General features: G+C 71.6%; 180 protein-coding genes, 9 pseudogenes and 1 riboswitch (2 of these 190 only partly in view). Of the genes and pseudogenes, 89 read left to right on the forward strand and 100 right to left on the reverse strand.

The window, feature by feature from the left end; all coding sequences use genetic code 11:
- Nucleotides 1–517, forward strand: the 3' portion of a protein-coding gene (locus tag DTB53_RS21140) for an isocitrate lyase/PEP mutase family protein (RefSeq protein WP_003964639.1). The gene continues 248 nt to the left of window position 1, outside the view; 517 of the gene's 765 nt are visible here — the last part of the coding sequence; its start codon lies off the left edge, out of view; its stop codon occupies nt 515–517.
- 288 nt (nt 518–805) lie between these two features.
- Here DTB53_RS21140 and DTB53_RS21145 read toward each other — a convergent pair whose 3' ends face one another.
- The 7 genes from DTB53_RS21145 to DTB53_RS21175 all read right to left on the reverse strand — a co-directional run bounded on the left by DTB53_RS21145 (nt 806) and on the right by DTB53_RS21175 (nt 8,081).
- A complete protein-coding gene (locus tag DTB53_RS21145; protein WP_012378042.1) occupies nt 806–1,903 on the reverse strand; it encodes a M23 family metallopeptidase in 1,098 nt (365 codons plus the stop codon).
- A 195-nt stretch (nt 1,904–2,098) separates the two neighbouring features.
- The gene (locus DTB53_RS21150; protein WP_012378041.1) at nt 2,099–2,602 is read right to left on the reverse strand and encodes a hypothetical protein; all 504 of its coding nucleotides are present in this window, start codon (nt 2,600–2,602) and stop codon (nt 2,099–2,101) included.
- A gap of 115 nt (nt 2,603–2,717) precedes the next feature.
- Complete coding sequence (locus DTB53_RS21155) at nt 2,718–3,122, reverse strand: type II toxin-antitoxin system PemK/MazF family toxin (protein WP_012378040.1); 405 nt, start codon at nt 3,120–3,122, stop codon at nt 2,718–2,720.
- 328 nt (nt 3,123–3,450) lie between these two features.
- Nucleotides 3,451–4,812 carry a GH1 family beta-glucosidase gene (locus DTB53_RS21160; RefSeq protein WP_042498136.1) on the reverse strand — a complete coding sequence of 454 codons (1,362 nt, stop codon included), beginning with the start codon at nt 4,810–4,812 and terminating at the stop codon, nt 3,451–3,453.
- 47 nt (nt 4,813–4,859) lie between these two features.
- Nucleotides 4,860–5,753 (reverse strand): carbohydrate ABC transporter permease, encoded by an 894-nt coding sequence (locus DTB53_RS21165; protein ID WP_003964634.1) that lies wholly within the window; start codon nt 5,751–5,753, stop codon nt 4,860–4,862.
- Nucleotides 5,746–6,759 carry a carbohydrate ABC transporter permease gene (locus DTB53_RS21170; RefSeq protein ID WP_012378037.1) on the reverse strand — a complete coding sequence of 338 codons (1,014 nt, stop codon included), beginning with the start codon at nt 6,757–6,759 and terminating at the stop codon, nt 5,746–5,748. The genes DTB53_RS21165 and DTB53_RS21170 overlap by 8 nt, the downstream gene beginning before the upstream one ends.
- Before the next feature lie 11 nt (nt 6,760–6,770).
- A complete protein-coding gene (locus DTB53_RS21175) occupies nt 6,771–8,081 on the reverse strand; it encodes an ABC transporter substrate-binding protein (protein ID WP_012378036.1) in 1,311 nt (436 codons plus the stop codon).
- 142 nt (nt 8,082–8,223) lie between these two features.
- Between DTB53_RS21175 and DTB53_RS21180 the strand changes: the two genes are divergently transcribed.
- Nucleotides 8,224–9,567, forward strand: a complete 1,344-nt coding sequence (locus tag DTB53_RS21180; RefSeq protein WP_012378035.1) for an ROK family transcriptional regulator — start codon at nt 8,224–8,226, stop codon at nt 9,565–9,567.
- 53 nt (nt 9,568–9,620) lie between these two features.
- Here the strand turns inward: DTB53_RS21180 and DTB53_RS21185 are convergent.
- Together DTB53_RS21185 and DTB53_RS21190 are read right to left on the reverse strand one after the other, a co-directional pair.
- Nucleotides 9,621–9,842: pseudogene (locus tag DTB53_RS21185) on the reverse strand (NUDIX domain-containing protein); the annotation flags it as partial.
- Nucleotides 9,843–9,879: 37 nt separating this feature from the next.
- Nucleotides 9,880–11,076, reverse strand: coding sequence for a LacI family DNA-binding transcriptional regulator (locus DTB53_RS21190; RefSeq protein WP_012378033.1), 1,197 nt, complete (start codon nt 11,074–11,076; stop codon nt 9,880–9,882).
- Nucleotides 11,077–11,359: 283 nt separating this feature from the next.
- On the opposite strand from DTB53_RS21190, the gene DTB53_RS21195 reads away from it, so the two are divergent.
- Entirely contained in the window at nt 11,360–12,712 is a 1,353-nt protein-coding gene (locus DTB53_RS21195; protein WP_012378032.1) for a transglycosylase family protein, read from the forward strand.
- Here DTB53_RS21195 and DTB53_RS21200 read toward each other — a convergent pair.
- The gene (locus DTB53_RS21200) at nt 12,682–13,767 is read right to left on the reverse strand and encodes a DMT family transporter (protein WP_042498130.1); all 1,086 of its coding nucleotides are present in this window, start codon (nt 13,765–13,767) and stop codon (nt 12,682–12,684) included. The genes DTB53_RS21195 and DTB53_RS21200 overlap by 31 nt on opposite strands.
- Nucleotides 13,768–14,011: 244 nt before the next feature.
- On the opposite strand from DTB53_RS21200, the gene DTB53_RS21205 reads away from it, so the two are divergent.
- Entirely contained in the window at nt 14,012–14,716 is a 705-nt protein-coding gene (locus DTB53_RS21205) for a (2Fe-2S)-binding protein (protein ID WP_012378030.1), read from the forward strand.
- Nucleotides 14,717–14,750: 34 nt separating this feature from the next.
- Here DTB53_RS21205 and DTB53_RS21210 read toward each other — a convergent pair whose 3' ends face one another.
- Nucleotides 14,751–15,113, reverse strand: coding sequence for an STAS domain-containing protein (locus DTB53_RS21210; protein WP_075025118.1), 363 nt, complete (start codon nt 15,111–15,113; stop codon nt 14,751–14,753).
- Between the two features lie 222 nt (nt 15,114–15,335).
- On the reverse strand, nt 15,336–15,851 hold the full coding sequence (locus DTB53_RS21215; RefSeq protein WP_012378028.1) for a MarR family winged helix-turn-helix transcriptional regulator: 516 nt from the start codon (nt 15,849–15,851) through the stop codon (nt 15,336–15,338).
- An 86-nt stretch (nt 15,852–15,937) separates the two neighbouring features.
- Here DTB53_RS21215 and DTB53_RS21220 point away from each other — a divergent pair, with 86 nt between their 5' ends.
- Complete coding sequence (locus DTB53_RS21220) at nt 15,938–17,119, forward strand: PP2C family protein-serine/threonine phosphatase (RefSeq protein WP_012378027.1); 1,182 nt, start codon at nt 15,938–15,940, stop codon at nt 17,117–17,119.
- Here the strand turns inward: DTB53_RS21220 and DTB53_RS21225 are convergent.
- Nucleotides 17,116–17,499, reverse strand: a complete 384-nt coding sequence (locus DTB53_RS21225; RefSeq protein ID WP_003964622.1) for a winged helix-turn-helix transcriptional regulator — start codon at nt 17,497–17,499, stop codon at nt 17,116–17,118. The two genes, DTB53_RS21220 and DTB53_RS21225, sit on opposite strands and share 4 nt — an antisense overlap.
- Nucleotides 17,500–17,641: 142 nt before the next feature.
- Here DTB53_RS21225 and DTB53_RS21230 point away from each other — a divergent pair, with 142 nt between their 5' ends.
- The gene (locus DTB53_RS21230; protein ID WP_012378026.1) at nt 17,642–18,052 is read left to right on the forward strand and encodes a RidA family protein; all 411 of its coding nucleotides are present in this window, start codon (nt 17,642–17,644) and stop codon (nt 18,050–18,052) included.
- A gap of 16 nt (nt 18,053–18,068) precedes the next feature.
- Here the strand turns inward: DTB53_RS21230 and DTB53_RS21235 are convergent, their stop codons facing one another.
- The 5 genes from DTB53_RS21235 to DTB53_RS21255 all read right to left on the reverse strand — a co-directional run bounded on the left by DTB53_RS21235 (nt 18,069) and on the right by DTB53_RS21255 (nt 23,043).
- Entirely contained in the window at nt 18,069–18,542 is a 474-nt protein-coding gene (locus tag DTB53_RS21235; RefSeq protein WP_042498123.1) for an ATP-binding protein, read from the reverse strand.
- 96 nt (nt 18,543–18,638) lie between these two features.
- Complete coding sequence (locus DTB53_RS21240) at nt 18,639–19,082, reverse strand: response regulator (RefSeq protein WP_012378025.1); 444 nt, start codon at nt 19,080–19,082, stop codon at nt 18,639–18,641.
- The gene (locus DTB53_RS21245; RefSeq protein ID WP_012378024.1) at nt 19,079–20,698 is read right to left on the reverse strand and encodes a sensor histidine kinase; all 1,620 of its coding nucleotides are present in this window, start codon (nt 20,696–20,698) and stop codon (nt 19,079–19,081) included. Before DTB53_RS21245 ends, DTB53_RS21240 begins: the two co-directional genes overlap by 4 nt.
- 1 nt (nt 20,699) lies before the next feature.
- Nucleotides 20,700–21,935, reverse strand: coding sequence for a PP2C family protein-serine/threonine phosphatase (locus DTB53_RS21250; RefSeq protein ID WP_030700359.1), 1,236 nt, complete (start codon nt 21,933–21,935; stop codon nt 20,700–20,702).
- Between the two features lie 205 nt (nt 21,936–22,140).
- Nucleotides 22,141–23,043 carry an RNA polymerase sigma factor SigF gene (locus tag DTB53_RS21255; protein ID WP_012378022.1) on the reverse strand — a complete coding sequence of 301 codons (903 nt, stop codon included), beginning with the start codon at nt 23,041–23,043 and terminating at the stop codon, nt 22,141–22,143.
- Between the two features lie 280 nt (nt 23,044–23,323).
- Here DTB53_RS21255 and DTB53_RS21260 point away from each other — a divergent pair, with 280 nt between their 5' ends.
- On the forward strand, nt 23,324–24,811 hold the full coding sequence (locus tag DTB53_RS21260; RefSeq protein WP_012378021.1) for an SDR family NAD(P)-dependent oxidoreductase: 1,488 nt from the start codon (nt 23,324–23,326) through the stop codon (nt 24,809–24,811).
- Between the two features lie 358 nt (nt 24,812–25,169).
- Nucleotides 25,170–25,346 (forward strand): hypothetical protein, encoded by a 177-nt coding sequence (locus DTB53_RS36900; protein ID WP_003964613.1) that lies wholly within the window; start codon nt 25,170–25,172, stop codon nt 25,344–25,346.
- Between the two features lie 25 nt (nt 25,347–25,371).
- Here DTB53_RS36900 and DTB53_RS21265 read toward each other — a convergent pair whose 3' ends face one another.
- From DTB53_RS21265 to DTB53_RS21275, 3 genes are read right to left on the reverse strand one after another with little or no spacing between them, the layout of a single operon-like run.
- A complete protein-coding gene (locus DTB53_RS21265; RefSeq protein WP_012378020.1) occupies nt 25,372–26,817 on the reverse strand; it encodes a lipase maturation factor family protein in 1,446 nt (481 codons plus the stop codon).
- Between the two features lie 58 nt (nt 26,818–26,875).
- Nucleotides 26,876–27,388, reverse strand: coding sequence for a DUF1990 domain-containing protein (locus DTB53_RS21270; RefSeq protein ID WP_012378019.1), 513 nt, complete (start codon nt 27,386–27,388; stop codon nt 26,876–26,878).
- Entirely contained in the window at nt 27,385–28,245 is an 861-nt protein-coding gene (locus DTB53_RS21275; RefSeq protein ID WP_012378018.1) for a YndJ family protein, read from the reverse strand. The genes DTB53_RS21270 and DTB53_RS21275 overlap by 4 nt, the downstream gene beginning before the upstream one ends.
- Nucleotides 28,246–28,414: 169 nt before the next feature.
- Here DTB53_RS21275 and DTB53_RS21280 point away from each other — a divergent pair, with 169 nt between their 5' ends.
- The 8 genes from DTB53_RS21280 to DTB53_RS21315 all read left to right on the forward strand — a co-directional run bounded on the left by DTB53_RS21280 (nt 28,415) and on the right by DTB53_RS21315 (nt 38,117).
- Nucleotides 28,415–29,521, forward strand: a complete 1,107-nt coding sequence (locus DTB53_RS21280; RefSeq protein WP_012378017.1) for a DUF6777 domain-containing protein — start codon at nt 28,415–28,417, stop codon at nt 29,519–29,521.
- A gap of 126 nt (nt 29,522–29,647) precedes the next feature.
- Nucleotides 29,648–31,711, forward strand: coding sequence for a SpoIIE family protein phosphatase (locus DTB53_RS21285; protein ID WP_012378016.1), 2,064 nt, complete (start codon nt 29,648–29,650; stop codon nt 31,709–31,711).
- A gap of 122 nt (nt 31,712–31,833) precedes the next feature.
- Nucleotides 31,834–33,201, forward strand: coding sequence for a wax ester/triacylglycerol synthase family O-acyltransferase (locus tag DTB53_RS21290; protein WP_042495544.1), 1,368 nt, complete (start codon nt 31,834–31,836; stop codon nt 33,199–33,201).
- 36 nt (nt 33,202–33,237) lie between these two features.
- The gene (locus DTB53_RS21295) at nt 33,238–34,098 is read left to right on the forward strand and encodes an Fpg/Nei family DNA glycosylase (RefSeq protein ID WP_012378014.1); all 861 of its coding nucleotides are present in this window, start codon (nt 33,238–33,240) and stop codon (nt 34,096–34,098) included.
- Nucleotides 34,099–34,250: 152 nt separating this feature from the next.
- Entirely contained in the window at nt 34,251–35,003 is a 753-nt protein-coding gene (locus DTB53_RS21300; protein ID WP_003964604.1) for a LytR/AlgR family response regulator transcription factor, read from the forward strand.
- Nucleotides 35,004–35,065: 62 nt separating this feature from the next.
- The gene (locus tag DTB53_RS21305) at nt 35,066–35,428 is read left to right on the forward strand and encodes a hypothetical protein (RefSeq protein ID WP_003964603.1); all 363 of its coding nucleotides are present in this window, start codon (nt 35,066–35,068) and stop codon (nt 35,426–35,428) included.
- Entirely contained in the window at nt 35,425–36,930 is a 1,506-nt protein-coding gene (locus tag DTB53_RS21310; protein WP_003964602.1) for a sodium/solute symporter, read from the forward strand. The genes DTB53_RS21305 and DTB53_RS21310 overlap by 4 nt, the downstream gene beginning before the upstream one ends.
- Nucleotides 36,927–38,117 (forward strand): sensor histidine kinase, encoded by a 1,191-nt coding sequence (locus DTB53_RS21315; RefSeq protein WP_003964601.1) that lies wholly within the window; start codon nt 36,927–36,929, stop codon nt 38,115–38,117. The genes DTB53_RS21310 and DTB53_RS21315 overlap by 4 nt, the downstream gene beginning before the upstream one ends.
- A gap of 9 nt (nt 38,118–38,126) precedes the next feature.
- Here the strand turns inward: DTB53_RS21315 and DTB53_RS21320 are convergent, their stop codons facing one another.
- A complete protein-coding gene (locus DTB53_RS21320; protein WP_012378013.1) occupies nt 38,127–38,630 on the reverse strand; it encodes a hypothetical protein in 504 nt (167 codons plus the stop codon).
- Nucleotides 38,631–38,741: 111 nt separating this feature from the next.
- Between DTB53_RS21320 and DTB53_RS21325 the strand changes: the two genes are divergently transcribed.
- Nucleotides 38,742–38,939: a zf-HC2 domain-containing protein gene (locus tag DTB53_RS21325; RefSeq protein WP_003964599.1), complete on the forward strand. Its 198-nt coding sequence runs from the start codon at nt 38,742–38,744 to the stop codon at nt 38,937–38,939.
- On the opposite strand, the gene DTB53_RS21330 is transcribed toward DTB53_RS21325, so the two are convergent.
- Complete coding sequence (locus tag DTB53_RS21330) at nt 38,873–39,445, reverse strand: sigma-70 family RNA polymerase sigma factor (RefSeq protein WP_003964598.1); 573 nt, start codon at nt 39,443–39,445, stop codon at nt 38,873–38,875. The two genes, DTB53_RS21325 and DTB53_RS21330, sit on opposite strands and share 67 nt — an antisense overlap.
- A 268-nt stretch (nt 39,446–39,713) precedes the next feature.
- Here DTB53_RS21330 and DTB53_RS21335 point away from each other — a divergent pair, with 268 nt between their 5' ends.
- Entirely contained in the window at nt 39,714–40,913 is a 1,200-nt protein-coding gene (locus DTB53_RS21335; RefSeq protein ID WP_012378011.1) for a CapA family protein, read from the forward strand.
- A 7-nt stretch (nt 40,914–40,920) separates the two neighbouring features.
- Here the strand turns inward: DTB53_RS21335 and DTB53_RS21340 are convergent, their stop codons facing one another.
- Nucleotides 40,921–41,382 carry a universal stress protein gene (locus DTB53_RS21340; protein ID WP_012378010.1) on the reverse strand — a complete coding sequence of 154 codons (462 nt, stop codon included), beginning with the start codon at nt 41,380–41,382 and terminating at the stop codon, nt 40,921–40,923.
- A 152-nt stretch (nt 41,383–41,534) separates the two neighbouring features.
- On the opposite strand from DTB53_RS21340, the gene DTB53_RS21345 reads away from it, so the two are divergent.
- Nucleotides 41,535–42,386: a polysaccharide deacetylase family protein gene (locus DTB53_RS21345; protein ID WP_012378009.1), complete on the forward strand. Its 852-nt coding sequence runs from the start codon at nt 41,535–41,537 to the stop codon at nt 42,384–42,386.
- An 89-nt stretch (nt 42,387–42,475) separates the two neighbouring features.
- Here DTB53_RS21345 and DTB53_RS21350 read toward each other — a convergent pair whose 3' ends face one another.
- Entirely contained in the window at nt 42,476–43,138 is a 663-nt protein-coding gene (locus DTB53_RS21350) for a class F sortase (protein ID WP_012378008.1), read from the reverse strand.
- Nucleotides 43,139–43,344: 206 nt separating this feature from the next.
- Between DTB53_RS21350 and sdhA the strand changes: the two are divergent.
- Nucleotides 43,345–44,331, forward strand: a pseudogene (gene sdhA / locus DTB53_RS21355) (succinate dehydrogenase (quinone) flavoprotein subunit); the annotation flags it as partial.
- On the forward strand, nt 44,328–45,074 hold the full coding sequence (locus tag DTB53_RS21360; RefSeq protein WP_003964584.1) for a succinate dehydrogenase/fumarate reductase iron-sulfur subunit: 747 nt from the start codon (nt 44,328–44,330) through the stop codon (nt 45,072–45,074). The pseudogene sdhA and the gene DTB53_RS21360, both read left to right, overlap by 4 nt.
- A 64-nt stretch (nt 45,075–45,138) precedes the next feature.
- Here the strand turns inward: DTB53_RS21360 and uvrA are convergent, their stop codons facing one another.
- The gene (gene uvrA / locus DTB53_RS21365) at nt 45,139–47,556 is read right to left on the reverse strand and encodes an excinuclease ABC subunit UvrA (protein ID WP_012378002.1); all 2,418 of its coding nucleotides are present in this window, start codon (nt 47,554–47,556) and stop codon (nt 45,139–45,141) included.
- Nucleotides 47,557–47,755: 199 nt separating this feature from the next.
- Entirely contained in the window at nt 47,756–48,892 is a 1,137-nt protein-coding gene (locus DTB53_RS21370; protein WP_172595279.1) for an LLM class flavin-dependent oxidoreductase, read from the reverse strand.
- 92 nt (nt 48,893–48,984) lie between these two features.
- On the opposite strand from DTB53_RS21370, the gene DTB53_RS21375 reads away from it, so the two are divergent.
- A complete protein-coding gene (locus tag DTB53_RS21375) occupies nt 48,985–49,473 on the forward strand; it encodes a phosphatase domain-containing protein (RefSeq protein ID WP_012378000.1) in 489 nt (162 codons plus the stop codon).
- Here the strand turns inward: DTB53_RS21375 and DTB53_RS21380 are convergent, their stop codons facing one another.
- The gene (locus tag DTB53_RS21380; protein WP_003964580.1) at nt 49,474–49,689 is read right to left on the reverse strand and encodes a dodecin; all 216 of its coding nucleotides are present in this window, start codon (nt 49,687–49,689) and stop codon (nt 49,474–49,476) included.
- Nucleotides 49,690–49,891: 202 nt separating this feature from the next.
- Between DTB53_RS21380 and DTB53_RS21385 the strand changes: the two genes are divergently transcribed.
- From DTB53_RS21385 to DTB53_RS21395, 3 genes are all read left to right on the forward strand, one after another.
- Nucleotides 49,892–51,148 carry an extracellular solute-binding protein gene (locus tag DTB53_RS21385; protein ID WP_012377999.1) on the forward strand — a complete coding sequence of 419 codons (1,257 nt, stop codon included), beginning with the start codon at nt 49,892–49,894 and terminating at the stop codon, nt 51,146–51,148.
- 222 nt (nt 51,149–51,370) lie between these two features.
- The gene (locus DTB53_RS21390) at nt 51,371–52,219 is read left to right on the forward strand and encodes a GNAT family N-acetyltransferase (protein WP_003964578.1); all 849 of its coding nucleotides are present in this window, start codon (nt 51,371–51,373) and stop codon (nt 52,217–52,219) included.
- Complete coding sequence (locus tag DTB53_RS21395) at nt 52,216–53,097, forward strand: lysophospholipid acyltransferase family protein (protein ID WP_012377998.1); 882 nt, start codon at nt 52,216–52,218, stop codon at nt 53,095–53,097. Before DTB53_RS21390 ends, DTB53_RS21395 begins: the two co-directional genes overlap by 4 nt.
- Here DTB53_RS21395 and egtD read toward each other — a convergent pair.
- The 4 genes from egtD to egtA are packed head-to-tail and all read right to left on the reverse strand — an operon-like array spanning nt 53,040 to nt 57,524.
- Complete coding sequence (gene egtD / locus DTB53_RS21400; RefSeq protein WP_012377997.1) at nt 53,040–54,002, reverse strand: L-histidine N(alpha)-methyltransferase; 963 nt, start codon at nt 54,000–54,002, stop codon at nt 53,040–53,042. The two genes, DTB53_RS21395 and egtD, sit on opposite strands and share 58 nt — an antisense overlap.
- Nucleotides 53,999–54,754 carry an ergothioneine biosynthesis protein EgtC gene (gene egtC / locus DTB53_RS21405; protein ID WP_012377996.1) on the reverse strand — a complete coding sequence of 252 codons (756 nt, stop codon included), beginning with the start codon at nt 54,752–54,754 and terminating at the stop codon, nt 53,999–54,001. Before egtC ends, egtD begins: the two co-directional genes overlap by 4 nt.
- Nucleotides 54,754–56,157: an ergothioneine biosynthesis protein EgtB gene (egtB, locus tag DTB53_RS21410; protein WP_012377995.1), complete on the reverse strand. Its 1,404-nt coding sequence runs from the start codon at nt 56,155–56,157 to the stop codon at nt 54,754–54,756. Before egtB ends, egtC begins: the two co-directional genes overlap by 1 nt.
- Complete coding sequence (egtA, locus tag DTB53_RS21415; RefSeq protein WP_012377994.1) at nt 56,154–57,524, reverse strand: ergothioneine biosynthesis glutamate--cysteine ligase EgtA; 1,371 nt, start codon at nt 57,522–57,524, stop codon at nt 56,154–56,156. Before egtA ends, egtB begins: the two co-directional genes overlap by 4 nt.
- Nucleotides 57,525–57,670: 146 nt before the next feature.
- Here egtA and DTB53_RS21420 point away from each other — a divergent pair, with 146 nt between their 5' ends.
- The gene (locus DTB53_RS21420) at nt 57,671–58,492 is read left to right on the forward strand and encodes a TIGR02452 family protein (RefSeq protein ID WP_012377993.1); all 822 of its coding nucleotides are present in this window, start codon (nt 57,671–57,673) and stop codon (nt 58,490–58,492) included.
- 113 nt (nt 58,493–58,605) lie between these two features.
- Here DTB53_RS21420 and DTB53_RS21425 read toward each other — a convergent pair whose 3' ends face one another.
- On the reverse strand, nt 58,606–59,073 hold the full coding sequence (locus tag DTB53_RS21425; protein WP_003964571.1) for a type II toxin-antitoxin system PemK/MazF family toxin: 468 nt from the start codon (nt 59,071–59,073) through the stop codon (nt 58,606–58,608).
- Between the two features lie 145 nt (nt 59,074–59,218).
- Between DTB53_RS21425 and DTB53_RS21430 the strand changes: the two genes are divergently transcribed.
- Nucleotides 59,219–60,241, forward strand: coding sequence for a LacI family DNA-binding transcriptional regulator (locus tag DTB53_RS21430; protein WP_003964570.1), 1,023 nt, complete (start codon nt 59,219–59,221; stop codon nt 60,239–60,241).
- Between the two features lie 55 nt (nt 60,242–60,296).
- A complete protein-coding gene (locus DTB53_RS21435) occupies nt 60,297–60,569 on the forward strand; it encodes a hypothetical protein (RefSeq protein ID WP_030700340.1) in 273 nt (90 codons plus the stop codon).
- 160 nt (nt 60,570–60,729) lie between these two features.
- On the opposite strand, the gene trxA is transcribed toward DTB53_RS21435, so the two are convergent.
- Nucleotides 60,730–61,128 carry a thioredoxin gene (gene trxA, locus DTB53_RS21440; RefSeq protein WP_003964568.1) on the reverse strand — a complete coding sequence of 133 codons (399 nt, stop codon included), beginning with the start codon at nt 61,126–61,128 and terminating at the stop codon, nt 60,730–60,732.
- Between the two features lie 126 nt (nt 61,129–61,254).
- Here trxA and DTB53_RS21445 point away from each other — a divergent pair, with 126 nt between their 5' ends.
- Nucleotides 61,255–62,700: a dihydrolipoyl dehydrogenase family protein gene (locus DTB53_RS21445; protein ID WP_012377991.1), complete on the forward strand. Its 1,446-nt coding sequence runs from the start codon at nt 61,255–61,257 to the stop codon at nt 62,698–62,700.
- A gap of 210 nt (nt 62,701–62,910) precedes the next feature.
- Here DTB53_RS21445 and DTB53_RS21450 read toward each other — a convergent pair.
- Nucleotides 62,911–63,306: pseudogene (locus DTB53_RS21450) on the reverse strand (IS110 family transposase); the annotation flags it as partial.
- A 353-nt stretch (nt 63,307–63,659) separates the two neighbouring features.
- Between DTB53_RS21450 and DTB53_RS21455 the strand changes: the two are divergent.
- The 5 genes and pseudogenes from DTB53_RS21455 (at nt 63,660) to DTB53_RS21470 (ending at nt 70,705) form a co-directional block, all read left to right on the forward strand.
- Nucleotides 63,660–63,977 (forward strand): CU044_2847 family protein, encoded by a 318-nt coding sequence (locus DTB53_RS21455; protein ID WP_042495531.1) that lies wholly within the window; start codon nt 63,660–63,662, stop codon nt 63,975–63,977.
- Between the two features lie 242 nt (nt 63,978–64,219).
- Nucleotides 64,220–68,017 carry an AAA family ATPase gene (locus DTB53_RS21460; protein WP_328707287.1) on the forward strand — a complete coding sequence of 1,266 codons (3,798 nt, stop codon included), beginning with the start codon at nt 64,220–64,222 and terminating at the stop codon, nt 68,015–68,017.
- Nucleotides 68,018–68,523: 506 nt separating this feature from the next.
- Nucleotides 68,524–68,610, forward strand: a pseudogene (locus DTB53_RS37480) (transposase family protein); the annotation flags it as partial.
- 146 nt (nt 68,611–68,756) lie between these two features.
- A complete protein-coding gene (locus DTB53_RS37485) occupies nt 68,757–68,909 on the forward strand; it encodes a hypothetical protein (protein ID WP_012377987.1) in 153 nt (50 codons plus the stop codon).
- Between the two features lie 695 nt (nt 68,910–69,604).
- The gene (locus DTB53_RS21470; RefSeq protein WP_236586257.1) at nt 69,605–70,705 is read left to right on the forward strand and encodes a hypothetical protein; all 1,101 of its coding nucleotides are present in this window, start codon (nt 69,605–69,607) and stop codon (nt 70,703–70,705) included.
- 760 nt (nt 70,706–71,465) lie between these two features.
- Here DTB53_RS21470 and DTB53_RS21480 read toward each other — a convergent pair.
- Nucleotides 71,466–72,749: a glutaminase gene (locus DTB53_RS21480; protein WP_012377985.1), complete on the reverse strand. Its 1,284-nt coding sequence runs from the start codon at nt 72,747–72,749 to the stop codon at nt 71,466–71,468.
- 436 nt (nt 72,750–73,185) lie between these two features.
- Here DTB53_RS21480 and DTB53_RS21485 point away from each other — a divergent pair.
- From DTB53_RS21485 to htpG, 3 genes and pseudogenes are all read left to right on the forward strand, one after another.
- Nucleotides 73,186–74,803, forward strand: a pseudogene (locus tag DTB53_RS21485) (adenosine deaminase family protein).
- 189 nt (nt 74,804–74,992) lie between these two features.
- The gene (locus DTB53_RS21490) at nt 74,993–75,640 is read left to right on the forward strand and encodes a hypothetical protein (protein ID WP_012377983.1); all 648 of its coding nucleotides are present in this window, start codon (nt 74,993–74,995) and stop codon (nt 75,638–75,640) included.
- A 138-nt stretch (nt 75,641–75,778) separates the two neighbouring features.
- Nucleotides 75,779–77,695, forward strand: a complete 1,917-nt coding sequence (htpG, locus tag DTB53_RS21495; protein ID WP_012377982.1) for a molecular chaperone HtpG — start codon at nt 75,779–75,781, stop codon at nt 77,693–77,695.
- A gap of 164 nt (nt 77,696–77,859) precedes the next feature.
- Here htpG and DTB53_RS21500 read toward each other — a convergent pair whose 3' ends face one another.
- From DTB53_RS21500 to DTB53_RS21525, 6 genes are all read right to left on the reverse strand, one after another.
- Nucleotides 77,860–81,072 carry an SAV_2336 N-terminal domain-related protein gene (locus DTB53_RS21500; protein WP_012377981.1) on the reverse strand — a complete coding sequence of 1,071 codons (3,213 nt, stop codon included), beginning with the start codon at nt 81,070–81,072 and terminating at the stop codon, nt 77,860–77,862.
- Nucleotides 81,069–82,088 carry an AAA family ATPase gene (locus tag DTB53_RS21505; RefSeq protein WP_012377980.1) on the reverse strand — a complete coding sequence of 340 codons (1,020 nt, stop codon included), beginning with the start codon at nt 82,086–82,088 and terminating at the stop codon, nt 81,069–81,071. Before DTB53_RS21505 ends, DTB53_RS21500 begins: the two co-directional genes overlap by 4 nt.
- Nucleotides 82,089–82,161: 73 nt before the next feature.
- On the reverse strand, nt 82,162–84,378 hold the full coding sequence (locus tag DTB53_RS21510; RefSeq protein WP_012377979.1) for a VMAP-C domain-containing protein: 2,217 nt from the start codon (nt 84,376–84,378) through the stop codon (nt 82,162–82,164).
- A 1-nt stretch (nt 84,379) separates the two neighbouring features.
- Nucleotides 84,380–84,772, reverse strand: a complete 393-nt coding sequence (locus tag DTB53_RS21515) for a CU044_2847 family protein (RefSeq protein WP_042495525.1) — start codon at nt 84,770–84,772, stop codon at nt 84,380–84,382.
- A 530-nt stretch (nt 84,773–85,302) separates the two neighbouring features.
- On the reverse strand, nt 85,303–86,028 hold the full coding sequence (locus tag DTB53_RS21520; RefSeq protein WP_042495522.1) for a 2-phosphosulfolactate phosphatase: 726 nt from the start codon (nt 86,026–86,028) through the stop codon (nt 85,303–85,305).
- 32 nt (nt 86,029–86,060) lie between these two features.
- On the reverse strand, nt 86,061–86,936 hold the full coding sequence (locus DTB53_RS21525) for a LysR family transcriptional regulator (RefSeq protein WP_012377976.1): 876 nt from the start codon (nt 86,934–86,936) through the stop codon (nt 86,061–86,063).
- 197 nt (nt 86,937–87,133) lie between these two features.
- Here DTB53_RS21525 and DTB53_RS21530 point away from each other — a divergent pair, with 197 nt between their 5' ends.
- Nucleotides 87,134–88,105, forward strand: coding sequence for an EamA family transporter (locus tag DTB53_RS21530; RefSeq protein ID WP_012377975.1), 972 nt, complete (start codon nt 87,134–87,136; stop codon nt 88,103–88,105).
- A gap of 109 nt (nt 88,106–88,214) precedes the next feature.
- On the opposite strand, the gene ddaH is transcribed toward DTB53_RS21530, so the two are convergent.
- Together ddaH and DTB53_RS21540 are read right to left on the reverse strand one after the other, a co-directional pair.
- Complete coding sequence (gene ddaH, locus DTB53_RS21535) at nt 88,215–89,027, reverse strand: dimethylargininase (protein WP_003964560.1); 813 nt, start codon at nt 89,025–89,027, stop codon at nt 88,215–88,217.
- Nucleotides 89,028–89,044: 17 nt separating this feature from the next.
- A complete protein-coding gene (locus DTB53_RS21540; protein WP_370454211.1) occupies nt 89,045–89,185 on the reverse strand; it encodes a hypothetical protein in 141 nt (46 codons plus the stop codon).
- 435 nt (nt 89,186–89,620) lie between these two features.
- Here DTB53_RS21540 and DTB53_RS21545 point away from each other — a divergent pair, with 435 nt between their 5' ends.
- Complete coding sequence (locus DTB53_RS21545) at nt 89,621–91,198, forward strand: amidohydrolase (RefSeq protein ID WP_012377973.1); 1,578 nt, start codon at nt 89,621–89,623, stop codon at nt 91,196–91,198.
- Nucleotides 91,199–91,912: 714 nt separating this feature from the next.
- On the forward strand, nt 91,913–93,109 hold the full coding sequence (locus tag DTB53_RS21550; protein ID WP_012377972.1) for an MraY family glycosyltransferase: 1,197 nt from the start codon (nt 91,913–91,915) through the stop codon (nt 93,107–93,109).
- Nucleotides 93,110–93,125: 16 nt separating this feature from the next.
- Here DTB53_RS21550 and DTB53_RS21555 read toward each other — a convergent pair whose 3' ends face one another.
- Nucleotides 93,126–94,013 carry a glycosyltransferase family 2 protein gene (locus DTB53_RS21555; RefSeq protein ID WP_012377971.1) on the reverse strand — a complete coding sequence of 296 codons (888 nt, stop codon included), beginning with the start codon at nt 94,011–94,013 and terminating at the stop codon, nt 93,126–93,128.
- 95 nt (nt 94,014–94,108) lie between these two features.
- Between DTB53_RS21555 and DTB53_RS21560 the strand changes: the two genes are divergently transcribed.
- The 3 genes from DTB53_RS21560 (at nt 94,109) to DTB53_RS21570 (ending at nt 98,185) form a co-directional block, all read left to right on the forward strand.
- Nucleotides 94,109–96,328, forward strand: a complete 2,220-nt coding sequence (locus DTB53_RS21560; protein WP_012377970.1) for a phosphoinositide-specific phospholipase C-related protein — start codon at nt 94,109–94,111, stop codon at nt 96,326–96,328.
- 154 nt (nt 96,329–96,482) lie between these two features.
- Nucleotides 96,483–97,463, forward strand: coding sequence for a metallophosphoesterase family protein (locus DTB53_RS21565; protein WP_003964555.1), 981 nt, complete (start codon nt 96,483–96,485; stop codon nt 97,461–97,463).
- Complete coding sequence (locus DTB53_RS21570) at nt 97,460–98,185, forward strand: 4'-phosphopantetheinyl transferase family protein (RefSeq protein ID WP_012377969.1); 726 nt, start codon at nt 97,460–97,462, stop codon at nt 98,183–98,185. The genes DTB53_RS21565 and DTB53_RS21570 overlap by 4 nt, the downstream gene beginning before the upstream one ends.
- Before the next feature lie 174 nt (nt 98,186–98,359).
- Here DTB53_RS21570 and DTB53_RS21575 read toward each other — a convergent pair whose 3' ends face one another.
- Complete coding sequence (locus DTB53_RS21575; protein ID WP_012377968.1) at nt 98,360–98,950, reverse strand: histidine phosphatase family protein; 591 nt, start codon at nt 98,948–98,950, stop codon at nt 98,360–98,362.
- Nucleotides 98,951–99,076: 126 nt separating this feature from the next.
- Nucleotides 99,077–99,169: riboswitch (adenosylcobalamin (AdoCbl) riboswitch) on the forward strand.
- Between the two features lie 45 nt (nt 99,170–99,214).
- Between DTB53_RS21575 and DTB53_RS21580 the strand changes: the two genes are divergently transcribed.
- The 4 genes from DTB53_RS21580 (at nt 99,215) to DTB53_RS21595 (ending at nt 102,029) form a co-directional block, all read left to right on the forward strand.
- Complete coding sequence (locus DTB53_RS21580) at nt 99,215–99,430, forward strand: CbtB domain-containing protein (RefSeq protein WP_003964552.1); 216 nt, start codon at nt 99,215–99,217, stop codon at nt 99,428–99,430.
- 63 nt (nt 99,431–99,493) lie between these two features.
- On the forward strand, nt 99,494–100,249 hold the full coding sequence (locus tag DTB53_RS21585) for a CbtA family protein (RefSeq protein ID WP_012377967.1): 756 nt from the start codon (nt 99,494–99,496) through the stop codon (nt 100,247–100,249).
- Nucleotides 100,250–100,499: 250 nt separating this feature from the next.
- Nucleotides 100,500–101,291 (forward strand): SDR family oxidoreductase, encoded by a 792-nt coding sequence (locus DTB53_RS21590; protein WP_370454214.1) that lies wholly within the window; start codon nt 100,500–100,502, stop codon nt 101,289–101,291.
- Between the two features lie 33 nt (nt 101,292–101,324).
- Nucleotides 101,325–102,029, forward strand: a complete 705-nt coding sequence (locus tag DTB53_RS21595) for a TetR/AcrR family transcriptional regulator (RefSeq protein WP_012377965.1) — start codon at nt 101,325–101,327, stop codon at nt 102,027–102,029.
- A gap of 164 nt (nt 102,030–102,193) precedes the next feature.
- On the opposite strand, the gene DTB53_RS21600 is transcribed toward DTB53_RS21595, so the two are convergent.
- On the reverse strand, nt 102,194–102,856 hold the full coding sequence (locus tag DTB53_RS21600) for a hypothetical protein (RefSeq protein WP_012377964.1): 663 nt from the start codon (nt 102,854–102,856) through the stop codon (nt 102,194–102,196).
- A gap of 112 nt (nt 102,857–102,968) precedes the next feature.
- The gene (locus tag DTB53_RS21605; protein WP_012377963.1) at nt 102,969–103,334 is read right to left on the reverse strand and encodes a tetratricopeptide repeat protein; all 366 of its coding nucleotides are present in this window, start codon (nt 103,332–103,334) and stop codon (nt 102,969–102,971) included.
- A 149-nt stretch (nt 103,335–103,483) separates the two neighbouring features.
- Here DTB53_RS21605 and DTB53_RS21610 point away from each other — a divergent pair, with 149 nt between their 5' ends.
- Nucleotides 103,484–104,449, forward strand: coding sequence for a pirin family protein (locus DTB53_RS21610; RefSeq protein ID WP_003964546.1), 966 nt, complete (start codon nt 103,484–103,486; stop codon nt 104,447–104,449).
- Nucleotides 104,450–104,857: 408 nt separating this feature from the next.
- Here DTB53_RS21610 and DTB53_RS21615 read toward each other — a convergent pair whose 3' ends face one another.
- The 8 genes from DTB53_RS21615 to DTB53_RS21655 form a co-directional block, all read right to left on the reverse strand.
- Complete coding sequence (locus DTB53_RS21615) at nt 104,858–105,658, reverse strand: ABC transporter permease (RefSeq protein ID WP_012377962.1); 801 nt, start codon at nt 105,656–105,658, stop codon at nt 104,858–104,860.
- The gene (locus DTB53_RS21620; protein WP_012377961.1) at nt 105,655–106,665 is read right to left on the reverse strand and encodes a daunorubicin resistance protein DrrA family ABC transporter ATP-binding protein; all 1,011 of its coding nucleotides are present in this window, start codon (nt 106,663–106,665) and stop codon (nt 105,655–105,657) included. Before DTB53_RS21620 ends, DTB53_RS21615 begins: the two co-directional genes overlap by 4 nt.
- Before the next feature lie 67 nt (nt 106,666–106,732).
- The gene (locus DTB53_RS21625; RefSeq protein ID WP_012377960.1) at nt 106,733–106,939 is read right to left on the reverse strand and encodes an MbtH family protein; all 207 of its coding nucleotides are present in this window, start codon (nt 106,937–106,939) and stop codon (nt 106,733–106,735) included.
- Nucleotides 106,936–117,369, reverse strand: a complete 10,434-nt coding sequence (locus DTB53_RS21630; RefSeq protein ID WP_012377959.1) for a non-ribosomal peptide synthetase — start codon at nt 117,367–117,369, stop codon at nt 106,936–106,938. Before DTB53_RS21630 ends, DTB53_RS21625 begins: the two co-directional genes overlap by 4 nt.
- 870 nt (nt 117,370–118,239) lie before the next feature.
- Entirely contained in the window at nt 118,240–118,887 is a 648-nt protein-coding gene (locus tag DTB53_RS21640) for a fasciclin domain-containing protein (RefSeq protein WP_012377958.1), read from the reverse strand.
- A gap of 585 nt (nt 118,888–119,472) precedes the next feature.
- Nucleotides 119,473–121,143: a nickel/cobalt transporter gene (locus tag DTB53_RS21645; protein WP_012377957.1), complete on the reverse strand. Its 1,671-nt coding sequence runs from the start codon at nt 121,141–121,143 to the stop codon at nt 119,473–119,475.
- Nucleotides 121,140–122,489 (reverse strand): tetratricopeptide repeat protein, encoded by a 1,350-nt coding sequence (locus tag DTB53_RS21650; protein ID WP_012377956.1) that lies wholly within the window; start codon nt 122,487–122,489, stop codon nt 121,140–121,142. The genes DTB53_RS21645 and DTB53_RS21650 overlap by 4 nt, the downstream gene beginning before the upstream one ends.
- A 98-nt stretch (nt 122,490–122,587) precedes the next feature.
- Nucleotides 122,588–124,189 (reverse strand): DUF4331 domain-containing protein, encoded by a 1,602-nt coding sequence (locus DTB53_RS21655; protein ID WP_012377955.1) that lies wholly within the window; start codon nt 124,187–124,189, stop codon nt 122,588–122,590.
- Nucleotides 124,190–124,942: 753 nt separating this feature from the next.
- Between DTB53_RS21655 and DTB53_RS21660 the strand changes: the two are divergent.
- Nucleotides 124,943–125,608, forward strand: a pseudogene (locus tag DTB53_RS21660) (DUF4394 domain-containing protein); the annotation flags it as partial.
- Between the two features lie 506 nt (nt 125,609–126,114).
- Here DTB53_RS21660 and DTB53_RS21670 read toward each other — a convergent pair.
- Nucleotides 126,115–126,222, reverse strand: a pseudogene (locus tag DTB53_RS21670) (GMP synthase (glutamine-hydrolyzing)); the annotation flags it as partial.
- Between DTB53_RS21670 and DTB53_RS38000 the strand changes: the two are divergent.
- A pseudogene (locus DTB53_RS38000) lies at nt 126,211–126,491 on the forward strand (ATP-binding protein); the annotation flags it as partial. The pseudogenes DTB53_RS21670 and DTB53_RS38000 overlap by 12 nt on opposite strands.
- A 74-nt stretch (nt 126,492–126,565) precedes the next feature.
- Here the strand turns inward: DTB53_RS38000 and DTB53_RS21680 are convergent.
- From DTB53_RS21680 to DTB53_RS21700, 5 genes and pseudogenes are all read right to left on the reverse strand, one after another.
- Nucleotides 126,566–127,006, reverse strand: a complete 441-nt coding sequence (locus DTB53_RS21680; protein WP_012377951.1) for a hypothetical protein — start codon at nt 127,004–127,006, stop codon at nt 126,566–126,568.
- Between the two features lie 66 nt (nt 127,007–127,072).
- Nucleotides 127,073–127,399, reverse strand: coding sequence for a hypothetical protein (locus DTB53_RS21685; RefSeq protein ID WP_198409277.1), 327 nt, complete (start codon nt 127,397–127,399; stop codon nt 127,073–127,075).
- A 195-nt stretch (nt 127,400–127,594) separates the two neighbouring features.
- Entirely contained in the window at nt 127,595–128,185 is a 591-nt protein-coding gene (locus tag DTB53_RS21690; protein ID WP_012377949.1) for a VOC family protein, read from the reverse strand.
- A gap of 579 nt (nt 128,186–128,764) precedes the next feature.
- Nucleotides 128,765–129,118 (reverse strand): PRC-barrel domain-containing protein, encoded by a 354-nt coding sequence (locus tag DTB53_RS21695; protein WP_003964533.1) that lies wholly within the window; start codon nt 129,116–129,118, stop codon nt 128,765–128,767.
- A 205-nt stretch (nt 129,119–129,323) separates the two neighbouring features.
- Nucleotides 129,324–129,473: pseudogene (locus tag DTB53_RS21700) on the reverse strand (AEC family transporter); the annotation flags it as partial.
- A 140-nt stretch (nt 129,474–129,613) separates the two neighbouring features.
- Between DTB53_RS21700 and DTB53_RS21705 the strand changes: the two are divergent.
- Nucleotides 129,614–130,990, forward strand: a complete 1,377-nt coding sequence (locus DTB53_RS21705) for a S41 family peptidase (RefSeq protein WP_042495508.1) — start codon at nt 129,614–129,616, stop codon at nt 130,988–130,990.
- 550 nt (nt 130,991–131,540) lie between these two features.
- On the opposite strand, the gene rfbB is transcribed toward DTB53_RS21705, so the two are convergent.
- The 4 genes from rfbB to DTB53_RS21725 form a co-directional block, all read right to left on the reverse strand.
- Nucleotides 131,541–132,515, reverse strand: a complete 975-nt coding sequence (gene rfbB, locus DTB53_RS21710) for a dTDP-glucose 4,6-dehydratase (protein WP_012377945.1) — start codon at nt 132,513–132,515, stop codon at nt 131,541–131,543.
- A gap of 151 nt (nt 132,516–132,666) precedes the next feature.
- Nucleotides 132,667–133,536, reverse strand: coding sequence for a glucose-1-phosphate thymidylyltransferase RfbA (gene rfbA / locus DTB53_RS21715; protein WP_003964529.1), 870 nt, complete (start codon nt 133,534–133,536; stop codon nt 132,667–132,669).
- Nucleotides 133,537–133,968: 432 nt separating this feature from the next.
- Nucleotides 133,969–134,976, reverse strand: a complete 1,008-nt coding sequence (locus DTB53_RS21720) for an NAD-dependent epimerase/dehydratase (protein WP_012377944.1) — start codon at nt 134,974–134,976, stop codon at nt 133,969–133,971.
- Nucleotides 134,973–135,947 (reverse strand): putative sugar O-methyltransferase, encoded by a 975-nt coding sequence (locus DTB53_RS21725; protein WP_012377943.1) that lies wholly within the window; start codon nt 135,945–135,947, stop codon nt 134,973–134,975. Before DTB53_RS21725 ends, DTB53_RS21720 begins: the two co-directional genes overlap by 4 nt.
- Before the next feature lie 337 nt (nt 135,948–136,284).
- On the opposite strand from DTB53_RS21725, the gene DTB53_RS21730 reads away from it, so the two are divergent.
- The 7 genes from DTB53_RS21730 (at nt 136,285) to DTB53_RS21760 (ending at nt 144,300) form a co-directional block, all read left to right on the forward strand.
- The gene (locus DTB53_RS21730) at nt 136,285–136,905 is read left to right on the forward strand and encodes a phytanoyl-CoA dioxygenase family protein (protein WP_241777150.1); all 621 of its coding nucleotides are present in this window, start codon (nt 136,285–136,287) and stop codon (nt 136,903–136,905) included.
- Complete coding sequence (locus DTB53_RS21735) at nt 136,895–138,259, forward strand: NDP-hexose 2,3-dehydratase family protein (protein WP_202464968.1); 1,365 nt, start codon at nt 136,895–136,897, stop codon at nt 138,257–138,259. The genes DTB53_RS21730 and DTB53_RS21735 overlap by 11 nt, the downstream gene beginning before the upstream one ends.
- A gap of 176 nt (nt 138,260–138,435) precedes the next feature.
- The gene (locus tag DTB53_RS21740) at nt 138,436–139,686 is read left to right on the forward strand and encodes an acyl-CoA dehydrogenase family protein (RefSeq protein ID WP_042495502.1); all 1,251 of its coding nucleotides are present in this window, start codon (nt 138,436–138,438) and stop codon (nt 139,684–139,686) included.
- Nucleotides 139,687–139,705: 19 nt separating this feature from the next.
- Nucleotides 139,706–140,827: a DegT/DnrJ/EryC1/StrS family aminotransferase gene (locus tag DTB53_RS21745; protein ID WP_012377940.1), complete on the forward strand. Its 1,122-nt coding sequence runs from the start codon at nt 139,706–139,708 to the stop codon at nt 140,825–140,827.
- 61 nt (nt 140,828–140,888) lie between these two features.
- Nucleotides 140,889–142,130 carry a class I SAM-dependent methyltransferase gene (locus tag DTB53_RS21750; protein ID WP_012377939.1) on the forward strand — a complete coding sequence of 414 codons (1,242 nt, stop codon included), beginning with the start codon at nt 140,889–140,891 and terminating at the stop codon, nt 142,128–142,130.
- A 61-nt stretch (nt 142,131–142,191) separates the two neighbouring features.
- On the forward strand, nt 142,192–142,806 hold the full coding sequence (locus tag DTB53_RS21755; protein WP_012377938.1) for a dTDP-4-dehydrorhamnose 3,5-epimerase family protein: 615 nt from the start codon (nt 142,192–142,194) through the stop codon (nt 142,804–142,806).
- 225 nt (nt 142,807–143,031) lie between these two features.
- Nucleotides 143,032–144,300, forward strand: coding sequence for an RNA polymerase sigma factor (locus DTB53_RS21760; protein WP_093566016.1), 1,269 nt, complete (start codon nt 143,032–143,034; stop codon nt 144,298–144,300).
- 119 nt (nt 144,301–144,419) lie between these two features.
- On the opposite strand, the gene DTB53_RS21765 is transcribed toward DTB53_RS21760, so the two are convergent.
- From DTB53_RS21765 to DTB53_RS21780, 4 genes are all read right to left on the reverse strand, one after another.
- Entirely contained in the window at nt 144,420–145,610 is a 1,191-nt protein-coding gene (locus DTB53_RS21765) for an acyl-CoA dehydrogenase family protein (protein ID WP_003964493.1), read from the reverse strand.
- A gap of 238 nt (nt 145,611–145,848) precedes the next feature.
- The gene (locus tag DTB53_RS21770; protein WP_012377936.1) at nt 145,849–147,468 is read right to left on the reverse strand and encodes an FAD-binding oxidoreductase; all 1,620 of its coding nucleotides are present in this window, start codon (nt 147,466–147,468) and stop codon (nt 145,849–145,851) included.
- Between the two features lie 76 nt (nt 147,469–147,544).
- Complete coding sequence (locus DTB53_RS21775) at nt 147,545–148,702, reverse strand: epoxide hydrolase family protein (RefSeq protein WP_003964491.1); 1,158 nt, start codon at nt 148,700–148,702, stop codon at nt 147,545–147,547.
- A 34-nt stretch (nt 148,703–148,736) separates the two neighbouring features.
- Complete coding sequence (locus tag DTB53_RS21780) at nt 148,737–150,122, reverse strand: FAD-dependent oxidoreductase (protein ID WP_012377935.1); 1,386 nt, start codon at nt 150,120–150,122, stop codon at nt 148,737–148,739.
- Nucleotides 150,123–150,369: 247 nt separating this feature from the next.
- Here DTB53_RS21780 and DTB53_RS21785 point away from each other — a divergent pair, with 247 nt between their 5' ends.
- From DTB53_RS21785 to DTB53_RS21795, 3 genes are all read left to right on the forward strand, one after another.
- Nucleotides 150,370–151,092, forward strand: a complete 723-nt coding sequence (locus DTB53_RS21785) for a DUF2306 domain-containing protein (protein WP_012377934.1) — start codon at nt 150,370–150,372, stop codon at nt 151,090–151,092.
- An 85-nt stretch (nt 151,093–151,177) separates the two neighbouring features.
- Entirely contained in the window at nt 151,178–152,422 is a 1,245-nt protein-coding gene (locus DTB53_RS21790) for a cytochrome P450 family protein (RefSeq protein WP_012377933.1), read from the forward strand.
- A complete protein-coding gene (locus DTB53_RS21795) occupies nt 152,419–153,435 on the forward strand; it encodes an alcohol dehydrogenase catalytic domain-containing protein (protein WP_012377932.1) in 1,017 nt (338 codons plus the stop codon). Before DTB53_RS21790 ends, DTB53_RS21795 begins: the two co-directional genes overlap by 4 nt.
- A 64-nt stretch (nt 153,436–153,499) precedes the next feature.
- Here DTB53_RS21795 and DTB53_RS21800 read toward each other — a convergent pair whose 3' ends face one another.
- Nucleotides 153,500–153,841, reverse strand: a complete 342-nt coding sequence (locus DTB53_RS21800) for a YciI family protein (protein WP_003964486.1) — start codon at nt 153,839–153,841, stop codon at nt 153,500–153,502.
- A 277-nt stretch (nt 153,842–154,118) separates the two neighbouring features.
- Here DTB53_RS21800 and DTB53_RS21805 point away from each other — a divergent pair, with 277 nt between their 5' ends.
- From DTB53_RS21805 to DTB53_RS21815, 3 genes are all read left to right on the forward strand, one after another.
- Complete coding sequence (locus tag DTB53_RS21805) at nt 154,119–155,705, forward strand: MFS transporter (protein ID WP_012377931.1); 1,587 nt, start codon at nt 154,119–154,121, stop codon at nt 155,703–155,705.
- A 124-nt stretch (nt 155,706–155,829) separates the two neighbouring features.
- The gene (locus DTB53_RS21810; RefSeq protein WP_012377930.1) at nt 155,830–156,522 is read left to right on the forward strand and encodes a DUF899 domain-containing protein; all 693 of its coding nucleotides are present in this window, start codon (nt 155,830–155,832) and stop codon (nt 156,520–156,522) included.
- A 162-nt stretch (nt 156,523–156,684) separates the two neighbouring features.
- A complete protein-coding gene (locus DTB53_RS21815; protein ID WP_012377929.1) occupies nt 156,685–158,028 on the forward strand; it encodes an activator-dependent family glycosyltransferase in 1,344 nt (447 codons plus the stop codon).
- Between the two features lie 55 nt (nt 158,029–158,083).
- Here the strand turns inward: DTB53_RS21815 and DTB53_RS21820 are convergent, their stop codons facing one another.
- Nucleotides 158,084–158,560: a hypothetical protein gene (locus DTB53_RS21820; protein WP_012377928.1), complete on the reverse strand. Its 477-nt coding sequence runs from the start codon at nt 158,558–158,560 to the stop codon at nt 158,084–158,086.
- A gap of 4 nt (nt 158,561–158,564) precedes the next feature.
- Nucleotides 158,565–159,128, reverse strand: coding sequence for a hypothetical protein (locus tag DTB53_RS21825; RefSeq protein WP_003964481.1), 564 nt, complete (start codon nt 159,126–159,128; stop codon nt 158,565–158,567).
- A gap of 401 nt (nt 159,129–159,529) precedes the next feature.
- On the opposite strand from DTB53_RS21825, the gene DTB53_RS21830 reads away from it, so the two are divergent.
- Nucleotides 159,530–160,081 (forward strand): carboxymuconolactone decarboxylase family protein, encoded by a 552-nt coding sequence (locus DTB53_RS21830; RefSeq protein WP_003964480.1) that lies wholly within the window; start codon nt 159,530–159,532, stop codon nt 160,079–160,081.
- 26 nt (nt 160,082–160,107) lie between these two features.
- Nucleotides 160,108–161,028, forward strand: coding sequence for an oxidoreductase (locus tag DTB53_RS21835; RefSeq protein WP_012377927.1), 921 nt, complete (start codon nt 160,108–160,110; stop codon nt 161,026–161,028).
- A gap of 31 nt (nt 161,029–161,059) precedes the next feature.
- On the opposite strand, the gene DTB53_RS21840 is transcribed toward DTB53_RS21835, so the two are convergent.
- The 10 genes from DTB53_RS21840 to DTB53_RS21885 all read right to left on the reverse strand — a co-directional run bounded on the left by DTB53_RS21840 (nt 161,060) and on the right by DTB53_RS21885 (nt 175,943).
- A complete protein-coding gene (locus tag DTB53_RS21840) occupies nt 161,060–162,097 on the reverse strand; it encodes a carboxymuconolactone decarboxylase family protein (RefSeq protein WP_012377926.1) in 1,038 nt (345 codons plus the stop codon).
- 31 nt (nt 162,098–162,128) lie between these two features.
- Nucleotides 162,129–162,425 carry a hypothetical protein gene (locus DTB53_RS21845; protein WP_042495497.1) on the reverse strand — a complete coding sequence of 99 codons (297 nt, stop codon included), beginning with the start codon at nt 162,423–162,425 and terminating at the stop codon, nt 162,129–162,131.
- 30 nt (nt 162,426–162,455) lie between these two features.
- Nucleotides 162,456–163,805 (reverse strand): cytochrome P450, encoded by a 1,350-nt coding sequence (locus DTB53_RS21850; RefSeq protein WP_012377925.1) that lies wholly within the window; start codon nt 163,803–163,805, stop codon nt 162,456–162,458.
- A complete protein-coding gene (gene sgcE6, locus DTB53_RS21855; protein ID WP_003964475.1) occupies nt 163,802–164,350 on the reverse strand; it encodes an NADH-dependent FAD reductase SgcE6 in 549 nt (182 codons plus the stop codon). Before sgcE6 ends, DTB53_RS21850 begins: the two co-directional genes overlap by 4 nt.
- Entirely contained in the window at nt 164,347–170,187 is a 5,841-nt protein-coding gene (locus DTB53_RS21860) for a type I polyketide synthase (protein WP_012377924.1), read from the reverse strand. Before DTB53_RS21860 ends, sgcE6 begins: the two co-directional genes overlap by 4 nt.
- Complete coding sequence (locus tag DTB53_RS21865; RefSeq protein ID WP_012377923.1) at nt 170,184–171,338, reverse strand: RnfABCDGE type electron transport complex subunit D; 1,155 nt, start codon at nt 171,336–171,338, stop codon at nt 170,184–170,186. Before DTB53_RS21865 ends, DTB53_RS21860 begins: the two co-directional genes overlap by 4 nt.
- On the reverse strand, nt 171,335–173,266 hold the full coding sequence (locus DTB53_RS21870; RefSeq protein WP_003964472.1) for a CRTAC1 family protein: 1,932 nt from the start codon (nt 173,264–173,266) through the stop codon (nt 171,335–171,337). Before DTB53_RS21870 ends, DTB53_RS21865 begins: the two co-directional genes overlap by 4 nt.
- 12 nt (nt 173,267–173,278) lie before the next feature.
- Nucleotides 173,279–174,247: a DUF1702 family protein gene (locus tag DTB53_RS21875; RefSeq protein ID WP_012377922.1), complete on the reverse strand. Its 969-nt coding sequence runs from the start codon at nt 174,245–174,247 to the stop codon at nt 173,279–173,281.
- A gap of 91 nt (nt 174,248–174,338) precedes the next feature.
- Complete coding sequence (locus DTB53_RS21880; protein ID WP_012377921.1) at nt 174,339–175,322, reverse strand: DUF1702 family protein; 984 nt, start codon at nt 175,320–175,322, stop codon at nt 174,339–174,341.
- Nucleotides 175,323–175,475: 153 nt separating this feature from the next.
- Nucleotides 175,476–175,943, reverse strand: coding sequence for an acyl-CoA thioesterase (locus DTB53_RS21885; RefSeq protein ID WP_003964469.1), 468 nt, complete (start codon nt 175,941–175,943; stop codon nt 175,476–175,478).
- A 575-nt stretch (nt 175,944–176,518) separates the two neighbouring features.
- On the opposite strand from DTB53_RS21885, the gene DTB53_RS21890 reads away from it, so the two are divergent.
- Nucleotides 176,519–176,947 (forward strand): SgcJ/EcaC family oxidoreductase, encoded by a 429-nt coding sequence (locus DTB53_RS21890; RefSeq protein WP_003964468.1) that lies wholly within the window; start codon nt 176,519–176,521, stop codon nt 176,945–176,947.
- 480 nt (nt 176,948–177,427) lie between these two features.
- Here the strand turns inward: DTB53_RS21890 and DTB53_RS21895 are convergent, their stop codons facing one another.
- Complete coding sequence (locus DTB53_RS21895; protein ID WP_042498093.1) at nt 177,428–178,144, reverse strand: helix-turn-helix transcriptional regulator; 717 nt, start codon at nt 178,142–178,144, stop codon at nt 177,428–177,430.
- Nucleotides 178,145–178,517: 373 nt separating this feature from the next.
- Between DTB53_RS21895 and DTB53_RS21900 the strand changes: the two genes are divergently transcribed.
- Complete coding sequence (locus DTB53_RS21900) at nt 178,518–179,108, forward strand: DUF5987 family protein (protein WP_042495491.1); 591 nt, start codon at nt 178,518–178,520, stop codon at nt 179,106–179,108.
- The gene (locus DTB53_RS21905) at nt 179,105–180,760 is read left to right on the forward strand and encodes an FAD-dependent oxidoreductase (RefSeq protein ID WP_012377918.1); all 1,656 of its coding nucleotides are present in this window, start codon (nt 179,105–179,107) and stop codon (nt 180,758–180,760) included. Before DTB53_RS21900 ends, DTB53_RS21905 begins: the two co-directional genes overlap by 4 nt.
- A 601-nt stretch (nt 180,761–181,361) precedes the next feature.
- On the opposite strand, the gene DTB53_RS21910 is transcribed toward DTB53_RS21905, so the two are convergent.
- The gene (locus DTB53_RS21910) at nt 181,362–182,165 is read right to left on the reverse strand and encodes a TIGR03084 family metal-binding protein (protein ID WP_003964464.1); all 804 of its coding nucleotides are present in this window, start codon (nt 182,163–182,165) and stop codon (nt 181,362–181,364) included.
- Between the two features lie 799 nt (nt 182,166–182,964).
- Between DTB53_RS21910 and DTB53_RS21915 the strand changes: the two genes are divergently transcribed.
- The 14 genes from DTB53_RS21915 (at nt 182,965) to DTB53_RS21975 (ending at nt 198,876) form a co-directional block, all read left to right on the forward strand.
- Nucleotides 182,965–183,513, forward strand: a complete 549-nt coding sequence (locus DTB53_RS21915; RefSeq protein ID WP_012377917.1) for a carboxymuconolactone decarboxylase family protein — start codon at nt 182,965–182,967, stop codon at nt 183,511–183,513.
- A 135-nt stretch (nt 183,514–183,648) separates the two neighbouring features.
- Nucleotides 183,649–185,550, forward strand: coding sequence for an FAD/NAD(P)-binding protein (locus DTB53_RS21920; protein ID WP_012377916.1), 1,902 nt, complete (start codon nt 183,649–183,651; stop codon nt 185,548–185,550).
- Nucleotides 185,551–186,777, forward strand: a complete 1,227-nt coding sequence (locus tag DTB53_RS21925) for a putative PEP-binding protein (protein WP_042495486.1) — start codon at nt 185,551–185,553, stop codon at nt 186,775–186,777. It abuts the gene before it with no gap.
- 51 nt (nt 186,778–186,828) lie between these two features.
- A complete protein-coding gene (locus DTB53_RS36710) occupies nt 186,829–187,155 on the forward strand; it encodes a hypothetical protein (RefSeq protein WP_012377914.1) in 327 nt (108 codons plus the stop codon).
- 9 nt (nt 187,156–187,164) lie between these two features.
- Nucleotides 187,165–187,701 (forward strand): pyridoxamine 5'-phosphate oxidase family protein, encoded by a 537-nt coding sequence (locus tag DTB53_RS21930; protein WP_003964460.1) that lies wholly within the window; start codon nt 187,165–187,167, stop codon nt 187,699–187,701.
- 457 nt (nt 187,702–188,158) lie between these two features.
- The gene (locus tag DTB53_RS21935; protein ID WP_042495483.1) at nt 188,159–188,389 is read left to right on the forward strand and encodes a hypothetical protein; all 231 of its coding nucleotides are present in this window, start codon (nt 188,159–188,161) and stop codon (nt 188,387–188,389) included.
- 107 nt (nt 188,390–188,496) lie between these two features.
- Nucleotides 188,497–189,804 carry a YcaO-like family protein gene (locus tag DTB53_RS21940; protein WP_052295615.1) on the forward strand — a complete coding sequence of 436 codons (1,308 nt, stop codon included), beginning with the start codon at nt 188,497–188,499 and terminating at the stop codon, nt 189,802–189,804.
- Nucleotides 189,783–190,511, forward strand: coding sequence for a TOMM precursor leader peptide-binding protein (locus DTB53_RS21945; protein WP_003964457.1), 729 nt, complete (start codon nt 189,783–189,785; stop codon nt 190,509–190,511). Before DTB53_RS21940 ends, DTB53_RS21945 begins: the two co-directional genes overlap by 22 nt.
- A complete protein-coding gene (locus DTB53_RS21950; protein ID WP_106431669.1) occupies nt 190,495–192,204 on the forward strand; it encodes a hypothetical protein in 1,710 nt (569 codons plus the stop codon). Before DTB53_RS21945 ends, DTB53_RS21950 begins: the two co-directional genes overlap by 17 nt.
- Nucleotides 192,195–192,926 carry a nitroreductase family protein gene (locus DTB53_RS21955; protein ID WP_042498085.1) on the forward strand — a complete coding sequence of 244 codons (732 nt, stop codon included), beginning with the start codon at nt 192,195–192,197 and terminating at the stop codon, nt 192,924–192,926. The genes DTB53_RS21950 and DTB53_RS21955 overlap by 10 nt, the downstream gene beginning before the upstream one ends.
- Entirely contained in the window at nt 192,923–194,689 is a 1,767-nt protein-coding gene (locus DTB53_RS21960; RefSeq protein WP_012377909.1) for an ABC transporter ATP-binding protein, read from the forward strand. The genes DTB53_RS21955 and DTB53_RS21960 overlap by 4 nt, the downstream gene beginning before the upstream one ends.
- Nucleotides 194,686–195,801, forward strand: coding sequence for a hypothetical protein (locus tag DTB53_RS21965; RefSeq protein ID WP_012377908.1), 1,116 nt, complete (start codon nt 194,686–194,688; stop codon nt 195,799–195,801). Before DTB53_RS21960 ends, DTB53_RS21965 begins: the two co-directional genes overlap by 4 nt.
- A gap of 14 nt (nt 195,802–195,815) precedes the next feature.
- A complete protein-coding gene (locus DTB53_RS21970) occupies nt 195,816–196,865 on the forward strand; it encodes a glycosyl transferase (protein WP_012377907.1) in 1,050 nt (349 codons plus the stop codon).
- Nucleotides 196,866–197,061: 196 nt separating this feature from the next.
- Complete coding sequence (locus tag DTB53_RS21975; protein WP_012377906.1) at nt 197,062–198,876, forward strand: non-ribosomal peptide synthetase; 1,815 nt, start codon at nt 197,062–197,064, stop codon at nt 198,874–198,876.
- Here the strand turns inward: DTB53_RS21975 and DTB53_RS21980 are convergent.
- From DTB53_RS21980 to DTB53_RS22035, 12 genes are read right to left on the reverse strand one after another with little or no spacing between them, the layout of a single operon-like run.
- Nucleotides 198,860–200,623: a class I SAM-dependent methyltransferase gene (locus DTB53_RS21980; protein WP_012377905.1), complete on the reverse strand. Its 1,764-nt coding sequence runs from the start codon at nt 200,621–200,623 to the stop codon at nt 198,860–198,862. The genes DTB53_RS21975 and DTB53_RS21980 overlap by 17 nt on opposite strands.
- On the reverse strand, nt 200,620–202,443 hold the full coding sequence (locus DTB53_RS21985) for a non-ribosomal peptide synthetase (RefSeq protein ID WP_012377904.1): 1,824 nt from the start codon (nt 202,441–202,443) through the stop codon (nt 200,620–200,622). The genes DTB53_RS21980 and DTB53_RS21985 overlap by 4 nt, the downstream gene beginning before the upstream one ends.
- Entirely contained in the window at nt 202,440–203,546 is a 1,107-nt protein-coding gene (locus tag DTB53_RS21990) for a thioesterase domain-containing protein (protein ID WP_012377903.1), read from the reverse strand. Before DTB53_RS21990 ends, DTB53_RS21985 begins: the two co-directional genes overlap by 4 nt.
- Entirely contained in the window at nt 203,543–204,805 is a 1,263-nt protein-coding gene (locus DTB53_RS21995) for a cytochrome P450 (RefSeq protein ID WP_012377902.1), read from the reverse strand. Before DTB53_RS21995 ends, DTB53_RS21990 begins: the two co-directional genes overlap by 4 nt.
- Complete coding sequence (locus DTB53_RS22000; RefSeq protein WP_042495473.1) at nt 204,802–206,385, reverse strand: AMP-binding protein; 1,584 nt, start codon at nt 206,383–206,385, stop codon at nt 204,802–204,804. The genes DTB53_RS21995 and DTB53_RS22000 overlap by 4 nt, the downstream gene beginning before the upstream one ends.
- A 20-nt stretch (nt 206,386–206,405) precedes the next feature.
- Nucleotides 206,406–212,372, reverse strand: a complete 5,967-nt coding sequence (locus DTB53_RS22005) for a non-ribosomal peptide synthetase (protein WP_012377900.1) — start codon at nt 212,370–212,372, stop codon at nt 206,406–206,408.
- On the reverse strand, nt 212,365–214,293 hold the full coding sequence (locus tag DTB53_RS22010; RefSeq protein ID WP_012377899.1) for a condensation domain-containing protein: 1,929 nt from the start codon (nt 214,291–214,293) through the stop codon (nt 212,365–212,367). Before DTB53_RS22010 ends, DTB53_RS22005 begins: the two co-directional genes overlap by 8 nt.
- The gene (locus DTB53_RS22015) at nt 214,290–215,225 is read right to left on the reverse strand and encodes a TauD/TfdA family dioxygenase (RefSeq protein ID WP_012377898.1); all 936 of its coding nucleotides are present in this window, start codon (nt 215,223–215,225) and stop codon (nt 214,290–214,292) included. Before DTB53_RS22015 ends, DTB53_RS22010 begins: the two co-directional genes overlap by 4 nt.
- A gap of 5 nt (nt 215,226–215,230) precedes the next feature.
- Nucleotides 215,231–215,476, reverse strand: coding sequence for a hypothetical protein (locus tag DTB53_RS22020; RefSeq protein ID WP_003964442.1), 246 nt, complete (start codon nt 215,474–215,476; stop codon nt 215,231–215,233).
- A complete protein-coding gene (locus tag DTB53_RS22025) occupies nt 215,473–215,697 on the reverse strand; it encodes an MbtH family protein (protein ID WP_003964441.1) in 225 nt (74 codons plus the stop codon). The genes DTB53_RS22020 and DTB53_RS22025 overlap by 4 nt, the downstream gene beginning before the upstream one ends.
- Nucleotides 215,694–219,005 (reverse strand): non-ribosomal peptide synthetase, encoded by a 3,312-nt coding sequence (locus DTB53_RS22030; protein ID WP_012377897.1) that lies wholly within the window; start codon nt 219,003–219,005, stop codon nt 215,694–215,696. The genes DTB53_RS22025 and DTB53_RS22030 overlap by 4 nt, the downstream gene beginning before the upstream one ends.
- On the reverse strand, nt 219,002–220,195 hold the full coding sequence (locus DTB53_RS22035) for an MFS transporter (protein ID WP_234345314.1): 1,194 nt from the start codon (nt 220,193–220,195) through the stop codon (nt 219,002–219,004). Before DTB53_RS22035 ends, DTB53_RS22030 begins: the two co-directional genes overlap by 4 nt.
- Before the next feature lie 399 nt (nt 220,196–220,594).
- Between DTB53_RS22035 and DTB53_RS22040 the strand changes: the two genes are divergently transcribed.
- The 4 genes from DTB53_RS22040 (at nt 220,595) to DTB53_RS22060 (ending at nt 225,659) form a co-directional block, all read left to right on the forward strand.
- Nucleotides 220,595–221,944, forward strand: coding sequence for a B12-binding domain-containing radical SAM protein (locus DTB53_RS22040; protein WP_236586427.1), 1,350 nt, complete (start codon nt 220,595–220,597; stop codon nt 221,942–221,944).
- Nucleotides 221,945–222,148: 204 nt separating this feature from the next.
- The gene (locus DTB53_RS22050; RefSeq protein WP_012377895.1) at nt 222,149–222,967 is read left to right on the forward strand and encodes a hypothetical protein; all 819 of its coding nucleotides are present in this window, start codon (nt 222,149–222,151) and stop codon (nt 222,965–222,967) included.
- Nucleotides 222,968–223,017: 50 nt separating this feature from the next.
- Entirely contained in the window at nt 223,018–224,832 is a 1,815-nt protein-coding gene (locus DTB53_RS22055; protein WP_236586426.1) for a B12-binding domain-containing radical SAM protein, read from the forward strand.
- Complete coding sequence (locus DTB53_RS22060; RefSeq protein ID WP_012377893.1) at nt 224,829–225,659, forward strand: FkbM family methyltransferase; 831 nt, start codon at nt 224,829–224,831, stop codon at nt 225,657–225,659. The genes DTB53_RS22055 and DTB53_RS22060 overlap by 4 nt, the downstream gene beginning before the upstream one ends.
- A gap of 54 nt (nt 225,660–225,713) precedes the next feature.
- On the opposite strand, the gene DTB53_RS22065 is transcribed toward DTB53_RS22060, so the two are convergent.
- Nucleotides 225,714–226,289 carry a TetR/AcrR family transcriptional regulator gene (locus DTB53_RS22065; RefSeq protein ID WP_052295614.1) on the reverse strand — a complete coding sequence of 192 codons (576 nt, stop codon included), beginning with the start codon at nt 226,287–226,289 and terminating at the stop codon, nt 225,714–225,716.
- 65 nt (nt 226,290–226,354) lie between these two features.
- On the opposite strand from DTB53_RS22065, the gene DTB53_RS36905 reads away from it, so the two are divergent.
- Nucleotides 226,355–226,519: a hypothetical protein gene (locus DTB53_RS36905; protein ID WP_012377891.1), complete on the forward strand. Its 165-nt coding sequence runs from the start codon at nt 226,355–226,357 to the stop codon at nt 226,517–226,519.
- Nucleotides 226,520–226,703: 184 nt separating this feature from the next.
- Here the strand turns inward: DTB53_RS36905 and DTB53_RS22070 are convergent, their stop codons facing one another.
- Nucleotides 226,704–228,095, reverse strand: coding sequence for a hypothetical protein (locus DTB53_RS22070; RefSeq protein WP_012377890.1), 1,392 nt, complete (start codon nt 228,093–228,095; stop codon nt 226,704–226,706).
- A gap of 140 nt (nt 228,096–228,235) precedes the next feature.
- A complete protein-coding gene (locus tag DTB53_RS22075) occupies nt 228,236–229,501 on the reverse strand; it encodes an MFS transporter (protein WP_003964431.1) in 1,266 nt (421 codons plus the stop codon).
- 793 nt (nt 229,502–230,294) lie between these two features.
- On the opposite strand from DTB53_RS22075, the gene DTB53_RS22080 reads away from it, so the two are divergent.
- On the forward strand, nt 230,295–230,686 hold the 5' end (the start) of the coding sequence (locus DTB53_RS22080) for an acetaldehyde dehydrogenase (acetylating) (RefSeq protein WP_012377889.1). It continues 535 nt past the right edge of the window; 392 of the gene's 927 nt are visible here — the first part of the coding sequence; it begins with the start codon at nt 230,295–230,297; the stop codon falls past the right edge of the window.

Consider the following 230,686-nt stretch of genomic DNA (forward strand, 5'->3'; position numbering starts at 1 on the left):
CCCCGTCTCCGTGGACCTGGAGGCCGGCTACGGGCAGCGCCCCGCGGATCTCGTCGCCGGACTCATCGAGGTCGGCGGCGTCGGCCTCAACATCGAGGACACCGTCCACTCGGAGGGCGGACGCCTGCGCACCACGCAGGAGCACGCCACCTACATCGCCGGCCTGCGCGCGGCGGCCGACGACGCGGGGGTCCCGGTCTGGATCAACGGGCGCACCGACCTGTTCCTGCACGCGGAGGATGCCGCCGCCGTCCTCGACGAGGCGATCGAGCGCCTGCGCGCCCTGGAGCAGGCGGGCGCCGACAGCGTCTACCCGGTGCGCATCCAGGACGACGACGCACTGCTCGCGGCGGTGACGGCCGCGGTCTCCGTACCGGTGAACTCCACGGCCCACCCGGTCAAGCACGACCTCGAACGCTTCCGCCGCCTCGGCGTCGGCCGCATCACCTACGGCCCGCTGCTGCAGTTCGCGATGACGGACGCGATGAAGGGCGTGCTCGGGCCGTGGGCCCCCTGAGGGCCGTCCCGCAGTTCCCGGCCGGGGCACGTCGGCAACCGCGGCGCCCCGCCGCGTTGTCGAACAACTCCGGGCGTTCGGTACGCGGACGCTCCCGCGCCTGAGGGCCGGCCCGGGCGACGCACCGCCTCCGGCGCTGTGTGCTGATCCGCCGGGCCGCCTCCGCGGGGCCGGGGCGGCGGCCTTGCGGGCAAGGGTGACCGCCCCGGCCTTCGGACGGCGGCCCCGCCCGTCCAGCCCCGTGCCGCCGCCCCGGCCCGAGTCCGGGGCGGCGGCACGGAACGGCGGTCAGCCGGTGCGGTTGTAGATCGCCGTGCCGGGGCAGGCGGTGACGCCCGAGCGGGTCGCGCAACCGGTGTACTGGCTGGAGCCGTTCCACCAGGCCCAGCCGCCGATGGTGCGGCCGTTGAGCCAGGTGTACTGGCCGTTGTAGTTGGCGTCGTACGTGCGCAGGCTCCAGTGCACGTGGGCTCCGGTCGCCGCCCCGCCGGCGCAGGTGTCGGTGCCGATGTTGCCGAGCAGGGCGCTGCGGGCGATCGATGTTCCGTTGTAGTAGGTGCTGTTCCACATGTGGTAGTAGTCCGTCGAGAAGCCGCCGGGGTGGATCACCCTGGTCCAGCCGCCTCCGGCGCCGCACATCGAGGTCGCCGTTCCCTCCCTGGACGAGCGGACCCGCCCGCTGGCGTTGCCCCCCGCGAAGTCGAGGCTGCTCCAGTAGCCCGTCGAGCCGGTGTGGGAGTGCGCCCCACCGGTGAGCGTCATGTAGTAGTCGGGCATCCACGGCAGCAGCAGTCCGTTGGTGTTGGCGGCCGCGGCCTCCACCGACGGCGTCTCCTGCTGGGGAGTCGCCTTGCGCTGAGCGTACGCCGTCATGGTCTGCCGCTCCGCCGTGCCGACCAGCGGGGATTTCGCCACGTGGTCGGCGAAGGCGCGGTCGCCCTCAAGACCCGGGATCCACTGCCCGTCCTTGCGGTGGGCGATGTAGAGCCAGCCCTCCGGCTCGGCATGGTGGGTGCGGGGCGCTTCGACGTACGCGACGCCGCGAGCCCAGTTCGCCGAGGCCGTACGGACGTCGACGACCACCTTGCGGCTTTCGCCGGCGAGCTTGCTGACGGCGGCCTTCGGGGAGAGGCCTTCGGCATCGTGGGACCGGGAGAGGACGTCTGTGGAGACGGCGTCGATCAGTGTCTGCCGATCGGTGCCCAGGCGGTCGGCCACGGCGGACGGCATCTTCACGGTGACGTCGGGGGAGGGCGACTGGGCGGAGGCCGCGGCGGGCTTCGCGGCGGGGTCGCGGAGAGCCGCCGTCGCCGAGGGTGCGGTGGCGAGCAGGCCGAGGGCGGCGAGGGCGGTGACGGCGGTTCTCACGGACAGTTTGGCGAGCATGGTGGGTGGTGTCCCTTCTGGAGGAGGGGCCCTGACAGGCCGACAGCCGCGCGAGCTGGGTGGAGCGCGCGGCCCACATCAGGAAGTCCATGTCATGTCTGCGCCAAGTCTATGCGCGTAGCTCGCTGAGGGCGACAGGCCCGCGAACCTCCGGTCTCCGATGATCGCTGTCCGCGTCGCGCCCGCTGCGGACGCTCAGTGGTCGGGGAACGGCGGGACCTCGTCCATCAGCCGCAGCAACGTCCGAGCAGGCGTCGCCTCCTCCGGCCGTACGGAGGAGGCGACGCCCTCGATGACCGACCTGCCCGTGTGTACGGCTGACCGCGAGGCCGCCTCCCATCCGCGTTGCCGCTGGAAGCCCGCGTCGTGTCCGCGGCCCCGCGTCGTCGCCGCGGCCGAGTGCCACTGGTCGGTCCGGCAGATGTCTCCCAGAAGGCCGAACACCTCGGCCTTGCAGGCCGTGTGCGGCGACCCGGCCAGTTCGAGAAGGAACGGTACCGTCGGAGCTGTCGCCTCGCCGACGACGAACCCCAGCGCGCAGATGGCGTCGCCCAGGTCGTCGACGGCGAGGCGAGCCGTCCGCTCGTCCCCGTGGGCGATCCGGGACAGCAGGGGAGGGATGCCGTGGGCCGCGGCTCCCGTCGCGTCGCGCAGGTGTCCCCACCGGACCCCGGAGACCCTTTTCAGTGGACTCCCCATGTCCTGCTCCTCGTCAGAGATCCTCGTGCTGGTCCCCGCGGCGCCGCGGACACGGAAGAGACCCGTATACGGAAGAGACCGGCATGTCGTCGAGACCGCGCGAACCGCCCCCGGCCTACCCGGGACGACCCTGACGGAGCGCGTCCCTCATCTCGCTGAGCTTCGCGGCCGTCGCAGGGGTCCACTCCTTCGCCTGCTCACCGAGACGGAGCGCGTTCTCGATCTCGCCGAGTTTCGAGGAGGACAGGACGCCCGCCCGCTCGATCAGGTCGTGACGGGACACGGTGGTCAGCCACGTACAGGGGGCGAGGCCCGGACGCGGGAACGCGAACCGGAGCACCCCGTCGAAGGGCAGTCCGTCCACGGCGCCCACGGGCACTTCGACGCCCAGCCCGGTGACGTCGACACCCGCCCGAGCGACGACCTGCATCACCCGGATCCCGGACGCCTCGTCTCCCGACAGCAGTACGACCGGCCGCAGCTCGTCGAACTCCACCCACCAGACTTCGCCACGTTGCACAGCTCCTCCTGACACGGGACGGCGGGTGGACGCCGCGCGCGTCCGACGCGCTGGGGAGACGGATGGCGGCCTCCGCCGGCCATCGTGTCCGAAGACAGACGATCACGCGGTGCCCGCGGGTCACAGCGTAGCCCCTGCCCGCCGGCGGGAGGCGTTCGCGGATCTGATCGGACCGATGGACGGCCGCCGTCCGCCCCGCCCCGTGCGGCGGAGACGCACACGCCCGCTGAGCGGCACCGGGCGCCGGGGCCGTCCCGCCGGCACGCCTCCGGCCGCGGCGAGGGTTCGCCGCGGCCGGAGGGGGCCGGCCGGAGCGGGCGGGAGCGGGTCAGACGGCCGCCCGGCCGCCGCGCCGCTCAGCGTGCTTCCGGACCAGCTCCGCGTACCGGCGGCCGCTGCTCTTGACCGTACGCCGCTGGGTCGCGTAGTCCACGTGGACCAGGCCGAACCTCTTGTCGTAGCCGTAGGCCCACTCGAAGTTGTCCATCAGCGACCAGGCGAAGTACCCGGCCAGCGGGGCTCCCCGGTCGACCGCGCGGGCGCAGGCGGCGAGGTGCTCCTCCAGGTAGCGGACGCGCTCCGGATCGTGGACCGAGCCGTCCGCCGCGACGACGTCCTCGTAGGCCGAGCCGTTCTCGGTGACGTAGATCCGCCGGACGCCGTACTCCTCGCTCAGGCGCACCAACAGCTGCTCCAGGCCCGCCGCGTGGACCTCCCAGTCCATGTGGGTCAGCCGGGCGCCGGGGACCGGGACCTGCTTGGCGCGCGGAGCGGTTCCGTCCGGGTCCGCGGCGACGATCTGCCGGAAGTAGTAGTTCAACCCCAGCCAGTCCAGCGGGGCGGCGATCGTCTCCAAGTCGCCCGGCCGCACCGGAAGTTCGACGCCGTACTCCTCCACCATGTCCTGCGGGTAGCCGCGCCCCAGGATCGGGTCCAGCCACCAGCGGTTGATGTGGCCGTCGGCCCTGCGGGCCGCGGCCGCGTCGGCCTCGCTCGCACTCGCCGGCTCGATCGGGCTCAGGTTGTTGACGATGCCGATCCGGGCGTCCGAGGACGCCGCCCGGATCGCCCGCACCGCGAGCCCGTGGCCCAGGTGCAGGTGGTAGGAGGCCCGCACGGCGGCGGTCAGGTCGGTGAGCCCCGGCGCCATCCGGCCCTCCAGGTGACCGATCCAGGCCGAGCACAGCGGCTCGTTGAGGGTCGCCCAGTCCTTGACGCGGTCGCCGAGGCGCTCCACCGCATGGGAGGCGTACGCCGCGAAGTGCTCCGAGGTCTCCCGTACGGTCCAGCCGCCCCGGTCCTGGAGGGCCTGCGGAAGGTCCCAGTGGTAGAGCGTGGCGAACGGGGTGACGCCTGCCTCCAGGAGGCCGTCCACCAGCCGGTCGTAGAAGTCCAGGCCGGCCTTGTTGACCGGCCCGTCGCCGCCGGGCACGACGCGCGGCCAGGCGATCGAGAAGCGGTAGGCGTCCGCGCCGAGCTGCTTGATCAGGCCGATGTCCTCGGGGACCCGGTGGTAGTGGTCGCAGGCCACGTCCCCCGTGTCGCCGTTGTCGATCGTGCCGGGGGTGTGCGAGAAGGTGTCCCAGATCGAGGGGGAGCGGCCGTCCTCGGCCACGGCTCCCTCGATCTGGTACGCGGCGGTGGCGACGCCCCAGGTGAAGTCCGCCGGGAGGGCGTTGAGGTCGGACACGTGCTGCCTTTCTGCGGGGGACGCGGGACGGTGTTCGCCGGTGGTGGTCACTTCACGGCTCCCGCGGTGAGTCCGGCGACCAGGTAGCGCTGGAGGAGCAGGAACCCGGCGACGATCGGAACGCTGACGACGAGGGACGCGGCCATGACCTGGTTCCAGTACACGTCGTTCTGCGTGGCGTAGCCCTGGAGGCCGACGGACAGGGTCCGGGTGGCGTCGTTCGTCATGACGGAGGCGAAGAGGACCTCGCCCCAGGCGGTCATGAAGGAGTACACCGACACCGCCACGATGCCCGGGACCGCGGCCGGCACGACGACCCGGAAGAGGGCGCGGACGGGGCCGCAGCCGTCGACCAGGGCCGCTTCGTCGAGATCCCGGGGGATGGAGTCGAAGTACCCGATGAGCATCCAGATGGAGAACGGAAGCGAGAACGTCAGATACGTGAGGATGAGCCCGCCGCGCGAGCCGTACAGCGCGACGCCGGTGCTGTTGCCGATGTTGACGAAGATGAGGAACAGCGGGAGGAGGAAGAGGATCCCCGGGAACATCTGTGTGGACAGCACCGTGACGGTGAAGACCCGCTTGCCCCGGAACCGGTAGCGGCTCACCGCGTAGGCGGAGAACACCGCGATGGTCACCGACAGCACCGTCGCCGAGCCCGCCACGATCAGCGAGTTGACGAAGTACTTGGCGAGCGGAACGGTCTCCCAGATGTCGAAGTACGGCTGGATCGTCAGCGAGGACGGGATCCACTGGAACTTGCCCGACACGTCCTGGAGCGGCTTCAGCGAGCTGCTGACCATCACGTAGACGGGCAGCAGGACGAAACCGGCGAGCAGGGTCAGGACGATGCGGCGGGTCCAGAGGAAGGACTGCGGCGCTGCCATCGGCGAGCGGGTCCGCGACCGGGTGGTGCGGGTCGGCCGCGTGAGGCTAGACATCGGCGCCCTTCCTTCCGCGCGAGGTGAGGAACAGGTAGACGGCCGTCACGACCAGCAGGAACAGCAGCAGCAGGACCGACATCGCGGACCCGGTGCCGAAGTTCCAGGTGACGAACGACGACTGGTAGATGTGGATCGAGATCAGGTCCGCGCTCTCCGGCGCCGATTTCCCGAACAGGACGTACGGCGTGTTGAAGTCGTTGAACGTCCACAGGAAGAGCACGAGGACCAGGACCTGGTTGACCGGGCGCAGCGAGGGCAGGGTGATCCGGCGGATCTGCTGCCAGATGCCCGCGCCGTCGATCGAGGCGGCCTCGTACAGCTCGCGCGGGATGTTCTGGAGCCCGGCCATCAGCATGAGGAAGGCGAACGGCCAGCCCTTCCACACCGAGACGATGATCAGCGTGTAGATGCTGTTGTCGCCGATCAGCCAGAAGGACGGCTCGTCGGTGATGCCGAGCTGGTCGTGCAGGACGTGGTTGATCAGCCCGTTGTCCCGCTGGAACATGAACGCCCAGGTGATGACGGCCGCGTAGACCGGCAGGGCGTACGGGACGAGGAAGATCGCCCGCAGGACGCCCCGCCCCCGGAAGCTCTCCTGGAGGAGGATCGCCGCCGCGGTGCCGAGCAGCCAGGCGAACCCGACCGAGAAGAACGTGAAGACGCACGTCACGAAGAACGAGTGGAGCAGGGCCTCACCGATCGGCGCGTCGAAGTCGACGGCGATGCTGTAGTTGTCGAGGCCCGACCAGGGCGCCGCGCCCCAGTTGTTGATGAAGAACTGCGTGAGCTGCCGGAAGCTCATCACGATCCCGATGACCATCGGGATGATGTGGATGAGCAGTTCGAGCAGGACGGCGGGCAGGAGCAGGAGGTAGGGCAGTCCGCCTCGGCGGATCCGGTCGGGGATGCGCGGCAGTCTCCTGCGCGCACCCCCGGTGCCCCGGCTCGCACCCGTGCCGGTCGACTTGTCGACCTCGGGGTCCGTGGTGACGGTGGCGGTCATGGATCAGGGCCTCACTGCTGCATCGTCTGCTGGGCCTTTTCCAGGCGCGCCTTGACGGATTCCTCGGTCACGGGGCGTCCGGCCGCGGCGTCCGCCCACAGTTCCTTGACCGCCGTGCCCACGGCCGTCTCGAACTGGGACTCGTTCGGGACCTGGGGGAGCGGGGCCGCGCTGGTGGCGAGGGTGTCGCGCAGGACCTTGAGGTCGGGGGCCCCGAACGCGGCATCGGCCTGGGCGGCCTTCACCGGCGGGATCGAGCCGTACGTCTTGTTGAGCAGCTTCTGTTCGGCGTCGCTCGTCATGAACTTCACGAACTTCTTGGCGCCGTCGATGTTCTTCGTGTTCTTGAAGACGGCCATGTTGATGCCGGCGACCATGGAGTTGGTCTGCTTGCCCGCGCCCGGTGCGCCGGCGGGGACCGGCACCGGGGCCGCGCCCCAGTCCTCGGGCTTCATGCCCTGGGCGGCGAAGGTGGAGGCGGCGGCCTGCCACAGCACCATCGCCGTCTTCCCCTTGGCGAAGTCGGTGAGCGACTGGTTCTGGGCGTACTCGGCGTTGCCGGGCGCGATGATCTTGTCCTTGGCCATGAAGTCGACGTACTGCTTCACCGCCGCGACCGCACCGTCCGAGGTGAAGGTCGCCTTGCCGTCCTGGTCGAAGAAGTCGGCGCCGTGCTGCTGGCCCAGGACGAAGGTCTGGTGGATGTTGTTGGAGAGGTTGCCGCCCTCGGCGCCCAGCCCCCACTTGCCGTCCTTGGATATCTTCTTGCCGGCCGCGACCAGCTCGTCCCAGGTGGCCGGGGGCTTCTCGACGCCCGCCTCGGCGAACATCTTCTTGTTGTAGTAGAGGGCGTACGCCAGCGAGTACAGCGGCACCGCGGCGGGCGGCTCACCCTCCTTGCCGGCCGAGGCGACCGCCGAGTCGACGAAGCGGTCCCGGCCGCCGATCGCCTCGAAGTTCTTCTCGTCCCACGGCAGGAGCGCGCCGGTCGCCTGGAGCGAGGCCGACCAGGTGTTGCCGATGTTCAGCACGTCCGGGCCCTGGCCGGAGCTGGTGGCGGCGAGGATCCGGTTCAGCAGGTCGGCCCACGGCACGACCTCCAGCTTCACCTTGATCCCGGTCTCCTTCTCGAACTTCTTCAGCTCGGGAGTGAGGATCTCCTTGTCGGCCTCGATGCTGGGGCCCTGGTTGGACGCCCAGTAGGTGAGGGTCTTCGGCGACTCGTTGCTGCCGCCCGAAGTGGTCCCGCCGCCACAGCCGGTGGCGGCTACGGCGATGGCGAGGGCGAGGGTGGCGGTGCTTGCGGCTCTGACATGACGCATGTGAGGTGGCCCCTTTCCGGGGATGGCTGCGTTCGGGAACCGAACGGCCTCCATGACTTAATTTATGCCGTGATTTAAGAGGTGAGAGAAGGTCGCGTCAAGGCCTGGGGCCGGGGTATGTTCCTGGACGGGAAGGAGCAACATGGCCGAGCGCAACAGACGGACCGTGCGTGACCTGCGAAGGGGCAATCGGGCGCGGGTATTGCAACGGTTGTATTTCGACGGCCCGCTGAGCCGCCAGGAGCTCGGACCGGTCACGGGGCTGAGTTCGGGTTCCATCAGCAACGTCGTCGCGGAACTCTCCGCCGAGGGGCTCCTGGAAGAGGCCGGCGTCGTCGACTCGGACGGCGGCCGCCCCCGTACGCTGCTGCGCGTCGCCCCCGACGGCGGACTGCTCGTCGGCATCGACATCGGCGAGACCCGGGTGCGCGTCGAGCTGTTCGACCTCTCCCTGACCGAACTGGCCCGCACCGAGCGGCTGCTGGCCCAGCACGGTTACGACGTGGACCGCATCGTCGCCCACGTCCGCACCGGCGTCGCGGACGTGCTGCGCGACGCGGGCGCCGACCCGCGCCGGCTGCTCGGCATCGGCATCGGTGTCCCCGGCATCATCGAGCGCGACGGCCCCGAAGGGCCCGACGGCTCCCGGAGCGCGGTGGTCCACGGCCAGACCATCGGCTGGCGTGCGGTCCCCTTCGAGCAGTTGCTGCGCGAAGCCGTGGACGTGCCGCCCGAGGTGCCGCTGTTCATCGACAACGGCGCCAGGACGCTCGGCCAGGCCGAGATGTGGTTCGGCGCCGGGCGGGGCGCGGGCGCCGCCGCCATCGCCCTCATCGGCTCGGGCGTCGGCGCGTGCGTCGACCACGGGGACATCCTCGACGAGGACCGCATGAGCCTCGCTCTCGAATGGGGGCACACCACCGTGCAGTTGCGCGGCCGGCGGTGCCGCTGCGGCTCCATCGGCTGTCTGGAGGCGTACGCGGGCGCGGAGGCCCTGCGCGAGCGGTGGCGCGAGGCGGGCGGCCCGCTCCCGGAGGACGCCGACGACGAGACGGCGCTGGCCGCCCTGCTCGCCGCCGCCTACCCGGGGCGCCGCGGTCCGGCCCCGGACCAGGTGGCGCTCTCGCTGCTGGACGAGACGGCCGAGTGCCTCGGAGCGGCCCTCGCGGACCTGATCAACCTCTTCCTGCCCGAGCGGATCCTGATCGGCGGCTGGGCCGGTCTGCTCATCGGCCCCCGCCTGCTGCCCGACATCCGCCGGTACGCGAACGCGTACGCCCTGCGCCACGCGGCGGCCCGTACCACCATCGAGATGGGCCGCCTCGGCCCGGACGCGGTCACCGTCGGCGCGGCGACGCTCCCGCTCGCGGACTTCCTCACCCGGGGCGGCAGCCGCCCCGCGCCGGGCGCCTCCGGCGAGCCGCCCCGTACGGCCGTCCAAGCCGTCCGGGAACGTCACCGCACCTCGACCGGGGTGAGCGACTGAGCGGGGCGCGCCCATGACGTTCACGCCGCCCGCGTGCCCGTCTGTCCGCCCAACGCACCGGTCGGCCCGGTCTCCTCGGCCACCTCGCGCAGGACGGCCCGCTCCGGATCCTCGCCCGGCGCGATGCCGCCCGCGGGCACCTGGGTGCCTGCCTCGGGAGGGTCCGCATGGTCGAACACCGGCAGGGCGGGGGAGGGGTGACGGAGGATCACACAGGCGGCTACCCGGAGGGGCGGGCCGGTCGGAGGCGTGGTCGTCCGGGCGTCCCCGCCCATCTCCGCGCACCCCCGCCCGGCCCCGGCTGGACCCGGATCAGGCGGAGCCCCGCACCACCAGCTCCGGTTCGAAGATCACGGAGGTCACCGGACCGTCCGGCCGGGCCAGCCGGTCCAGCAGGAGGCGCGTCATCTCGGCGGCCATCCCCTCCACCGGCTGGCGGACCGTGGTCAGCGGCGGGCGGCAGGCCAGGGCCGCGCTGCTGTCGTCGAAACCCACCACCGCGACGTCCCCCGGAATCGAGCGGCCGTGCTCCCGCAGGACGTGACAGGCGCCCAGGGCCATCAGGTCGTTGGCGGCGAAGACCCCGTCCAGGTCCGGGTGTTCCGCCAGGAGCCGCTCCATCGCCCGCTCGCCGCTCTCCTGGGTGAACCGGCCCTCGACGACGGGGACGTACGGGTGCCCGTGGCGTGCCATGGTGTCCTGGAAACCCGTCAGACGTGCGTGCCCCGCCGGCACGTCCAGCGGGCCGCTGATCGTCGCGATCCGGCGGCAGCCCCGGTCCAGGAGATGCTCGGCCGCCAACCGGGCGCCGTCCTGGTGCGCGAGGTCGACATAGCTCACCGGGACCGGCCGGGCCGGGCGCGCGTACAGCACGGCCGCCAGGCCGGCGTCCGCGATCAGACCGGGCAGCGGGTCCTCGGCGTGCGTCGAGACGACCAGGGCCCCGTCCGCGCGGCCCTGCCTCAGGTAGGCCACCACCTCCTCGCGGGCCCGCGAGGTCTCCGCGAACATCAGCACCGGGTGCATGCCGCGCGGACGCAGGTAGTCGACCACGCCGGTCACCACCCGCCCGAAGAACGGGTCGGCGAACACCTGCGCGGTGAACGACCCCGAACCCCCGCCGCTGTCCTCGTCCTTCCCGAAGGCCCGGCCTCCGGACCGGGTCCCGGTTCCGGCGCCGTCCCCCGTCCCGCCCCCGTCGCGGTGCTCCTCACCCTCCCCTTGTGCCGACGCTCCGGTGCCGGAGTCCGCCCGGGCCGTCTCCGGCTCGACGCCCGCGCCCGACACCACCAGGGCGATGGCGTCCGCCCGCCGGGTCACCAGGGACCTGGCCGCCCGGTTGGGGGTGTAGCCGGTCACCGACACGGCCCGACGCACGGCCTCCTGGATCACCGGGTCCACATTGCGCACCCCGTTGACGACCCGGGAGACGGTGGCGCGCGAGACGCCCGCCGCCCGCGCCACGTCCTCCAGGGTGGGCGCTCCGGCGGAGCGCGGATCATCCGTCATGAGCGCCTTTATAGCACTCGCGGAGAGCGCTCTCCATCCGTCGGGTCGAGGCGAGGAGCCGGGCCGGTCGGCAGCGGGACGGGTCGCGGGGGAGGAGTCGAGCGGAGGGAAGTGCCCGGGCGGAGTGTGCCGGGGTGCGCGCCGGAGTCGAAGGCGGCCGGACCGCCGGGGATCGGAATCCGGCCACGGACCGGCCGAGTATCACGTTTTGCTTGTGATCAGTCACTGTGCGGACCTACGTTGCCCCTTGCGACATGACCCGAAGCCAGTGGGGGAGCCACGTATGGCCGCGAACGGACGGCACCGCAGATACCAGCCGAGCCGGATCAACCGTGCCTCGCTCACCGTGACGGCGAGCGGCGCGGGCATCGCGCTCCCGCTCATCACCGCGGCGTCGGCGGGAGCCGCACCGGTCGAGGTCTGGGAGAAGGTCGCCGCCTGCGAGTCCAGCGGCGATTGGTCCGTCAACACGGGCAACGGCTACTACGGCGGTCTCCAGTTCAGCGGCTCCACCTGGGCCGCCTACGGCGGCACGCAGTACGCGCCGCGCGCCGACCTCGCCACCCGGGACCAGCAGATCGCCATCGCCGAGAAGGTCCTGGACGGCCAGGGTCCCGGCGCCTGGCCCACCTGCTCCGTACCGGCGGGGCTCACCCGGGGCGGGGACGCGCCCGGCGCCGCCCCGGACTCGGGGCCCGACACCCAGAGCGCGGGACGCAGCACCGTCCGGGCCGCGGCACCGCAGAGCGCGCCGCCCCGGCAGCCGCGGACCCGCCCCGTCGAGACGACGCCCACCCATGTGCCGGGCAAACGCGACTCGTACACCGTCGCGAGCGGCGACTCCCTCTCCGGGATCGCCTCCGCCCAGCGGGTACGCGGGGGCTGGCAGGGCCTCTACGCGGCCAACCGCACCGTCGTCGGGGCCGACCCGGACCTGATCTTCCCCGGGCAGCGGCTCAGCCTCGACCAGAGCCGGGCGCCGAAGGCGGGGGAGGGGAAGAAGTCCGCACAGCCCGAGCGGAAGGCCGCCCCGAAGCCCCCGGCGGGCACGGCGGAGGCCAGGAAAGCGGATCGGCCCCGGGCCGCGCCCAAGAAGGAAGCACCCGCGCAGGCCGCGCCGAAGAAGGAGGCCCCGAAGCAGCAGGCCCCCGAGAAGGCGGCCCCGAAGCAGCAGGCGCCCAAGAAGGAAGCGCCCGCGAAGGAGCGTTCCGCTCCGGAGCGCGCCGTCAAGCACTCCGGTTTCAGCGCACCGGTCTCCGCCGGCACCGGCACTCCCTACCGGCAGGCCGGCGGCTGGTCCAGCGGCTACCACACAGGCGTCGACTTCCCCGTGCCCACCGGGACATCGGTGAAGTCGGTGGCTCCGGGCCGCGTCGTCTCGGCCGGCTGGGCGGGAGCGTACGGCTACGAGGTCGTCATCCGGCACAACGACGGCAAGTACAGCCAGTACGCCCATCTCTCCGCGCTCCATGTGCGCGCCGGCCAGTCGGTCTCCGGCGGGCAGCGCATCGCGCGCTCCGGCTCCACGGGCAACAGCACCGGCCCGCACCTGCACTTCGAGATCCGCACGGGCCCCGGCTACGGCTCGGACGTCGACCCGCTCGCCTACCTCCGGGCAGGCGGCGTCAGGGTCTGAACCGCCCGGTCGGAGCGGGAGCGGCGCAGGGTGGCCCCACCGCGCCGCTGCTTCGCGAGCGAGCCCGGCGCGGGCGCGCCGAACTCCAGCTGCGGCACCGCCTGCCCCGGCGGCAGGGGCGACGGCAGCCTCGTCACCGGAAGCCGCCCCAACGGCGGTTCCGGCGCGACCGGTGACGGCGGGGACGGGGCCGCAGCCACTCCGTCCGTGCACGGCTCCTCGGCGTGCTCCGTGCGCAGCCGCTCCCGCGTCAGCATGATCAGGCCGCCGGCGGCCAGCGCCCCGCAGGAGAGGGCCAGGACCGTGCCGGGGACGCCGAGGCGGAAGTGCTCGCCGAACAGCGTGAGACCGATCGCCGCGGCCACCACCGGGTTGACCACCGTCACCGTCGCGAGCGGGGCGGTGAGGCCCGCGCCCCGGTAGGCCGCCTGGGAGAGGAACAGCCCCGCCGCCGCGAGCCCGGCGATCACCAGCAGCGGCAGCGCGCCCGAGCGCACCGAACCGGACGTCCACTCCACCGCCACGGTCTTCGTGAACACCGAGGCCATGCCGAACGCCGCACCCGCGCCCGTGGCCAGCACGATGCTGCGCAGGACCGGTCGGCGCAGCGTACGGGCGAGCACGACGAGCGCGCCGACGGCCCCGAACGTCACCGAGGCCAGCAGCGCCTGCTCGGGACCGTTCAGGGTGTGCGGTTCGGCGTTCCCCGTGAGCGCCAGCAGTCCGCCGAGGCCGGCCGTCGCCATCAGGGCGCCCCGCCAGGCGGTCGCCCCCGCCCTGCGCCCGACGAACAGCGCCGCCATCGGCAGGGCGAAGACGATCGTCAGCGCGCCGAGCGGCTGGACCAGGCTGAGCGGGCCGTAGGCGAGTGCCACCACGTGCAGGACCGCACCGGCCCCGTTGAGGAGGACGGCGGCCCACCACACGCCGTTGCGCAGCAGCGCCTGCCACGCGTTGTCACCGGTCGCGGCCACGCGCTCCTGGATGATCGCCCCGGCCGCGTAGGCGACCGCGGAGACCAGTGACAGCAGCACGGACAACGCAAGGGAGCTCATGTACACCACGATGTCCCGTCCGGGGCCCCACGTCGTCGTCCTTGAGACTGCACTTCGGCCTACTGCCCCAGTAGTACGACCGAAGCAACGACGTCCTCCTCCCGACGGTAGTCCTCTCGTCCCCCGGCGTCAGAAGTTGTCGCCGGACGGATACGGTGAGCCGCGACGGCGATACCGCCGGTGGCCGAGGAGCGGGTCACGGGCGCGGGGCGCGGGCGGGCCGGGAATCGAGGGGGAGCGGGGCATGGACCTGGTGCTACTGGCGTCGGTCGGGGGGTTCTTCGCGTTGCGCACCACGCCGGTGCCGGGCGGTGGACACCGTCCGCTGGAGGAGGTGTACGCGGGGGACGGCGGCCCGCTCGCCGCGCGTGTCGACAAGGTCGCGGCACGCCTCGCGGCCCCCGAGCGCAGGGTCGCCGCCTCCATCGCCCATCTCGGTCTCGCCGCCCGGCTCTGGTCCCTCGCGCTGGGCCCGGCCGCTCTCTTCGGGCGGATCCCCGCCCTGGCCCCCGCGGACCTGTCCTGGGACCCGTCGGCCACCTCGCCGGACGACCTGTGGCTCGCGGGGACGGCCGAGCTGCCCGGCACGGCGGCCCGGATCCGCGAGGAGGTCCAGTACGGGCACCTGGACCCGCTGTCCGAGGCGTTCCGGCGCGACGGCGCGATCTCCCCCCAGTTGCTGCGGGGCAACGCGGGGTCCGCGCTCGCCGGAGCCGTACGCGAACTCGTCGCCTTCGCGAAGGCCCATGACCGGCCGGACGTGGCCGCACGGGCCCGCGCGCTGGCGGCCGAACTCTTCGACGACGAGGCGCTGCGCCACACCGGGGCCCCGCACGGTCCGGCGTTCCGGCGGCGCAGCTGCTGCCTGTACTGGCGTTGCCCGGGCGGCGGGCTGTGCGGGGACTGCGTGTTCGACCGGGCGCCCGTTCGGCGGACCGAGCGGCGGTAGCCGCGCCTCGGCCCCCGGGCCGGACGGGGGGCCGTCAGGTGGGCAGCGGGGCGTCGATGGCCGTGTCCACGGACGGCAGGACGGGCAGGGCGCTGTCGAGGCCGATCATCCCGATCAGGCGTCGCATGAACGGGGACGGGGCCGCGAGCCGGAGCCTGCCGCCCAGCGCGGTGTTTCCCTGGAGGAGCACGTTCACCGTCGTCGAGTCCGCGAAGCCGACGCCGGAGAGATCCACGACGACCGGGCCGGAGCCGTCGTCGGCCGCCGAGGCCAGGGCGAGGTCCAACGGTGCGACGCTGTCGATGTCCAGGTCACCCGACACGGTGAGGACCAGAGCGCCCCGCTCCTGCCGGGTGGTGATTCTGACGGCTCTGTCTTCGTTGGGCGATGAAAGCACGGAGGGCACCTCAGGCGGAATCGGAAGGGGCGGAGAGCCGTGTCGCCGGACGGGTCGGCCTGGTTCCGTCCCTGGTCGCGGCGGGATACGGGGTAACGATAGAAGTAACAGTTGCCATTTGACAACATTCTCCATTGGGTAACAATCTGATCCCCGACGGTTGCTCGGCCGGTCCGCCGAGGGCGGAGAACCGATGGATGCGGAAGCGGGAACTGGATGGAGCTAGGCGCTGTCCGCGACATCATCGCGGAGTGGGGAGGCGGCCGTATCCCTTTGTGGGGAAAGCCGCTCCGAAGCGGCGGCGTGGAAGGCCGCGAGGCCCTCGGTGAGGGCTGCCAGGGCGGCGGGATCCATCCGCTCCAGCACGGCGTTCAGCTCGCCGGCGCGCAGGGCCCGGTATTCTTCGAGAAGGGTGCGACCGCGCAGACTCAACCGCAGTTCCACCTCGCGGCGGCTGGTCGGGCTGGGCGCCCGCTGGACGAGCCCCATCGCCTCCATCCGGTCGCAGAGCCTGCTGACGGACGGGGCACGCGATCCCAGGGCCTCACCCAACGCCCGCAGGTTCGTGCCTTCCTGCTTCTCGATCACGAGCAGGGCCCGAAGCTGGGAGGGCGATACGGTTCCCGAGGCGGCGGATTCCTGGCCCCGGCCCCACAGCACCTCCAGCAGCTCCGAGGCGGCGACCGCGTCGGCGGACGCCTGATCGCGACTGCTCGGGCGAAATCCTCGGTGGCGCATTCCGCCACTGTGTCACCCGGCAGGCCTCCTTGTCAGCCCGGCCCCGGCCCCTACTACATCGCAGGACGAAGAATGCGCGAGAGACCGTGAACAGACGAACGGACATCGAGGCCGCCGTACGGGCCGCGGCGCCGCACGCCCTGCTGGCCACCGTGCGCACCGAGCTCAGCAGCGCCTATGGGGCCCTCGCGGTCGAGCTCCACCTCGCCGACTACGGTCTGCAGGTCCTCACATCCCTGGACCGGCCCGACGACGAGAACGAGCCGCTCTCCCTGCACAACAGCCCCGAGGGCCGGGCGTTCGGCAGCCAGGAGCCCCGCGAGCAGCAGGTCCGGCACGACGACGCCGTCGACCACCTCCTGCCCGTGACCGTACGGGGCGAACGGCTCGGCATCCTCACCGTCCGGCTGCCCCAAGCCCTGTCCACCCCGGAGCTGGTCGGCGAGCTGACCCATGTGGCGGATCTGCTCGGCCACGAGATCCTCGTCGCCGAACGGGACACCGACCTCTACCAGCGCGCCCGGCGCACCACCCGTCTCACCCTCGCCGCCGAGATGCAGTGGCAGTTGCTGCCCGCCCGCGCCTGCACCACCGCCGAATTCGCGATCGGCGCCCAGTTGGAGCCCGCGTACGCCATCCACGGCGACAACTTCGACTGGGCCGCCGACGCCGACGAGCTGACCCTCGCGGTGACCAACGGCATGGGCGAGGGCATACAGGCCTCCCTCCTCACCAATCTCGCCGTCAACGCCCTGCGCAACGCCCGCCGGGCCGGCATCGGCATCGCCGACCAGGCCGCCCTCGCCGACCAGGCCCTCTACGATCAGCACCGCGGCGCCCTGCACGTCTCCACCCTGCTGCTCCGCTTCGAGCTGGCGACCGGACGGGTCGGCGTCGTCGACGCGGGATCGCCGCAGCTGTGGATGCAGCGCGGCCGGGAGGTGCGCCGGATCGAACTGGAGGCGCAGCTGCCGCTCGGCATGTTCGAGGAGTCGCAGTACGCGGTCCAGGAGTTCCACGTCGAGCCCGGCGACCGGCTGCTGCTGCTCAGCGACGGCGTCTACGAGGCGGTGTCCCCGCTCGGCGAGGCGTACGGGCAACGCGCGCTGGCCCGCGCCATCCAGTCGACCCGGCTGCTTCCGGCCGCCACCGTGCCGCGCGCGATGCTCGGCGAGCTGGCCGAGTACCGGGGCACGGAGACGCTCGACGACGCGCTGGTGCTGTGCCTGGACTGGTTCGGCCGACCGGAGGACCCGGACACCCCCTAGGGTGCGTCGAAGGCGCGGCGCGAGGACTCGATGTGCCCGATGTGCTCGTGGGTCCAGTCGCACATCACATGGACCGTCCGGCGCAGGCCCTGCCCCGGCTCGGTGAGGGTGTACTCGACGCGCGGGGGCACGGTGGGGTGCACACACCGCTCGACCAGTCCGTAGCGCTCCAGCATCCGCAGGTTCTGGGTGAGCATCTTGTGGCTGATGCCCTCGACCTCGCCCCGCAGCTCGGTGAAGCGGAGCGTGCCCCCGCCCAGCGCCTCGATGATCAGGAGCGCCCACTTGTTGGCGACGTCGGAGAAGATCTCCCGCGCCAGTGAGTCCGCGCGCCGTAGATCCGCGTCCTCGGGCGAGCCGCTGAAACGCTTGGTCACCATCAGGTTCCCCCGTCACCGAAAAGTGCGTTCTTCCATGTCAGCGGCCACTCTCCTACGGTTCCCGAGTAACCACAAGTGACCTGCGTCCGGCCGGTCCGGTGGAAAGAGGGGGCACGGCCCCCAGGACGAGGAGGCGGGCAGCATGGCCATCACCCTGGTGAACCCGAGTGGACTGCCGGAGATCGGCGCCTACCGGCAGGTGTCGGTCGCGACCGGATCGAAGCTGGTCTTCGTCGCCGGGCAGGTCGCCTGGGACGCGGCGGGCGCCACCGTCGGCGAGGGCGATCTCGCCGCGCAGGTCGAGCAGGCCTACGTGAACGTCGGCACGGCCCTCGCCGCGGTCGGGGGCACCTTCGACGACGTGGCGAAGCTGACCGTGTACGTCGTGGACTGGACGCCCGAGAAGATGCCGGCGTTCCTGGAAGGCGTGGACCGGGCCGCCACGAGACTGGGCACCACGCCCGGGGCGCCCGGCACCCTGGTGGGCGTCGCGGCCCTGGACGTCCCCGAACACCTGGTGGAGGTCGAGGCCACCGCCGTGCTCGACGCCTGAGGCGCGTCGGCCGGGCTCAGATGCTGAGCTGGAACTCCGCCCGGATCCGCTTGCCCACCGGCACCCGCTCGGCCGTGAGCCGGTCGCACAGGGCCACCACGATCTCCATGCCGTGACCGCCGAGGCGGGACGGATCGGGGGCGTACAGCACGGGCATCGCGGTGCTGCTGTCGTACACCGTGACGCTGATGAGCTGAGCCGTGCCCTCCAGCTCCAAGAGGTAGGGGCCGTGGCTGTAGCGGTCGGCGTTGGTGACCAGCTCGCTCACGGCCAGCATCAGGTCGCTGCGCGTGTGGTCGCCGATCGGGGCGAGGCACTCCACCGCGAGCCGCGTCAGGAAGCGGTCGGCGAGCGCACGGGCCTGGGCGATGCAGCCCGGCTCGCCGTCGAAGACCTCGGCGCTCATCAGTACCTCGGCGGAAGGGGGCACCTCGGCGGCAGCCAGCCCCTGACCCGGGTCTTCCGGTGGGGAGGTGACCTGTTCGTTCATGTGCTCCAGCCAGGGCGCCGCAGTGAGGTCGGAGACCTTTTCCGCCATTCGTCTACCCGTGGCGAACGATCCCACTCCAGGAGATCCGGAACGATCCTACGCACGTCCGGGCAGTCGCACCACGGTCACGAAGAACTCGTCGATCTGGCGCACCGCCGCGATGAACTGATCGAGGTCCACCGGCTTGGTCACGTACGCGTTGGCGTGGAGCTTGTAGCTCCGCAGGATGTCCTCCTCCGCCGAGGACGTGGTGAGCACGACCACGGGGATGAGGGCGAGTTCGGGGTCGCTCTTGATCTGCTCCAGCACCTGCCGGCCGTCGTACTTGGGCAGGTTCAGGTCCAGCAGCACCAGGTCCGGGCGGGGGGCCTCGGCGTACTGGCCGCGCCGGTAGAGGAAGTCCAGCGCCTCCTGCCCGTCCCGCACGACGTGCAGGGTGTTGCGGATCTTGTTGTCCTCGAAGGCCTCACGGGTCATCAGCTCGTCGCCGGGGTCGTCCTCGACGAGCAGGACCTCGATGGGCTGGACAGGGGTGTTCACGAAGGATCTCCCGGCTGGCTGGTGAGCAGGGCGGGAGCGAGCAGCTCCGCCGCGGTGTGTGTGGGCGCCTCGGGCGCCACGGGCAGGGTGAAGTGGAAACGGGTGCCTTCGCCCGGTTCGGGCTCCAGCCAGATCCGGCCACCGTGGAACTCGATGATCTTCCGGCAGAGCGCGAGGCCGATGCCGGTGCCGTCGTACTCGTCACGGGCGTGCAGCCGCTGGAAGATGACGAACACCTTGTCCGCGAACTCGGGCGCGATCCCGATCCCGTTGTCCGACACCGTGAGGTGCCAGTCCTCGCCCTCCTGTACGCAGGTGACCGAGATCCGGCACGGGACGCCCTCCCGGCGGAACTTCACCGCGTTGCCGACGAGGTTCTGCCAGACCATGGTGAGCGCGGTCGCGTCCCCGAGCAGCTCGGGCAGGGACTCCGGCCGCTCGATCACCGTCCCCGACTCCTCGATCGCGACGGCCAGGTTGCCCAGGGCGCGGTCCAGGGACCGGTCCAGATCGACCGGCTTCCAGCCCTCCTGCACCCGGCCCACCCGCGAGAACGTCAGCAGGTCGTTGATGAGGACCTGCATCCGCTTGGCGCCGTCCACCGCGAAGGCGATGTACTGCTTGCCCCGGTCGTCGAGCTCCTTGCCGTACCGCTTCTCCAGGAGCTGGCAGAAGGAGGCGACCTTGCGCAGAGGTTCCTGGAGGTCGTGCGAGGCGACGTACGCGAACTGCTCCAGCTCCGAATTGGAGCGCCGCAGCTCGTCCGTCTGCTCCGCGAGCAGGGCCTCGCGGCTCTGCGCCTCGGACAGTTCGTCGGCCAGCCGCCGCCGCATGTCCTCCACCGTCCGGGCCACGGCCTGCACGTCGGACGGCCCGTTGATCTCGATCCGCGTTCCGAAGGCCCCCGACCGGACGCGGTCCGAGGCGGTGCGCAGCCGGGTCAGCGGGACGCCCACCACCCGGTGGAGCAGCAGGCTCAGCGCCGCCACGGTCAGCACGAAGACGGTGACCAGGGCGATCATCACCTGGTCGCGGGTGGTGCGCGCCGATCCGAGGTCGGCGCGGGCCCGGTCGCGGGCCTCGGCGAGATGGCCCTGCTGAGCGCCGTACGCCTGCCGCAGCTGGTCGAAGTCCGCCTTGCTGCGCTGCAACCGGGCGGAGGTGGCGGCCTCGCTCGGCCCCTGCTCGCGAACCGTCGCGATCAGGGGCTCGGCCTTGCTCCGCCGCCACTGCTCGGCGGCGGCGGCGATGGCGTCGAGGTCGTCGGCGTACCGGCCGCCGGAGCCCACCAGCCGCCGGACCTGGGCGAGACGCTCCTGCTCGGCGGCCTTCCCCGCCTCGTACGGTTCGAGGAAGGAGTCGTCGCCGGTCAGCGCGAACCCCCTGATCCCGGTCTCCTGGTCCAGCAGGGCGTTCTGGAGCTGGAAGGACGCGGACCTGGCGGGCTGGATGCGGTCCACCAACTCGGTCGTACGGTCGGAGATCCGGGCCATCACGAGCCCGCCGATCACCAGACAGGCGCAGACCACCACGATGAATCCGCCGAGTATGAGGTGGACCCAGTTCTGTACGGACAGCCGCGCGGCGAAGCCGCCCGGGGCCGGTTGTTTCGTCATGTCACCGCTCATCGGATTCGGATCCCCAGCCAAGATGCAGAACGGCCACGTCATCCGCGAGACCGCCGTAGGGGGCGGCCCCCTCCGCGGCCCCCGCGACCAGGGCGTCGACGAACGAGCGGGCCGGCAGATGCCCGTTGGCCCGGGCCATCGCGAGCAGCCCCTCCTCGCCGAGACGGCTGTCGGGTCCGTCACGCCCCTCGAAGAGCCCGTCCGTGAAGAGTACGAGACCCGCACCGGGCGCCAGCGGGATGTCGACCGTCGGCCACCGGCCGAACCCGGGCAGCAGCCCGAGGGCCATGCCGCCCTCGGGCTCGACCCAGGACACGTCCTTGCCCTCACGCAGCAGCAGGCCGGGATGACCGGCCCGCAGGACCTGCGCGTGCCGTTGCCCGGGCGGGAACACCAGCGAGGTGACGGTGGCGAACACGTGCGAGTCCGAGCGCTCCGCGACCAGGATCTCCTCCAGCAGGGCGATCTGCTCGGGCTGGGACGTACCGCACAGCACGGCGGTACGCCAGGCCACCCGCAGACACACACCGAGCGCCGCCTCGGCCGCGCCGTGCCCGGACACATCGCCGATCACCGCGTGGACCGTGCCGTCCGCCGTCTGTACGACGTCGTAGAAGTCACCGCTCAGCAGCCCGTGGACCCGCCCGGGCTCGTAGCGTGCGCGCGCCCGGAAGCGGTCGTCCCGCAGCAGGGGGACGGGCAGCAGCCCGAGCTCCAGGCGGGCGTTCTCCTGGGCGATCAGCTGATTGGCGCGCAGCGCGGCCGCGGCCCGTTCCACTTCCTTGCGCTGCAGGGCGTAGCGGACCGCGCGCGAGAGCACCTCCGGGCCGAGGCGGCCCTTCACCAGGTAGTCCTGGGCGCCCTGGGCGACCGCGCGGAGCCCGGTGCCGGACTCCTCCAGGCCGGTGAGGACGACGATGGCGGCGTCGCTGTCCGATTCCAGTATCTGGCGCACCGCGTCCAGCCCGTGGGCATCGGGCAGGTGCAGGTCCAGGAGCACGCACACCGGGGTGGTGGCCGTGCTCAGGAAGGCGCGTGCCTCGGTCAGCGTCTTGCACCAGGTGAGGGCGGAGTCCAGCTCGCTGTCGGTGAGCATCTCCTCGACGAGCAGCGCGTCGCCCGCGTCGTCCTCCACGAGCAGGATCGACGCGTCGAGGTTCCACAGCGGGGACTCGGGGCGGTGGGGTATGCCGACCTGCTGGGTGGGGATGCCGGGGATGCCCACAGGGATCGGAGATGTGCCCACGGGCGACTCGGTCAAGCCTCCACCCTTTCGCGCGACGGCACGGTGCGTCCGGCCTGATTCGTCAGAAAGCATATGCGAGCCACGGACTCCCGGTGGACCGCATGTCGTGCACACAGCACGAAGCCGCCCGCCCGGAAGGGCGGACGGCTGGAACCCGGTCCGGGAGCGGACGGGCCGTACGGGGTCACGCCTCGACGCTCATCCCCTTGCGCAACTGCTGGACGATCCTGCTGAGCAGCCGCGACACATGCATCTGGGACACACCGAGCTCGGCGCCGATCTGCGACTGCGTCATCTCCGCACCGAACCGCATCTGCACGATCCGGCGCTCCCGCTCGTCGAGCTGATCGAGCAGCGGTGCCAGGGTGTGCAGGTTCTCGACGGTCTCCATGCCCGGATCGGCCTCGCCGAGGACATCGGCGTACGCCCGCTGCTCCTGGCCCGAGTCGCTGTCGGCCGAGGGGGTGTCGAGCGAACCGGCCGAGTAGCCGTTGGCGGCCACGAGCCCCTCGATGATCTCCTCCTCGGGGAGGTCGAGGTGGGCGGCGAGCTCCTTGACGGTGGGGTCGCGGTCGAGCTCCCCGGAGAGCTGCTCCTTCGCCTTGGCGAGATCCACGCGCAGCTCCTGGAGCCGCCGCGGCACATGCACCGACCAGGTGGTGTCGCGGAAGAAGCGCTTGATCTCCCCGACGATGTAGGGCACGGCGAAGGTGGCGAACTCGACCTCGCGGGACAGGTCGAACCGGTCGATCGCCTTGATCAGGCCGATCGTGCCGACCTGGATGATGTCCTCGGTGTCGTCGCCGCCGCGGTTGCGGAACCGGGAGGCGGCGAAGCGCACCAGGGAGAGATTCATCTCGATCAGGGTGTTGCGCGCGTACTGGTGCTCGTGGGTGCCCTCCTCCAGGAGCTGGAGCCTGTCGAAGAAGATCTTCGACAGGGCCCGCGCGTCCTGCGGGGCGACCTTTCCGGCGTCCTCGATCCAGGGCAGATCTCCGGTGGTGACGTCCGCTGTCCGCGCACCGGTACGGCTCGCGGAGCCGTTCAGCGCTGTTGTTCCGGTGGCTCGCGCTGACATCGCCGTCATGGTGTCGCCCTCCCTGCTACCCAATGTGTCGGACGGTCGCCTGCCCGGTCCTCGCGAAGTCATGCGTCCCTCATTCCGCTTTTTTTCTGCTGCTTTCCGCGAGGCCGTTTCCGGTGGCCGCTCGGCCGGTGGCCGCTCGTCCGCGGCGGGCATGTCCTCCCTGTATGCGGCCCCTACGTCGCTCGAACGGAGCAGTGGCCCGCGCATGGCAAACTTGGGCGGGGTGTTTCGGCCTGCGGTGATCCACGATCCGCGGCGAGAAGACGGCAGAGGAACGGCAATGACGGTGACAGAGGACAGCCCGGAGCTCGCTCCCGGAATCGAGGAGTTCGGTCCCGGTATCGACCCGGAGCGGCTGGCCGTCTGCCTGAGCGTGCTCGACGAGCTCGACACGATCGAGGTGGACCACCCGGACGCCATCCTCGTCCGTCGCGCCACCGCCGGGATCTACCGCACCGTCAAGCAGCGCCGCCGCCAGGAGCGCCGCGCGGCCAAGACCGCCCACGACCGGGCCGTCACCGAGGCCACGGCGACCGGCTCGGCCGACCGCATCGACGACGAGACCCAGGGCGTGCTGCCCTCCTCCTCCGCCCAGGCCGAGATCGCGGGCATCCTCCAGCGGCCCCGGTCCTGTTACATCTGCAAGACGCGGTACGTCGAGGTCGACGCGTTCTACCACCAGCTCTGCCAGCCGTGCGCCAAGGAGAACCGCGCCCGCCGCGATGCCCGCACCGACCTGACCGGCCGCCGGGCGCTGCTCACCGGCGGCCGGGCGAAGATCGGCATGTACATCGCGCTGCGGCTGCTGCGGGACGGCGCTCACACCACCATCACCACCCGCTTCCCCAACGACGCGATCCGCCGCTTCAAGGCGATGGAGGACAGCGACGAGTGGATCCACCGGCTGAAGATCGTCGGTATCGACCTCCGCGACCCCGCCCAGGTCGTCGCGCTCGCCGACTCGGTCGCCGCCGAGGGACCGCTGGACATCCTGATCAACAACGCGGCCCAGACCGTGCGTCGCTCCCCGGGCGCCTACAGCGAGCTGGTCACCGCGGAGTCGGCCCCGCTGCCCGCGGGCGAACTGCCCGCCGCCGAGGTCATCGGCACCTTCGGCAGCGGCACGGTCGACCGGGTCGCCGCCCTGCCCGCCGCCCGCAAGGGGGAGGGGCTCAGCGCCCAGGAGGTCACGGACCTCGCCCTGGTCACCGGCTCCGCATCGCCGGCCCGGATCGCCGCGGGCACCGCGATCGACGCGGGCGGCCTCGTCCCCGACCTGCACGACACCAACAGCTGGGTCCAGACCGTCGAGGACGTCGAGCCGATCGAGCTCCTCGAAGTCCAGCTCTGCAACTCCACCGCGCCGTTCATCCTGATCAGCCGGCTGCGCCCGGCGATGGCGGCGACCGCGGCGAAGCGCGCGTACGTCGTCAACGTCTCGGCGATGGAGGGCGTCTTCAGCCGCGGCTACAAGGGCGCCGGCCACCCCCACACCAACATGGCCAAGGCCGCGCTCAACATGCTGACGCGCACCAGCGCACAGGAGATGTTCGAGAAGGACGGCATCCTGATGACGGCCGTGGACACCGGCTGGATCACCGACGAGCGCCCGCACCCGGACAAGATGCGGCTCGCCGAGGAGGGCTTCCACGCGCCCCTCGACCTGGTCGACGGCGCGGCCCGGGTCTATGACCCGATCGTGCGCGGTGAGGGCGGTGAGGCCCTGTACGGCTGCTTCCTCAAGGACTACGCCCCCGCCAACTGGTAATCCGAACGGCCCAACCCGGCCGTCGGGCCCGCGCGGCGGCCCGGAGCCCGGCTCAGGATGGTTCCTGGGCCGGGTTTTCGTTGTACCCGGTGGCCGAAAGTGACCTACCGCACACGTTCTATCGAGCGCGGCGGCGCTCATTTGGTTAGGCTGAGGCGAGCGGACGTCATCGAGGGGCCCACGAAGGTTCCCCGACCGTCCTGGGACATGGTCGGTAACCCGGCCGCTGTTCCGCCCCGAACCGGCGCCACCGCGACCGACATATCCCTATCCCTGCCCCGCGCGGGGTGGTCGCGCCCCGGCACAGCCGCCGGAGCGACGGCGACGCCCCGGGCGACGCGACACGAAGGAGTGCGCGGTGACGACACCTGAACTGACCGAGCGCGACATGCGCCCCGCCGATCGGATCGCGGGGCGGCCCGGCCGCCCCGAGAAGCTGCGGAACATCGAGGTCTGGGCCAGGTCCGCCCCGATCCGGCTCGCCGGATACGAGGACGACCTCGCCGAGCCGCACATCCTGCCCGGCATCGACTGACCGCTCGGCGCGTTCCGCCGACCGCTCAGCGCGTCCTGCGGCCCGTCTCCCGCTCCGGCGGCAGCGGCCGGGAGACGGGCCGCAGGAATTCCCGGACATAGGTGCGGTGCCACCAGCATCCGGTGGCCCGCAGCTCCCGGAGCCCGGTGAACCGGTAGCGGAACACCCGGGCGCGCACCTGCCGGGGCGGTCCGTCGGGGAACGGATCGTGCCCGAGCAGCCGGAGCGTGTCCCGGTCGCCGTCCAGCAGCCGCTCGGCGAAGGCGCCGAACCAGGGGCGGGCGTAAGCGGGGGAGAGCGCCGCGAACCACATCATCCAGTCGAGCCGCAGATGGTAGGGGGCGTACAGGCGCGGCAGCCGCCGTGGATCGCCCGGCTTGCCGCGGAAGCCGTACTCCCGCCACTCGGCCCCCTCGCGCTCCACCGGATCGGCGCTCCCCTCGACCACGACCTCCAGCCGCGTCCGGCTGATGGAACCGAACGCCCCGTAGGAGTTGACCAGGTGCAGGGGGTCGTAGGACCGGTTCATCGCCTGCCGCCGGGAGAGCAGATTGCGCACCGGGCGGTAGCTGAGCACGAGGACCAGGGCGGTCGCCGCGACGACCACCACCCCGTACCAGAGGGGCGGCGCGACCTGCGGGGGCGGCGGCCCGGCCAGGGGAGTCCAGTCGATCGCGGAGAGCGCCAGCGCGATGGTGAGCCAGTTCAGCCAGGCGAAGTTCCCCGACAGGACGAGCCAGAGCTGGGTGAGGACCATCAGTCCGGCCGCCGCGCTCGCCACCGGCTGCGGGGTGAACAGGGCGAAGGGCACCACCAGCTGGGTGAGGTGGTTGGCGGCGGCCTCCACCCGGTGCACGGGCCGGGGCAGATGGTGGAAGAACCAGCTCAGCGGCCCCGGCATCGGCTGCGTCTCGTGGTGGAAGTCCAGGCAGGTCAGCTTCCGCCAGCAGGCGTCCCCGCGCACCTTGATCAGCCCCGCGCCGAACTCCACCCGGAACAGCAGCCACCGCAGCAGCCACAGCACCAGCACCGGGGCGCCCGTGTCCCCGGAGCCGAGGAAGACCGCGAGGAACCCCGTCTCCAGCAGCAGCGACTCCCAGCCGAATCCGTACCAGACCTGCCCCACCTGGACGATCGACAGATAGAGCAGCCACGGCAGCGCCCAGAGCAGCATGCCGCCCCACAGCGGCAGCAGCCCGTCGAGACCGGCGATCAGAGCCACCGAGACGGCGCAGCCGCTGCAGGCGACCGCGGCGAAGAAGCGGTCCGAGTAGTGCAGCCGGAAGATCCCCGGGGCGGCGCGCCAGGGCGTGCGCCGCAGCAGCTCGGGGACGGGCAGCATGCCGCGCTCGCCGATCAGCGCCCGGAACTGGAGCGCGGCGGAGAGGAAGGCGACCAGATAGACCACGGCCAGAGCCCGCTGGAAGATCAGCCGGCTCAGCCAGTAGCCGTCCGCGGTGAACCATTCCATCCCTGTCAGTATCGGCCGGGGTGCGCCCCGGGGCCCTGCCGGTCACGGCCGGGCGGGGTCAGCTCGCGGCGACGATCCGGCGCAGCGTACGGCCGAGCCTACGGGCGTACCAGTGCTGGACGACGGGCACCAGCGGTCCGGCCAGGCGCGTGTACCAGGACGCGGGGCGCGAGAACGCCAGCACCGTGAACCACACGGTGCCGTCGTCCGCGAGATCCACCGTGAAGCACTCCTCGCCGCGCTCCGGATGGCCGGCGAGGGTGCCGTAACCGAAGCCGGTGCGTCCGTCCTCCCCGTACTCCGCCCAGATGACCTGGCAGGGGGCCGTGAAGCGCAGCGGCCCGAGGCCGAGCGAGACCCGGACGCCGCCGCCCGGCTCCGCGCGTGGTGCCGGGGACTCCACCCGCGCGCCCGAGGCACGGTGCATCCGCCATTCGGTCACCGCCGCTCCGGCGGTGGCGAAGTCCGCCTCGCCCCGGCCGATCCGGGTGCGGTGGTGGAGGTGGTGGTAGCCCCGGGGGAGCGGGCCGAGGCGGGTCGCGCCGACCTCCGGGTAGGTGAGGGTGCTCATGCGGTCCTGCCTCCGGTGCGGTCGGTTCCTGCGGTGCGGTCGGGTTCCTCGGTGCGGATGCGGCGCCAGGCCAGCAGCGAGCAGAGCGCGAAGCCCAGCGCGTTGCCCAGACCGTGGGTGGCGGCCATCCAGGTCAGGGAGGGGTGGGGCAGTCCGGTCGCCTCGCCCAGCGCCCAGCTCAGTGCGAGCAGCATCGTCGCCACCAGGACGGCGGCGGACGCGAGCAGCAGGAGCCGGGTCGTCCGGTCGCGGCCTTCGGCGAGCCCCGTGCGCCAGGTCAGCAGGCCGACCGTCCACATGCCGGCCGTGAGGACGAGCGCCCCGGCCAGCTCCGCCCAGTCGCCGACGAAGTAGCCGACGAGGACGAGCAGGGTGCCGAGCGGCACGCTCAGCGCGGCGAAACGGCCCGCCGGGCCGTCGGAGACCCGGCAGACGAGCCCGGCGACCAGGGCGGCGGCGAACCCGGCGAAGTGGAAGTGTGGCACGGTCAGCGCCAGGATGCCGAGGTCGAAGCCGAACAGCTCGTGCCCCGAGCGTTCGGCGACCAGGGCGACCCCGGCGACGGCGGGGGTGACCAGCGCGGTGAGCAGCGCGATCCCAGCCGGGTCGAGGTGACCGCCGCGGACCGCCCGGCGCGGTGCGTGGAGGGCGAGTACGACGGTCCCCAGCGCGTAACAGCAGGCGAGCGCCGTGGCGGTGGCTCCGCGCGGCAGCCACAGGGCGACGGAGCCCGGGACGGCGAAGAGGGGCCAGAGCCGGCGGAGGAGGTCCAGTTCCGGTCGCTCGGCCAGCCGCAGCCCTGTCGGCACGATGACGAGCATGCCCAGCATCACGACGGCGTTGACCAGTGCGGACATGACTTCCCCCCTTGCTTTGAACGTGTTCAAGTCCCGAGAGCGAGAGTAGAGGGTTTATTGAACGCGTTCAAGACGGGGTCGCTGGCTCGCTGTCCGCTTGCGGGAGCGTGTTCGGTACGGCACAGATGGTGACACCCATCCGTTCCCCAGGGACAGGCAGGAGAGCTCTGTGCGCTCACCCAGACATGTCCGGCGTACCGCGCTCGCCGCGCTGTCCGCCGGAGTGCTGTTGGCCGTCGCCGGCTGCGGAGGCGGCGGGGACCGTACGGCGAAGGGCACCACGGGCACCGCGGAGGCCAAGGACGTCCTCCTCCAGCCGCTCGCCTCCCCCGGCCCCGGTCCGTTCACCGCTTCCACGGCGCTGACGGCGGCCTCCCCGTCCCCCACCGGTGGCCCGGACGCCGATCCCACCTCCGCCACCCGGACGGTCCATCGGGTCTCCGGCGCCGTGCCGGGGCTCTACGGCGGCACCCGCTCGGTCGCCGCCTGCGACGTCGAACAGCAGGCCTCCCTCCTGGCCGGCGACGAGGACAAGGCCCGCGCCTTCGCCGGCGCGTCCGGCATCGAGGCCGTACAGATCCCCGGCTACCTGAAGTCCCTCACCCCGGTCGTCCTGCGCGCCGACGCCCAGGTCACCAGCCACGGCTACAGCGCCGGCTCGGCCACCGCCTTCCAGGCCGTGCTCCAGGCGGGCACCGCCGTCCTGGTCGACAGCCGCGGGATGCCCCGTGTCCGCTGCGCCTGCGGCAACCCGCTGGCCCCGCCGGTGGTCGCCGACGGGGAGGTCGCCCACCGGGGCGAGCGCTGGCCCGGCTACGACCCCGCGCGCGTCCTGGCCGTCGAGCCCGGCGTCAAGGCGGCCACCAGCCTCATCATCGTGAACACCGACGACAACACCTGGATCGAGCGGGCCATGGGCGACAGCGGCGGACGCGACCGCACCCCGGACGACCCGCCGCCCTTCGAGCCCGACGCCGACCTGCTGTTCCCCTCGCCGGGACGCCCCACCGAATCCGCGCCCCCGGACACCGCCCCGACCGGGCCGGCCCCCTCCGAGCCGCAGGAGCCCACGGACCCCGGAGCGCCGGAGCCGTCCGACGACTTCGGCGACACGCCGCCCGAGGAGCCGTGGGAGTACGAGGAGGGGGACCCGGACGTCGCGCCGGAGCCGACCCAGGTCTTCCCCGCCGAGCCGGACGGCCCGCCCGAGCCGGAAGCGCCCGCCGCGCCGGACGAGCCCATGGAGGCGGGCCTCGACGACGTGTTCGCCGGCTGACCGGGCCGGGGCCGGACGACGGGGGCCGGGTGCCCTCCCGGCGGAGCCCGCACGGCATCGGCCCCGTACGGGGCCGTCCACGCATCGGACAAGAAGAATCGGATAAATGGTGGCAGAGTGGCCCACATGGATGATCGGGTAGCGGGTGCCCTGTCGCTCCCCGACGACTGGCCCGCCCACCCGGACCTCAGCCTCGCCCTGAACCGTATGGGCAGCTTCGACTGGGATCTCGACACCGGCCTCATGCACATGGACCGGACCGCCCTCGACGTGTTCGACCTGACCGAGGACGAATACGACGACCGGCCGGACTCGCTGGCGCCGCGCGTGCCGACGGACGAGGCCCAGCGGCTGGACGCGTTGGTCTCCCACGCCCTCAAGAGCGGGCGCACCGAGTACGGCGCCTACTTCCGCATCCAGCGGCGGGACGGCACGCTGCGCTGGACCCACACCCAGGGCTTCGTCCGCCGGGACGGCGCCGGCCGCCCCCACCGCATCATCGGGATCGTCCGCGACGCCACCCAGGAGCTCGCCGACTCCACCGCCCGGCGCGAGCTGGACGAGGACCGCCGCCGCCGCACCAGCCTGGTCGAGGGCACCACGGCGGCGCTGGCCCACGCCCGTACGGTCAAGGACGTCATCGCCGTCCTCAAGAACTCCCAGGGGCTCGCCCACCTCGGCGCCACCAGCCTCGTCATGGGCCTCCTGGAGTCCGGCCGCATCCACCTCGTGGCCGACGGCCCCAAGGGCTCCTACGTCCCCGGCACCCGTTACACCCGGGTGGACGAGCAGTACCCGATGAGCGAGGTGGTGCGCACCCTGACCCCCCGGTTCATCGAGTCCGCCGACGACTTCGCCACCTCCTACCCGATCCTGTGGCGCGACATCAGCCACCTCGAGATCACCTCCGCCGCCTACATGCCGCTGATCGCGCAGGCCCGCCCGATCGGCGCGCTCGGCCTCCTCTACCGGGACAAGGGAGGCTTCACCGAGGACGAACGCAATCTGCTGATGGCACTCGGCACCTCGATCGCCCAGAGCCTCCAGCGCGCGATGCTCTACGAACAGGAGCACGATCTCGCCGAGGGCCTCCAGCAGGCGATGCTGCCCCGTCGGATCCCGGCCGTGCCCGGGGCGCAGGTCGCCGTCCGCTACCGCTCGGCCCGTCTGGGCCGGGACATCGGCGGTGACTGGTACGACCTGATCCCGCTGCCCGGCGGCCGGGTCGGCGCCGTCATCGGCGACGTCCAGGGGCACGACACCCACGCCGCCGCCGTCATGGGGCAGCTCAGGATCGTCCTGCGCGCGTACGCCGCCGAGGGGCACAGCCCCGCCACGGTCATGGCGCGGGCCTCCGTCTTCCTCCACGAACTGGACACCGACCGCTTCGCCACCTGCACCTACGCCGAGGTCGACCTCACCACCGGCGTCGTGCAGCTGGTCCGCGCCGGACACGTGGACCCGCTGGTGCGGGACGTGGACGGGAGCTGCCGCAGGATGCCGTCCGAGGGCGGGCTGCCGCTCGGCCTCTCGGCCGAGTTCGGCCGGCTGGAGTACCCGGTCGGCACGGTCGAACTGGACCCCGGCCAGACGATGGTCCTGTTCACCGACGGTCTCGTCGAACTGCCGGGCTCCGACCTCGACGAAGGCATGCAGCACCTCACCGCCCTCGTCACCAACGGCCCCCGGGACCTCCAGGAACTGGCCGACCGGCTCTGCGACACCGTCGACGAACGCGGCGGCCAGGACGACGTCGCCGTCCTGCTGCTGCGCCGCCGGGCCGCGCAAGCCCCCCAGCCGGGCGGCCGCCTCCAGCAGCACGTCGCCCAGAACGACCCCGAGGCGCTGAGGTCGTCCCGGCACATGATCCGGGCGGCCGTCCGGGCCTGGGGGGCGAAGGACCGCGCCGACGAGATCGAACTCGCGGCCGACGAGCTGATCACCAACGCGCTCATGCACACCGACGGCGGCGCCGTCGTGACGATCCGGGTGCTCGCCGGGCCCGAGAGGCGGCTGCGCGTCGACGTCGAGGACCGCTCCAGCGCACTGCCCCGGCGCCGCGACGCGGGGGAGTCGGGAGTGTCGGGACGCGGCCTGATGCTGGTCGACCGGCTGGCCGACGTCTGGGGCGTGGAATCCCGCGGCAGCGGCAAATGCGTGTGGTGCGAGTTCCTCATTCCGGCCCGCTGAGCCGCCCACCGAGGCGTGACGTTGCGTAACATGTCTGTGCTTGACCGTAACCGATCGCGAACGATTGACTGCGAGGGTCGGCCGCACCCGGCCCTGACGCCTTCGACGACATGAGGCCCCCGTTGGGTACCGAGCTCCTCGCCCCGCTCGATCTCGCTTTCTGGCACCTCGAATCGGACGCGCATCCGATGCACCTCGGCGCGCTCGCCGTCTTCGCGCCGGCGCCCGGCGCCGCTCCGGAGCGGATCCTCCACGTGCTGGCCACCCGCGCCGCCGCCGTCCCCCGGCTGCGGATGCGCGTACGGGACGTCCTGCTGCCGGTCGGCGGCAAGGCCTGGACGGCGGACAAGGACTTCGACGTGCGGCGGCACATCAGCCACGTCGTCGTGGACGACGGCGACTTCATGGCGCAGGCCGGCCGACTGGCCGGCGAACTGATGGAGCGACCGCTCGGGCGCGGGCTGCCGCCCTGGCGGATGTATCTCATCGGCGGCCCGGCCGGCGGCCCCTTCGCCGTCCTGGTCAAACTGCACCACGCCCTGGCCGACGGGATGCGGGCGGTCGCCATCGGGGCCGGGATCTTCGACGAGATCGCCGCCGTCGCCGGCGCCCGCACCACGGCCCGGGGCCGCCCCGCCGTCCCGCCCCGCTCCTGGCCGCCCGACCCCCGGGCGATGGCGGGCCTGGCCCTCGGCCGGATCGGCGAGGTCGGCAGGGCCCTCGGCGTGGGCGCCTCCGTCGTCCGGGCCGGCCGCCTCGGCCCGCGCTCCACGACGGCCTTCACCGCACCCTCCAGCGGCACCCGCAGGCTGGCCACCGCCGACCTCGACGCCGGGCGTCTGAAGCGCATCCGGCGCGCCGAGGGCGGCACCGCCAACGACATCCTCCTCGCCGTCGTCGCCGGTGCGCTGCGCCGTTGGATGGCGGAGCGGGCCGAACCGCTGCCCGCCGCCGATCCGCGCGCCCTGGTCCCCGTCTCCCGCCGCCGGCCCGGCGTGGCCACCGCCTCCGGGAACCGGCTCTCCGCCTATCTGCTCGACCTGCCGGTCACCGAGCCCGACCCGCTCGCCCGGCTGCGGGCGGTCCGGGAGGCGATGGACCGCAACAAGGCGGCCGGCCCCCTGAGAGGCGCCGGAGCCGTCGCCGTACTGGCCGACCAACTGCCCCCGCTGGCCCACCGGTTCGGCGCACCACTGGCGGCCAACGCGGCCCGCGTGCTGTTCGACCTGCTGGTCACCAGCGTGCCCCTGCCCCGCTCCGCGCTCTCGCTGGACGGCTGCCCGCTGACCGCCCTCTACCCCATGGCGCCCCTGGCCCGTGGCCAGTCCCTGGCCGTCGCCCTCTCCACCTACGGAGGCCGGGTGCACGTGGGACTGGTGGCCGACGGCAAGGCGCTGCCCGACCTCGACCGGCTCGCCGCCGCCGTGGAGGAGGAGTTCACGCAGCTGGGCGCCGCCCTCACCGGCACGGACCGCGTACCGGTGCCCTGACAGGCAGCCGCCCCCGTGCTGCGGCAGTCTTGAGCCATGCCCGAACTGCCCGAAGTCGAAGCCCTGCGGGTCTTCCTCGACGACCACCTGGTCGGCAAGGAGATCGCCCGCGTCCTCCCGCTGGCGATCAGCGTCCTGAAGACGTACGACCCGCCGCTGAGCGCCCTGGAGGGCACGACCGTCACCTCGGTCGCCCGCCACGGCAAGTTCCTCGACATCGAGGCGGGCGGGCTCCACCTGTGCACCCACCTCGCCCGGGCCGGCTGGCTGCGCTGGAAGGACTCCTTCCCGGCCGCCCCGCCCCGCCCCGGCAAGGGACCCCTCGCCCTGCGCCTGATCACCGTCGACGGCGACGGCTTCGACCTGACCGAGATGGGCACCAGGAAACGCCTCTCCGTCCACCTCGTCCACGACCCCGCGGACGTCCCCGGAATCGCCCGCCTCGGCCCGGACCCCCTCGCCGACGCCTTCGACCGCGACGCGTTCGCCGCGCTGCTCGCCGGGGAGCGCCGCCAGATCAAGGGAGCGCTGCGCGACCAGTCGCTCATCGCGGGCATCGGCAACGCCTACAGCGACGAGATCCTGCACGTCGCGAAGATGTCCCCGTTCAAACGGACCGCCGACCTCGACGAGGACGACGTCACCCGCCTGTACACCGCCCTGCGCAGCACGCTCCAGGACGCCGTGACCCGCTCCAGCGGGGTGGAGGCCGGAAAGCTCAAGGCCGAGAAGAAGACCGGGATGCGGGTCCACGGACGTACCGGAGAGGCCTGCCCGGTGTGCGGGGACACCATCCTGGAGGTCTCCTTCAGCGACTCCTCGCTCCAGTACTGCCCCACCTGCCAGACCGGCGGCAAGCCGCTGGCCGACCGGAGGCTCTCGAAGTTCCTGAAGTGACCACAGCCCCGCCACCCTCCCGCCGCTCGGCCCCGCTCGCGGGCACGGACCGACCCGGACGCGTGCCCGGAGGGCCGCCTGTACTGCGGTACGGAAACAAGCCACCTAACACGCGAGCCATCAGGCATCCGCACCCCCTAAACTCCGGCCTCATGCTGCGCGTACTCGCCGTCGACGACGAACAACCCGCCCTGGAGGAACTCCTCTACCTCCTGCGCGCCGACCCCCGTGTCCGCAGCGCCGAGGGCGCCACGGGTGCGACCGAGGCACTCCGCCGCATCGGCGGCGCGGTCGACGCCGGCCCCGACGACCCGTCCGCGATCGACGTCGTCTTCCTCGACATCCACATGGCCGGTCTCACCGGCCTCGACGTCGCCCAGCTCCTCGCCGGCTTCGCCGCGCCCCCGCTCATCGTCTTCGTCACCGCGCACGAGGGCTTCGCCGTCCACGCCTTCGACCTCAAGGCCGTCGACTACGTCCTGAAACCGGTCCGCCGCGAGCGCCTGGCCGAAGCCGTCCGACGGGTCGCCGAGCAGGTGGGGGACCGGTCCGCGCCCGTCCACGACAGCGCGGGCGACCAGATCCCGGTCGAGCTGGGCGGCGTCATCCGCTTCATCCCCATCGACGAGATCGCGTACGCCGAGGCGCAGGGCGACTACGCCCGCCTGCACACCGCCACCGGCAGCCACCTCGTCCGGATCCCGCTCACCACCCTGGAGGAGCGGTGGCGCTCCCGGGGCTTCGTGCGCATCCACCGCCGCCATCTGGTGGCCCTCGGCCGGATCGACGAACTGCGCCTGGACGCGGGCAGCATGAGCGTACGCATCGGGGAGGCGGAGCTGGCCGTCAGCCGCCGCCACACCCGCGCCCTGCGCGACCTCCTGATGCGCCAGGGCGGCCGCTGACCTGGGGAGTTCTTCGCCGAACCCTTCCCAGCACCGCCCGCCGACGCCTACACTCCGAGCCCATGTCCGCAGAGCCATCGCCCCGGCGCGAAGTGGTCACGGGGGAGCCGCGCCGGGTGCGCCCGCTGCCCCGCTACCGCACCCAGGCGGAGATCGACGAGCAGACCGCACTCGGCGGCGCCTACGTACGCTCGCTGATGCGCGGCCAACTGCGCGCCGGGCTCACCGTCTTCGGCGTCCTCGCCCTCGTCGCGGGCACCCTGCCGCTCCTGTTCGCCGCGCTGAACAGCTCCGCCCTCGTCTGGGCGGTGCTCGGCTTCGCGACCTACCCGCCGCTCACCCTGGCCGCCTGGTGGTACGTCCGCCGGGCCGAGCGCAACGAACGCGACTTCGCCCGGCTGGTGGAGGGCCGCCCCGCCCCGTGAGCACCCCCGACCACATGGCGTCCTGGGTGGCGGTCGCCCTCGTCGTCCTCGCCACCGTCCTCGTCGGCGGCTTCGGCCTGCGCATCTCCCGTACGACCTCCGACTTCTACGTCGCCTCGCGCACCGTGCGGCCCCGCCTCAACGCCGCCGCCATCAGCGGCGAATACCTCTCCGCGGCCTCCTTCCTCGGCGTCGCCGGGCTCGTCCTCGTCCACGGCCCCGACATGCTCTGGTACCCGGTCGGCTACACCGCCGGATACCTCGTGCTCCTGGTCTTCGTCGCCGCCCCGCTGCGCCGCTCCGGGGCGTACACGCTCCCCGACTTCGCCGAGGGCCGGCTCGAATCACGGCAGGTCCGCCGCCTGGTCAGCGCGCTCGTTGTCGGCGCGGGCTGGCTCTACCTCGTACCGCAGCTCCAAGGGGCCGGGCTGACGCTGAAGATCCTCACCGGCGCTCCGGGCTGGCTCGGCGACGTGCTCGTCGCCACGGTCGTCGCCGCCGCCGTCGCGGCGGGCGGCATGCGTTCCATCACCTTCGTCCAGGTCTTCCAGTACTGGCTCAAGCTCACCGCGCTCCTGGTCCCCGCCCTCTTCCTGGTCCTCGCCTGGCAGGGCGACGGCCGCCCCCGGGTCAGCTTCGACGACCAGTTCGCCGTCTTCCGCGCCGACCATCCGCTGTACGCCACCTACGGCCTGATCGTGGCCACCTTCCTCGGCACGATGGGCCTGCCCCACGTCGTCGTCCGCTTCTACACCAGCCCCAACGGCCGCGACGCCCGCCGCACCACCGTCGCCGTCCTCGCCCTGGTCGGCCTCTTCTATCTGCTGCCGCCGATCTACGGAGCGCTCGGCCGGCTCTACACGCCCGAACTGCGGTACGGGGGAGACGCCGACGCCGCCGTCCTGCTGCTGCCCGCCCGCGTCATCGGCGGACTCGGCGGCGACCTCCTCGGGGCGCTGATCGCCGGAGGGGCGTTCGCCGCGTTCCTCTCCACCGCCTCCGGGCTCACCATGGCCGTCGCCGGAGTCATCACCCAGGACGTCCTGCCCTCGCGCGGCGTCCGCCACTTCCGGCTCGCCACCGTGCTCGCCATCGCCGTACCGCTCGCCGGCTCCCTGCTGGTGAGCCGGGTGCCGGTGGCCGACGCGGTGGGCATGGCCTTCGCCGTCTCCGCCTCCTCCTTCTGCCCGCTGCTCATCCTCGGCATCTGGTGGCGGCGGCTCACCCCGCCCGGAGCCGTCGCGGGCCTCCTCCTGGGCGGCGGCTCCGCTCTCGTCGCGGTGGCCATCACGGTCAGCGGAGCCGTCCGCCCGCCGGGCTGGCCGCACGCCCTGCTCGCCTGGCCCGCCGTCTGGTCCGTCCCGGTGGGGTTCCTCGCGATGATCCTCGTCTCGCTCGCCACGCCGGGGCGGATACCCCCGGGCACCAATGCCGCCATGACCCGGTTCCACCTTCCCGAGGCACTCTCCTCGGCGCGCTCCGCCGCGGGGCGGGAGCGATGACCGGGGCCGCGCTCGCCGCCCTCGCCGTGCCGGCCGTGCTGCTGCTCGGCGCCGGGTATCTGGTGGGACGCCGCACCGCCCGGCCGCTGCGCCCCAGCGACGTCGGCACGCCGGTCGAGCACGCCACGTTCGAGACCCTGCACACCGCTTCGCTGGCCGCCCCGCCGCTGCGCGCCGGCCTCACCGAGGAGAGCGCCCGCCGGGCCGCCCGCCGGCTGCGTTCCCTGCTCGGCACCGACGCCCTCTGCCTCACCGACCGGGACCGGGTGCTGGTCTGGGACGGCGCCGGGCACCACCACGGCAAGGACGTCATGGAACACCTGAGGGTGCTCCTGGACAACGGCCGCGGTACCGCCTTCGACAGCGGCTGCGCCGATCTCGACTGCCCGCTCCGCTGGGCCGTCGCCGTTCCGCTCACCGTCGAGAACCGGGTGCTGGGCGCGCTGGTCGCCTATGCCCCGCGCGAGTCGGCCGTGCTGGCCCGGGCGGCGGGGGAGGTGGCCCGCTGGGTCTGCGTCCAGTTGGAGCTGGCCGAGCTGGACCGCTCCCGCACCCAGCTCATCGAGGCGGAGATCAAGGCCCTGCGGGCCCAGATCTCCCCGCACTTCATCTTCAACTCGCTGGCCGCCATCGCCTCGTTCGTCCGGACCGACCCGGAACAGGCCCGTGAACTGCTGCTGGAGTTCGCCGACTTCACCCGCTACTCGTTCCGCAAGCACGGGGAGTTCACCACGCTGGCCGACGAACTCCACTCCATCGACCAGTATCTGGCCCTCGTCCGGGCCCGTTTCGGCGAACGCCTCGCCGTGACCCTCCAGGTCGCCCCCGAGGTGCTGCCCGTCGCACTCCCGTTCCTGTGCCTCCAGCCGCTGGTGGAGAACGCCGTCAAACACGGTCTCGAAGGGGCGGTCACCCGCAGCCGCATCACCATCAGCGCCCTGGACGCCGGCTCGGAGGCCGAGGTGGTCATCGAGGACGACGGAACCGGCATGGACCCCGAACGGCTGCGGCAGATCCTGCGGGGGGAGGGCGGCGCCTCCACCGGCATCGGCCTGCTCAACGTGGACGAGCGGCTGCGGCAGGTCTACGGCGACGCCTACGGCCTGGTCATCGAGACCGGGATCGGAGCCGGCATGAAGATCACGCTGCGGCTGCCCAAGTACCGTGCCGGGGTGCACGGTTCCTGAGCGGGGTACTCAGCACAGGTGGACGGCCAGATGCCCCAGCGGCAGCCCCAGCTGCCAGGCGGGCGTCCAGACCCTGACCTCCTGATCGTCCGCGGCGTCCCACGGAGCGGGGCCGATCGCGTCGAGGTCCGCCGCGAGCAGCTCGGTCTCCTCCAGCCACCGCCAGGCCGCCCGCGCCAGCGCCAGATCGGGGTCGCCCGGCGCGGTGTTCCGTTCCGCCTCGGCCAGCCGCTCGCAGATCCAGGCGCGCCAGGTGCACTCGTACGCCGTGAGGATCCGCAGCTCGTCGACGCGCGGTCCCGGCAGGGCCCGCGAGGAGGGCGCGTCCCGGGGTACTCCGCACAGGAACATCGTCAGCGCGAGGGCGTCGCGCCCCGCCCGGAACTCCAGGGTCGTCGGTTCCATCAGATCGCCGGTCCGTAACAGGTCATCGGCGAGATACTCCGTGGACAACCAGTTCATCGGTACCTGGAGCCCGTTCCCTCCGGTCCCATCCGTATCCTCGGGACGCATCCCGTCTCGCCTCTTTCCTTGCTCGGTGCCGGGCTTCACGCAGCATTGAACCGGGGGCGGGTGCCCCGCGTGGGCAGAAGGGAGGATCGCCCAGGAGATGCGAGGCAGTGAATGAGTGTCGACCCCGGCGACGACCCGCACGTGCGCCTGCTGCTGGGCGCGTACGTCCTGGACGCCCTGGACGCGGAGGAGACCCGCGGGGTCGCCCGTCATCTCCGGGGCTGTGACGGCTGTGCGCGGGTCTACGTGGAGATGACCGAGGCCTCCGCCCTGCTGGCGCTGCTGCGGGCGGAGGACCTGCGGGAGTAGCCGGGCAGCGTCCGCGCGAGGACCCGCAGGGCGTAGTACGAGCGGGACTTGACGGTCCCCGCGGGGATGCCGAGCACCTGGGCCGTCTCGCCGACGCTCAGTCCCCGGAAGTAGATCTGCACCAGCACCGCGCGGTGCTCCGGGCTGAGGGTGCGGACCGCCTCACGGACGTCCAGGGCGCGGACGGCGCAGTCCGCGGTGTCCAGGGCGTCCGGGGTGCTCTCCAGCACCGTGTCGCTGACCTCGACGGGACGGGCCTGGCGGGAGCGCCGCGCGTCGATGGCGAGGCGGCGGCCCACGGTGAACAGCCACGGCCGCATCGAGGCGTAGGGCGCGTCGAAGGCCTCGGGGTGCTGCCAGGCGCGTACCAGGGTCTCCTGCACCAGGTCCTCGGCCCGCTGCCGGTCCCCGAAGGTCAGGCCGAGGAGGAAGTGGAACAGCGCGGGGCCGTGGTCCCGCTGCAATGCGGCGAGGGTCCGTTCGTCGGTCGTCGTGGTGGTCTTCATGAACGCCCTCTCCCGCCGCGGCCCCTGGCGGCCTCGTTGCCGACTTGGCGTATCCGAACGCATTCGGCGGCGTGGGAACAGGCGGTGCGCCGAGGCGTGCGACGAGCGGTCGCTCAGTGCGGCGAATGGTGCGGTGAACGGTCGAGGGGCCGTCGGGGTCGGGCGGTACGACCAGTTCAGCTAGGTATGCGGCAATGCTCCTTGCCTCTACGGTATGACGATCTATGTAGTCGGATAGTCATATTCATCCGAACATGGAGTCGAGCAGATGACGCTGCGCATCCGACCGGGCACCGCGACCGCCATCGCCCTCCTGCTCGCCGCTGCCACCGGCTGCACCGGGCAGCAGCCCGCCGCCCCCGACCCGACCGGGCCGCCCGGGGCGGCCCGGGGCGCCGGCGGCCAGGACGCCGCGGGGCCCCGCCCGTTCACGCTCCTCGCCGCGGGCGACATCCTGCCGCACTCCTCCGTGATCGACCGGGCCGCTGTCGACGCGGGCGGCGCGGGCTACGACTTCGCCCCGATGCTGGCGGGCGTCGCCCCGGTCGTCTCCGCCGCGGACCTGGCGTTCTGCCACATGGAGACGGTGTACGGCGAGGAGGGCGGCCCCTACACCGGCTACCCCAGCTTCAAGTCGCCCCCGGAGGTCGCCGCGGCCCTGCGCACCACCGGGTACGACTCCTGCTCCACCGCCTCCAACCACACCCTCGACGACGGGGCCGAGGGGGTCTCGCGCACCCTCGCCGCGCTGGACGCGGCGGGCATCCGGCACGCCGGCTCCGCCCGTACCGCGGCCGAGGCCGCCCGGCCCACGATCCTGCCCGCCGGGCCGGGCGAGAACGCGGCCAGGGTCGCCCACCTCGCGTACACCTACGGCACCAACGACATCCCGGTCCCCGCCGACCGGCCCTGGACGGTCAACGTCACCGACGAGCGGAAGATCGTCGAGGAGGCGAGGGCGGCCCGGCGGGCCGGCGCCGACGTCGTCGTCCTCTCCGTCCACTGGGGCACCGAATGGCAGGACGAGCCCGACGCGACCCAACGGGACCTGGCCCAGCGGCTCACCGCGTCCGCCTACGGGGGCCGCCCCGACATCGACCTGATCATCGGCACCCACGCGCATGTGCCGCAGGCGTACGAGAAGGTCAACGGCACCTGGGTCGTCTACGGGATGGGCGACCAGATCGCCGGAGCGATGATCAACTACGAGGGCGTCCAGGACCCGCGCGGCAACCAGGGTTCGATGGGACGCTTCACCTTCGCGCCGCCCGCGAAGCCGGGGGAGCGCTGGACGGTGAAGAAGGCGGAGTTCGTCCCGCAGTGGTACGACACCGACACCGGACGCACCGTCAACCTCAACGCCTCCCCGGGCGACGGGGACGAGCGCCTCCGCGAGATCCGCGACCGTATCCGTACGGTGGTCCTCGGGAGGGGAGCGGAGGGCGACGGGCTCCTCATGGGCCGGTGAGCTGTCCTCACGGCACCACGGTGACCGGCCAGCGCCCCGCCTTCACCAGACGCACGGCCACCGAACCGACGAAGCGGTGCCCGGCCGACTCCGACGCCCCGACCACCACCGCGTCCGCCTTCAGTTCGTCGGCCGCCGTCACCAGCCCGTTGTACGGATCGCCCCGGAAGGTGTGGAACTCCCAGCGCATGTCCCACGCGTCACTGAAGCGCTCGGTCGCCGCGCGGATCTCGGAGACCAGGTCCTCCGCCACCTCGACCGTGGCGTCGCTCACCGGCACGCCCAGCGCCGCGCCCGCCGTCATGACGGGCTGGACGTACACCAGGGCCAGCATGGCGTTCTGCCGACGGGCCAGCCCGGCGGCGTAGGCCGCCGCGCGCATCGACGAATCGGAGCCGTCGAGCCCCGCGACGATCACCTTGGGGCCGTCCGTACCGCGCTCGAACCGATGAGGCTGCTGCTCTGTCACGGCTCCGAGGCTATCGGCTCGTCCCGGACGGGAGGCCACGGGCCGCCGACCGGCTCGCATGGAGATGAACATACTGCTTCGATCGTGTACAAAACGGGCATCGATCGGTGTCGGCGGCGGAGGCGGACGCCCGCTCGTGCGAGCAGTTGGCCATGAGAAGTGATCACACCGGACACGAGCGCCGCACCCTGCTGAGGGTCGCCCTCGGCCTCGGGGCCGCCACCGCCGTGCACCTGATCGCCGCCGATCCGGCCTCCGCGCCCGGCCGCCCCGCACCCGCCGCGGACACGCCGCCCGCCGCGGCCGCCGGGCCTCCGGGAAACGTCCGGGGCCGGTCCTCCCCGTACCGGCTCGAACCCATGACGGCCGACCATCCGCCCCGGTTCGGGCCGGCCCGGCCGCCGGTGCGCGTCCGGCCCATCGAGCACCTCCCCGAGATCGGCCACTCGATGGTCCTGAGCTTCGACGACGGGCCCGACCCGCTCCACACCCCGGACATCCTGGCCGTCCTGCGCGAGCACCGGGTCCGCGCGATGTTCTTCGTCTGCGGGGAGATGGCCGACAGCAACCCCGACCTGCTGCGCGAGATGGCCGACGACGGGCATGTGGTGGGCAACCACTCCTGGTCGCACCCGCTGATCCCGAAGCTCTCCCGCCCGGCGATCCGCGACGAACTGGGACGCACCAGCGAGGTGGTGGACCGGGCGCTCGGCTCCCCGCCGCTCTGGTACCGCGCCCCCTACGGCGCCTGGAACCGCAACTCCTTCGAGATCGGCGCCGAGTTGGGCATGGAGCCCATGGCCTGGACCGTGGACACGCTCGACTGGAAGACGCCGGGCACCGGCACCATCGTCCGCCGGGTGCTGGACGGAGCGGCGCCCGGTGTCGTCGTCCTCTCGCACGACGCGGGCGGCGACCGCTCGCAGAGCGTCGCCGCGCTGCGCCGCTATCTCCCCCGACTGCTGGACTCCGGCTACCGCATCACGGTGCCGCGCCGTCTCTGAGCCGAGAACGGTGTCCGCGCACGACAGCGCCCCCGGTCTCCTCGCACGAGGCGACCGGGGGCCGTGGCCGCGTGGGGGGAGGGGAGTCGTCAGCGGGTGTCGACGAGCCGGGCGAAGACCACCACGTTGCCGTCGTAGCCGCCCGCCTTGGAGTAGCCCCCGCCGCAGGTGATGACCCGCAGCTCGGCGTGGCCGGTGTCGCCGTAGACCCGGGGGCCGGGGAAGTCGTTCTTGGAGAAGACCTCCACCCCGTACACCTCGAAGATCCCGACCCGGCCGTCGTAGCGGTCCACCTCGACGCGGTGCCCCTTCTGGAGCGAGCCGAGGCCGTAGAAGACCGCGGGCCCGGAGTTGTTGTCGACGTGGCCGACGACCACGGCGGTGCCGCGCTGGCCGGGGGCGATGCCGTTCTGGTACCAGCCGGCGAGGTTGGGGTCCTCGGCGGGCGGGGCGTCGATCCACCCGTTGGCGTCCAGGTTGACGTCGATGATCGGGGCGTCGACGTCGATGGACGGGACCTTCACCCGGGAGGCCGGGGCGTACGGCAGCGGCTGCACCGGTTCGCCCTCCACCGGCGGCCCCGCGGTGTCCTTGCCCAGGTCCAGCGAGGCGGCTGCCGCGGGCTGCGGGGGACCCGACTCCCCGAACTCCGTGCCGTTGCGCATGAGGGCGAGGCCGCTGAGCAGCACCAGGGCGATCGCACCCCATGGCACACGTCTGGTCCGCTCGGCGCCAGCGTAGTCCCGGCCCATGGTTCTCCCTTCGTCGCGACGCTGTGAACGCTAAGGGCGCGGGGTCCGGGCGGCGATCAGGGCGGGGCGAACGGGTGGCGGCGGGGGCGGGCGCCTGCCGGGCGTCCACCGGGTGCCTGCCCATCGGAGTAATGAGCGGATAAAAGTTCTGACGGTCCGTGACCTGCGGCTCCGTCAGGTTCGGGGGTTTTCGTACGGCGTGTCGCGACGAGCGCGACTACTACCTGGAGCGGATCTACCCCGCCTTCGGGAACCTGGTGCCCCGCGACATCGCCTCCCGCGCCGCCAAGAACGTCTGCGACGAGGGACGCGGCGTCGGCCCCGGCGGCCAGGGGGTCTACCTGGACTTCGCCGAGGCCATCCAGCGCATGGGCCGCAAAGCCGTCGAGGCCAAGTACGGCAACCTCTTCGACATGTACCAGCGGATCACCGACGAGGACCCCTACACGGTCCCCATGCGGATCTACCCCGCCGTGCACTACACGATGGGCGGCCTCTGGGTCGACTACGACCTCCAGACCACCATCCCCGGCCTCTTCGCCATCGGCGAGGCCAACTTCTCCGACCACGGGGCCAACCGCCTCGGCGCCTCCGCCCTGATGCAGGGCCTCGCCGACGGCTACTTCGTCCTGCCCTCCACCATCAACGACTACCTCGCCCGCAACCCGCACACCGACACCGTGGACGCGGCGCACCCCGCCGTCGCGGAAGCCGTGGCGGAGACCGAGGACCGCATCAACCTGCTGCTCTCCGTCGACGGCGACCGCACCCCCGACTCCTTCCACCGCGAGATCGGCGAACTCATGTGGGAGTACTGCGGGATGGCCCGCACCGACGACGGTCTGCGCAAGGCGCTCGCCAGGATCCCGGAGATCCGCGAGGAGTTCTGGCGCCGCATCAAGGTCCCCGGCACCGGCGAACAGTTCAACCAGTCGCTGGAGAAGGCGAACCGCATCGTCGACTACCTGGAGCTCGCCGAGCTCATGTGCCTCGACGCCCTGCACCGGGCCGAGTCCTGCGGCGGCCACTTCCGCGAGGAGTCCCAGACCCCGGACGGCGAGGCCGAACGGCGCGACGAGGAGTTCTCCTACGCCGCCGCCTGGGAGTTCACCGCCACCGGCGGCGCCCCCGTCCTGCACAAGGAAGACCTCGTCTTCGAGTACGTCCACCCCACCCAGCGGAGCTACGCATGAAGCTCACCCTGCGCGTCTGGCGCCAGCAGAACCCCGAGACGCCCGGCGCCATGGCCACCTACGAAGTCGACAACATCTCCGCCGACATGTCGTTCCTGGAGATGCTCGACACCCTCAACGAGGAACTCACCCTCGCCGGGGACGAGCCCGTCGCCTTCGACCACGACTGCCGCGAGGGCATCTGCGGCGCGTGCAGCCTCGTCATCAACGGCGACGCCCACGGCCCCGAGCGCACCACCACCTGCCAGCTCCACATGCGCTCCTTCGCCGACGGCGACACGATCGACATCGAGCCCTGGCGGGCCTCCGCCTTCCCGGTCATCAAGGACCTGGTCGTGGACCGCTCCTCGTTCGACCGCATCATCCAGTCCGGCGGCTACATCTCCGCCCCCACCGGCACCGCCCCGGACGCCCACGCCACCCCGGTGCCCAAGCCGGACGCCGACTTCGCCTTCGAGCACGCCGAGTGCATCGGCTGCGGAGCCTGCGTCGCCGCCTGCCCCAACGGCTCGGCGATGCTGTTCACCTCGGCGAAGGTCAACCACCTCAACGTCCTGCCGCAGGGCGCGCCGGAACGCGAGACCCGCGTCCTGGACATGGTGGCCCAGATGGACGAGGAGGGCTTTGGCGGCTGCACCCTGACCGGCGAGTGCGCCACGGCCTGCCCCAAGGGCATTCCGCTGCCCTCGATCGCCGCGATGAACAAGGAGTGGCTGCGGGCGACCCGCAAAGTCCGCCGCTGACACGGGCCCGATCATCCCGTACGGTTCCGATCGCGTCGGACCGTACGGGATCATCCGCGCACGGTCAGTGCCGCAGCGCCTTCGCCAGATACGGCGCCGTACGGCTCCCGGCCTCGCGCGCCACCTCCGCCGGCGTCCCGGCCGCCACGATCCGGCCGCCCCGGTCCCCGCCCTCCGGGCCCAGGTCGATGACGTGGTCCGCGCCCGCCACCACGGCCATGTCGTGCTCCACGACCACCACCGTGCCGCCGGCGTCGACCAGGGAGTGCAACTGCCGCATCAGCACCTCCACATCGGCCGGATGCAGCCCCGTCGTCGGCTCGTCCAGCAGATACAGCGTGTGTCCGCGCCGGGTGCGCTGGAGCTCCGCCGCCAGCTTGATGCGCTGCGCCTCACCGCCGGACAGCTCCGTGGCGGGCTGACCGAGCCGCAGATAGCCGAGCCCCACGTCCAGCAGGGTGGTCAGCGCCCGCTCGGCGGCCGGCGTCCCGGCGAAGAAGGAGGCCGCCGACTCCACGGTCAGCTCCAGGACCTGAGCGATCGTCAGCCCGTTCAGCGTGACGTCCAGGGTCCGGGGGTTGTACCGGGCGCCGTGGCAGTCCGGACAGGGCGCGTAGGTGCTCGGCAGGAACAGCAGCTCCACCGAGACGAACCCCTCGCCCTGGCAGGTCTCGCACCGCCCACCGCTCACGTTGAACGAGAACCGCCCCGCCGTGTACCCCCGCTCCCGCGCCGCGTCCGTCCCCGCGAACAGCTTCCGCACGGCGTCGAACAGACCCGTGTACGTGGCCAGATTGGACCGGGGCGTACGGCCGATGGGCTTCTGGTCGACCTGGACGAGCCGGTCCACCGCCTCGAGACCGGTGACGGAAGCGCAGAACCGCTCGCCCGCCCCGGTCGCCTCCTCACCCGCCTGCCGGTCCGCCAGCACTCCGGCGAGCACCTGGCCGACCAAGGTCGACTTGCCCGATCCGGACACCCCGGTCACCGCGGTGAACACCCCGAGCGGGAACGCCGCGTCGGCCCCCCGCACATTGTGCCGCTCGACGCCGGAGAGCCGGATCCACCCGGTCGGCACCCGTGGCTCCCGCACGGGCGCGGGCCCCTCCTCGAACAGGAACCGCCGCGTCGCCGACTCCGGCACCCGGGCGAGCCCCTCGGGCGGCCCGCTGTGCAGCACCCGCCCGCCGTGCTCGCCGGCCAGCGGACCCACGTCCACCAGCCAGTCCGCCCGCCGCACCACATCCATCTGGTGCTCCACCACGAAGACCGAGTTCCCGGCTTCCTTCAGGCGGCCCAGCACCCCGAGCAGCGCCTCGGTGTCCGCCGGGTGCAGCCCGGCCGACGGCTCGTCCAGGACGTACACGACACCGAAGAGTCCCGACCGCAACTGCGTTGCCAGCCGCAGCCGTTGCAGCTCGCCGGAGGACAGCGTCGGAGCGGTCCGGTCCAGGCTCAGATAGCCGAGACCCAGCTCCGTCACCGTCCCGATCCGCGCCAGCAGATCGGCCGTCAGCACCCGGGCCGTCTCCTCGCCGCCCGCCCCCGCACCGGACAGCACCTCGGCCAGCGCGGACAGCGGGAGCCCGGCCAGCTCCGCGATGGTCCGCCCCGCGAAGGTCACCGCCATCGCCTCCGGCCGCAGCCGGCTCCCGCCGCACACCGGACACGGGGCGCTGGTCAGGAAGCGCTCCGCCTTCGCCCGCAGGGCCCGGCTCCTGGTGTCGGCGAAGGTGTGCAGCACATAGCGCCGCGCGCTCATGTACGTGCCCTGGTACGGGCGTTGGATCCGGCCCGCGTCCCGCACCGGATGGACCGTCACCACCGGCTGCTCGTCGGTGAACAGGATCCACTCGCGGTCCTTCGGATCCAGCTCCCGCCACGGCCGGTCGACGTCGTGGCCCAGGGCGTCCAGCACGTCCCGCAGGTTCTTCCCCTGCCACGCCCCCGGCCACGCGGCGATCGCGCCCTCCCGGATCGACAGCGAGGGGTCCGGGACGAGCAGCGCCTCGTCCGTCCGGTGGATCCGCCCCAGCCCGTGGCACTCCGGGCACGCCCCGACGGCGGTGTTGGGGGAGAAGGAGTCGGAGTCCAGTCGCTCGGCCCCCGGCGGATAGTCGCCCGCACGGGAGAAGAGCAGGCGCAGCGAGTTGGAGAGCGTCGTCACCGTGCCGACGGAGGACCGGGCCCCCGGGGCGGACCGCCGCTGCTCCAGCGAGACGGCGGGGGGCAGCCCGGTGATCTCCCCGACGGCGGGCGCGCCCACCTGATGGATCAGCCGCCGGGCGTAGGGGGCCACGGACTCGAAGTAGCGGCGCTGGGCCTCCGCGTAGATGGTCCCGAAGGCGAGCGAGGACTTCCCGGACCCGGACACGCCCGTGAACACGGTCAGGGTGTCGCGCGGGATGTCGACCCGGACGTTCTTGAGGTTGTGCTCGCGGGCGCCGCGCACGCGGACGTACGGATCGTGGGGGGAGTGCATGGGCTCGGCTCCGTACGGGTGGGTTCTGACGCCTGACGGGACAAACAGTCCGATTCTAGGCGTCGGGGCCGGCGGCGGGCCTCCGGGATCCGGCGTCGGGCACCCGCTTCCGGCGGTGCGCCTCACGGTGCGCGGGCGCGGGTGGTGGTGAGGACCGTCCGGGAGTCCGTCGCTCAAGCGTGCGTCGTCGCGGAGCGCCTCACGCTTCCCGGCCTCGCCGGTCCCTCGTGGTGTGGTCCGGCGGCTGTCGGACGTCGAGGCTCCGCACCGGTCCGTCGTCCCGGTCCCGCTCCGGGGGCCGGACGATCCGGGAGAGCCGCCGCAGCGAGTCCACCAGCCCCTCCCGGTCGTACGTACTGGTCGTGACGAGCACCTCGTCCGCCCCGGTCTCCCGGATCGCCCGCTCCAGCTGACCGGCCACCTGGTCCTCGGTGCCGTGGACATGGCCGGTGAGCCCCTGCTCGTACAGTCCGCGCTCCTTCGCCGTCATGGCCAGGGCCTCGACGCGCTCGGCCGGCGCCAGCGGCGGAAAGTCCCCGCGCGTGCGGGCCTGGGCCATGGCCCAGGCCTCCGGCACGAGCAGCCGGCGGGCCGCCTCCTCGGTGCCGGCGACGGCCACCGTGCCCGCGACGATCACCTCCGGCCGCTCGGCGCGGGCCGAGGGGCGGAAGTCGCGGCGGTACACGTCGATGGCGCGCAGCACCTTCTCCCGCCCGCGCAGGTCACCGATGACGAGGGGGAGCCCGGCGGCCGCGGCGACCGACGCGCCCTCCCCGATCGCGAGGACGTACGCGGGGATGCGCAGGCCCTCCGCCGGGCGGGCCCGCACCCCGGGGTGGACCTGCTGGGTGCCGTCGATCCAGCCGAGCAGTTCGGCGAGCCGGCCGGGGAAGTCCTCGGCGTCCTCCTTGCCGTGGCCGAGCGCCCGGCGTACGCCGTCGGTGAACCCCACGGAGCGGCCGAGCCCCATGTCGATCCGGCCGGGAAAGAGCGACGCGAGCACGCCGAACTGCTCGGCGACGACCAGCGGCCGGTGGTTGGGCAGCATCACCCCGCCGGTGCCGACCCGGATGGTGGAGGTCGCCGCGGCGACGGCGGCGGCCAGCACCGTCGGCGCGGAACCCGCGACCCCCGGCACGCCGTGGTGCTCGGAGACCCAGAAGCGGTGGAAGCCGAGCGCCTCCGCCTCCCGGGCCAGGTCGACGGTGTCGCGCAGCGCCCGGGCGGCGTCGTGCCCCTCCCGGGTGCGGGAGCGGTCCAGGACGGAGAAGCGGGTCGAGGCGATCACAGAGCTCACGCTCTCTTCAACACCGTCGTCCTCCCAGGATTCCCCCATCGGCCCGGCTTCCCGCGCGCACGCCGCGCCCCCCGGGGATTCCCGCGCGACGGCCCGGCGCCGCGAGCGCCGGGGTTTCCTAAGCTGGGGGAGTGGACACCGACGCACGGCCGCTGGCCGTATTCGACCTGGACGGCACGCTCGCGGACACCGCCCACCGGCAGCACTTCCTGGAAGGCCCGAAGCGCGACTGGTCCGGCTTCTTCGCCGCTGCCGTGGACGACCCGCCGCTCGCGGAGGGCGTCCGGATGGTGCTGGCGAGCGCCGAGGAGTGCCGAATCGTCTATCTGACCGGACGCCCCGAGCGCTGCCGTCGCGACACCGTGGCCTGGCTGAGCCGTCAGGGGCTGCCGGAGGGCACGCTGTTCATGCGGCGCAACGACGACCGGCGCCCCGCGCGCCGGACGAAGCTCGACGTCCTTCGGCAGTTGGGGCGCAAGGAGCGGGTGCGCATGCTCGTGGACGACGACGAACTGGTCTGCGACGCGGCCCAGGTGGCCGGATTTCCTGTGGTGCGTGCTCTCTGGGCCGACCCGTCGGCGGCGCTGAAGGATGCCCAGGAACGCGAGGGGCGGACCTGATCAGGCGCTTTCGTCAAGCCGGAAGCCCACCTTGAGGCCGACTTGGTAGTGCGCGATTCGGCCATCTTCGATATGGCCTCGAACTTGATTAATCTCGAACCAATCGAGATTGTGCAACGTTTCCGCCGCTCTTGCTACGCCGTTCCGGATCGCCGCGTCGATGCCCTCCTCGGAGGTTCCTACGATCTCGGTGACCCGATAGGTGTGATTCGCCATTGTTTGTCTCCTCTCCTGTGACCACGTTGCATCAATCCGGGGTCTCCCGCGAGGGGGAGGATGAGGCGAATCGGTGCGGGTGTCCGTCTTGACCTTATGAATGGTCCATACCAAAATTCAGCCAACCACCCGTGCGAGCGCCGCCCGCAATCCCCCCACACCGGGTCCCGATTTCGTTGTGTCGTTTGCAGAAGGTGACCACGTGAAGAACCGCATTCTGGCCGGAGCCATCGCGCTTGTCTCGTCCGTCGCACTCGGCGGATGCGGCTTCATACCCGGCTCGGGCAGCGGTGACCGCACGGTGACGGTCTGGCTGATGAAGGACAGCGTCTCGCCCGGCTTCCTGGACAAGTTCACCCGCTCGTACGAGGAGGAGAACCCCTCCATCCAGCTGGACTTCAAGATCCAGGAGTGGAGTGGCATCGGCCCCAAGGTTCTCTCGGCGCTGGAGGGCGACGACGCCCCTGACGTGATCGAGGTCGGGAACACCCAGGTCGCGCAGTACGCGGAGAGCGGCGGCCTGCGCGATCTGACCCTCGAATCGATGCGCGACCTGGGCAGCGAGGACTGGCTGCCCGGCCTGGCCCAGCCGGGCAGCATCAACGGCGTGCAGTACGGCATCCCGTGGTACGCGGCCAACCGGGTGGTGATCTACAACAAGGAGATCTTCGAGGGGGCGGGTATCGACACCCTCCCGAAGACGCGCGACGAGTGGATCGCCGTCACCGAGAAGCTCAACAAGGCCGGCAACCAGGGCATCTACCTGGCGGGTCAGAACTGGTACGTGCTCGCCGGCTTCATCTGGGACGAGGGCGGGGAACTCGCCGACGAGAACGGCGGCGACTGGCAGGGCGCCCTGGACACCCCGGAGGCCCTCGCGGGCATGGAGTTCTACCAGGAACTCCAGGCGCTCGGCGACGGACCCACGGACGCCGACGAGGAGAAGCCCCCGCAGACCGACGTCTTCGCCAAGGGCGATGTCGCGCAGATCATCTCGACCCCGGGCAGCGCCGCGCTCATCGAGCAGAAGAACCCCGAACTCAAGGGAAGGCTGGGCTACTTCCCCATCCCCGGCAAGTCCTCGAAGGCCCCGGGCTCGGTATTCACCGGCGGCTCCGACCTCATCGTCCCGAAGAAGGCCGACGAGCGCACCGCCGGGATCGCCGTCGTCAAGGCGCTGGCGAGCGAGAAGTGGCAGACGGAGCTCGCCCGGGGCATGAGCTACGTTCCCAACAAGCCGAGTCTCGCCCATGTCATCGAGGGCGAAGAGGGCACCGCGGCGATGGCCGAGGGCGCCACCCGCGGCCGTGCCACCCCCAACTCGCCCCAGTGGGCCAGGGTCGAGGCGGAGAACCCGATCAAGCCGTACATGACGGCCGTGCTCGAGGGCGGCGACCCGGCCCGCGAGGCCAAGGCCGCCTCCGAGCGCATCACCGCGTTGCTCGCCGGCAGCGGCTGATCCCCGGGCGGCTTCCCCGCGACACGGCTTCCCCGGGGCGGCGCGTTCCCGGGGCGGCGTGCTCCGGGAAGCCGGGCCCCTGGGGATTCAGCCGTCGCACATCCCCGCTCCCCGCGGTGGTCACGTCGAATCCAGCCGGTGACGGAAGAAGTAAGGGGCCGGGCCGTCGCACCCCGCGACGGCCCGGCAGCGCCCCTCACCTCTTCGTCCCCGGAGACCGCCATGACCGCGCTGCCCGTCGCCCCGCTCCCCGCCTCCGCGTTCGTCCCGACCCCCGACTCCGCCCCGGCCCCGCTCCCCGCCTCCGCCCCGGCCCCCGGTCCCGCAGGCGCCCCGGAACCGCCCTACCGGGTCTCCCTCGCCACCGGTCCCGAGGACGTACGCGCGGCCCAGCGCCTGCGCCACCTCGTGTTCGCCGGGGAACTCGGGGCCCGGCTGGAAGGGCCCGAGCCCGGCCTGGACAGTGACGCCTTCGACGCGTACTGCGACCACCTGCTGGTGCGCGAGACCGCCACCGGGGACGTCGTCGCCACCTACCGGCTGCTGCCGCCGGACCGGGCCCGGATAGCCGGACGCCTCTACGCGGAGAGCGAGTTCGACCTCACCCGGCTCGCCCCGATCCGCGACGACCTGGTCGAGGTCGGCCGCTCCTGCGTCCACCCCGCACACCGCGACGGCGCGGTCATCGCCCTCGTCTGGGCCGGACTCGCCCGCTACATGGAGCGCACCGGCCACACCTGGATCGCGGGCTGCTGCTCCCTCCCCCTGGCCGACGGCGGGGCGAGCGCCGCCCGGAGCTGGAACACCGTCCGCGCGAGCCACCTCGCCCCGGAGAAGTACTGGGTCACCCCGCACCGCCTGTGGGACTCCTCCGCGCACGGCACCGGAACCGGCTCCAGGGCGGACCTCCCGCCGCTGCTCCGCGGCTACCTCCGGCTCGGCGCCCAGATCTGCGGAGCCCCCGCGTACGACCCCGACTTCGACGTCGCCGACCTGTACGTCCTGCTCTCGCTGCGCCGCACCGACCCGCGCTACCTGCGCCACTTCCTCTCCCTGGCCCCGTCGCGATGAGCGTCTGGCTGCCCGTCGCCCCCTGCACCCCGGACGGCTGCGCCCGGCACACCGGAGCGGTACGCGCGCCGCTGCCCGCCGCCCTCCTGCTGCTGGCCGGCTGCGCACTGGTCCTGCTGGGCGTGGCATGCCTCCCGTCGGCCCTGCTCCTCGGGCCCGTCCCGCGCGGCCGTCTGACGCGCTGGTGGGCGCGCGCCGTCCCCCGGGCCTTCGGCGTACGCGTCAGCGTGCGGGGGCCGGCCCCGGAAGCCGTCACGGGCGGCGAACTCGTCGTCGCCAACCACATCTCCTGGCTCGACATCCCGCTGATCGCCTCCGTGCTGCCCGGCCGGACGGTCGCCAAGAGCGAGATCCGGCACTGGCCCCTGCTCGGCCCCCTCGCCGCCCTCGGCGGCACCCTGTTCATCGAACGCGACCGGCTGCGCGCCCTGCCCGCCGCCGTACGGGAGGTCGCCGCCGCCCTGCGTTCCGGCTCCCGGGTCGTGGCCTTCCCGGAGGGCAGCACCTGGTGCGGGCGGGACGGCGGCGCGTTCCGGCCCGCCGTCTTCCAGGCGGCGATCGACGCCGGTGCGACGGTCCGGCCGGTCCGCATCGCCTACCGCACCGCGGAGCACCGCTTCGGGCCTGCCTCGGGCGCCGTCGCCTTCGTCGGGTCCGACCCGCTCGCGGCCTCCCTGTGGCGGGTGGTGCGGGCGGGCGGGCTCACCGCCCGGGTCGACGTCCTCGCGCCGATCCCCGTGGACGGCGGGGACGACCGCCGCGCCCTGGCCCGCAGAGCACGAGCGGCCGTCCTCGGACCCCAAGGCCCGCTCCGGCCCCGTCAGACCGCCGTGGCCAGCGACAGGGCGAACCGCCCCGCCGAGTCCGTCCACCACTGAGTCAGCCGCATCCCGGCGGCGGCCAGCTCCTCACGGACGTCCTCCCGCCGGAACTTCGCCGACACCTCCGTACGCAGCTCCTCACCGGCCTCGAACGGCACCACGAGGTCCAGCTCACGGATCTTGACGTTCAGCGCCCGCCGGGCCCGCAGCCGCATCTCGATCCACCGGTCCCGCGGGTTCCACACCGCGAGGTGATCGAAGTCGTCGAGCGGGAAGTCGGCCCCCAGCTCACGGTTGACGACGCTGAGGACGTTCTTGTTGAAGGCCGCCGTCACCCCGGCCGCGTCGTCGTACGCGGCCACCAGCGTCTCCTCGTCCTTCACCAGGTCCGTGCCGAGGAGCAGCGCGTCGCCCGGCGAGAGCAGCGAGCGCACCGACCGGAGGAACCCCGCCCGCTCCTCCGGCAGCAGATTGCCGATGGTGCCCCCCAGGAACACCACCAGCCGGGGGCCCGGCGTCCCCGGCAGGGCCAGGCCGCCGGTGAAGTCGGCGATCAGCGCGTGGACGGACAGGCCGGGGTGCTCGACGAGCAGCGACTCGGCCGCCCCCGTCAGCGCGCTCTCGCTCACGTCCACGGGGACGTAACTGTGCAACTCGGGGAGCACGTCCAGCAGATGACGGGTCTTCTCGGACGAACCCGAGCCCAGCTCGATCACCGTCCGGGCGCCCGACGCCGCGGCGATCTCCTCGGCGCGCGCCTGGAGGATCTCCCGTTCGGCACGGGTCGGGTAGTACTCCGGCAGCCGGGTGATCTCCTCGAACAGCTCGCTGCCGCGGGCGTCGTAGAACCACTTCGGCGGCAGGGTCTTGGGGTGCCGGGTCAGGCCGCTGAGGACGTCGGCGCGCAGCGCCGCGCCCGTCGCGTCCACCGGCAGGGTGCGGGTCAACAGGAAGGGACTCACGCGGTGGGCTCCTTGAGCGGGGTGAGCAGGACGTCCGTGGAGGTCGCGACCAGCAGCGTGCGGTCGGGGACCTCGCGCCAGAGCGGGTCGTCGTCGTAGGGCTCCGAGGCGACCGCGGTGCGCCGGCCCGGTGTCGTGAGGTACCAGAGGGTGTCGCCCCAGGCGGTCGCCGTGATCGTCTCCCCATCGGTGAGGAGCAGATTCAGCCGGGAGCCGGGCGCGGCGGCCGCGACCTCCCGCACGGTCTCCGCGACGGCCCGCGGCGCATCGTCGCCGGCGTCGGTCCGGTGGCGGATCAGCGCCCAGATCAGCGCCGAGTCGTTGCGGGCGGCCAGCGCCAGGAGCCGCTCGGCGGGCAGGGCGGCGGCCGCGTCGGCGAGCGACCCGGGCCAGCCCCGCACCATCCCGTTGTGGCTGAACAGCTGCCGCCCGGCGGTGTACGGCGCGGCCGCGGCCTCCCCGTCCGCACCCGCCTCGGTGGCATCCCGCACGGCGGCGAGCAGTGCGGTGCTGCGCACCACCCGGGCCAGATCGGCGAAGGTCTCGTCGCCCCATATCGGTCCCTGACGGCGGTAGCGACCGGGCACCGGGTCCCCTTCGGCGTACCAACCGACCCCGAAGCCGTCCGCGTTCACCGTGCCGTGGCGTTGGCGGCGCGGCGCCCAGGACTGCCGCACCAGGGCGTGCGGAGGCCGCAGCAGAATTTCGCCGAGTGCCACGGGATCGCCCACGTAGGCGATGTGACGGCACATCAGGCGCTCCTCGCGGTGCGGAAGCCGGAGAAGATCTGCCGCCGTACCGGAAGGTCCCAGTTGCGGAAGGTGCCCCGGCAGGCGACCTCGCCCACGGCGAACGACCCGCCGCGCAGCACCTTGTGCCCCGGCCCGAAGAACACTTCCGAATACTCGCGGTAGGGAAAGGCCACGAACCCCGGATAGGGCAGGAAGTCGCTGGAGGTCCACTCCCACACGTCACCGATCAGCTGCCCCGCCCCCGAGGGGGAACGCCCCGCCGGATAGGCGCCGGACCGGGCCGGCCGCAGGTGGCGCTGGCCCAGGTTGGCCCGCTCCGGCGTCGGGTCCCCGTCGCCCCACGGGTAGCGCCGGGAGCGGTCGGAGACGGGGTCGTGACGGGCGGCCTTCTCCCACTCGCTCTCGGTGGGCAGTCGCCGGCCGGCCCAGCGGGCGTACGCGTCCGCCTCGTACCAGCTGACGTGCAGCACCGGCTCGTCCTGGGGTACCGGCTCGGTCACCCCGAACCGGCGGCGCAGCCACTGTCCCGCCTCCCGCCGCCAGAACAGCGGTGCGGTCAGGTCGTGTTCACGGACCATGGCCCAGCCCTCGGGGGCCCACCAGCGGCTGTCCCCGTACCCGCCGTCCTCGATGAAGCGAAGGTAGGCGCCACAGGTGACCGGTGAGGTGTCCAGGTGGAACGCCGCCACCTCGCGCCGGTGGGCGGGCCGCTCGTTGTCCAGGGCCCACGGCTCGGCCGAGGTGCCCATCGTGAACGGGCCGCCGGGAACCAGCACTTCGTCCCCGAGCACCTCGGCCTCGACGGGCGCGGGCGGCTCGGGCGCGGTGAGCGCGGCGGGTCCCGAGCGCAGCTGATGGGTGATCAGCATCGTCTCGTCGTGCTGCTGTTCGTGCTGGGCGATCATGCCGAAGGCGAACCCGGCCCGCTCCAACGGGCGTCCGCCCTCGTGCAGCGGTACGCCCTCCAGCAGGTCCAGTGCCCGCCCCCGCACGTCGGAGGCGTAGGTCCTGGCCTCGGCCGGTGCCAGCAGCGGCAGCGAGGGGCGCGAGGCACGGGAGTGCTCGAAGGCGTTGTAGAGACCGTCGATCTCCGGGCGCAGCGCCTGGCGGCCGCCGACGGCGCGCAGCAGCCACTGCTCCTCCTGGTTGCCGATGTGCGCCAGGTCCCAGACCAGTGGCGACATCAACGGGGAGTGCTGAGCGGTCAGTTCGCCGTCGTCCACGCTGTCGGTGAGCAGGGCGGTGCGCTCGCGCGCGGACAGCAGCGCTGCGAGGGCCTGCCGCCGCAGCGCCTCCGGATCGATGCCGGCTGCGACGGGGAACCCGGTCGACGCGGTGGAGCCGGCCGGATCGAAGGCGTCGGAGTGTTCGCGGTGCCGGGTGCCTTCACGGTGATCGGTCATGCGGTGGCCGCCTTTCCGGAACGCGGCGGGGTGTGATCGCTCAGCGGGCCCGGACCGCTCAGCAGGTCCTGATCGGACGACAGGCCCCGATGGCTCAGCTCGCCCGGCTCGGGCAGGTCGTCGGCCGGACATCGGCCCCGGGCGACATAGCGGTCGGTGAAGGCGGCCACGGTGTCCCGGACCGCCCCGCTCGCTCCCATCCGCTCCAGGGCCGGCAGCGCGGCCCCGAAACAGGCGGTGGCGGCGCCCCGCAGCTCCGGGTCGGCGAGCCCCTCGCGGGCGGCCGTCGTCCAGAGCGCATTGCGCGGTGCGGCAGATGCGTCCGATGCCTCGGCCAGCGGCTTCAGGGTGCGGTACACGGTCTCGGCGGCCTCCGGGTCGTCGAACAGGGCCGTGGCGACGGCGAGCGGCACCAGCCACCCGTCGGGACCGCTCTGCGCGTCGATCATGCGCAGTTCGAGGTGACCGCGCGGTCGGACCGGGGGGAACAGCGTGGTGAGGTGGTAGTCGAGATCGGCCCGCACCGGCGGCCGGGGCGACCCGGTACGGATCCACTCGCGGAAGGTGAGCCCCTCCGGCACCTCCCACGGGCCCTCCTCGCGCCGGATGCACAGCACGGTCGTGTCCAGCACGTGCGCGGCCCAGGCCTCGCGCGGCGCACGCCCGGAGCCCGGCGCCAGGGTCCGGACCGGATCCAGATCGGCCCACAGCGACTGCCGGGTGGAACGCCAGCCCGTCCGACGGCCCTGCCGGAACGGGGAATTCGCGAACGCGGCGACCAGCACCGCGCCCAGCAGGTGCGCGAGCTGCCAGCGCCGCCCGTAACCGAGCGGCCCCGGCTCCTCCTCGCCCGCGTCCAGGCAGACCTGGACCGACGCGGAGGTGCACATCATCGCCCGCCCCGCGGGACCCGTACGGTCCAGCGCGGCCTCCATCGCCTCGTAGCGGGGTTCCCGCAGCCTGCGGAGCGGCGCCTGCCACGGGTCGACACCGAGCCCGACCGGTGCGAGCCCCGCCGTGTCGAGCGCGGCACGGACCGCCGCCAGATCGGCGGCGGTGGTGTCGACGCACTCCATGAGGGATCCGGCGGGCTGCGAGCTGAGCTCCAGTTGCCCGCCCGGCTCGAACGTCAGCGCCGCGCTCAGCGGCAGCGCGCGGACCGCCTCGACGGCGCGGTCCAGCCGTTCCTGGCCGACCGGAAGGTCAGGCCGTTCCCGGTCGTGGATGAGCCATTCGAGCTCCACCCCGACGGTTCGGGGCGGGCCCGTCTTGAAACATATGCCGCGCAGTAAATCCTCTGCCCCGCTCTCGTCGAGGGGGGCGGCGTCCGGGCGCGAACCGTTCGCGCCGGAAATGTCCCAGCCCATGGGGGCCTCCTTCTCAGCCGCGTACCTACCAGCCAAACCCGTACCCGGAGATCGCACAAGGGTGCCCCCGAGCCAGAAGAATCCGGTTGCACCCAGGCCGGGTTCCCCGTCAGCATGCCCCGTATGCACCACACGGGGGAGCGCGAGTGAGCGCGCGGCTGCGCGGTATCGCGCGGGACACGGAAGCGGTCGTCGAGGCCGGGAGATATCGCAACGCGGCAGGTCAGGACGTGCCCATCGGACGGGCCGTGGCCGCCGCGCTGTCGGGCACCAAGCTCTACGGGCCGGAACCGGTGCACGTCGCCGCCCTGGACACCGACCGGACCCCGCGCATCGAGGTCACCGGCGAGAGCAGCCTCGCCGCGGCCCGCCGGATGACCGGCGAGGCCCCCGGCCGGGTCGCCGTCCTCAGCTTCGCCTCGGCCCGCAACCCCGGCGGCGGCTACCTCAACGGCGCGCAGGCGCAGGAGGAGGCCCTGTGCCGCGCCTCGGCCCTCCACGCGACCCTCCTGCGCGCCCCCGAGTACTACGCGCACCACCGCGCGGAGCGCGGCGCCTTCTACACCGACCGGGTGATCCACTCGCCCGGGGTACCGGTCTTCCGCGACGACCGCGGCGCGTTCCTGGACGCCCCGTACACCGTCGGCTTCCTCACCTCACCCGCGCCCAACGCCGGGGTGATCCGCCGGCAGACCCCCGAGGAGGCCCACCGCGTCCCGGCGGTCCTGGCCTCGCGCGCCGAACGGGTACTGGAGGTCGCGGCCGTACGGGGCTACCGCAGGCTGGTCCTGGGGGCCTGGGGCTGCGGGGTCTTCCAGAACGAGCCCGCACAGGTGGCGCGGGCGTTCCGGGCGCTGCTCGGCGAGGGCGGCCGGTTCGGGGGCCACTTCGAGCAGATCGTCTTCGGGATCCTGGACCGGGCCCCCGAATCCGCCGCCCGGGCCGCCTTCGCCCGCGCCTTCACCTGACCCGGGGCCGGCGGCGCTGCCGTGCCAGGCGGGGGCACCACCGCCGCACCGCCTTCGGCGTCGCAGGCTCCCGCCGCACCGCCTCTCGTCCCGCCGCCTCCCGCCCTGGCCGCTCAGCTCCAGCCGTACCGCTCGCGCAGCCGCCCCGCGACCCGGTCGAACCGCTCCCGGTCCAGGGCGCACGCCTCCCGGCGCATCCCGTCCTCATGGACCCGCAGCACCCGGTCGAGACCGGCCCAGGACGGGCGCCCCGAGCTGTCCCAGGGGCCCGCGCCCAGTGCCACCCACTCGTGCTCCCCGTCGTGCCGCTTGCTGGAGAGCTGCACGCCGAGCAGCGTGCCCGCCTCCTCCCGGGCCACCACGAGCACCGGGCGGTCCTTTCCCCGTCCGTCGTTCTCCTCGAAAGGCACCCAGGTCCAGACGATCTCGCCGGGATCGGGATCCCCGTCGCGATCGGGGGCGTAGGAGGTGCGCACGGGGCCCACGTCGTCGGTGTCGGCCTCCGTCGTGGCCGTCGGCCCGCTGCTGCCGGGCACGTCAAAGGGGTTGTCGGAACGGTACGCGCTGTCGTGGAACGTCATCGCAACACCGTAGAACCCCCACCGCCCGATCCCGGGAGCGGGGCGTCGGGCCGGGGTCGCGGGGCGGCGTTCCGGCCACCGTGACCGGAGCTGCGGGGCCCGGGCCGAAACCCGATCCCACGGGTCTGGAAGACTGCCCGACGCCATGAGCCAGTTACCCAAGCAGCCCGCCGAAGTCTCCGTTCCGACCAGCGCCGATGTCGCGCGCCTCGCCGGAGTGTCCCGGGCCACCGTGTCGTACGTACTGAACAACAACGCCACCGTCCGGATCAGCGAACCCACCCGACGCCGGGTCAGGGAGGCCGCCCTCCAGCTCGGTTACGTTCCGCACGCGGCTGCCCGCAGTCTGCGCGCCGGACACAGCCGCATGGTCCTGCTGCCCTCCGGCCACATACCGGCGGGACCCCTGCACCAGTACTTCTTCGAGGAACTCCAGTCCGGGCTGCGCCGCCTGGACTACACCGTCGTCCAGTACGGCAGCGTCGGTCTCACCGCCGACGAGGCGGCCACGGCCTGGGCGGAACTGCGGCCCGTCGCCGTCGTCGTACCGCCGGGCATCGCCCTCACCCCCCACGGCACGGGCATCCTGACCCGCTCCGGGGCCAAGGCGGTGATCACCCTGGGCCCCGGCCCGGTGGCCGGAGCACACGGCCTGGTCATGGACCAACGCCAGGTCGGCGCCAGCGCGGTGGAACACCTGCTGGCCCGCGGCCGTCGCCACATCGGCGTGGTCATGCCCGAGGAACCGGGCCGGGTGCCCTTCTCCGAACCCCGCCTCATCGGTGCGCGGCGCGTGGCCGAACCGGCGGGGGCCCGGGTGTGCCCGCTGCCCCTGCGGTACGAGGAGGAGTCCGCCCAACAGCTGGCCGCCCGCTGGCCGGAGCTGGGACTGGACGCGGTGTTCGCGTACAACGACGAGTACGCCATGCTGCTGATGCGGGCCCTCCAGGACGCCGGGGTGGACGTGCCCGCCGACACGGCGGTGATCGGCGCCGACGACTCCCTCATCGGCCGGCTGCTGCGCCCCCGGCTGAGCACCGTCCGGATGGAGCTCGCCATGCCGCAGCCGCTGGCCGAGACGATCGACCGCATGGTGCAGTACCCGGGCGGACCACCGGTCCATCAGGACCTGCTCCGCACCAGCGCCGTGCACCGGGAATCCAGCTGACCGCCTCCGGCGCGACGACATGCGCGAGGCGCGCCGGATGTCTAGCGTCGGAGGCATGAGCCACCCGCAGAGTTACGAACTCCTCCTGATCCCCGACCACAGCAGGACACGGACCGGGGCCCCCGGACGGCCGATCCGGTCCGCGGTCGTCGCCGCCACCGGCGAGACGGGGGCCTCGGGCTACCCCCGGTACGCGGGCGAGGGCATGGAGGCGGACGTCGACCCGGAGACCCGGACGGTGGAGGCCGTGCTCATCGACGGCGAGGAACTGGACTACGGCATGTCGGTCCGCGTCGCCGGGGCCCAGGGAGAGCGCCCGGCGTCCTGAGAACGACACAAGCGAAGGAGCGGGGGAGGCGCGGGGCCGACAGCCCCGGGAGAGCCCGGCTCCGCGCCCCCTCCGGGCACGACCGGGGCCCCGACCGCGCACACCGTCGTCGCGGTGTCGGTCGGGGCCCCGGGGCGTGCCGTGCGCGAAGAGGCGCGGGCTACGGGGTCTCCGGCCGGCCCTCGCCCGCCTCGGCCGCCCGCTTCTGCTCCTCGACGGACTTGCGGACCTCGTCCATGTCCAGCTTCCGGGCCTGGCCGATGACGTCCTCCAGAGCGGCCTCGGGCAGCGCACCGGGCTGCGAGAAGACCGCGACGTTGTCACGGACGATCATCAGCGTCGGAATGGAGCGGATCTCGAAGGCCGCCGCCAGCTCCTGCTGCGCCTCGGTGTCCACCTTGGCGAAGACGAGGTCGGGGTGGCGCTCGGAGGCCGAGTCGTAGACCGGCGCGAACTGCCGGCAGGGCCCGCACCAGGAAGCCCAGAAGTCGATCAGGACGAAATCGTTGTCGCTGACGACCTGATCGAAGTTTTCCTTGGTGAGCTCGACGGTGCTCATACGGGGGATACCTCTTCCTCTGCCGGTGGGGTTCTGACAGGTCCTGTCCGGCACAACGGTGACTGCACTTGCGCTATTCCGCCTGCCCATGTGGCCGGGGCGCACACCCGCGAGGACACTGTTCCCATGACTGACGCAGGGAAGAAGTCCGAGCGCTCCGAGTACGACGTGGTGGTCATCGGCGCAGGTCCGGTGGGAGAGAACGTGGCGGACCGGGCCCGCGCCGCCGGGCTCTCCACGGCGGTGGTCGAGTCCGAGCTGGTCGGCGGCGAATGCTCCTACTGGGCGTGCATGCCGAGCAAGGCGCTCCTACGCCCCGTCGTCGCCCGCGCCGACGCCCGACGGGTGCCGGGACTGAGCGCCGCCGTGCGGGGCCCCCTGGACGTGGAGGCCGTGCTCGCCCACCGGGACGCCGAGGCGAGCCACTGGCAGGACGACGGCCAGGTCGCCTGGCTGGAGAGCGTCGGAGCCGACGTCCACCGGGGCACGGGTCGGCTCACCGGCCCCCGCGCGGTCACCGTCACCGCCCCCGACGGCACGGAGCACCGGCTCACGGCCCGCCACGCCGTCGCCGTCTGCACCGGCTCCCGGGCCGTGGTCCCCTCCCTCCCCGGCGTCGAGGAGGCGCGCCCCTGGACCAGCCGCGAGGCCACCAGCGCCAAGGAGGCGCCCGGCCGGCTCGTGATCGTCGGCGGGGGAGTCGTGGGCGTGGAGATGGCGACCGTCTGGCAGGCGCTGGGCTCCGAGGTGACGCTGCTGATCCGGGGCGGCGGTCTGCTCCCGAGGATGGAGCCCTTCGCGGGCGAGCTGGTCGCCGACGCCCTGACGGAGGCCGGGGCCCGGATCCGTACGGGTGTCTCGGTCACCGCCGTCCACCGCCCCGCACCGGACGGCCCGGTCACCGTCGACCTGGACGACGGCGACCGTATCGAGGCCGACGAGATCCTCTTCGCCACCGGGAGGGCGCCGCGCACGGACGACCTGGGCCTGGAGACCGTCGGCCTCGAACCCGGCTCCTGGCTCACCGTGGACGACAGCTGCCGCGTCGAGGGAACGGACTGGCTGTACGCGGTCGGGGACGTCAACCACCGCGCCCTGCTGACCCACCAGGGCAAGTACCAGGCCCGCATCGCCGGCGCGGCGATCGGCGCCCGCGCGGAGAAGGGGCCCCTGGAGACCGCCCCCTGGGGCGCGTACGCCGCCACCGCCGACCACACGGCCGTCCCCCAGGTCGTCTTCACCGACCCGGAGGCCGCGTCCGTCGGTCTCACCCTCGCCGAGGCCGAACGCGCGGGCCGCCGCGTACGCGCCGTCGACTACGACCTCGCCTCGGTCGCCGGCTCCGGCCTCTACGCCGACGGCTACCGGGGCCGTGCCCGGATGGTCGTGGACCTGGACCGCGAGATCCTGCTCGGCGTCACCTTCGTCGGCCCGGGCATCGGCGAACTCCTGCACTCGGCGACGATCGCGGTCGCGGGGGAGGTCCCCATCGCCCGTCTGTGGCACGCGGTCCCGGCGTACCCGACGATCAGCGAGGTGTGGCTGCGGCTGCTGGAGACGTTTCGAGAGTAGGAACCGCCGTTAAAGCCATACTGCGGTCGTCGGGTCGGGCTCTTGAGTTTTCCAGAGTGGCATGGGCTCGGAGTGGAGGATCTGCACGTTGCGGGGACCGGCCGCAGCAGTTGTCGATGTTGGCTGAGTCGAGGGTTAGCAACTGAGGCAACCCTGAGACGGGGCAGAGGCAGATGAGGTCGCTTCAGCTGACAGAGCGCAGGTGAGGGGAATCGTCTCGTCCTCGCCGTCGATCGCCCGCAGCGTGTGCGGCATCGCGCGGACCGCGTCCTCGATGGGGAACGCGTCCTTTGCGTCCGTCTTCGCCTTACCCGGGTGGAGGTCGGCGATCCGCCGCATCGTCAGTCCCGGCAGGTAGGTGACTGGGCAGCCCATGCCCCTGGCGACCGCCAGTGGCACAGCTCCGATCGAGGCCGGCTGGTCGACCACGACGTGCCCCGTTCCGTGCTTGGCCTGGAGTTTCGCGAACAGCTCGCGCAGCTTGGGTTCGGTGTGGGACAGCCGTTTGTCGAACGCCTTCTTTCCGGCCGGTGTGACGGCGGTGGCATGGTGTTCGCCCTTGCCGACGTCCAGGCCGAGGAAGACGTCGATGTCGCCGGTGTCGATCACGTGCAGGCCACTCCATCACGCTTTCGTCCGGCCTTGCCTGGGCACCGAGCTGCCACATCCATGTTACGGAGAGCTCCTTCGGCCTGGGTGAAGCCGGTGCTCAAGCCCCTCATCAGCGGTCCGTCGATGCCTCCGGACCCGGTGAAACCAACCCCCGGATCATGAACATCAAGGGGGAAGCCATGCCGGACCCGAAGGCCCCAATTGCGGAGCCACGGAGAAGGTGTCGGGGAGTCGCCCCACCGCTGTTCGTGCGGCCGTGAATGGAGTAAGGAGGGTGTCGCACCTGGCCCCTCAGCACCTCGGTCACCGCTAGGCTGAACGGCAGGTTGCACGTGAGGGGGAGACGGATGGCGTCGCAGGTCGTTTCATACCAGGCAGACGAAGAGACGGAGGTCCGATTCGAAATCGAGACGACTGACGAGTGGTATCCGGTGAGCTCTGACGAGGTCGTGGGCAGGATCCGCGAGGCCGTGCGGCCGGCTGTCGAGGGTGCCCGCACGGTGTTGGAGCAGGTCAAGGCACTGCAGCCGGGTGAGGTTCAGGTGAAGTTCGGGGTGAAGGTCACCGGAACGGCGAACTGGTTGGTGGCTAAGGCGGCCACCGAGGCGAACTTCGAAATCACACTGATCTGGCCGCGTGACCAGGCTGCCTCAAGCGCGACGTGAGCACCCCACCGGAGGGCAATCCTCGTCCTGGTTCGGACACTTGGGTTGCGGCCATCCACACCAGCGAGCGAGATCGCAAGCCCAGGGGATCAGGATTCCTTGTCGATCCGTGGCGTGTCCTTACGTGCGCCCACGTCGCCTGGGGGCCGTGGGCGGAGCGCAACGAGCTATGGGTGGCCTTCCCTAAGGCGGAGTCTCTGCAGCGACGCAGAGTACGTGTGCGGGAGGTGGTGGCTCCGCCGGTGGAGGATCAGGACATCGATGATGTGGCGGTGCTGATTCTCGAAGAGTCTGTCTCTCGGAATCATGTCGCACGCCTCCGCAGGCCTGAAGTAGGAAGCCTGGTGCATCGCCGCTGGTGGGCTTTCGGGTTTCCTGACGGCATGCTGGGCAACTCCTCTGGAGGTGAGATCGGGGAGGAGTTGGGCTACGGCTGGGTACGGCTCGACACCTCTGCGCGCTACCCCATTCAAGGGGGTTACAGCGGTGCGGCTTTGTGGTCGCCGGACTACGGGGCGGTAGTCGGTATGGTGGGCCAGGGGCAAGGCGGCAATGGAGACGGCCGAGCCATCACTCTTCGGGCGATCGACGCCTGTCTGCCAGAGCAGAAGTTGCACCTACTCGCAGACTGGTCCGCAGAGTCTGCTGGGGAAAGCGCGATGGCGGCATGGGGTTGGAGCCTCACTGACGATCCGGAAGCCGGCCGCCACTGGCGTCCCCGCGCCCGGGGCGTTAGTACGGATGCTGAGCGAGGGTTCCGCTTCTGTGGCCGGACAGCAGCACTCCAGAAGATCGTTTCCTGGCTGGTCGGAGAGGAAGCCAAGCGGCAGATCCTCGTGGTCACCGGCTCTCCTGGGGTAGGCAAGTCGGCCGTTCTCGGACGCATCGTTACCACGGCTGATGTATCTCTCTCTGCGTCGCTTCCCCCTGACGAGTCGGTGCGAGCACCGGAGGGGTCTGTGGCGTGCGCTGTGCACGCCAAGTCCAAGTCCGCGCTGGAAGTGGCCGAAGAAATCGCCCGGGCTGCCTCGGCGAACCTTCCCGCGCGGGTGAGCGACCTGGCACCTCATATCCGCGACGCGCTAGAGAGCGGCGGACGCACTGGGTTCACCGTCGTCATCGATGCGCTCGATGAGGCCGCCAGCCCTGACGAGGCGCGCTTGATCCTTCGACGTGTCGCCCAACCTCTGGCAGAGAACCTGGAAGACCTCGGCGTGCGCGTCGTGGTGGGCAGCAGGCGATCCGATGACGCGGGATCACTCTTCGACGAGTTTGGGCTGTCCACCAACATCCTGGACCTTGACAACCCTGAGTTTTTCGACTTCGCCGACCTGGCTACATACGCCCTGGCCACCCTGCAGCTACGCGGCGCCGAGCGCCGTGACAACCCTTATAACGACGTTGCTTTGGCCGCCCCTGTGGCTGATCGGATCGCCCAGCTCTCGGAGGGTAACTTCCTCGTCGCAGGGTTGATCGCCCGCGCACACGGGATGTACGACCACCAGCCAGTCGGGCCAGAGCGGCTCACGTTCCCGCCCACAGTGGATGCAGCGCTGCACGAGTATCTCGACCTGCTGCCCGATGTCGATGGGGTGCCGGCCAATGCTGTACTCACCGCACTGGCCTACGCCGAGGCTCCAGGCATGCCGCTGGATCTCTGGCGCGTCACCATCAGCGCCCTGGGACACGCCGTGCCATCAGAGAAGCACCTGCTTGCCTTCGCTCGTTCGTCCGCTGCCAACTTCCTTGTTGAGACCAGTACATCCGATCCGCAGAATGCTGTGTTCCGGCTCTTTCACCAGGCCCTCAACGACGCACTCGTGCGCCAGCGATCCGCAGTCAGGGACGAAGGCGCGATCGCCAGTGCTCTCCTACAGCATGGGCAGTCCGTCGGGTGGTCTGAAGCGCCCGCCTACCTGCTGCGTGCGCTACCGCGGCACGCTGAACGAGGCAGGAGCGTCGACCAGCTTCTGAGCGATCCGACATTCGCCCTCTACGCTGATCTGCGTCGCCTTATCCCGGCCGCAACCTCGGCCTCGTCACCCCATGCGCGTCGGCAAGCACGCCTGCTCCGCAGGACGCTACGTGCGCTCGACGCATCTCCATCCGATCGCGCCGCCCTGTTGAGTGTTACAGAGACCCTCGACAACCTGGGCAATACCTACAGCACGTCCGCTCACCCTGCTCCCTATCGCGCGCGGTGGGCTGCTGCCGTTCCGCACGAAGAGGAAGCGATCCTCGAGGGCCACAGGGATTGGGTCCGAACCGTGTGCAGCGTGGAGGCGGCGGGGCGCCAGCTGCTGGCGACCGCGAGCGACGATGCCACTGTCCGGCTTTGGGATCCCGAGACAGGGGAACTCGTGCGAGTTCTGGAAGGGCACTCCGACTATGTCCTGACGGTCAGAACAGTCGCGACAGAGCAGGGCAAACTACTCCTCACGACGAGTGCTGACGGAACCGCCCGAGTATGGGACCCCAACCAGGGCGAGACAGTCCGTCGGTTCGACGGCATCGGTGACTGGGTGCGGTCCGCGTGCATCGGACGAATGGCTGGTCGCACTGTCCTTGCCACCGCGAGTGACGACCGGGTCGTCCGGTTTTGGAATATGGACACGGGCAGGGAGATCCGCACGGTCAAGGCTCATCACCGGCATCGCATCCGGGCCGTGTGCGCTCTGGGGGAGGTCTTCGCTGCTGCGGGAGACGACGGCCTAATTCGCCTGCTGGACCCCCGGGGCGGTGAATCCATCGTCCTCCGCGGCCACGGTGGCAGCGTGAACGCCCTGTGCGCCTTCTTTCTCGACGAGCGCGCCATGCTCGCCACGGCGAGCGCTGATGGCACCGCCCGCGTCTGGGATCTCGAGTCTGCCAGTCAACACGTTGTCCTGAAGGGCCACCGTGAAGAGCTGAACGCAGTGCATGCCTTCTCCCTCGAGGGGCGCACTGTGCTCGCCACCGCGAGCGACGATGGCACTGCCCGCCTCTGGGATCCCAAAACCGGCAATCAGCTGGCTGTCTTCAACGGCCATGTGGATTGGGTCCTGGACGTGTGTTCGCTGCCCCTAGGGGGCCGCACCCAGCTCGCCACTGCGGGCAGTGATGGGACAGTCCGCCTCTGGAACCCCAACCGGGAACAGCACGCAGGCCTGAGGGGCAGCACGAGTGTTGGCGCGGCATGCGCTCTCCCACTCGAGGCAGGGACCGCTCTCGCCACCGCGAGCAACAACGGAGCCGTCTCCCTTGTGAACCCTGAGACCGGCGAGCAGCTACGCACCATTAAGGGGAGTCACGGTTGGGACAGCTGCGTTTGCGCCGTCCCAGTCAAGGGCCGCACCCTGCTCGCTACGAGCAGCACGGACCGGAGCGCCCGCGTCTGGGACCCCGAGACCAGTAGACAGGTCAGGGTCCTCAAGGGGCACGGCAGCCGCGTGAAATCCATGTGCATTCTCACCTCGAAGGGGCGCACCCTCCTGGCCACTGGCAGTGCGGATGCAACGGCGCGCCTGTGGAACCCGGAAAACGGCAAACAACTTCGCGTCCTCAAGGGGCACACCGGGTGGGTCCTGACCATGTGCGTCATACCCATGGACGATCGTTCTGTCCTCGCAACAGGTAGTGCCGACGGCACAGCGCGTCTCTGGGATCCTGAGAGTGGCAGGCAACTGCACATGGTGAAGGACCCCAGTGGACGAGTTCAGTCCATGTGTGCCGTTGACGTAGGCGGCCGCGCCGTCCTTGCGGCCGCCGGTCGCGGCACCATCGGGCTCTGGAACCCAGCCAACGGTGAACAACTCCGCATCCTTGAGAGCAACAGCGAAGTGCGCTCCATGTGCGCCATCGGCGTCAATGGCCGTTCACTCCTAGCCGTTGCCAGTGACGACCGCACCGTACGGCTCTGGGATCCGGCGAACGGCCAGACAGTGGCAGAAATCCCAGTGGGAGCTGCTGGCCGTGTAGTGATCGAGGCGGGCGGCTTGCTGCTGGTAAGCACGTGGCGTGGCATCCTTGCCCTGGATCTGGCTTCTAGAGGGCTTTTTTGACGGGCTCTCCTGGTTCGAGCGCGTTTCAGATCAGGGCTTCTGGGTGGGGAACGGCCGACCTGCGTCGCCCTGCAGCCCGGCAAGATCATGGTGCCGAGCAGGGCCCCGTTCCGTCGTCCGGTCGCCGGCGGGGGCGAGGATGTTCAGTGTGGGGACGTTCGAGCCCCTGGGCGCGACGTCACGCAAGGTGACTGCGCTAGTAGGCGAGGCTCGGACAGAGTGTGAGGTGCTCACGACGATCCATGATGTCAGGCGAGGGCGCTGGCTAACGAGCTCGTGCATGGTTGGTGGTGAGGTGTCAGGCTCTTGATCGTTGATCATGGTCAGGTTGTGGAGAGTGCGTCTCGTGCAGTGATCGTCAGCAGCCGTCGAATGACCTGTCTGTCGGCTGACGTGATCGCTGAACTTGTCTTCGAAGTAGGCCCGTTGTGGCATGAGCGGCACCAGGCCAGGCTGGCGTCCAAGCCGCGGAAGGGGGCCCTGGGCGCTGGCGCGAAGCACGGCTGGTGTTCATCGACCGGCTGCTGGCCACGCTGGTCCATCTTTGCCACGGGGCCACCCACGACGTGCTGGCCGGCTGGTTCGGCGTGGACCGCTCCACAATTACCCGGGCCATCGGTGAGGTGCGGCCCCTGTTTGCCGAGCGGGGATGCGCCGTGAGCCCTGACGTGCGGCTGCGGTCTCTGGCCGAGGTCGTCGACCATCTCGGCGCGAGCGGAAGACCGGCATCATCGACGGCATGGAGATCCGAGTCCGTCTGTCCGCCGCCGGACGCAAGGACCGGGACATGTTCATCTCCGGCAAGAACAAGCAGAACGCTGTCAAGTCCATGGTGGTCAAGGACGGCGAAAGCCGCGTCCGGTGGGGCAGTCCAGTCTGTCCCGCAAGCTGAGCGGGCATCGCCCACACCCGCCAGCTGGGGCTGGTCGAGTTCCTGGCCGACGGGCCCGCGGTGGAGATCCTGGTCGATGCTGGCTACCAGGGCCTGGGCGCCCAGACCGGTGGCCGGGTGGTGACACCGCCGCACCGCAAGTTAAAGAAAGACGCCCCGAACTGGTACGAGGAGATGCACGAACGTCGGCGCAAGGCGCACTCCTCACGCCGGATCCGGGTCGAGCACGGCCAACCATGCACGAGCTCGTTAGCAGCGCCGAGATTGACCGCTTCCTCTTTGAGGCACTCCGAACGGGCTGATCCGGTGCTACCCCCGCCTCTCCCTCACTGTGGTGCCTCAGCCTGGGGCCAACACCGAATGCCTTGCCCAGCATCGAGAGTGCCCGGAGCGTACACCTTTTGGCAGGTTCACTGGATGTCGAATTCCGGATCATGGAATGGAAATCCTGAGGAAGGGCGACGTACGGTGATCGGATGGTGGCGATACTGCGGTGCACCCCAGGTGAGGTCAAGTTCCTCGATAGCCGTAAGAGGCAGGAGCAACTCGATGCTGGCTGGGAGTCGGTCGGAGAGCGTAGCGAGTGGACCAGCAGGCATGTGGTCCTGGTGGTGACCGGCCAGGAGAGAGGACGACCAGGCGTCGAGTACGTGGGGCAGGCCCGGAGCGGTCGCTCCGCCGGTACCTTTCGGCGTGTGGTCGAGGTGACTCAGCTCCATCGAATCGTGCCTCCAGTTCCGATGGAAGCCCTATCCGACCAGCTTCCACTCCGACACCGGGATGCAGTCGACCGGTCCGGTGTGCTGACGAAGCGGTCCGGTGAAGAGCTGCTGAACGGACTTACCACATGCCGCGCGGATCTGGCTGCAGTTATCGCTCGGTTGCAGGAAAGGGTGGGTGGTATTCGGATCCTCGGCAGAGTGCGGGCGCTGTTCTTGGAGCAGCGAGACGCCACCGGACTGGCACTTCAACTGGGTGGGTTCGACCGGAGCATCATCGAAGAGGCAGAGTTCCCGGAAGAGGGTGGGGGGCAGATACCTGTCCTCGCTACCCTGCCGGGGCATCCGGCGCACGAGGACCACCTTGTCGCTCACGATGCGCAACGCTTCTCGGACTGGATCGGAAATGACGCGGAGTATCTCGCGACACGGGTATTCCGCAAGGGCGACCAGCAGCTTTTCATCGCCAACGTGAACCGCCTGCCAGCCGAGGAAACCCTGGGAATCGATCTGATCTATCACCATGTGAACCGGGACAGCTTCATACTTGTGCAGTACAAGAAGATGGGCCAGGTTGGAGCTGGGCGTAGTGAGTGGGGATATCGGCCGGACGGTGATCTTGACGACCAGCTTAAGCGCATGAGGGAGGTGGAGGATGCGTGTACGCGGCTGGAACAGGATCCTCCGACCGACTACCGATTCGTTCACCAGCCATGCTGGATCAAGTTCTGCAAGTCCGAACAGGTGGCGCCGAAGGGAGATGCGCTGATTGGTGGCATGTACCTCACGCGTGAACACGTCGAGTGGCTGCGAGGTCGACCCGGACTGGCTGTCGGCCCCAAAGGGGGTGAGCTGTTCGGCTACCACACGGTGCCTCGGTATCTCGACAACACGACATTCACTCAACTTGTTCAGGACGGCTGGATCGGAACCCGTGGCAGGGCCAGTGACATCATCCAGGCCCAGATCAAGGCCAGCCTTGACGGCTCGCGGGCGCTGGTCTTCGCAGGGCTCATCGGTGACGACATGACTCAGGCCGAACGTACACGTGAACGCAGGGGCGGCTCAGGGAGCTGAGCATGTGAGGGGTGAGTCTGACCGTGCACCGGTTGATCCGCCCCCGTCACGGCGAAAGGGGACTTGGGTCGCCGGTTCCGGTGGGGTATCAGGACGCAGTCGTCTCCGTCGGTTTGCTTCGATGACCCGTTCCCGAGCAGGGTAACCATGTGAGGTTACATTCACTGCGACAGTTTGCGCTTCCCGCCGAGTGGCAAGCAGGTTGTCTGCAGGTGCATTCCGACCAGCGCTACTTCGTCGGCGCCTCCAGCTCAACTGGAGACTGGACCGTTTCGACCAATATCGTGGAAATCTTGGAAGACCCAAGATCAAGAAAAATACTGCCCCGTTGGAGAGCCAGACGGTTCTTGTCAGATCTTAAACACGGTTACCTGTGTCCCGCAGAGGGTGGTGAGGTTCCCGGGGGCGAAGGTGAGCACGGTGGTGGGACCGGGGGCAGCACTTGCGGTCGCGACAAGTGTGGGGCCGGTTTAGTCGTGCTCGAGAGCGCCTTTGGCAGCAGTACCCAAGGGGTCAGGATCTTGCCGACGATTGTGGTGTGGCGGCTATGGTGTGTCCTTTACGGCGGCTGCTGGAGACGTACCGCGGCTGAGGGGCCTTCCCCCGTGGCGGGGCGGAGGACGACAGCGGCGACCGGGGCGACGCCGGCCGGTACGAACACCTCACCGGACGGCGTCCCCCGAACGGGGTGCGTCGGCGCGGGGAGCGGCCGCACCATGTGCGGAACCACGCAGCGGCCCGCACGCCGAGAGAGCGCTGCTCACGCGCCGGGTGGCACCGCTTGGCGTACCTCGCGGATGACGGTGACCCGGCCGCCGTCGCCGGGGTCGGGATCGGGGATGACCGCCTCCGGATCGACGAGGAATACCTCCCGGCCGTCCAGCGTCAGCCGGCGCGCGATCTCCAGCACCATGCGCCGTGCCACGTCGTCGATCGCGTGGACCCGCGTGAGGTCGATGGCCACCCGGGCCTCCCGCGGATCGGTGTCCAGGACCTCCCGCACCACGCGCTCGGCTCCGGCGAAGCCGATGCCGCCCTGGAGTTCCAGAACGCGGAGCGCGTCCGGTCCGCCGCCGAGGACGTGGCTGGACCGCACGGCCGCCCGCCCGGCGGAGGGGACCTCCATCACATGCAGGCCCATGTCGGAGGAGAAACGCTCGAACAGGGATACCCCGCGAACGCTGTTTCCGTGGCTGTCCAGGCGCGGTGAGAAGGTGGCGATGCCGATACGTCCGGGAAGCGCGCCGATCAGGCCTCCGGCCACCCCACTCTTCGCGGGGATGCCGACCTGGGTGGCCCAGTCACCCGCGGCGTCGTACATTCCACAGCTGAACATGACGCTCAGCACCTGGCGCACGACCCCTTCCGGCACCACCTGTTCCCCCGAGAGCGGGTTCACGCCGCGGTTGGCCAGTGTCGCCGCCATGACGGCCAGATCCCGCGTCGTGACGAGCACCGAGCACTGCCGGGTGTAGCCGTCGACGACCGCCCGCACGTCCTCGGTCAGGATGTCGTGGCCGCGCAGCATGTGTGCGATGGCGAGGTTGCGGTGCGCGTGCTCCAGCTCCGACGCGCACACCTTCTCGTCCGTCTCCAGTCGGCGGCCGGCGAAGGCGGAGAGGCCGTCGAGCACGCGTCGTACCCGTTCGGCGGGACCGGATCCCGCCTCCGCGACCAGGGAGTGAACGGTGATCGCACCCGCGTTGATCATGGGATTGAGCGGGCGTCCCGTGCCGCTCTCCAGAGAGATCTCGTTGAACGCCTCCCCCGAGGGCTCGACGCCCACCTTGGCGAGCACCGTGCCGAAACCGCGGTCGGCCAGCGCCAGGGCATACGCGAACGGCTTCGAGATCGACTGGATCGTGAACGGGACGTCGATGTCGCCCGCGCCGTGCACCCGCCCGTCGACGGTGGCGAAGGCCGCGCCGAGGCGCTCGGGATCAGCCTCCGCCAGTTCGGGGATGTAGGCGGCCGGCGCCCCGGAGGCGTCCGGTTCCACCTGCTCCAGCACCTCGGCCAGATAGTCGGGAATGATGGGCCGCATCCTCACCTCTCCGATCGCACCACCGATGTCCGGCGCGGGACGCGTCCTGACGGTGTGCCGTGTTCCGCCGCCGGGACCTCGACGGCGCTGTCGTCTGCGTGGCCAGGCTACCGACCGGGCCGGTGCGGATCGGCCGGCAGCCGATCGCCGGTCGCCGCGGGCGGCGGCGCCGAGGACGGAAGCCCCACAGAGGCCCGTCGCCACCGGCCGGATCGCGGAGCAACTCGGCGGGATGCGGGGGAGATTGGGACGGTGGCGCCGCGGTCCGCACGGGACGGTCCGCCGCTGCCGTGCGCGCACGTACGGGGTCACGGCGCGTCACCGCCGAAGCCCAACCGGCGGGGGCGGTCGGGCCGTTCCACTCGATCGAGTGGATCTTGCTGCCCGGTCGTACGATCCGGACGGGAAGCGACCGCGCCGACGCGATCATGCCACCGTGACCTCATCGATTCGGACGGCTCACCGTCCCACGTCCCTGCTCCCGGCCGGGCTCGGTCTCCTCACCGCCCTCACGCTCCTCCCCGCGGTGCCGGCGGCCGCGACACCCGTGCAGGAACCCGCGCCCCGCGCCGGCGCGCAGGCGCCGGGCCGCTTCACGACCTCCGCCGAGCGCATGACCGACGCCCGTCTCGACGCGCTGCGCAACAGTCCGGCCCGGCTCGAGGAGTTCTTCGGAGCGCTGCCCAAGGGCGGCGACCTCCACAACCACCTCTCGGGTGCGGTGACCACCGAGTACCTGATTCGACTCGCGGGTGAGAACGGCCTGTGCATCGACGCCACCGACACCGCGGTGCGTCCGCCCTGCGGGCCGGGGACGCGGCCGGCCGCCGAGGCCCGCACCGACGCGGAGTTCCGTCAGCGGATCGTCCGCGCCTGGTCCATGCAGGACTTCCCCGCCGACCAGTCCGGCCACGACCACTTCTTCGACACCTTCGGCAAGTTCGGCGAAGCGACGCGTGATCGCGGCAAGATGCTCGCCGATGTCGCCAACACCGTCGTCGAGCAGAACCAGTTCTACCTGGAGACCCTGGTCACTCCCGCGTCGGACTCCTCGAAGAAGCTCGCCGAGTCCGTCGGCTACGACGCCGACCTCGCCGCCTTCCACCGCAAGCTGGTGGCCGGCGGCAAGCTCGACGCGGTCGTCACCGAGGCCGTGCGCGAGGCGGACGCCGCCGACGCCCAGTTCCGGGAGACGGCCCACTGCGACACCGGCCGTCCCGACCCCGGCTGCGAACTTCCCGTCCGGTGGATCTCCCAGGTCTCCCGCGCGAGTTCGAACGAGCGCGTGTTCACGCAGATGGCCGTCGGGATGCGGCTGGCGGAGCGCGACCCGCGGTTCGTCGCCGTCAACCTCGTCCAGCCGGAGGACGCGGAGAGCTCCCTGCGCAACTACCGCCTCCAGATGCGGATGCTCCAGTACCTGCGCACCCAGTACCCGGACGCCCGGCTCACGCTGCACGCCGGTGAGCTGACCCCCGGGGCTCGTCAAGCCCGAGGACCTGACGTTCCACATCCGCGAGGCCGTCCTCGTGGCCGGGGCCGAACGCATCGGCCACGGTGTCGACCTGGTCCACGAGGACGACTGGCAGCAGCTCGCCCGGACCATGGCCCGGCGCGATGTCGCCGTGGAGGTGCCGTTCAGCAGCAACAAGCAGATCCTGGGCGTCGCGGGCGACGACCACCCGTTCAACGCCTACCGCCGCTACGGCGTCCCGGTGGTCCTGGCCACCGACGACCCCGGTGTCTCGCGCATCGACATCAGCCACGAGTACCAGTACGCCCGGGCCACCTACGACCTGAGCTACCCCGAGCTGAAGGACCTGGCGCGCGCCTCGCTGACGTACGCCTTCCTCGACGGCGGAAGCCTCTGGGCCGGTGGCGAGGCCCGCTCCGGCTACCGTCCGGTGCGCGTCTGTGCCGGGTCCCGGCCGGGCGCCGCGCCTCCCACCCCGGCCTGCGCCGACTACCTCGCGGACAACGCGAAGGCGGCCACCGAGTGGCGGCAGGAGGTGGCGTTCGCCGGATTCGAACGCCGCTACGGTGCCACTCGCTGACCGCGAGCCACCGGAGACGGGGCGGTCCCGGGCCGGGGCCGCCCCGTCGGTGCGTGGCACCACCGTGAGACACCGACGGCCAGTTCGAGCCATTGCTGCCCGCGTCTTCCACCGATCCCGTTGTCATTCGTCATCCAATGGATGACAATTCTGAGGTCATCGGCCCGCTGACCAGACGAGGGAGGTCCCGTGACCGCGGCGGACCAGCCGTCCACGGCCCGTGCCGACGCCCCCGGCCCGGCGTCCTTCATCGCCGCGGCGGCGGCCCTCGCCGCCACGGACGAGGCCCTGCGCGACGCGCAGCGCCGGTCGCCCGACGCCGTGAGCCCCGGCCCCGAACAGGCACTGGCCTCCCTGATGCTGCTGCGGCAGGTGCGCGAGCATCTCGCGAGCTGGGAGACCGGGCTGATCGAAACCGCCCGCGGGGCGGGCGCCAGCTGGGCCGATCTCGCCCGCCCGCTCGGTGTCGCCAGCCGCCAGGCCGCCGAACGCCGCTACCTGCGCGGCCGTCCGGGCGCCGCCGGAACCACCGGCGAACAGCGCGTCGCGGCCACGCGTCGGGCGAGAGCCGCCGACCGCGCCACCGCCGACTGGGCCCGCGCCAACGCCGCCGACCTGCGCCGCCTCTCCGGGCAGATCGCCGCGCTGGCCCCCCTCGCGCCCGACGCACGCTCGGCCCAGGACGCGCTGCGGGCCGCACTCGGCGCCGCGGACGCCGCCGAGCTCGTCGCCCCGCTGGCCGGCATCCGCCCCCACCTCGACGCGCGCCACCGCGGCCTCGTCGAGTCCCTCGACGCCCTGGACGCCCCGGGCGCACAACCTCGCCCCTGGCGATGAGCGCTTCCCACCACGCGCGGGAACACCGCGTGCGCGTGTGGCCACCCCATGCCGAACCACGCCGGTGACGGTCGACGGACTCCCGCCCGGCTCTGATCCGAGTGCACATTCATGACGTCCCCACAGAAAGAGATCCACATGAGCGGCAGTGTCGAGACGCTGGAATTCCAGGCGGAGACCCGCCAGTTGCTCCGGTTGGTGATCCACTCGATCTACTCGAACAAGGACATCTTCCTGCGCGAGCTGATCTCCAACGCCTCCGACGCCCTGGACAAGCTGCGGCTGGAATCGCTGACCGACTCCAGCCTGGAGACCGAATCGGCGGACCCGCACATCGCGTTGGAAGTCGACCCCGAAGCCCGCACCTTGACCGTCCGCGACAACGGGATCGGCATGACCCGCGAGGACCTGGTGGAGCTGATCGGCACGATCGCCAAGTCCGGCACCGCCGGCCTGCTGGAGAAGATCAAGGAGTCCAAGGACGCCGCCACCGCCGAGAATCTGATCGGTCAGTTCGGCGTCGGCTTCTACTCGGCCTTCATGGTCGCCGACCAGGTCACCCTGCTCACCCGGCGGGCCGGCACCGACACCGGCACCCGGTGGGAGTCCGACGGCGAGGGCACCTACGCCATCCAGTCCGAGGACGGACTGCCCGTGGGCACCTCGGTCACCCTGCACCTGAAGCCCGTCGACAGCGAGGACGGACGCGCCGACTACCTGTCGGAGTCGAAGATCCGCCAGATCGTCAAGCAGTACTCGGACTTCATCCGCTGGCCCATCCGCATGGCCACCGAGCGCACCGCCGCCGACGGCGCGACCACCCGGGAGACCGACACGCTCAACTCGATGAAGGCGCTCTGGGCCCGGCCCCGCACCGAGGTGAGCGAGGAGGAGTACCACGAGTTCTACCAGCAGATCAGCCACGACTGGCTGCCCCCGGCCGAGACGATCCACATGCGCGCCGAAGGCACCTTCGAGTACGAGGCGCTGCTGTTCATCCCCTCGCAGGCGCCCTTCGACCTGTTCTCCCGCGAGACCAAGCCCGGGGTGCAGCTGTACGTCAAGCGGGTGTTCATCATGGACGACTGCGAAGCGCTCATGCCCAACTACCTGCGCTTCGTCAAGGGTGTCGTGGACGCCCACGACCTGTCGCTGAACGTCTCGCGCGAGATCCTCCAGCACGACCGCCAGATTCACGGTGTGCGCCGGCGGCTGGTCAAGAAGGTCCTCGGCGCCCTCAAGGACATGCAGTCCAAGGACGCCGAACGGTACGCGAAGGTGTGGGAGCAGTTCGGCCGGGCCCTGAAGGAAGGCCTGGTCGAGGACACGGACAACACCGAGACCCTGCTGCAGCTGGTGTCGGCGGCCTCCACCCACGACCCCGACCGGACCACCACGCTGCGCGAGTACGTCGAGCGCATGAAGGACGGCCAGGACACCATCTACTACCTGACCGGCGAGAGCCGCGCGATGGTGGAGAACTCCCCGCACATGGAAGCCGTCGCGGCGAAGGGCTACGAGGTCCTGATCCTCACCGACCCCGTCGACGAGGTCTGGGTCGACCGGGTTCCGGCCTTCGACGGTCACACCCTGCAGTCCATCGCCAAGGGCCAGGTCGATCTCGGCGAGTCCACCGACGGCGAGAAGGAGGACGACGCGGCCAAGGCCCAACGCGAGAAGGACTTCGCCGCCCTGCTGCCCTGGCTGACCACCGCGCTGTCCGAACAGGTCAAGGAGGTCCGCCTGTCATCGCGTCTCACCACCTCGGCAGCCTGCATCGTCGGCGACGCCCACGATGTGACGCCGACCCTGGAGAAGATGTACCGGGCGATGGGCCAGGAGATTCCCACCGTCAAGCGGATCCTGGAACTCAACCCCTCGCACCCGCTGGTCACCGCCCTGCGCACCGCACACGACGCGGACGTCGACGACCCCGCGCTCAAGGAGGTCGCCGAGCTGGTCTACGGCAGCGCACTGCTCGCCGAAGGAGGCGACCTGCCCGACCCGGCCCGCTTCACCCGGCTGCTCGCCGACCGCCTGGCCCGCACCCTGTAACGGCGGGGCGCGGCCCGTCCGGATTCGGCCGTCTGTGCCGGGGCACCGTACGGTGCCCCGGCACAGACGGCCCCGGGGTTCCAGCGCGCCGGGTACGGGACCGGCGCGGGTCCTCCCCGCCGCTCCCCGCGCACGTCACGCGTCCCCCGGGCAGCGGCCGCCGCTCACCTGTGCCGATCCGCCGCGACGGCCGACTCGTGCCCCGTGGTGAAGTACACAGGTCCCACTTCGGAGTGGATGTGGAGTACGGCCCCGTCCAGCGCCAGAGATCCGTCCTCGGCGGTCCGGCTCAGCAGGTCGACGCGGGCACAACGGCTGACGAAGGCGTTGTCGGTGGCCACCAGGTCCATGTGATCGGCGGACATGATCAGATGGATGTCGAGCCGCCCGCCGGCCCTGGCCACCTCGCGCAGGACGGTGTGCAGTTCGGGTGCCAGGCGGTGGACCCGGGGGAAGTCGTCCATGGCCACGACCAGAAGAGGCGGGCGGTCCTGTCCGTAGGCCCCGCGGGCATCCGGGGCCTCGCGGCGCCTCAACTCCCTCCGCAGCAGATCCCCCAACGCCAGCACGTCCGTCCCACCCTGGCGGAGGCCGAGGAAGGAGACGTCGCCCGGACGCCGCGCGAACCGGTCGAACCCGCTGCGGTGGTCGAAGTCGGCGAGGACGAACGCCACCCCCCTGCCCGCCTGACGCGAGATCTGCTCCAGCACACCCAGCAACAGGTCCCTGCGGACCTGCGCCGGACGTCCCTGGCACAGCAGATGGGGGCCGTCGCCACCGCCGGGTTCGCCGCGCAGGTCGAGCCGTACGGAGTCCAGATCGGCGTCGAAACCGAGGGCGACCGTGAACGGATCGGTCTCCTGACCCGCCAGGGAATCGAGAGCCCGGCGCAGCTGGAGTGCGGGGGGTCTGCGGGCGGGGTCGTCATGGAGGCAGGCTCGGAGGATGCCGATGAAGGCGGGTTCCAGCGCCTCTCTGGCCGCCTCCAGCGCGTCGGACGGGCTCCCGTGGTAGCCCTGGCCGACCGCGGCCTCCACGAGGACGCACCCGAGAGCGTAGACGTCGGCCTCCCGGGTCGGCCCCTCCGTGGCGTCGTTCAGTTCCGGGGCCCGGTATCGCGGGTGCTGGCGGTGGACGGACCAGTACCGACTGTCCATACCGTCCACCGAGGCGGTCAACCACCCCAGGATCTGCGCGTCGCGCCCCGCTATCAGCACCCTGCCGGACGTCAGGGCCCCATGGACCAGACCCAGCTCGTGGGCCCGGGCCAGACCTGTCGCGAGCTGACGGGCGACCGTGAGCAGGCCCGCATGGTGCAGAAGCCCGTGCTGAACGGTGAAGTCGTGCAGGTCGGGTGCGGGTTGCGTCGGATCGTCCAGGGCGCACAGGACGGCGTGCCACGGTCGCTCGTGGTCGGGCTCCCATGCCATCAGAAGCGGTGAGCAGGAGCCGTTCATACGCTGAAGTGCGAGCACTTCCGTCGCTATCAGGGCGTGCGCGTCCGGCTCGTCGCCCGGTCTCCGGATGACCAGCAGGCGCCCCTCCCCGTCGTGGGCGAGGAAGACACCGCTCTCGACCGGTCCGTACTCGGCGAAGACGTCGTAGGGCAGGGCCCACCTGCCCTCGAACCGCTGGTCCGAGACCGTGAGCCGGCGCCACCGCGTCGTGTGCAGGGCGAGCGTCGGCCCGGGCGGCAGCGGCCGCAGTTCGTCGTCCGGGGACAGCGGAGTCTCGTACTCGGACACGTCAGGCGGCGAGACCCCGAGCCGGCGCAGGAGGGTCTCGCCCACCCAGCCGAACGGCTTTCGTGAGTCGGCGGACACCCGGTCCTCGCCCCCCGGGTGCGGCAGCCAGGCCGGGAAGTCGGCCGGAGAGCCGCCGAGCTCGCTGAGGTGGGCCGTCACCCTCCGCGTGGTGCGCATCAGTTCGGCGGGCGGCACGGTACCGAGCAGAATCTGCCGGGTCTCCTCCGTGAAGTCGAACGCCCGCTGGTGGGGCGGCCGTTCCACCTCGTCGGCACTGTGCATGAGTCCGCCGAGAAACACCTCCACCAGGTGGGACGTGTCGACGGCCGGAGCCACCGCGTGCTGGACGATCCGCATGACCGGTACGGGAAGCGGTGCGACGGAGGCCAGGTGCGCGGCGAGGCGATAGGCGTCCGTGGACGCGGAGTCACGGAAGCGCGACACGGCTTCCCGCGCGCCGACCGTACGGTCGCGACGCGGCGAACCGGGCGGTGGCGGAGCGGTGACCGTGCCCGGCGGCGGGGTGAGCAGCGGCAGTACCGCGGTCTCCCCCGGGGAGCCGATCAGCTGGGCCCACGTGCCGATGACGTCGCCGTCGGTGGCGAGCACCGGGACGGGAACCCCGTCGAAGGGGGCGAGTTCGGGGGGCAGCAACGGGTCCTCGATGTGCCAGGACCGGTTGGCCGCGCCGCGCCGCCGAGCCGTCACCCGCCACGACCGTGCGCCGATGCCCGTCCCGGCCCACAGCCGCCGGGGCAGCGTGTGCACCACCGCCGTGGGCCCGGCCGACGCGGCGCGCAGCAGCGCCTCGTGCATGGAACCGTCCCGCCAGGACCTGCCGACGCCGTCACTCACGACGAGCAGCAGCGTGTTGCCGGCCGGGTCGAGCACCGCGGACAGGGGCAGCGTCGCCGCGGAGGCCCCGTAGGGGCGGCTGCGCAGCCGAGGGCCGGTGGGGCCGCGGGTGCCCAGGCCGTGGACGCGCACCTGCCGGAAGGCGCCGCAGCGTTCCAGCAGCCGTCGGAGTTCACCGGCGAGCCCCTGCCAGAGGAGCATCGAGACGCCGTCGTCGACGAGGACGGTGAGGTCGAGCCATCGCGTCGTCGCCGGGCGGAGCACGGCTTCCGGGAGCCCCGTCTCCGCCATGGCCGTGACCGTCGCGTTGATGTCGAGTTCGCTGCGCAGGAAGTCGGGGCGCATCTGTTTCAAGGGACGCAGGGCCCGTCCCAGGCGGAGCTCCGCGCCCCCGAGCGCCTTGACACCGGGAGCCCGTACGGCCATCGCCGGTCGGTCGGAACGGGCGGGGGGCTGCCGCACGAGAGGCGCGGCGTGCAGGCCGGTCTCCCCCGCCGGCCGAAGGACGGGGCCGGGCTCGGTGTCCGCCGTCGCCAGGTCCGGTGCGTCGTGCCCCGGCGACGGGGGAGCGAACGGGGTGGACCCGTCGGCGTCCCGGTGGGCGGGATCCACGGCCGGTGGTTCGGCGAGGGCCGCGGCGCGCGCGAGGGCCGTGGCGGCGGACGGGGGCAGCCGTGCGGCCAGCCAGAGGACGTCGAGGAGTTCCTCGGCGTCGAGCGGCTCCCCGTCCGCCGCCAGGGCCCTGCGGATCCGCCCGAGCTCGGGGCGGCCGGTCACAGGGTTCTGCCGAGGCGGTGCAGTACGGCGTCCAGCAAACCCTCGGCGTCCAGTTCGACACCTCCGCGGCGCAGGAAGACGGCGTTGAGCAGCTGGTCCGTGGCCAGTTCACCGCGGGCCCTGCGGGCGAGGAACGCGCGCATCAGGTCGTCGAACCCGTCAGTACCGCCTTCCTCGCCGTCCGGGTCCAGGTGGGCGGAGATGATGGCGCGCAGCCGCTCCTCGTCCGGTTCCGGAAGGTCCAGACGCACGCAGCGGCGCAGGAAGGCGGGGGGAAAGTCGCGTTCGCCGTTGCTCGTGATGATGACCACGGGGAACTCGGTGCAGCGGATACGCCCGCGGACGACGTCCGTCCAGACGTCGGAGTCGGCCGTCATGACGCTCACGGCGGACTGCTCCTCGGTGAGCCGTGCCAGCTCCGGGATCTCGAACTCGCCCTCCTCGAAGACGTTGAGCAGGTCGTTCGGCAGGTCGACGTCGCCCTTGTCCAGCTCGTCCACGAGGAGGACCCGTGGCGAAGCCGACGGCACCAGCGCCGTGCCGAGAGGACCGAGACGTACGTAGGAGCCGATGCCGGGATCTTCCTGCGGCGCGTTCTCGTCGTCCCGTGCGTTGCGGCGTCTGTTCGTTTCGCGGAGGCGGCCGATCGCGTCGTAGCGGTAGAGCGCGTCCTGGAGGGTGGTGCGGCTGTTGACCGGCCAGTGCAGGACGTGGCCCAGGGACAGCTCATGGGCGAGGGCGTGTGCGAGGGAGGACTTGCCCGTCCCCGGGTGCCCGGTGACCAGCAGTGGCCTGCGCAGGAGCAGGGCGGCGTTGACGACATCGGCCTCCTGCGGGCCGATCAGGTAGGGCCGGGTCCGCCGGGAGCGGGCCTCCTTGTCCCCGAAGCGCCTCCACGGCGGTGCCTCGGGGAAGGAGACCTGGCGGGCCCGGCCGTTGCCCTTGAACAGTCGCCAGTCGGAGTCCTGCCGGCTGTCGGCCGCTCCGTGGTGCCCTTGAGGTGCCTGGGCCGTCATCGTGTGTCTGCCTTCTTGTCGTGGAGATGCGGGGGGACGCCGGTGAGGTGCGAGGGGGCACGGTGCCGGCGCGTCATGCCGGGTCCGCGAACTGCAGGGGCTCGGGCAGCGACAGCTCGGTGTCGTGCCATACGAGGGCCGGTCTCGCGGTCGACAGACCCGCCTCCGCTCCGTAGATGGCGGAACGGAGGTTCTGCAGCCGCTGCGGGAGCTTGTCCAGCGGGCCGGTCGGATCGAGGTGGTCGAGCCGGGGGGCGTCGTCGTGCGACGTGGCCGCCCGGTCCCACAGGACGACGGGCACGCCCATCGCCAGGCAGACCGGCAGCAGACGGCTCCGCTGCTGCGGCGGGCCGTGCAGGACGACCCGGACGGTGTCGCGGTGGGTGGTGCTCAGCAGTTCGTACAGGTGCTGGATGTCGACGGAAGGGTCGCCGACCACCAGCGAATGCGGTGTGTCGGCAGCCCAGCGGCGCTGGACCTCATCAGCGGTCCTGACGGTGAAATCGGGGCACCGGAGGGCGACTTGGTAGCGACTGCCCAGGGCCACGCTGAGACCGCTGACATCGGGGAGGACGTCCCTGAGCCCGGAGAGTTCGGGGAGGCCGTCCGCCAGTTCGCTGCCCGTCTCCCAGCCGTCGACGTCGATCTCGAGATGGGCCGGGCCGACGACCACGTCCACCTGGGTGGGGGCCGGCTCGCCCGCCGCGCGGCTGCCTTCCGCGGTGCGGCGCAGCAGCCTGCCGATCTCCTCGGGCGTCAGGAAGGCCTTGGGGGTGGTGACGCCCACGCGTGTGCCGTCCCTGTGCCAGAGCCAGATCTCGCAGCGGAAGCGGCCGGCCGGTTCGCCGTCCGCCGGGGTGAGGCGGGTGCCGACGCGGGTGACGGGCGACGGCCGGTGGGCGGCCCACGTCTCGGCGTCGGCCCGCCGTTCCGCCAGGGCCGGGGGGCTGATGTCCAGTCGGTCGGCGACACGGTCGCACCACGCGCGCAGACGGGCGCGATGCGTGGTGTCGGCGGTGGCCGCGGCGGCGAACTCGGTCAGTCTGAGCAGTGCGGGAACCGGGACGGACTGGGCGGTCGTGAGACCGCCGTCGGGGTAGTCCTCCAGGTCGAGGATGATCGCGTCGACGTCTGCCACCGTGGGCCGGGAGGCCTGTGAGAGCACGATCGGCAGGTTCATGAACCGGAGGGCCTCACGGGCGGCGCGGGCGATCAGACCGGGGTCGGTCCGGACGCTCGTCTGCAGGAATCCGACGAGTTGACGGTGTTCGGCGAAGGAGAGCAGCCGGACATGGTCCTCGACGCGGCCCAGTGCCAGCAGGGCGCTCAGCGCGCGGCGCCGGGGAGGGTCGTGCTCGACGGCCGGGGCCAGCGACTCGGACAGCGTGGCGAGCGCCCGGTCCTCCGTGAGCAGGACGGTCGCCACCTCGTCGAGGGTGGGCGCCTGTGCCCCGCCCGTCGGTACGTCACACTCCAGGGCGAACGAGAGGTCGCGGCAGTGGTCGGTCCGCCGCACCGGGTCGTCCAGCAGGGTGCGCAACAGGGGCGCCATCGCCTGTACGGAGGTCTCGGCGGGGCCCGTGGCGCGGCCCCGCCGCACCACCTGGCACTCCGCGACGACGTCACCGGCCCCCGCCCGCGTCATCTCCTCCCGTATGGTCTGCCAGGGCACGGCCCAGCCCCGACGCACGGTGTCCTGGGCCTTGAGGGCAGGCCCGTCCGACATCACCTGCGCGACGGCGAGCCCGGCGACCGTGGCATCGGATCTGACCCACAGGGGACCACCGCTGTATCCGGGGCCGATCGCGGCCCCGGACAGGGACCCGTCCAAGTAGCAGCAGCCGTCGTGCTGGAGGCCCGCGACGGTGTTCGCGTAGGTGATCGCGGCGCCGCCGCCGTGCCAGGCCCGCAGCTCCATGCCCTCCAGCATGTCCTGCCAGACGACGGGCCTGGTCCAGTCGGGGGCGGGTTCGTCGAGATCCAGCACCGCCAGGTCACCACCCCACACGGGGCTGCCGGCCCGCTGCTGGGGCGGCAGCCACAGCGAGACACGGCCGGTCCCCACACCGGCCGCCGCATCGGCGCCCCGGAAGGAGACGGCGAACGCCCCGCCGTGCTCGGGGTGTTCGGTGCTCAGCAGGGCGCGACCCAGGGCGTCGTTGACGACGTGGGCGCAGGTGAGGATGCGACGGGTGGAGAGAAGGACCGCGCCGCCCGCGGCCCTGGAGTCACTCGTGCGCAGCAGTGCGGTGTGGGAGCCGGGCGCTGAACGGCGGCTGAACCAGCCCATCCTAGGCCTCGCCGGGTCCCTTGTTCTGCCAGCTGGCACTCACCGTCATGGTCGCCTGGCCGTTCACCCCCACGATCCCGAGCTTGAGGTCCTGGCCGATCTGGACACCGAACTCGACCGTGAGTTCCTGGGGCGGATGCGCGGTGCCGGTGACCGCTGCGTGAACCTCCTCGAGGAGCGGACCGAGAGGGCTGAGAGCGGACTTCAGCACGTCCTGCGCCACCTCTGCGGCGCGTCGTCCCCTGGCCACGGGGGTGGCCGTTCCGAAGCCGTCGGGAAGGTCGACGTCGTCCGGGGCGGCCGTCGAGGCGGGGAGCGGCGCTGGTTCCCCGACGGCAGCCAGCTCCACGCGTAACGCGGCTCCGCCGAGGTCGAGTTCAAGGTATTCCGGCATGCCTCGCATTGTGCATGAATCGAGGGACCCGCCGGGTCGGATGTCACAAGTTCGGGACTGCTGGGTGGTTAGGTCCGCGCAGGAGGGCCGGTCCCCGGCGGGCCGGCCGCACGCCATCGTCACCGGAGCCGGCGGAAGTCGACGATGCGCGCATCCGCACCGGCGGTGAGCGGCCCGAGAAGAAGGGCGGCCCCACCGCCTCGTCCCCGCCGTCGGCCTGACCGGTTGCGCGGTGCCCGGCTTCTCGCTGCCCTCCGGACGCGGTGCTCTCCGGCACTGCGGTCATCGCCCTCGGCGCCGTCGTCCTCGGGGCCCGAAAGGCGGCCGGCTGCCGTTCGTTCCGCTGAACCGCCGGGGCGCCGCGTCGGACCGGGGAAGCCGACGGGCCCGGCCGGCCGTGGTGGGGGACCCGTCCGGCGTATCCGCGACGTGATCGGGGCCGCCGTCGAAGGCCGACCGGTGAGATCACGCCGGGGCCGGCGGGCCCAACCGCACCGGTCGTGAACGTCGTCGACGCCGGCCGGTCCTTGTCAGGGCGACGTCTCATCGCCCGGCACGGGCACGGGCACGGGCGCGGGTGCGGGCACGGCGCGCGGGCGGAGGACCATCGACGCCTCCTCGACCGCCGCGACCATGGCGAAGGGGAACCGGTCGAGTTCGAGGCAGAGCGCGACATCGTCCGGATGGGACCCGAGCCGTACGCCCTCGGTCAGTTCGGCGGCGGCACGCGACCCGGCGGCACGGCGCAGGAAAGCGGTCGCGTCCCCTGCGCTCCCGTCGGCCCTTCGCGCGATGTACTGAGCGCACGCCAGGTCTTCCTCGGCGCGTCCCTCCTCGCCGGTGACCACGAACGTGACGGCGTCACAACCCTGTTGACGCAGGAGCCGAGCGGTCGCGCCCGCCACCACGAAGCCGGCGCACAGGACCAGCGACGCCTCCTTGACCGCGAGGGCGCCGACCGTCCCCGCCGTGGTCTTCTGCACGACGGTCCGTCCACGGAGGTCGAGGGAGCGCAGCAGACCGGGTGAGTTGACGGCGTCGAAGCCGGGTGCGGGCGGACCGTCCTTGAGGGCCACCCAACCTGGATTGCCTGCCTTGAGGGCCAGGACGTCGTCCGGCGACTCGGCCAGGACGATCTTCTCCGCGCCTCGGCCGAAGGCCCAGGCGGCCACCGTGAACGCCCGCATGACGTCGACCACCACCGCCACGGACGGGGTTTCGGCCAGCTCGGCGATGCCGAGGAATCGAGCTTCCATCCGACCATGATCGCCCAAGGGCTGTCCCGTCGTCACTCCGCGTCGACCCCCAGGAGCTCGAGGAAGGCCGCTGCCGCCGGGGTCGGGTTCTCGCGGCCCCAGATCACGTACTCCACGCGGGCCGGTGCGTCGGTGACCTCGATCGTGGTCACTCCGGCGAGGCCGGCGACGTACGAGGGGGGCAGCAGGGCCACACCCAGGCCGGCGGCGACCAACCGGGCCAGGTAGTCGGCGTTCGTCACCTCGAAGGCCACCTCCCGGGTGAGACCCGCGGCGGCGAACGCCAGATCGGACTGGGCGCGGCCCGCGGTCTTCGCCGGGAGGTCCACGAACACCTCCGAGGAGAGTCGGCGAAGGTCGACCGCGGACTCCCCGGCGAGCGGGTGGTCCGGGGAGACCACGGCGATGAGCCGTTCCCTGGCCAGCTCCCGGGCCCGGACACCCCGGGGCCGGGCCGTGACCGGGATGCCGAGGAAGGCCACCTCGGTCTCGCCCTTCCTGACCTGCTCGACGAGATCCTCACTGGCCCCCACGCCGAGGCTGACCCGGGCCTCGGGGTGGCGCCGGTGGAAGTCCTTGAGGACGGCGGGGAGGTCCACGGCCGCGACGGTGGGGATCAGACCCACCCTGAGACGCCCGCGCACCTCCCCGACCGCCGCCGCCACTTCGGCCGCGGCCCTTTCCGCAGCGTCCAGGCACTGGCGCGCCGCGGGCAGGAACGCCGCGCCGGCCGGGGTCAACCGGACCCTGCGGCTGGTTCGTTCGAAGAGTCGGGCGCCCAACTCCTTCTCCAGGCGCGCGATCTGGTGGCTGAGCGCGGACTGGACCACCAGGCAGCGCTGGGCGGCCCGCGTGAAGTTGTTCGTCTCGGCCACGGCGATCACGTACCGCATCTGCTGGAGCTCCATGGATCCATCGTGAATCGAGATGCATCGGGTGACAAGCATGTGTTGGACTCATGGATGACTCCGGCCCGAGACTGATGGCGACCGCACACGGCAGGAGCCTCCCGGGCCCGGCCCGTCGGTCGGACACGCGGCCGGGGCTCCTCGGGCGCGCCCGAGAGCGGAGCCACCGCCCGCCCCCCCCGCGACCCCGAGGCGAGATGACGAGCAGACCGAACATACGCACAGCCGCCCTGACCGGTCTCGCTCCGGCGGTCTGGGGCAGCACCTACCTGGTCGCCACCGAGCTGTTGCCACCGGACCGGCCACTCCTGGCGACCACCGTCCGGGCCCTGCCCGGTGGCCTGGTCCTGCTGGCCCTCGGCCGTCGGCTCCCCGCCGGCGTCTGGTGGTGGCGGGCGCCGGTCCTGGGCGTGCTGAACATCGGCGCCTTCAACTTTCTTCTCTTCCTCGCCGCCTATCGGCTGCCGGGCGGTATCGCCGCCGTGATCATGTCGGCCCAGCCCATGTTCGTCGTGGTCCTCGCCGCCCTCTTCCTCGGTGAAAGGATCAGAGCCCTGCACGCCCTGGCCTGCGTCATGGGCGCCGGGGGAGTGGCGCTGCTCGTGCTCAGGGGTGCGGCACCGCTCGACGCCCTCGGTGTCCTCGCGGCCGTCGGCGGTGCGCTGTGCATGGGCCTGGGCATCACCCTGACCAAACGGTGGGGCCGGCCGGAAGGCGTCGGCCTGCTCACTTTCACCGGGTGGCAACTCACGGCGGGCGGCCTGGTCCTGCTGCCGTTCTGGCTGTCGCTGGAAGGGCTCCCGGACAGCCTCACCGGATCCAACGTCCTCGGGTTCGCCCACCTCATCACGCTGGGCGCGGTCCTGAGCTACTTCGTCTGGTTCCGGGGCATCGAGCGCCTGCCCGCCGTCGCCGTCTCCTTCCTGGCGCTGGGCAGTCCGGTCGTGGCGACCCTGCTGGGCTACCTGGTCAGGGGCGAGACGCTGTCCGTCCTCCAGCTCGTCGGCATGGCCGTGATCCTCGGTGCGGTCGTGCTCGGCCAGCGCCCGCCCCCGGTCCCGGCCGCCGGGCCGGAACCGGCCCGGCGGAACCTCCACGAACCACACCCGGCCCGGTCCGGAGAGACCGTTCGCGAGGGCGGCCGGCCCGGCGGGCGTACACGGCCTTGACCGCGCGCAGCGGCCGGGGAGGGAAGGTCCTCGGCTCGGCGGTCGATGGGCGCCACGGTACCGACGTCCCGGTGGCCTCCCCACGGGGACCGGTGGGGAGGCCGTCCGCTCAGACGCCCCGGCGCAGCTCCAGGGTGCAGCACTTCACGCTGCCGCCCGCCTTGAGGAGTTCCGACAGGTCCACGCCGACCGGGTGGAATCCGCGCTCGCGCAGCTGCCCCGCCAGGTCCGTCGCGTTCTGCGGCAGAACCACGTTGTACCCGTCCGATGTCGCGTTCAGCCCGAACACGGCGGCGTCGGCCGCGGAGGCGAGGAGGGCGTCCGGGAAGAGTCGCCGCAGTACGGCCAGGCTGCCGGGGGAGAAGGCCGCCGGGTAGTAGGCGATCGTCGTCCCGTCGAGCACGGTGAGGGCGGTGTCCAGGTGGTAGTAGTCGGGGTCGACGAGGGTCAGACCGATCACCGGGCGTCCGAAGAACTCCTGCGCCTCGTCGTGGGAGCGGGGATCGCTGCGGAACCCGGTGCCCGCCAGCAGCCACTCGCCGGCCAGCAGATAGTCGCCCTCCCCCTCGTTGACGAACGCGGCCGTGCGCGGCTGCGGGTATCCGTTGTCGCGCAGCCAGTCGTGGTAGGCCGGACCCTCGGCGATGCGCTCGGCGTCGCGGAACCGGGCCACGAGGGCCCGCCCGTCGACGACGGTGGCACCGTTGGCCGCGAAGACCATGTCGGGGAGGCCGGGGACGGGGTCTATCGTGTCGACGGTGTGCCCGAGGTTCAGGTAGACCTCGCGCAGCCGCTCCCACTGGGCGATGGCCAGCGGAGTGTCGACGGGCTTCGTCGGGTCCATCCACGGGTTGATGGAGTAGACCACGTCGAAGTAGGTGGGCCGGCACATGAGGTAGTGCCGGGCACGTGCGGTACGCATGAGTGGGGTCCCGATCGTCAGGGGCGGCCGGTGGGACGGCCGCCCATCGAGGTGAAGTGCTCGGTCCCGGGCGGCTGGTGACCGTCCGCGGTCCGTACGCGCGTGATCGCCGGGCCGTGGTCGCGGCCGGAGCGGGCTTCGGCTCCGGTGGCGATCACGACGTGGTCGCCCTCGTGCGGGAAGAAGCGGTCCGGGTGCCGCCGCGGCGCCCTCGGGTGCGAGACGGATCCGTTGCTTCTCGGGAGAACGATCAACCGGCGCACAAGTAAAGCAAGGCTTGCCTAAGAAAGCAACGGTGCTTCTCTGTCGGGTCAGTTGCGTCGCCCGGTGTGACGGCTGTCCGCAAACCCCTTTGCCAAAGCAGGCGTTGAAGGTCGAATGCGTCGGGGCGCGCCCATGCTCGGCCCCCGCCTGCCCTCTGCTCGCACCTGCCCGGCCGCTGCCCCGCCCGGAGGGCCGATGGTGCCCGCCGCGCCCCGGCAGTACATTCCGGCGGACGGCCGGGACCTCTCGGCGGCGATGCCCCACCGTCGTACGACACCGAGGAACCCCGCGCCGGCACCGCACATCGAACCCCGACGGACGGACTGCCCATGCTCTGTACGCGACTGACGAACGCGCGCATCCTCACGATGGACCCCCGGCACCCCGTCGCCCACGACCTGGGAATCTGGCGGGGCCGGGTCGTCGGCGTGGACGAGGCCGTGACCTCCCTGCCCGCCCGTGAGGTCGTCGACCTGGACGGCGCCACCGTGCTGCCCGGCTTCATCGACAGCCATGTCCACCTGGCCTGGGCCGGATTGAAGGCCGGTACGCCGAGCGTCGCCCCGTGCGAGCGGGTCGAGGACATCCTCGCCGTGATCGACGCGGCGGCCCGGCGGCCGGCCCCTTCCGGCGCCTGGGTGGACGTCGCCGGGTACGACCAGCGGGCCCTGGGCCGGCATCTCACCGCCGCCGAACTGGACCGGGTCAGTCACGGCCGCAAGATCCTCCTGATGCACGACTCCGGCCACGCGTGCGTCGTCAACACCGCCGTGCTGGACCTCCTGCCCGACGGAACGCCGCACGAGGACGGCTTCCTCGCCGAGAGCGCCATGACCACCGCCCGTCGGCTGCGGCTGCCCTACTCCCAGGAAGAACTGGCCGACGCGATCGAGCTCGCCGCCCGCGGCTGCCTCGACGAGGGGATCACGGCCTGCGCCGAGGCGGGGATAGGCGGCGGGCTGCTCGGCCACAGCCCCGTCGAACTGGGCGCCTACCAGCTGCTCCGGGACAGCGGTCGACTGCCCCTGCGGATCCAGGTCATGGCCTCCGGCGACACCCTGCGCCCCCGCGCCACCCACGCCGACGACGGTTTTCCCCGGGCTCTGGACCTCGGCCTGCGCACCGGGTTCGGCGACGACTGGCTGTCGCTGGGCGCCCTGAAGATCTACACCGACGGCGGGATGATGGCGCGCACGGCGGCGCTGACCTCACCGTACGAGGGCACGACCGACAATGTCGGCCGCTTCCAGGACGATCCCGGTCTTCTCGCCGACCTCATCGTCGACGGCCACCTCGCGGGCTGGCAGCTCGCCGTGCACGCCATCGGCGACCGCGCCGCCGACCTCGCCCTGGACGCCCTGGAGCGGGCCCAGAAGCTGCGCCCCCGCCCGGACGCGCGCCACCGCATCGAGCACGCCGGGCTGATCCGCCCGGACCAGCTGCCCCGCTTCGCCGAGCTGGGTGTGAGTGCCGTGGTCCAGCCCAGCTTCCTGCGCTACTTCGGCGACGACTACGCGACGGTGATGGGGGAGGGGCGGGCCGGCTGGCTGTACCGGGGCCGGGGCTTCCTGGACCACGGGATCTCCCTCGTCGGCAGCTCGGACCGCCCCGTCACGGACGGTTCACCGCTGCGGGCGATCCAGTTCATGGTCGAACGTGCCTCCGTGTCGGGCCGCCTCGTCGGCCCGGACGAGGCCGTCACCGTCGACGAAGCGCTGCGGGCCTACACGGTCGCCGGCGCCCACGCCTGCCGCTGGGAGGGGTCGGCGGGCGCCCTCGCCCCGGGGCTGCGCGCCGACCTGGTGGTGCTGGGCGACGACCCGCACCGCGTGGACCCCTCGCGGATCGGGGACATCGAGATCGTCGGGACCTTCGTGGACGGCCGGGACGCCCGCCTCGCGGGCTGACGCCACGCCCGGCGCCCATGTCGCGCGACCCGGGCGGACGGGGTGGGAGCGGGGTCGGCCGCCGGGTGCGTGGCCGTCGTGTCCCGCGAGAACCCGTCGGGCCGTCCGCGACCCCCTGGCGCCCCCACCCGCGCCGGACCGCGGAGCCGGGGCGCCGAGTGGATGCCCTCGCCGCGAGTCCCGTCCGCTTCGCTCTCCTCCACGGGGTCGACGCGGACGGGCTCCGGCGCGGTCGGTGCGCCGCCCCTGCCGGCGCGGACGCGCCGAGAACCCGGGCCCGCACCCCGATCGGCCCACCGCCCCGGCCGCCGGTCACTGCCCGGCTCGCCGGTAGCGCGCGGCAGCCGGGCGCGACGCCGGGTGCCGGGCCCGGGCGCTGACGGCCCATCCGTTCGTCACCACCTCCATCTCCCTTTGCACTGGTCTCTTTTGAGTGCTTCCGGGCGGTCGGCACCACTCCTCTCGACCGTCGGCGGACGGCTCGGTGGCAGCTCCGCAGGCGGCTCGGGTGGCGATCAGCGGCAGAACAATGCGTCGCTCTTTTCGTGTTATTTAGGTTGAATGCGGACATTGGACCGTAGGTTGGGGAGAAACGCCACCCGAGTGGCGTCCCGTGTCCCCCGACCCGCAACCGGCCCGGGACCGGGCGGCCGCCGTTCCACCGGCCGCCCGCAGTCCCGCGCCGGAGGTCATGAACGAGGAAAGGCAGGGCAGGTGAACGTGCTGGGGATCATCGCCTCCGGTGTGGCCGCGCTGTTCATCACGGTCGCACTCGCCAAGGTCGCCCGCCGGGCGGCGCTCCGCGCCCGCACCCCGGGCGGACGCGCGCCACGGTCCGAGGCGTTGCGCAGAACGGGCGGAGCGACGGCCGTGCTCGGCGTCGGGGCGGCGGCAGGCGGGGCCCTGTGGCTCGGCGCGGCGGACGGTTCCGAGGGGTCCCTCGCGGGACTGCTCGCCGGGGCCGGGACCGTCGCCGCCCTGGGGCTCGTCCACGACCTGAAGCCGTTCCGGGCCGCCCTCCGCGTCCCCGTCCAGACGGCCGCCGCGATCCTCGTCGTCTGCCTCGCCGGACTGTCACCGGCCGCGGGCGTCCTGGCCGTGCTCTGGATCGTCCTCGTCACCAACGCGTTCGCCCTGCTCGACCACGCCGACGGACTGCTGACCACCGTCGGGCTGGTCACCGCCGCCGGGCTGCTCGCCTGCGCCGCCGTCGGCGGGAGCCCGGCCCTCGCCGTGCTCCCGGCGACCCTGGTGGCGGGCCTGGCGGCCTTCCTGCTCCACACCTGGCACCCGGCCCGCCTCCGGCTCGGCGCCTGCGGTGCGCAGTTCACCGGATTCGCCCTGGCCGCCTCCGGCGCGCTGATCCAGGCAGCCGCCCCGTCGGGCCGCGCCGCCTGGGCCGCGCTGCCGGCCCTGGCGACGGTCGCCCTCGCCGACACCGCCCTGGTCCTGATCTCCCGCCGCCGCGCGGGGCGCTCCCCGCTGCGCGACACGGACGACCACATCGCGCAGCGCCTGCGCCGGGTCCGCGTCACCGTGCCCGGCGCGGCGGTCCTCCTGGGCCTGTGGGCGGCCGTGCCCGTCACCACCGGGACCCTGGTGTACGCGGCACTGCTGCACCCCGCGTTCCTCCTCCTGCCCACGGCCGGGACGGTGGCCGCCGCGTACGCCCTGCTGAGGATCCCGGCCTACGGGCCGCCCCGCGCGACCCCGACCCGTACCGCCGCCCGGCGCACCGCGGCGACCACCACCGGCGCCGCGATCCCCGTCGCCGCCTCCGCGCCGGGTGCCACGGGTCCGGCTCCCGGGAAGGGCGCGCCCTCCGCCGGGACCGGGACCGCCGCGCGGCACCCCACCGTGCCGCCCCCGCCCACCGGCCGGTCCGCCGCGGTCGCCGCCGAGCGAAGCTGACCGCACCCGGCCGCGATCACCCCCGCAGCCTGCCGAGCGAGGCGCGGGCCGCCGCGCGGGCGTACGGGGCGAGCATCAGATACGGGGCCCACGGCCAGGTGTGCCGCAGGCAGTACACCCACCACGGGCGGAGCGGCAGCTCCTGCGCGGAGGTCACGCGGCGCAGCGCCTCCCGGACGCCGATCCCCGGCTCCCGGGATCCGGGAGCGCCCGGTCCGCCCCCGCACTCGCCCGCGTGCCCCGGGGCGACCAGCGCGCTCACCCCCGCCCGCCGAGCCCGGCGGCCGTGGTCGTAGTCGCCCAGCCGGTGGCGGAAGGCCTTGTCGGGGTCCCCGACGCGGTCGTACACGGCACGGGGCACCAGGACCACGCGCCCGTCGTACGTGTCGCAGGGCTCGGGCCGGTGTTCGCCGGGCTCGACGAGGGCCAGGGAACGTCCCCGTCGGCCGGAGTACACCGTGTCCCCGTACGCGTTGCGCACCGCGCCGACGACGACGGCCCGGGGCCCGGCCGCCCCGGCCGTCCGCAGCAGGTTCGCGAGGGCGTCCGGGAGGAGTTCGACCCCGTCGTCGAGCCAGAGCTGATGCGTCCAGGGGTGGGTCGGCCCGCCGGGCGCGCCGCCGAGCGGGCCCCCGCCCCCGCCGCCGCTGCGGCTGTTCCGGCTCGCGATGCGCAACGCCAGGTTGGGGGGCGTGTCGGCGTCCACCGACATGACCTCCACCGCCGGATGCCGCAGGCGGACCGCCTCCGGCGTACCGTCGGTGCTGCCGGTGTCCACGAGATGCACCCCGAGCGTCGTCCCGGCGGGGAGGCCGCGCTGCTCCTCCAGGGCGCGCAGCGCGGACAGCGTTCGCGCGCGGCGGTCGTGACTCGTCATCAGCACGGCCAGGTGAACGGAGTGCACAGCGGCTCCTCGGCTACGGAGTGCACAGCGGGCTCCTCAGCTCCTGAATCTCATCATTCATGCAGAAAAGCTGATATTCCGCTTAGGCTGGGCGGGTGAGTGCCGAACCGACCGGGAACCCGTTCGGGCCGACCCGGGGACCCCTGTCCCCGCGCCGGTCCCGCCGTGCCGTGCCGGTGCTCGCCTTCCTGCTGGCCGTCCTGTGCGTGACGACGGTCGCCCTGACCGCGACCGTCCGGTCCACGGTCGCCTCGCCAGGCTTCTACCAGGCGGTGCTGGACGAGGAATCGGCCTACGACCGGCTCTACGGCGAAGTGCTCGTCGACCCGGAGATCTCGCCCGTCACCCGCGACCTGCTCGCCCACCTGCCTGTCCCCGAGGCGCTGGTGACGTCGAACATCAAGGTCGTCCTGCCGCCCGCCACGGTCCGGGCCCTCACCGACCAGCAGATCGAGGCGGTGACCGGCTATCTGCGCGGCGACCGCGACGAACTCCGGCTGACCGTCGACCTGGCCCCGGTGCTGGAGAACCTCGCCGACCTCGCACGCGTCTACTTCGGCGACCTGGTGGCCGGTATCCAGGGGAGCGACCAGCCGGACTTCGACCGCTTCACCGCCGACCTCGCGACAGCGCTCGACGCGCTCAAGCAGGGCCGGGCGCCGAACCTGCCCACGCTGCCGCTCACCGAGGACCAGGCCGACCGCGCCGCCGACGCCCTCCTCACGACGGTTCCGGAGCGCGAGCGGGCGGCGCTGCGCCCCGAGATCGAGGTGGCCCTGGGGGAGGGGGACGTGTCCACCGCGCTGGCGGCCACCGCGGCCGCCGCGCTCTCGGACGGATCGCGGACGGCCGCCGCCGGCCTCCGTACCATCCTCCAGGGCGGTACGTGGGACCTCACCGGCACCCTGACCGCCGCCGGGGCGGACGTCACGGCCCTGGAACGGGCCCGTGACACCATCCGGCTCCTGACCCTGCTCCAGGTCCTCGCCCTCACCGTCGCCCTGGCCGCGCTCGCGACGCTCTGGTTCACCGGTCCCGCCGCCCCCGCCCGCCGGCTGATGCGCCTGGGGCAGGCGCTCGCCTGCGCGGGGGGCCTGACCGCCGCGGCCGTTCTCCTGGCCCGGCTGATCACCGGAGGACGCCTCCTCGCCGTCCCCTCCTCCTGGGCCCCGAGCGTCGCCGCGCTCGTCGACGACCTCCAGCGCAACGCCGTGAACCAGGTGGTCGCCACCGGGCTGAGCGCCGCCCTCACGGCCCTCGTCGGCGGCGTGCTCCTCACGGGCGCCGGCTGGGCGCTCCTGGTGCGCCCGGGACGGATGCCCACCCCGACCCCGACAGCGGTGCGGACGACGGCGGCCGGCGTGGCCTGTGCCGCACTGGCCGGCGTCCTGCTCGCGCCGCCCGTGTTCGGCCCGTCCGCACCCCGCCAGTGCCTGGGCAGCAGCCGCCTGTGCGAACTGCGCTACGACGAAGCCGCCTACCTCACCGCGCACAACGCCATGTCCACCACCGCCGACCGGTTCATCGGCCCCCTCCAGGACCCCGACATCACCACCCAGCTCGACACGGGGGTCCGGGCCCTCCAACTCGACACGTACCGCTGGGAGAGCCCCCAGGACATCGCCGGGCGCCTCGACTCCCCCGAGTTCACCCCCGAGCAGCGGCGCCTGATCACCGGCGCCATCGACCTGGCCAACCCGCCGCGCGAGGGCCTGTGGCTCTGCCACGGCGTCTGCCGCGCCGGGGCCGTCGAACTGGTCCCGGCCCTGGAGGACATCGGCGACTGGCTGCGCTCCCACCCCACCGAGATCGTGACCCTCATCGTCCAGGACGACATCAGCCCCGAGGACACCGAGGAGGCGTTCCGCACCGCCGGCCTGGAGGACCTGCTGCACACCCCCGCGGCGGATCCCGACGCCCCGTGGCCCACCCTGGGCGAGATGATCGACAGCGGCCGGCGACTGGTGGTGTTCGCCGAGAAGGCCGACGGCCCTGCGCCCTGGTACCGCAACTTCTACCGGTACGGAATGGAGACCCCGTTCGCCTTCCGCAGCCCCTCCGAGATGACGTGCGAACCCCACCGGGGCGGCACCGGGAAACAGCTTTTCCTGCTGAACCACTTCATCACGAACGCGGGCGGCAGCCGCCTGGACGCCGGCCGCGTCAACGCCCGCGACTGGGTCCTCGAACGGACCCGCGCCTGCGAGGCGGAACGCGGCAGTCCGGTCACCTTCATCGCCGTCGACTACACGACGGTCGGCGACGCGCTCGGCGCGGTGAACGAACTGAACTCCACCCGATCAGAACGTGATTGACACCACATCAGCGACTGCGGGACCTCGCCCGACGTGCCCGTCATCCGAAACCCCGGGGGAACCGTCAGGGGGGCGTGAGAGGCTACGTTCCCAGCGGCTCCCCACCGTGCGGACGGAGCCGGACCACTGCCGACAGATCGGGAAGACAGCGCCCATGACGCCTCCGAGCGACCCCGCACCGCACGGTGCCCCCGCCGCCGCTCCCGCCCCCGGCGACGGGAGCCGACAGCAGCGCGCGGGCCGTCTGCTGGCCGTGAGCGACCTGCACGCCGCGGTGACCGACAACCGCGCCATCGTCGAGTCCCTGCACCCGACGTCCGACGCGGACTGGCTGATCGTCGCCGGGGACGTCGCGGAGACGCCCGAAGACATCCGGTGGACGCTCGGGCTCCTCGCGGAGCGCTTCGCCCACGTGATCTGGACCCCTGGCAACCACGAACTGTGGACCCTGGCCAAGGATCCGGTCCAACTGCGCGGTCAGGCCCGCTACGAGCACCTCGTCGAGCTGTGCCGGGGCCTCGGAGTGACGACTCCGGAAGACCCGTTCCCGCTCTGGCCGGGCCCGGACGGACCCGTGGCGATCGCACCCCTCTTCCTGCTGTACGACTACACCTTCCGCGCCCCGGGAACGCACACGAAGGAGGAGTCGCTGGCCGTCGCGCACGAGGCGGGCATCGTCTGCAACGACGAATACCTCCTGCACCCGGATCCCTATCCGACCCGGGACGACTGGTGCCGGGCCCGGGTCGCCGCGACCGGACGCCGGCTCGCGGAGCACGACCCCGAGATACCTCTCGTCCTCGCCGGGCACTGGCCGCTCGTCAGGGAACCCACGTCGGTCATGTGGTACCCGGAGTTCGCCCAGTGGTGCGGCACCGAACTGACCGCCGACTGGCACCGCCGCTTCAACGTCACCGCGGTCGTCTACGGCCACCTCCACATCCCCCGTACGACCTGGTACGACGGGGTGCGCTTCGAGGAGGTCTCCATCGGCTACCCCAGGGAGTGGCGCGAGAGGGGACACCCGCGAGGCCTGCTCCGGCAGATCCTCCCCTACGAGGGGCAGCCCGCTCAACCGGCCCGCACCGGCGCCCGACCGTCCGCACAGCGGCGCACCCCCGGAGGCTCCTCGTGATCGAGCGACTGCTGCCCGCCGACGTCTCCTGCGCGGCCACCCGCGCACAGACCGTCCCCGACGGAACCCTCTTCCCGGAGGAGGAGGCACTGGTCGCCAAGAGCGTGGCCAAACGCAGGAACGACTTCGCGACGGCCCGCGCCTGCGCCCGCCGCGCCATGGCCGGACTCGGTCTGCCGCCCGTGGCCGTGCTCCACGGTCACCGGGGGCGACCGCTGTGGCCCGAGGGAATCGTCGGCAGCCTCACCCACTGCGACGGGTACCGGGCGGCCGCACTGGCCCACGCCAAGAACGTGCTGTCGCTCGGCATCGACGCGGAACCGCACGCCCCGCTCCCCACCGGCGTACGGGAGTTGGTGACCCTGCCGGCCGAACGCGCGCGGATCGGGCCGCCCGCGCCGGAAGGCCCGGGCGCCATCCACTGGGACCGCGTCCTGTTCAGCGCCAAGGAGAGCGTCTTCAAGACCTGGTATCCGGTCACGGGGCTCGAACTCGATTTCACCGAGGCGGATCTGACGTTCCATCGGTCGGACGGAGGCCGGGGTGGCGACGACGGCGGGCCGCGGGGAGCCACCGGCGCCGAGGGGACGTTCACCGCTCGCCTGCTCCTCACGGACCCCGCCCTGCCGACGACCTTGCACGGGCGGTGGCGGATCGAGGACGGCATCGTCGCCACAGCCGCGTACGTCCGGCCCGACTGGCGGGAGAGCGTGGAGGCCTGAGGCTCGGTACCGGGTCCTGTCGTCACACTGCCGTCGTCGCCCGAAGGGCGGCCCTGCGGGGTCGGCGGCAGTGTGACGACAGGACCCGGCCGAGCGCGGTGGTGTCCGGTGTGCCACGGGGAGCACCGCGTGGAGAGACCCGGCAGGTGGTGCGAGGGGGCCGCGCGGGGGCGTTCAGCCGGATGCGGGGGCGGTGAGCGGGCGGCCCAGCCCCGCGTTCCACCGGCCGGACCGCCCGCTGAGCTCGGTCAGTGTCAACGGAGCGACGTCGAGCCGCCAGAACGCCTCCGGCGGCAGCCGCAGACCGTGGACGACCGCCGCCCGGACGACCGCCGCCTCGGCCACGGCCAGACAGTCCCCGTCGGGCGCGCCCGGTCCACCGAGGGAGTCCAGCCACGCTCCGATCCTCCCGACCAGGTCCCGCAACGACTCGCCGCCGTGCGGAGCGGCCGAGGGGTCACCGAGCCACGCGGTCAACTGCGCGGGTTCGGCGGCCGTCACAGCGTCGAGGCGCCGGCCGGACCAGCGCCCCAGATCCCAGCCCGCCAGCACCGGCTCGGTCCGTGCCGCCAGCCCGAGCGCCTCGGCGGTCTCGCGGCACCGCTCGGAGGGGCCGCTGAGCGCGGGTCCGGCTCCCGGCACCGCGCCGGCCGCCGCCCGCGCGCGCTCCCGGCCGGACCGGTCCAGCGGAGCGTCACCGTCGAAGCGGGCCTCCCGCAGCGCGGCGTTCATCGCCGGTGAGATCAACATCACCCGTACTGTCATGTCCCTGCCCTCACTTCCGCATCAGGGGCCCCGGAGCCCCGTCGCCCCAAGGGATCCGTGCTCCGCGACCCCGCAGATTGGACCATGGCGGTGCCTGCGTGCAGGCGGTATGGTCACGTCGACCATGACGAGGGTGCGACGGAAGTCCGGTGGGAATCCGGCACGGTCGCGCCACTGTGAACCCGCCCGCGCGGGGAAGTCAGACCCGGCACCTTCGTCCGAGGCACCACGACAGGGACGCGTGTTCCCACAGGAGGTTCTGCCATGGCGCAGTCCGCCGTTCCGGCAACAGGGACATCCACGATCGCTCCGATCTCGGCGAAGGCCATTGCCCCCTGGGCGGTCTTCTTCGGCATCCTCATGCTCGTCCTGCTGTACTTCGTCGGCGCCGAACAGGGCGCCACCGCGGTCATCTCGGGCGAGGGCGTCCACGAGTGGGTTCACGACGGCCGCCACCTGCTCGGCTTCCCCTGCCACTGAGACACCTGCGCAACCAGCCAGGAATCAGCGGACACGGGAAGCAAGGGAAATCAGGAAACCATCGTGAACTCCATATCTGTCAGAGCTCTGCTCGTGCGCGGCATGCTCGCGGGCCTCATCGCGGGCGCGTTCGCGCTCGCCGTGGCCTACTTCCTCGGTGAGTCCCAGGTGGACGCGGCCATCGCCCTCGAAGAGGCCCACAGCCACGACCACGGCGGCGGCGAGGAGTTGGTGAGCCGCACCATGCAGGCCACCGGCGGACTCGCCACCGGTGTACTGGTCTTCGGCGTCGCCGTGGGCGGGATCGCCGCCCTCGTGTTCTGCTACGCGCTGGGCCGCATCGGCGGCTTCGGCCCCCGGGCCACCGCGGCGTTGATCGCGGGCGCCGCCCTGCTCACGGTCTACGTGGTGCCGTTCCTCAAGTACCCGGCGAATCCACCCGCCGTCGGCAACCCCGACACCATCGGCGAGCGCACCGCCCTGTTCTTCCTGATGGTCGCCCTCAGCGTGCTGCTGGCCGTCGCCGCCGTCATCATCGGCAGGCGGCTCGCGTCCCGCCTGGGCAACTGGAACGCGACCGTGGCGTCCGCCGCCGGCTTCATCCTGCTGATCGGTCTCGCCTACGCCTTCCTGCCCTCCTTCGACGAGGTGGGCAAGGACTTCCCGGCCGGTCTGCTGTGGGAGTTCCGGCTCTCCACGCTCGCGGTACAGGTGACGCTGTGGAGCGTCTTCGGCGTCGTCTTCGGGCACCTCACCGAACGGCTCCTGTCGCCGCCCGCCCGGGTCGCGACGCCCCGGGCCGCGAGTGCGGTGAACTGAGCCCGACCGTACGCGTGCGCCCGTGGGCGCACGCGTACGCGCGTGAGGACGGACGTGAAGGAGCCCGCCGGGCAGCCTCCGGCGGGCTCCTTCATGCCCGGGCGGGACCGAGCGGTCGGCCATGGCCGTGAGCGTCGCTGCGCTCGTGGGGTAGCGCTGATATCGCCTTGATGTTAGCGTTGATTCCATCGGGTTTCGCGGAACGTCCGCGACCCCCGTCGCCAGGAGCTATGCCATGACCGAACGCGCCATGACCGAGCAGCCCGCATCCGCGCCCGCACCCGTCGCCCTGCGGTCCGCACCCGCCGGTGAGTCGCCGCTTCGGGTGGCCGTGGTCACCGGGGGATCCCGGGGCATCGGCCGCGAGAGCGCCGAGCGCCTGGCCGCGGACGGCTTCGCGGTCGTCGTCAACTACGCGGGCAACCGGACCGAGGCGGAGGCCGCCGTGGCCGCCATCACCGACGCGGGCGGACAGGCCGTCGCCCAGCAGGCGGACGTGGCCGACGAGGTCGCCGTCGCGGCACTCTTCGACACCGCGGAGGCGACGTTCGGCGGCGTCGACGTGGTGGTGCACGCGGCCGGGGTCATGGCGCTCGCCCCACTTGCCGAGCTCGAACTCGACACGCTCGACCGGATGTACCGCACCAATGTCCGGGGCACGTTCGTGGTCGGCCAGCAGGCCGCGCGCCGGCTGCGCGAGGGCGGGGCCATCATCAACTTCTCCAGCTCGGTGCTGGCCCTGGCGCTGCCCGGCTACAGTGCCTACGCCGCGACCAAGGGCGCCGTCGAGGCGATGATCCCGATCCTCGCCCGCGAGCTGCGCGGCCGTGACATCACGGTCAACGCCGTGGCGCCGGGGCCGACCGCCACCGCCCTGTTCCTGGACGGCAAGGACGAGGAGACCGTCGCGAGGATGGCCGCCCAGCCGCCGCTGGAGCGGCTGGGGACCCCACAGGACATAGCCGAGGTGGTCTCCTTCCTCGCCGGCCCGGCCCGCTGGGTCAACGGCCAGGTGCTGCGGGCCAACGGCGGCATCGCCTGAGCGCCCGCCGTGCCGCTTGATAGCGTCCGTCCGGTGAGTACGAGTACCCGGACACGCATCCTGGAAGTGGCCGCCGCCCTGGTCAGGGAGTCTCCCGACGGAGACATCTCCACGCGCGCCGTGTGCGAGGCGGCGAAGGTGGGCGCCCCGGCCCTCTACCGTCACTTCGGCGACAAGGAGGGCCTGCTGTCGGCCGTCGTCGACCACGGCTTCGAGCGGTATCTGGCGGCCAAGCGGGAACGCGGCGAGACGACGGACGCCGTGGAGGATCTGCGCCAGGGGTGGGACAGTCACGTCGCCTTCGCCCTCGACAACCGCAACCTCTACCGGCTGATGAACTCACCGGCGATGCGCACGCCGCCCGCCGCGGCGCTGGAGTCCCACCGGATCCTGACCGGCGACCTCCAACGGGCCGCGGCCCAGGGCCGGATACGTGTCGCGCCCGAGCTCGCCGCCCAGATGATCATGTCGGCCAATGTCGGGGTGGCGCTCATGCTCGTCTCCCGCCCGGCCACCTTCGACGACGAGGTCTCCCACCGGGTGCGCGACGCGCTGTACGCGACGGTGCTCACGCCGGAGGCCTCGCCCCGCACCCCGCCGGACGCCGAAGTCCCCACGGCGGCGGCCCGGTTGAGCGCCCTGCTGCGGCAGCAGCGCGGGGCGGGCCTGAGTACCGCCGAGGCGGCGCTGATGAAGGAGTGGCTCGACCGGGTGGCGAACGCCCGGTCGGACGGTTGAACCGGACCGAGGGCGAGGCTCCCGGGCCGCCGTGCGGTCGTCGAGGAAGCCGGACCCCGGAGCGTCAGACACCATGCTGTCGGCTGTCGGCTGTCGGCTGTCGGCTGTCGGCTGTCGGCTGCCGGGTGCGGGGGCAGAGGGCGGGATGCGGGGCGAGGCCGTTGTCACGCCGCGGGGGAGGAGGCGCCGTGATCGCGGAGGCCGTCCTCCGTGCGGCGTGCCGCGTTGTCGACGATCCGGTCCAGGTCTTCCCGCACAGCGTGTTCCGTGCTCCCGTGTGCTGCGTACGCGGACACGGTGAGCACGAGGTCGCCGTTCCACAGAAGGAGGGTGCGGCCGGGACGCCCCTGGTCGTCGGCCGACAGCACGTAGGCGGCGTCGTGGACCTTCTCGGGCCCGCGTCCGTGGGCCCGGTCGAGGTTCTGCTTGACGCGGTACGCGCGACGGGCGGCCTCGGTCTCCTCGTACACCGAGGCCCTGGTGCTGAGCTTCCAGAACGTGCCGTCGGGGGCCTTCAGGTCCGCGAGGCAGCCGGTCTGCCGGTAGAGGGGCCGCGCGCCGTTCTCGCCGATGTCCTCCTGGGAGTCGGGGGAGGCGGAGTCGGTGGTGCTGCCGAGGGTGAAGCCCTCGGCGGGCGCCTCGCCAGCGAGGAGGTCGCAGGGCCTGCTGGTCCAGCTGTGGGTGCCCGGTGGGCGGGCGGTCCGCTCCGCCGCCTCGCGGTTCTCCCCGTCACCGCCTCCGGAGCAGCCGGCCGAAACGGCCACCGCCAGCCCGATGAGCGCGGCAGACCGCGCCCGGCCTAATGCGGAGCTCCTGGGTCCGTGCATCTTCCACCCCTTCGTCCTGGAGATCCCATTGTCCGATGCTCGTACCGGTGGGTAAAGGAGACCGGGCCCGCACCGAGTGGTGCGGGCCCGGCCGGAGGAGGCGCGGCGCGGCTCAGGAGCCCGTGTCTCCGGGGCCGAAGTCGCCGGTGAGGGCGGCGGCGATCCGCAGGTGCGGCGCCGCGTCGGCGCCCCGCCCCTGGCGCTCCAGCGTCCGGCCCAGCATCAGGTGTGCGTAGCTCTCCACCGGGTCGAGCTCCAGGACGACCCGGAGCTCCTGCTCCGCCTTGACCAGCCGGGCGGAGTGGTAGTAGGAGCGGGCCAGCAGCAGCCGCGGCGCGACCTGCTCCGGCGCTTCCCCGACGAGTCCGCCCAGGATCCGTGCCGCCGTCAGGTACTCCTTGGCCTCGAAGAACATCTGCGCCCGGTCCCACCGGTCGGCGGCGGTGCCGAACTCGTAGTAGGTCTCGGTCTCGCTCACGTGTCCTCCTTCGTGTGGTGCGGAACGGCCCAGGGGCCGCCCCGCCGTACGTTCAGCCATGACAACACCGCACAATGGTTGAACATTCCACTAATCTTCTGGCGTGGGACCCGGCTCCCCACGCCCCCTACGGGAATAGGTTGAGCGCCATGAGCAATCTCGATCGCCAGGCCACGCCCTCTGTCTGCGGAGGGCGCGGCTTCGTCGTCGCCGAGCCCGTCCGTGAGCTTCTCGCCCCCCGTCGCGTCCAGCTCGGCGAGGGCACCGAGGTCCGCCGTCTGCTGCCCAACCTCGGCCGGCGCATGGTGGGCGCCTGGGCCTTCGTGGACCACTACGGCCCCGACGACATCGCAGACGAGCCCGGAATGCAGGTCCCGCCCCATCCCCACATGGGCCTCCAGACCGTCAGCTGGCTCCACGAGGGGGAAGTCCTCCACCGGGACAGCCTCGGCAGCCTGCAGACGGTACGCCCCCGCGAACTGGGCCTGATGACCTCGGGCCGCGCCATCAGCCACTCCGAGGAGAGCCCGAAGGAGCACGCCCGGCTGCTGCACGGGGCGCAGCTCTGGGTGGCACTCCCGGAAGCGCACCGCAACATCGAGCCGCACTTCCAGCACCACACGGACCTGCCCGTCGTGACCGCCCCCGGTGTGACCGCCACGGTCATCCTGGGCGAACTGGACGGTGCGGCCTCGCCCGGCACCGCGTACACCCCGATCGTCGGCGCCGACATGGCCCTGGCCGGCGGCGCCGAGGCCCGCCTGCCCCTGGATCCCGACTTCGAGTACGCGGTCCTGTCCATGTCGGGCGAGGCCGAGGTCGACGGCGTACCGGTGCTGCCCGGCTCGATGCTCTACCTCGGCTGCGGCCGGACCGAACTGCCGTTGCGCGGTGTCTCCGACGCCGGGCTGATGCTCCTGGGCGGCGAGCCGTTCGAAGAGGAGCTGGTCATGTTCTGGAACTTCATCGCCCGATCCGGTGAGGAGATCGCACAGGCGCGAAAGGACTGGGAGGAGGGCTCGCGGTTCGGTGAGGTGCGGGGCTACGACGGTGCCCGCCTGTCTGCCCCGGAGCTGCCCACTACTCCGCTGAAACCGCGCGGGCGGGTGCGCTGACCTGGGGAAACTCTAAGGCAGGACGGCCGTGCTTCCGCTGGCGGCGGCTACGCCGACCGTCCGATTCGCATCTGTCCTGCGCTAGGGACGGGCAACCCCGGGTGCCCGTGCCGGGCGTGCGTGGTCCCCGGCCCTCCCGCCTGGGACGCCTGCAACGACCCGTGCAGCAACGACTAGGTCGGCGGACAACTCACCGTCCACGTCGCCCGAATCTTCCCCAGTCGACATTCCTCACGGAGGAGCGGGCCGTTCGGGGCGGCCGGAACTGCATGCCGCCGTCGACGACCGCCGTCGAGATGGTTATCACCCTGTTCCGGTGCGCGCCGACGATGAGCGAGCGCGGGTGCCCGCCATCCTGTGACGCTGCACCGACCGGCATCGGGGTGTGCGTCGTCACCTCCGCTCGACTCATCCGAGAGTGATGCGCCGGAAGCGGATCAGCGCGAGGAGCATGAACACGCCGGTGATGACGATGGCACAGGCCGCGGAGTAGGGGAGCGCGTGCACGACGGGCCAGGCGTCGCTGGTGGGCAGGCCGCTGGGCGGCGGGTTGCCGAAGAGTCCGCGGACCGCGGTGGCCGTGGCGGAGACGGGGTTCCACTCCGCCACGGTGCGCAGCGGGCCGGGCATGGTGTGCGGGGACACGAAGGCGGCGGAGACGAAAGTGACCGGGAACAGCCATATCAGCCCCGCGCTCTGGGCGACCTCGACGCTGCGGGCCATCAGTCCGATCGCGGCCCCCACCCAGGACATGGCGAAGGCGAAGAGCAGGATCAGCAGGTAAGCCGCGAGGGCCTCGGCGGGTGAGGCGCTGATGCGCCAGCCGACCAGCAGGCCGCACAGGGAGGTGACGACCAGGGTCACCGCGCTCATGGTCAGGTCGGACAGAGTCCGCCCCAGGAGCACGGCCATGGCGGGCATGGGGAGGGAGCGGAAGCGGTCCACGATGCCCTTGTCCATGTCGTTGGCCAGTCCGAGTGCGGTGAAGGCGGAGTTGAAGGTGACGGCCTGGGCGAAGATGCCACCCATGAGGAACGTCCGGTATTCGGCCCCGCCAAGGCTGCCACCGAAGACGTAGGCGAGCAGCAGGACGAACATCACCGGCTGCACGAGCGCCGCGATGACCGACCCGGGGGTCCGGCGCAGGTTCAAGAGATTGCGCCAGGCGATGATCGAGGAGTCGCGGCCCAGCCGCTGGACCGCTGTCATCGCGCACCTCCGCCGACGACCGCGACGCCCGGAGAGGCCGTTGCTCCGTCCGGCGCGATGGGACGGCCGGTGAGAGAGAGGAACACATCGTCCAGGGTCGGTGGCGCCAACCCCACGTCCTGGACGACGATTCCTGCCAGCCGAAGGCGGCTCAAGGCGTATTCCAGGCTCCGTGCTCCGTGGTCGGTGGCGACGGTCAGGCGTCCGGTGCGCTGGTCCAGGTCGGGGAGGTGCTCGCCGAGCGTGGCCAGGATCTCTGTGGCGGTGCTGCGATGCCGTGGCTCCGCGACGGTGAGCGAGAGCCGCTCGCCGCCCACCCGTGCCTTGAGTTGGGCCGCGGAACCGCGGGCCACCACCGTGCCGCTCTCGATGACGACGATGGCGTCGGCCAACTGGTCCGCTTCCTCCAGGTACTGGGTGGTGAGCAGCACGGTGGTGCCCTCGGCGACGAGACTCCTGACGGCCTGCCAGGTGTCGGCCCGGCCTCGGGGGTCGAGCCCGGTCGTGGGCTCGTCCAGCACCACCACGGGCGGTCGCGCCACCAGGGCGCCGGCCAGGTCGAGACGTCTGCGCATCCCCCCTGAGTACGTCTTGCTCGGCAGGTCGGCCGCGTCCTCCAGATCGAAGTCGCTGAGCAATTGACCGGCCCTGCGGCGGGCGGCATGCCGCCCGAACCCGTAGAGCCGCGCGACCAGGTAGAGGTTCTCCCGACCCGAGAGCTTCTCGTCCACCGCGGCGTACTGCCCCGAAAGACCGAGGTCACGGCGCACGGCCTCGGGGGCGGCGAGGACGTCGTGACCGGCCATCCAGGCGCGGCCGCCATCGGGCCGCAGCAGTGTGGACAGGACTCTCACCGCGGTGGTCTTGCCCGCGCCGTTCGGGCCGAGGACCCCCAGCACGGTGCCGGGGGCCGCTTCCAGATCCACACCGTTCAGCGCCTGCTTCTTCCCGAAGCGCTTGGTGAGTCCTTCGGCCCGTATGGCCGGGCGGGTCGGTGGGGAGGTCATGGACGCCTCTCGTAGATGAGTGCACAGCACGGGTGCCCTGCGCGCCGGTGCGGGGCCGGATCCGGGGTCATGCCACCCGCACGCGGGCGCTCCTGGGGGTGATGTCGGTCCAGTGGGCCTCCACGTACTCCAGGCAGGCCGTGTGCCCGGCCGGGCCGAAGACCTCGTCCCAGCCGGCCGGGACCGCCGCGAACGACGGCCACAGGGCGTGCTGGCCCTCGTCGTTGACCAGGACGCGGTGCTGGGTGTCGGGGTCGTCGAAGGGGTTCGTCATGACAGGTCTCCTCGTTCGGTGTGCTGGTATGCCGTGAGTACGGCCGTGACGGTGGTGCCGATCTGCTCCCGCGCGGCGGGCTGCATCATCTGGGCGTGCGCGCACGCCACGTCGTGGTTCTCGATGGGACCGGTGATGTAGGGGTTCCACAGGGACAGGTCGAAGGTGTCCGCGGGGCGGCCCTCGGCAGCGGTGAAGAACAGTGCCGGGCCGTGGAACACACGGGGCGTGTACCTGCGCATCAGCCGGGCCTGACCGGCGAAGTTGTCGACCATGGCGTCGATCGTGGCCGGTTCCAGCGCTCCGAGAGGGCTCCCGTTCGCACGGAACTGGTCACGTACGTCGCCTGCCTCGACAGGCCCGTCCCCAGCCAGGGCCTCCTGGCCGACGCCCATGTTGGAGAGGAGGGCGCGGAAGACGGTGTCCCGGCTCGCACGGTCCAGGTCGTCCAGCGGGGCGAGCGGGAAGGCGTCCAGGATCGTCAGCAGGGCCACCTCCTCGCCCGCCTCCTGGAGCTGTACGGCGACCTCCTGGACGACATTGCCGCCGAAGGACCAGCCGAAGAGGTGGTACGGGCCGTGTGGCTGGACGGCTCGCAGCTCTGCCACGTACACGGCGGCCATCGCCTCGATGCTGTCCGGGAAGGGCCGGGTGCCGTCGAGGTTCGGGGTCTGGAGCCCGTAGAGCGGCCGGTCGTTCTCCAGGTGCGGGAGCAACCCGGCGTACGCCCAGGCGAGCCCGCCCGCCGGGTGGACGCAGAACAGTGGGGGCAGGGTGCCCCTGGTGCGGAGCGGCAGCAGGGTGGCCAGCGGGTTGTCCTGGACACCGGCGCCGATGCGTTCCGCCAGTGCGGCGACCGTGGGAGCCTCGAACAGACTGCGGATGCTGACGTCCACCCCGAGTGCGTCACGGATGCGACGGATGAGCCCGGCCGCCAGCAGTGAGTGCCCGCCCAGTTCGAAGAAGTCGTCGTCGATGAGGACGCGTTCGAGCTCCAGCGTCTCGGCGAACAACGTGCACAGCACGTCTTCCCGGGGGTTGCGGGGGCTGCGCCCGTTGCCCGCGTCCGCCCGTGGTGCGGGCAGGGCCGCCCGGTCCAGCTTTCCGTTCGGGGTCAGGGGGATGGCGTCCAGGGCGACCCAGCCGGACGGGACCATGTATGCGGGCAGCCTGGCGGCCGCGTACTCCCGTATCGCGTTGAGCCGGTCGGCCTCGGACCGGGACGCATCCGCGGGGCCCTTGGGGGCGGTCCGGGCCGGTGCGGCAGACCGTTCGGTGAGCACGATGTAGGCGGCGAGCCGCGAACCCCCGGGGCCTTCGCCATGTGCCACCACCGCCGCCTGGGCGGCGTCCGCATGCTCCGTCAGAACAGCGGCGACTCCTTCCGGCTCCACCCGGAAGCCGCGTACCTTGACCTGGCCGTCGGCGCGGCCGACGAACTCCAGAGCGTCGTCGGACCTCCGAACGGCCCGGTCCCCGGTGCGGTACATCCGTGCGCCCGACGGGCCGTGGGGGTCGGGCACGAACCGGGTCGCCGTCTCCGCGGGCTGCCCCTGATAGCCGAGAGCCAGGCTGTCGCCGGCCAGGTAGAGCTCGCCGGCCACCCCGACCGGAACCGGCCGCAGCCGGTCGTCGAGGAGCCGTACCGAGGTCCCGTCGACCGGGGAGCCGAGCACCGGCCGATCGGCCGCCCGGAGGTCCGCGGTGAGGGTGTCGACCGTCGCCTCGGTGGGGCCGTAGAAGTTCCAGGCCGTGAGCCCCGGCTGCGACCGCAGGTCGTCCCAGAGCGCAGCCGGGACGGCTTCGCCGCCCAGCGCGATCACGGACGGAGCGGGACCGTCCTCGGAGAACAGCCCGGCGTCCAGCAGCTGACGGACGTGTGTCGGCGTGGACTCCAGCACGTCGAACCCGTGGACACGCGCCGCATGGACCAGGGCTTCCGGGTCGCGTCGTGTCAGGTCGTCCAGGACATGGAGCCGGTGTCCGTCGATCATCCACAGCACCGGGTCCCACGCGGCGTCGAAGGACAGGGCGGCCGTCAGCGCGATGTTGAGCTGCGGCTTTCCGGCCGCCCGTACGGCGGGTGCGAAGACACGACGGCGGTGGTGTTCGAGGAGCCGGGCGAGGGACCCGTGGCCGACCAGAACCCCCTTGGGACGGCCGGTGGAACCCGAGGTGTGCAGAAGGTAGGCCGGCTCACCGGGGCCCGGTCGTTTCTGCTCCCGCACAGGCGCGGGGCCGTCGGAAAGCGTGGCGGCGCACTCGGGGGAGTAGAGATTCAGCCGACGCCCATGGCCCCGGGCCAGGTCGTGCGTGCCGTCGGCCGTGAGCACGGTGTGCGGATGGGCGTCGGCCAGTACCGCGTCGATCCTGCCCTGCGGGAGGGAGCCGTCGACCGGTACGTAGACGGCTCCTGCCTTGAGCACGCCGAGAAGGGCGGCGATGGAGTCGGCGGAGCGCGGCAACAGCACGGCCACCGGATCCCTCTGGCCCGCACCAGCCTGTAGGAGCACTTCGGCGATACGTTCCGAGCGGGCGTCCAGCTCAGTGAACGAGAGGCTGCCGTCCGGGGCGGTCACCGCGATGTCGCCACTGCGCGCCGAGGCCACTGTGGCCGCGAACCGGTCCAGCACCGTCGTGAAAAGCGTGGGGTCGGCCATGGACGGGCCACGGCTCTCGCCGATGGCCAGCAGGCGTCGCTGTTCCTCGGCGCCGACCAGTGGCAGATCGCCGATGGCCGTGCCGGGATCACCTACGGCGTCAGCGAGGAGGAGGGCGAAGCGCTCGGCGATCCGTACGGCCGTATCGGCGTCGAACAGGTCGCGGCTGTACTCCAGCGTTCCGTCCAGGCAGCTCCCGTCCCCGGTGGCCGACGCCCGCTCGGTGAAGGAGAAGGAGAGGTCGAACTTGGCGCCTCCGGTGTCCACCGCCTCCAGCCTGGCCTGGAGGCCGGGCAGGTCCAGGCGCGGCGGCCGGTGGTTGTTGAGGGTCAGCATGACCTGGAAGATGGGGTGGCGAGAGAGCGACCGAGTCGGCCGGACGGCCTCCACCAGCCGTTCGAAGGGCAGTTCCTGGTGGGCGTATGCGGCGAGGTCCGTCTCCCGTACCCGGGACAGCAGCTCCGTGAAGTCCGGGTTGCCGCCGAGGTCTGTCCGCAGAGCGAGCGTGTTGACGAAGAAGCCGACCAGCGGGTCGAGTGCCTCATCCGTCCGCCCGGCGACCGGGGTGCCGATGAGCACATCGCTGTCGCCCCCCATCCGGTGCAGCAGGGCCGCCAGGGCAGCGTGCAGCACCATGAAGGTGCTGCTGGCCGTCGACTTCGCCAGCCGTGCCACACCGGCCATGGTCTCCTCCGGTACACGGACCGCTACCGTCCCTCCGAGACCGCTCGGCGAGGCCGGCCGGGGGCGGTCGGCGGTCAGGGCCGTCTCCTCCGGGGCGGCACTCAGCCGGTCCTCCCAGTAGGCGAGTTGGGCCGACGCGGTGGACGTCGGATCGGTGAAGTCGCCGAGCAGGTCGCGCTGCCACCGGGTGTAGTCCGCGTACTGGACCGGCAGCGGGTTCCAGCTCGGCGCGCGGCCGGCCGTCCGTGCGGCATAGGCGCCGGCCAGGTCCTGAGCGAGCGGACCCATGGACCAGCCGTCCGCCGCGATGTGGTGCACGGTCACCAGCAGGGTGTGCCGGTCCGCCGCACTGCGGAACAGGACCGGCCGCAGGGGCACGTCCCGCTCCAGGTCGAAGGGCTCGGCCGCGGCCTCACGAAGGGCCCCGCCGAGGTGTGTCTCGTCGACCACCGTCACGAGCGGAAGTTCCGGCCGCGCGTCACCGGGTGCGAGGATCCGCTGGCAGGGGCGACCGCCAGCGGGTTCGATGACCGTGCGCAAGCTCTCGTGCCTCGTCAGCACATCACCCAGAGCGCTCCGGAGAGCGTTCTGGTCGAGGGCGCCGGTGAGCCGCACGGTGAATGCCATGTGGTAGGCGGCTGCCCGGGGGTCCAGCTGGTGCAGGAACCAGAGGCGTTCCTGCGCCGGGGAGAGCGGCGGCTGCTCCGTGTGCCGTGTCCGGCGCAGGGCGGGCCGCGCCGAGCCCCCCGCCTTCGCGAGCCGTTCGGTCAGCCCGGCGGGGGTCGTGGACTCGAAGAGTGCCCGAACCGGGAGCTCGACACCGAACGCGGAGCGGATACGACCGACCAGACGCGTCGCCAGCAGGGAATGGCCCCCCAGCTCGAAGAAGTCGTCGTCCGGGGAAACCTGTTCGTGCCCCAGACTCTCCGCGAACAGAGCACAGAGGATCTCCTCCGGGGCCGAGCGCGGTGCCCGCCCCGTCTCCTCCGGACTCCCCGCCGGTGCGGCCGACGGCAGTGCCGAGAAGTCCACCTTCCCGTGCGCGGTCAGCGGAAGGGAGTCCACGGGGACGATCAGCGAGGGGACCATGTGGGCGGGCAGCCGCCGCGCCACGAAGGAGCGCAACTCCCGGGGGGACAGATCTCGATGACCGGCCGGCACCACCCAGCCGACCAACTGTGCCTCTCCCGAGCCGGCGTCGGAGCGGACCGCGACGGCGGACCGCGCGATGTCCTCGTGCGCGTCCAGAGCGGAGGCGACCTCGCCGGTCTCGACCCGGAAACCGCGGATCTTGATCTGCCCGTCGGCCCGGCCGAGGTATTCCAGGCGGCCTTCGACCCGGCGCACCAGGTCCCCGGTCCGGTACATCCGTGAGCCCGGTACTCCGTGGGGATCGGGCAGGAAGCGCTCCGCGGTCGCGGCGGAACGGCCCTCGTAGCCGCGCGCGACGCCCGGGCCCGACACGTACAGCTCACCCGTCACTCCGGGGGCGACCGGCCGCAGCCGCCGGTCCAGGACGCGGGCGCCGGTCACCGGATGGCCGAGGTGGGGCCTCACGCCTGGCAGGACACGGCCCATCACGCTGTCCACGGTGGTCTCCGTGGGCCCGTACAGGTTCCACACAGTGACATCGGACAGGCCCGCCAGCTCCCGCCACAGCGGGGGCGGTATGGCTTCCCCGCCCAGCGCGAGCACCCGTGGCCGAGGGCGACCGGGGGCGAACAGGCCGCACGCGCGGAGCTGTTCGAGATAGGAGGGAGTGGTCTCCACGACGTCGATCGCGCGTTCGTGGAGCAGAGCGGTAAGGGCCTCGGGGTCGCGTCGCGTCGTGTCGTCCACGAGATGCAGTTCATGGCCCGCGATCATCCACAGCAGGGGGTCCAGGGAGGCGTCGAACGTCATCGCGGCCGTGTGGGCCACCCGCAGGGGCAGTCCGTTGTTGGCTGCCTCCGCCGGGCCCATGAGCCGGTCGCGGTGATGGGCCAACAGCGCGGCCAGCGAGTGGTGTTCGACCACGACGCCCTTGGGCAGCCCGGTCGACCCGGAGGTGTACAGCACGTATGCGGCGTCCCGGCCGCGCGGCGGCGCGGGCAGACCTGCCGCAGGAAGGGCGGCCTCCTGCCCGGCTCCGTCGAGCAGGACGACGTCGACCGTGTCCGGGAGAACCGCGCTGGTCGCGGAGGTGGCGAGCACCAGGCGCGGGGCGGCCGTGTCGATAACCAGCTCGGAACGGGCCGCGGGCTGAGCCGTGTCCAGCGGTACGTACACGGCGCCGGCCCGCAGGATCCCCAGCAGTGCCACGACGGCGAGGGAGGTCCGCGGCAGCGCCACCGCCACCCGGTCACCGGGTCCCACTCCGCGGTCCACGAGGGAGGCGGCCAGCCGATCGGTGCGCAGGCGCAGTTCACCGAAGGTGAGACGGCTGTCGTCGGCGACGACAGCGGTCCGGTCCGGCTGGACGGCCGCGCGCGTTGCCAGGACGTCCAGCACCGTCCAGTCTCCGCCGACCGCCACTGTGGTCGCGCTGAGCGGCCTTGTCGTGGTGCGCGGCAGCTCGTCCAGTGCTGCGGCGCGCTGTGCCGGGGTGAGGAAGTCGAGGTCCGCCACCGGACGGTCCGGCTCGGAGAGCAGAGCGCTCAGGAGGCGGGTGAAGTGTTCGACGAACCGCTCCGCCGTCGCCTTGTCGAAGAGGTCCTCGTCGTACTCCAGCTCACCCGTGATCCCCTGCGGGCGGCCTTCCTCGTCATGCTGCTCGGACAGGTCCCAGCTGAGGTCGAACTTGGAGCCCGTCCGGCCGACGGACATGGCGCGGCTGACCGAGAGACCGTCCAGGTGCGGGCGGGGCCCGGGTGTGTTGTTGAGGCTCAGCATCACCTGGAACAGCGGATGGCGGGCGAGCGAGCGCGGCGGCGCCAGCTCCTCGACGATCCTTTCGAACGGGATGTCCTGGTGCGCGTAGGCCGCCAGGTCGGACTCCGACACCCGTCCCACGAGCGTACGGAACGACGGCGCGCCGGAGACGTCCGCCCGCAGGACCAGCGTGTTGACGAAGAAGCCGACGAGTTCGCCGAGAGCCTCGTCCGTACGTCCCGCAATCGGGGTGCCGATGGCGATGTCCTCACCCGCGCCCAGCCGCGACATCAGACCGGCGAGCGCGGCGTGCAGCGCCATGAAGGAACTCGCCTCGGACACCCTGGCCAGCTCGACCAGCATCCGGTGGACGTCTGGGGTGATCTGCACGGGCACGGCGCCGCCCCGGCCCGAAGGCCGCTCCGGACGCGGCCGGTCCGCCGGGAAGACCGACTCCTCCGGCAGCCCGGCCAGAGAGTCCGCCCAGGCGGACAGCTGGCGGCGGGCGAGGCTGTCCGGTGCGTCGGGTGCGCCGAGCAGGTCACGCTGCCACAGCGCGAAATCCGCGTACTGCAGGGGCAGCCGGTCCCAGCCGGGCGTTCGCCCGGCACGGCGTGCGCCGTAGGCGGCGGACAGGTCCCGCATGAGCGGTCCCATGGACCATCCGTCGGCGGCGATGTGGTGCAAGGTCACGACAAGGACGTGGTCCTCGGCGTTCACGGAGAACAGCCGGGCGCGCAGCGGGATCTCGCGCTCCAGATCGAAGGGAACGCCGTCCGGGGCCGCCGGCTCACCGGCGGGCATCACGCGCAGCAGCGGACGCGGAATCCGCTGCGGCGGCAGAATGCGTTGGTGGGGGCCCTCCGGGGCGGCCGTCACGACCGTGCGCAGCGCCTCGTGCCGTTCCACGATGTCGCGCAGCGCCAGTTCCAGGGCGTCTCGGTCCAGAGGACCGCGCAGGCGCAGAGCCACCGGCAGATGGTAGGAGGTGCCCGCGTCGCCCAGGCTCTCCAGGAGCCACAGACGCTGCTGCCCGAACGACAGCGGGATCCGCTCGGGGCGTGGGACGAATGCCGCCACCGGACGCCGGGCCGCGCCCGCCTCGCCCAGTGCGGCCACCAGCCCGGCCGGGGTGGGCGCGGCGAAGAGGGCACTGATCGGAATTTCCACGCCGAACTCACCGCGGATCCGGCCGATCAGCAGCATCGCCAGCAAGGAGTGCCCGCCCAAGGTGAAGAAGTCGTCGTCCCGGCCGACCCGAGTCACCCCCAGGCACGCGGCGAACACCGCGCACATCCGGGCCTCCTGAGCGGAGCGCGGTGTGCCGCCGTCGGAGGCGACCGGCACGGCCGGAGGCAGAGCCGCCACGTCGAGCTTCCCGTTGGGGGTGAGAGGAAGCCGCTCCACCGTCGCCCAGGCGGTCGGAACCAACGGTCCGGGCAGCAGAGCGGCGACCGTGTCGCGTGCCTGGGCATGGGCGGGGGCATCGGGACCGGCCACGAGGAAAGCAGCGAGACGTTCGGGTCCGTCGGGCGCGGTCGTCAGAGCGACAGCGGCGTCGTCGACGCCGGGAAGGGAGCGCAGTGCGGCCTCGATCTCCCCGGTCTCCACCCGTACGCCCCGCACCTTGATCTGCCGGTCACTGCGTCCGAGGAACTCCAGGGAACCGTCGGCGTCCCACCGCGCGAGGTCACCGGTGCGATACATCCGTGCCCCCGGAACTCCGAAGGGATCGGGCATGAAGCGCTCCGCGGTGAGCCCTGGCCGCCCCGCGTAACCGCGGGCCAGGCCCTCACCCGCGAGATACAGCTCGCCCACCGACCCGCGCGGCAACGGGTGCAGTGACGGGTCCAGCACGTAGGCCCCGGCTCCGGCCACCGGACGTCCGATCACCGGCGAGCGGCCGGTGATCCTGGCGGTCACGGCGTTGACGGTGGTCTCGGTGGGGCCGTAGAAGTTGAACACCAGCAGGTCGGGATCGGCTGCCAGCTCCTCCCACAGCCCCTCGTCGACCGGTTCGCCGCCCAGGGCGATGACGCGTGGCCGGTGGGTCCCCGAGGCGAGCAGGCCCGCGGTCATCATCTGCCGCAGATAGGTGGGGGTCGTCTCGATCGCGTCGATGCGGTGGTCGACGAGGTACCGCACCAGGGCCTGGGGGTCGCGGCGCACATCGTCCGCGATCACGTGCAGCTCGTGTCCGGCGACCATCCACAGAACCGGGTCCCAGGAGGCGTCGAAGGAGGTCGCGGCGCTCAGGGCCACGCGCAGCCGTCGTTCCAGGGCTTCCTCGGCCAGGTGGTGGGCTTCCCGCCGGTGGTGTTCCAGGAGGTTGCTCAGCGACCGGTGCTCGACGACCACACCCTTGGGCCTGCCGGTGGAACCGGAGGTGTAGATGACGTAGGCGGCGTCGTGGAGCTCGGGCCCGGGGACCCCGACAGGTTCAACCGTGCCGAGCTGGACCGTACCCGGGTCGACACGGGGGATCGAGGCGTGAGGATCGATGGTGTGCGCCGATGACGCGGTCGCCACCAGCGCCACCGGCTGTGAGTCCTCGATCATGAAGGCGAGCCGGTCCACCGGATAGGAGGGGTCCAACGGCAGGTAGGCCGCCCCCGTCCGCATCACGGCGAGTATCGCCACCACCAGGTCGATCGATCGGGGCAGGCCCACCGCGACGCGGGTGCCCGGGCGGGCGCGCCGGGCGCTGAGCTCGGCCGCCAGGGCCTTGACCCGCCGGTTGAGTTCGTCGAAGGTGAGCGTCGCGCCGTCGCAGACGACGGCGGTGCGGTGCGGGGTCTCCCGCGCCTGCCGGTCGAAGAGTTCGGACAGGGGAGCCGGTATCGCCGCGTCATCGCTCGACGGCCGGGCGGCCCCGAGGCCGAGGACCTGGCGCTGTTCGTCCTCGTCGACAGGGCTCAGAGCCCCGATGCTGCGCTCCGGGTCCGCCACGAACGCGTCGAGCACGCGGCAGAGCCGCTCGTGCGGCCCCACCAGGTCCTGTCGGCCGTAGAGCTGCGCGTTGCCCAGCAGGTCGATGTCCAGGCCGCCGTCACCGAAGGAGGCGTGCACCGCCACCGCCAGATCTTCGACCGGGCCGATCGACAGGTTGTGCAGGGTGGCCCGGTGGGCTCCGAAACGCAGGGTGTCGTCGAAGGCGAGGATGTTGACGGACGGCCCGGTCAGCGGAGCCCGGGTTCCGGTCAGCCCCGACTGGTGGCGCAGAGCCTCCGCAGGCCTGCGCTGGTGCCGGAGTACCGACCTCGCCTCAGCGGAGGCCCGCCGGGCCAGATCGCTCACGCGGTCGGAGGGGGAGACGGAGAGCCGCATCGGCAGGATCGAGCTGAGCATGGTGGGCGTGGACCGCGCGGCCGGAGTGCGGCGACCGGTGACGGGCAGGCCGAGCACGACCTCGCCGAGCCCCTTCTCCCGGTGCAGGCACAGCGCCAGCGCCGCCATGACGAACGTCGGCCACCCGGTCCCGGCCCGCTTGGCCGCTGCCTTGAGCCGGTCAGTCTCCACCCGGCTGTAGACGCGCCGCACCGACACCGTCCCGTACGTCTTCCCGTCGCCGGCCCCCGCCGGGGCCTCGGGCGGGTGGGCTCCGGCGAGGTGCGCCGTCCAGAACCGCTCGTCCTCCACGGCCTGTTCGGAGGCCAGGTAGGCGTCCTCCTCCTCGATGATCGTTGCGAGGGAAGCCGCGGGACGGTGCTCGGGCAATGTGCCCGGCGTGAGCGCGAGCGCGGTGTAGACCTCGGCGATCCGGGAGAGAGCCAGGACCGCGGCGTAGCCGTCGAGCGCCACGTGGTGGACCTGCTGGTGAAAGAGGTGGTGCGAGGGAGAGAGACGGTAGAGGGTGACCCGGACCAGAGGGCCCGCCGACAGATCGGCGGGCTCCGCCAGGCAGAGCCGCATGCGCCGTAGAGCCTCGCCGTACGGGTCTTCCTCGTCGGAGAGGTCCACCAACGGCACGGTCAGCGCGGCACGTTCCTCCACCCGCTGGAAGGGAACCCCGTTCAGCTCGCCGAAAGTGCTGCGCAGGGCTTCCATCTCTCTCGCGGTGCGGTTGACGGCCCGGCTCAGGAGCCCGGCGTCGACCGGGCCTTTGATGTCCGCGTACTCAGCGATGTTGTACGAGGGGTCCGACGGGGCGAGCCGTTGCGCGAACCAGACTCCCCGCTGAGCGGCGGTCAGGCGCACGGTGCCCGCCGGAGTTCCGTTGTGGGGTACGTCGGTCACGCGAATTCACCTCGGTGGGGGATGCCTGCGACGTCAGCGCCGGGGCGCGGGTACGGCAGGGCGGAACTTGACGGGAGGGGGAGACGACGGCTGTCGTCGGCGGGGGTGGCCGATGCGCGTCTATACGTGTGTCAGCACGTCGGCTGAGGCACTTGCCGGGCATTGAACTCCTGCGCATCGCGAACGTGAAGCATTCACTTTGATGGGCTGATGCACACAGACCGCCTCCTCGGAGCTGACATCACCCCAAGTGGGCTGTCACACAAGTGATTCGAAGTCACAGCAGCCTCGGATTGCCCAAGTGACGCACGACACGTCGCGGCGGACGCTTTTTGCAGTTCGCTGGCGCGTATGAGCCAAACGCCTGGCGGATATACGCCCACGGCCCATCCGGAAGGCGGTGTCGCACCGAAGAAGGCAGTGTCCGGACGTCTCTCCGGATCTTTTGTTCCCCATCAGAATTGGAGAACCCTGTGAAACTTCCCGTACCCGCTCTGCGCCGGCAGTTCGTAGGAGCCCTGGTCGGTGCCACGCTGCTGGCGGCCGCCCCTGTGGCATCTGCGGCCCCCTCTCCCCAGGCCGTCCCCCGCCAGGCCCAGGCCGTGCCCGGCGAGGCGGCCGCACCTGGACCGGCCGCCTTCTACCGCGGCATACAAGGAGGGAACCTCTGCCTGTTGGCTCGCTGCACGGTCGGCGACTCCGGAACCGGAGGTCACCCCGGCCCCAGTAACACCCAGGGATTCAACCTCTGCCTGCTCGCCTTGTGCACCGTGCGCCCCTGAGCGGCGCCGGGCATGATGAGGGCCCCGAGTCGGTGAAGATGACTCGGGGCCCTGCCCGTTCGAGGTCTCCCTCGCCGTGCTGTGTGCGTCAGCTCTTGGGCATGAGGACGGTGTCGACGATGTGGACGGTGGCGTTGGCGGTGGGGACGTTGCCGCAGACGACCTTCGAGGTGTCGTTGACGGTGTAGTTCTCGCCGGAGCCCTTGGTGGTGAGGGGGGACTTCTGGAGGGTGTCGTAGGTGCCGCTCTCCAGCTGCATGGGGGAGAGCTTCTCGCCGACGACGTGGTAGGTGAGGATGCTGGTGAGCATCTCCTTGTCGGCCAGGACCTTGTCGAGGTCGGCCTTGGGGATCTTGGCGAAGGCGTCGTTGGTCGGCGCGAACACCGTGATGTTCTGGGCGTTGTTGAGGGTGTCGACGAGGCCGGCCTTCTTCACCGCGGTGACCAGGGTGGACAGGTCCGGGTTGTTGGAGGCCGCGGTGGCGACCGGGTCCTGGGCCATGCCGTCGAAGGAGCCCGCACCGTCCTTCGGGACGGAGGCGCAGGCCGGTCCGAACGGACCGTCCGCAGGGGTGCCTTCGGCCGGTGCGCTGGACTTCTCCTCCGCGGGGGCGGAGCTCGCGGCCTTGTCGGCGGTGTCGGACGAACCGCCGCCCCCGCAGGCGCTCAGGGCGAGGGGGAGGACGGTCGCCGCGGTGAGGGCGAGGGCGGCGCGGCGGTAACGGAAGGCAGTCACGGAATATCTCCTGCGTGTTCGGTTGGTAGCACTGCGTGTTCGACGACAGGTAGGAATCGGCACCGTGTCCGGCAGTGCTGACTTCAGTTCAGGTGTCACCCCGGTGCGGGGCGACTCGGGTCAGAGCGCTCGTCCGCGAGGCGGGTCGGGGGCGACGTCCGCAGTGCGGCGGATCGGTTGGGTGGCTCTGATCGTCATGTCTGCTGTTCGGAGCCGCCGCGAAGACGGATTGGTCGGAAGGCAGGAAACTTCATCCGGTCGCACCCTGGCGTCTGATCGTCCGCTCGGAGGTTAGCCCGACCGGGTGTTGTGCAGGCATTGACCAATCCGGCGTCCTGGCGGTGGCGAATACCCGATGTGAGCGGCTGTTAGGAGGAAGCACCGCACACGCCGAGGTTTCCATCGGGGATGGAACCTCACCTGTCTCCCACGGTGGTAAGGCCCGCGGGAGACAGCTGTCGCGGGGCGTCACTCTCCTGGGCGCCCCGCGACAGGCATCCGAGACATGGTGGCGTGCCCCTCGCTTCGCACAGGCCGTTCGTGTTCTCGGCACCGCGGGTTGCCCGGTGCGACGATCCACAGGAATCAGCCGGTTCCGGCGGCTGCCCGCAGCATCAGACCCAGGCCCACGGCGATGACGAGGACTGAGGTGATGACGGGTCCGGTCCGCGCCAGTTTCCTCAGCACGGGGTTGTGGCGGAAGGTCCGGGCCCGGTCATGGCTCTCGATGCGTTCGCGCAGGCGTACGAGGAGGAGTCCGGCGAGGGTGAGGGTGGCGGCCATGCCGAATCCGTAGCCGATGACGAGGAGCACGCCGAAGGCCGTACGCCCCAGGGCGACGGCGCCGAGGAGCACGACGAGGGCGGAGGGGCTGGGGACGAGGCCGCCGGCGATGCCCATGCCGATGAGGCCGGTACGGCTTGTACGTTGAGCGTCCCGAGGAGCCGTCGACGTGTTGGCCGGGTGGTGTTCGTGGTCCGGCGGGGTGAGTGTCGCGACCGCGGGAGTGGCCCGGAGTCCCCCGGCCGGCGTGCTGTCGCGTGCGGAAGCTGGGCTTACGGGTCCGTGGTGGTGAGGGCTGTCGTCCCCGTGGTCGTGATCATGGTGGTGGCCGTGGTCATCGTGGCTGTGGCTGTGGCTGTGGCTGTGGCTGTGGCTGTGACCCGGGCCGTGGTGATGGTGGTTGTGTTGCGGCGTGCCCCGGACTGCTCCCGTGAGGAGCCAGAGGCCGATGCCGGTGACGAGGAGCCCGCTGGCGGCTCCGAGCCACATCAGGACGGTTTCTCCTGCCAGATGGGTGGAGACGGGCAGGGCGAGGCCGAGGACCAGGACGCCGGCGGTGTGCGTCAGGGTGACGGTGGCCCCGACGGTGAGGGCGTCCCGCCTGGTGCCGCGACGGCCCGCGAGGTAGGCGGCCATGATGGTCTTGCCGTGGCCGGGCATTGCCGCGTGGGATGCTCCGAGGACGAGCGCCAGGAACAGAGCCAGCAGCCCCACGGGCAGGGTGATCTCCCGGGCGCCGACGAGCGAGTCGAAGGCCCCGGTGACCTTTGCGAGCACCCCGCCGATCACACCCGCGCCGGGGAGGTCCGCCACCACCGCCGGGACGGCCGCATGGCCCTGACCGGGCTCACTGCGCAGGGTCGCCGAGCGCTGGTCGAGTGGGGAGGCGAGGGGATCCGCCGGGTACTGGCGCAGCTCGCGGGTGGTGGAGGTCGCCGGTACATCGGTCCGGGTGATCCTGACGCCCTGGCCGGTAGCGGTCATCTCGTGCCAGCCGACGCGCCTGGTGTCGTAGTCCGTTTCGGCCCGGATACCGGCGCGCTCGGTGAGGTCGGCCGGGCTGGTCAGTGAGCAGGTGAGGCGGCTGGTCCTGAGACCGGCCTCCCCGTTCTCGTAGACCAGGGTGGCCGAGGACCGCCTCCACTCCGCCTGGGTACCTCCCACGCTCAGGTGGAGCTGCCCGCTCAGGTCCGAGCAGGTCTTCTCGGCGTGGACGCGCGATTCGTCGTCGCTGACCTTGCCGTCGTGATCGGTGTCGATGGCGGAGCGTTCCTGGAGGGCCGAGATCTCCGCATGGTCGACCACGACGTGGGCGTCGATCCGGTCGGTCCGAAGGACGAGTCCGGTGTGGTAGTTGACGCTGAAGTTGCCCAAAGGGTGGGCGGTGGCGGCGGGCGCGGACGCCACGTTCGCGACGGCGACGAGGGCGCCCGCGGCCAGGGTGGTGAGGGTTCGGCGCAGGGTGTTGTTCATGGAGTGTCGATTCGCTGGAGCAGGTCGCGGGCGGCGCGGGCGTGCAGGGGGTGGAAGCCCGGCTCGCGCAGCGCCTCGGTCAGATCGCGGCGGGCCGCTGCCGGGTCGCCGAGGGCGTGGTGGATGGCGGCGCGGTGGTAGCGGAAGATCGCGCTGCGGGTGCCCTGGGCCAGGGACTTGTCCGCTTGGACGAGGGCCTCGGTATCCCGGCCGGCTCGGTGCAGGGCCCAGGCGTACGCGTCGTGGACGGCGACGAAGGGGCGGTTGCGGAGGGTCCCTTCGGCCAGGGCCACAGCGCGTCGCGGGTTGCCGTGATCGGCTTCGAAGAGGATCGCGTCGGTGTCCGCCGGGTCGCCGGCGGCTTCCCGGATACGGTCCTGAGCGCGCAGCAGGTCGTAGTTCTCCGCCGCCCGTTCGCGGTGCCCCAGGGCCTGCTCCAGTTCGCCCAGGCCCAACAGGTAGTGCGGGAGGGGCGCGATCGCGATGGCCGCCTTGTAGTCGGCGACGGCCTTGGTGGTGTCGCCCAGGGCCAGGTAGGCGCGGGCACGGGTCTCCAGGAGGGCCGAATCCGTCGGGGCGGTTCTGAGGGCGTTCTGCGTCCTGGCCAGGGCTTCGCGGGGGTTCGCGTCCTGGAGGTCGAGCCCCGCCAGAACACTGTGGGCGAAAGCCTTGTCGGCCGGGGTGGCCGCTGCCGCCAGTGACCGTTGCATCAGGGCGCGGGCACGGGTGGTGTTTCCCTTGAGCTCGAAGGCGTAGGAGGCGCGAGCGAGGGAGGCGGCGTCCGGACGGAGATCCGTCATCTTCTGGACGGCCTCGTCGGCCTCGTCGTAGTGGCCGAGCTGGGTATGGGCGTCGGCGAGGACTCCGTAGGCGGAGGAGCTGTAGGGCCCGCTGGTGGTGGCCTTGCGGGCCCAGCGCAGCGCGGTGGGGAAGTCGTGGCGGGCCGCTGCCAGGGCGCCCATGGCGGTCTCCGCGTCCGTGTTGCCCTCGCCCTGCACGGAGAGAGAAGTCCGTAGGGCCTTCTCGGCCCGGTCGTAGGTGGCCGGGTCAGCGGTGCTGCGCGCCTGCTGGACGTAGGCCATCCCCAGGGCGGCCCAGCCGCCGGGATCCTTCGGGAGCCGGGCCACCCGGGCCTGGAGCGCTTCGATCGACCCGCGGGGCGCCTCGTCCGTCCGACCGTGGCCGGTACGAGGCGCGGTGTTCGCGCCGGGGGTCAGCATGACCGCGCCGGCGGCGAACATCGTCGCGCCCAGGGCCATGGTGATCACGATGTTCCACAGCCGTCGGCTTCCACGCGACGGGGCAGGCGGCGGAGTGGACGTGGGTGTGTTGTGGTCCGGGTGCACGAGAGGTCCTCCCCCTGGTTCGGCGATGCCCGGGCCGTGGCGGTGCTCCACGGCCCGGACACCTTCGTTGCCTCGATCCGTGTTCTGCTGGGGCCGGTTCAGCTCTCCTTGCGGCGGCGGCGAAGGCGGAAGCCGCCGACTCCGAGGAGGAGCGCGCCGGCCCCGGCGAGCGCCGCCGCTCGGGTGGGCTGGACGGCGGTGCTCGCCGCGGTGTTCTCCGTAGCGGTCTGCTCGGCACTGCGGCCGGTCGCGCCGGGGCCGCGGTTCACGTTCTTCGTGTGGGGGAGTGCGACGTAGGGGAACGAGGTGCCGAAGGGGACCTCGTTGGTGTCCACCTTGTCGCCGTCCGCGAGCGCCGGGACGAGAACGCCGGTCTGGGCGGCGCCTTCGACGGCCTGAAGCGAGATGTCGATGACGTCGTCGGCGAGGCGGCGCCCGTTCGGGAAGCCGGCCAGGTCGCCCGCGAGGACACCGAGCCGCTGGGGCTTGGCGGTGGGCGGCACCGCCATGTTCAGGCGCAGCTCCTCCGCCGGGACGATCTTCCTGAGCACCGCGTCCTTGTTGAGGCGGTGGGCGTTCAGGTCGGCCTTGATCGGACCACAGACCTTGCAGATGCCCGTCAGGTAGATCTCGGCGAGGTCGTTGCGGGGCGTCTTGGGGGCCGGGACGCCGTAGACCTGCTGGATGAGCTTGGGCAGGATCGGGTCGTACACCTTGTCGACGACCGGCTGAACGGTGCGGTCCTGGCTGGGGTTGAGGGTGTTGAACGCGTCCTTGAACTTCAGCGGGACGACGACCTCGTTGACCAGCGGGTTCCCCAGGCGGGACACCTGCTTCCACTGCTTGTTGACCTTCGCGTCACGAGAGTCGTTGACGGTGACGCCCGCACGCTCGGTGGTCGACCACACCCCGATAACCGGGTTGCGGGAGGAGTCGCCCCTCAGGGCGAGCTGCTTCTTCGGGACCTGGATGGCGATGGTGTTGACGTTGTAGCCGGCCAGGGTGTCCTGCCCGCGCTCGCTCAGGTCGCCGCCGTAGAGGAGGTCGAAGACACGCAGGTCGGCGAAGAACGGGTCCTCGGCCTGGCCCGCGTACGTCTTGCCGCCGCCCGGCAGACCGAACGTCGCCTGCTTCCGCAGGGCCGCGTAGTCGGGCATCGACGCCTGGCCCGTACGGGACGGCGCGGCCGGGACGCCCCGCAGGACGGTGCGGCTCTTTCCTCCGGTGGTGACGACGAGGTCGTAGACCTGGCGGAAGTTGAGGTCCGGGTCGTTCAGCGAGGTGACCTGCCCGGTGTTGTAGAGGAACTGGTTCGCGTCGTCGCGGTAGCTGCTGCGGAAGCGCCAGCTGTAGGTGACGTCGGCGACGCCGTCACCGGTGTTGTCGATCTTGATGTTGTAGCGCAGGTCGTCGCCGAACGCGTAGAAGTTCGGTCCGCCGTTGGGCTCCTCCATCGGGATCCAGTTCGCCACCATCGTGACGGTGTCGGCCTTGTCGGGGCTGGTGAACGCGTACACGTCGGTGTTGTCCGCTCGCGGGTCCCCGGCGATCAGGGGTGCCTCGCGGTGGCTGGAGGCCGCGCTGAGGCCCGGGGCGAGGGTCATCGCTCCGAGTCCCGCGGCCAGGGTGGTGGTACCGAGGACGAGCAGGGACCGGTCCAGGACGCGCCGTGAGCGGGGCTTTGACTGAGAATCCTTCACGCTGTTCCTTCTGTCTGCTGTTCCCCGCCCGGCATGTGTGAGGGCATACGCAAGCGAGGGTGGGCGGATGAGTGGTGTGGCGTTTCGGAGCAGTGGCGGGAAGGCTCGCCCTGACCGGGTGACGGGAATGGGGCGGATCAACGGAGTGATCCGTGACCTGGTCCCTCGTCGAAGATCTGCGCGTGGGAGGGCCGCGCATGGAGGAATGACGCGTCAAAGAGCCGCGCAGCCGTAGACAAGCACGTCGAAAGCACCTCCCGCGCACACTCGGGCCCGATCCGCGGGGCAGCCGAGCGACCCACGGAGGGAGAAAAGGCCGGTGGGACGGGAAATCGGTGCGACGGACATCCCGCGAAAAATTGGGGCGACACAGTCCTGGGCCGCTGGGCCGAAAGGGTTACGACCCCACTATTGCAAGTGATTCGCAAGAGTGGGATCGCGAGAATTCGCTCCGTCGGCGTATCGCGTTCGTCGGATATTCGGAAGCCGAGAGGCGTCCGGTCCGCCGCATGGATGGTCGGAGTGTGCAGCCGCTGCAAGAAGGCGGAGTCCGGAAGGAGCCGCCGTCGGCTTCGCCGGTCTCCGCCCTGCGTTGGTCCCCCCTCCGGCCCGCAAGTGATCGCCGCTCATCCCGGTTCATGACTCCAATGGGGTGACTTTCCGAGCATCTCCCCATCCGCGGATGCCCCGGCTCCGAACCCGTCATGAACCCGCTCACCATTCCGCGGGACGCCACGATTCCCTTGGAGCACCATGCGTACGCGTAGAACCGCCGTAGCCGCCGTCTCGGTCGCCGCAGCCGCCGCCCTGTCCGCTCCGGCCCTGGCATCCGCGGACGGCCGCGACGGACACGACATGAACCACCGAGGGCACAAGGCGCTCACCGCCGTCGGGCTGACCGCGGACCAGCGCCTGGTCGAGTTCACCGTCGACCGGCCCGCCAGGACCACGGACAACGGAAGGGTGTCCGGCCTGCGCGGTGACACCAAGGTCGTCGGCATCGACTTCCGCGTCCAGGACGAGAAGCTCTACGGCGTCGGCGACAGGGGAGGCGTCTACACCCTCAACACGGCCAACGCCAGGGCCACGAAGGTCTCCCAGCTCACGGTCGCCCTCGCAGGCAAGTTCGGCGTCGACTTCAACCCGGCGGCCAACCGGCTCCGCGTGATCAGCAACACGGGGCAGAACCTGCGGCACAACATCGACGACAGCGCCGCCCCTCTGGGCACCACGACCGACGGCACGCTCACCAACCCGATCACGCCGCCCACCACCGCGACAGGCGTCACCGGCGCCGCTTACACCAACAACGACCTCAACGCCGCCACCGCGACGACCCTGTTCGACATCGACACCATGGCCGACCGGGTCTCCCTGCAATCGCCCGCCAACGCCGGCACCCTTGCCCCGACCGGAAACAGACTCACTTCCTGATTCGCCGACGTGCCATCGGACGCACGGATTCGCGTTACGCACCCTCGACAGGCAGTCCCGCAACGAACTCCGAAAGATCGGATCCTTGGGGCGGCGCCTGCCCAGGCAGGAAGCGCTGGTAGTGGTCGGCTACGAGACGATGCAACTCTGCCTCGGCCGAGTGATCACCGCTGAGCTCAAGGGTGACCTGATGCGGCTCACCCGCCATACGCAACGGTCTGGCCAAGGCGTCGAACCCCAAAGCGTACTCGTCGGGCATCTCCCACCATGCCTCTGCGGACGCTCGGTCCGGAAGCACGTACATGTGGTAGTCGTCATCGAAGAGGACCAGGGGGCCTATCGGTGTAGTCACTCGTGGAGTATGTCCCAGCCTCCGCGTCGCAGGCGCGCCGTAACACTCTGAACTCTATGTTCACGCGCCAAGTGAGATGACTTCTCAAGCACTTCCGACATACGCCCTAGACAATGGGGTGTGGTTCGGGTGCGGGGTCTCACTCCCATGCGATGGTGCCCGGGGGCTTGCTCGTCACGTCGAGGACGACGCGGTTGACCTCGGCGACCTCGTTGGTGATGCGGGTGGAGATCTTCGCCAGCGTCTCGCCGTCGCCCTGGCCGTCGCGGCCTGCCGGGCCGGCTACTCGATCTACTTCACCAGCCTCGACGCATGGTCCGCCACCTCAAGGCCGCCGAGGACCAGGGCCGGCTGATGAGCAAGCTCACCAGCTATCTCCGGCTCAGCGTTCTCGTGGTCGACGAGGAGTGCTGCCAGCCCCTGGAACGGACCGAGGCCAACCTCGTCTTCCAGGTGGTCTCCAAGCGCTACGAGAAGGGCTCGATCATCCTGACCTCGAACAAGACCTTCGGCAAAGCGCACATGTTCCGGCGAACGTGTGCTAGGCGGCGTCGAAATTCAACAGGTTCTCTCTCGTTAACGCGTCGGCATCAGCTGTCCTCTGGCCCTTCGCCGAGAGCTGTTGTGAGCTCGGACTGAAGTTCAGGGTTGTCTGTGATTGAGATGAGCCGGTGGGCGACGGGCCAGATGCGCCATCCCGAGTCATGGTCGAATGGGGGACGCATGCCGGCGGCGTTGTGCGCCACCTTGGCAACCAGCTCCGCGAGGGTGAACAGCAGGGCCTGCTCCTCGTTCAGCGGGGCGTTTTGATCCAGGCTCCGTCGCCGCAGTCGGTCGAAGACTTCGCGGGCCTGCGGCCACCGCTCCTCGGTCTCGGCCAGCAGCAGAGCATTGTCGACTTCTGAGAAGTCCCCGAGGTTTCGGTTCGCGGCTCGAAGTACGCTGCCAGCCCAGGCCACGGGGGTGGGTTGCTTTTCGAACCGGGAACGTCCCCATGAATACAGTCGCTGGGTGTTCGTCTGATCAGCCATGATTGCTCGCTTCGTCTGGTGGTGGTGCCGGCCAGGGGCTCCCGGCGGAGGGTAGACGTCCGCCAGCTATCCGGCACCGAATTTTGTGCCAATCGGGAGCCGGCCGGCGTCGACGTGATCGGCGAGGTAGATCATGACGCCTTCGGGATCCATGCCGAGGGCCGCAGCGACGAGCTTGGGATCGAGGGTGTTGACCAGGTCGGCGAGTCGAGTACTCCGCAGGGTCCGCGGTGGGACACCGCAGGGGTCCAGGAGGTGGCTGACATGGGCGGTTGAGGCCGGTGCCCGGCCGGTCCTGGTGATCTTGGTGACGATCACGTGGGGGGTGTCGGTGTGCTGGCCCTGACGGTGGGCCAGGCAGTGTTGGAGTGCCGTCCAGCTGGCCGGATCCATGGGCACCGGGTGCGGGCGTCTGCCCATCCGGAGCTACGCCCCAGAACGTTGACCGAGACGCTGTTGCCCTCGTCATCAGCGAGTGAGATGAGCTCCCTCGGGGGCCTGTCGCCCATAGCTGCCCTTTTGTCGGCGAGTACCGAGCGATCCTCGCCCGACCCGAGGGCATCCCTCATCTCATTTCTTGCCAGGAGTTCATGGGGCCCCGTCGGCCCGGCCTGGTCGGATCAGGGCAGCGCGGATGCTGGTGAGCGCCTCGTCGAGGGTGGCGGCGATGTTCTCGTGGCCGGTGAAGCCGTCGTCCTCGGCGGGGTCGACGGTCCAGCCCCAGCCGCTGGAGTCGTGGCCGTCGATGGTGGCAGCGTGGTTGCCCTTGTTGATGGTGATGGCGAGGTTTCCGGCGGGCAGCGTCTTGATGTCGGTACGGGCGGTGTCGCCGAAGGCGTGGTGAATCGCTGCCCGTGCCTCCTGGGCGGTGGTCATGGGGTGTGTCTGCTGGGTGACAGTGAGGACGACGGTGCGGCCGTCCGGGTCGGAGTGGGTGTGCTGGCCGACGGGGGCCGTGCGGGGGCCGACGGGGATCGTGAGGCCGAGGCGCAGGGACCCGGTCGCCGGGCGGCGCGGGCTGGCCGGGTAGAGCTCGAAGACGGTTCCGTCGAGCTGGGTGGCGTAGTGCTCGGGTCCCGGGCCGTGCTGTTCCGTGACGAAGGTGAGGCCGAGTTCGGTGTAGAAGGCCTGGCAGGCGTTGAGGCGGTTCGTGTAGATCACGATGAGGTCGGGGTGCATCCGGTGTCTCCTGGGGCGGTAGCTCTGACGGAGGGGTGCCCCCCCCGGCTGGGTGCCGAGGCGTGCTGGTGGTCTGTGCGACGGGGCACTGGTAGACCGTCTCGCCGCTCCGCCCGCTGGTAATGATCAGTTCCCCGTCGGATTTTGCGTAGATCCTCGTCGGGCAGGCGCACATGCCCCGGAGGGTCCGGCAGGCCTTCGCCCTCTGGGAACCCGAGCTTGCCGGGACCACGTCGGCAAACGGTCCAGCACCGCCAGCCCGTACCTCGCCCGCCACCGGGCATGCGTCGACACCCTGGCCTCCTTCAGCCGGTCCAACTCGTCCACCACGGTCATCGGAACAGCAACACGAACCGCGCCCGGAAAACCGGCCGGCGAGAAGAAGTCAGTGTGGGCCTCGTGGTCCCGGCGGCCCTTTACCGGCTGCCGGCCCGCCGCGACACCCAGCACATCCTCGAGGAGACGGTCTACGTCCTGGCCCCACCGCACGAGCGGTGAGGGAACAACGGCGGGCACAGCGGGCGGGGCCCGACGCGTGATGCGTCGGGCCCCGCCCGCTGTGCCTACGGCGCGAGAGATTCAGACGCGACGGTGACGGCCGTAGTACTCACCCGTCGTACGGTGGAAGTCCGCGTCGCCGACGTGCTTGTCCTTGTCGAACTCCGGGGAGTCCTTGATCTGCTCCTTGGTGAGGTCGACGTAGATCTTCTTGTCGCCGTTGTCGACGCGGCTCACCGTGCCCGCCGGAAGCAGGACGTGCTTGCCGAAGATCCATACGCCGGTGTCGACGACCAGGTACGAGGACGTGACGTCGTCGGAGTGCTTGTCGACCTTGCCGATGCTGCCGTCCGTGGCCTCGACCTTGTAGCCGATCAGGTCGGTACCGACGGTGTGACCGGCGGTCGGCTGGTATCCCCACAGGTTCTCGGACATAGGAAACTCCTTCGTTCGCATGGAAATGCAAGAGGTATTCAAAGCGGTAGGCGGACGGTTGCCGGCGCCGGTCGGTCGTTGTCCGGGCGGGCTTTCCCTTTCCTCATCAACCGCTGACAGCCTCGTGCCCCTCCCTTTCCGCTCCATGTCCCCGAAATGGGTAGTTTTTCCATGGGTTCCGGGGGAACTCGGCGGGCTCGTGCTTTCAGCCCAGCAGCGCCGCGACGGCGATGAGCGCCGGGACCGAGAGCAGGGTGGACAGCAGGATCGAATCCCTGGCGAACCGCTCGGCGACCCCGTAGTGCGAGGTGTGCGTGAAGAGGTTCTGGGCGGCCGGGAGAGCCGCGATCACGACGTTGCGATCGCCCCAGGGCTCTGCCGGCAGCGGGGGCTGGCCCCACCCCCGATCAACCGGACAGCCGGATGGCCAGGAGAACGCCATGTCGGCGACCGTGGGGCTGTCCCGAGCAAGTCGCCCACAGAGAAGGCAGGATCGTGCGTATCGTCACGGCCACCGCCGTCGCCCTGGCCCTCGCCGGCCAAGCCGCCCCGGCCGCCACCGCCCACCAGCCGACCACCGACGGAATCTGGCGCATGGACGGCTACGGCACAGTCCTCTCCATCCGGAACGGAACCTTCCAGGAGTACCAGACCACCGCCGTCAGCTGTCTCCAGGGAGATTCCGCGCAGCGGACCGGCCCCAGCACCTACACCATGGCCGACGGCACTGTCCTCACCGTGCGCACCCAAGGAGGCCGCGACCGCGCGTCCCTGCGGGCGGACGGCTCCGTCGGCGACCGGAACCTGCGCCGGATCCCGGAGTTGCCCGACGCCTGCACGAGTCCGGCCCCCAAGGGGCCGCTCGCTGCCTTTGACGTCTTCTGGCAGTCGTTCGAGGAGAACTACCCTTTCTTTTCTGCCAAGGGCATCGACTGGCACGCCGTACGCGACCAATACCGCCCCCTGGTACAGGCTGGGACGACGAGGGACGAGCTCTACGCCGTCTTCAGCGAGATGGTCAAGCCGCTCCACGATGCCCACGTTGCCGTCCAGGACGGCGATCGCGTCTTCGCGCAGGTTCGCCCCGGCACCGTCCTGCCCACCGGGGAGTTGGACACCAAGGTCAAGAAGTTCATAGTGGCGCGCGACCTCAAGAACGCCCGGAACCTCCAGGACTTCGCCCATGGGCGGATCACCTACGCCGACCTCCCCGGCGGGCAGGGCTATGTGCGGATCTCCGGCTTCGGCGGATACGTGGGCGATGGTGCCCCCTACGCCGCCCAGCTGGCCGAGCTCGACAGGGCGCTGGACACGGTCCTCAGCCAGGAGCGCACTCAGCGCCTGAAGGGTCTGATCATCGACCTGCGGATCAACGGCGGCGGCTCCGACGCCCTGGGAATCCACCTCGCCGAGCGCCTCACCGACACCTCCTACCTCGCCTACTCCAAGCGGGCCCGCAACGACCCCGCCGACCCCACCCGGCACACCCGCCCCCAACCCGCGTATGTCACGCCCGCCCAAGGGCCCCGATACACCGGGCCGGTCGCCGTGCTGACCGGCGGCTCGACCGTCAGCGCGGGGGAGACCTTCACCCAGGCCCTCATGGACCGGCCTGGCAAGACGGTCCGGATCGGGCAGCCCACACAAGGGGTCTTCTCGGACGTCATGTCGCGCAAGTTCCCCAACGGCATGTCGGCCTGGCTTCCGAACGAGGAGTTCCTGACCCGGTCGGGCAGGACCTTCGACGGCACAGGCATTCCGCCGCACCTCAAAGAGCCGGTCTTCACGAAGGAGGAGTTCGACAACGAGAGGGACTCGGCCTTCGACAGAGCTCTGAACGTCCTGCGGACCTACGGCGGTGCCGCGGGCTGACGCAGGACTAGCGGGCCTGGGGACAACCCGCTGGAGATCACGGAAAGTCACCACCACGCTCAGCAGCACCGACCTCTCGCGACAGCTGAATACGAGAGCCCACCAGTACCGAGGCCGGAACAGCCGGGCAGGACTCGGATCGGCGGTAGCCGGTGTCGAAGCGGCCCCGGCGCTCACGCGGGCTGCCGGGCCGTTCGAGGACCGGTCGTACTCCACCCAGGACCAAGCCCGTGGGGCACCGGGCCTGCTCCGCGAACCGCATGACGGTGCGGTCCGCGGAGCAGGCCCGGTGCCCGCAAGCGGACGCCGAGCCGCGCGGCGTCTGCGACGTGATCGACCGTCACAGCACCCTGTCCGTGGACGTCGGCCGGACCGGGAGGATTCGCCGCGAACGACCCGGACGCCCGAGCCCTGGGCGAGGTCTTCGACGGCGAACAGCACAGGCTCGTCGTCCGCCCCGTCTGAGCGGCCGCTCGACCTGCGCCGAACGGCGTGGACCGATTCGGCGGCACACGACGCCGACCGGCCCGTTGCCCGGGGCGGTCGCCCGTCATTCCTCTCGCCGCCCGGCGGCCTGCCACCACCTCGGATTGGCCTCGTACCAGGCCACCGTCTCGGCGATCCCGCGGTCGAGGGGCACCTGCGGCTCGTAGCCGAGCTGCTCGCGGATCTTGGTGTCGTCCAGCGCGTAGCGGAGGTCGTGGCCCTTGCGGTCCTCGACGTACTCGATCATCGAGGCGTCGGCGCCGCACAGCGCCAGAAGGTGCTCGGCCAGCCGCAGGTTCTCCAGCTCGTCGCCGCTGCCGACGTTGTAGATCTCGCCGGCGCCGCCCTTGGCGAGGACCAGGTGGATGGCGCGGCAGTGGTCGTCGACGTGAATCCACTCACGGCGGTTGCGCCCGTCGCCGTAGACGGGGACCTTGCGGCCCCGCAGCAGATTCGTCACGAACCGCGGGACGAGCTTCTCGGGGTGCTGGTAGGGCCCGTAGTTGTTCGAGCAGCGAGTGATGGACACGTCCAGACCGTGGGTGCGCCAGTAGCTGCGGGCGATCAGGTCGGCGCTGGCCTTCGACGCGGCGTACGGGGAGTTCGGCAGGAGAGGCCGCTCCTCGGTCCAGGAGCCCTGCTCGATCGAACCGTAGACCTCGTCGGTGGAGATGTGCAGGACCCGCTCGACCCGGCTCAGGGAGGCGGCCTCCAGCAGCACCTGGGTGCCCAGCGCGTTGGTACGGACGAACTCCCGGCCGCCGGCGACGGAGCGGTCCACGTGGGACTCGGCGGCGAAGTGGACGATCGCGTCGTGGCCCGGCAGCAGTTCGCGCAGCAGAGCCCCGTCGCAGACGTCTCCCCGGACGAACTCCAGCCGGTCGTGGTGTGCCGGCAGGTTCCCCCGGTCGCCCGCGTAGGTCAGTTTGTCGAGCACGGTGATCCGGGTGTCCGGGGCCGCGCCGTAACGGCCCGCCAGAAGTGACCGCGCATAGTGGGAACCGATGAACCCGGCCCCGCCGGTGACCAGGATTCTCACGGTGTGGCCCCCCGCAGCACGCTCGGGCGGGGAGTGCGCTCCGGGTCGACCGTACCGCCGGCCCGGCCGTGTGGGGTGTGGGGCAACATGATGGTCGTCCTCCAGAAGGAGTGTCCGGTTCGTGCGTCGCGCGGGAATCCGCCGCGGCCGCTCAGCCAGCCGCGGCGATGTCCATCACGTACTGGCCGTACGGAGAGCGGGCGAGCTGGGCCCCCAGCCGGTGGCATGCCTCCCGGTCGATGTAGCCCATGCGCCAGGCGATCTCCTCGACGCAGGCGATGCGGACACCCTGACGGTGTTCCAGCAGTTGCACGTACTGGCCCGCGTCGATGAGCGCGTCGTGGGTTCCGGTGTCCAGCCAGACGAAGCCGCGGCCCAGTTGCACGAGTGCGGCCTTGCCCCGCTCCAGGTATCGCCGGTTCACGTCGGTGATCTCCAGTTCGCCGCGCTCCGACGGCCGGAGCGACCTGGCGATCTCCACGACGTCGTTGTCGTAGAAGTACAGCCCGGTGATGGCCAGGTTGGACCGCGGCCGCGCCGGTTTCTCCTCCAGGGCGGTGAGGTTGCCGGCGCCGTCGACCTCACCGACCCCGTAGCGCTCCGGATCGCGGACCGGATAGCCGAAGAGCACCGCGCCGTCGAGGTCCAGGGCGACCCTGCGCAGGATGTCGGAGAAGCCGGGACCATGGAAGAGGTTGTCACCGAGGACCAGGGCCACCGCGTCGTCGCCGATGTGGTCCTCGGACACCAGGAAGGCGTCCGCCAGTCCGCGCGGCTTGTCCTGTTCCGCGTAGCTGAGGTCGAGCCCGAGGTCCGATCCGTCGCCGAGCAGTCGCCGGAACCCCTGCAGACCGTCGGGCGCGGCGACGATCTGGATATCGGTGATCCCCGCGAGCATCAGCACCGACAGCGGATAGTAGATCATCGGTTTGTCGTAGACCGGCAGAAGCTGTTTGGACACTCCGAAAGTGATCGGCTGCAGCCTCGTACCGTGACCCCCGGCCAGGATGATTCCCTTCACGTCAGCGCCTCCGTGCGTGAGAGTGCGATTCCGGGGCGAACGGAATCGAAGGGGAAGACAGAATTCCGCCGGGTCGGACCTATGTCATCGAGGTTCCCCCGGGACGGGAGGAAAGCAGTCGTGGGTTGTCCGACGGAAAGTTGACTGTGTCGATGGTCCATGACGCCGGGCGCCGCGACATCTCCGGTATTGCTGTGCAGGGCACTCCGCCGGTCATGCGTGGGAACGTCGAATGTTCGACCGGCCCGATATTCGCCTGAGCGAGGAACATGGATATCAGGAACCTCGTGGAGCCACCGAGCACCGACGGACTTGCCTGGTCCGCGATGTGCAGTACGCCTTCCTTGTCCGGCGAGTTCCGGCGGGTGCCGGGCGCTCTGGCGGGGCAAGCCCTCTCGGCGCCCTGTAGCGCCCACGGACCACGGGGTCCCGTCAGTCGGGGGGCGCGTCCGCGAGGTCGGCGATCAGGTCGGCGAGCCCGGCGTCCAGCGGGGTCAGCGGGCGCCAGCCCGTCGCGGTGCGAAACCGCGTGGAGTTCGCCACGGTGCTCCTGAGGTCCGTCGGAAGCGCGTGTGCCGGTGGCGGGACGGCGGTCACGGGCACCGGAGGGCGTCCGGTCCGGGCCGCGACACCGTCGGCGATCGACCGGAAGACCCGGCCCAGCGGCTCGCCCTGCCCGGTTCCGAGGACCCAGTGCCGGCCGGTGACCGCCTCGGGGTGGTCCAGGGCGGCAAGGAACGCCCGTGCGGTGTCGTCGACATGGAGCAGATCGCGCAGCACCGAGCCGTCGTGCCACATGGTCAGCGGCTCCCCGGCCAGTGCCCGCCGTACCATCGCCGCCAGCACCCCCCGGTCCTTCCGCCCGGCGGGTGCGCCGCGCCCGTAGACCGTAGGCAGCCGGAGGGACGCGCCGCGTACCGTGCCCTGCGCGGCGGCGGCCAGCAGTTCGCGCTCCGCCGCCTGCTTCTGACGGTCGTACGGGCTGGTCGGGGCGTCCGGCGCGGATTCGTCGACCGGGATCGGGGCGCCGGGACCGGCCTGCGACGTCGAGCCGGCGAACAGGACGAGCGCGGCGGCACCGCGCGCGTGCCCGCGCTCCAGCAACGCTTCGAGCAGCGCGCTCATCACCCCCGCGTTGGCCCGGCCCAGCGCCTCGTCCGACGCGCCCTCGCCGCGCCACCCCGCACCATGACTGACGAGGTGGACGATCGCGTCTGATCCGGCGACGGCGGCCCGGAGAACGTCCCGGTCCGTCAGGTCACCCGTGCACCGCTCGACGTCGGCACGCGCGCCCCGCGGTACCGCGACCGGTCCCCGGGCCACCGTGCGCAGCCGGACGGGGCGCCGCGACAGCGCCGCCACGACCACGGACCCGACGAAGCCCGACGCCCCGAGCACGGTGACGAGCGGGGGGCGGCCCGGCACATCGGCGCCGGTCACGCCGCGTCGCCCCGCTGACCGGTTCGGCGCCCCGTCGTGCGGCCGGCCGTCGGGGGTTCGTCCGGTCGCCGGTAGACGGCCTGCCAGTAGTAACTCCACGGGACGGCCCTGCCGTCGCCGACGGTCTCCCAGCGTGGGCCCGGCCGGTAGGACGAGAGGAACTTGGGTGCCAGAGCCGCGACCGCACGGCTGTCGTGGATGTCGAGGAGGTCCCGCAGCAGCCCGGTCGCCAGGGCCATCCGCACGACCTCGTCGCCCTGCGCGTGGTTGTCCAGTTCCTTCTCCAGGTATTTGCCGACCGGGTTGTTCACGTAGAGCGCGGAGCACCGCCGGTCGATCAGAGCGAGGTAGTTGCGCACCGTCTCCGGTGGCATCTCGGCGAACGAGTCGACGTTCAGGCACAGGTCGAAGCGGGCGGTTCCGAGCGCCCGGTCCAGGTCGTCCGTGGTGTCGACCGACACGAACCTCACGCGGGAGAAGGCCTCGGTGTCCAGGACGGTGCGCAGGTACTCCCTCGACAGCGCGAGGGCACGTCCCAGATCGATGATCCAGTATTCCTCGACCCGGTGGTTGGAGAGGATCGCGTGGCAGGTCCGCCCGTAGCCGGCGCCGATCTCCAGGACGCGCGCGCCGTCGGGTTCGACGTACCGGCTGATGAACTCCAACTCGTGGACCGCGAGCAGGTAGTCCATGCAGACGCTGTCACCGTCGTGGGTCACGGAGATGGGTGACCCGGTCTCGCGATGACGGATCCTGCGCAGACGCCCGCGGTTCTCCGGGGTGAGACGCGAGGCGAGTTCGAAGATCAGCGCCTTGAGATAGCGGACCCCGTTGACCTGCGGATCCCACAGTGCGAGCTTGAAGTTCACCGGATCCGATTTGAACGAGGCCAGCTTGGCCACGCCCTCCTCGGTGACCTTGACGGAGTTGTTGTAATTCCACAGCGGGCTCGGGCTGTATCGGTCATCCATGGGCTGCGACGTTAGGCGGCCCCGCCGACCGGCGGCTTCCTCGAAAATGCGGTGTCCGATCCGATCTCCACGCCGGGTCGAGGCCGTTGCGAGAGATGACCGGGACCGTGACTCCGGTCTTCCGGCACGTCCGTGCGGCGCGCCGCGGGGGCCCTGCCGAGCCGCCCGGGACACGACCGCGCCCGCCGGGAGTCCTTGACGATGCCTCGGATTTCTCGCAGCGTGCGCTTTCCGGCCGGAGTATGGGAACGAGAGATTCCCCATGCTAGCTTCGGGAGTTATGGCAGTGAAATCGAAGACAGGAGACCGGGGAATGTGGAGGAGCGGGCGCCCGGAAGTGTACACGTACGATTCGGCCGCATTTGATTTCGGTGCGGCGGTCGAGTCGATTTACAAGTCCGATGCGCTGGACGGACTGCGACCGTACCGGCCCATGGAACGGCTCACCTGGAAGACCGACCAGTCCACCGACTTCCACGCCGCCTTCTACCAGCAGTTCGACACGAAGATACGGTCGCTGTACCGCTCCTTCGTGAAGACGCTCGCACCGGAAGTGCTCGGTACGGATGAATACTGCTTCCAGCGCGTTCCGACTTTCCGGATTCATTTCCCGGGGAACGTCGCCGTAGGAGAGTTCCACACGGACGGTGACTACAACCACCGTGACGGCGAGGTCAACTTCTGGCTACCGCTCACGCGCGCCTGGGGAACCAACTCCGTCTGGGTGGAGCAGGAGAAGGGGGCGAACGACTACGCCCCGGCCGAGCTCGACGTGGGCCAGGTGCTGGTCTTCGACGCGGTGAACTGGCACCACGGGAACAAGGTCAACGAGACGGGTTCGACTCGGGTCAGCTTCGACTTCCGGTGCATCCGGCTCTCCGACTACAGCGCTTCGGGGCTGCGCACGGTGGACGCCGGAAGGGGCCTGTGGATCGGGGAGTACTTCGATGTCTTCTGACCGCGCCGACGCCGCCCCCACCAGGAGAACCGGGGTGGCACCGGGCCGCGGAGACCCGGGCGCCCGGCCCGAGGAGGTCGTGGACTGGCTCGCCTCCCGTGCGCGGGCCAACCGCTTCCGGGTCGAGCGCATCGCCTTCGACCGTCTCCGCGGGTGGTCGTTCGCCCCGGACACCGGCGATCTGGTGCACGACAGCGGTCGGTTCTTCTCCATCGGGGGCATCGAGGCCGAGACGGCCGACGGTGCGCACCCGGTCTGGCGCCAGCCCATCATCGACCAGCCCGAGGTGGGCATCCTGGGGATCCTCGCCAAGGACTTCGGGGGCGTACGCCACTATCTGATGCAGGCGAAGATGGAGCCGGGCAACCCCCGCGCCGTCCAGCTCTCCCCGACCGTGCAGGCGACGCACAGCAACTACACGGGTGTCCACAAAGGGGCCCCCGTCGCCTATCTCGACTACTTCACCGATCCGTCCCGGGCGCACCCGGTCGCCGACGTCCTCCAGTCGGAGCACGGCGAGTGGTTCCACCGGAAATTCAACCGGAACGTGATCGTCCTGGTCGACGAGGAGGTGCCGGCCGGCGAGAACTTCCGCTGGCTGACCCTCGACACCATCGCCGCCCTGCTGCACCACGACAACCTCGTCAACATGGACAGCCGCACGGTGCTCTCCTGCCTCCCCCCGGCGCCCGAAGGATCCGGCGACCCGGCTCCTGTGCGCAGCGTCGAGGACTGGCTGGCCGCCGAGCGGGCCCGCCTTCAGCGGCGGGTGCGGCGCATCGCTCTGCGCGACACCGAGGGATGGGTGCGCACGGCGGATTCGATCCGCCGGGTGCCGGACCGCGGCTTCCGTGTCGTCGCGGTCGCCGTCGAGGCGGGCAACCGCGAAGTGCCCCAGTGGACGCAGCCGCTGTTCGAACCCCTGTTGCCGGGCCTGCACGCCTTCGTGACCCGGCGGTTCTCCGGAGTGCCGCATCTGCTGGTCAGGATCGGCGCCGAGATCGGTCTCGCACAGGGCGCGGAACTGGCTCCGACGGTGAGTTGCGTCCCGGAGTACCACCGAGACCGGCCCCCGGGCCGGCGTCCCCCGTTCCTCACCACCGTCGAGACCGCCCCGCCGGGCCGCATCCGCTATACGGCGGTCCATTCGGAGGAGGGCGGCCGGTTCCTGAACGCCGTGAGCCGCTACGCCATCGTGGAGGCCGACGAGACGCCGGCACCGCCCAGGCCGCCGTCCGGTTACCGCTGGGTGACACCCGGGCAGCTCTCGGCGGTCGCACGCCGGGGCGGCCGGGTGAACGTGCAAGCCCGCACCCTGCTGTCGGTGTTGAGCACCGGAGCTGTCCGGCTCTGAGTTCTCCGCGGGGCGCATTCTGCGAGAAGTCCGCGAGCACGGTGGGGTGTCACCGTGGTCCCATGCGCGAACGGTCCGGGAATCCGGCACCGCCCCCTTCCGCCACGGAGAGGGAGCGGCCTTCGGGAGCCCTGCGCCCGGACCGGCCGGAACGACGATGGAGGAGAGCTGTGCCGATGGGGGCTCTGAACGTCACCGCGCGACCCGACCTGGCCGCCCCGGTCACCGAGGCGGGAAGCACACTGCTCGCCCTGGTCGGCGAGCAGACACCGGCGCTCCGCGCCGACGCCGACGAGCGGGACCGCACCGGGACGTTCCCGGACAAGGTCTTCGAGCACTTCGGAACCAGCGGGGTGCTCGGCGGCACGGTCCCCGCGGAGCTCGGCGGGCTCGGTGTCGGCTCCCTCCACGACATCGCCCTGGTCCTGGAGGAGGTGGCACGGGCCGACGCGTCCGCCGCGCTCGCCCTGCACGTCCAGTTCAGCCGGGGCCTGACCCTGACGTACGAGTGGAGACACGGCAAACCCGAGGCGGCGGCGCTCGCGGAGAGGATGCTGCGGGCCATGGCGACCGGCACCGCGCGGGTCTGCGGCGCGGTCAAGGACCATCCGAGCGCGGTGACACGGCTGGAGCCGGACGGCACGGGGGGCTGGCTGCTGACCGGGCAGAAGACCCTGGTGAGCATGGCACCGGTGGCCACCCACTTCTTCGCCTACGCCCTGGTCGAGTCGGAGGGCCGTACCTGCCTCGCGGCTCCGCTGATCGCCCGCGGCACCCCCGGTCTGACCGTCCTCGACACCTGGGACGGCCTCGGGATGCGCTCCTCGGGAACGTGGGACATCCGCTTCGACCGGTGCCGCGTGCCGGATGCCGACGTACTGGTGCGGGGCCCGGTCGGGGAGCGCGGCGACGCGGCGCTCGCGGGACAGACCGTCAGCTCGATCACCATGCTCGGCATCTATCTCGGTATCGCCCGCGCGGCCCGCGACGCCGCCGTGGAGTGGCAGCGGGGACGCTCCGGCGCGCCCGCCGCGGTCCGCGTGCTCGTCGCCGATGTCGAGGCACGCCTGTACGCGGCGCGTGCGACCACCGCCGCGGCGCTGGCCGAGGCCGACGCGCTGACCGCGGAAGCACCCGATCCGGCCGTGCGCGGTCCGCGGATGATGACCCCGTTCCAGTGCGCGAAGCTGACGCTCAACCGGCTCGCGCTCGACATCGTCAACGACTGCCTCACGATCGTCGGTGGAGCGTCCTACGCCGGGGCGTCGAGCCTGTCCCGGCTCTACCGGGACGTCCGGGCCGGGTGGTTCATGCAGCCCTATACCTACCCCGACGCCGTCGACTACCTCAGCGCGCGGGCCCTGCGCATCGACCATGACGACGACTACATGAGCACCCGAGCCGCCCGCTTCGCCGGGCGCGGTTGACTCACGGAGGAGCACGCGGATGACAACGAGGGTGTGGGACTACCTTTCCGAATACGAGAACGAGCGCGACGATCTGCTCGACGCGGTGGAGACCGTGTTCGGCTCCGGGCAACTCGTGCTGGGCGCGAGCGTCGCCGGGTTCGAGGCGGAGTTCGCCGGCCGGCACGGACTGGACCACTGCGTCGGGGTCGACAACGGCACGAACGCCGTCGCGCTCGGGCTCGAGGCGCTCGGAGTCGGACCGGGCGACGAGGTCATCACGGTCTCCAACACGGCTGCCCCGACCGTGGTCGCGATCGACGCGGTCGGGGCGACCCCCGTCTTCGTCGACGTGCGCGAGGACGACTTCCTGATGGACACCGACCGGCTCGCGGCGGCCGTCACCGACCGCACCAGGGCGATCGTTCCCGTCCACCTCTACGGCCAGTGCGTCGACATGGACCCGGTGCTGCGCGTCGCCCGCGCCCACGACCTGACCGTACTGGAGGACTGCGCGCAGGCGCACGGGGCCCGCTACCACGGGCGGACGGCCGGGACCATGGGCGCCGCCGCCGCCTTCTCCTTCTACCCGACCAAGGTGCTGGGGGCCTACGGCGACGGCGGTGCGGTGATCACCGACTCCGCGGAGACCGACCGGGCACTGCGGCGCCTGCGCTACTACGGCATGGAGGACGCGTACTACGTGGTGAGTACCCCGGGCCACAACAGCCGCCTCGACGAGGTCCAGGCGGAGATCCTGCGCCGCAAACTGACCCGCCTGGACGCGTACATCGAGGGCCGTCGGCGCGTGGCCCGCCGCTACGAGGAGGCGCTCCGCGACATCGCCGTGGACGGTGGCCTGATGCTGCCCCGGACCCGGCCGGGCAACGAGCACGTGTACTACCTCTACGTGGTGCGCCATCCGCGGCGTGACCTCGTCCTCGAAGAGCTGCGCAGGCGCGACATCTCCCTGAACGTCAGCTACCCGTGGCCCGTCCACACCATGGAAGGGTTCCGCCACCTGGGACAGAGCGAGGGCTCCCTGGCCGTCACCGAGCGGCTCGCGGCCGAGATCTTCTCGCTCCCGATGTACCCCTCCCTGCCCGAGGACCGCCAGGACCACGTGATCGAGTCCCTGCGCGAGGTACTGGCGAAGCTCTGACGACCGGTCGACACCCGCGTTCTCCCTTTTCCCCGCCCACGATGATGGTGGAGGCCCGACGATGACTGACCAGGCCCTTCCGGCCGTGCCGAGCGCGTGCCGGATCTGCGGTGCGGCGACCGAGGAGTTCCTCGACCTCGGCCGCCAGCCCCTGTCCGACGCCTTTCCCGAAGAACCACCGGTCGCCGAGTTCTTCTACGACCTCCGCGTCGCCAGCTGCACCGCGTGTGCCATGGTGCAGCTCGTCGAGGAGGTGCCCAGGGAGCGTATGTTCCACGAGGACTACCCCTACTACTCCTCCGGTTCGGCCGTCATGCGCGAGCACTTCGCCCGCACCGCGGCCGAGTTCCTGGAGGGAGAGCTGGACCGCGAGGACGCGTTCGCCGTCGAGATCGGCTGCAATGACGGGGTGATGCTGCGGCAGATCGGTCGGGCCGGCGTCCGCCACCTGGGCTTCGAGCCGTCCCGCAAGGTCGCCGACGTCGCACGCGGACACGGCGTGCGGGTGCGCGGCGACTTCTTCGAGGAGAAGACCGCCGCCGACGTGCGGCGCACGGAGGGGCCCGCGAACGTGATCTACGCGGCCAACACCCTCTGCCACATCCCCTACATGGAGTCCGTGTTCCGCGGCGTCGACGCGCTGCTCGCCGAGGACGGCGTGTTCGTCTTCGAGGACCCCTACTTCGGGGACGTCGTGGAGAAGACCTCGTTCGACCAGATCTACGACGAGCACTTCTACCTCTTCACCGCGCGCTCCGTGCGCGCGATGGCCGAGCGCTTCGGCTTCGAACTCGTGGACGTCCGACGGCTGCCCGTCCACGGGGGAGAGATCAGGTACACGCTCGCGCGGGCCGGTTCGCGCCGGCCCGCGCCGGCCGTGGACGAGCTCCTCGACCAGGAGGAGACGCGGCGCCTCACGGCGCCCGACGTCCTGCGCCGGTTCGCCGGAGACGTGTCGGCGATCCGGGACGATCTGCTCGCCCTGCTGACCCGGCTCCGCGACGAGGGGCGCACCGTCGTGGCGTACGGCGCGACGGCCAAGAGCGCGACGGTCGCCAACTACTGCGGGCTGGGACCGGATCTCGTCTCCTTCGTCTGCGACACCACACCGGCCAAGCAGGGCCGCCTCACACCCGGCACCCACATCCCGGTGCGCGCCGCGGAGGCGTTCGCCGACCCGTACCCGGACTACGCACTGCTCTTCGCCTGGAACCACGCGGACGAGATCATGGCCAAGGAGACGGGCTTCCGTGAGTCCGGCGGCCACTGGATCCGCTACGTCCCCGGCGTACGCGTCGACTGACACCGGCGAAGGCGCCCGGCCGGAAACACGTCCGGCCGGGCCGCGGTGAGAGGAGAGTGCTGTGGACGCCCGGAAGATGACGATCGAAGGCGCGGTGGAGTTCACCCCGGCCGTCTTCCCCGACGACCGGGGAGACTTCCTGTCCAGCTACCAGGAGTCGGACTTCCGCACGGCGACGGGGACTTCCCTCTTCCCCGTCGCCCAGGCCAGTTTCAGCCGCTCGCGGAGCGGAGTCATGCGCGGCGTGCACTACACGGCGACCCCACCCGGGTGCGAGAAGTACGTGACGTGCCCCCGGGGGAGCGCACTGGACGTCGTCGTCGACCTGCGCGTCGGCTCACCGACCTTCGGGACGTGGGACTCGGTCGTGCTCGACCAGGAGACCCACCGCGCCGTGTACCTGCCCCAGGGCGTGGGACACCTCTTCCTCGCACTGGAGGACGACACGGTCATGTCGTATCTGCTCTCCCGCGAGTACGTCCCCGGGAACGAGCGGGCGATCTCACCGTTCGATCCCCGGCTGGCCCTGCCCGTACCCGGCCCGTCCGATGTGATGATCTCGCGGCGTGACCGCGAGGCGCCGCTGCTCGCCGAGGCGCTGCGCGCGGGGCTGCTGCCCGGTACGAACGCGCGCGCGGCCTCGCGTGGAGCCGCCGGGCCCACGAAGCGCGGCTGAGCGCTGTCCCGCAATTCCCGGCGGGCGCACGGCACCGGCTACGGCACCTCGCCGCGTGGTCGAAGCACCCGAATACCTCCCGTACGCGGGTGCGTCTTGGCCTTGCGATGCACCGCATCTGACGCCGTGCGCTGATCCACCGGGAATCGCGGGACAGCCCTTAGACTCTTCGCGGCGGGCCGCGCACGTGGCGGCCCGGGTCCGGACGGCCGTGGAGGAAAGACCGTGTCCGCGCAGAACGGCGAGGTGGACGAGGACCTGCTGCGTGAGCTGGCACCTCAGGTGCTCGGGGCGCTCATCCGGCGGTACGGCGTCTTCGACACCTGCGAGGACGCCGTCCAGGAGGCCCTGCTCTCCGCCTCGCTCCAGTGGCCGGTCGAGGGGCGGCCGGACCATCCCCGCGGCTGGCTGTACACCGTCGCCTCCCGTCACCTGGTGGACCAGGTACGCGCCGACCACGCCCGGCGCCGCCGTGAGGACCACGTCGCCCTGGCGGTCCCGGCGGCGGAACTGTCCAGCCCCGGAGTCGACAGCGAGCCCCGCACCGACCGGGACGACTCCCTCAAGCTGCTCTTTCTCTGCTGCCATCCGCGACTCTCCGCCTCCAGCCGGATCGCGCTCACGCTGCGCGCCGTGGGCGGCCTGACCACCGCCCAGATCGCCGCCGCCTACCTGGTTCCGGAAGCGACGATGGCCCAGCGCATCAGCCGGGCCAAGCAGACCATCAGGAAGACCGGCACGACCTTCCGCATGCCCGCGGCCGCCGACCGGGCCGAGCGGGTGGAAGCGGTGCTGCACGTGCTGTACCTCATCTTCAACGAGGGGTACACCACGACGGACGGCACCGCCCTGACCGCGCCGGCGCTGTCGGGCGAGGCGATCCGGCTCACCCGGCTGCTGCACCGGCTGCTGCCCTCGGACGCCGAGGTCACCGGTCTGCTGGCGCTCATGCTGCTCACCGACGCGCGGCGCCGTGCGCGGGTGGGCGCCGACGGCAGCCTGGTGCCACTCGCGGAGCAGGACCGCAGCCGGTGGGACCGCGAGCTGATCGCCCAGGGCATCGCCCTGATCAGTGAGGCGCTGCCCCGGGGACGCGTCGGGCCGTACCAACTGCAGGCGGCGATCGCAGCGGTCCACGACGAGGCCGAGCACGTCGCTTCCACCGACTGGCCCCAGATCCTCGCCCTGTACGAACTCCTCGAACAGGCCGCCCCGAACCCAGTGGTCACCCTCAACCGCGCGGTCGCCCTCGCCATGGTGCACGGCCCGAGCGCCGGGCTCGACCTGCTTGCCACGCTGCAGTCCGACCACCGCATGGCCCACCACCACCGGCTGCCTGCCACCCGGGCGCACCTCCTGGAACTGCTCGGGGAGCACCGGGCGGCGGCGGACTGCTACCGCGACGCCGCCCGGCTCACCACGAGCGCACCGGAGCGGCGCCATCTCCTCTCCCGTGCGACGCGCCTGGAGGCGCGGGGCGGCCGGGTGTCCTGACCCTCAGCGCCCGGGGGCGGACACCGAACCCGACGAAGCGCTCCTGGTTCCTGTCGTCACACTGCCGTCGTCGCCCGAAGGGCGGCCCCGCGGGGCAGGCGGCAGTTCGACGACAGGGCCTAGAGGTACTGCGTGTTGGGAGCCAGGCCGCACAGGATGCGGCCGTAGAGCTCCAGGTTGGTGTTCGGGTGCATGATGGCGTGCAGGTTCAGTGTCTGGACATCGCGTTCGATGCGTTGGATGGGCACGTCGGTGTAGATCGACGACGCGCCACTCGCTGTGTTCAGGACGTCGACGGCCTCCTTCGCCCGCTGACACGCCGCGCCCGTGTCGAGCCGGACGCGCGCGCGTTCCTCCAGCGTCCACGGCTCGCCGGACGCGTTCTTGGCGTCCACGAGGTCGGCGATGCGGTACACGTGGAACTCGGTCTCGTCGATCTTGACCGACGCCTCGGCGACCTGGAGGTGGGTCAGCGGGGCCTCTCGCTGGTCGGCGTACTCGGTGTACGTGATCTTCCGGCCGGGCAGCCGCTCGAAGAAGACGTCCCTGGCGCCCTTGGCCAGTCCCAGCGCGGTCGCGCTGACCGTGGCGCACGCCGTCGGCATGATCGGCGCCCGGTGGATGAGGGCGTCGGCGTTGCTGCCGTGCCCGGAGTGCCCCTGGATCAGACCGCCCAGCGGGATGTACCGGGCGTCCGGCACGAAGACGTCCTGGGCGACCGTGCTGACACTGCCCGAACCGCGCAGGCCGGCGGTGTGCCAGTCGTCGACGATCTCCAGCGAGGCCAGCGGAATGAGAGTCATGATCGGCTGATGACTGCCGTCCGGCATCGCGAGCACCGCCGCGTTGGTGTTCCACTTGCTGTGCTTCGCCCCGCTGTTGAACCCCCACCTGCCGTTGACGACGATGCCGCCCTCCGCGGGCACCGCCATCGCCGTCGGACTGATGATGCCGCTCACCAGGTCGTCCGGTGAAGTGAACACCTCGTCCTGCACCGCGTCGGGGAAGAGCCCGGCGACCCACGCGCTGATGGACCACACACCGGCGGTCCACGAGGCGGATCCGTCGCCCCTGGCCAGTTCCGCGAGCACCTCGACCTGCGTCCTCATGTCGGACTCGTAACCGCCGAGCCGGGCGGGCAGCCGGGTGCGCAACAGGCCGGATTCGGCCATCGCCCTGACGGTGTCCTCGTGCAACTCGCGGTTCTCTTCGGCCCAGGGGGCCTTCTCGCGGAGCAGAGGCACCAACTTCGTCGCGCGGGCGACGAGGTCCGCGCGGTTCGGCGCTTGCGCGAGTTCGGTCGTGTCCACAGGTTCTCCTTGGAGTATCGATGGGGGGAGCCCGGTGCGCGTGCCGTGACCGGAGTCCGGTGTTCACCGTCGCAGGGCACCGGTGTGCGGGACATCTCCGGGATTGCGGGGGTGCGGGGGTGCGGGGGAGCGCGTGCGGGGGAGCGGCGGCGGGGTCCGGCGCGTGCGCGGCCCCGCACGCGGCGGACGACGATCGCCGCGTGCGGGGGTGCCCGCCGGCTACGGACTCCCGCTCAGGTCATCGGGCCGGGGGCGCGATGGACATGGGGTGGCGGAAGACGTTCCGCGGGTCGTACTGCTTCTTCACCCGTTGCAGACGCGGGTAGTTGCCCCGGTAGTAGAGCGTCGTCCACGGAACGCCCGAGGTGTTCCACCGCGTGTCCAGCAGATCGACGTCGGGGTAGTTGATGTAGCTTCCGGCGTTGCGCCGGTCGGGCACCGGGACCCCGCCGGTGTCGGCGTAGACGTCGCGGTAGAAGTCGCGCACCCACGTGAGGTGCCGGGCGCCGTCCTCCCCGTCCGCCCAGTTGCCCGTGCTGTAGACGGCTTTGAGGATGGCGTCGCGCTGGGCGGTGGCCGTGGCGTCCGGGGCCGGCGCGTTGACCTGTCCGCCGAACCCGGAGATGCCGAGGTTGGCCGCCGGATTGTCGTACGTCCGGTCCTCCAGGTAGCGCCAGATCGTCGCGATCTGCCGGTCGGAGTAACCGCTGCGCAAGTCACCGGCCTTGTGCTTGTAGCGGCCCGTGGCCTCCAACGGCCAGTTCTGCGGTGTCATCCAGGGGATGACCTGCTCCGTGTCGATGACGGGCGTGACGCCGACACCGGCGGCGACCGCGTCCACATGGGCGTTGAGCCGCCGGCTCGCGTCCGGCAGCGCGTCGTCGATGACCGCCACCATGCCCAGGACGCCGGCCGAGCGGTGGTTGGCGAGCAGCACGCCCCAGATGTCGGTGCTGGGCGTGCCGGGCTCACTGTTCCGCTCGTACCACGTGCAGTAGTTGCGCAGCAGGGTGCTGAAGGCCGCTTCGGTCATGGACTCCCACGGCCACATGATCGTTCGGCGGCGCCCGTCGCCCGGCGCCTTGGGCAGCAGGGCGGTGGGGTCGCTCGATGTCACGCCCGGTGTACGGAGCCAGAACCGGGTGATGACGCCGAGATTGCCGCCCCCGCCGCCCGCGTGCGCCCACCACAGGTCCCGGTGGGGATCGCCCTCGTCCCGGGTGGCCACCACGGCGCGGGCCTTGCCCTTGCCGTCGACGACCACGACCTCCACCGCGTAGAGGTGGTCGGAGACGAGGCCGTGCCGGCGTGACAGGTGCCCGTAGCCGCCGCCGGTGATGTGCCCGCCGGCCGCCACGTCCAGGCAGGCGCCGCCGGGTATCGTCACGCCCCAGTTCTTGAACAGGGTCCGGTAGACGTGTCCCAGGGTCGCGCCCGGCTCCACCACGAAGGCCCGTCGTTCGGGGTCATGGTGGACGGCGTCGAACTGGGACATGTCCAGCAGCACCTGTACGTCCGGGGAGGCGGTGAAGCCCTCGAAGCAGTGCCCGCCGCTGCGCACCGCGATGCGTCTGCCCGCCGCCACGGCCTCCTCCACGGCGGCGACGACCTGTTCCGTCGTGCTCACCACTCGGATGGACTCCGGCCGTCCGACGAACCGCTGGTTGTGCCCGCCGGTGAGACTGTTGTAGCGGGAGTCGCCCGGCCTGACCGTGACCGCCCGGTACGGCTGAGGACAGGCGGCCGGGTTCTTCCACCCGGCATCCCGCCCCGGCCGCGCGGAAGCCGGTGAAGCGGCCCCCGTCGCCAGGGCCCCGCCGCTGATCATGGCCGCCGTCAGAAATCCACGGCGTTTCATCGAGCTCAACTTGCTACCTCCACGATTGGTCTGCCGTGCTCGGTCGCGCTGTGCGGGGGGCGCTGTGCCCCTGCCGTCACCGCAGTGAACGGGCGAACGCCCGCACGTCCTGGACGAAGGGCCCGGGCTGCTCCATGGCGGCGAAGTGGCCGCCGCGGTCGAATTCGGTCCACCGCGTGAGGGTGGGGAGGAGGCGTTCGGCGAAGCCGCGTACGGGACGCACCGCGTCGAAGGGGAAGGACGCGACCGCGACCGGCACGGTCAGCGGCCAAGGGCCTCCCCAGGTCCGTACGAAGTCCTCGGGGGTGTGCGTGGACTCGTAGTAGAGCTGGGCGCTGGGTCCGGCCGTGGCGGTGAGCCAGTAGATCATGACGTTGGTCAGGATCCGGTCCCGGTCGATCGTCTCTTCGGTCAACTGCTTCGGATCGGACCACTCGGTGAACTTCTCGACTATCCAGGCGAGTTGGCCGACCGGCGAGTCGGTGAGGCCGTAGCTCAGGGTCTGGGGCCTGGTGGACTGGATCTTCTGCCAGCCCGCGGCGTCCTGGTCGAACCGGACGGCGAAGTCCAGTCGCGCCCGGTCCGCCTCGTCCAGGTCCGCCATCGCGGCCGGATCGTCCGGCGGGAAGGTCACCAGCATGTTCAGGTGCACACCGGCGACATGCTCGGGGTCGGCGAGCGCCAGCCGCAGCGAGATGGGCATGCCCCAGTCGCCGCCCTGCGCCACGTACCGGTCGTAGCCGAGTTCGCGCATCAACTCCGCCCACGCGGCGGCGACCCGGGGCACGTCCCAGCCGGTCGCACCGGTGGGGCCGGAGAACCCGTACCCCGGTAGGGAGGGCACCACCACGTGGAACGCGTCGCGCGGGTCCCCGCCGTGCGCGCGCGGGTCGGTCAGCACCTCGATGACCTCGGTGAACTCGGCGAACGAGCCGGGCCAGCCGTGGGTCAGGATCAGCGGCGTCGCGTCCGGTTCGGGTGAACGCACGTGCAGCAGATGGATCCGGGCCCCGTCGATCTCGGTGAGGAACTGCGGGAAACGGTTCAGCCGCGCCTCGGCGGTGCGCCAGTCGTAGTCGTGGAGCCAGTACTCGGTGAGTTCCTTGAGGTGGGCCAGGGGGACACCCCTCTCCCAGCCGACTCCGGGCAGCTCGACCGGCCAGCGTGTCGCGGCCAGTCTGCGGTGCAGGTCGTCGAGGTCCTGCTGGGGAATGTCGATGCGGAAGGGGCGCACGGTCACCTCTGTCGGTCGTCCGGGGCTTACGGGGTCAGGCGATCTTCTCCGGCGCCGGGACCTCGCGGCCCGGCGGTGCGGGGGGCCTGCGGGCCGCGTGCCGCAGTACCCGCAGCACGGTGGCCGGACGCATCAGGGACTGCGGCGGCTCCATGAGCCCGGCCACCCGCATCAGCGCGTTGGTGAGGGCGGGGTCGTGGACCGCGGCCTTCTGGACCCGGGTGACGTAGGCGTTGGCCAGCCGGACCCGGGCCGGGCGCGGCGCCTCGACCCCCGCGTAACCGAGGTCCGCGCCCGCCGAGAACTCCCAGGGGGAGTCGATCTCGCGGGAGATGTCCCGCAGGAAGGGGAGGGGCTCCGGCGCGTGTCCCGCCCGCAGGTGCCGTTCCAGCACGAGGGACTGCAGGGCCGCGACGGTCATGCCCTGGGCGTACACCGGGTTGAAGCTGCACACCGCGTCCCCCATGACCAGCAGTCTCTCGGGGAAGCGGTCCAGCCGCTCGTAGTGCCGCCTCCGGCTGGCCGGGAAGCGGTGCATGACCGGGGCGTCGAGAGCTTCCGCGTTCCGTACTGCTTCGTGGATGTCCGGGACGGGCAGCGACCGGGTGAAGCGGTCGAACTCCTCGGGATCGGTCGGCGGGTGGTCGCCGAGCACCCCCGTCAGGGAGAGCTCGACCTGATGGCCTTCACCCGGTGTGCGGTAGAAGAAGGCCCCGCGCGGATGCGAGGGGGTCGCCGCCGGAATGATCGCCAGGTCGCTCCCGAAGGGGTCCGACGACAGCCGGTAGTGCCGGGTCGTGTAGGCCAGGTCGATCTTGACCTGTTCCTCCTCGGGCCGCCGGTAGCCGAATTCGTCCAGCCACGCGGGGGTGCGCGAACCCCGGCCCGTGGTGTCGACCACCAGGTCGGCGGCGAGCTCCCGCTGCTCGGCGTCCTCGGCCGTCGGGCGTACCCTCACCCCGGTGACCCGGCGCCGGTCGGAGCTCGTGACCAGCCCCAGCACATCGTGCTCCTCCAGGAACGTGATGCCGGTGAGCGCCTGCACGCGGAGGCGCAGGTGGTACTCCAGCACGGGCCGGGTGGCGGGCACCGAGACCAGCCCGGTGCGGGCGGGCCGCAGCAGCCGGCCGTTGAAGTACCAGCGGATGTCGCCGCTGAAGTCCCCCGGCCTGATCCCCGCCTCGACCAGCTCCTCCGTGAGGCCCGGGAACAAGGACTCGAGTATCTGGTGGCCCCGTGCGACCAGACCGTGGGCGTGTCTGCCGTGCGGCACTCCGCGCCGCGGCCCCCGCACGCCGGTGAGCCGGTCGCGGTCCACGACGACGACCTCGGTGTAGTGCCGGGCGAGAGCCCGGGCGGCCAGCAGCCCCGCGATGCTCCCGCCCAGCACTACCGCACGATCCCCGATGCGCTCACTCATCGTGATCCCCTCTCTGCAGACCACCGGCTGATCTCCCAGCGCATCCTGGTGTGCTCCGCCGGGTGCCGCTTCTTCTGGATTGCGCTGCTGGAAAGAACCCTCCCCACCCGACCTCTCCGCGAGCGAGGGCACGTCGGATTTCGGATCGAGTCGGGCGCGGGGCGCGCAGAGCAACCTGAAAGATGCCGGGCGTCTGAACGGGTGTGACGCTGACGCCCATTGAAGCCCGTCGGACGGAAGGACCTCCATGGCTCAGCAGACCGAACCGGCCGACATCACCCTGCCCTCCCCGGACCGGAAGGACGGGCCCGCGCCCGAGCAGGACCCGTCGCGCCCGGGCAGGGCCTGGTGGCGCCGCCCCTGGCCCCTTCTGCTGGCCCTGCTCGTCACGCTGTTCCTCGTCGACGAACTGACGGCCTACCTGGGGCTGGACCCGTCGGAGGCACGGATCACGCTGAACGAGGACGTGCCGCTGCACTACCCGCTGCTCGTCGCGCACATCGGCTTCGGCACCATCGCCCTGGTCACCGTGGTTCTCCAGGTCTGGCCGCTGCTGCGCCGCAACCATCCGCGGATCCACCGGGCCAGCGGCCGCCTCTACGTGTTCGCCGGAGCGCTGCCCAGTGCCGTACTGGCTCTGGCGATCATGCCGCTGATGCCCGCGTGGCAGGGCACCATCGGCGTCGCGGTCCACGCGCTCCTGTGGATCGGCACCACCACCATGGGGTACCGCGCGGCGCGCAAGCGGCAGTACGACGACCACCGGCGCTGGATGCTGTACAGCTTCGCCCTCGCGACGGGCGTGCTGTGGGGACGGGCCATGGTCAACGTCATGACGTACGCCGAGCTGAACATCGACGTGGGATACCTCTTCGAGGTGGCTCGCTGGCTCGGCTGGATGATCAACCTCATGCTCGTCCAGTGGTGGCTGGACCGCAGGCCGAACCGGCCCGCACCCGCGCCCGTCTGACGGCCGCCCCGCTGCCCTACGGACCGGTGACGCCCGTCCGACGGCCCCGCCACCGCCCGCCTCACCGATCAGCCGACCCCTGGAGATGGTTGTGGAAAGCCGTTGCCCGGTTGTCATCGACCGCACGGGCCAGAACATCCACGCGGAAGCCGACCGCCTGCGCGAGCAGGGACCCGTCGCCCGGGTGGAACTCCCCGGCGGCGTACGGGCCTGGTCCGTCACCGGTTACGACGTCGCCCTCAGCGTTCTCGGCGACCAGCGGTTCTCCAAGGATCCGCGCAAACACTGGACCGCGTACGCGAACGGGGAGATCGGGGACGACTTCCCGCTCATCGGCTGGGTCCTCATGGACAACCTGACCACCGCGCACGGCAGCGACCACAGCCGACTGCGCAGACTCACCGCGAAGGCGTTCACCCCGCGCCGGGTCAGCGCCATGCGCTCCGCCATCGAACAGGCCTGTACCGAACTGCTGGACGAGCTGGCCGAGAGCGGACCCGGCGACAAGGTCGACCTCAAAGCGCGCTTCGCCCACCCCCTTCCGGCGCGTGTCATCTGCGACCTGGTGGGCGTGGCGCCGCAGGACCGTGCCGCCATGCTGCGCGGCGGCGAAGTCAACGTCGACACCACCACCTCGCCCGAGGACGCCGCGGCCAACGTCGAACGATGGCACCAGGAGATGCACGAGTTCGTCGAGAGCAAACGCAGGACGCCCGGCGACGACCTGACGAGCGACCTCATCGCCGCCCAGGAGGAGGACGGCTCCCGGCTGAGTCCGTCCGAGCTCGTCGGCACCCTGCACCTCATGCTCGGCACCGGCACCGAACCGGTCATGAATCTCATAGCCAACGCCGTCCACCTGCTGCTCACCCACCCCGAGCAGCGCGCAGAGCTCCGAGCCGGCCGGATCAGCTGGGACGACGTCATCGAGGAGACGCTGCGGGCCGAGGCCCCGGTCGCCCACCTGCCGTTCCGCTTCCCCACCGAGGACGTCGAGATCGGCGGGGTCACCATCCCCCGGGGCGATCCCGTCCTGATCGCCTTCGCCGCCGCCGGACGCGACCCCGCCGTGCACGGCCCGAGCGCCGGCCGGTTCGACCCGTCCAGGGCCGACAAGGCCCACCTGGCCTTCGGCCACGGCATCTACCGCTGCATCGGCATGCCCTTGGCCCGGGAGGAGGCCAGGATCGTGCTCCCCGCTCTCTTCACCCGCTTCCCCGACCTCGATCTGGCCGTGGCCCCCGAGGACATCGAGCCGCAGGGCAGCTTCATCATGAACGGGCTGCGCACTCTCCCCGTACGGCTGAGGAGTGAGGGGGCGGGCCGATGAAGGCCGCCGTCATCCCCGCGGTCAACGCCCGCTGGGAGATCCAGGAGGTTCCGACGCCCCGGCCGGGCCCCGGCGAGGTGCTCGTCAAGGTGCACGCCTGCGGACTCTGCCACAACGACCTCTGGACCGCCCAGGGCGTCTTCCCCTTCCCGTCGTGCGATCCGGCGATCACGGGGCACGAGGCGGCGGGCGAGGTCGTCGAACTGGGGCCGGGCACCACCACCCGCGAGGTGGGCGACCGCGTCGGCACCACCTGGGTCCAGGCCACCTGCGGCCGGTGCGCCTACTGCCGGCGCAACCTTCCGCTGACCGGCCAGTCCGCCATGTCCTGCGCGGCGCCGGTGATGACCGGCCTGACCGTGCAGGGCGGCCACGCCGAGTACCTCTGCGTGGCCGCCGCGAGCACCGTGCTCCTCCCCGACGGGTTGGACTACGCGACGGCCGCGCCCGTCCTCTGCGCGGGCTACACCGCCTGGAGCGCCCTGCGGGTGAGCGAACCGCGGCCGCACGAGCGGATCGCCGTCCTCGGCATCGGAGGCCTCGGGCACCTTGCCGTGCAGTACTCCCGGGCCTGCGGGTACGAGACCGTCGCCATCACCCGCTCCGCCGAGAAGCACGAGGTCTCCACGAGACTCGGGGCCGACCTCGTGGTCCGCGACGGGGAGGAGCTGCGCGAGGCCGGCGGCGCCGACGTCGTCCTGGTCACCGGCACGTCCTACGAGGCGGCGACGGACGCCCTCCAGGGACTGCGGACCGGCGGGCGGATCGTGCTCGCCACCATCGACCCGGCGGGTTCGTTCACCATCGATCCCGCCACCCCGTTCTGGGCCCGGGGCCAGCGTGTGCTGGGCGCCACCCACCACGGGCTGCGGTACCTGACCGAGGCGCTCGACCTGGTCGCGGAGGGCGCGGTGACCCCGATGACGGAGGTCTTTCCGATGGACGCGGTCGCGGACGCCGTCGACAAGGTGGAGAAGGGCGAGGTCCGCTTCCGCGCCGTCGTGACCTACTGAGCCGCGTCAGAGCGCGGCGGGGCGGTGCGACGCACCCGAGGGCCCGCCCCGCCCGGGCGGGCCCTCAGCCGAGCGGACGGACTTCGACGCCGGACAGCCGGGCGTCGGGGATACGGGCCGCGATCTCCAGCGCCCGTTCCACGCTCACGCAGTCGACGATGTCGTAGCCGGCCATGTGCTCCTTGACCTCGGCGAAGGGGCCGTCGGTGGTGAGCGCCGCACCGTCGCGCACCCGAACGGTCCTGCTCTGCGAGGGCGCGGCCAGCACCGAACCGCCGACCCACTCACCGGACTCGACGAGCTCCTCGATCAGAGCCGCGTGCTCGGGCCCGAGCGCCGCACGCTCCTCGTCGGACAACGCCTCCCACACCGCGGGGTTGCTGTAGATCAGGAGCATGTACTTCATGGCGCTTTCTCTCCTCGTACTCGAAGCCCGAACGGGCCGGGCGCGTCGGCTGTCCGCCAGGGGCCCCGGCCCGCACGCGCGGATGCTCCGCACCGCGCGATGCTACACGCGGGCCACCGCCGGGGGTGTTCGCCGCGTGCGTGGGTGACCTGCCGCCGGCCGGGAGAATCAGGCGGATCAATCGCGCGAGATGTGTAGAGATCCGCGGGTCCGCTCCGACTCATGGACGAGGGCGCACGCACCGCCGCCCCCGGCCGCTCGACCACGGAGGAAACACATGGATACGCGGACCCCGTCCGGAACACCGCCACGGGCGGGACGGCGGGAATGGATCGGGCTGGCCGTGCTGGCACTGCCCACCCTGCTGCTGGCCCTCGACCTCAGCGTGCTGTACCTGGCACTGCCGAGCATCGGCGCCGACCTCGGGGCCAGCAGTACCCAGTTGCTGTGGATCACCGACGTGTACGGGTTCATGACCGCCGGGTTCCTGGTGACCATGGGCACCCTGGGGGACCGGATCGGCCGCCGGAAGCTGCTTCTCTTCGGCGCCGCGGCCTTCGGCGTGGCCTCGGCGGTGGCCGCCTTCTCCACCAGCCCCGGCATGCTGATCGGGGCCCGGGCCGCCATGGGCGTCGCGGGGGCGACGCTGATGCCCTCGACGCTGGCGCTGATCAGCAACATGTTCCGCGACCCGAAGCAGCGGGGCATGGCCATCGGCGTCTGGATGAGCTGCTTCATGGGCGGAGCCGCCGCCGGGCCCGTGATCGGCGGCGCGCTGCTGGAGCGCTTCTGGTGGGGCTCGGTCCTCCTGGTCGGCGTGCCGGTGATGGTGCTGCTGCTGGTGGCGGCGCCGCTGATGCTGCCGGAGTACCGCGGCGGCGGCGGCCGACTCGACCCGGTCAGCGTCGCCGTCTCCCTGGCCGCGCTGCTGCCCGTGATCTACGGCATGAAGGAACTGGCGAGGGGCGGCTCGTGGTTGGTCCCCGGTCTGTTGATCGTGGTCGGCGTGGCTTTCGGCGTGATCTTCGTACGGCGGCAGCGACGACTGGAAAGCCCCCTGCTCGACGTACGGCTCTTCGGCAACCTGGCCTTCAGCTCGTCGCTGGTCACCCTGATGTTCGGAGTCGCCACCCAGGGCGGGATCATGCTCCTGGTCACGCAGTACCTGCAGAGCGTGGAAGGGCTGTCGCCGCTGCGGGCGGGACTGTGGCTGGTCCCCTCCTCCCTGGCGATGGTGGCCGGCAGCCTGTTGGCCCCGTCCCTCGCACAGCGCAGCAGCCCCCGGCTCGTCATCGCCGGCGGGATGGCTCTCGCCTCGGCGGGCTTCCTCGTCCTCGCCCTGCTCGACATCTCGGACGGCCTCGGCATGCTGGTGGCCGGTATCGTACCGGTCTTCCTGGGCGTCGGACTCATGGGCGCCGTCTGCCAGGATCTGATCGTCGGCACGGTCCGGCCCGAGAAGGCGGGGTCGGCGGCGTCCCTCTCGCAGACGAGCGGCGACTTCGGCATCGCGTTCGGCGTCGCGACGCTGGGGAGCGTCGGCGCCGCCGTGTACGGCAGCCGGATGTCCGGCCTCGACCTGTCAGGGGTGCCCGCCGGGGCCCGGGAGGCGTCCCGCGAGACCATCGGGGAGGCCCTGGCTGCCGCCGCGCGACTGGACGGTCCCGTTGCCACCGGCCTGATCGCCGATGCTCGCGAAGCCTTCACCGCCGGACTCAACATCGCCGCCGCGGCCAGCGCCGTCCTCGTCGCCGCGCTCGCCGTCCTCGCGTACACCGCGCTGCGCCCACCGGTCCCGTCGGATCCGGTCGCCTCCGAGGGAGAGGCCGTGGCCACGGAGCGGTCGGTCGCCGACTCCGGCTGAGGCGGGCGGAAGAACACGGCCGGCCGCGCTCCGGGCGGACGGCGGCACGGCACCGTTCCGGGGCTCAGCGCCCCGCTCCCGCCGTCGCCCCGCGCCCGTGGCACATCGAGAAAGGAACACCCCCATGACCGAAGCAGAGAAGCAGCAGTCCCTTCCCCGAATCGTCTCGCCGCAGGAGTGGCTCGCCGCGCGCCGCGAGTTCCTCGTCAGGGAGAAGGAGTTCACCCGCGCCCGGGACGCCCTCAACGCCCAGCGCCGCGAACTCCCCATGGTGGCGGTGGAGAAGGACTACGTCTTCGAGGGCCCGGACGGCGACGTGGGGCTCCTCGACCTGTTCGAGGGCCGGCGCCAGCTCATCGTCCACCACGTGATGTTCGATCCGTCCTGGGACGAGGGCTGTTCGAGCTGCCGTTTCCAGATCCGCGACCTGGGCCATCTGCCGCACCTGCACGAGCGCGGTACCAGCCTGGCGCTGGTCTCGCGCGCACCGTACGCCAAGATCCAGCGCTACAAGGAGCGGATGGGGTGGAGCGTTCCCTACTTCTCCTCGTACGGAAGCCACTTCAACTACGACTTCCACGCGACCCTCGACGAGTCGAAGCAGCCGTTGCTGATCAACTTCCGGACCAAGGAGGAGCACGAGGAAGCGGTCGGACCGTGGGACGTGTGGGGCCACGAACTGCCCGCGGTCAGCGTCTTCCTGAGTGAGGGCGACACCATTTACCACACCTACTCGTCCTTCTCCCGCGGGCTGGACATCCTGCTCTTCACCCTCAACTACCTCGACCTCACGCCCCTGGGCAGGGACGGCGGCTGAGGCGGGCCGGGGCGAGGCCGACCGGCCGGCGGCCCCACCTCCGGAAGCGGCCGGGCCGCCGGGGAACGGCAATCCGGAAGAAGCGCGAGCGTGGATTCCGGCGGTACCGTCCGTCCGTTGTACGCGGAACACACGGGAACACAGGGGAACGGGAGGCAGTCCGTGCGCATTCTCTTCGTCGCCGCGCCCTTCAGGTCGCATCTGTACGTGCAGACACCGCTGGCGTGGGCACTGCGGACGGCAGGACACGATGTGCGCATCGCGGCATCCCCGGATCTGGCGGACGACATCGCCCACTCCGGTCTCACCGGGGTGACGATCGGCCCGCTGGTCAGCCTGAGCGCGCACATGGCGGCCTCCGCCCCCGCCCCGGACGACGCCCCGGCCGCCCCCGCTCCACCGGAGTCCGCCACGGCAGCCGGTCCTGTGCCGCCGCGCGCGAAGTCGCACCAGAGCCAGTACCCCCTGGGCGACCCGGTCGCCGAGATGGCGTCGAACGTCCGGGGATGGCGCGGCATGTTCAATCCTGACGAGGCCTTCCACGACCTCGTACGCTTCGCCCGGCTGTGGCGGCCCGACCTGATCGTCTCGGACACGTTCACCTTCACCGGTTCTCTCGCCGCCCGCGTCACCGGCGCTGCCCACGCCCGCATCCTGTTCGGCGCCGACGGCCTCGGGCAGCTGCGGAAGGCGTGCCACGAGTTCTGGGCCCACTGGCGTGACGACCCCGCCGCACCTCCCACTCCCGCCGATCCCCTGCGGGAGTGGCTGGAGCCGATCCTGCGCGGCTACGGGCAGGAGTTCGACGAGGACGCCGTGCTCGGCCAGTGGACCCTCTTCCCCATGCCGCCGTGGATCCACCGGCCGGCCGGCGTGTCCTACATCCCCCTGCGCCACGTGCCGTTCAACGGCCCTTCCACCACCCCGCCCTGGGCCTACGAACCTCCCACCCGGCGGCGCGTCTGCATCACCCTCGGCCTCGCCCACCGGGAGGGCGGCTTCGGTCACTCGGCGTCCACCCGTGACCTGCTCGACGCGGTGGCCGATCTCGACATCGAGGTGGTGGCGACCTTCACCCGGGACCAGCTGGAGCCGGGACAACGGATCCCGGACAACGTCCGGGTGGCCGACTTCGTCCCGCTCAACGTGCTTCTGCCGACCTGCTCGGCCCTGGTCCACAGTGGTGGCGCCGGGGCTTTCGCGGCCGCCCTTGAGCACGGCGTACCCCAGCTCATCGTGCCCACCATGTACTGGAGCGAGAAGTGGTGGGGCCCGGTCGCCATGGCCAACGGCCTGGAGGAGCGGGGCGCCGGCGTCTATGTCGCCGATGCCGACCAGCTCACCGCCAAGGAGCTGCGTGACCACCTCGTACGCGTGCTCGACGAAGCGGAGTTCACCGAGAACGCGGCCCGGCTGCGGACAGAGATGATCGCCATGCCGAGCCCCAACGACATCGTCCCGGTGCTGGAGAAACTCACCGCGGAGCACTGGGGCACACCCCGCTGAGCCCTCCCGGGCGCGATCGGCCCCACCGGCGGAGTCCGGCAACCGCCCCGCCAGGTCAGCGCCGGGGCGGGGCCGTTGCCGGACTCCGTCCCCCCGAGGGGGCCGGAGGAGGCGCCAGATGCCGGCGGGCCGCGGTCACGAGCAGGACGTAGGCGAGCACCACCAGGAGGACCGTGACGATCCACGCACGCGATCCGCTCGGGTCGTAGACCCGCCCCGCGTTGCCCACGTCCACGGCCGGCGCCGTCTGCCCGGCCTCGAAGGTGCCCCGGCCGCTGCCGTACAGCTTGACGCCACCGGTCTCCACGGCGCCGTCGTCCGACCGGAACGTTCCCGACCATTCGCAGGTGGTGTGCCCGGAGTGCCCCACACACACCAGACGGGCCGCGGTGAAGGTGCCCCGCGGCCCGTCCGCCGTGGCCGCCCTGGCGGCGTTGCCGAGATTCGGCACCGTCAGCCAGAACAGCAGGACTCCGGCCAGGAGGAGGAGCAGCGAAACGAAACCGGAGGGTCTTCTCCCTCTCGTGGCCACGCGGTCAGTCCTTCGGCGCGCAGGCGCACCGTGCGGCGGCGTTGTCCGGCCGGTTCGCACGGGTGTGCAGGTACATCGCCACCACCATGGGGACGGTGACCAGCGTGTTGTAGAAGAGGTGCAGCTCCACCCGGGGGATGAGCAGCTGGATCAGGCTCGTCGGAGCGGCCTTGCCCAGCAGGTTGGCGCCCGCGAGCACCTGGAGCAGAAGCAGCAGGTGCTCCAGGTGATGCCACACCTGGATGCCGAGTGACACGTTCCACCAGGTCCGGGAGCGGCCGGTGAATCCCGAGCGCAGCAGGAACAGGCCGGCCATCATCACCAGGGCGTAGCCGTAGTGCATCCATTCCGATGTGACGAGCCACGGGAACGGCATCCCGAGCACACCGCGCGCCTCGGGGATGGGCCAGCCCATGACGTAGATCTGGTACGCCTGGACCAGGTGCTCCGCCCAGTGCGCGATGACGATGAACAGGAAGAGGCGCAGCCCGAGTTGGTGGTGGCGGCTGTTGAGGGAGTCGAGACCGCCCCGCAGCGTGCGCGGTGGCGCTCCCGTGCTGATGGCCATGTCTGAACCTCCGAGGTCGGGAAACTGTCGCCCATGACATCAGGCTCGTGCGCGCGCGGGCTTCTTCCGCCGTGCTCTCCTCGGGGGACGGGGCGCGGATCCTCGCGCCCGCTCCGGGCACCCCGGCGCGGGCGCCGGCGGGGTCCACGGCGCCGGCCGACCGGCCCTCGCCGAACAGACGCCGCTGCTCGGCGACGTGATCGCGGCAGGAACGGCCCTCCCCGCCCCCGCGCCGGGCCGGTCCTGCGGTCACGGTGCCGCCGATCTCCTGAGGTCCTGCGCACGGTTGCCACCGGCGGGCCCGTTCACTAGCTTCCTGACATCACGAGGCCCGGCGGCCCGCAGTCGCTCCGTACCTCGCCGGCCGGTCTTCCCCCTCTCTGTCCACCGGAGGAGCAGCCATGCCCCACATCGCACTCGGCAACGACCTTCCCGGAATCACCGGCCTGATGGCTCACCGTCCCGACACCGCCGGTCCGCTGGGCGACCTCGCGAACGCCCTGCTGCGAGCGCCGTCCTCGCTCGACCCGGGAGAGCGGGAGCTGATCGCGGCGTACGTCTCGCGGCTCAACGACACCGAGTTCTGCGCCTCCTCGCACGGCGCCTTCGCCGCCGCGCAGTTGGCGGGAGGTCAGCAGCTGGTCCGGGCCGTCCTGGCCGACCCCGCAACCGCACCGGTCAGTGGCCGGCTGCGGGCGCTGCTGAACGTGGCGGCCGAGGTCCAGGGTTCCGCACGTCCGGTCTCCGACCGGACGATCGCGGCGGCCCGCGCCGAGGGCGCGGACGACACGGACCTGCACGACACCGTGCTGATCGCCGCGGCGTTCTGCATGTACAACCGCTACGTCAGCGGCCTCGCCACCGAGCTGCCCAAGGACGACGAGTACTACCGGCACTCCGCCCGGCGGATCGTGGCCGACGGCTACCGGGGCGGGATCGTCCGGGGCGACTGACGCGACCACCCAGGAAGGGAGGACTCATGAGCATCCGGCGCAGGTGGGGCACTGCCGACGTTCCGGACCGGACGGGTACCACCGCGGTGGTCACCGGCGCGAGTTCCGGCATCGGACTGCACCTGGCGGAGGAACTCGCCCGGCGAGGCGCCCATGTGGTGCTGGCCGTGCGCGACCCGGAGCGTGGGGCCGCCGCTGCGGACCGTGTCCGGGCAGGTGTGCCCGCGGCCGCCCTGACGGTCCAGGAGCTGGACCTCGCGGATCTCGCCTCGGTGCGGGCCGGGGCGAAGGAGCTCCGCGCCCGGTTCCCCCGTATCGACCTGCTGGTCAACAACGCGGGCGTGATGTGGACGGACCGGGCCCGCACCCCGGACGGACACGAGCTCCAGTTCGCCACGAACCACCTCGGTCACTTCGCCCTCACCGGACTGCTCCTGGACACCCTGCGGGCCGTACCCGGCGCACGTGTGGTGACGATCAGCAGCTACCTCCACCGGCTGGGGCGCATCGACTTCCGCGACCTCGACGCCGAACGCCGCTACAGCCGGTACCGGGCCTACAACCAGTCCAAACTGGCCAACCTCATGTTCGCGCTCGAACTCCACCGCAGGCTGACGGAATCGGGTTCGGGACTGGCCTCGCTCGCTGCCCACCCCGGGCTGGCCGCGACCGGCCTGGGCCGGGACTTCCCGGCCCCCGTACGCAGGTTCGGCCCGGTGTTCGCTCCGCTGTTCCTCCAGCCCGCCGCCATGGGGATGCTGCCCGGACTCCGCGCCGCCACCGACGCCGGGGCGCGGAGCGGTGAGTTCTACGGGCCGCTCGGCCTGACCCAGACACGGGGCGCACCCGGGCTCGTCCGTCCCGGCCGGGCGGCCCGTGACGCGGAGGTCCGGCGCCGCCTGTGGGACGAGTCCGAGCGTCTGACCGGAGTGCGCCCTCTCTTCTGACTCCCGCGATCCGTCGGGCCCGCGCCCGGTCTCACGCCGGCCGGGCGGGGCGGGACGGGAGGAGCCTGCCGCCGATCCGCACCGCGGTGGTCAGGGCGGCCCAGGACGTCAGCTCGACGAGCTCGCGGTCGGTGGGGAACCGGACTCTGAACGCCGCGACGTCCTCCGGGAGGGTCTGGTGCGGAGCGAAGGCGGTCAGCAGGACGAGCCGGGCGGCGGGCACATCCTCGGCCGGCAGCGCCGACACGGCCTCGTCGAGCCAGGCCCGGCCGAGCCCCGGAGCGGAACCGTCCCACCGGTCCAGGCGTGACCGCAGCCTCTCCCGGACCGGTTTCGGCACCCAGCGGGCCCCCTGGTCCACGGCGGCGAAGGCCCGCCCGAAGGCCTCGGCCACGGGAGGACTGCCCAGGGCCCACTCCAGTCCCGGGGGCAGGGGGGCCGCGGGCAGGAGATCCAGCGAGGCGCCCGGCGCCATCGGGCCCGGAGTGACGGGACGCATGGCCAGGGCCGTGGTCCGCATGATCGGGGCACGCAGAGGTGCCGGTGTCAGGGCGGGCATGGGGGAGTCGGCGAGGAAGACGCTCACCATGCGGTTGATGTAGTGAAACGTCACCACGACGCCGCAGAGTTCCGGCAGCTGTGCTTCGGTGAACGGGGGCGGGGCGCTCCCGGCCGGGTCTCCCGGGTGGCGCCGTCCGGCCGCCGCGGCCCACTCGGCGACCGGGGAGACCGTCCTGTCCGGCGGCAGCGTCCCGAGAACCGCCTGGTGCACATGGACGCAGTACGGGCAGTCGTTGGCGCGTGAGACCGCGGTGGCGACCGTCTCCTTCACCGCGCGGCTCACCCGCCCGTCCACCAGCAGGACCTCACGCAGCATCAGCCACGTCGCCGCCAGCGACGCGGCGGCCGGCGAGTGGAGGGCCACCGGCGGTGCGAGCACCCCGAAGTCCCGCTCCGTTGCCCGGTACACCTGCGCCACCAGGCCCCGGGCACGGTGTGGGGCGATCACGTCCACGTACCGCACCTGCCGCAGGGAACCCCTCAGCACGGCCCGTACGAGCGGTCTCATCGCGACTCCTCCCTCGTCTGCCTCTCCTGCCTCAAGGGGTATCGCCGCGTCGGTGACAGCGCGTCCCCGGTAGGTCCTCGGCGCTCCGCGGCGGACGCACCGGCTCGTCGGCCGGGCCCCGGCCCCCCGGTGCGATGTCGTCGGGGCCGAACCCCATCTGCTCCATCAGCAGCCGGACCAGCGAGGTGGCGGCCTCCTGCGCGGTGGACGCGTTGTACGGGGCGGGCGAGGCCGCCGCCGTGCCGAGGCCGGCGTCCGGGCCGGCCGGCGGCCCCACGGCGGGCGCCGCCCCGGCCGGTGCCCGGGACGAGTGGTCGGTGTCGCTCATGGGGTGCCTCCTCACAGGGGCCGGCGTCCATCAGCCCGCCACGCTGACCGTCATCGGCAGCCCGCCCCGCATCCGCAGCGACAGCATGGGCTCGGCGACCGCCCGGTGCCCGGGCACGGTGCGCAGGTCGAGGTCCCGGGTGATCAGCGCGGTCACGAAGACCGCCTCCATCATGCCGAGGTTGCTGCCTACGCAGAAGCGGGGCCCCGCGCCGAAGGGGATGTAGGCGTACCGCGGGCGGCTGGCCACCGCCTGTGGGTCGAAGCGCTCGGGGTCGAAGCGTTCGGGGTCCTCCCAGAGGCGTGGGTTGCGGTGCATGATGTACGGGCAGATCAGGACGTCGGCCCTGGCCGACACCGTGTAGCCGCCGACCTCGTCCTCCCGCTGGGCCACCCGGGGCAGGACCCACACCGGCGGGTAGAGCCGCATGGCCTCCTGGACGACCTTGGTCGTCCAGGTCAACCGGTGCAGGTCGTCGAGGTCCGGGAGACGTTCGCCCAGGACGCTCCTGGCCTCCTCGCGGACGGCCGCGCGGACCTCGGGATGACGCTCCAGCAGGTGCAGCGTCCAGCCGAGCGTACTGGCCGTCGTCTCGTGCCCCGCGAGGAGCAGGGTCACCAGCTCCTCCCGGAGCTTTCCGCGGACCCGCCGGGGCGGTCCGTTCCCCCGCCCGGCGGCCTCGATGATCCGGGCCAGCGCGTCGTCGCCGGGCTCGCCGTCGGCCATCCGCGCGCTGCGGTCGGCCACCAGTAGGTCCGCCACCCTGTACAGCTCCCGGCGGGCCCGGCGGAAGCGGGCCTGCGGAGGCAGCGGGAGCCAGCCGGGCACCATGCCCTGGGAGACCATCTCCAGCATCGCCTGGTCCTGCACCTCCTCGAAGGACGGCGCGAGGGTGTCCTGCGAGGAGAGGTCGGAGTCGAGCAGTGTGCGGCCGAGGACACCGAGGGTGAGTCCGGTGACCTCGTGGAGGACGTCGACCGGGCCGCCCCCCTCGTGGGCACGCAGGAGGGCCACCAGCTTGGCACCCTCCTCCGCGACCGCGTTCGCCTGCCGGTTGATGCGCCCCGGCTTGAACGCGGGCTGCACCGTCTGGCGCTGGGCCCGCCACACCTCACCGTCGCTGGTCAGCAGGCCATCGCCCAGGACCCGGCGGGACTGCACGAGGCCGATGCCCTTGTGGTAGTTGTCGCTGTTGTCGGCCAGCACGTGCTTGGCGTAGTCGGGCCGGTTGAAGATGTACAGCTTCTTGGGCCCCATGGAGACCCGTACGGCGTCTCCCAGGGCGGCCGCGTCCTTCATCATCTCCAGGCGGTCCACGGCCAGCTTCCTCAGCAGGCCCGGCAGGGCGCTCACCGGCGGGCCCGGCGGGTCGGTCCTCATGCCACATGGCCTTCGCGGTGTTCGGGGGCGAACCGTCGGAAGCGACCGCCGGAGAACAGCAGGGCCTCACGGAACGGCCAGCGCACCGCCGAGACCACCTCGCCGACGAAGATCGTGTGGTCACCGCCCTCGTACAACACCTTCTTCTCGCACTCCAGATGAGCCACGGCGCCGGCGATCAGCGGTGCGCCGGACTTCCGCCCGGGCTGCCAGCCGACGGCGTCGAACTGGCCGGCTCCGACGGGGCGCGAGTGGTCGGCGAAGTGGCGCGCGACGGCCTCCTGTCCGACGTCGAGCACCGAGACCGAGAACGTCTGCGAACGGTCGAGGTTGCCGTGCATCACCGCGTCCTTGCCGACGCAGACGAGCACCAGGGGCGGGGCGAGGGAGACGGAGGTGAACGAGCTGGCCGTCATGCCCCTCGGAGAGTCCCCGCCGACGGTCACCACCGTGACTCCGGTGGGGAAGGCGCCGAACACGCCCCGCAGTTGTTTGCGGTCCTCCAGATCGACGAGCTCCATGGACGGAACGGTGGTCGGGCTCATGTCTGCCTCCCTGTCGGCGGCCGGCGCCCGGCCGCGGAGGACGCCGGCGCGGGTGCCGACGCATCGGGGATCGGTGCGAGAAAGGCGACGACCGCCGGCTCCAGGGCGTCGCGCAACGCCGTGACGAACGTGGCGATCCGCAGGCCGCCCGAGGCGAGGACCACCCAGTTGTCCCGGTTCGGCGGAGTCAGGGTGAGCGGCGCCCCGGCCATCAGCCCGGCCTTCCTGAGGCATTCGACGGCGCCCCACACCCGCGTCGCCGCGGTGTCCGGGGCCTCGCCCGTCTGTTTGACGACCTGGGCGGCCAGCCCGGCGTGTTCACCGAGCAGCCCCGCCCACGTGTCGGCGTCGCGGACGCAGACCGCCTCGATGTCGCAGGCCACGGTTCCCGCGGCGGCGACTCCGAGGGTCACCCCCAGGCCGTGGGCCGCCGAGATCTCCCGGCCGCCGACGAGTTCGGGGCGTCCGTCGGGCCTGTAGCGCACCTCGGCGCTCTCGCCCAGTGCCCGCTGAACGGCCCGTGCGGTGGCCGCGCGACGCTCGTCGGCGGACTCTCCGGCGCCGGGGAGGTCCGGTTCGACGGCGATGTCGAGGTGGGTGCCGAGCACCTCCTCCACCGCCCGCTCCAGGTAGGGGCCGAGCAACGGGGCGACCCAGGGCCCGGAGCCGTCCGTCTTGCGCACGGCGTGGAGGGTCAGCCCCTCCCACCGCTCCACGGCCGTGCCGTCGGCGGTGCGTACCGCGATGTCGTACACGTAGGTGTCGCCGTCCCGGTGGCGCTCGGTGGCGCAGTAGCGCACCTCCTGCGGCAGGTCGCCGCCGGCGGGCATCGGGTACAGCCGCTCGATACCGGACGGCAGCAGCGTCGCGTCGGGGACGCACACCTGGTTGCCGTGCATCAGAGCGTCCCGCATCCCCGGGTCGGCCAGCAGCAGCGTGTCCGGCAGGAAGCCGGCGAACCAGCCGGACGGCGCGGCGATCGCCACATCGGCGTCGACGTGCCGGGCGGCGGCCCTGCGGAAGCGGCGCAGCCGCTGGAAACGCTCGCCCTGGAAGAGGAAACCGCCGTACAGGTCGGCCGCCGGGTCCAGTGGGGCCGGCGGCACGTCCGGGCCCACCTGGGCAGGCGGCCCGTCCGGGACCGCGGCCCCGGAGTAGACCAGCCGGGCCCGGAAGTGCTCGGCGACGAATCCGGTGTCCTCCGCGTGCACGGCCACGTCCACCGTGTCGGTGTCGGTGACGGTCGCGGCGATCCGGATGCGGGTGGTCCCCGCGGGCGGCACCACGATGGGCCGCAGGAACCGCGCCCCCTCGATGACCGGTACGTCGGCGCGTCCGGTGAGCGCGGACGCCACCTGCACCATGGCCTCCATGCCGATCACGGCGGGCATCAGCAGGTTGTCGTCCAGGAGGTGGTCGGCGAGGTAGAGGTCGGTTCCCGCGTTCAGTTCGGCCTCGGTGACGAGTTCGACGCCGTGGTAGCGCACCAGCGGGGTCCCGGTGAACCGCAGGAGCGGCATCGGCGGGAGGTCGCGCCGTACCGTTCCGATGCCTTCGGTCCGTCCGCTGATCACCGTCACCACGGGGGCGTCCGGGTCCGAGATCAGCCGCAGCAGGATCTCGACGCCCTGGTCGGGCGAGACCGGGACGATGCCCTCGCGGGACAGCGACTCGACGACGGAGAGCTTCTCGCCCATGCCGATCCCGGACCACACGGACCATTCCATGCACAGCGCACGGCAGCCCGGATGGTCGCGGGCGACCTGCTCGGTCCGGTCGGCCAGCCATTCGTTGGCGGTGGCGTAGTGCGCCTCGCCGCGCAGCCCGGACCGGCCGATGATGCTGCCGAAGGTGACGAGGAGTTTCAGGTTCCCCTCGCCGACGGCGTCCAGGACGACGTCCAGACCGTCGACCTTGGGCGCGAACGTGGCGTGGAAGTCGTCCATGCCGAGACCGCTGAGGGAGGCGGGTTCGTTGCGGCCCGCCCCGTGGAGCACGGCGGTGACGGGGCCGAGCGCGTCGGTGAGTTCGGCGACGGCCGCGGCGACGCGGACCGGGTCGGTGACGTCGGCGCGGGCGTAGCGCACCGTCGCCCCGCTGTCCGCCATCCGCCGCAGGTTCGCGGCGAGGTCCTCGTCCCGGGCGGGATCCGACCGGCCGAGGACAGCCAGCTTGACGCCGGTCTGCCGTGCCACGGCCAGGGCGCACTCGGCGGTGATGCCCTTGCCGCCGCCGGTGACGAGCAGGACGTCGGAGTCCCCCAGGACCTGTTCGGTGCGCTCGGCGCGGATCGGCAGGGCGCGCAGCACCGGGACGCGGCGGGTGCCGTCCGCGGCGAGGTGGACCTCGTTGAAGCGGGCGGTCGCGGCGACCTCGGCGGCCACCCGCTCCGCGGCGCCGTCGCAGACCGGGGTGTGGACGACGGTCGTCCGCAGGTGGGACGCCTCCAGATGGAGGGTCTTGGCCAGTCCGGCCGCGCCCCGGCCGTGCTGCACCAGGACGAAGCGGCGCTCGCGGTCGCCGGCGAGGGCGGCCTTGGCACCCTCCAGCGCGTGCTCGATCTGCTCCCGGGAGCAGTCGGGCGGCAGGCAGACCAGTACCCCGGAGCCCACCGCGGCCTTCTCGAGGGCGCTGCGCACGTCCTGGGCGAAGGGGTGGTCCTGGGCGGTGAACAGCTCCCAGGACCCGTTGTCGCCGCCCGACACCGGTGCGGGCAGGAGGACTTCGTCGAGGTCGACGGCGAAGGGGCGGGCCCATGCGGCGGCTCCCGCCACGACGGGTGCGGGGGCGTCGCCGTCGTCCGTACCGGCGAGCGTGGTGAGCGCCTCGGCCAGTTCGGCCATCGTGGCGGTCGCGAAGTTGGTCGGTACATGAGCGGCGGTGAGGCCGAGCTGGACCGCGGCCTGGTTGACGATCTGGCCGACCGTGATCGAGCTCATGTGCAGGTCGTCCAGGAGGTTGCTGCTGTCGTCGACCAGTTCGGGCGGCAGTTCCGCCCGTTCGGCGACCAGGGCGCGCAGCACGTCGAGCGCCGACTCACCGGCCGAGCCGCCGGCCCGTTCGGTGGCGCCGTCGCCGGAGCCCTCCGCCCGGGGGGCGCGCATGGCGGGCAGGGCGACGTCGGGTGCCTGTTCGCAGGGACTGGCCAGGAAGCTGAACTCGGCGCCGACCTCCAGCGGCCGGGTCAGCCGGTCGTTGAACAGCCGTTCGTGGATGAGCGGGGCGCCCAGGACATAGGCGGCGCCGACGACCTGGAGCAGTCCGCGCAGGGACTCGTCGTCGGTGTTGAGGGCGACGGCCGGTACGTCGGCGGTGGCCGCCGCCATGCCGGTGAGCACCCGACCGGGGCCGACCTCGACGAACAGGTCGACGTCGGGGGCGGCCGCCCGGACCGCCTGGGTGAACAGCACCGGGTCGGTGATCTGCTGCCGCAGCAGCTTCGACAGGTCGGTGTCGCTCTCCAGATCTTCGCCGGTGACGGTGGAGACGACCCGGCGGTCCACCTCGGCCAGGCGCTCTCCGGCGAGCCAGTCGCCGAAGGCGTCGGCGGCCGGAGCGACGAGGGGCGAGTGGAACGCGTGCGAGACCGCGAGGCCGGTGCAGGAGACACCGGCTCGCTCGGCCCGTTCGCTGACGGTGGCGATGGCCTCGACGGTTCCGGCGACGACGGTCTGCCGGGGCCCGTTGTAACCCGAGACGACGACGGGCAGGTCCGCGATGAGCTCCCCGGCCTCCTCGGGTGTGGCGGCCAGCGAGGCCATGGTGCCCGAGGCGCTGTGCTCGGCCATGGCGGCACCCCGGACCCGGGCGGCCTCCAGCAGGGTGGTGGAGTCCAGGGCCCCCGCCCAGTGCAGGGCGGAGAGTTCGCCCAGGCTGTGGCCGACGGCGATGTCGGCCTCGATGCCGAGCGCGTCCAGGACGCGCAGCCCGGCGGTGGAGCCGGTCACGATGCGGGGCTGGGCCACGTCGGTGGCGACCATGTCGCCCGTGGTGGGCAGTCCGGCCCGCCGGTACACGTCGGCGGCCTCGGTGAAGCGGCGGGCGAGCGCACCCCCGCCGGTCGAGGTGCCCGAGCCCTGCCCCGGGAAGAGGAAGCCGATGCGGGCGGCGTCCTTCGCCCGGCCGATGAAGGCACGTCCGTCGGGGGAGAGCGTGATACTCCCGTCCGTGTTCGGCACCTGGGCCAGCCGTCGCAGCCGCACTTCGGCGTCCTCCGGCGAGGTGACGACGACGGCCGCCCGATGGGGGAGTTCGCGCAGTTCGCGCTGGAGGGTGGCGGCCAGGTCGGCGAGCTGGGCGTAGGAGACCGTGACGGCGAAGTCGGCGACCTGGGAGAGGCGTTCCCTGAGCGCCTGCGGTGACGCGGCGTCCAGGAGGAGGAGTTCGGCGTCCTGGAGCGAGTTGGCCAGGGTGGTGGACCGTCGGCTGAGGGTCCGGCGTCCCGTCGGCAGAGCCCTGTCGAGGACGACATGGGTGTTGATCCCGCCGAACCCCATGGCGGTGATCCCGGCGCGCAGCGGTGCCCCGCTCGGCCAGGCCTCGGCCCGGCGCAGCACCCGCAGGTTGGCCGACTCCTCGGTGAGCAGCTCGTGCGGATCGACGCAGCCGATGGCGGGCGGCAGCATCGCGGCGTCCAGGGCCATCGTGGCCTTGATCAGTCCGGCGATTCCGGCGGCGGCCTTGGTGTGGCCGATCATGCCCTTGACGGAGCTGATGGCGGCGCTGGGGGCGTGCGGGTCGGCCTGGGCGCGGGCGCCCATGATCGCCCTGAGCTCGGTCGCGTCGCCGACGGCGGTTCCGGTTCCGTGGCCCTCGAAGAGCGGGACGGTGTCGATGCCGAAACCGGCCCGTTCGTAGGCGCGGGCCAGGGCGAGCTGATAGCCGCTGACTTCGGGGCGGGTGATGCCGCCCTGTCCGTCGGAGGAGATGCCCCAGCCGGCGATCGAGGCGTAGACGCGGTGTCCGGCGGCGAGGGCGTCCTCCTCGCGCATGAGGACGACCATGCCGCAGCCCTCGCCGGGCCAGAAGCCGTTGGAGCCGCGGTCGTAGAGTCGCATCTCCGTCCTGGCGAGCGCTCCGGTCTTGGCGAAGCCGATGATCTCGAAGGGGTCGATGGACATGTCGACGCCTCCGGCGACGGCGACGTCGAGGTCCCCGTTCAGCAGGGAGGCGGAGGCGGTGGTGACCGACAGGAGCGAGGACGAGCACGCGCCGTCGACGGTGTATCCGCCGCCGTTCAGATCGAAGTGGTTGCAGATCCGGCCGGCGATGGTGTTGGACAGACCGCCCGCGAGGGTGTCCTCGTCGATGGCGGGGAACGGCTGCTTGTAGGCGTCCTCCACCCCTTCCAGGAACGCACCGAGGCGTTCGTCGCCCCAGTCCTGCCCCTTGAGGGCGTCGGCGAGCACACGGCGTACGTACGGCCAGCGCAGCCGCATCACGTTGGCGCGGGCGAACTCACCGGTGAGGGTGTTGCCGACGACGACGCCGGTGCGCTCCCTGGGGAGTCCCTCGCCGGCGGGAAACCCCGCGTCGGCCAGCGCCCGGGTCGCGGTGTCGAGCGCGAGCCAGTGCGTGAGGTCGGTGGAACGGTAGGTGCCGCCCGCGATGCGGTGGGCGACGCGGTCGAACTCCCACCCCTCCAGCACGGCGGCGTTACGGGCATAGAACTTGTCCGGGACCGCGGGGTCCGGGTCGTAGTAGTCGTCCAGGCGCATACGCACGTCGGGCAGCCGGCGGAAGGCCCGCCGCCCGGCGACCGCGTTCTCCCAGAGTTCGCGCGGGGTGGTGGCGTCGGGGTAGCTGCACGACACACCGACGATCGCGATACGGCTCATACGGGCACCGCCATCTTTTTCCGCTGCTGCGCCGCGGCCCGCATGGACGCGCACTTGCCGTGGAGGCAGGTGCCGTCCCGGCACGGGTCGCCGGTGCGGGCAGCCGCCACCGTGGCCGCGTGTGCCGGCTCCGGCTCGGGGGCGGGAGTGGGCAGGGGAGGGGGAGCGGAGGCGGCGGTCTGCTCCGCGGGCTCCGCCTGGGCCCGCTGTGCCTGGGCCCGCTGTGCCGGTTCGGCCGCGGCCGGAGCCTGCTTGGCCTTGACGTGCAGGCCCCACAGGTAGCCGCCGCGGATCAGGCAGACCAGGGCGGTGGCGAAGAAGATGCCGTACGCGATGCCGAGCGCCGTGAGCACCCCGTACATCGCGGCGACGCCGCCGCCGAAGGCGATCTGGGAGGAACGCCTGGAGGGGGAGGTGCCGGGGTCGGTGACCATGTAGTTCGTGAAGAGGATGAACGCCACTCCGGTCATCATGCCGAGCGCCGCCGGGATGGAGGTCCCCGTCACCAGGCCGCGGATGACCGCCTGGAGGACGAACCCGATCAGCCAGGCGCCGATCAGCCACATACGGCCCGTCAGCTTCGCGTTCAGCATGGTGCCCAGAACCAGGATGATCGCCGGAAGGACCCAGTCGGCGGGGCCGTACAGGTACTCGGTGAAGTGGTAGGGCGGGGCGATGCTGGCCCAGGGGAAGAGCAGCAGAATGACCGCGATGCCGAAGTTCGACGGGTTCATGTAGTGCCGCATGCGGCCCTTGAGCGGGGCGCGGAGCACCCATTTGGTGCCGACGGCCACGACGACGCCGAAGACCATGACCCAGACGCGGTCGTTGACGTACGTCAACATGTTCACGGCGAGACCGGTGATGTGCGCGGGGAAGAGGAACTCGACCATGCCCTTGAAACCGCCGCCCGCGTAGCGGGGGGCCCGCTTCTCTCCGCGGGCGCTGACGGCCTCCAGCGCGATCTCCACCGTGTAGGCGGTGAGGACCGCGATGAACGGCCACAGCCAGGGCTGTTCGAAGCCGAGGAAGGTGTACCCGGCGATGTTGAGGATCGAGATCGAGATCGCGAACCGACGCAGGGCGGTGACGACCTTCACGTCGTGCCGCGGCGCGGCTGCCGCGCGCGTCCTGGTTTCGGGCACGGTCACTTCTCCTTCACGTCGGCGCCGAGTTCCAGCGCGTGCCGGCCGGGGGTCAGCTGGAGATCCTTGTTGCGCACCTGCCCGGTGCGGTCACGCCAGGTCAGGCGGGTCTGCATCGGCCCCTCGGCCTCCTGGCCGAGGCCGATGTGCACGTCCTGGCTGCGCTTGCCGGAGTGGCCGCTGCCGCCGTCGACCCGGCCCAGACGGGTGCTGCCGTCGGAGAGGGTCACGGTGACCTGGGCGCCGATGACGGGCGAGCCGGCCGCGTCGGTGAGGCTGAGGTTCAGGTGGCCGCCGGTCTTCCGGCTCATGTTGCAGTAGAAGACGGGGTCCTCCCACTGGCGTGCCACGACCATGTCGAGGCGTCCGTCGCCGTCGGCGTCGCCGGTGGCGATGCCCCGGCTGGGCACCGGTACGGCCAGACCGAGCTGCTTGGACAGGTCGCTGTAGGCCTCGCCGTCCTTCTCCTGGACGAAGAAGCGCATGTGCTGGTCGCCGGCGAGGTCGTCGCCCTCCTCCACGCGGGGCCAGAAGCGGGGGTGCTTGACCAGCGCGTCGTTGGCGGTGGCGAGCTCCTGGAGCTGCGCCCAGCGGTTGCGCTTGCCCTTGACGAAGCCGACGGCCTGGGTGATCTCCTGGATTCCGTCGTTGTCGAAGTCGCCCATCTTCACGTCCCAGCCCCATCCGGACCAGGCGAGGTTGAGCGGTGCGCTCTCGTCCTTGTAGGGGGCGACGCCGTCGCGGAACTTGGCGCGCAGGTCGGCCTTGTCACGGGCCGTTCCGATGAAGGCGAAGTTGGACTCCTGGATGCCGAAGGAGGTCGTGATGTTGGAGACGAAGGCGTCGTAGAGGCCGTCGTTGTCCAGATCGCCGAAGTCGATGCCCATGCCCTTGAAGGAGCTGCGGCCGATCTCCTTGGACTTCGGAGTGGTCGCGGTGTGCTTGGCCTTGACCTCGCTGAACTTGAAGGTGCCGGGGGTCGACCTGTTGTACAGAAGGGCCGACGTCCCGAAGTCGTGCGCGAGGTACATCTCGGGGCGCTGGTCCCCGTCCAGGTCGGTGGCCGAGACGGCCAGGGTCCAGCCCTGGTCGATGCCCTTCGGCAGGACGCCCTCGACCTGTTCGTAGCCGGAGGGGGTCCAGCGGAAGAAGTGACCGCCGCCGCCGTTCTGGGCGTGGGACAGCGAGTCGTTCATCGTCACGCCGCCGTGCACGGTGTCGTCCAGGACGGGGCTGTCGGGGAAGTAGTTCCCGATGTAGATGTCGTTGTGCCCGTCACCGTCGAAGTCGGCGACCGTCGCGGCGTTGGAGTTCCACAGCGGCCCGTCGTACTCCCCGCCACCGCCGTTGCCGGGGACGAGCTCGACGGGCTCGAAGCACTTCGGGTCCATGGTCGTGGTGTCCTTGCCGGGCTCCTTCTTCGCCTGGAAGATCACCGGGGTACGGCCCCAGTAGTACACGAGCAGGTCCATCGCGCCGTCCTCGTTGTAGTCACCGGGGACGCAGCCGATCGGGGCCATGATGTCGCTCTTGGGCAGCGGAGACATATCCAGGGTGAACGGCGCGTACGAGGCGCTCTCGCGACCGGGCGCCGGTGCGGGGGTGACCACCGCCTGGTCGATCTGCGGGTCGGTGATGCACAGGTCGTTGGGCAGGCCGTCGCCGTCGATGTCGTTCATGGCGACGCCCGCGCCGACGGAGGAGATCCACGCCTCGATGTGCTTGTAGGCCTTGTTCACCTTGCGGACGCTCTGTTTCCGGTAGCCGCCCGGCATGGATATCGCCATCGGCTCGAAGGTGAACTTCTCCGCCAGCTCCGCTTTGTCGGCAGCACTCGACTCGTACGGCTTCACCACGTAAAAGGTGCTGACCATGAGAGCGAGTGCGATGACTCCGGGCGCCTGCTTCCGCAGCCAGGAAATCGGGTGTGTCATGCCAGCGCCTTTCTACGCGTGCGGAACGGAAGTGATCTCTGCGGCGATGTGCTGCCGCCAGATTTCGAATGCCGGGATCTCGCCGCCGTCACAGCTCTCGGGCGCCGTGTCGGCGCACACCCGGGCGGCTTCCCCGGGTGTCCGGCCGCCGCACAGGACGCGGGCGGCGAGATGGGTGTGGGCGGTCGTCGTGCCCGCGCGCTCGCGGGCCTCGCAGGCGAACGCGGAGCCCTGCGCCAGGTTCGGGAGATGCTCGCCCGCGTGTTTGGCGAAGCGCCGCAGTTCGTCCTCGTCGACGCTGCCCGCGTAGGTGCAGGCGAGTCCGGCGCCGGCGTACATGTCGCCGTGACGGTGGGCGGGGTAGGCCCCGATGAGCTCGGCGACGACGTCGGGGTCGGTACCGCCGACGAACCACAGGGCGCGCCCGATGCCCTGGTCGATCACGCGGGCACTGTAGGCGTCCGGCCCGCCCTTCCAGGTGAAAGGGTGTTCCCGGCCGGGGTCGCGGACGTAGGCGTCGGTCTTGAAGTACGCCTGGTGGAAGCCGTACCCGTCCAGGAGCAGCCAGCGCAGCACCGGATCGGTGCTGCTCACGTCGGGCCACATGAACCTCGGCAGCCTGGCCATCGCCCAGCCGACGCCGACGTAGATCATGTAGTTGTGGTGCCGGCCCCTGCCCTCCAGGATGCCGGTCAGCCGCTTGTCGCCGCCCGTCAGGGAGTCGAGCATGACGGCGCCCATGCCGGCGCCCTCGTACGCGAACCCGCGGAAGGGCCGGGGAACCGTCTCCAGCCAGTCGGTCGCCTGGTCCGCGGTGCGCGCCTCGACCGCGTAGGCGTAGCCCTGGAGGAAGCTCGTCCCGACCGTTTCCAACTGGTGTTTGGCCGCCGCGTTCTTGACGTGGAAACCGCGTTTTTCCAGTTTCGTTTCCCGAACATTTGGCGTGAGGACTCGGCGCCTCATCGCACGCAAGATGGACATTAAAGGCCGCCCCTCTATCCTTTGCCGGAATTTCCCGTTCGTTGGACGAAGATAGGTGATACGACTACCCGTTCGGCTACTCCAGGAATGCTCAGTCGGTAGGCGCGAGCAGTTGTGCACGCACCGTGCGGCGCCAGATTTCATAGGCCGGGACATCCCTCGCCGAGCCCGGCGCGGGCGCGGTGTCGTCGGCGAGCGCGGCCGCGGCCTCGACGGTGATCCCGGCCAGCGCGTGGAGCGCGGCCCGGGTGTGCTCGGGCACGACGCCGGAGAAGTGGCGGGCCTTCGCCGCGAAGACGGACCCCTGCGCCACGTGGCCCCTCAGTTCCCCGGACTCGGCGCGCAGCGACGCCAGTTCGGCGGCCGTGGAGCAGCCCGCGAAGGTGGCGGCGAGTCCCACGCCCGCCCACAGGTCCGGCGCACGCTCGGGGGCGAAGCCGCGCACGGCGGCGCTGACCTGCGCGACGCCCGCGCCGTGGATGAACCACAGGGCCCGTCCGATGCCCTGGTCCACCGCCCGTTGGAAGTAGTGCGGATGCCCCTCCCAGGCGTAGGGAGTGTCCGGACGCTGGGCGTCGACCCAGCGGGCACGGTCGAAGTAGGCGCGGTCGAAGCCGTACCCGTCGATGGCGAGCCAGCTCATCGGCGGGTAGAACTCCTCGCCGTCGAGATCGTCGGGCATGACCTTTCCCCACAGCGGCCGGGGCAGCTTGGCCATGGCGAAGCCGATGCCGATGTAGTTGAGGAAGATGTGCCGCCGCCCGCTCCCCTGGAGCAGTGCCCGGGTGCGTCCGCCGCGGCCGGGCATCGAGTCCCGGATGACCGACGCCATGACCGCGCCCTCGTACGCGAAGCCCTGCATCTCCAGGTCGACCAGCGACAGCCGCCGCTCGGTCTCCCACAGGCTCGTGGACTCGATGCCCCATTCGAAGCCGGTCACCACGGCCTGCGGGATGGTCTCCAGCTGTCTGGTGGCAGCGGTCTCGGTCACGGGGAATCCCCGTCCGGCGAAGCTCACGTCACGCAGGGAAGGGGCCATCAGAAGTCTGCGCAGAGAACCCATTGCCGATGCCATGCGATGCCTCCTCGGGCAGCCACCCGGGGGGTGGCGAGAATTTCATCGTCGGACTGCGGTGCAGACCGGGCACCTTCGGGAGTGCGCAACACCGGTGCGTACGGTCCGGCCGCTGCCGCCCGGTCCGACGGGCGGCAGGATGTGCCCGCCGCCTCAGCCTCCGCTCGCGGGAACCGCGGCCGACACCCGTGCGGCGTACGGTTCCAGGGCCTGCCGCAGGGCTTCGGGCACCCTGGTGGGACGGGTGTCGCCGTTCGGGCCGCGCATACAGGCGACCCGTTGCCGGCCCCGGGCCACCAGGTTCTCGGTGTCCTCGTGCAGCCGCAGGTAGTCGAAGGTGAAGACGATCTGCGTCTGCGTCAGCTCCTCCAGTCGCATCCGGATGGAGAGCTGGTCGAAGGCGGTGATCTCGGCGAAGAACTCGCACCCCACCGAGACGGTGAACAGCTTCAGGTCGTCGCGGATGTCGTCGAGCACCTCGGGTGCCCTGTCCAGCAGGAACATCTCCCGGCACCGCCCCTGCCAGCGAACGTAGTTGACGTAGTAGACGTTGCCGACCAGGTTGGTCTCCTCGAATCCGACGAGATGACGCAGTTCGTAGTAGGGCCGCGCGTCGGCCATCGGCTTTCCCTTTCCTTCGTCATCAGGGCAGGCGCCACCGGTCGAGCCTGCTTCTTTGCGGGCGCCGACGGCGCCCGGGAGGAAACCGCCGCCAGGAGGCCGCTCTCCGCCGGGGTCGCCGACCGGCTCGTGCGCCGCGGGGGCGGGTGACGACACGATCGGGTCGATCCACCGGGGTTGGCCCGATTCAGGGGATGTGACCCCACAGACACGATTGGGGATCGCCCGACGGTCGGCATCTCCCGGCTTGCTCAGGGATCCGGGCTCCGGGCAACCGCACCGTCCGGGGCACGCCCGGCGGATCGAGAGCAAGCCCGGAGTGGTACGTGACCGAGGCGGCGGGCGAGCATCGAGGTAGTCCCGAGCCGGCGGCCGTGTCACCAGCGATCGGCCGCCCGGACCGTACGGCGGCCCGGGCGACGGCGGGGCCGCTGTCGGCCCAGCCCGGTCCGGTGGCGGCGTTCCACGCGGCCTGCCCGGCAACCGCCGTCGCACACCCGACAGTTGAGCGAGCCGGATGCGTATCCGTCCGGTTTCCTCGGCATCGTGCTCACATCACGGAGGCAAGGAACCCGATGAACTCCACCGACACCACGACCACGACCACGGCCGACGAGAGGGAGCAGGGCGTCGCCGGCCTGCCGGAGCGCATCATGGCGGCGTGGGCTGCCCATGACTCCGCCGCGTTCGCCGACATCTTCACCGAGAACGGCAGCATGGTGATGCCCGGCGTCCACTGCCAGGGCAGGGAGGCCATCCGGTCCTTCATGGCGACGGCCTTCGAGGGCCCGTTCCGGGGGACCCAGGTCGTCGGCGCACCGGTCGCCGTGAACTTCCTCAGCGACGAGGCGGCCGTCCTGGTCACCGAGGGCGGCGTCCGCGCGCCGGGAGAGGACACGCTCAGGCCCGAGCGCCGGGTACGCGCGTCATGGGTCGCGGTGCGGGGCAAGGACGGCGTGTGGTCTCTGGCCGCCTATCAGAACAGCCCGTTCGACGCGTCCTGACCCACGGCTCGTCGCATCTCGACCCATGGGCCCACCGGGCGCGACGAGAAGGCGGGGCCGCCCGGACACATCGTCCGGGCGGCCCTGTCGGCGTTGCCGGACACCGGCGGTCCGGCAGGGCCGGGGAGCGGAGCGGGCCCGCCGGAACGGAACCGGCCGTCCCGTCGACGCTCGCTGACACGTGTCGTCACGCGTGGTGACGTGCCGTCAGGCGGCTTCGTCGGCTTGTGGGTCGCGGGGCCGGTCCGGGGGGCGGGGGCCGGCCTCGTTCTTCGCGTGTGCTGCGGTGGGGCACACGCTCCCGGGCGCAACGGCGAAGAAGCACCGGCGGCATCACGCCCTCGATGATGGCGTGGTAGCCGGAGAAAGTGGGAGGGGTTTATGGCCAGGGCCCGTGGCACCGATTCGGCGCGTGCTGTCCGCACCGGATGGACCGGCCCGGTCGCCCGAAGACGTTCCGCCGGCGTCCGCACCCGGCGGTCATCCGGCGGGCCGCACCAGATTGTTCTCGAAGGCGGCGGAACGTACCTTCTGGAGCGCCATCAGTACCGGCGGGTCGAGAACGCGCACGCCTCGCAGCGGGAATTCGACGTCGGGGTGCGCCACTCGCGGACGGATCTCCAGGGGACCGAGGGATCCCACGTGGATCGGCAGCCCGTCGGTCAGCGCCTCGTGCGTGCTGGCCGGCACCGAGTGGCCCAGCAGATACCAGACGCCGGGCGGTACGTTCTCCATCTCGAACGGTCCGGGCGTACGGAGGACCGTGCAGCTGATGGGTTGCCCCTCGGGCACTCTCGTCGGGAAGATTCCCAAGAAGATCAGCCCTAATTCGGCCACGGTCGGGGCTGTGACGAAACCTCGCACACGCTCCCCTGCGCTTATCTTTTGTGCGACGTTTATCTGCTTCGTGTATCCACCTACCTGGCGGTACATCGAAGGAGGGAGCCCGACGCTGTTCGCGAACCGTGAGCTGAATGTTCCGACGCTGCTGTAGCCGACGCTACAGCTGATATCCGTGACCGTCATCCCCGTGGTTAACAGGAGGCGTTTTGCCTCCTGTATTCGCAGAGCGGAGAGGAAACGCCTTGGCGAGATCCCGGTGATCCGGTGGAATTCCCGAGAGAAGTGAAACTTGCTGTACATGGCGAATCGTGCCATGTCATCGATGCTCAAGGGCTCCGAGAGCTTGCTCTGCATGATGCGGATCGACTGCTCTACGGCCCTCTCGATCCCTGTCACTGTGCACTGTGCACTGTGCAATTTATCCTCCGAAGTCGAGACGGGTATCGACCGGTCAAGCCCGCAGGGGCGATCGCATCCCGCCCAGTGAAATGGTTCGGCTCCATCGAACAGTATTAGCGACGGTATGGGGGCTGGGCAACCACGCGATCGATGTTTGCTGCGAACGGCCCATGGGCATATGCGGAATCCTTTAGATGTGCGGAGTTACAGCAATTTCGAAGATGCTTTGATCATTCCGGCAGTCGAGGATCGATGCACGGAGAGGATCCCTTGCGCACCACGTCTTCGCCGAGTTCACGCCTGGCCCGCACGCCGAAATGGAGAAGGAATGCCTTCTAGCCAGCCAAAGTTAAATCAGGACAAAACCGGCACATTGGAGGCCTTCGCCGACACGATAGTTCCCGGAGCGAAACGGAACGAGCAGGACCGGGCCGTGGCCGGCGTCGTACCCTGGCCCGGGGCCGTGGCTGCCGGAGCCCTCGAACTGCTCCAGACCGCCGCCACCGGGATGTCCGACTCTCTGGAGGCCTTCGCCGACGCCCTGAACGCGCACGCCGAACGCCTTCACGCGCAGAGCCGGCCGGACCCTGCCGGGGAGCCGGCCGAGCGGGACCCCGGGGTCCCGCCCTTCGTGGCACTGTCCTTCGCCGAACGCACGCGACTGGTGGTCATCCTGACCGCCCCCGGCCACCCCGAACGCCATCTGTGGGTCAGCCTCGCCCTGTTCAGCAACATGGCCTTCGACACCGGTGCCCACCTGCACACCGCCGACGCGATCGCCGCCGGGCACCCGGGGCTGGCCGCCCTGGGCTTCGCACCTCCGTCCGACGACGGGCAGTGGCGCTTCTCCGAGTTCTCCTACGGTCGCCCTCTCGCCCGGCTCCACCCCGACACGACCCCCTCCGGGAGCCTGGCGTGAACGCTATCGAGCAGACCGACGTGCTGATCGTGGGCAGCGGATTCGGCGGAGCCATCGCGGCGTACCACCTGGCCGCGGGCGGGGCGAAGGTGACCGTGCTGGAGAGGGGGCCGTGGCTGGAATCCCATGACTTCGAGCACGACTTCCTCCTCGGCTCCTCCTACACCCGCATCTTTGATTTCACCGTCGGTGACGGCATGAGCCTGCTCGGCGGCAACTGCGTCGGTGGAGGCAGCGTCGTCTACTTCGCCGCGATGCCGAGGGCCCCCCGCTTCGTGTTCGACCGCACCGGCAGCATCGGCCGCCGGATGTGGCCGGCCGCGATCAGCCGTGACACCCTCGACCCCTGGTACGACGTGGTCAGCGAGGCGTTGCCGGTATCCACCCAGAGCTGGCAGGACGTCAGCTACGCCGGTGGTCTGTTCGCCGCGGCGTGCGACCACGCCGGCCGGACCGCCAATCCCGTCCCCACCGCCGTGGACAACTCCAAGTGCACCAACTGCAACTGGATGATGGCCGGCTGCCGTTTCGACGCGAAACGCTCGCTGCTGCTGAACTACCTGCCCGCCGCGCGCGCCCACGGCGCCGAGGTGCGGCCGCTGCACGAGGTGCAGAAGCTCACCCGCACCGACGGCGGCGGCTACCGGGTGCACTTCAACACCATCGACGACACGGACTACCGCCTGAGCAACGGCAGCGGCGTCATCGACGCGAAGATCGTCATCCTGGCCGCGGGGGCCGGCGCGACTCCGGTCATCCTGCAGCGCTCGGCCGACGACCTCGGGGGGATGCCGCACGCCGTCGGACGCTACTTCTCCGGTAACGGCGAGCGGCTCAACAACGCCGTGATCGACGAAGAACGCGCCCGGGACCTGCTGGGCCTGGACCGGGGCGACGGCACCGCGTATCTGGCCAACCAGATCGGCAAGGGCCCGGTCGTGGCGAGCTGGGACAACCTCGACGGCAATCTGCCCGAGCACTCCCGGTTCTCCCTCGAACAGCTCTACTTCCCCCCGGGCTTCGGCACCATCCTGGCTCAGGTGCCCGACGCCGAGGGACCCAGCTGGTTCGGGGTGGAGAAGGCCGAGATGGTCCGGCGCTGGCGCTCCTGGCTCACCATCTTCACGATGATCGAGGACGACAACGAAGGCGTCTTCGGCCCGCCGCCGCCGACCGGGAACGCCGTCCGGATCTCCCAGCAGATGCTCGGCCGCGGTCCCATCTCCTATCGGCCCACCGCCAACACCCTGCGCGGCTGGGACGAGTCCGACGCGGTCGTCAAGGACATCCTGGAACGCGACGGACTGGCCCGCGTGATGCCCTGGACCAACGATGTGGTGGGCGCCTACACCGTCCACCCGCTGGCCTCCTGCCGGATCGGCGACGACCCGCACACCTCCGCCCTGGACGACCGGCACGAACTGCGCGGCCACCCCGGCATCTTCGTGACGGACGGCTCGGCGGTACCGGGCGCCCTCACCGTCAATCCGGCGCTCACCATCTCCGCGCTCGCCGAACGTGCCGTCCCGGGCATCGTCCAGGCGGCCCGCGACCGGGGCGTTGACGTCAGCTACGGCGCGCCCACCCCGGACGGAGACGTCTCCGTCCGGGCCGGTGTACGCCCGCAACTGCCCTTCCTCACCCGCCGATAGCGTCACCGGGAGCCGCGCGGCAGCACGATGCCGCACACCGGTCACCCCCCACCCCGGCCCCGCGGCGCGGTCCCGCACCGACGAGCACCTCGCGACGCCCTGTCAGGAGCGCGGCCGTGCGGAAGGGACCGGCCTTCCGGAGCCGACGGCCGAGGCCGGCCGGGGCAAGCCCCCCGGTCCTGCAGGTCCTCGGGACGTTCCTCGCCGGGCCCACCGCCGCCGACGGGGGCCCGCGGGCGGGGGCAGGCCGTGCCGATGGTCTCGCGCACCCGGCGGTCCCGGAGCCGGGCCGGGGCCACGGCCGCCCTGTGGTCGTTGTCCCGCACGGCGCCGAGCGCGTCAGGAGGAGCCGCGGCTTCGGCCCGTGGCCTCGGGGGAGCAGTCGAGGCGCTCCCCGGGCGGGCCCCGCGGCGGACGCCGTCCGGGTGGTGCGGTCGGGGGCCGGAGCCGCTCGACGCGGACCACCGGTAGCGGAGACGACGCAGGCGTGCCCGGTCCCGTAGCCGCTACGGGACCGGGCACGCGGCGTTCTCGGCGGGGCGTCGAGGGGAAGAGGTCTCACCTGCCCCAATTCGGCGGGGCGGTCACGGGCGTTTGACCCTCACCGGGACGTGTCGGAGAACTGGCCGGGCCTGCGGCCCTCTCCGGCCGGGCCCCGGTAGGCCTGCGCGATGTCGAGCCAGTGATCCGCCGCACCCTTGGTGGCCGTGAGGGCAAGGTCGTCGCGGTGGCGACGCCGGGTGACGAGCAGGCAGAAGTCATGGGCGGGACCCGTGATCCGATGGGCCGCCTCCGGAGGGCCGTACTCCCACAACTCGCCTGTCGGAGAGGTGAGTTCGAAGCGAAAAGGTTCACTGGGCGGGGTCAGGCCGCGTGCCTCGTAGCCGAAGGCTTGGGTCAGCACGGCGAATCCGGCCACGTGGCGCAGCCACGGCGCCGGATCGCGGCGCACGCCGATGGTGTCGGCGATGTCCTGACCGTGGGCGAAGGTCTCCATGAGGCCCGCGCAGGCGAGCACGACCGGCGGCAGCGGGTTCACCAGCCACGGCACCGTCTGTCCCGGGGGGACGGCGGCGAGCGCCTCGATGGTGGCCGCGCGCTCGGCGCGCCAGCGGTCGAGGAGTGCCTGCGGGGTGCCGGAGCGGTAGGCGGCCAGTGCGGCGTTGACCGCTCCGTCGAAGTCGCCGGAGGCCTTCTCGGTCATGGCCCGGAACGCCTCCGGGTCGGCCGCCGCCGTACCGGCGAGCCGATAGACGAAGACGAGGTGGGCTATCTGGTCGGTAACCGTCCAGCCGGGGGCCGGAGTGTCCAGCGCCCATTGGGCGTCGTCGAGGTCGGCCACCATACGGTCGGTCTCGTCTCCCGCCGTCGCCAGGTCCTTGAGCACGTTCGCCAAGTCGGACATCGCTCGCTCTCGTCTCTGCTCGGGGGTCTGCGGTCAGTGTCGCGGATACGGGATCCAGCCTGGTCCAGCAGGGATTCGGTGTCTTCTCCCAGACTGCTGAGCGCTGTGGCCGACGGAACGGCCGGTGCGAGGAGGCCGGCGCATCCAGGGGAGGAAGGGAAGGATCCGGAGTCGACCGGCCCGACCGGGACTCGGGGCCACGGCCCGAAGACGTCCAGTGGCAGGAGTACCCGGGAAAGCCTTCGACCGCCCCCGGAGGACGCGTCGGCGAGGGGCCCCGCGACCGTCCCGGAACCCCTCCGCCAATACGACCGCAGTCTGCGAGCGCTGCCGCGCAGGGGGTGTGTTTGCGTCAACTTCCGCTGCCTACAAAGGACGTCAAACGCTTCTGGAAGCGAAGATCGAACCTCTGCTCCCTTACCGGCCCTACGCTTTTCCACCGGGGCGATCGCAGCCTGCCGGCGTCCGCGCTCCGTATGCTCCCGTAGCGCACACGGAGGGCCTGCTGGACGAGCCGAGCTCACGGGCCAGGAGCAACAGGCCGTCGTCGGCGCCCCGGGCCCGGACGGGCGATCCGAGAGCCCCGTCGGCTCCTCCGGGTCGCGGAGCCGAAGAGATGGTCACCGGCCTGACCCGAGCGGCGGTCGCCGTGGCTGCTCGGCCCGCTCCTCACCGAGCCAGGCTGTTCAGAATGACGGGGATGTGGCCGAAAGTCGGCCGTGGGCCGACCGCCGGTTCCGCCGCTTCGGCAGACTGCGCCGACGAGTAGCTCCCATCCACTGCGAGGAGAGTCATTCCCGTGCCGCGGATTCCTGTCCACACCGTCGACAGCGCGCCCGCACCCGGCGGGGAGACTCTGCGCCGCCTGGAGAAGCGATTCGGGAGGGTGCTCAACATCCATGGAGGGATGGCCCACTCGCCCGTGGTCCTGGCGACCTACGCGGCGATGAGCACGGCCATCGCCGAGCACGGCACCTTCGACGCCCGCACCCGCGAGGCGATAGCCCTGGCCGTGGGAGCGGTCGACGCCTGCGCGTACTGCCAGTCGGCACACACGGTGTCGGCAAGGGCGGCGGGCTTCACGGAGGAGCAGACCGTGGCGATCCGGCGCGGAGAGCGCGGCGACGATCCGAAGCTCGACGCTCTTGTCCAGGTCGCGAGGGAGGTCGCCGGAGAGGTCGGCGAGGCGTCCGACGCGGCGTGGGACGAGGCCGCTGCCCAGGGCTGGACGGACACCCAGCTGACCGAGGTGTTCGCCCACGTGGCGGTGAACCTCTACACCAACTACTTCAACCATTACGTCCGTACGGAACTCGATGTCCCGGCAGCCCCGGGCCTCGACGGCTGATACCGCCGGTCCGGGCCGATCCGGGGCGGCCGTTCCGCACGGTCGAGCCGACGTTCCGTCGCACGACATCCGGTCAGCACACGGCGCCGGTGGGGACGGCACCGCCGGGCGCCCCCGGTTCAGCGGGGAGGCCACATGAATCGAACGGGCGCGTGCCCCAGAGTGCTCGTCGTGGGCGCCGGCCTGGCCGGCACCGCGACGGCGATCCGGCTCCTCCACTTCGCGCGCAGACCACTGGAGATCGTTCTGCTGGAGCGCCGCCCCGACTACCGTTCCGCCGGAGTCGCCTATCACCGTGACGGCAACCCCTGGGACTACGTCTTCAACATCCAGGCCGGCCGGATGTCCGTGTTCCGCGAGGACGTCCTCGACTTCATCAGCTGGGCCAACCAGGAGGCCGACCGACGGGACTGGCCGCAGCACTGGGCCGGGCACACGTTCACCGAACAGGGCCCGGCTCCCCGGCGCATCTTCCAGGACTACCTCGACGACCGGCTGGCCGAGGCCAGAAGACAGTCCTGCCCCGGCGTCGTCCTCGTCGAAGCGGACGGCGAGGCGCTCGACATGGACGCGTGCGACCGGGGCTACGAGGTGACCGTCGGCGGCCTCTCCGCGACCGGGCTCGACAGCGTGCGCTCCGGTCCGCTCCCGGACACGAAGGTGGTCGGCGCCGACCACGTGGTCCTCGCCACCGGCCTCGAACTCAAGGATCCGCCCTTCGCGGTCGAGGTCTCCGGACACCCCTCCTTCGTACGCAATCCGTACTCCGCGGCCGGAATCCGCACGCTCTCCCGGCTCCCGCCCGAAGCCACCGTCGCCATCGTCGGATCCGTACTGAGTGCGTACGACTCGGCGGGACTGCTGCTGCGCAACGGCCACACCGGGCAGATCCTCCTCATCTCCCGGTCCGGGACGATCTTCCGCACCTATCCCGGCACCCACGAACACGGCGTGGTGCGCCTGCCCCGCCCCGAGACCCTGATGGAGCCCTACCGCGACCGCGAGGAATTCCTGGCACGGGGCAGGGCCGCATGGCGTGCGGCGTGCTCGACGGTGCGCGAGAGGCACCCCGGCATCGCCTCCGCCATCGTCCCCGAACGCGTCGCCAAAGCGTGGGAGCCGTATCTCCCCGAGATCATCGAGCGTATCCCGGATGAGGAACTGCGCCTCCTGCTGGACGAGTTCGCCACCACCATCGCGGCGCTGCGCGTCGGCGCCGTGGAGTACACGATGGCGATCATCGAGCATGCGATGCGGTCGCCGGAGGGGTCGGTGGAGCTGGTTGTCGGCAAGGTGCGGGCCATCACGCCCACAAGGTCGGGGCGGCTGCTGGTCTCGGTCGCCGGGCAGCACGGCGGCCACGGAGTCGAGGCCGATCTGGTGGTGTCCAACTTCGGCAGGGAGTCCGACTACGCCAAGGTAGGACAGCCGCTGTGGCGAGCGCTGCTGGGGAAGGGCATCGCGACCCCCCACGAGCGCACCGGGCGCGGCCTGGAGGTCGACGCGTGCGGGACCCTGCTGGACGCCGACGGGCGACCGGTCGGCCCGGTCTCCGCGATCGGCGTGCTGAGGGAGGGCGACGAGATCGTCCGGCACGGCCGAACGGGCGCGTTCGCGTTCAACCTCGCCGCCATCAAGAACCACTCGGTCTCCGTCGCGGCCCATGTGACCGAGCAGTTGGAACTGCGACAGGAGGGCTTGAGCGACATCGCGGCCCTGCACCCCCACTACCGGAGCTATGCCAGCAATCCGGAGGAAGCGGACCGGGCGGCCTTGGAGGAGGCTGTGGTACTGGAGGTGCGGAGGCTGGCCACGCGCGAACGGAAGAAGCGAGAAGCGCTCGACTCCCGCTTGACCGCGAGCATCCTCTCCATCGGCGGTCTTCCGGCACTCCCGGCAGCTGTCTCCCGGCCCGACCGCCTGATGAGGGCGGTCGTCAACCGGGTCGCTGCGGAACGGCTCAACGACGTCTCCGTGACGCCACGGCAGCTACGTCGACAACTGGGGATCGGGAACGTCGACAATCCGGAGGGCTAGTTGAACGGGAGCAGGCGACGGATTCTGGGGTTTCTTCTGGCCGGCGGCACCGAGAGCGTGCTCCGGGGCACCTGTAATCGGACAAGAGTTCCACGCGAGGGCAGCATCCTCGTCACCCCCTTCCTTGAGGCAGGGATGTACGACGCCATCGTGGCCGCACGCGCGGTGGTCTGCGGCTCCGGCGGACTGACCGGCCACATGCAGTCCCTGTGCCGTGGCAGAGGGATACCTGTCCTCCGTGTCGACGAGGCGGACCTCGCCGACCTGGTCGGCGAGGTGACGCTGTACCTGGAGAGCGCGTCGATCGTCGTCGGACCCGAGGAGTCGGCGCCGCCCGGGACCGGGAGGTCCGCGATGGACGACCTCGGCTCGGCGTGCGCGGTCATCGCGGACTTGCAGGACATCACCACCATCAACTCCTCCGGGCCGGACGCCGCACGGGTCGAGTCCTTCTTCATCCGGGAGGAGTTCCTCTGCCTCGCGCTGGGCCTGAGCCCGCTCGACGCCATGGCCGGCGGCCCGGCCGGCATCACCGCCTACGGACAGGCCATAGGAGGGCGGCTCCGCGGCTTCGTCGAGGCGCTCCTGCCCGGCCAGCGCCTGATCCTGCGGATGCTCGACCTGCGCTCCGACCACGCGGCCGAAGTCAGCGAGATCGCCCCGGTCGCGGTGGAGCCGAACCCCGAGATGGGGCTGCACGGCGCCCGCTGGCTGCTGCGCTCCGTCGCCTACCGCGACGCCTTGCACGTCGTCCTTTCCACGCTGCGCAAGCACCTCGGAGACCAAGCCGACAGAGTGGTGCTCTCGGTGCCGTTCGTCCGCGACGAGACCGAGTTCGTGCAGCTCCGAGCACACCTCGACCTGCCGGACGAGGCCCCCCTGTCCGCGTTCGTCGAGACGCCCTCCGCCGTTTACGCCACCCCGGCGATGTGCGCGGCCGGTGTCAGCGAACTGTTCGTCGGCATCAAGGACCTGGTGCAGTTCTATCTGGCGGCGGACCGCGGCAACCACTTGGTCGCCGACTCCTACAGCACCCGTCACCCGGCTGTCCTGGACGGGGTCCGCAGGGTCGTGGAATGCAGCCGCGCCGCGGGTACCCCGGTGCGGGTCTTCTCCCTGGCGTCCGATCTCGACCACTACCTGGAGCACCTGCCCACCCCCGACGGGTACATGATGTGCACCGCCGAACTCCGGCAACTGCTCCTGCGCCATTCCACCAGGACCTGACCGCAGCGGTCGGCGCGAGGCGGGGCCGTTCAGCTCGGTGACGGTCCGGCGGTGGCGTTCGCACCGGCCGGTGCGGCGTCGGCGACCGGTGTCCCGGACCTGTCGTTGACCGGCGTCGGCGCGGTTGGCGCCGCCCTCGGCGCAGCCGCCTCCCACGGCGTTGTCGTCGGGCACGCGTCCCCACCCGGGACGGCCGCGCCGCATACGCTGGTTCCCGGTCGCCGGACCGTGTTCGGCGTCGTCGGCCACGTCGCGGCAGTGGGCGTGGCCATCGCCCCGGCCCTGCTCGGCGAGCGATCGTCACCGGTTGCCGAGCACGGCCGCGGCGGCACCCGTCGACCGGATCGGTGGCCGACCGCGATCCGCCTGACCCCTTGAGGAGCTTCCATGCCCGACCGTGACCCGATCGCCGAGATCGGACCCTTCAGCGACGCACGCGCCGACGCGACCCCCTGGCCGACCGCCCTGCGTGTGCTGGAGCAGGCGCGGCTGTTCTGGCTGTCCACCGTCCGCCCCGACGGCCGACCCCACGTGACGCCGCTGCTGGCCGTCTGGAACGGCGGCGCTCTGTACTTCGCGACCGGTGACCAGGAGCGTAAGGCGCGCAACCTCCAGGGCAACCACCACTGTGTGATGACAACGGGCACGAACGTCCTGGACGGTCTCGACATCACCATCGAAGGACTGGCCGAGTCGGTGAGCGACCCGACAGAACGCGGCACTGCCGCAGACGCCTACGAGGACAAGTACGGCGACCTGCTGACGAGCCCCGACGGCACCTGGTACGGCCTCGGTGACACCATTCGCGTCGGCGATGTCCTGCTGTACCGCATCGACCCGGCGGTCGGATTCGCCTTCGGGAAAGGCGCGGTGTACAGCCAGACCCGCTATCGCTTCCACCACGGATCCTCCGAACAGCGGTGACGGGGGGTCCGTCCGTCTCCGACCGGGCAGCCGAACGCCGAGGGGCGCGACGCAGGGGTCGCGCTCTTGCTGATCACCCGGACCGACGGGACTTCACCTGATCTGCCGGCGGACCTGCGGGCAAGGGTCGATGAGGCCCTTCCGCTCTGATGGCGGTGACGGGTCGATCGCCCCGGACGTCCTCCGTGGTCCGTCTCGTCTTCTCGGCGATCGGTTCCCGCTCTCGCCCCTCATCAGGGAAAACAGTCGCGGTGCCGTGCGACGTATATCTGATGGTTCGTCATGAGTATGTGCGTGCAAGAGGGTTGAAGATGCAGCCATCTGGCACCTCATGTTTTCTTCACATTTTCTTGAGCTTGAAATGTGATCGACGACCCTAGGTTGAGGGCTCCGGCGCACCAATCGGCCGCTTTTGTGCCGGAGGTGACGTGCTATTCGCGAGAGAAGGGAAGATCAGATGCTTGATGCCGATCCCACGCCAAGGGAGACGGTCGACCTCGTCGTCGGCGACGCCGACGAGTCCTGGGAGGACCTCGTCCGCGGTCTGATCGAGGGCCCGGTGGACCCCTCGCGCATCCTCACGGACTGCGGTGGTAACGGCTGTAACTGTGCCGGCTGTGTCGGCTGCGGCCTGAACTGCATGAGCGGCGGCTGGAAGTGCGCCACGTGTGGCAGCGCGTGCTGCTAGTGCCGTCCCCGGCCGACCCCGCCGGTCGAGGCGGTAGGTAGCGAATCGGCCCGCCGGCGGTGGCACCCGTCGGCGGGTGCCACCCGGACAAGGAACCACGGTGTTCCTTGCCTGACCTGAATGACGTGAACATGAAACATCTTGATCCGCTTCTCTCGCGCTACGGCGTCGTCGGGGACGCCTTCGACCTCTCCCCGTCCCGCTATCGAGGTCTGCCGGAACTGAGCTCCTACGGGGTCGATCTCGGCAGCGGCTTCCCGGGCTTCGAGGCACGCCCGGACGACCGGGTCGTGGCCGGAGGACATGCGCTGGGAGACAAGGACAGGGCACGCCTGCTCGCCATCGCCGAGGGATGCGAGCGCTACTCGGGGGCGCAGTTCGGCACGGAGGGCGTAGTGACCGCCGCCGCGCACGATCTCGACGGCAGGGTGCTCGACTGGTCGCGGATTCCGCGTCTGTCCGACGCGGAGTACGCGCATCCGCGGTGCCCGCTCGTCCCTTTCGATCCGGCCGCGCCGATCAGGTGGGTCCGGGGGGTGGATCTCCGGGACGGGAACCCCACCTGGCTGCCGCTCTCCATGGCGGCCTACCGGTCGGGGCGCCGTTTCCCGGCCGAGCGCTTCGTGGCGAGCATCTCGACAGGCTGCGCCGTGCACACTGATCCCGCGAGTGCCGTCTTCGGCGGCCTGAGCGAGGTCGTCGAGCGGGACATGATCGCCGTTCTGTGGCTACAGAAGCTGCCGCTGCCGCACATTCCTCTCGACGTGCTGGACGAGCGGGAACGCACCCTGGTCGAGTGGGCGCACGATCGCTTCCTCAACACCGTGCTGCTGGATGCCACCAGTGACATCGGTGTACCCACGGTGTACTGCATGCAGACCGCACCGCATGACCAGACCCTGCGCACCATGGTCGGGTGCGGTACCGGGCTCACCATTCAGGATGCCGCGTACAAGGCGTTGCTGGAAGTCACGTGCTTCCGTGACTCGCTGCACGTGGAGTGGGAGGAGCCCGTGTCCTTCGCCGACTACACCGATATCTCGGACGGCGCGAAATACATGGGCAAGCCGGAGAATGCCCCACACTTCGCATTCCTCACCGATGACCACCCCGACCGGCCCTCGTTCCAGGACCGCGGCCGTTACGCCGCCGACGCCACTGAGGGGCTGGCCCGCGCTGTCCGGAGGTTCGCCGAGCTGGACATGGCGGTGATCGCCGTGGACCGGACGACGACGGAACTCGCCTCGGTCGGACTGCACTCGGCGACCGTCGTCATCCCGGACCTCCAGCCGATGTCCCCTGTGCCGCTCGCCCAGTATCACGCGCATCCCCGGCTCTACTCCGCCCCCGCGGCGATGGGATATCGCGTACTGCCTGTCGAGGAGTTGAACCCGTGTCCGCAGCCGTTCGCCTGACCCGTCTGTCCGTCCTCGGTACCGGGGCCTTCGGCGCCCGGGCGTCCGAACTACTGCCGGAGATCTCGGGCCTGGCCGTCACTCAGGTCGGTCCGGAGATCACCTGCGACATGCTCGTCGATGCCGACGCAGCAGTGCTGGTACTGGACCGCCCCGCCCGGCGGTTGGCACGCCGATTCCGGCAGGTGGCCTCCGAGGCGGGAAAGCCGTGGCTCCTGGTGGAGTTCGATCACCCCGTCATCAGAGTGGGACCGTACTTCGATCCTGCGGCCGGCCCGTGCCTGGACTGTTTCTATGCGCGTGAGGACCAGCACGCCGACAAGCCGGCTCCCCTCCGGGAACCCGCACCCGGGCACGAGCACGAGCACACGCACGAGCACAACCACGGACACGCCCACGCACCGGACTGTTCGCACACATCGGCGCCCGCGTCGGCGGAGGAAGGACTCGGCGTCGAGGCGGCGGCCGGGGTCCTGCCGCACCAGGCGCGCATCGCCGCGGGGCTGCTGAGCCTGTCGCTGACCGAGCAGGTTCGCGGGCGGGTGGTCACCGTCGATCTCCGCACGGCGGCGGTCCGCTCGGACCAGGTGATCGGCTGCCACGGCTGCCCGCACTGCGGCGACGAGACCCAACGCACGCTCATGTCGCGACAGCTCGATCACCTGTTCCGTACCGTGGGAGGCGTCACTCATGACGAGCACCGATAGTTTCACCGCAGGCGGCCTCCGGCCCCGGTTGCGCGGTGGGGTGGCGGTCTCCGCCGCCGACGGCCAGGTCGTCTTCTCGGCCGGACAGATCCGCAAGAGGATCGGCGGTGGGGACGCCCTCCGGCTCCTGCTGCCGATCGCGTCGGCGATGGACGGACGCCGCACGGTCGGCGACCTCGCCGAAGCGACGGACCTTCCGTACGAGGCGGTGGCCCAGGCCGTGGCACTGCTGGTGAAGCAGGGCCTCGTCCTCTCCGGGGAGGTCTCATCGCCGAAGCCGCTGGCGGCCGGCGTCGTCGACTACCTGGAACAGACCGCTGGTTCCTCGGCCACGTTCCGCGACGCCTCCGAGGTACTGGAACGCCTGTCGCGATGCGCGGTGCTGATCGTCGCCCCACCGGGGCACACGGAAGCCGTCCGCGACGACCTGGCGATGAGCGGCGTCGGAACAGTCCACAGCGCGTCCACGCCGGCCGGAGTCGGGAACGAGGTGCTCGACAGCCTGCGGGCAGCGGCGGGCAGCCTCGTGGTGCTGTACGGCCCGCCCCGCCACGATGACGGCACGGACAGCTTCACCGACGACTGCGCGGCCCGCGACATCGCGGTACTGCACTACGCGGCGCACCAGGGGCAGGTCGACCTCGGTCCGCTGGTGCATCCGCGGGCGACGCTGTGCCGACGCTGCTTCACCAGCGGCTACCTCGCGGAGTTCGGAAGCGAACAGCCGGCCCCGGCCGACACCGCCACGACGACGGTCGCCGCCGGACTCGTGGTGGGCGAAGCGCTGGCCTACCTGGCCGACGTCGACAGCATGCGCACCAGTCAGGCTCTCGTCCGCTGGACCCTGCCGGACTCCACCGCGGTGCGGTACGCGGTCTCTGCCGAGGCCGGCTGCGCATCGTGCGCGACGACGTCCCGCCGCTCGGGAGAGCGTGCAACCGTACTGGAGGCGTACGAGGACGTCGTCGCCGCGCAACCGCTCGCCGACCGGCCTCAGCCTCCGGTCACCGCCGGCCGGAAGAAGCGCCTGACGGCGCTGGGCAAGGAACGCGAGTCGTTCCCCACCGCACCGGTGATACCGCTGCCTCCGCCACCGGTGACCGCGTCCGCCGCCCCGACCGGTGACGAGGCGCCGGCCGTGTCCGAGGCGGGCCCGTCCGGGACGGTGGGGACCGCCGACGCGGCATTCGTCGCCGACCTGGCGGCGATGGTGGCGGGACGGCGCGGGGACGGCGGACCCCGCAGGTGGACCGCGTCCGGGGGAGAACTCGCGTCGGTCGAGCTGTATCTGATGTGCGCGGACACGGTCTCCGGGCTGCCCGCACACACCCTCCTGAAATACGACGACGTCGCCCACCGGCTCCTCGTCACCCGCCGGACCCACGGGCCCGGCCTATGGCGGTCCATGCTCGACGCGACCGGGATCACGGAGACTGCGGACGTCGTTCTGGTCGTCGTCGGCGCGCTCTGGAGACTGAAGCTCAAGTACAGCACTTTCGGGATCCGGCTGGGGCACCTCGACGCCGGGTGCGCCCTCGCGCAACTGCACGCGGTGGCCACCGACCGAGGAGCACGCGTCACTCTGAACGACCGCTGGCAGCCGACGCTGCCGACGTTGCTGGAACTCAAGGAAGACGAACAGGTCATGGCCGTGGCCGGCCTGTGGACCCCGCGGAGCGCGCGATGCCACTGATCAACGAGACCGACCTGTGGTCGCTGGCGAAGCGTGCTCTCGCCCCCGCCGACCGCCCCGCCGAGCACAACCCTCCTCAGTGGCCGCCGGCCCAGGACACCTCCCGGATCTCTCGGAGCGTGCCGCTCCACGATGTGCTGACAGCCCGTCGATCGGTCCGCCGCTTCCGGGAGGACCCGGTGCCCGACACCGACCTCGCCACCCTTCTGGATCTGGCCACGTCGACCGACCGGCAGATGTGGCCGCACGGCACGGCCGCGACCACCCCGCAGGCATGGCTCGTCAGCGGCGTGGCGGGTACCTCGGGAGCGCGGCTGCGCCAGTACGTCCCGCGGCGGTCCCCGGCAGGAGCGGCCACGGCGGTGGAGCCTCTCGCGGGGGAGTTCACCGACCACGGCGACTGCCCCGAACCGGCCCTGCTCGCCGCGCGTTACGCCCCGGCCCCGGTGACGGTCCTGATCTGCGCGGAGATCACCGACGACACCGGCACCGCGGCCGACGACACCGGCTCGGACTACGGGCGGGCGCTCCTGCGGGCGTCGGCCTTCGGCTACAACGCGTGGCTTTCGGCGGTCGCGGCGGGTCTCGGCGGCAGCGTGCACGGCCGTTCCTCACCCGAGGTGACCCGCATCGTGCGCCGGCACACGGGCACACCGGCCAGGCACCTGTTCACCCTTGTGCTCGGCCATCCTGCCGAATCCCCGCAGGAGTTCGGACCGTGAGTGACACCGAACGGATACACGTACGCGCTCTCGGCCGACGCGTACTGCGGCGGTTCGCCGCGCACAAGGCCGGCTTCGCGCTGTCCCTGCTGACCGTCGTGCTGTCCACGGGGCTCGGGATCAGCGGGCCGCTGTTCCTCCGCGTCATCGTCGACGAGGCGGTGCCCCAGCGCGACCGGGAGCTGCTGCTGTGGATGTGTCTGGGCATGCTCGCCGTGGGAATCGCCCAGAGCGGCTTCTTCTACCTGCAGAGCCGGTTGACGAACTCCATCGGACTCGGAGTGGTCCACGGTCTGCGGGTGGAGGTGTACGAGCGGGTGCAGTCGATGCCGATCACCTTCCACGCCGGCCGGTCGGGGGCAGAGGTGCAGACCAGGCTGGCCAGTGACATCGGTGGCATCTCCGATGTGATCACCTTCACCGCCCAGCGCGCGCTCGGGTCACTGACGATGGTCATCACCATCGGGACCGCCATGCTCATCCTCAGCTGGCCCGTCGCCGTGGTGGCGATCGGTCTCACCCTGGGGCTGGTCGTCATGAACCAGCACTACGCCGAACGGCAACGGCTCCTGGCCATCGAGGCGCAGGAGCACACATCGGAGATGATGCGCCTGACCGGCGAGCACCTCTCCCTGCCCGGTGTCCTCGTGGGGCGTACGCTGCGCTGCTGGGACGGCCAGCGCGACCGGTTCCGCGCCTCGTCGTCGGCCATCACCGACCTGACGGTCCGTGAGCGTTCCATGGCCACCAGCGCGGAGTCGATCATCGGCGTCTCCTTCGCGGCGATCCCGCCCGTGGTCTACTGGATGGCCGGCGGCGGCTTCACCAGCCTGTCGATCGGCACCGCGATCGTGCTGGTCGTGCTGCAACTCCAGCTCGCGCAGCCCATCCAGGCACTGCTCGGCCTCAGCACGTCCGTGCGGCGGTCACTGGCGCACTTCGACCGGATCTTCGAGTACATCGACCTCGGACCGACGGCGGCCCTGCCCGCGCCGCGCAACCCGCACACCGGGACCCGGGGGCCCGCGGTCGGCATCACACTGCGCGAGGTCTCCTACCGCTATCCGGAGAGCGGCAGGAGCACCCTGCACGGGATCGACCTGGACTTCCCCGCCGGTTCCACCACCATGATCGTGGGCTCGACCGGCTCCGGAAAGAGCACCCTGGGCTACCTCGTCGCGGGGCTGCTGGAGCCCGGGGCCGGTACGGTCCGGGTCTCCGGCGGCGACGACAAGCCGTCCGAGACGGTCCTGCTGGTGCCCCAGGAGCCCGGGATCTTCAACGCCTCCTTCCGGGACAACCTCCTCCTCGCCCGCCCCGGCGCCACCGAGGCCGAACTGCGCGAGGTGCTGTCCAGACTGGCTCTCGACGATCTCGTCTCCTCCTTCCCCGAGGGACTGGACACCTCGGTCGGCGAAAGGGGCTACCAGCTCTCCGGCGGCGAACGCCAGCGGCTCGGGCTGGCCCGCGCTCTGCTGTCGGACGCCCCCGTCGTCGTGCTCGACGAGGTGACGAGCGCCCTGGACTGGGCGACCGCACGGACGGTGCAGGCAGCACTGGAGGAACTGCGCGGCAACCGGACCACGGTGGTCATCAGCCACCGGCTGTCCGGGGTCAAGGACACCGACCGGGTGGTGGTTCTCGCGGACGGGCTCGTCGCGGAGAACGGCACCCACGGTGAACTCCGTACCACGCCCGGCCGGTACTCCGACCTGCTGCGCATGCGCGACGAGGACCTGTCCGAGGCGGGTACGACGCCATGAGTCCCCCCATCAGACTCTCCGCCGCGATCATGACCCACCCCGCCCGCAGGGCGAGAGCCCTCGCCCTCAGGGACAGCCTTCCGGAGCTGGACCTCCAGGTCGTCGAGGATCCCGACCCCTACGGCGCCGGCTCCTGTTCGGCGAGGACCGCGGTGCTCGCGTGGGGGGCGGTGACCCCTCACGCCACCCACCACCTGGTCCTTCAGGACGACGCCGTCCCCGTCGCGGACCTGCGGGAGCAGGTACTGCGCAGGGTCGGTGAGCGGCCGGCCGCCGCGATCAGCCTCTACACGGAATGGGCTTCGGCCACGTCGTCCGCCGTCCACCTCGCGGCCTGGCTCGGACAGCCCTTCGCCGAGGTGTGCGACCCGTACACACCCTGTATCGGACTCGTTCTGCCGGCGGAGGCGGCCCGCGAACTGGCGAGGACGAGACCGGAGGTTCCGCAGGACGACGTCATGATCGCCGGCGTGCTGCGCCGGCTCGGGGTCCCCGCATACGTGACCGTTCCCAATCTGGTCCAGCACGCGACCGAGGCGAGTCTCACCGGCAACACCCCGATGGGACTGCGGCTGGCCGCCTGCTACTCCACCGCGCCCCACAGCGACACCGCGCCGGTCGTGGACGCCCGGGTGGACCTGCTGCCCTGCTTCTCACGCTCGTACGGAAGGCCGTACTACCTGGAACGGGACCCCGGCAGCGTCTCGGGCTGGTCGCAGCGCGGCCTGCTCGAGACGCTGCGGCGGCGAGACGTGGACGTGCCCGCACTGCAACGCGCGGCGGCACGCCGGTCGGCGGGTCTGCACCGGGCCGAACCGGATCTGCGGCCCGACATCGTCGTCAGCCTGTGGATCACCGCATGGCTGGGGGGTACGGAACTCCGTCGGCTCCTCCGCGACCACGCCCTGGCCCCGGCCGAGGTGCTCGACCGGAGACTGGGGCAGATCGCGCTGGCCAACATCGGCCCCGGGATCTTCGACCAGTACATGCCGCCGGAACGACTCCTGGAACTGTCACCCGTCCTGGAGGGCTTTGCCCAGGCGGCCTTCACCGAGGGCGTGACGCCGTCCGTGACGGGCCATTCCCCCGACCACCGGTCACTCAACGGCTGAAGAGGAACGTACCGATGAGAGTCAATTTCGTCTCCCGAGGCCATGGCTACGGCCACGCTGCCCGGGACCTGAGGATCATGGCCGCGATGCGCCGGGTGAACCCCGGGATACAGATCAGGCTGGCTTCGGCGGGGAGCGGAGCGGACTACTACCGCTCCCGCGGTGTCGAGGCCGTCGACCTCGGTTTCGAAGACGCCGACGACATGAGTGAGGAGGCGAGTTGGAGGGTCTGGCGATTCCTGTACGAACGTGCCGACGCCGACCTGGTGGTGAGCGACGAGTTCCTGACCGTGCCCGGCTTCTGCCGCCGTGTCCTCGACGTTCCGAACGTGCTGATCACCGACTGGTTCTTCGCCGAGCTCGGCCGGCCCGACGCCGACTCGGTCATGGACGACGCGCTGGAGGTGGTGGTCCCGGACTTTCCCGAGGCGCATCCGGTCACACCGGCCACGACCGCGCCGGTGTGGTTCTGCGGCCCCCTCGTGGACGCCTTCGCACCCCAGCGGGCGGAGGCGCGCAAGGCCCTCGGCCTCGACGAGGACGCGCTCGTCCTGACAGTGGCGGCGGGCGGTCGCCCCGACCGTATCGCCGCCCTGCGCATCCAGTTGCAGGCGCTCCGGGCGTGGAGCGGACACGCCGCCCCGACGGATCAGCTCCTCCTCCTGGCGGACCCGCCCCCCACCCGCGGGCGAGTCCCCGCCACCCCCAACGTCCGATGGGTCGGGCGGAGCGACCGGCCCGAGCTGTACTACCGGGCCGCCGATGTCGTACTGGCCGACGCGCTGGGCTTCACCGGCTGCGAACTCGTCGCCAACGGCGTGCCGGTCATCGCCTCCGTCACCCCGGACCCCGGCCGGGAGGTGCGCGTCGGATTCGCCGAGCGCATGGACATGCTGGAGCGGACCGGTCTGCTGACCCGCACCCACGCCGACGAGGACCCCTCGGCGCTGTGGGACAACGTGCGGGAGATGCGCGCCCGGGCCGACGATCCGGCACCCCGGGACTTCTGGGCCGACCCCTTGGATGTCGCCACCCGGATACTCGGCCACGCCCGTACGGGGTGAGGCCACCTTCCCGGGATCTCCCCGGACGGGCCGGTCTCCGCGCGCGGGCGTATGTACGTACGTGCTCTCCACAGAAGTTGAGCCGGAGCCGCTGCACACCTGAACGACCGGCTATAACATGGGTTCCTCTCTGTGTCGTTGCACAAGCCATCGCGAGCGGAAGGCGATCCCGTAACTCTCCACGGAGGCCGTGACGGTGACGATAGGTCGGGAACCATCCTGTGACGAAGGGTCAAGCACCTCCGGATACGCGTGGTTTGCCGACCAGGCGGAACAGCGGCCCGACGCGACAGCCCTGATCCAGGGCGACGTCCGCATGACGTACGGGGAACTGCACTCCGGAGTCATCGCGCTGTCGGAGCACCTGCTGCGGCACGGCGTCGGCCCCGAGCAGGCGGTGGGGCTCCTGGCGAGCCGCTCGCCGGATCTCGTCGCCGGACTGCTCGCGATTCTCCGGTCGGGCGGCGCGTATGTGCCGCTGGGCACCGACCTCCCCGCAGAACGGCTGGCGTTCATGGTCGGTGACACGTCCATGGCCGTCGCCCTCACCGATGCCGAGCACCGGCACCGGCTGGCGGAGCACGGCGTTGGGACCTGCCTTCTCAGCGCGCCGGCGGCCGACGCGGCGCGCGCTCCCTCGCAGCCGCCGGCCGCGGACCCCTCGGGCCTGGCCTACGTGCTGTACACCTCCGGCTCCACCGGAAACCCCAAAGGCGTGGCGGTGGAGCACCGCGGGCTGGCGAACTACGTCCGCTGGGCGGTGTCCGAGTTCTCCGGCGGCCGGCCGGTCGACTCCTTGCTGCACACCCCGCTCAGCTTCGACTTCTCCCTCACCAGCTTCTTCCTGCCGCTCGTCACCGGCGGCACGCTTCACCTCGCTCCGCGGGATCACGAGCCCGAGGACCTCGCCACCGCCATCCAGAACCCCACCCTCGACCTGGTGCGGCTGACCCCGTCCCACATCGAGATGCTCATGGCCCGGCTCGGCGACCAGCGGGACCTGCCGGGCCCGCGACAGTTCGTCGTCGGAGGCGAGATCCTGCGCGCCCGCCACGTCACCGCACTGAACCGGATCTTCCCGGGCTCCGTCGTCTACAACCACTACGGGCCGACCGAGACCGTGGTGGGCCGCTGCTTCCTCCGGCTGGACGCGTCGGCCGGGTTCGCGGTCGAGGACTACGCACCGGACGACCCGCTGCCGATCGGCGACCCCATCCCGCACACGCGCCTGGCCGTCGACCACGCCGACGAGGATCCTGGCGTGGGGGAGCTGCTCATCAGCGGGGTGGGGATCGCCCGCGGCTATCTCAACCTCCCCGAGGCCACCGAGAAGTCGTTCGTCACGCTGCCCGACGGCGAGGGCCGCCTCTACCGCACGGGGGATCTCGTACGGCTGGACCGGCGCGGCCGTCCCGTCGTCGTGGGACGCGCGGACGGGCAGACCAAGATCCGCGGCCATCGCGTCGAAACCGCCGAGATCGAGGCGCGGTTGCGCGCGACGGACGGCGTACGGGCGGCGGCGGTGGTGAAGGCCCGCGAGCCGCGCGACATCCTGGCCGCCTTCGTCGTCACGGACAGCGGGTCCTCGGACCCGGACACGGGACGGCTGCGCACCGCGCTCGCTGCCTCCCTGCCGCCGTACATGATCCCGCAGCACTTCTCGGCCCTCGACGCGCTGCCGCTCACCCGCCACGGCAAGCTCGACCGCTCACTCCTCCAGGACCTCGTGGAGAGCGAGGTCCGGGAGGGTTCGGGACGGACACAGGCCGAGCCGGACAGCGAGCCGGACCCCGTCGTGCGCACGGTGTGCGCCCTGTGCGAGCGGATCCTGGGCGTACGCGACGTCCGCCCGAGCGACAACTTCGTCGATCTGGGCGGCGACTCCATCACCGCGATGAAGCTCGCCGCCGCCTGCCGGCGCGAGGGGATAACCGTACGCAGCGTCCGCTTCCTCACGGCGGACAGGCTGGCCGACATGTTCCGCGACGCGAGCGTCAGCGGCGGGCGCTGAGCAGGAACATCTGGCCCACGGTCGCGGGATCGCCCGCCACGCGGTCCCGGTCCAGGTCCGCCAGCCAGGCCAGCCGGTCCGCGCCGCTGGTCCCGGACGCGTCGGCCCCGGTCGCCAGCCAGTCCGGGAACGTACAGAACGGAGTGGTGCGCACCCCGGAGAAGCCCGCCGCCGCGCACTCCTCGCGCAGCACCCTCGGCTCGGTCAGCCGCCGCCGCAACTGCGCCATCTCCGCGGGGGAGTAGAAGGAGAGAAAGGTCTGGAAGCGGCATGCGGGATCCCACGCGCTCACCACCAGCCGCCCGCCGGGCCGCAGCGTACGGAACGACTCGGCGAGGAAGCGCTCGCGCTGGGCGGCGGACAGGTGGTTGACCGTGCCCATCATGCAGGTGACGAGATCGAACGAACCGTCCCGGAACGGCATCGCCGTACCGTCGGCGACCGCGAACCGCCGCGCCCACCGGGCGTCGACACAGGCGTGGATCCCCGCGTCGCTGAGGTCGATCCCGTAGGACCGCACCCCGAAACGGTCCAGCACCTGCGGGTAGCGCAGGGTCCCGCTGCCGACGTCGAGCGAGGCCGCCACGGCGCCGGGATCCTCCACGGCGGTGAGCAACTGCACCATCTCCAGGCGCTTCTTGACGCTGTCGTGCACCCCGGTGTGGTCGAACTGGACGTAGAAGGTGGCGTCGTACGACTCGATCCGGGAGTCGGTCCGACCGAGCAGACCGCGCGCCTCCAGGTCGCGGACGAGCCCGGCAGCGGAGCCGACCGGAGACCGTCGGCCGACGGCCGGCCCGGCCGACCGGGCCCGGTTCCGGCTGTGATCGTAGCGCTGCCAGGCGTCCTCGTAGGTGGCGTCCCAGGCAAGCAGCGACTCGAAGCGATCGACGGCCTCGGTGTGCCTGTCCTGTTCCTGCAGGGCCCGGGCGAGGTCGTAGAGCACCCGTTTCTCGTCCTCGCCGGGGCCGCTCGCCGCGGCCTGCTCGTGCGCGATGGCCGCCGCCGACTCGGCGCCGAGGCGGCGGAAGCACTCGCCGGCCGTGTACAGCGCCCGGGAACGGAAGCGCGGGTCGGCCGCGGCCCGCTGGAGCAGGCCGAGAGCCGCCTGGTCCTCGCCCGTCGCGGACAGCGCAACGCCCGCCTCGAACGCGGCCCCCGGGTCCCGCCGCAGCACCCTGCGGTGCTGGAGCGCGATCCCGGCGATCACCGGCTCCACCGACCCGGGAGGCAGCGCGCCCCGTTGTCCGAGCCGCCGCACGCGTCGTACGGCGAAGCAGGGGGAGCCCGTGTCCAGGTACAGGTGGGCCGCCCGCCGTGCCGTCGTGGCGTCCGGGTGCCGCAGCAGATCCTGCTCCTTGTCGAGGAGCGTCATGGCCCCGGCCTCGGTGAGCGGCAGCCGTAGCCCGTACACCGTGCCCTCCTCCGTGCCGGCCAGGACCATCGCGCCGTCGCGGGCGGCGGCGACCGCGGTGACCGTCCCGTCCAGCTCGATCCCCTCCAGCTCGGTCCCGTCCAGCAGGAGGGTCAAGCGGTCGTCGTCGGTGACGATGTCGTACGGTCCCCGCCGGGTGGCCGACCGGGCCAGGTCGGCCACCCGGGCGCGACGCGAGCCGTCGACCGGTGTGCCGTCGGGGCCGAGGAGGACATGGCCGCCGGGGGCGTCCAGCAGGACGATGCCACCGTCCGGGCCGACACGCAGACCGTGGACGGGGGCCGCGTGGGAGTAGGTCCACAGGGTTTTCACCTCGGGGTCGCTCGCAATCCTGAGGTGTCCGTGGCGGGCCGCCGCCGGATCCAGTCGGCGAGGGCGGCCACGGTCGGCTGCTGGATGAGGGTCTCCAGGTCGGCCCGGACACCGAGTTCCTCGTGGAGCCGGGTGGTGAGGACCGCCGCGAGGAGCGAGGTGCCGCCCAGCTGGAAGAAGTTGTCGTCCGGGCCGACGTGCTCGGCACCGAGCACGGACTCCCACAGCCCGGTCACCGCCTGTTCGACCGAGTCGTGCCCCTCGCCGGTGCCCGTGCCGCTGATCCGCAGCGGCAGGGCGGCCAGCGCGGCCCGGTCGGTCTTGCCGCTGGGCGTGGTCGGGAACGCGTCCATGGCGATCACGGCCACCGGCACCATGTACTCGGGGAGCGTCTCGGCCAGCCGGGCCCTGGCGTCGGCCGGCAGCTCGCCGGAGGCGCCGGTGAGGACGTACGCCACCAGCCGACGCCCCGCCCCGGGCTCCCCGTGGACGACGACGGCGGCGTCGGCCGGTCCCGGCAGCGCCTTCACCGCGGCCTCGACCTCGCCGAGCTCCACCCGGTGCCCGCGGATCTTGACCTGGCCGTCGCCGCGGCCGAGGAAGTGGACCAACCCGTCGGGCTCCGTCCGGCCGTGGTCGCCGGTGAGGTAGCGCCGGGAACCAGGAGGGCCGAGCGGGTCCGGGACGAAGCGCTCGGCGGTCGGCCCCGGGCGGCCGAGGTAGCCGTGGGCGACCACGGGTCCCGCGATGGCGATCTCGCCGCTCTCCCCGGCGGGCAGCGAGCCGCCGTCCTCGCCGACGACATCGATCCGGGCCCCGTCGATGGCCCGGCCGATCGACGGCAGACCGGGCCACTGCCCGGGGTCGGGGCCCAGCCGCAGCGCTGTCACGATATGGGTCTCGGACGGGCCGTACTGGTTCTCCAGCCGGGCCTCGGGCAGCGCACCGAAGAAGCGGCGCAGCGCCGGGGTGACGAACAGCTGCTCACCGGCCGTGATCACCTCCCGGAGGGCGCGGGGGTAGCGCCCCTGGTTCACGGCGGCGTTGGCCAGCGCCTGGAGGGCGACGAACGGCATGAAGACGCGTTCCACATGGTGGTCGTCGATATGGGCCAGCAGACGGTGCGGATCGCGGCGCACGTCCTCGTCGACCAGGACCAGACAGCCGCCCGCGGCCCAGGTGCTGAACATCTCCTGGAAGGAGGCGTCGAAGCTGAACGCCGAGAACTGCAGGGTCCGAGCCCCCTCACCGCAGTCGGAGGCGGCGCACTGCCAGTCGATCAGGTTGACGAGGGGGCCGTGCCCCATGGCGACCCCCTTGGGCGTCCCGGTCGACCCCGAGGTGTACATCACGTACGCGAGATTCTCGGCCCCGGCTGTCGCGGCGGGCGCGGGACCGGGCTCGCCGGACGGCGCCGCGTCGAGCAGCAGCACCCGGGTGCCCTCCGGGACCGGGAACCGGTCGGCGAGGTCCCGTTGGGTGATCAGCAGACCCGCGCCGCTGTCGCGCAGCATGAAGTCGAGCCGGGGCGGCGGATACCCGGGATCCAGGGGCAGGTACGCGGCCCCCGCGCGCAGGATGCCCAGCACCCCGACGGGCAGGTTGAAGGACCGGTCCACACACAGCGCGACGACGGACCCGGCCACGTCGTCGACCGTCAACCGGCGGGTGACCCGCTCGGCCGCCGCGTCCAGCTCCGCGTACGTCAGCTGCCGCCCCGCGTACTCGACGGCCGGTCGGCCGGGAGCGGTGCGACACCGCTCGGCGAACCGGTCGAGAACCGACCCGGAGACCGTCGGTGCGACGGCCGGCCCCGTCATGACCGCTCCGGTGCGACCGGCAGCAGGGTGGCCAGGAGCGCGGCCAGCTCCCGCACATGGGGATCGGTGAGCATCGAGTAGTGGTCTCCCTTCACGTGGTGCCGGTCGACCACACGGTCGCTCAGCCGTTGCCATGAGGTGGTCGCGCGGTCCTGGGCCGCCGGACTGCCCTCGGAGGCGAACAGCAGGACCAGGTGGTCGACCCGCCGGCTTGGCCGGTGGCGGCGCAGCGCCCCGACGTGCGAGCGGAACAGACGAAGCTGCTCCAGCAGGCCGAGGAGGTCGGTGTCCGGAGGAACGGCCCGTGCCGCCCGGGCCGCTTCGAGCACCCGGGCCAGACCCTCCTCGTACGCCAGCGTGGCGAGCCCGCCCTCCACGGCGAACGGAGTGCCCGACAGGGTGCTCAGCTGCCAGGCGAAGGCGGCGAGGATCCCGGCGTCCGGGGAGCCGGTGAACTCCTCGCCGGGATAGGCGTCGACCAGCCCGAGGAACTCCACCTCCTCACCCTCCTCCCGCAGCCCGGCGGCGATCTCGAGGGCGAGCGCGCCACCCATCGACCAGCCGAGCAGCGCGTACGGCCCGTGCGGGCGCAGTTCCCGCAACCGGTCGCGGTGGTACGCCGCCATCGCCTCCAGCCCCGGCTCCGGGGACTCCCGGTCGGCGGGCGGGGCCTGGAGGCCGTACACCGGCCGTGCGGGCGGCAGCAGGGCGGCGAGCCGACGGAAGACGATCACGTCCCCGCCCGCCGGATGAACGCAGAACAGGGGAGTGCCCCCACCGCCGCGTCGCAGGGTCAGGGGCCGGGACGCGTGGCCCGCGAGGGCTCCTCGGCCGCTGTCCCGGACCAGCCGGCTCAGGAACTCCACGCTGGCGGTCACCGGTCGACCGTCGTCGGCCGTGTCCTCGAAGAGCACGGAGACCGGAATCGCCGTCCCGAACGTCTTCTTGATCCGGGCGACGAGCCGGGCGGCGAGCAGGGAGTGACCGCCGAGGGCGAAGAAGTCCTCGTCGACGCCCACGCCCTCCAGACCGAGCAGGTCTTCGAAGATGTGGGTGAGCTCCAGCTCGGTGCCGTCCCGCGGGGGACTGCTGGGACGGGTCATGGGTCCTCACTCTCCGCCGGGGAGCACGCGGCGGCGTCCGCCGCCGGTATCAGGGTGACCTCGAGCCGGTCGAGGCCGTGCAGGAAGGTGGACGGCGTGCGGGTGAGGACGGGGTCGGACTCGAAGCGCGCCACGTGGTCCAAGAGCGCCCGCAGCAGCGTCCGCAGCTCCAGCCGGGCCAGGGAAGCGCCGATGCAGTAGTGAGGGCCGCCGCCGAGACCGAGGTGGGGGTTGGGCCGCCGGTCGACGCGGAAGGCGTCCGGTTCGGCGAAGACCGACTCGTCGCGGTTGCAGGACGGGATCCAGAGCACCACCCGCTCGCCGGCCCGGATCCGGGCGCCGCCCAGGAGGACGTCCTCGGTGGCCGTACGCATGATGTGCAGGGGCGGCGAGACCCAGCGCAGAATCTCCTCGACCGCGGTGGGCACCAACCCGCGATCGGCCCGCAGCCGCTCCCACTGGCGGGGGTGCGCGGCGAAGGCGAGGACGGCGCCGGAGACGGCGTGCCGGGTGGTTCCGAGCCCTCCGTTGACCAGGCCGTCGCAGGTGAGCAGTATCTCCTCGTCCGTCAGACGGTCTCCCCCCGGCTGGTGCACCAAAGCGCTGACCAGGTCGTCTCCGGGATCGGCGCGGCGCTTCTCCAGAAGCTCCGCGAAGTAGGCGAAGACGCCCGCGCTGGCCGCCCGCCGCGCCGACGCCGTGCTCGTCTCCGTCTCGTCGAAGGCGGCGGCGGCCAGCAGGGCGAGCTCCTCCCAGTCCTCCTCGGGCACACCGAGCATGCCGCACACCAGCCAGGTCGGCAGCGGCCGCGCCAGCCGGGCCGGGACGTCGACGGGACTCCCGTCGGCCAGGTCGGCCAACAGCGCGTCGAGTCGGCTCCGCAGAGCGTCCTTCAGCCGGGACACGGCCTGCCCGGCGAACCAGGGCGCGTGGGCGGAGCGCAGACGCGTGTGCGCCGGGCCGTCCGAGACGACGAGCATCCGGCCGGATGCCGCCGACACCGCCGCCGGCTCCCCGCCCAGCCGCATTCCCCGTGTCGAGGTGAAGGATTCCGGCCGCTCCAGCACCTGGCGTGCGGCGGCATGAGCCGTCACCGACCAGAACGCCCCGAAGCGGGGCGACTCCAGGCGGACCACGGGATGATCGCGCCGAGCCCGCTGCCACTGGGCGAAGTAGTCGGCGTCCCGGTAGGTCGCGGGATCCGTGAGGTCCGGGCCCCGCGCCGTGCCGGCCGGGCAACCGCCGGCCTCGCCGCTCACTCCGCGCTCCGTCCCGCCGGGCCCAGCCGTTCGACCGCCATGCGGTCCAGAGCGGCCCGGTCCAGCTTTCCGTTGGGCAAGGTCGGCAGCCGCTCCAGGGTGTGCACCGACCGGGGCACGGCGGCCCGGGGCAGCCGGCGTCGCAGAGCCGCGTGCAGGTCGACGGACCGGAGGCCGACGGCCGGTCGCACCAGGAACGCCATGAGCCGGGGTGGGCCGACCGCGCCGGCGGCGACACCCAGGGCGGCGGCCGAGGCTCCGGTGTGCTCGCGGACGAGATGCTCGATCTCGCTCAGCTCGATCCGCATCCCGGCGAGCTTCAGCTGGCCGTCGGCCCGCCCGGCGAAGTGCGCGTCGCCCTGTTCGTCGAAACGGACCAGGTCGCCGGTGCGATACGTACGCCGGGCTCCGTCGCCCGCGAAAGGGGTCCCGGCGTCCGTTTCGGCGGCGTAGCCGAGGGCCACACCGGGTCCGCGCACCCACAGTTCACCGGTACCCCCGCCGCCCGGGCCGCCCGGCACGAGGCCGATCTCCGTGCCCGGGACGGGGCGGCCGATCGGTACGCTGTCACGCTGCCCGTCGGCCGGTGCGCACCGGTGTGCCAGGGCCCACACGGTGCATTCGGTGGGGCCGTACTCATTGGACAGCGCGGTGTCCGGGAGCCCGGCGAAGTGCCGGCGCACCAGATGCGGCGGGCAGGTCTCGCCCGCCACGATCACGGTGCGCAGGGAGTCCAGGGCGCCGGCGTCGGCCGAGTCCAGCAGGGCGTCGTAGAGGGAGGGCAGCGTCAGCAGGTGCGAGGCGCGCCGCGCGTGGGCCGCGGCGGCGACGGCCCCGGTGTCCAGGGGATCGGCCGAGGGAATCACCAGGTGTCCGCCGGTCGCCAGCGTCCAGTAGATGCCCGCGACGGAACTGTCGAACGAGATCGAGCTGCACAGCAGGTACACCCCGGGCGCCTCGCGGTAGTGGGCGATCCGGGCCGCCGTGGAGTAGCCGAGAGCCGCGTGCGAGACGAGCACGCCCTTCGGCCGGCCGCTGGAACCGCTGGTGTAGAGGCAGTAGGCGGGCGCCTCGGGCCCGGGGCGGTCCGGGGAACCGCCGACCGCCGGCCCGCGGTGTGCGCCGACCTCGACCACCGTCGGTGGCCTCCCGGCGCCCCAGGCCGAGGGACCGCCCGTGTCCCCGGGTTCCGTCACGGCGAAGCGCGCGCCGCTCGCGTTGATCACGGCCGTCTGCCGGCCCGAGGGGAACGCGGTGTCCACGGGTACGTAGTGGGCACCCGCGTACAGCACGCCCAGCATCGCCGGGACCGCCCACCGCGACAAACGGGTGCGGACCACGACGGGTTCGCCGGGGCTCACCCCCAGCGCCCGCAGGGACGCGGCCACGCCCAGCGTGAGCCGGCGCAGCTCGGCGTAGCTGAGGACGCCGTCCGGGTCGGTCACCGCGGGGCCGGGGCCCGCGTGGTCGAGGTGCGGGGTGATCAGGTCCAGGACGGGCGGAGCCGGCGGAAGCCAGGGCCCGCGCGCGGCACTGCGCCAGACTTCGCGCTCCGGGTGGTGCGCCACTTCTTCCTGCACTTCCTCTCCCGGTTCCGGGGCTATGCGCCCGCCGGCCCGGCGACCCGTTGCCCGGGGTCGCCGGTCAGGGCTTCGAGGGCGTGGGCGAAGTCGTCGAGCAGCTTGGTGACGGTCGATTCCTCGAAGAGGTCGGCGCTGTACTCCAGGAACCCGGTGATCTCCCTGTCGGTGGCAGAGGTGTCGCGCACAGCCCCTGCCTCCCGGCTGTCCTGGAGGACGAGCGCGAGATCGAAGCGGGTGGTGTCGAGCCCGGCCGGGACCGGCGTGACCCGCAGCCCGGGCAGCGCGAGGCCGGACCCGCCCGGTGTGTTGTCGAGGACGAGTTTGGCCTGGAACAGGGGACTGCTGCGGCCGCGGCGAGGATTGAGCGCCTGGACGACCCGTTCGAAGGGCACGTCCTGGTGGCTGAGCGCCTCCAGTGCCGTGCCGTGGGCGCGGTCCAGCAGCTCCCGCCATGTCGGGTCGCCGGCCAGGCCGACCCGCAGGACCAGTTGGTTGACGAAGAACCCGAGGAGCGTCTCCGTCCCGGCGGCGGTCCGGCCGGCGACGTCCGTGCCGATGGTCACCTCCTGTTCGCCCGTGTGGATCCGCAGGGCCAGGCTGAGAGCGGTGAGCAGAACCGCGAACGGGGTGGCCCCGGACTCCTGGCACAGCCGACGGATCCCGCGCACGGTCGTGACCGGTACCGACACCGGGAGCAGCCGGCCCCGGGTGGTGGGACGGGCGGGTCGCGGATGATCCGTGCGCAGCGGGGGCAGCTCCGCGACACCGGCCAACCGGCGCTTCCAGTAGTCCAGTTGGGTGTCGAAGTGCCCCTCGTCGAGCAGCCGTCGCTGCCACACCGCGTAGTCGGCGTACTGCACGGGCGGTACGGCCGGGTCGAGGGGGAGTCCAGCGGCGAAGGCCTGGTAGAGGCCGGCCAGTTCGGTGGTGAACAGTCCGAAGGACCAGCCGTCGTGCACGATGTGGTGCAGTGAGAGCAGCAGGACGTGGTCCTCGGACCCCAGGCGCACCAGGTGGGCGCGGAGCACGGGCCCCGCGGCCAGGTCGAAGGGGCGGCGGTACTCCAGCCCCACCAGCCGCGTCAGCTCCTTCTCCCGCCCGGTCCCGGGCAGGCCGGTGAGGTCCACCAGCGGGAAGGGGACCGGCTCCGGCGGCCGGATCTCCTGCCGCGGTATGCCCTCGGGTGCGGTGAGCACGGTCCGCAGGACCTCGTGCCGGGCGACGAGCGCGTCCAGCGCCCGGGACAGCGCCCGTACGTCGAGCGGGCCGTGGATCCGGTCGAAGGCGGGGACGTTGTACTGGGCGTCGCCCGGGTTCAACTGGTCCATGAACCACAGGCGCTCCTGCGCGAAGGAGGCCGGCAGCGGTCCGGTACGGGCGACCGGGGCCAGCGGCGGGGGCAGCGGCGCGGCCACGGCGTCGGGCTCCGCCAGACCGTCGATGCGGGCGGCCAGCCCGGCGAGGGTGCGGTGGTCGAACGGGGCCCGCGCCGGAAGGCCGACGCCCAGGCGCTCGCGGAGGCGGAAGACGACCTGGAGGGCGAGCAGGGAGTGGCCGCCGAGTCCGAAGAAGTCGTCGTCGGGCGTGACCTCGTCACAGCCGAGCAGTTCCTGCCAGACCTGGGCCACCACCTGTTCGGTCGGGGTGAGAGGCCGGGCGGCGATCACCCACCCGGCCCGCTCCTCACCGTCGGGGTCCGAGGCCAGCAGGCGCAGTTGGGCGCGGTCGGTCTTGCCGTTCGCCGTGAGCGGGATCTCCGGTACGGGGATGTAGTGGGCGGGAACCAGGGGCGCGGGCAGCAGGCGTCGCACGTGCGCGTCGATCTCCGGCAGGGTCGTCGCGCGGGCCCGCCGCCAGTGCGGGTCGTTGGTGTAGCGCCGCGCCGGCGGCGGAGCGACGGGTGGCAGAGGGGAGCCGGCCGTGCCGGTCGACCGGTCGGCGCGGCCGGTACGTGCCTCGGGTCGGCCCAGCACGACGTCGTAGGCGCCGTCCGACCGTCCCTCCGACCAGCTCAGCTCCACCTCGTACCCGCAGCGGTCCGCGAGCTCCCACCAGTCCTCCGGCGCGTGTCCGGAGGCGGGCAGGGCGCCGGCCCGGGCCAGGAGTTCGCCGACGGACGAGGAAGGCGGGCGTTCCTCCAGAAGGCCGCGCAGCCCGAGCGCGCCGGACAGCCGGGAGTTGGGCACGCCGGTCAGGGTGAGACGCTCGGGGCGGTCCCGCTCCAGGAGGCGCGCGAGCTCGTCCGGGGAGAGGGGCGAGGCGGCCCAGTCCCTGATCGTTCCGGGGCTCGCCGGGACGGGCTCGCCGCGCCCGACGGTGAGGACGACGTCGTACCGGTAGTGGGTGAGTTCGTTGTCGTGACGGCCGCGCTTGGGCAGGACGCGGACCCGCGCGACATCGGGCCAGCGGGCGGCGATCTCCTTGAACAGTCGCGGGTCGACGCAGAGTTCGGCGTCCAGGGCGCGCTGCCGGCGGATACGGGACCGGAGATCGGCGAGCCGCATGTCGACCTGGGCCCTGCGGGTCTGGACGGAGGTGTGGAACAGGTCGAGCAGCGGCAGGCTGCGCAGATCGCCGAGGAAGACGTGGCCACCCTCGGGCAGCGCGTCGACCGCCTGCCGCAGTACGTCCAGGAGGTAGTCGGACGACGGGAAGTACTGCACCACGGAGTTGAGCACGATGGCGTCCGGGGCCGCCGCCCCGGCGGCCGCGGTGAGGACGCTCGTGTGTGCGGGTGCGGTGCGGACCTCCACGTCGGCCGGGAGGCCCGTCGTGGTGGCCACCGCGCGCCGTACGTAGTCGACGGCCGCGGTGGAGAGATCGGTCGCCCGATAACTCCGGCACGAAGGCGCCACGTTGAGCAGGATCATGCCGGTGCCGCATCCGATCTCCAGGACATGGCGTGGGCGCAGCGCCAGGATGCGGGCGACCGTGTCGTCCAGCCAGCTCCGCATCTCCGTCTCATCGAGGGGGCGGCCGGTGTAACTGCTCAGCCAGCCGGCGAGGTTGAACGAGGAGACTGGGCCGCTGTCCAGGTCGTCGTACGTGGCGTCGTAGAGACGGCGCCACTCCTCGACGCGGTCGCGGTTCCAGTCCGGGCCGCTCGTGGAGTCGTCCCGCAGACGGACCAGGGCGACGATCCGTTCGTCGCCGGGGGCGCGGCGCACGACCTCGACGGCACACTGCCGTACGGCCGGATGCGAGCCCACCGCGAGTTCGATCTCGGCGGGTTCGAGCCGGTGTCCACGCACCTTGACCTGGCGATCGATGCGTCCGAGGTATTCCAGCTCGCCGTCGGGCAGCAGGCGGACCCGGTCACCGGTTCGGTACAGCCGGGCCCCCGGCTCCGTGGCGAAGGGGTCGGGCACGAAGCGTTCGGCGGTCAGCGCGGCCCGCCGCCAGTAGCCCTGCCCCACCCCGGCACCGCCCACGCAGGCCTCACCCGGCACCCCGACCGGCACGGGGCGCAGCGCCTCGTCGAGCACGTGGACGCGGACGTTGGCGATCGGCCGTCCGATGGGCACCCGGCCCTCGCTCCCGGCCGGTGAGCCGTCGGCGGCCTCGAAGGCCGTGCAGGCCACCGCGGTCTCCGTCGGTCCGTACTCGTTGACGATCCGGACCGACGGCGCTCCCGCGCGCAGCGCCGACAGGTCGTCCTCGTGCAGGGCCTCCCCGCCGAGGATCACGGTCCGGGCGGGCAGGGTGAGCGGACCGTCGGACGTGGGCTGCTCCAGCAGCCTCAGGTGGGAGGGGGTCAGCTTCACGAAAGCGAGGTCGTCGGAGGTCTCCAGCAGCGCCCGCAGGGCGGCACCGGGCGTCTCGTCGGCCGTGGGGGCGAGGAGCACGCGCTGTCCGGCGAGCAGGGGTGCGAAGACGCTCGTCACGGTCAGGTCGAAGGCGAGCGGGGAGTGCACCGGCACGCCTGTCCCGGCGCCCGCGGCGTAGCGGTCCTTGGCCCACAGCAGGTAGTTGACGACATTGCGGTGGGTGAGCAGCGCCGCCTTGGGGCGGCCGGTGGAACCCGACGTGAACATGAGGTAGATCAGATCGTCCGGGGACACCCGGACGTCCGGGGCTGTCGCGGGCCGGCCCGCGACGGTGTCGGCTTCAGCAGCCGGCGCCACCACACGGACACCGCCCGGTTTCACCGCGGCCGGCAGCACGCCGGAGACGACCAGCACGGCCGCCTCGCTGTCGGCGATCATGTCGTTCGTGCGCGAGGGGGGATGAGAGGGATCGAGGGGCACGTACGCGGCTCCGGTCTTGAGGACCGCCAGCAGCGTGGTCACCGTCTCCGGTCCGAGGTCCATCAGGACGGCGACCACCGTGCCGGGTCGTGCTCCGGCGTCCTGAAGGTGATGGGCCAGCCGGTTCGCGTCCCGGTCGAGTTCCCCGTACGTCAGCCGGTGGTCCCCGCCGCTCACCGCGACCGCGTCGGGGGTGCGGGCCGCCTGGTCCGCCACCAGCTCGTGCAGGGGCGTCGCGCGGATCCCGGTGCCGGTGTCGTTCCAGTCGTACACGATCCGCCTCAGCTCGTCCGCGGAGAGCACCGGCAGCACGGACAGGCGCGCGGTGGGGTCGGCGGCGACGGCGGTGAGCAGTTCCGTGAGGGAGTCGGCGAGACGGGCGACCGTGGCCGCGTCGAAGAGGTCGGTGGCATAGTCGACCAGGCAGTCCAGTCCGTCGTCGGTCTCGAGGATGTTGACGTCGAGATCGAAGCGGGAGGAGTCGGTCCGCGTGTCGAGCGGTGCCACCGTCAGGCCGGACGGGTGCCCGGTCGGGGCGGGTGTGTTGTGCAGGGTGAAGTTCACCTGGTAGAGCGGGTTGCGCGCGAGATCGCGCTCGGGGAACAGGCGCCGGGCGATCAGGTCCATCGGGACGTCCTGGTGGGCGTGGGCCGCCAGGCAGGTCTCGCGCACCCGCGCCAGGAGTTCCGTGAAGGCCGGATCGCCGTCGAGGCGGACCCGGAAGACCAGCGAGTTGGCGAAGAAGCCCATCAGGTCGTGCAATGCGCTGCTCCGGCGGCCCGCGACGGCTCCGCCGACGACGATGTCGTCCTGGCCGCTGTAGCGGTGGAGCACGGTGGCGAGCGCGGCGAGCAGCGTCATGTGGAGCGTGGCTCCGTGCCGTACGCCCAGCTCCCGCACGGCCGTGGTCACCGCCGCGCCGATCACGAAGCCGTGGGTGGCGCCCCGGTGGCTCTGCACGGGCGGCCGGGGCCGGTCGGTGGGCAGGTCGAGCCGGTCGGGGGCGCCGCTGAGGCACGCCTCCCAGTGGGCCAGTTGCCGACGGGCGTCCTCGCTGTCCTCCCAGGCCGACTGCCGGCGGGCCCAGCCGGCGTACTGCACCGGCAGCGGCGGCAGGGGGCTGGGCAGGCCGAGCGAGAACGCCTCGTACAGCGCGGTGAGTTCACGGCTCAGGACGCCGAGGGACCAGCCGTCGACGCCCACGTGGTGGAACACGGCCAGCAGCACGCAGTCCTCGGCGGACAGCCGCAGCAGCCGGAACCGCACGGGCGGGGCGTCGGCCAGGTCGAAGGGGATACGGCGCTCGGCCGCGGTGAGGCGCTCGGCCTCCGCGGTACGCCCGGCGGCCGGCAGACCGCGCAGGTCGATCACGGGCAGCGGCGCGACCGCGGCCGGCCGTACGCGCTGCACGGGCAGACCGTCGACGGTGGGGAAGACCGTGCGCAGGATCTCGTGCCGTGCGGTGATCTCGTCCAGGCAGCGGCGCAGTACGCCGAGGTCGAGCCGTCCGGTGAGCCGGAAGGGGTTGACACTGGTGTAGGAGGAGCTGTCCGGCCGCAGCGCGGTGAGGAAGAGGATGCGGCGCTGCGCCGAGGACACCGGTGCGTCGCCCTCGGTGGGCCCGGTGAACAGGCTCAGTGGCGGGGCGATGCCGCGCTCGCGCAGTTGGCCGAGCAGCTGCGTGCGCCGCCCGGGGTCGAGGTCGCGGATCCGCCCGGCGAGGTCGGCGTCAGGCATGGTCCTCCTCCTGCTCCAGGGCATCCACGAGCGCTGCCAGTTCGTCCGCTCCCGCGGCGCCCCGGCCGGTGCCGGCCGCGGCGGCGATCGCCTCGGCGAGGCCCGCGGGGGTGGGGTCGCGGAAGAACTCGTCGAGGGTCACATCGGTCCCGTAGCGCTCCTGGGCCCGGGTGACGAGCACCGTGGCGAGCAGCGAATGCCCCCCGAGCAGGAAGAAGTTGTCGTGGCGTCCCACGACGGCGACGTCCAGGAGGTCCGCCCACAGCGAGGCCAGTTCCCGCTCGACCTCCCCGACGGGCGCCGCGTGCTCGGCGTGCGCGGGCTCAGGAACGGGGACACTGTCCGCGACGGGCGCGGCGCGAAGGCGCCCGTCGGCGCCGGCCCGCACCACGAGGCCGGTCGCCACCCACGGCGCGTCCGGCAGGTCCCGGCGCACGAGTTCACCGACGACGCCCTGGGGCGCGGGATGTCCCCAGGGGTCACGCACGCTCAGCGCGGCGTCCGACGGCAGGTCCGCCAGCGCGGTCGCGCGACGCACCTCGTCCGCCAGCGCGGTCGGGGCGTGCGGGTGCTCCTCGGCGAGGGGGACGTCCCGAACGGCGCGGTCGGGCCGGTGCGCCAGCTCCCGCAGCGCCGAGCCCCAGGCGTCTCCCAGCGCGGCGACGGTCTCCCGGTCCCACAGGTCCGTCGCGTAGTCCAGGGCCGCCGACAGCCGGCCGGCGGTGCCCGTGACCGTGCACACCAGGTCGAAGGTTGCGGCGGTGGCCGGCTGCTCCCGCATCCGGACCGCCAGTCCGGGCACGGACAGGTCGTCGTCCGACTGGTCGATCATCTGGAAGACGACCTGGAAGAGGGGGTGCCGATCGGCCTTCCGTACACCGCCCTGCGCGGCCACCAGCCGCTCGAAGGGCAGCTCCTGGTGGTCGTAGGCGTCCTGGCACGTCCCGGTGGTGGCCCGCAGGACGTCGCGCAGGGTCTGCTCCGCGCGCACCGGGGTCCGCAGCACCAGCATCTTCACGAAGAAGCCGATCATGTGCTGGACCTCCGGCCGGGCCCGGCCGGAGGTGGTGCCGCCGATCGTGAGGTCTTCCTGGCCGCTGTAGCGGTGCAGTACGACGTAGAAGGCGGCCAGCAACGCCATGTAGAGGCTGGCGCCCTCCTCCCGGCACAGGACGCGCAGCCGCTCCACCACCCGGTCGTCGAGCGGGACGGGGTGGGAACGGCCTCGGTAGGACCGCTCCGGTGGGCGCGGCCGGTCGGTGGGCAGGTCCAGTTCCCTCAGATCGCGGAGGCGTTCACGCCAGTGGGCGAGCAGCCGGTCGTGGCCGCCGGTCGCCTCGGCCCGCTGCTGCCAGGCGGCGAAGTCGGCGTACTGGAGGGACGGTTCGGGCAGCGTGTCGGGGGAGCCGGTGACGCGGGCCCGGTACCGGGCGAAGACCTCACGCAGGAACAGGTCGAGCGACCAGGCGTCGGCGATGATGTGATGCAGGGTCACCAGGAGGACGGACCGCTGGTCGGTGAGCCGGACCAGCGTGGTCCGCAGCAGGGGCACGCGCCGCAGGTCGAAGGGTTCGGCGGCCTCTTGCCGGGCCATCTGGGCGACCAGTTCCGCCCCGTCCGCCGGGCCGCCTCGCGCGAGAAGGGAACGCAGGTCGACCACGCGCAGGGCCGGCTCATGGGCGGTGACGATCTGCCGCAGCCGCCCGTCGAGGACCCGGAAGCAGGTGCGCAGGCTCTCGTGCCGACGCACGCACCCGCGCACCGCCGCGTCCAGGGCGGCCGGGTCGAGGTCACCCGAGAGGTCCAGGGCGCGGGCCACTGTGTACACCCCGGCCCGCTGGGCCAGCTCGTCCAGGAAGTACAGCTGGGCCTGGGTGTACGACGCGTCACTCACCAGCGCGGACACGCTCCCACCGGTCATGCCCGCACCCCCGGCCCGGGCTCGGCCATCGCCACGGCGATGGTGCGGGGGCGGGTGAACGGCTCCCGGCCGTGCGCGGTGAGCATGTTGTCGACGACCAGGACGTCGTCACGGGCGTAGTCGAAGCGGGTGGCCGCCGACCGGTAGCAGTCGCGCACATGCGCCATGACGTTGTCGGGGATGGCGGCACCGTCGCCGAAGTAGCTGTTGTTGGGCAGGTCCTCCTCGTCGAACAGTTCGAGCATTCCCTCGCGGATCTCCGGCGACAGGGTGGAGAGGTGGAAGATGGCCGCGTGGTTGAACCACACCTCCTCGCCCGTCTCCGGGTGCCGGTGCACCGCGTCGCGCACCGACGAGGTGCGCAGCCCGCCGTCCGGCCGCCATTCGACGGATACGTCGTTGGCCGCGCAGAACCGTTCGACCTGCGCCCGGTCCCCGGAGTTGAAGACCTCCTGCCAGCTCAGCCCGAATTCGGAGCCGAAGTTGCGCACCACCTTCCACCCGCGCCGCTCGAACTCCTCGCGCACGGCGGGGTCGAGGGCGCGCAGCACCTCGCGGGTGTCGGACAGCGGGGTCGCGCCCCGGCGGCGCGGCGGCTCGACGCAGTAGAAGTACAGACTCATGGGCCAGGAGACGCGGTAGGAGTTCTCGTTGTGGAAGAAGATCTCCTCGTGCGGCGGGTAGTCCGTGGAGGTGTAGACCCGGCCCTTGATCGTGCTGCGCGGCGAGGACCGCTCCTCGTACGGGAGCGGGGCCCCGCCGGACAGCTCCCGCACCGCCGCCTCGAACCCGTCCACCCCCTCGACCGCGAATCCGCGCAGCAGCACGGCGCCGTTCGTGCGCAGCGCCCGCCGTATCCCGGCGCGGTCCCGGGCTGTCCGGTGGAGGAGGTTCTCGTCGTCCTGTGCCTCGATGACGAGGGGCAGATCCATGGCCGTCACCTCTGTTCGACGGGCGGCTCGAACCGCAGCTCGTCCGTGCAGAAGGCACGCCACCGCAGGGTCGCCGTGTCCCACAGCACCCCCTGTTCGGCCTGCACCGGATGGCGTACGACGGCCAGGTCGTCGCGCACGTACACCACGGTGTCGTCCGGCAGGTCGCGCTCCTCGGGCGTGGCCGACTCGGCCCAGTCGGCGAAGGCACGCACCTCGCGGAGGAGGAAGCCCCGGTAGTACGGCTTCACTGCGCGGCCTCCTCTCCGGTCCGACGGCGCAGGCTCAGCGGCCGCATGTCGGTCCAGACGGTCTCGATGTACGCCAGGCAGCTCTCGCGCGGCCCGCTGTGCCCCGTGTCGTCCCAGCCGTTCGGGCGCGGCCGGTCGGCGGGCCAGATCGAGTACTGCTCCTCGTGATTGACGACGACCCGGTACACCGTCGGGTCGTCGCTGTGCGGTCCAGCCGTCACTTTCCCTCCTCGTACGCGATGTGTTCGCGCGCCACGGGGACCATCCGGTCGGGCGCGGCGGGGCCGTCGGGACTCCCGCCGCGAGCGGCTGCTTCGCCCAGCAGCCGCTCGACCAGCGGTGCGAGCGTTGCCACCGTCGGGGCGCGGAAGAAGGCCCGTACGGTGATGTCCAGGCCCCAGGTGTCGTGCGCGGCCGCGATCACCCGCATGACCAGCAGGGAGTCGCCGCCGTGGCTGAAGAAGTCGTCGTGCACGCCGATGTCCGGGCGTCGCAGCGCGGTGCGCCACAGTTCGAGCAGGGTGTGCTCGACGGGGGTGCGGGCGGGCCGGCCCGCGCCGGGCGCGGTGACCTCCCGGCCGTCGGCGTGCGCCAGCGCGGCCCGGTCGAGCTTGCCGTTCGGGGTGAGGGGCAGCGCGGGCAGCAGCACCAGGCGGTCGGGGAGCATGTACAGCGGCAGGTGCTCGCGCAGCACGGCGTACCAGTCGGCGTTCTCCTGGCCCGCGCCGGGCACCAGATAGGCGTGCACCCGCCGTGCGTCGCCGGTGTCCCCGGTGACGACGACGGCGTCCCGGACCTGTGGAGAGCGGCGGAACGCGGCCTCGATCTCGCCGAGTTCGACCCGGTAGCCCCGCACCTTGAGCTGCTGGTCGCGGCGGCCGAGGAACTCTATGCGCAGCCCCTCCGGGCCGTACCGGTAGCGGCCGCGGTCGCCGGTGCGGTACATCCTGGCCCCGGGCCGGTCGGCGAAGGGGTGGGGCACGAAGGCGTCGGCGGTCCGCCCGGGGGCGCCCAGGTAGCCACGGGCGATGGTGGGGCCCGCGATGTGCAGGGTGCCGGGCACCCCGGGGGGCACCAGCCGCATACGGTCGTCGAGGAGATACGCCTCGGTTCCGGGCAGGGGAGTGCCGATCAGCACGGAGCGGGTGCCCCGGTCCCGGGCCGTGACGGTGAAGTAGGTGCTGTCGATGGTGCCCTCCGTCAGCCCGTAGCAGTTCACGACGTCCGTGCCCGGACCGCCCAGTCGCCGGATCCGCTCCAGTTCGTCGGCGGGGAAGGTGTCGGAGCCGACGATGAGCAGCTTCAGGAACGAAAGGTCCCCTCCGGTGTCGGCGACGTGCCCGGCCAGGACGCGCAGCACGGTGGGCACGAAGTCGGCCACGTCCACGCCCTCGTCGCGCATGAGCCGCAGCAGCCGGGCCGGCAGCAGCAGCGTCTCGCGCGGGCAGACCACGAGGGTCGCGCCCGCGCCGAGGCAGCGCACGAGTTCGCCGAGGTAGCCGTCGAAGCTGAAGTTGGCCATCTGGAGATGGGCACGGATGCGACCGCGCAGCGCGAAGGCGTGCTCCCACGCGAGCTGGATGCGCAGCAGCGATCCGTGCGTGGCCATGACCCCCTTCGGCCGCCCCGTGGAGCCCGAGGTGTACATGACGTAACAGAGGTCGTCGGGTCCGGTGTGACGCTCGGGGCGGCCGTCGGGGAACGTCCCGGGGTCCGCGCCGGCCGGGTGGGCGACCACGATCCGCGCGGGATCGCCGGTGAGGTCGGGAACGAGCCCCTGCTGGGTGACGATGACGTTCACCCCCGCGTCCGCGATGATCATCGCGCGCCGGGGGCCGGGGCTGTCGAGGTCCAGCGGCACGTGGGCGGCGCCCGCCTTCCAGACCGCGAGGACGGCGACGACGGACTCGGCGGAGCGCTCCATGTAGATGCCGACGCGGGCCTCCGCCGTGAGGCCCTCGGCCCGCAGCCGGTGGGCCAGCCGGTTCGCGGCGCGGTCCAGTTCGCCGTAGGTGAGCCGGGTGGCGCCGCTGACCAGGGCGGGCGCGTCGGGTGTCCGCTCGGCCCACTGCTCGAACACGTCCAGGACGGAGGCCTCCGCGGGGGCGCGGACCGGGGCTCCGACCGCTGCCTCCAGGAGTGGTGTCCGGCGTGCGGCGCCGATCTCGCCGGTGCGGCCGACCGGCTGTTCCGGGTCCCGGGTCATGTCGTCCAGGACCGACTGCCACAGGAGCAGCAGCCCGTTGACGCTCTCCGCCCGGTACAGGTCGCTGTCGTACTGGGCGAGTACGTCGGTGTGCCCGTCCTCGGCGAGAACGTCGACCGTCAGGTCGAACTTGGCGAGGCCGGGCTCCACCTCCGTGGTGTGTGCGGTCAGGCCGCCCGGCCCGACGTGGACGGGCGGGGTGGCGATGTACTGGAAGGTGATGCCGAAGAACGGGGTGCGGGACCCGGTGCGCGCCGCGCCGATCGCGGACACGACGTCCTCGAAAGGGGCCGCGTGGTGTTCGTACGCGCCCAGGCAGGTCTTCCGCACCCGGGCCAGGGCCTGTCGCACGGTCGGGTCGCCGGACAGATCGGTGCGCAGGGCGAGGATGTTGAGGAAGGGGCCGATCAAGACGTCGGCCTCGGGGTCGTCCCGCAGGGCGCTCGGTGTGCCGACCACCACGTCGTCCCGGTCGAGGTGGCGGGAGAGGGCGACGACGAAGGCGGTCAGCAGCACCATGAACGGGGTGACGCGCTCCGCACGGGCCAACTCCGCGACTCTGTCGGGCAGTCCGGCGTCGAGCGTGTGGCGTACGGAGGCGGAGGGCGGGGTGGGGCGGTCGGGCGATGTGCGGTCCGGCGGTAGTCGTGTGGCGTCGGTGAGCCCGGACAACCGCTCGCGCCAGTAGGCCAGGTGTGCCTCGTGCTCGGTGTCGCTCCCGCGCCGCCGACCCTCGCGGGCGACGAGTTCGGCGTACTGCGCGGGCAGGGGGTCCAGACGGGGAGCCCGCCCCTCGGCGCGGGCGTCGGCCAGTTCCAGCAACTCGTCGACGAAGATGTGCCGGGACCAGCCGTCGCACACGATGTGGTGCCAGTTCAGCAGCAGGGTGTGGTCGTCGTCGGCCTCGCGCAGCAGCACGGTGCGCAGCAGGGGGCCACGTTCCAGATCGAAGGGACGCCGGGCGTGCTCCTCGGCGATGCGGCGCACCTCGGCGGCACGGAGCGGAGGGGGCAGGCGGGTCAGGTCGAGGAACGCGGTGGGCACCGGCCGGGCGGGCGCGATCCGCACCCGAGGGGCGCCGCTCTCGACGGGGAAGGCGGAACGCAGGACGTCATGGCGGCGGACGATCTCGGTGACCGCGCCGACCGTCGCGGCGACGTCGAGCGGTCCGCTCAGGCGGATCGCCGAGCAGGAGTTGTACAGCGCGGTGCCGGGGTGCGCCCGGTCGAGGAACCAGAAGCGCTTCTGGGCGGGGGAGAGGGGGCTCGTTCCGTGCCACGCGGGCGGGGCCGGGGTTCGGGAGCCGGGGGCGCCGGGGTTCACGGGGCCTCCCCTGCCGGTCGGTCGACGGTGTGCGGCTGCGCGATACCGGTCATCGTCCCGCTCAAGGTGATCGCCAGCACGGCGATGCCGATGACGAGACAGACCGTGGTGACGCCCAGGCCGGCGGCCGCGGCGGTCGTGGCCGCCGCGCCGAGTGGGCCCAGCGCCGAGTGGATGGTCCAGAACGAGGACGTGACGCGGCCCAGCAGGTGACTGGGGGTCACCTCCTGACGGAGCGACATCGAGCAGATGCCGGCGATTCCGGTGCACATCAGGTTGACCGTCATGAGCACGGCGATCACCGGCACGCTCTGGGACAGGCCCATGCCGCCCACGGCTATGCCCGCGAGGGAGAAGGCGCCGATCCAGCTCGCGCCGAACCCGAAACGTTTGCGGATGCGGGCGACCGCGGTGGAGGCGATGAACGTGCCGACGGTGCCGGCCGCCAGCACGTAGCCGACCGTGGTGTCCGACTGGTCCAGATCGTGCTTGAGCAGGTAGACGACGAGGTCCGTCAGTCCGTAGGTGAGGAAGGTCAGGAGGGAGAGCAGCACGGTCAGCGGGCGCAGCACCGGGTGCTCCCACAGGAACCGGGCGCCGGCCAGGAACTCCTGGCGCGCTGTGCCGCGTTCGGCCGAGGCCTCGGAAGGGCGCGGCTTGCCGTCGAACTTGACGAACAGGATGCCCACCGCGGCGACCGCGAAGGTCGCGGCGTCGATCCCGATCGCGGCGGCCGGCCCGGCGGAGGCTGCCACGAAGCCCGCGAGCGCGGGGCCGGCGATGCTGGCCACCGCGTATGTCGCGTACATGTGGCCGTTGGCCCTGGTGATCTGGTCGGGAGCGACGATGGTCGGCACCACGGTCACGTAGGTGACCCGGAACAGCATGGAGAAGACGCCCGCGAGGGGGACGACGGCGTAGATCAGCCACACCGGCGTGGAGAAGATCCAGACCACCGGGATCAGGAGGAAGAGGAGGCAGCGCGCTCCGTCGGTGAGCATGAGGAGCCGTCTGCGGTCGAAGCGGTCGGCGATGAGGCCGGCGAAAAGCCCGGAGACGATGGAGGCGACGCCGGTCAGACCGGTGACGAAGCCCATCTGGAGCACCGAGCCCGTGCTGTGCAGCACCAGGAGCGGAAGTGCCACATAGGAGAAGGAGTCGCCCAGCGACGACAGGGTCTGGCTGGCCAAAAATATTCGATAGGGGGAGTTACTCCATAAAGAAGGCGGATCGCTTCCCCGATCCGTCGGTCGCGATTGACTGTCGGACATTTCACCTGTTGGCAAGGTCCCCTCCGCGTCCTTATCACGCCCAGTGGAGCATGCCCCACGGGGGGTGTCAAGGGTCCTCTCTCCGAGATCATTTCAATGGGCATGGTTGACGTGTATGCGTCACTCGGGTAAAGTGCCGGATCAGCTTTAATGTTGAGCGCAGCCCGATCGGCTCTTTTAGCTGGAGACAAATTGCGGGTCGCTTTCGTGCATACCCCGATGTCCACCGTACCCGTCGCGCAGCGCAAAGATTTCTGGCGAAACTTCGACATTCAATACCATGCGACGCATCCGGGCCTCCGGCATATGAAGAACAATATGTGGGAGCTTCCGCACTGGATGCACTGGCTGGGCGGAGTGCTCGTCGAGCACGGTTATGACGACCTCCAGGTCGTCGACCTGTACACCGAACCGAACGCGTTCAGCGAGCCGGGGCGGCTGGCCGGGGAAGTCGTCGAAGCGGCGGCCCGCGCCCACCCCGCGGATGTCTACCTGTTCTCACCGATGACGGTGAACCTGTACTACGCGTACGCGATCTCCGATGTCGTCAAGCGCGTCCACCCCGGAGCGGTCGTGGTCTACGGTGGGGTGGCCGCCACCCCCTTGGCCCACGAAGTGGCACGTCACCCCAGCGTCGACTACGTCGTGGTCGACCGTGGCGAGCGGGCTCTCCCGGCGCTCCTCGATGCCCTGGCCGGCGGGGGCGACGTGGCTGACGTGGGCAATCTGGTCTACCGGCGGGAGGGCGGTGCCACCGCCCGGACCTCACGGCGCTATCCGGACCTGATGCCCGCCGACATCCCCTTCCCCAAGGTGGACCTCTTCCCGCCCGGCACCGGCGAGGACATCCGCTACTTACGCCAGGTCTATGCCCTGGGGTGCCCCTACAAGTGCACGTTCTGCACGATCCAGACCATAGGCAGGCGTCCCGAATACTTTCCGCTGGACCGTGTCATCAAGGAAATACGGGCCTATCAGAAGCATTACGGGGACCACCACAGCATCTACTGGGGCGATGAAACCTTCACGCTCCACCCCGAATACACCTTGGAACTCCTGGAAGCGCTGGAACAGGCGGGCGACATCCGCTACGACTGTCAGACCCGGCTGAACTGCCTCACCGACGACCGCATATTACGGAAGCTGAAAAGCAGTGGCTGCCAGTGGGTGGAGATCGGCCTGGAGACGGGATTCCAGGAGAGCCATGAGACGCACAAGCACCACATGAAACTGGACGCGGTCAGGGACACCCTCAAGAGAGTGCGCGACGCCGGACTCGCTGCCTGTTCCTTCACCGTGAACGGCTTTCCCGACCAGAGCCCGGACGACATGCGGCGCAGCATCGACTGGGTGTGCCGACTCCTCGACGAGGACCTGCTGCAGGCCACCTACCTCTTCGGTCTCGTGCCGTATCCCGGAAGCGCGATGTTCGAGCATCCGGAGCGTTTCGGCATGAAGCTGCTCCACCGCGACTTCCGCCTTTACCACGAGGACCTTCCTCCCGTCTTCGCCACCGAGAAGGCCGACCCGGATCAGGTCTACGAGGTGTTCCTGGAGGGCCTGGACCTGTTCGCGCGGGCCATGGACAAGCCCCCGTACTTCGGAGACGCGCCGCCCCCCTCCACCGCCGACGAATACGGCACCTTCTGGGCCGACCCCCATGTATAGCGCCCTAGGTCCCCTCGTCGAACTGCCGCCTGCCCCGCGGGGCCGTGCACGCGCTCTCGCCGCACCGGGCACCGGCCCGAGTACGTCCCCGTACGAGGGCCCGCACCCGGAACACCGGGAGCACGCACCTGACCCCGCAGGGCCGCCCTCCGGGCGACGACGGCAGTTCGACGACAGGACCTACGGCCTCGCACAGACGGGAGCATGATGCACTTGCCTCAGTGGCGCGTACTGCGCGACGGCGACGCGGACCTGGTCCTCACGGTGGCCTTCGACCCGGGACGCGGCAACGCCAACTTCTCGGACCTCGCGCGCTGTCTGGGCGGGCGGCGAGTCCTGGAGGCCGTACCGCGGCGCACCACCGTCGCCGCCCTCCGGGACGAGGGGGTCGACGGCTATGTGGCGCCCTGGCTGGAGGCCGTCAAGGAGCACGGTAAACCGGTGAAGGCCGTGCTCGGGCACTGCGGGGGCGACTCCCTGGCCCGGGAACTGGCCATCGGCGTACGGGCGTGGGGACTGGGCGAACCCTCGCTGATGACCTTCGACCCGCTGGTGGTCGACGGCTCCGTCCTCGTCGAGGAGTACCGCGTCGCCGTGGGCGCGCTCGTCGCCCAGCTGACGCCGCGGGACCTCGAACCCGCCCTGGCGGCGGCGGAGTCGCACGACCCCGCGTCCGCGGCGGGAGGAAGCGACCTGCTGTCCCTCGCCGAGACGTTGGAGCGGGCCTACCGGACGGCCGCGGCGGCCGCCTGCCGGAACGTCTCCGTGGCCCCCGCGGTGCAGCAGCAGCTCTGCGACCGCTTCTCCGCCTACCTCACCTACCTCGCCGCCGCGGCCCGGGCCCGCTCCGCACATCCGTCCGCCCACGCGCCCATCGCCACGACCGTGCTGTCCGCCACCGCTGACGCCGGCCCCCGCACCGCCGACCCGTGCGGCACGATCACCCGGTTCGCCGTGGGACCGGACCGTCTCCTCGGGGACCCCGAAGTGGCGGCCCACGTCTCCCGGGCGCTGAGCGGATGACGCCCGTGGGCCCCCGACCGCTTGACGTCCCGGAGGGGGCGGCCCGCCGGGTGCGCAGGGCGCGAGCCGACCGTATCGACCGGGAGCTGTACGAGGAGGAGAAGCACTGGCGGTGGCATCCCGGCGACGGCCAGGACCCCCGCACCGTCTCCGAGGAGGCCCTGCACCGCGAGGTGGCGCTGGACAGGGAAGTGACGGCACGCCTGGGCGCGGCCACGTCCTCCCCCGCGAGGGAGCGCCGGGACCGGGAGCGCCGGCGCGCCAAGCACTTCCCCGTCCTCTTCGTCAGCGCCCCTCACGTGGAGGAGGGCGCGACCGGCGCGTTCCCCGGCATGCCGACTCCGCTGCTGTACGCGACCTGTGTCCTGGACCGGATGCTGCGCATCGACGAGTTCCCCGGTACACGCGTCCCCGATGTCGTGGCCGTCCTCAATCCGCCCGCCTACACCTCCGCCTTCGAGGACGAACTCGTCGCTCATCTGCGTGAGCACCGTCCGGTGGTGGTCGGCATCAGCAATCTCTCCGAGGGGCACCACTTCGCCCTGCGTATCGCCGAGTCCGTCAAGAGGGAGTGCCCGCAAAGCATCGTGCTGCTGGGCGGCCAGCACGAGGACGCCGTCAACCCCGAGGCCTACCGGGCTGCCTCGAACCGCGTGGCCGGCATGGCCTCGCGCAGGCGGGAGACCCACGACGACTTCCTGCTCGGCGCGGACGAACTCGACCGGCTCGCCCCGCTGCAGACGTTCGCCCGCCCGGAGGAACGGGACCTGGTGGACGTGGTGTTCGCGGGCGACTCCACCTTCGCGCTGGCCGAGGTGCTCAAGGTCGTCGCGGAATGCCTGCCCACCGACGCCGAGTCGGTGAAGAAGAGACTCCTGGCCGACCAGGAACGCTTCGCCGAGCTGCCCGGTGTGGGAAGCCTGTTCCTCTACGACCGGCACGGGCGGCGCATAGAGTCGATCCCGCTGAGCGGCACGCCCGTCGACGGCGACCGGCTCCCGTACATCGACGTGACCAGGCTGACCCACGAGAACCGTTTCCCGGTCTTCGGACACCGCAGGACGGCCCAGATCATGGCGTGCCTGGGGTGCAAGTACTCGTGCTCCTTCTGTCACGAGTCCGCCGACGCGTTCCTCTACGAACAACCCAAGATCCGCCAGCGCTCCCCGTGCCACGTCATGGGGGAGATCCGGCTGCGGAGGGATCAGGGCTTCGAGGCGGTCTTCTTCGATGACAGCACCTTCACGCAGAACAGACGATGGCTGGCCGACTTCCTGACCCTGCTGGAGGACCTGACATCTGACCACCGGCCACTCGAATGGGGCTGCCAGACCACGGTCAACGACGTCGATCGCGACCTGCTGCGGCGCATGGCCGGGGCCGGTTGCAGCTACGTCTACTTCGGTGTCGAATCGGCCGAGCCCGACACCGAACGTGTCCAGAAGGTCCGCCAACTGCTGCTGGTCTCCCCGGCCACCGACTGGACCGACCGATTCCGGGACGTGGCCCACTGGTGCCGGGAGGCGGGGATCCGTGTCGGTACGTCTCTGCAGTTCGGTCTCGGCGAAAGCCCCGAGCAGCGGCTGCGCACCCTCGATCTCGTCGCCGAGCTGCACAGGGACGGGTGCATCCCCGACGGCTGCGTCGCACTCAACGTCAACAGCCCCTATCCGGGCACCCGCCAATGGCTCCAGATCATCCAGTCGGGAGTGGCCCTGCCCGACTACCGCGAGAAACTGGTCCGCCACCCCGCCTTCGAGACGGCCCACCAGTTCTCCGCGATCACCGGGCAGGACGTGGAGGACCTCTACCGCCTCGCCGCGGACCGTCTCGGCGGGGCGCTCCACCAGCAGGACCCGGCGTGAGAGACCGCGACGGCGAACGGACCGGGTCCGGGGCCGGGCTGGACCTGTCGGCCGTAGAGGGCATCAACGGGCACGAGACCCGGTACCTCTACGAGGACATCGTCACGCTCCGCTCGTACCTGCCGCCGGAGGAGACCCTTCCGCCCGGCGCGACGGTCCTGGACGTCGGAGCGAACATCGGCATGTTCGCCCTGTTCGTGCAGGCGCAGTGCCCCACCGCCCGCGTCTACGCCTGCGAACCCCTGCCCCCGGTCTTCGACTGTCTCACCCGCAACCTCCGAGCCCACCACGTGCAGGGCCGGGCCCTGCCCTACGCCTTGTCCGACCGGGACGGCGAAGCGGAGTTCGTCTACTACCCCGGCTATACGGTCATGTCGGCGGAGCGGCGTCACGCGGCGCCCGAGCTGGACAAGGCGTTCGTCCGGAGCCTGGCACGCCGCGAACAGGCCGAGGAGATCGGCGACGGGCTCGACTTCCTCGACGAGATGCTCGACTACCGTTTCCGGGAGGTTCCCTACCGGTGCGCTGTGCGCAGGCTCTCCACCGTGATCGAGGATCTGCGTCTCCGCCGCGTCGACCTGCTCAAGATCGACGTCCAGCGTGCGGAGACCGACGTCCTGCGCGGCATCGACGACCGCCACTGGCCCCGCATCCACCGGCTCACCCTCGAGGTGCATGACGAGCCGACCACACCGACCGAGGGCAGACTGTCGGCGGTCCTCGCCCTGCTGCGGGAGCGCGGCTACCGGGCACGGGTCCTGCCGGCCGCGGGCGCGGGGTCTCCGGGTCGCCTCACGGTGTTCGCCACAGCGGGCGAGATCCCCTGACCCCTTTCGGCACGCGGCGGGCACGTCGCGGAGGCTGCCGGGAGGACCGTCGGCCTACGCGTGGTCCGTGCAGAGGTGGTCGATCAGGGTCGCGCGGGCCCACGCCTCCCAGGCGTCGGGCTTGGAGGTCAGCGCCTTCGCCGCGGCGTGCTGAACGGTGTAGCGCGGGTCGGGGCCGGAGGGCCACTGCGCTGCGATCTCCGGGTCCGAGGCCGCCGCCGCCGCGATCAACGGCATGATCGGGGCGACCCGGACGAGGATCCCGCGCACCCCGCTCACGTGGGCGCGCAGTTGCGCGGCCGCGGTGGGCTCGGCGCACGCGGCGCGGAACCAGTCGCGGTCCATCGTGGCGACCGGTTCGACATCGCCCGCGATGGAGGTGTCGACGACGTCCTTGAACAGCGCGCGCTTGTTCCGGAACACGAAGTACACGGTCTGGACGGCCACGCCCGCGCGATCCGCGACCTCCTGAAGGCTCGTCGCACCGTACCCCTGAGCGACGAACAGCTCCCGCGCCGCCGCGACGATCTTCTCGCGGGTTCGCCGTGAGCGCTCGGCCCTCTTGTCGGGGCGCTTGACGTTGTCCGTTCGACCTGTTCTTCGACCTGAGCTGCTACTGCGGGATCCCACCGCGCCGCCGCGACGCCTACGCCGCCGGACTCACCGAGCGGGCCGCCCCGGGTGCTCGACTGCTGATGTTCGGGTACGGGCCCGGGGCGTTCGACGACGCGTGGTCCGGCATCACCGCGGACGAACTCGGCGCCGGGTTCCCCGGGTGGCGACTGGTCGACGTGACGCCCGGCACGAACCCGGTCCCGACCTTCTGGTTCACGCTGCGCCGGGGTGCGGCCCCGGCATGAGCCCAGTGGTCCCGGACGCCGCCGCTGGAGGCCGCCAGGGCTTCCGACGGCGGCCCCGCACCACCGGGTCCGTGGTGGGGGGCGCTCATCCGGAGACGGCGGAGTTCAGCGCGGAGCCGGTCGTGGGACGTCGGAGCCCGGCCGTGGACCTCCCCTCCGCCGGACCGGGTTCGGGCGCGTCGGATCAGCTGTCGCCGCCGTGGAAGACGCAGCCGACCGTGGCGCCGCTGCCCATGCTGACGACCCCCACCGCCGGATCGGCGCTGCCGCGTACGAAGCCGCCCGCGTAGCCGTCCTCCTCGGTGCCGCGTGCGCCGAGGTAGAGGCCCCAGTTGAGGAAGAGTTCCCGCACGCCGCCGGCCCCGTCGGGAAACGGTTCGGCGGTGGGACGTACCCGGCGCTGGAGGACGAACGGGCCGTCCATCGCCGAGGCGACCCGGCTCTCCCACTCGGCCGGGTCCACCGTCCAGCCGGCGATGATCCCGTTGCCGCCGTGCAGCAGCGTCGGCTTCAGGATCAGTTCGTGCTGGTGGCCGCGTGCGTGGGAGAGCAGGTCGACCCGGCTGCCACCGGGGTCCGTGGCGCGGGGGCGCACGTACCGCGTCCACGGCAGGATCCGGTCGAGGCACGCCAGTTCGGCGGCGTCGTACCGGTCCCGGTGCTCCTCGTCGGAGAGCATCGCCAAGGTGCCCTTGTTGCCGTACAGTTCGGCGTCCAGTCGGCTGAACAGGCCCAGCCCGCCCCGCTCGACCGCGGTCAGCAGCGGCTCCAACTGGGCCGCCGCGACGGGGTCGGTGAGGTCCTCGGGCAGGAAATACCGGAAGACCACGTCGACGGTTCGGCCGGCGACCGTCGGACGGCCGTTCGGGTACGTGATCTCGCCGAGGTCGCATGCGATCCCCTCGACCCCGAAGTCGGCCAGCTTCTCGGCGAACACCCGAAGTCGGGGTCCCACGACGGCGAAGTTCTCCACCGTGTCCACCACGGCGACGACGGGCGCCCGCCCGGCCGGGATGTTCGCGGCGCACTCCGCGTACATCGTCCGCACCATGTGGCCCAGCGTGTCCTCGTAGCGCAGTCGGTGCCGCGTCACGAACGCGTCGAGCGGGGGATAGGCCAGCATCGCCCGGTTGATGTCCGCGTTCTCGAAACCGCCGAGCGCGCTGGTGATGTTGAACTCCAGCAGCTTGAACCCCGAGCCGTCGTGGTAGAGATCCGCCCGCCCCAGCGGGAGGAGCGACCCGGTCCGGGCGCTCCTGGTGATCAGCGCCGCCTGCGAGGGTTCCAGGCCGACGGCCGCGGCCAGTGCGGTGACGCTTCCGCCGAACCCGCGCTCCGGCAGCGAGCGCAGCAGCCCGTAGACGGTGTGGAGGTCTCCCACGAGGGTGCGGAGCTCGCTCCCGCCGAGGAAGGCGGGGCCGTTGAGGAACCGGTCCTGGTAGGCCAGTCGCAGCGTGGCGGACTCCAGTGCCGCGGCCGTGGGACGGCCCGCCGACCCGTTCCGCGCGAGCTGCTCCCCGTACGCGTGGCCCAACCGCGACCTGGGCGGCGTGTGCGGACTCGTGGTCGTCGTCATGGGGTGTCCCTTTCCGGAATGGGCCGTGCCTTCGCTACCGGGCCGCGCGCGGGGCGGCCCCTCGTGCTGCCGCGGGGCGGTGCCTTCCCCGCGGCGCGTCGTCCCCCGCGGCACCCGCGGCGCGCCGGACGGCTGCCCGGTCAGTCCGTTTCCGTCGCTTGCGCGGCGGGGTCGGCGCGGGTGATCCACCGGCGGCGGGCGCCCACGAGGAGCCCCGCCGCGACCACCGCCATGACGACCGCGCCGGCCCCGAACACGGCACGGGTGCCGACCTCGGCGGCGACGAACCCGCCGGCCGCCGCACCGACGGGCAGTCCGCCCCAGGCCACGAGCCGGTACACGCTGTTCGCCCGCCCGAGCAGGTGCTGAGGCACCAGGGTCTGCCGCAGCACGACCACGACGACGTTCCACGTGACCGTCCCGCAGGCGAAGATCGCGAGGGCCGCGCCGGCCGCGTACATCGAGGGCACGGCGGCGAGCACCGTCTCGCTCGTGGTGATCAGGACGGCGGTGGCGACCAACGCGCCCTCCCGGCCGAGCCGTTCCGTCAGGGCCGGGGCGAAGCGGGAGGCCAGGACGGCGCCCACGGCCTGGCAGGCGAGCAGGACGCCGAACCCGAACGGCCCCAGACCGAGGACCTTCCCGCTGTGCACCACGAGCACCGCGAGCATCGCGCTCCCGGCGAGGTTGATCAGACAGGACACCAGGGCGAGGCTGCGCAGCAGGTGGTGCGAGAACAGCCATCTCGCGCCGGCCAGCATCTCCGACATCACGCCGGTGCGCTCCGGTGCGGCCTCGACCGGACGGGTGCGGCTGATCCGGCTGATCAGGACGGCGGAGCACAGGAAGGTGGCCGCGTCCACGCCGAACGGCAGGGCCGTGGCCACACCGAACATCAGCGCGCCGACGAGCGGTCCGATGAAGCCGGTTCCGGCCTCCTGCGCCGCCATGACACGGGCGTTGGCGGTGGAGAGCCCGGCGCGCGGAGTGATGAAGGGCACGAGCACCTGGGCCGCGTTGCGGCAGAGCACCTCGCCGGTGCCGAGCAGGAACATGCAGACGTAGAGCAGCGGCAAACCGCCCCAGCCGCCGAGGATCCCGGCCGTGAGGACGGCCAGCAGGAGGGCCCGCCCGATATCGACCCGGACCATCATCGCCCGGATGTCGATCCGGTCGACCAGCAGTCCCGCGGGAATGCCGAACAGGAGGAACGGCGCGGTGAAGGCGACCGAGGCCGCCCCGATCAGGCGGGGGTCGTCGGTCAGCCGGGAGGCCAGCAGGGGTGCGGCGGCGATCGTGGCCCCGTCGCCCAGCGAGGACACCGCGGCCGACCACCACAACCGGGAGAAGTCACGTCCCAGAGCGGGGCGTTGCGCGTCGGCCTTGTCGGTCGTCGGCGCGGTCATGAAAACGCGTGGCAGCGCGGCCGGCAGTGCATGGGACTCCCCCTTCGATGTGGCTGCCCCGCAGTCGACGCGTCGTCAGCCCGTCGTCGTGCGCCAGGGCCCGCACAGCCAGGTGCGCGGGGTTCCCGAGAGTAGTCGGCGTCCGCGGTGGAGTCGAGGGAAAGATCGAGACCCGCGGCGAAAGGCGCGCACCAACGGCTCACGTGCCCGGACGCAGCCGCCGGGCGCCTCCCGGGAAGATCAAACCGGGGGTGATTGAGGGGGGTTGTGTCCTGCGGTCTTCTGATATGTTCGCCGCCGCTGGGCGGGTGAATCGGCGGCCAGCGACGTGCATGCAGGGGAGGACATGCCGTCAGACGGGGCTTCACCACACCGAGTCAAGCCTCCGGTTCGCGCTCACGGCCGATTGTTTCGGCGCGACGACATGCGGCCGGCGATCCCTCGTCCTCCCAGCACGCGACCGCGCATCACCTCACTGACGCTTCGCCTCTCGGCGGCCGACCGGCCCCGACGACTGATCGAGGACCGATCGATCGGTCGGCGGTCGGCCGAGGACCGCGGGAGAGGCATCGTGACCGCGTCGGCGCACGGTCCGGAACGGACGGAGATCCCGGTGAGGCACCCGGCTGCCCCGCGGCCGGAACCGCCCGGAGCAGCCGCGCGCAGATGGAAGGGTGGGAACAACGTTCATGAGAACCTACGAACCCGACGCGGCGAGACGGACGCCCGGCGCCCGCTGCCGCACCTCACGTCATCCGCTGTTCCGCAGCCTCCGCCGCCCCGGAGGCATACGTTGAGTCTCACGGCGGGCCTGACCGACGCCCGCCCGGACACCGTCGAGACCGCCACGGTCGCCGTCATCGGCACCGGGGCGATAGGCAGGGACCTGGTCAGCAAGATCGACCGGTCGCCCGGACTGGACTGCCGGCTGGTCGCCGGACGCAACCCGGAGTCGGCGGGCCTGCGGTACGCCGAGAGCCTCGGCTGCGCCACCACCGCCGCCGGTATCGACGCCGTACTGGCGGCGAGTCCGTTCGACGTCGTCTTCGACGCCACCAGTGCCGCCTCCCACCGCGACCACTGGCCGCTGCTGGAGCCGCTCGGAACACTGGTGATCGACCTGACCCCCAGCAAGGTCGGGCAGATGGTGGCGCCCACCGTGACCGGGGTCGCGGCCGAGGACGC

It is taken from the genome of Streptomyces griseus (assembly GCF_900460065.1).
Classification (GTDB): Bacteria; Actinomycetota; Actinomycetes; order Streptomycetales; family Streptomycetaceae; genus Streptomyces; species Streptomyces griseus.

Coding starts and splice junctions, on each gene's coding strand:
- DTB53_RS21225 (WP_003964622.1), bottom strand. CDS start 17,499: ATGGTGACCAAGCGTTTCAGCGGCTCGCCCGAGGACGCGGATCTACGG.
- DTB53_RS21800 (WP_003964486.1), bottom strand. CDS start 153,841: ATGAAGTACATGCTCCTGATCTACAGCAACCCCGCGGTGTGGGAGGCG.
- DTB53_RS21255 (WP_012378022.1), bottom strand. CDS start 23,043: ATGACGGCGATGTCAGCGCGAGCCACCGGAACAACAGCGCTGAACGGC.
- DTB53_RS21885 (WP_003964469.1), bottom strand. CDS start 175,943: ATGGCCGACGCGCGGCCCTACTACGAACTGCGTCATCTCGTCGGATTC.
- DTB53_RS21170 (WP_012378037.1), bottom strand. CDS start 6,759: ATGACCGCCACCGTCACCACGGACCCCGAGGTCGACAAGTCGACCGGC.
- DTB53_RS21230 (WP_012378026.1), top strand. CDS start 17,642: ATGGCCATCACCCTGGTGAACCCGAGTGGACTGCCGGAGATCGGCGCC.
- DTB53_RS21195 (WP_012378032.1), top strand. CDS start 11,360: ATGGCCGCGAACGGACGGCACCGCAGATACCAGCCGAGCCGGATCAAC.
- DTB53_RS21625 (WP_012377960.1), bottom strand. CDS start 106,939: ATGACGAACCCCTTCGACGACCCCGACACCCAGCACCGCGTCCTGGTC.
- DTB53_RS21180 (WP_012378035.1), top strand. CDS start 8,224: ATGGCCGAGCGCAACAGACGGACCGTGCGTGACCTGCGAAGGGGCAAT.
- DTB53_RS21275 (WP_012378018.1), bottom strand. CDS start 28,245: ATGTCCGCACTGGTCAACGCCGTCGTGATGCTGGGCATGCTCGTCATC.
- DTB53_RS21910 (WP_003964464.1), bottom strand. CDS start 182,165: ATGTCCGACTTGGCGAACGTGCTCAAGGACCTGGCGACGGCGGGAGAC.
- DTB53_RS21810 (WP_012377930.1), top strand. CDS start 155,830: ATGACCGAAGCAGAGAAGCAGCAGTCCCTTCCCCGAATCGTCTCGCCG.
- DTB53_RS21950 (WP_106431669.1), top strand. CDS start 190,495: ATGACGAGCACCGATAGTTTCACCGCAGGCGGCCTCCGGCCCCGGTTG.
- DTB53_RS21200 (WP_042498130.1), bottom strand. CDS start 13,767: ATGAGCTCCCTTGCGTTGTCCGTGCTGCTGTCACTGGTCTCCGCGGTC.
- DTB53_RS21150 (WP_012378041.1), bottom strand. CDS start 2,602: ATGGGGAGTCCACTGAAAAGGGTCTCCGGGGTCCGGTGGGGACACCTG.
- DTB53_RS21615 (WP_012377962.1), bottom strand. CDS start 105,658: ATGACAGCGGTCCAGCGGCTGGGCCGCGACTCCTCGATCATCGCCTGG.
- DTB53_RS21395 (WP_012377998.1), top strand. CDS start 52,216: ATGAGCGTCTGGCTGCCCGTCGCCCCCTGCACCCCGGACGGCTGCGCC.
- DTB53_RS21205 (WP_012378030.1), top strand. CDS start 14,012: ATGGACCTGGTGCTACTGGCGTCGGTCGGGGGGTTCTTCGCGTTGCGC.
- DTB53_RS21580 (WP_003964552.1), top strand. CDS start 99,215: ATGGCGCAGTCCGCCGTTCCGGCAACAGGGACATCCACGATCGCTCCG.
- DTB53_RS21780 (WP_012377935.1), bottom strand. CDS start 150,122: ATGAGTGAGCGCATCGGGGATCGTGCGGTAGTGCTGGGCGGGAGCATC.
- DTB53_RS21190 (WP_012378033.1), bottom strand. CDS start 11,076: ATGACGGATGATCCGCGCTCCGCCGGAGCGCCCACCCTGGAGGACGTG.
- DTB53_RS21990 (WP_012377903.1), bottom strand. CDS start 203,546: ATGACCCGTCCCAGCAGTCCCCCGCGGGACGGCACCGAGCTGGAGCTC.
- uvrA (WP_012378002.1), bottom strand. CDS start 47,556: ATGCACTCCCCCCACGATCCGTACGTCCGCGTGCGCGGCGCCCGCGAG.
- DTB53_RS21565 (WP_003964555.1), top strand. CDS start 96,483: ATGACGCCTCCGAGCGACCCCGCACCGCACGGTGCCCCCGCCGCCGCT.
- DTB53_RS21525 (WP_012377976.1), bottom strand. CDS start 86,936: ATGGAGCTCCAGCAGATGCGGTACGTGATCGCCGTGGCCGAGACGAAC.
- DTB53_RS21860 (WP_012377924.1), bottom strand. CDS start 170,187: ATGAGCCGTATCGCGATCGTCGGTGTGTCGTGCAGCTACCCCGACGCC.
- DTB53_RS21935 (WP_042495483.1), top strand. CDS start 188,159: ATGCTTGATGCCGATCCCACGCCAAGGGAGACGGTCGACCTCGTCGTC.
- DTB53_RS21920 (WP_012377916.1), top strand. CDS start 183,649: ATGAATCGAACGGGCGCGTGCCCCAGAGTGCTCGTCGTGGGCGCCGGC.
- DTB53_RS21305 (WP_003964603.1), top strand. CDS start 35,066: ATGTCCGCAGAGCCATCGCCCCGGCGCGAAGTGGTCACGGGGGAGCCG.
- DTB53_RS21390 (WP_003964578.1), top strand. CDS start 51,371: ATGACCGCGCTGCCCGTCGCCCCGCTCCCCGCCTCCGCGTTCGTCCCG.
- DTB53_RS21430 (WP_003964570.1), top strand. CDS start 59,219: ATGAGCCAGTTACCCAAGCAGCCCGCCGAAGTCTCCGTTCCGACCAGC.
- DTB53_RS21895 (WP_042498093.1), bottom strand. CDS start 178,144: ATGCAGAGCAAGCTCTCGGAGCCCTTGAGCATCGATGACATGGCACGA.
- DTB53_RS21875 (WP_012377922.1), bottom strand. CDS start 174,247: ATGTCCATCTTGCGTGCGATGAGGCGCCGAGTCCTCACGCCAAATGTT.
- DTB53_RS36905 (WP_012377891.1), top strand. CDS start 226,355: ATGTTCGGGTACGGGCCCGGGGCGTTCGACGACGCGTGGTCCGGCATC.
- DTB53_RS21455 (WP_042495531.1), top strand. CDS start 63,660: ATGGCGTCGCAGGTCGTTTCATACCAGGCAGACGAAGAGACGGAGGTC.
- egtC (WP_012377996.1), bottom strand. CDS start 54,754: ATGTGCCGTCACATCGCCTACGTGGGCGATCCCGTGGCACTCGGCGAA.
- DTB53_RS21695 (WP_003964533.1), bottom strand. CDS start 129,118: ATGTCCGAGAACCTGTGGGGATACCAGCCGACCGCCGGTCACACCGTC.
- DTB53_RS21750 (WP_012377939.1), top strand. CDS start 140,889: ATGACTGACCAGGCCCTTCCGGCCGTGCCGAGCGCGTGCCGGATCTGC.
- DTB53_RS21520 (WP_042495522.1), bottom strand. CDS start 86,028: ATGGAAGCTCGATTCCTCGGCATCGCCGAGCTGGCCGAAACCCCGTCC.
- DTB53_RS21345 (WP_012378009.1), top strand. CDS start 41,535: ATGAGAAGTGATCACACCGGACACGAGCGCCGCACCCTGCTGAGGGTC.
- DTB53_RS21830 (WP_003964480.1), top strand. CDS start 159,530: ATGCCCCACATCGCACTCGGCAACGACCTTCCCGGAATCACCGGCCTG.
- DTB53_RS21850 (WP_012377925.1), bottom strand. CDS start 163,805: ATGAGGACCGACCCGCCGGGCCCGCCGGTGAGCGCCCTGCCGGGCCTG.
- ddaH (WP_003964560.1), bottom strand. CDS start 89,027: ATGCGTACCGCACGTGCCCGGCACTACCTCATGTGCCGGCCCACCTAC.
- DTB53_RS21610 (WP_003964546.1), top strand. CDS start 103,484: ATGAGCAATCTCGATCGCCAGGCCACGCCCTCTGTCTGCGGAGGGCGC.
- DTB53_RS22050 (WP_012377895.1), top strand. CDS start 222,149: ATGATGCACTTGCCTCAGTGGCGCGTACTGCGCGACGGCGACGCGGAC.
- DTB53_RS21770 (WP_012377936.1), bottom strand. CDS start 147,468: ATGAAACGCCGTGGATTTCTGACGGCGGCCATGATCAGCGGCGGGGCC.
- DTB53_RS21175 (WP_012378036.1), bottom strand. CDS start 8,081: ATGCGTCATGTCAGAGCCGCAAGCACCGCCACCCTCGCCCTCGCCATC.
- DTB53_RS21360 (WP_003964584.1), top strand. CDS start 44,328: ATGAAGCTCACCCTGCGCGTCTGGCGCCAGCAGAACCCCGAGACGCCC.
- DTB53_RS21215 (WP_012378028.1), bottom strand. CDS start 15,851: ATGCGCCACCGAGGATTTCGCCCGAGCAGTCGCGATCAGGCGTCCGCC.
- DTB53_RS21805 (WP_012377931.1), top strand. CDS start 154,119: ATGGATACGCGGACCCCGTCCGGAACACCGCCACGGGCGGGACGGCGG.
- DTB53_RS21790 (WP_012377933.1), top strand. CDS start 151,178: ATGGTTGTGGAAAGCCGTTGCCCGGTTGTCATCGACCGCACGGGCCAG.
- DTB53_RS21745 (WP_012377940.1), top strand. CDS start 139,706: ATGACAACGAGGGTGTGGGACTACCTTTCCGAATACGAGAACGAGCGC.
- DTB53_RS21825 (WP_003964481.1), bottom strand. CDS start 159,128: ATGGCCATCAGCACGGGAGCGCCACCGCGCACGCTGCGGGGCGGTCTC.
- DTB53_RS22010 (WP_012377899.1), bottom strand. CDS start 214,293: ATGACCGGTGGGAGCGTGTCCGCGCTGGTGAGTGACGCGTCGTACACC.
- DTB53_RS21845 (WP_042495497.1), bottom strand. CDS start 162,425: ATGAGCGACACCGACCACTCGTCCCGGGCACCGGCCGGGGCGGCGCCC.
- DTB53_RS21330 (WP_003964598.1), bottom strand. CDS start 39,445: ATGAAGACCACCACGACGACCGACGAACGGACCCTCGCCGCATTGCAG.
- DTB53_RS21315 (WP_003964601.1), top strand. CDS start 36,927: ATGACCGGGGCCGCGCTCGCCGCCCTCGCCGTGCCGGCCGTGCTGCTG.
- DTB53_RS21970 (WP_012377907.1), top strand. CDS start 195,816: ATGAGAGTCAATTTCGTCTCCCGAGGCCATGGCTACGGCCACGCTGCC.
- DTB53_RS21300 (WP_003964604.1), top strand. CDS start 34,251: ATGCTGCGCGTACTCGCCGTCGACGACGAACAACCCGCCCTGGAGGAA.
- DTB53_RS21685 (WP_198409277.1), bottom strand. CDS start 127,399: ATGGATCCGGCCAGCTGGACGGCACTCCAACACTGCCTGGCCCACCGT.
- DTB53_RS22075 (WP_003964431.1), bottom strand. CDS start 229,501: ATGACCGCGCCGACGACCGACAAGGCCGACGCGCAACGCCCCGCTCTG.
- DTB53_RS22070 (WP_012377890.1), bottom strand. CDS start 228,095: ATGACGACGACCACGAGTCCGCACACGCCGCCCAGGTCGCGGTTGGGC.
- DTB53_RS21645 (WP_012377957.1), bottom strand. CDS start 121,143: ATGAACAACACCCTGCGCCGAACCCTCACCACCCTGGCCGCGGGCGCC.
- DTB53_RS21295 (WP_012378014.1), top strand. CDS start 33,238: ATGCCCGAACTGCCCGAAGTCGAAGCCCTGCGGGTCTTCCTCGACGAC.
- egtA (WP_012377994.1), bottom strand. CDS start 57,524: ATGGGCTGGGACATTTCCGGCGCGAACGGTTCGCGCCCGGACGCCGCC.
- DTB53_RS21165 (WP_003964634.1), bottom strand. CDS start 5,753: ATGTCTAGCCTCACGCGGCCGACCCGCACCACCCGGTCGCGGACCCGC.
- DTB53_RS21270 (WP_012378019.1), bottom strand. CDS start 27,388: ATGAGCACCCTCACCTACCCGGAGGTCGGCGCGACCCGCCTCGGCCCG.
- DTB53_RS21380 (WP_003964580.1), bottom strand. CDS start 49,689: ATGGCGAATCACACCTATCGGGTCACCGAGATCGTAGGAACCTCCGAG.
- DTB53_RS21325 (WP_003964599.1), top strand. CDS start 38,742: ATGAGTGTCGACCCCGGCGACGACCCGCACGTGCGCCTGCTGCTGGGC.
- DTB53_RS21260 (WP_012378021.1), top strand. CDS start 23,324: ATGACGGTGACAGAGGACAGCCCGGAGCTCGCTCCCGGAATCGAGGAG.
- DTB53_RS21835 (WP_012377927.1), top strand. CDS start 160,108: ATGAGCATCCGGCGCAGGTGGGGCACTGCCGACGTTCCGGACCGGACG.
- DTB53_RS21320 (WP_012378013.1), bottom strand. CDS start 38,630: ATGCGTCCCGAGGATACGGATGGGACCGGAGGGAACGGGCTCCAGGTA.
- DTB53_RS21955 (WP_042498085.1), top strand. CDS start 192,195: ATGCCACTGATCAACGAGACCGACCTGTGGTCGCTGGCGAAGCGTGCT.
- DTB53_RS21870 (WP_003964472.1), bottom strand. CDS start 173,266: ATGACACACCCGATTTCCTGGCTGCGGAAGCAGGCGCCCGGAGTCATC.
- DTB53_RS21145 (WP_012378042.1), bottom strand. CDS start 1,903: ATGCTCGCCAAACTGTCCGTGAGAACCGCCGTCACCGCCCTCGCCGCC.
- DTB53_RS21515 (WP_042495525.1), bottom strand. CDS start 84,772: ATGCCGGAATACCTTGAACTCGACCTCGGCGGAGCCGCGTTACGCGTG.
- DTB53_RS21880 (WP_012377921.1), bottom strand. CDS start 175,322: ATGGCATCGGCAATGGGTTCTCTGCGCAGACTTCTGATGGCCCCTTCC.
- DTB53_RS21985 (WP_012377904.1), bottom strand. CDS start 202,443: ATGACGGGGCCGGCCGTCGCACCGACGGTCTCCGGGTCGGTTCTCGAC.
- DTB53_RS21285 (WP_012378016.1), top strand. CDS start 29,648: ATGGATGATCGGGTAGCGGGTGCCCTGTCGCTCCCCGACGACTGGCCC.
- egtB (WP_012377995.1), bottom strand. CDS start 56,157: ATGACCGATCACCGTGAAGGCACCCGGCACCGCGAACACTCCGACGCC.
- DTB53_RS21840 (WP_012377926.1), bottom strand. CDS start 162,097: ATGAGACCGCTCGTACGGGCCGTGCTGAGGGGTTCCCTGCGGCAGGTG.
- DTB53_RS21740 (WP_042495502.1), top strand. CDS start 138,436: ATGGGGGCTCTGAACGTCACCGCGCGACCCGACCTGGCCGCCCCGGTC.
- DTB53_RS21590 (WP_370454214.1), top strand. CDS start 100,500: ATGACCGAGCAGCCCGCATCCGCGCCCGCACCCGTCGCCCTGCGGTCC.
- DTB53_RS21795 (WP_012377932.1), top strand. CDS start 152,419: ATGAAGGCCGCCGTCATCCCCGCGGTCAACGCCCGCTGGGAGATCCAG.
- DTB53_RS21575 (WP_012377968.1), bottom strand. CDS start 98,950: ATGACAGTACGGGTGATGTTGATCTCACCGGCGATGAACGCCGCGCTG.
- DTB53_RS22015 (WP_012377898.1), bottom strand. CDS start 215,225: ATGGATCTGCCCCTCGTCATCGAGGCACAGGACGACGAGAACCTCCTC.
- DTB53_RS21785 (WP_012377934.1), top strand. CDS start 150,370: ATGGCTCAGCAGACCGAACCGGCCGACATCACCCTGCCCTCCCCGGAC.
- DTB53_RS21425 (WP_003964571.1), bottom strand. CDS start 59,073: ATGACGTTCCACGACAGCGCGTACCGTTCCGACAACCCCTTTGACGTG.
- DTB53_RS21680 (WP_012377951.1), bottom strand. CDS start 127,006: ATGGCTGATCAGACGAACACCCAGCGACTGTATTCATGGGGACGTTCC.
- DTB53_RS37485 (WP_012377987.1), top strand. CDS start 68,757: ATGGAGATCCGAGTCCGTCTGTCCGCCGCCGGACGCAAGGACCGGGAC.
- DTB53_RS21900 (WP_042495491.1), top strand. CDS start 178,518: ATGCCTTCTAGCCAGCCAAAGTTAAATCAGGACAAAACCGGCACATTG.
- DTB53_RS21335 (WP_012378011.1), top strand. CDS start 39,714: ATGACGCTGCGCATCCGACCGGGCACCGCGACCGCCATCGCCCTCCTG.
- DTB53_RS21235 (WP_042498123.1), bottom strand. CDS start 18,542: ATGAACGAACAGGTCACCTCCCCACCGGAAGACCCGGGTCAGGGGCTG.
- DTB53_RS21445 (WP_012377991.1), top strand. CDS start 61,255: ATGACTGACGCAGGGAAGAAGTCCGAGCGCTCCGAGTACGACGTGGTG.
- DTB53_RS21735 (WP_202464968.1), top strand. CDS start 136,895: ATGTCTTCTGACCGCGCCGACGCCGCCCCCACCAGGAGAACCGGGGTG.
- DTB53_RS21265 (WP_012378020.1), bottom strand. CDS start 26,817: ATGGAATGGTTCACCGCGGACGGCTACTGGCTGAGCCGGCTGATCTTC.
- DTB53_RS22005 (WP_012377900.1), bottom strand. CDS start 212,372: ATGCCTGACGCCGACCTCGCCGGGCGGATCCGCGACCTCGACCCCGGG.
- htpG (WP_012377982.1), top strand. CDS start 75,779: ATGAGCGGCAGTGTCGAGACGCTGGAATTCCAGGCGGAGACCCGCCAG.
- DTB53_RS21510 (WP_012377979.1), bottom strand. CDS start 84,378: ATGGGCTGGTTCAGCCGCCGTTCAGCGCCCGGCTCCCACACCGCACTG.
- DTB53_RS21435 (WP_030700340.1), top strand. CDS start 60,297: ATGAGCCACCCGCAGAGTTACGAACTCCTCCTGATCCCCGACCACAGC.
- DTB53_RS21600 (WP_012377964.1), bottom strand. CDS start 102,856: ATGCACGGACCCAGGAGCTCCGCATTAGGCCGGGCGCGGTCTGCCGCG.
- DTB53_RS21725 (WP_012377943.1), bottom strand. CDS start 135,947: ATGGATGACCGATACAGCCCGAGCCCGCTGTGGAATTACAACAACTCC.
- DTB53_RS21480 (WP_012377985.1), bottom strand. CDS start 72,749: ATGCGGCCCATCATTCCCGACTATCTGGCCGAGGTGCTGGAGCAGGTG.
- sgcE6 (WP_003964475.1), bottom strand. CDS start 164,350: ATGAGCCCGACCACCGTTCCGTCCATGGAGCTCGTCGATCTGGAGGAC.
- DTB53_RS21350 (WP_012378008.1), bottom strand. CDS start 43,138: ATGGGCCGGGACTACGCTGGCGCCGAGCGGACCAGACGTGTGCCATGG.
- DTB53_RS21690 (WP_012377949.1), bottom strand. CDS start 128,185: ATGCACCCCGACCTCATCGTGATCTACACGAACCGCCTCAACGCCTGC.
- DTB53_RS21620 (WP_012377961.1), bottom strand. CDS start 106,665: ATGACCTCCCCACCGACCCGCCCGGCCATACGGGCCGAAGGACTCACC.
- trxA (WP_003964568.1), bottom strand. CDS start 61,128: ATGAGCACCGTCGAGCTCACCAAGGAAAACTTCGATCAGGTCGTCAGC.
- DTB53_RS21545 (WP_012377973.1), top strand. CDS start 89,621: ATGCTCTGTACGCGACTGACGAACGCGCGCATCCTCACGATGGACCCC.
- DTB53_RS21930 (WP_003964460.1), top strand. CDS start 187,165: ATGCCCGACCGTGACCCGATCGCCGAGATCGGACCCTTCAGCGACGCA.
- DTB53_RS21505 (WP_012377980.1), bottom strand. CDS start 82,088: ATGACGGCCCAGGCACCTCAAGGGCACCACGGAGCGGCCGACAGCCGG.
- DTB53_RS21530 (WP_012377975.1), top strand. CDS start 87,134: ATGACGAGCAGACCGAACATACGCACAGCCGCCCTGACCGGTCTCGCT.
- DTB53_RS21890 (WP_003964468.1), top strand. CDS start 176,519: ATGAACTCCACCGACACCACGACCACGACCACGGCCGACGAGAGGGAG.
- DTB53_RS21965 (WP_012377908.1), top strand. CDS start 194,686: ATGAGTCCCCCCATCAGACTCTCCGCCGCGATCATGACCCACCCCGCC.
- DTB53_RS22040 (WP_236586427.1), top strand. CDS start 220,595: ATGTGGGAGCTTCCGCACTGGATGCACTGGCTGGGCGGAGTGCTCGTC.
- DTB53_RS21370 (WP_172595279.1), bottom strand. CDS start 48,892: ATGGGGGAATCCTGGGAGGACGACGGTGTTGAAGAGAGCGTGAGCTCT.
- DTB53_RS21245 (WP_012378024.1), bottom strand. CDS start 20,698: ATGACGAAACAACCGGCCCCGGGCGGCTTCGCCGCGCGGCTGTCCGTA.